This is a genomic window from Novosphingobium sp. RL4 (assembly GCF_035658495.1).
GTDB lineage: Bacteria > Pseudomonadota > Alphaproteobacteria > Sphingomonadales > Sphingomonadaceae > Novosphingobium.
Genome location: NZ_CP141944.1, coordinates 3,059,023 through 3,289,708, shown reverse-complemented (window position 1 = coordinate 3,289,708; position 230,686 = coordinate 3,059,023). Strand labels below are relative to the sequence as shown.

General features: G+C 65.8%; 192 protein-coding genes, 1 tRNA gene and 1 riboswitch (2 of these 194 running past the window's edge). Of the genes, 115 read left to right on the top strand and 78 right to left on the bottom strand.

The genetic code is table 11. From position 1 onward, the window contains the following. Together U9J33_RS15780 and U9J33_RS15775 are read left to right on the top strand one after the other, a co-directional pair. A protein-coding gene (locus tag U9J33_RS15780; RefSeq protein ID WP_324696598.1) for a pectate lyase crosses the window boundary here: on the top strand, window positions 1–815 show its 3' portion. It extends 529 nt beyond the left edge of the window; 815 of the gene's 1,344 nt are visible here — the last part of the coding sequence; its start codon lies off the left edge, out of view; it ends in the stop codon at window positions 813–815. Between the two features lie 17 nt (window positions 816–832). Beyond that, on the top strand, window positions 833–1,225 hold the full coding sequence (locus U9J33_RS15775) for a cupin domain-containing protein (protein WP_221937061.1): 393 nt from the start codon (window positions 833–835) through the stop codon (window positions 1,223–1,225). A gap of 49 nt (window positions 1,226–1,274) precedes the next feature. On the opposite strand, the gene U9J33_RS15770 is transcribed toward U9J33_RS15775, so the two are convergent. From U9J33_RS15770 to U9J33_RS15750, 5 genes are all read right to left on the bottom strand, one after another. Beyond that, entirely contained in the window at window positions 1,275–2,837 is a 1,563-nt protein-coding gene (locus U9J33_RS15770; protein WP_324696595.1) for a carboxylesterase/lipase family protein, read from the bottom strand. Window positions 2,838–2,905: 68 nt separating this feature from the next. After that, window positions 2,906–3,916, bottom strand: coding sequence for a sugar kinase (locus U9J33_RS15765; protein WP_324696593.1), 1,011 nt, complete (start codon window positions 3,914–3,916; stop codon window positions 2,906–2,908). Window positions 3,917–3,930: 14 nt separating this feature from the next. After that, window positions 3,931–4,701, bottom strand: coding sequence for a 2-dehydro-3-deoxy-D-gluconate 5-dehydrogenase KduD (kduD, locus tag U9J33_RS15760; protein ID WP_054439183.1), 771 nt, complete (start codon window positions 4,699–4,701; stop codon window positions 3,931–3,933). 155 nt (window positions 4,702–4,856) lie between these two features. Then, complete coding sequence (kduI, locus tag U9J33_RS15755) at window positions 4,857–5,693, bottom strand: 5-dehydro-4-deoxy-D-glucuronate isomerase (protein ID WP_054439186.1); 837 nt, start codon at window positions 5,691–5,693, stop codon at window positions 4,857–4,859. Window positions 5,694–5,831: 138 nt separating this feature from the next. After that, window positions 5,832–6,866, bottom strand: coding sequence for a LacI family DNA-binding transcriptional regulator (locus U9J33_RS15750; protein ID WP_054439188.1), 1,035 nt, complete (start codon window positions 6,864–6,866; stop codon window positions 5,832–5,834). 138 nt (window positions 6,867–7,004) lie between these two features. Between U9J33_RS15750 and U9J33_RS15745 the strand changes: the two genes are divergently transcribed. The 3 genes from U9J33_RS15745 to U9J33_RS15735 all read left to right on the top strand — a co-directional run bounded on the left by U9J33_RS15745 (window position 7,005) and on the right by U9J33_RS15735 (window position 10,770). After that, window positions 7,005–8,507 carry an altronate dehydratase family protein gene (locus U9J33_RS15745; RefSeq protein ID WP_324696589.1) on the top strand — a complete coding sequence of 501 codons (1,503 nt, stop codon included), beginning with the start codon at window positions 7,005–7,007 and terminating at the stop codon, window positions 8,505–8,507. Between the two features lie 92 nt (window positions 8,508–8,599). After that, a complete protein-coding gene (locus tag U9J33_RS15740) occupies window positions 8,600–9,418 on the top strand; it encodes a 2-keto-4-pentenoate hydratase (protein ID WP_324696587.1) in 819 nt (272 codons plus the stop codon). Between the two features lie 56 nt (window positions 9,419–9,474). Continuing rightward, on the top strand, window positions 9,475–10,770 hold the full coding sequence (locus U9J33_RS15735; protein ID WP_054439196.1) for an MFS transporter: 1,296 nt from the start codon (window positions 9,475–9,477) through the stop codon (window positions 10,768–10,770). Window positions 10,771–10,842: 72 nt separating this feature from the next. Here U9J33_RS15735 and U9J33_RS15730 read toward each other — a convergent pair whose 3' ends face one another. The 5 genes from U9J33_RS15730 to ccmA form a co-directional block, all read right to left on the bottom strand. Then, the gene (locus tag U9J33_RS15730; RefSeq protein ID WP_054439199.1) at window positions 10,843–11,289 is read right to left on the bottom strand and encodes a hypothetical protein; all 447 of its coding nucleotides are present in this window, start codon (window positions 11,287–11,289) and stop codon (window positions 10,843–10,845) included. A gap of 435 nt (window positions 11,290–11,724) precedes the next feature. Beyond that, window positions 11,725–12,348: a carboxymuconolactone decarboxylase family protein gene (locus tag U9J33_RS15725; RefSeq protein WP_324696585.1), complete on the bottom strand. Its 624-nt coding sequence runs from the start codon at window positions 12,346–12,348 to the stop codon at window positions 11,725–11,727. Between the two features lie 50 nt (window positions 12,349–12,398). Then, the gene (locus tag U9J33_RS15720; protein WP_292636829.1) at window positions 12,399–13,565 is read right to left on the bottom strand and encodes a sulfotransferase family protein; all 1,167 of its coding nucleotides are present in this window, start codon (window positions 13,563–13,565) and stop codon (window positions 12,399–12,401) included. Window positions 13,566–13,665: 100 nt separating this feature from the next. Beyond that, window positions 13,666–14,325 (bottom strand): heme exporter protein CcmB, encoded by a 660-nt coding sequence (locus U9J33_RS15715; protein WP_054439205.1) that lies wholly within the window; start codon window positions 14,323–14,325, stop codon window positions 13,666–13,668. Continuing rightward, window positions 14,322–14,930 (bottom strand): heme ABC exporter ATP-binding protein CcmA, encoded by a 609-nt coding sequence (ccmA, locus tag U9J33_RS15710; protein WP_324696581.1) that lies wholly within the window; start codon window positions 14,928–14,930, stop codon window positions 14,322–14,324. The genes U9J33_RS15715 and ccmA overlap by 4 nt, the downstream gene beginning before the upstream one ends. Before the next feature lie 89 nt (window positions 14,931–15,019). Here ccmA and U9J33_RS15705 point away from each other — a divergent pair, with 89 nt between their 5' ends. Together U9J33_RS15705 and U9J33_RS15700 are read left to right on the top strand one after the other, a co-directional pair. After that, window positions 15,020–15,319, top strand: coding sequence for a 4a-hydroxytetrahydrobiopterin dehydratase (locus U9J33_RS15705; RefSeq protein WP_185996790.1), 300 nt, complete (start codon window positions 15,020–15,022; stop codon window positions 15,317–15,319). Window positions 15,320–15,341: 22 nt separating this feature from the next. Next, window positions 15,342–16,448 (top strand): acyltransferase, encoded by a 1,107-nt coding sequence (locus tag U9J33_RS15700; protein ID WP_324696579.1) that lies wholly within the window; start codon window positions 15,342–15,344, stop codon window positions 16,446–16,448. Window positions 16,449–16,457: 9 nt separating this feature from the next. Here U9J33_RS15700 and U9J33_RS15695 read toward each other — a convergent pair whose 3' ends face one another. After that, window positions 16,458–17,075, bottom strand: coding sequence for a DNA-3-methyladenine glycosylase 2 family protein (locus tag U9J33_RS15695; RefSeq protein WP_324696577.1), 618 nt, complete (start codon window positions 17,073–17,075; stop codon window positions 16,458–16,460). A gap of 106 nt (window positions 17,076–17,181) precedes the next feature. Between U9J33_RS15695 and U9J33_RS15690 the strand changes: the two genes are divergently transcribed. The 28 genes from U9J33_RS15690 to U9J33_RS15555 all read left to right on the top strand — a co-directional run bounded on the left by U9J33_RS15690 (window position 17,182) and on the right by U9J33_RS15555 (window position 47,431). Continuing rightward, window positions 17,182–17,499, top strand: coding sequence for a 2Fe-2S iron-sulfur cluster-binding protein (locus tag U9J33_RS15690; RefSeq protein WP_054439213.1), 318 nt, complete (start codon window positions 17,182–17,184; stop codon window positions 17,497–17,499). Between the two features lie 189 nt (window positions 17,500–17,688). Then, the gene (locus U9J33_RS15685) at window positions 17,689–18,699 is read left to right on the top strand and encodes a cysteine synthase A (protein WP_324696576.1); all 1,011 of its coding nucleotides are present in this window, start codon (window positions 17,689–17,691) and stop codon (window positions 18,697–18,699) included. A 40-nt stretch (window positions 18,700–18,739) separates the two neighbouring features. Beyond that, complete coding sequence (locus U9J33_RS15680) at window positions 18,740–19,075, top strand: hypothetical protein (protein ID WP_324696574.1); 336 nt, start codon at window positions 18,740–18,742, stop codon at window positions 19,073–19,075. Further along, window positions 19,032–19,874, top strand: coding sequence for a Gldg family protein (locus U9J33_RS15675; protein WP_324696572.1), 843 nt, complete (start codon window positions 19,032–19,034; stop codon window positions 19,872–19,874). Before U9J33_RS15680 ends, U9J33_RS15675 begins: the two co-directional genes overlap by 44 nt. Before the next feature lie 325 nt (window positions 19,875–20,199). Next, window positions 20,200–20,697 carry a division/cell wall cluster transcriptional repressor MraZ gene (locus tag U9J33_RS15670; protein WP_324696570.1) on the top strand — a complete coding sequence of 166 codons (498 nt, stop codon included), beginning with the start codon at window positions 20,200–20,202 and terminating at the stop codon, window positions 20,695–20,697. Beyond that, a complete protein-coding gene (rsmH, locus tag U9J33_RS15665) occupies window positions 20,694–21,713 on the top strand; it encodes a 16S rRNA (cytosine(1402)-N(4))-methyltransferase RsmH (RefSeq protein WP_132469263.1) in 1,020 nt (339 codons plus the stop codon). Before U9J33_RS15670 ends, rsmH begins: the two co-directional genes overlap by 4 nt. Further along, entirely contained in the window at window positions 21,710–22,276 is a 567-nt protein-coding gene (locus tag U9J33_RS15660; protein WP_324696567.1) for a hypothetical protein, read from the top strand. Before rsmH ends, U9J33_RS15660 begins: the two co-directional genes overlap by 4 nt. Before the next feature lie 98 nt (window positions 22,277–22,374). Continuing rightward, window positions 22,375–24,048, top strand: a complete 1,674-nt coding sequence (locus U9J33_RS15655; RefSeq protein WP_420719888.1) for a peptidoglycan D,D-transpeptidase FtsI family protein — start codon at window positions 22,375–22,377, stop codon at window positions 24,046–24,048. 10 nt (window positions 24,049–24,058) lie between these two features. Then, window positions 24,059–25,522 carry a UDP-N-acetylmuramoyl-L-alanyl-D-glutamate--2,6-diaminopimelate ligase gene (locus U9J33_RS15650; RefSeq protein ID WP_324696563.1) on the top strand — a complete coding sequence of 488 codons (1,464 nt, stop codon included), beginning with the start codon at window positions 24,059–24,061 and terminating at the stop codon, window positions 25,520–25,522. Window positions 25,523–25,528: 6 nt separating this feature from the next. After that, window positions 25,529–27,076, top strand: coding sequence for a UDP-N-acetylmuramoyl-tripeptide--D-alanyl-D-alanine ligase (locus U9J33_RS15645; RefSeq protein WP_324696561.1), 1,548 nt, complete (start codon window positions 25,529–25,531; stop codon window positions 27,074–27,076). 17 nt (window positions 27,077–27,093) lie between these two features. Beyond that, window positions 27,094–28,164 carry a phospho-N-acetylmuramoyl-pentapeptide-transferase gene (gene mraY, locus U9J33_RS15640; RefSeq protein WP_054439234.1) on the top strand — a complete coding sequence of 357 codons (1,071 nt, stop codon included), beginning with the start codon at window positions 27,094–27,096 and terminating at the stop codon, window positions 28,162–28,164. Window positions 28,165–28,174: 10 nt separating this feature from the next. Continuing rightward, the gene (gene murD, locus U9J33_RS15635) at window positions 28,175–29,554 is read left to right on the top strand and encodes a UDP-N-acetylmuramoyl-L-alanine--D-glutamate ligase (RefSeq protein ID WP_324696558.1); all 1,380 of its coding nucleotides are present in this window, start codon (window positions 28,175–28,177) and stop codon (window positions 29,552–29,554) included. Continuing rightward, complete coding sequence (locus U9J33_RS15630; RefSeq protein ID WP_054439239.1) at window positions 29,554–30,759, top strand: FtsW/RodA/SpoVE family cell cycle protein; 1,206 nt, start codon at window positions 29,554–29,556, stop codon at window positions 30,757–30,759. Before murD ends, U9J33_RS15630 begins: the two co-directional genes overlap by 1 nt. Next, window positions 30,756–32,045: an undecaprenyldiphospho-muramoylpentapeptide beta-N-acetylglucosaminyltransferase gene (murG, locus tag U9J33_RS15625; protein ID WP_324696555.1), complete on the top strand. Its 1,290-nt coding sequence runs from the start codon at window positions 30,756–30,758 to the stop codon at window positions 32,043–32,045. The genes U9J33_RS15630 and murG overlap by 4 nt, the downstream gene beginning before the upstream one ends. Further along, on the top strand, window positions 32,042–33,463 hold the full coding sequence (gene murC / locus U9J33_RS15620; RefSeq protein WP_324696553.1) for a UDP-N-acetylmuramate--L-alanine ligase: 1,422 nt from the start codon (window positions 32,042–32,044) through the stop codon (window positions 33,461–33,463). The genes murG and murC overlap by 4 nt, the downstream gene beginning before the upstream one ends. Window positions 33,464–33,528: 65 nt before the next feature. Then, complete coding sequence (murB, locus tag U9J33_RS15615; protein ID WP_324699071.1) at window positions 33,529–34,446, top strand: UDP-N-acetylmuramate dehydrogenase; 918 nt, start codon at window positions 33,529–33,531, stop codon at window positions 34,444–34,446. After that, window positions 34,443–35,414: a D-alanine--D-alanine ligase gene (locus U9J33_RS15610; RefSeq protein ID WP_132469267.1), complete on the top strand. Its 972-nt coding sequence runs from the start codon at window positions 34,443–34,445 to the stop codon at window positions 35,412–35,414. The genes murB and U9J33_RS15610 overlap by 4 nt, the downstream gene beginning before the upstream one ends. Further along, window positions 35,411–36,373 (top strand): cell division protein FtsQ/DivIB, encoded by a 963-nt coding sequence (locus tag U9J33_RS15605; RefSeq protein ID WP_054439245.1) that lies wholly within the window; start codon window positions 35,411–35,413, stop codon window positions 36,371–36,373. The genes U9J33_RS15610 and U9J33_RS15605 overlap by 4 nt, the downstream gene beginning before the upstream one ends. Beyond that, entirely contained in the window at window positions 36,373–37,653 is a 1,281-nt protein-coding gene (ftsA, locus tag U9J33_RS15600) for a cell division protein FtsA (RefSeq protein ID WP_132469268.1), read from the top strand. The genes U9J33_RS15605 and ftsA overlap by 1 nt, the downstream gene beginning before the upstream one ends. A 169-nt stretch (window positions 37,654–37,822) precedes the next feature. After that, on the top strand, window positions 37,823–39,388 hold the full coding sequence (gene ftsZ, locus U9J33_RS15595; RefSeq protein WP_324696548.1) for a cell division protein FtsZ: 1,566 nt from the start codon (window positions 37,823–37,825) through the stop codon (window positions 39,386–39,388). A 162-nt stretch (window positions 39,389–39,550) separates the two neighbouring features. Continuing rightward, window positions 39,551–41,518 carry an SPOR domain-containing protein gene (locus U9J33_RS15590; protein ID WP_324696546.1) on the top strand — a complete coding sequence of 656 codons (1,968 nt, stop codon included), beginning with the start codon at window positions 39,551–39,553 and terminating at the stop codon, window positions 41,516–41,518. 207 nt (window positions 41,519–41,725) lie between these two features. Beyond that, the gene (locus U9J33_RS15585) at window positions 41,726–42,232 is read left to right on the top strand and encodes a YbjN domain-containing protein (RefSeq protein WP_054439354.1); all 507 of its coding nucleotides are present in this window, start codon (window positions 41,726–41,728) and stop codon (window positions 42,230–42,232) included. A 142-nt stretch (window positions 42,233–42,374) separates the two neighbouring features. Then, window positions 42,375–43,181 carry a pyrroline-5-carboxylate reductase gene (locus U9J33_RS15580; protein ID WP_324696543.1) on the top strand — a complete coding sequence of 269 codons (807 nt, stop codon included), beginning with the start codon at window positions 42,375–42,377 and terminating at the stop codon, window positions 43,179–43,181. Window positions 43,182–43,344: 163 nt separating this feature from the next. After that, complete coding sequence (locus U9J33_RS15575) at window positions 43,345–44,085, top strand: Bax inhibitor-1/YccA family protein (RefSeq protein WP_132469270.1); 741 nt, start codon at window positions 43,345–43,347, stop codon at window positions 44,083–44,085. A 160-nt stretch (window positions 44,086–44,245) separates the two neighbouring features. Beyond that, window positions 44,246–44,944 carry a hypothetical protein gene (locus tag U9J33_RS15570; protein WP_207906118.1) on the top strand — a complete coding sequence of 233 codons (699 nt, stop codon included), beginning with the start codon at window positions 44,246–44,248 and terminating at the stop codon, window positions 44,942–44,944. A gap of 143 nt (window positions 44,945–45,087) precedes the next feature. After that, a tRNA-Ala gene (locus U9J33_RS15565) sits at window positions 45,088–45,163 on the top strand. Window positions 45,164–45,350: 187 nt separating this feature from the next. Then, window positions 45,351–46,406: a GTPase ObgE gene (gene obgE / locus U9J33_RS15560; protein ID WP_054439254.1), complete on the top strand. Its 1,056-nt coding sequence runs from the start codon at window positions 45,351–45,353 to the stop codon at window positions 46,404–46,406. A gap of 98 nt (window positions 46,407–46,504) precedes the next feature. Beyond that, complete coding sequence (locus tag U9J33_RS15555; protein WP_324696538.1) at window positions 46,505–47,431, top strand: alpha/beta hydrolase; 927 nt, start codon at window positions 46,505–46,507, stop codon at window positions 47,429–47,431. A gap of 24 nt (window positions 47,432–47,455) precedes the next feature. Here U9J33_RS15555 and U9J33_RS15550 read toward each other — a convergent pair whose 3' ends face one another. Then, the gene (locus U9J33_RS15550; protein ID WP_324696536.1) at window positions 47,456–48,787 is read right to left on the bottom strand and encodes a family 1 glycosylhydrolase; all 1,332 of its coding nucleotides are present in this window, start codon (window positions 48,785–48,787) and stop codon (window positions 47,456–47,458) included. 218 nt (window positions 48,788–49,005) lie between these two features. Here U9J33_RS15550 and U9J33_RS15545 point away from each other — a divergent pair, with 218 nt between their 5' ends. The 3 genes from U9J33_RS15545 to U9J33_RS15535 all read left to right on the top strand — a co-directional run bounded on the left by U9J33_RS15545 (window position 49,006) and on the right by U9J33_RS15535 (window position 52,110). After that, window positions 49,006–49,953, top strand: coding sequence for a DMT family transporter (locus U9J33_RS15545; RefSeq protein ID WP_324696534.1), 948 nt, complete (start codon window positions 49,006–49,008; stop codon window positions 49,951–49,953). An 85-nt stretch (window positions 49,954–50,038) separates the two neighbouring features. Continuing rightward, a complete protein-coding gene (proB, locus tag U9J33_RS15540; protein ID WP_054439265.1) occupies window positions 50,039–51,169 on the top strand; it encodes a glutamate 5-kinase in 1,131 nt (376 codons plus the stop codon). After that, entirely contained in the window at window positions 51,166–52,110 is a 945-nt protein-coding gene (locus tag U9J33_RS15535; protein ID WP_324696532.1) for an NAD(P)-dependent oxidoreductase, read from the top strand. The genes proB and U9J33_RS15535 overlap by 4 nt, the downstream gene beginning before the upstream one ends. A gap of 65 nt (window positions 52,111–52,175) precedes the next feature. Here U9J33_RS15535 and fahA read toward each other — a convergent pair whose 3' ends face one another. Both fahA and U9J33_RS15525 read right to left on the bottom strand, forming a co-directional pair. Next, window positions 52,176–53,492, bottom strand: a complete 1,317-nt coding sequence (fahA, locus tag U9J33_RS15530) for a fumarylacetoacetase (protein WP_324696530.1) — start codon at window positions 53,490–53,492, stop codon at window positions 52,176–52,178. Window positions 53,493–53,552: 60 nt separating this feature from the next. After that, window positions 53,553–54,320, bottom strand: coding sequence for a TonB family protein (locus U9J33_RS15525; RefSeq protein WP_324696528.1), 768 nt, complete (start codon window positions 54,318–54,320; stop codon window positions 53,553–53,555). 188 nt (window positions 54,321–54,508) lie between these two features. Here U9J33_RS15525 and U9J33_RS15520 point away from each other — a divergent pair, with 188 nt between their 5' ends. Together U9J33_RS15520 and U9J33_RS15515 are read left to right on the top strand one after the other, a co-directional pair. Next, on the top strand, window positions 54,509–54,778 hold the full coding sequence (locus tag U9J33_RS15520) for a GlsB/YeaQ/YmgE family stress response membrane protein (RefSeq protein ID WP_054439274.1): 270 nt from the start codon (window positions 54,509–54,511) through the stop codon (window positions 54,776–54,778). 85 nt (window positions 54,779–54,863) lie between these two features. Then, window positions 54,864–55,151 carry a hypothetical protein gene (locus tag U9J33_RS15515; RefSeq protein ID WP_054439356.1) on the top strand — a complete coding sequence of 96 codons (288 nt, stop codon included), beginning with the start codon at window positions 54,864–54,866 and terminating at the stop codon, window positions 55,149–55,151. Here the strand turns inward: U9J33_RS15515 and U9J33_RS15510 are convergent. Beyond that, entirely contained in the window at window positions 55,135–55,461 is a 327-nt protein-coding gene (locus U9J33_RS15510) for a hypothetical protein (RefSeq protein WP_324696525.1), read from the bottom strand. The two genes, U9J33_RS15515 and U9J33_RS15510, sit on opposite strands and share 17 nt — an antisense overlap. Between U9J33_RS15510 and U9J33_RS15505 the strand changes: the two genes are divergently transcribed. After that, window positions 55,460–56,062 carry a superoxide dismutase gene (locus tag U9J33_RS15505; protein WP_054439275.1) on the top strand — a complete coding sequence of 201 codons (603 nt, stop codon included), beginning with the start codon at window positions 55,460–55,462 and terminating at the stop codon, window positions 56,060–56,062. The genes U9J33_RS15510 and U9J33_RS15505 overlap by 2 nt on opposite strands. Window positions 56,063–56,186: 124 nt before the next feature. After that, the gene (locus U9J33_RS15500; protein ID WP_324696523.1) at window positions 56,187–57,053 is read left to right on the top strand and encodes an NAD(P)-dependent oxidoreductase; all 867 of its coding nucleotides are present in this window, start codon (window positions 56,187–56,189) and stop codon (window positions 57,051–57,053) included. A 40-nt stretch (window positions 57,054–57,093) separates the two neighbouring features. Here the strand turns inward: U9J33_RS15500 and U9J33_RS15495 are convergent, their stop codons facing one another. Then, window positions 57,094–57,684: a sigma-70 family RNA polymerase sigma factor gene (locus U9J33_RS15495; protein ID WP_082370448.1), complete on the bottom strand. Its 591-nt coding sequence runs from the start codon at window positions 57,682–57,684 to the stop codon at window positions 57,094–57,096. Continuing rightward, the gene (locus U9J33_RS15490; RefSeq protein WP_132469274.1) at window positions 57,677–57,859 is read right to left on the bottom strand and encodes a NepR family anti-sigma factor; all 183 of its coding nucleotides are present in this window, start codon (window positions 57,857–57,859) and stop codon (window positions 57,677–57,679) included. Before U9J33_RS15490 ends, U9J33_RS15495 begins: the two co-directional genes overlap by 8 nt. A gap of 266 nt (window positions 57,860–58,125) precedes the next feature. On the opposite strand from U9J33_RS15490, the gene U9J33_RS15485 reads away from it, so the two are divergent. Beyond that, window positions 58,126–59,784 (top strand): CHASE domain-containing protein, encoded by a 1,659-nt coding sequence (locus U9J33_RS15485; RefSeq protein ID WP_132469275.1) that lies wholly within the window; start codon window positions 58,126–58,128, stop codon window positions 59,782–59,784. A 137-nt stretch (window positions 59,785–59,921) separates the two neighbouring features. Further along, the gene (locus U9J33_RS15480; RefSeq protein ID WP_054439283.1) at window positions 59,922–60,293 is read left to right on the top strand and encodes a PilZ domain-containing protein; all 372 of its coding nucleotides are present in this window, start codon (window positions 59,922–59,924) and stop codon (window positions 60,291–60,293) included. 64 nt (window positions 60,294–60,357) lie between these two features. Here the strand turns inward: U9J33_RS15480 and U9J33_RS15475 are convergent, their stop codons facing one another. Beyond that, the gene (locus tag U9J33_RS15475) at window positions 60,358–61,152 is read right to left on the bottom strand and encodes a response regulator (RefSeq protein WP_054439286.1); all 795 of its coding nucleotides are present in this window, start codon (window positions 61,150–61,152) and stop codon (window positions 60,358–60,360) included. 511 nt (window positions 61,153–61,663) lie between these two features. Between U9J33_RS15475 and U9J33_RS15470 the strand changes: the two genes are divergently transcribed. Continuing rightward, window positions 61,664–62,344 (top strand): sigma-70 family RNA polymerase sigma factor, encoded by a 681-nt coding sequence (locus U9J33_RS15470; RefSeq protein WP_082370454.1) that lies wholly within the window; start codon window positions 61,664–61,666, stop codon window positions 62,342–62,344. Window positions 62,345–62,367: 23 nt separating this feature from the next. Further along, window positions 62,368–62,787, top strand: coding sequence for a response regulator (locus U9J33_RS15465; protein ID WP_324699070.1), 420 nt, complete (start codon window positions 62,368–62,370; stop codon window positions 62,785–62,787). A 62-nt stretch (window positions 62,788–62,849) separates the two neighbouring features. Here U9J33_RS15465 and U9J33_RS15460 read toward each other — a convergent pair whose 3' ends face one another. Next, window positions 62,850–63,314, bottom strand: coding sequence for a pyridoxamine 5'-phosphate oxidase family protein (locus U9J33_RS15460; protein ID WP_185996813.1), 465 nt, complete (start codon window positions 63,312–63,314; stop codon window positions 62,850–62,852). Between the two features lie 97 nt (window positions 63,315–63,411). After that, window positions 63,412–63,894, bottom strand: coding sequence for a hemerythrin domain-containing protein (locus tag U9J33_RS15455; RefSeq protein WP_185996814.1), 483 nt, complete (start codon window positions 63,892–63,894; stop codon window positions 63,412–63,414). Between the two features lie 169 nt (window positions 63,895–64,063). Between U9J33_RS15455 and U9J33_RS15450 the strand changes: the two genes are divergently transcribed. After that, window positions 64,064–65,062, top strand: a complete 999-nt coding sequence (locus U9J33_RS15450; protein WP_324696516.1) for a DNA topoisomerase IB — start codon at window positions 64,064–64,066, stop codon at window positions 65,060–65,062. Between the two features lie 48 nt (window positions 65,063–65,110). On the opposite strand, the gene U9J33_RS15445 is transcribed toward U9J33_RS15450, so the two are convergent. After that, window positions 65,111–67,660 (bottom strand): HWE histidine kinase domain-containing protein, encoded by a 2,550-nt coding sequence (locus U9J33_RS15445; protein WP_132469299.1) that lies wholly within the window; start codon window positions 67,658–67,660, stop codon window positions 65,111–65,113. 4 nt (window positions 67,661–67,664) lie between these two features. Then, on the bottom strand, window positions 67,665–67,829 hold the full coding sequence (locus tag U9J33_RS15440; protein WP_156336691.1) for a hypothetical protein: 165 nt from the start codon (window positions 67,827–67,829) through the stop codon (window positions 67,665–67,667). Between the two features lie 256 nt (window positions 67,830–68,085). On the opposite strand from U9J33_RS15440, the gene U9J33_RS15435 reads away from it, so the two are divergent. From U9J33_RS15435 to U9J33_RS15425, 3 genes are all read left to right on the top strand, one after another. Further along, the gene (locus tag U9J33_RS15435) at window positions 68,086–68,814 is read left to right on the top strand and encodes a Crp/Fnr family transcriptional regulator (protein ID WP_054439366.1); all 729 of its coding nucleotides are present in this window, start codon (window positions 68,086–68,088) and stop codon (window positions 68,812–68,814) included. 150 nt (window positions 68,815–68,964) lie between these two features. Continuing rightward, on the top strand, window positions 68,965–71,433 hold the full coding sequence (locus U9J33_RS15430) for a PhoX family protein (protein ID WP_324696510.1): 2,469 nt from the start codon (window positions 68,965–68,967) through the stop codon (window positions 71,431–71,433). 260 nt (window positions 71,434–71,693) lie between these two features. Then, on the top strand, window positions 71,694–73,058 hold the full coding sequence (locus tag U9J33_RS15425) for an aromatic ring-hydroxylating dioxygenase subunit alpha (protein ID WP_324699069.1): 1,365 nt from the start codon (window positions 71,694–71,696) through the stop codon (window positions 73,056–73,058). 40 nt (window positions 73,059–73,098) lie between these two features. Here U9J33_RS15425 and U9J33_RS15420 read toward each other — a convergent pair whose 3' ends face one another. Next, complete coding sequence (locus tag U9J33_RS15420; protein ID WP_054439292.1) at window positions 73,099–73,560, bottom strand: Lrp/AsnC family transcriptional regulator; 462 nt, start codon at window positions 73,558–73,560, stop codon at window positions 73,099–73,101. A 107-nt stretch (window positions 73,561–73,667) separates the two neighbouring features. On the opposite strand from U9J33_RS15420, the gene phhA reads away from it, so the two are divergent. The 4 genes from phhA (at window position 73,668) to maiA (ending at window position 77,009) form a co-directional block, all read left to right on the top strand. Then, the gene (phhA, locus tag U9J33_RS15415) at window positions 73,668–74,525 is read left to right on the top strand and encodes a phenylalanine 4-monooxygenase (RefSeq protein WP_324696508.1); all 858 of its coding nucleotides are present in this window, start codon (window positions 73,668–73,670) and stop codon (window positions 74,523–74,525) included. Beyond that, a complete protein-coding gene (gene hppD, locus U9J33_RS15410) occupies window positions 74,522–75,661 on the top strand; it encodes a 4-hydroxyphenylpyruvate dioxygenase (RefSeq protein ID WP_324696506.1) in 1,140 nt (379 codons plus the stop codon). Before phhA ends, hppD begins: the two co-directional genes overlap by 4 nt. Window positions 75,662–75,802: 141 nt before the next feature. After that, on the top strand, window positions 75,803–76,369 hold the full coding sequence (locus U9J33_RS15405; RefSeq protein WP_185996819.1) for a VOC family protein: 567 nt from the start codon (window positions 75,803–75,805) through the stop codon (window positions 76,367–76,369). 4 nt (window positions 76,370–76,373) lie between these two features. Then, window positions 76,374–77,009 carry a maleylacetoacetate isomerase gene (gene maiA / locus U9J33_RS15400; protein ID WP_054439300.1) on the top strand — a complete coding sequence of 212 codons (636 nt, stop codon included), beginning with the start codon at window positions 76,374–76,376 and terminating at the stop codon, window positions 77,007–77,009. Window positions 77,010–77,030: 21 nt separating this feature from the next. Here the strand turns inward: maiA and U9J33_RS15395 are convergent, their stop codons facing one another. From U9J33_RS15395 to U9J33_RS15365, 7 genes are all read right to left on the bottom strand, one after another. Next, window positions 77,031–77,231: a hypothetical protein gene (locus U9J33_RS15395; RefSeq protein WP_054439302.1), complete on the bottom strand. Its 201-nt coding sequence runs from the start codon at window positions 77,229–77,231 to the stop codon at window positions 77,031–77,033. A 104-nt stretch (window positions 77,232–77,335) separates the two neighbouring features. Further along, window positions 77,336–78,037, bottom strand: a complete 702-nt coding sequence (locus U9J33_RS15390; RefSeq protein WP_324696500.1) for an HAD family phosphatase — start codon at window positions 78,035–78,037, stop codon at window positions 77,336–77,338. A gap of 125 nt (window positions 78,038–78,162) precedes the next feature. Continuing rightward, window positions 78,163–79,425, bottom strand: a complete 1,263-nt coding sequence (locus U9J33_RS15385) for an N-succinylarginine dihydrolase (protein WP_185996822.1) — start codon at window positions 79,423–79,425, stop codon at window positions 78,163–78,165. 8 nt (window positions 79,426–79,433) lie between these two features. Further along, entirely contained in the window at window positions 79,434–80,453 is a 1,020-nt protein-coding gene (locus U9J33_RS15380) for an arginine N-succinyltransferase (RefSeq protein WP_054439306.1), read from the bottom strand. Next, window positions 80,450–81,658, bottom strand: a complete 1,209-nt coding sequence (locus U9J33_RS15375) for a hydrolase (RefSeq protein WP_324696497.1) — start codon at window positions 81,656–81,658, stop codon at window positions 80,450–80,452. The genes U9J33_RS15380 and U9J33_RS15375 overlap by 4 nt, the downstream gene beginning before the upstream one ends. Continuing rightward, window positions 81,658–83,073 (bottom strand): succinylglutamate-semialdehyde dehydrogenase, encoded by a 1,416-nt coding sequence (astD, locus tag U9J33_RS15370; protein ID WP_324696495.1) that lies wholly within the window; start codon window positions 83,071–83,073, stop codon window positions 81,658–81,660. Before astD ends, U9J33_RS15375 begins: the two co-directional genes overlap by 1 nt. Next, window positions 83,070–84,101 carry a 2-oxoadipate dioxygenase/decarboxylase family protein gene (locus tag U9J33_RS15365; RefSeq protein WP_324696493.1) on the bottom strand — a complete coding sequence of 344 codons (1,032 nt, stop codon included), beginning with the start codon at window positions 84,099–84,101 and terminating at the stop codon, window positions 83,070–83,072. The genes astD and U9J33_RS15365 overlap by 4 nt, the downstream gene beginning before the upstream one ends. A gap of 297 nt (window positions 84,102–84,398) precedes the next feature. Here U9J33_RS15365 and U9J33_RS15360 point away from each other — a divergent pair, with 297 nt between their 5' ends. The 3 genes from U9J33_RS15360 to U9J33_RS15350 all read left to right on the top strand — a co-directional run bounded on the left by U9J33_RS15360 (window position 84,399) and on the right by U9J33_RS15350 (window position 88,684). Then, on the top strand, window positions 84,399–86,744 hold the full coding sequence (locus tag U9J33_RS15360; RefSeq protein WP_324696491.1) for a glycosyltransferase family 4 protein: 2,346 nt from the start codon (window positions 84,399–84,401) through the stop codon (window positions 86,742–86,744). Continuing rightward, a complete protein-coding gene (locus U9J33_RS15355; RefSeq protein ID WP_054439310.1) occupies window positions 86,716–88,026 on the top strand; it encodes a glycoside hydrolase family 130 protein in 1,311 nt (436 codons plus the stop codon). Before U9J33_RS15360 ends, U9J33_RS15355 begins: the two co-directional genes overlap by 29 nt. Before the next feature lie 295 nt (window positions 88,027–88,321). Beyond that, on the top strand, window positions 88,322–88,684 hold the full coding sequence (locus tag U9J33_RS15350; RefSeq protein ID WP_185996827.1) for a tetratricopeptide repeat protein: 363 nt from the start codon (window positions 88,322–88,324) through the stop codon (window positions 88,682–88,684). 46 nt (window positions 88,685–88,730) lie between these two features. Here the strand turns inward: U9J33_RS15350 and U9J33_RS15345 are convergent, their stop codons facing one another. The 5 genes from U9J33_RS15345 to zwf form a co-directional block, all read right to left on the bottom strand. After that, window positions 88,731–91,517: a phosphoenolpyruvate carboxylase gene (locus tag U9J33_RS15345; RefSeq protein WP_324696488.1), complete on the bottom strand. Its 2,787-nt coding sequence runs from the start codon at window positions 91,515–91,517 to the stop codon at window positions 88,731–88,733. Next, the gene (gene eda / locus U9J33_RS15340; RefSeq protein WP_185996829.1) at window positions 91,514–92,140 is read right to left on the bottom strand and encodes a bifunctional 4-hydroxy-2-oxoglutarate aldolase/2-dehydro-3-deoxy-phosphogluconate aldolase; all 627 of its coding nucleotides are present in this window, start codon (window positions 92,138–92,140) and stop codon (window positions 91,514–91,516) included. Before eda ends, U9J33_RS15345 begins: the two co-directional genes overlap by 4 nt. Beyond that, window positions 92,137–93,141 carry a glucokinase gene (locus tag U9J33_RS15335; RefSeq protein WP_324696485.1) on the bottom strand — a complete coding sequence of 335 codons (1,005 nt, stop codon included), beginning with the start codon at window positions 93,139–93,141 and terminating at the stop codon, window positions 92,137–92,139. The genes eda and U9J33_RS15335 overlap by 4 nt, the downstream gene beginning before the upstream one ends. After that, a complete protein-coding gene (gene edd / locus U9J33_RS15330; protein ID WP_324696483.1) occupies window positions 93,138–94,952 on the bottom strand; it encodes a phosphogluconate dehydratase in 1,815 nt (604 codons plus the stop codon). Before edd ends, U9J33_RS15335 begins: the two co-directional genes overlap by 4 nt. Before the next feature lie 222 nt (window positions 94,953–95,174). Beyond that, on the bottom strand, window positions 95,175–96,554 hold the full coding sequence (gene zwf / locus U9J33_RS15325; protein ID WP_231636042.1) for a glucose-6-phosphate dehydrogenase: 1,380 nt from the start codon (window positions 96,552–96,554) through the stop codon (window positions 95,175–95,177). A 502-nt stretch (window positions 96,555–97,056) separates the two neighbouring features. Here zwf and U9J33_RS15320 point away from each other — a divergent pair. Next, a complete protein-coding gene (locus tag U9J33_RS15320; protein ID WP_054439320.1) occupies window positions 97,057–98,055 on the top strand; it encodes a sensor histidine kinase in 999 nt (332 codons plus the stop codon). Window positions 98,056–98,102: 47 nt separating this feature from the next. On the opposite strand, the gene U9J33_RS15315 is transcribed toward U9J33_RS15320, so the two are convergent. Next, entirely contained in the window at window positions 98,103–99,578 is a 1,476-nt protein-coding gene (locus U9J33_RS15315) for an OprO/OprP family phosphate-selective porin (protein WP_324696481.1), read from the bottom strand. Between the two features lie 484 nt (window positions 99,579–100,062). Here U9J33_RS15315 and U9J33_RS15310 point away from each other — a divergent pair, with 484 nt between their 5' ends. The 6 genes from U9J33_RS15310 to phoB are packed head-to-tail and all read left to right on the top strand — an operon-like array spanning window position 100,063 to window position 105,658. Next, window positions 100,063–101,106, top strand: coding sequence for a substrate-binding domain-containing protein (locus tag U9J33_RS15310; RefSeq protein WP_324696479.1), 1,044 nt, complete (start codon window positions 100,063–100,065; stop codon window positions 101,104–101,106). Window positions 101,107–101,143: 37 nt separating this feature from the next. Beyond that, entirely contained in the window at window positions 101,144–102,517 is a 1,374-nt protein-coding gene (gene pstC / locus U9J33_RS15305) for a phosphate ABC transporter permease subunit PstC (protein WP_324696477.1), read from the top strand. Then, a complete protein-coding gene (gene pstA / locus U9J33_RS15300; RefSeq protein WP_132469284.1) occupies window positions 102,510–103,463 on the top strand; it encodes a phosphate ABC transporter permease PstA in 954 nt (317 codons plus the stop codon). Before pstC ends, pstA begins: the two co-directional genes overlap by 8 nt. Before the next feature lie 4 nt (window positions 103,464–103,467). Further along, window positions 103,468–104,229, top strand: a complete 762-nt coding sequence (pstB, locus tag U9J33_RS15295; protein ID WP_054439330.1) for a phosphate ABC transporter ATP-binding protein PstB — start codon at window positions 103,468–103,470, stop codon at window positions 104,227–104,229. 50 nt (window positions 104,230–104,279) lie between these two features. Beyond that, window positions 104,280–104,975, top strand: coding sequence for a phosphate signaling complex protein PhoU (phoU, locus tag U9J33_RS15290; RefSeq protein ID WP_054439332.1), 696 nt, complete (start codon window positions 104,280–104,282; stop codon window positions 104,973–104,975). Beyond that, window positions 104,972–105,658: a phosphate regulon transcriptional regulator PhoB gene (phoB, locus tag U9J33_RS15285; protein ID WP_054439334.1), complete on the top strand. Its 687-nt coding sequence runs from the start codon at window positions 104,972–104,974 to the stop codon at window positions 105,656–105,658. The genes phoU and phoB overlap by 4 nt, the downstream gene beginning before the upstream one ends. A 39-nt stretch (window positions 105,659–105,697) precedes the next feature. On the opposite strand, the gene U9J33_RS15280 is transcribed toward phoB, so the two are convergent. Beyond that, complete coding sequence (locus tag U9J33_RS15280) at window positions 105,698–106,564, bottom strand: helix-turn-helix domain-containing protein (protein WP_324696471.1); 867 nt, start codon at window positions 106,562–106,564, stop codon at window positions 105,698–105,700. Between the two features lie 140 nt (window positions 106,565–106,704). Here U9J33_RS15280 and pobA point away from each other — a divergent pair, with 140 nt between their 5' ends. The 5 genes from pobA (at window position 106,705) to mdoH (ending at window position 114,044) form a co-directional block, all read left to right on the top strand. Then, the gene (pobA, locus tag U9J33_RS15275) at window positions 106,705–107,874 is read left to right on the top strand and encodes a 4-hydroxybenzoate 3-monooxygenase (protein WP_324696469.1); all 1,170 of its coding nucleotides are present in this window, start codon (window positions 106,705–106,707) and stop codon (window positions 107,872–107,874) included. A gap of 278 nt (window positions 107,875–108,152) precedes the next feature. Further along, window positions 108,153–109,397, top strand: a complete 1,245-nt coding sequence (locus U9J33_RS15270; protein ID WP_324696467.1) for a TolC family protein — start codon at window positions 108,153–108,155, stop codon at window positions 109,395–109,397. Beyond that, window positions 109,390–110,565 carry an efflux RND transporter periplasmic adaptor subunit gene (locus U9J33_RS15265; protein ID WP_185996839.1) on the top strand — a complete coding sequence of 392 codons (1,176 nt, stop codon included), beginning with the start codon at window positions 109,390–109,392 and terminating at the stop codon, window positions 110,563–110,565. Before U9J33_RS15270 ends, U9J33_RS15265 begins: the two co-directional genes overlap by 8 nt. A 126-nt stretch (window positions 110,566–110,691) precedes the next feature. After that, on the top strand, window positions 110,692–112,227 hold the full coding sequence (locus U9J33_RS15260; protein ID WP_324696465.1) for a glucan biosynthesis protein: 1,536 nt from the start codon (window positions 110,692–110,694) through the stop codon (window positions 112,225–112,227). Continuing rightward, on the top strand, window positions 112,224–114,044 hold the full coding sequence (gene mdoH / locus U9J33_RS15255) for a glucans biosynthesis glucosyltransferase MdoH (protein ID WP_054436339.1): 1,821 nt from the start codon (window positions 112,224–112,226) through the stop codon (window positions 114,042–114,044). Before U9J33_RS15260 ends, mdoH begins: the two co-directional genes overlap by 4 nt. A 12-nt stretch (window positions 114,045–114,056) precedes the next feature. On the opposite strand, the gene U9J33_RS15250 is transcribed toward mdoH, so the two are convergent. Continuing rightward, window positions 114,057–114,944, bottom strand: coding sequence for a LysR substrate-binding domain-containing protein (locus U9J33_RS15250; RefSeq protein WP_185996842.1), 888 nt, complete (start codon window positions 114,942–114,944; stop codon window positions 114,057–114,059). 95 nt (window positions 114,945–115,039) lie between these two features. Here U9J33_RS15250 and U9J33_RS15245 point away from each other — a divergent pair, with 95 nt between their 5' ends. Both U9J33_RS15245 and fghA read left to right on the top strand, forming a co-directional pair. Then, entirely contained in the window at window positions 115,040–116,152 is a 1,113-nt protein-coding gene (locus tag U9J33_RS15245; RefSeq protein ID WP_324696461.1) for an S-(hydroxymethyl)glutathione dehydrogenase/class III alcohol dehydrogenase, read from the top strand. Continuing rightward, window positions 116,152–116,982 (top strand): S-formylglutathione hydrolase, encoded by an 831-nt coding sequence (fghA, locus tag U9J33_RS15240; RefSeq protein ID WP_185996844.1) that lies wholly within the window; start codon window positions 116,152–116,154, stop codon window positions 116,980–116,982. Before U9J33_RS15245 ends, fghA begins: the two co-directional genes overlap by 1 nt. Before the next feature lie 190 nt (window positions 116,983–117,172). Here fghA and U9J33_RS15235 read toward each other — a convergent pair whose 3' ends face one another. From U9J33_RS15235 to U9J33_RS15225, 3 genes are all read right to left on the bottom strand, one after another. Next, window positions 117,173–118,048, bottom strand: coding sequence for an amidohydrolase family protein (locus U9J33_RS15235; RefSeq protein ID WP_185996845.1), 876 nt, complete (start codon window positions 118,046–118,048; stop codon window positions 117,173–117,175). Further along, window positions 118,041–118,715 (bottom strand): 4-carboxy-4-hydroxy-2-oxoadipate aldolase/oxaloacetate decarboxylase, encoded by a 675-nt coding sequence (gene ligK / locus U9J33_RS15230; protein WP_185996846.1) that lies wholly within the window; start codon window positions 118,713–118,715, stop codon window positions 118,041–118,043. The genes U9J33_RS15235 and ligK overlap by 8 nt, the downstream gene beginning before the upstream one ends. 89 nt (window positions 118,716–118,804) lie before the next feature. Beyond that, a complete protein-coding gene (locus U9J33_RS15225; protein WP_185996847.1) occupies window positions 118,805–119,224 on the bottom strand; it encodes a group II truncated hemoglobin in 420 nt (139 codons plus the stop codon). 294 nt (window positions 119,225–119,518) lie between these two features. Here U9J33_RS15225 and U9J33_RS15220 point away from each other — a divergent pair, with 294 nt between their 5' ends. The 5 genes from U9J33_RS15220 to U9J33_RS15200 all read left to right on the top strand — a co-directional run bounded on the left by U9J33_RS15220 (window position 119,519) and on the right by U9J33_RS15200 (window position 126,812). Further along, complete coding sequence (locus U9J33_RS15220) at window positions 119,519–120,991, top strand: PLP-dependent aminotransferase family protein (protein WP_185996848.1); 1,473 nt, start codon at window positions 119,519–119,521, stop codon at window positions 120,989–120,991. A gap of 104 nt (window positions 120,992–121,095) precedes the next feature. Continuing rightward, a complete protein-coding gene (locus U9J33_RS15215) occupies window positions 121,096–122,772 on the top strand; it encodes an amidohydrolase (RefSeq protein WP_324696458.1) in 1,677 nt (558 codons plus the stop codon). Window positions 122,773–122,818: 46 nt separating this feature from the next. Further along, window positions 122,819–123,772, top strand: coding sequence for an alpha/beta hydrolase (locus U9J33_RS15210; RefSeq protein ID WP_324696456.1), 954 nt, complete (start codon window positions 122,819–122,821; stop codon window positions 123,770–123,772). A gap of 212 nt (window positions 123,773–123,984) precedes the next feature. Beyond that, window positions 123,985–125,607 (top strand): NAD(P)/FAD-dependent oxidoreductase, encoded by a 1,623-nt coding sequence (locus tag U9J33_RS15205; RefSeq protein ID WP_324696454.1) that lies wholly within the window; start codon window positions 123,985–123,987, stop codon window positions 125,605–125,607. Next, window positions 125,604–126,812 carry an NAD(P)/FAD-dependent oxidoreductase gene (locus U9J33_RS15200; protein WP_324696452.1) on the top strand — a complete coding sequence of 403 codons (1,209 nt, stop codon included), beginning with the start codon at window positions 125,604–125,606 and terminating at the stop codon, window positions 126,810–126,812. The genes U9J33_RS15205 and U9J33_RS15200 overlap by 4 nt, the downstream gene beginning before the upstream one ends. 4 nt (window positions 126,813–126,816) lie before the next feature. Here the strand turns inward: U9J33_RS15200 and U9J33_RS15195 are convergent, their stop codons facing one another. From U9J33_RS15195 to U9J33_RS15180, 4 genes are all read right to left on the bottom strand, one after another. Next, window positions 126,817–128,598, bottom strand: a complete 1,782-nt coding sequence (locus U9J33_RS15195; RefSeq protein WP_324696450.1) for a hypothetical protein — start codon at window positions 128,596–128,598, stop codon at window positions 126,817–126,819. Further along, entirely contained in the window at window positions 128,595–130,301 is a 1,707-nt protein-coding gene (locus tag U9J33_RS15190; RefSeq protein WP_324696448.1) for a molecular chaperone HscC, read from the bottom strand. Before U9J33_RS15190 ends, U9J33_RS15195 begins: the two co-directional genes overlap by 4 nt. Window positions 130,302–130,465: 164 nt before the next feature. Further along, entirely contained in the window at window positions 130,466–131,542 is a 1,077-nt protein-coding gene (locus U9J33_RS15185; protein WP_054436329.1) for a LacI family DNA-binding transcriptional regulator, read from the bottom strand. 22 nt (window positions 131,543–131,564) lie between these two features. Continuing rightward, window positions 131,565–132,932 (bottom strand): MFS transporter, encoded by a 1,368-nt coding sequence (locus U9J33_RS15180; RefSeq protein ID WP_324696446.1) that lies wholly within the window; start codon window positions 132,930–132,932, stop codon window positions 131,565–131,567. Between the two features lie 227 nt (window positions 132,933–133,159). On the opposite strand from U9J33_RS15180, the gene U9J33_RS15175 reads away from it, so the two are divergent. Both U9J33_RS15175 and U9J33_RS15170 read left to right on the top strand, forming a co-directional pair. Continuing rightward, entirely contained in the window at window positions 133,160–134,278 is a 1,119-nt protein-coding gene (locus U9J33_RS15175) for a glycoside hydrolase family 68 protein (RefSeq protein WP_324696444.1), read from the top strand. A 296-nt stretch (window positions 134,279–134,574) separates the two neighbouring features. Continuing rightward, window positions 134,575–139,317, top strand: a complete 4,743-nt coding sequence (locus tag U9J33_RS15170) for an NAD-glutamate dehydrogenase domain-containing protein (protein WP_324696442.1) — start codon at window positions 134,575–134,577, stop codon at window positions 139,315–139,317. A 48-nt stretch (window positions 139,318–139,365) separates the two neighbouring features. Here U9J33_RS15170 and U9J33_RS15165 read toward each other — a convergent pair whose 3' ends face one another. Then, window positions 139,366–140,643 (bottom strand): cytochrome P450, encoded by a 1,278-nt coding sequence (locus U9J33_RS15165; RefSeq protein WP_324696440.1) that lies wholly within the window; start codon window positions 140,641–140,643, stop codon window positions 139,366–139,368. Between the two features lie 182 nt (window positions 140,644–140,825). On the opposite strand from U9J33_RS15165, the gene U9J33_RS15160 reads away from it, so the two are divergent. Continuing rightward, window positions 140,826–142,094 carry an amidohydrolase family protein gene (locus U9J33_RS15160; protein WP_054436325.1) on the top strand — a complete coding sequence of 423 codons (1,269 nt, stop codon included), beginning with the start codon at window positions 140,826–140,828 and terminating at the stop codon, window positions 142,092–142,094. Window positions 142,095–142,189: 95 nt separating this feature from the next. On the opposite strand, the gene U9J33_RS15155 is transcribed toward U9J33_RS15160, so the two are convergent. Then, complete coding sequence (locus U9J33_RS15155; RefSeq protein ID WP_132469291.1) at window positions 142,190–142,867, bottom strand: extensin family protein; 678 nt, start codon at window positions 142,865–142,867, stop codon at window positions 142,190–142,192. A gap of 273 nt (window positions 142,868–143,140) precedes the next feature. On the opposite strand from U9J33_RS15155, the gene U9J33_RS15150 reads away from it, so the two are divergent. The 6 genes from U9J33_RS15150 (at window position 143,141) to U9J33_RS15125 (ending at window position 150,444) form a co-directional block, all read left to right on the top strand. Beyond that, complete coding sequence (locus U9J33_RS15150; protein ID WP_054436323.1) at window positions 143,141–144,277, top strand: phosphoserine transaminase; 1,137 nt, start codon at window positions 143,141–143,143, stop codon at window positions 144,275–144,277. A gap of 106 nt (window positions 144,278–144,383) precedes the next feature. Next, window positions 144,384–145,970 carry a phosphoglycerate dehydrogenase gene (gene serA, locus U9J33_RS15145; RefSeq protein ID WP_054436322.1) on the top strand — a complete coding sequence of 529 codons (1,587 nt, stop codon included), beginning with the start codon at window positions 144,384–144,386 and terminating at the stop codon, window positions 145,968–145,970. 141 nt (window positions 145,971–146,111) lie between these two features. After that, window positions 146,112–147,254 (top strand): ATP phosphoribosyltransferase regulatory subunit, encoded by a 1,143-nt coding sequence (locus tag U9J33_RS15140; RefSeq protein ID WP_324696438.1) that lies wholly within the window; start codon window positions 146,112–146,114, stop codon window positions 147,252–147,254. Window positions 147,255–147,398: 144 nt separating this feature from the next. Next, a complete protein-coding gene (locus U9J33_RS15135) occupies window positions 147,399–148,688 on the top strand; it encodes an adenylosuccinate synthase (protein ID WP_054436320.1) in 1,290 nt (429 codons plus the stop codon). Between the two features lie 4 nt (window positions 148,689–148,692). Further along, entirely contained in the window at window positions 148,693–149,193 is a 501-nt protein-coding gene (locus U9J33_RS15130; protein ID WP_054436319.1) for a L,D-transpeptidase family protein, read from the top strand. Between the two features lie 267 nt (window positions 149,194–149,460). After that, window positions 149,461–150,444 carry a GGDEF domain-containing protein gene (locus U9J33_RS15125; protein WP_185996861.1) on the top strand — a complete coding sequence of 328 codons (984 nt, stop codon included), beginning with the start codon at window positions 149,461–149,463 and terminating at the stop codon, window positions 150,442–150,444. 40 nt (window positions 150,445–150,484) lie between these two features. Here U9J33_RS15125 and U9J33_RS15120 read toward each other — a convergent pair whose 3' ends face one another. Together U9J33_RS15120 and U9J33_RS15115 are read right to left on the bottom strand one after the other, a co-directional pair. Continuing rightward, a complete protein-coding gene (locus U9J33_RS15120; protein ID WP_324696437.1) occupies window positions 150,485–151,273 on the bottom strand; it encodes a class III extradiol ring-cleavage dioxygenase in 789 nt (262 codons plus the stop codon). Window positions 151,274–151,287: 14 nt separating this feature from the next. Beyond that, a complete protein-coding gene (locus tag U9J33_RS15115) occupies window positions 151,288–151,707 on the bottom strand; it encodes a DoxX family protein (protein ID WP_324696435.1) in 420 nt (139 codons plus the stop codon). A 92-nt stretch (window positions 151,708–151,799) separates the two neighbouring features. Between U9J33_RS15115 and U9J33_RS15110 the strand changes: the two genes are divergently transcribed. After that, window positions 151,800–152,705, top strand: coding sequence for a LysR family transcriptional regulator (locus U9J33_RS15110; protein ID WP_185996863.1), 906 nt, complete (start codon window positions 151,800–151,802; stop codon window positions 152,703–152,705). 28 nt (window positions 152,706–152,733) lie between these two features. Here U9J33_RS15110 and U9J33_RS15105 read toward each other — a convergent pair whose 3' ends face one another. Together U9J33_RS15105 and U9J33_RS15100 are read right to left on the bottom strand one after the other, a co-directional pair. Beyond that, window positions 152,734–154,215 (bottom strand): Ppx/GppA family phosphatase, encoded by a 1,482-nt coding sequence (locus U9J33_RS15105; RefSeq protein ID WP_185996864.1) that lies wholly within the window; start codon window positions 154,213–154,215, stop codon window positions 152,734–152,736. A 54-nt stretch (window positions 154,216–154,269) separates the two neighbouring features. Further along, window positions 154,270–156,438, bottom strand: a complete 2,169-nt coding sequence (locus U9J33_RS15100) for an RNA degradosome polyphosphate kinase (RefSeq protein ID WP_420719887.1) — start codon at window positions 156,436–156,438, stop codon at window positions 154,270–154,272. Between the two features lie 182 nt (window positions 156,439–156,620). Here U9J33_RS15100 and U9J33_RS15095 point away from each other — a divergent pair, with 182 nt between their 5' ends. Genes U9J33_RS15095 through U9J33_RS15080 form a run of 4 tightly spaced genes read left to right on the top strand, consistent with a single transcriptional unit; the run spans window position 156,621 to window position 163,725 of the window. Beyond that, window positions 156,621–160,019 carry a transglutaminase family protein gene (locus U9J33_RS15095; RefSeq protein ID WP_324696430.1) on the top strand — a complete coding sequence of 1,133 codons (3,399 nt, stop codon included), beginning with the start codon at window positions 156,621–156,623 and terminating at the stop codon, window positions 160,017–160,019. 4 nt (window positions 160,020–160,023) lie between these two features. Next, a complete protein-coding gene (locus U9J33_RS15090; RefSeq protein ID WP_420719846.1) occupies window positions 160,024–162,534 on the top strand; it encodes a circularly permuted type 2 ATP-grasp protein in 2,511 nt (836 codons plus the stop codon). Next, window positions 162,534–163,415, top strand: a complete 882-nt coding sequence (locus tag U9J33_RS15085) for a transglutaminase family protein (RefSeq protein ID WP_185998706.1) — start codon at window positions 162,534–162,536, stop codon at window positions 163,413–163,415. The genes U9J33_RS15090 and U9J33_RS15085 overlap by 1 nt, the downstream gene beginning before the upstream one ends. Before the next feature lie 13 nt (window positions 163,416–163,428). After that, the gene (locus tag U9J33_RS15080; protein ID WP_185996867.1) at window positions 163,429–163,725 is read left to right on the top strand and encodes a DUF1294 domain-containing protein; all 297 of its coding nucleotides are present in this window, start codon (window positions 163,429–163,431) and stop codon (window positions 163,723–163,725) included. Window positions 163,726–163,729: 4 nt separating this feature from the next. Here U9J33_RS15080 and U9J33_RS15075 read toward each other — a convergent pair whose 3' ends face one another. The 3 genes from U9J33_RS15075 to U9J33_RS15065 are packed head-to-tail and all read right to left on the bottom strand — an operon-like array spanning window position 163,730 to window position 167,953. Next, window positions 163,730–164,578: a sulfotransferase family protein gene (locus tag U9J33_RS15075; protein ID WP_054436311.1), complete on the bottom strand. Its 849-nt coding sequence runs from the start codon at window positions 164,576–164,578 to the stop codon at window positions 163,730–163,732. Beyond that, the gene (locus U9J33_RS15070) at window positions 164,575–165,840 is read right to left on the bottom strand and encodes a DegT/DnrJ/EryC1/StrS family aminotransferase (protein ID WP_324696424.1); all 1,266 of its coding nucleotides are present in this window, start codon (window positions 165,838–165,840) and stop codon (window positions 164,575–164,577) included. The genes U9J33_RS15075 and U9J33_RS15070 overlap by 4 nt, the downstream gene beginning before the upstream one ends. A 13-nt stretch (window positions 165,841–165,853) precedes the next feature. Then, a complete protein-coding gene (locus tag U9J33_RS15065; protein WP_324696422.1) occupies window positions 165,854–167,953 on the bottom strand; it encodes a nucleoside-diphosphate sugar epimerase/dehydratase in 2,100 nt (699 codons plus the stop codon). Window positions 167,954–168,323: 370 nt separating this feature from the next. Between U9J33_RS15065 and U9J33_RS15060 the strand changes: the two genes are divergently transcribed. From U9J33_RS15060 to U9J33_RS15045, 4 genes are all read left to right on the top strand, one after another. Beyond that, complete coding sequence (locus tag U9J33_RS15060) at window positions 168,324–169,613, top strand: glycosyltransferase family 4 protein (protein WP_185996871.1); 1,290 nt, start codon at window positions 168,324–168,326, stop codon at window positions 169,611–169,613. A 39-nt stretch (window positions 169,614–169,652) separates the two neighbouring features. Then, window positions 169,653–170,558, top strand: coding sequence for a methionyl-tRNA formyltransferase (locus U9J33_RS15055; protein WP_324696419.1), 906 nt, complete (start codon window positions 169,653–169,655; stop codon window positions 170,556–170,558). Between the two features lie 3 nt (window positions 170,559–170,561). Continuing rightward, window positions 170,562–171,245: a PIG-L deacetylase family protein gene (locus U9J33_RS15050; RefSeq protein ID WP_054436306.1), complete on the top strand. Its 684-nt coding sequence runs from the start codon at window positions 170,562–170,564 to the stop codon at window positions 171,243–171,245. Window positions 171,246–172,525: 1,280 nt separating this feature from the next. Further along, window positions 172,526–173,266 carry a LuxR C-terminal-related transcriptional regulator gene (locus U9J33_RS15045; protein ID WP_054435814.1) on the top strand — a complete coding sequence of 247 codons (741 nt, stop codon included), beginning with the start codon at window positions 172,526–172,528 and terminating at the stop codon, window positions 173,264–173,266. A gap of 57 nt (window positions 173,267–173,323) precedes the next feature. Here U9J33_RS15045 and U9J33_RS15040 read toward each other — a convergent pair whose 3' ends face one another. After that, entirely contained in the window at window positions 173,324–174,250 is a 927-nt protein-coding gene (locus tag U9J33_RS15040) for a formylglycine-generating enzyme family protein (RefSeq protein WP_324699068.1), read from the bottom strand. A 159-nt stretch (window positions 174,251–174,409) separates the two neighbouring features. After that, a complete protein-coding gene (gene rlmN / locus U9J33_RS15035) occupies window positions 174,410–175,684 on the bottom strand; it encodes a 23S rRNA (adenine(2503)-C(2))-methyltransferase RlmN (protein WP_324699067.1) in 1,275 nt (424 codons plus the stop codon). A gap of 330 nt (window positions 175,685–176,014) precedes the next feature. On the opposite strand from rlmN, the gene U9J33_RS15030 reads away from it, so the two are divergent. Continuing rightward, window positions 176,015–176,695 (top strand): outer membrane protein, encoded by a 681-nt coding sequence (locus U9J33_RS15030; protein ID WP_054435839.1) that lies wholly within the window; start codon window positions 176,015–176,017, stop codon window positions 176,693–176,695. Window positions 176,696–176,768: 73 nt separating this feature from the next. On the opposite strand, the gene U9J33_RS15025 is transcribed toward U9J33_RS15030, so the two are convergent. Genes U9J33_RS15025 through greB form a run of 3 tightly spaced genes read right to left on the bottom strand, consistent with a single transcriptional unit; the run spans window position 176,769 to window position 178,387 of the window. Continuing rightward, window positions 176,769–177,281: a hypothetical protein gene (locus tag U9J33_RS15025; protein WP_324696413.1), complete on the bottom strand. Its 513-nt coding sequence runs from the start codon at window positions 177,279–177,281 to the stop codon at window positions 176,769–176,771. Between the two features lie 41 nt (window positions 177,282–177,322). Then, complete coding sequence (locus tag U9J33_RS15020) at window positions 177,323–177,853, bottom strand: TPM domain-containing protein (RefSeq protein ID WP_054435815.1); 531 nt, start codon at window positions 177,851–177,853, stop codon at window positions 177,323–177,325. 48 nt (window positions 177,854–177,901) lie between these two features. Next, window positions 177,902–178,387, bottom strand: a complete 486-nt coding sequence (gene greB, locus U9J33_RS15015; protein ID WP_132469613.1) for a transcription elongation factor GreB — start codon at window positions 178,385–178,387, stop codon at window positions 177,902–177,904. Window positions 178,388–178,512: 125 nt separating this feature from the next. On the opposite strand from greB, the gene U9J33_RS15010 reads away from it, so the two are divergent. Next, complete coding sequence (locus U9J33_RS15010; protein ID WP_420719886.1) at window positions 178,513–179,886, top strand: glycoside hydrolase family 27 protein; 1,374 nt, start codon at window positions 178,513–178,515, stop codon at window positions 179,884–179,886. Between the two features lie 203 nt (window positions 179,887–180,089). Here the strand turns inward: U9J33_RS15010 and U9J33_RS15005 are convergent, their stop codons facing one another. Beyond that, window positions 180,090–182,066: a lytic transglycosylase domain-containing protein gene (locus U9J33_RS15005; RefSeq protein ID WP_185996874.1), complete on the bottom strand. Its 1,977-nt coding sequence runs from the start codon at window positions 182,064–182,066 to the stop codon at window positions 180,090–180,092. Between the two features lie 79 nt (window positions 182,067–182,145). On the opposite strand from U9J33_RS15005, the gene dapA reads away from it, so the two are divergent. After that, window positions 182,146–183,027: a 4-hydroxy-tetrahydrodipicolinate synthase gene (gene dapA, locus U9J33_RS15000; protein WP_054435818.1), complete on the top strand. Its 882-nt coding sequence runs from the start codon at window positions 182,146–182,148 to the stop codon at window positions 183,025–183,027. 64 nt (window positions 183,028–183,091) lie between these two features. Here the strand turns inward: dapA and U9J33_RS14995 are convergent, their stop codons facing one another. Further along, window positions 183,092–184,969 (bottom strand): S9 family peptidase, encoded by a 1,878-nt coding sequence (locus tag U9J33_RS14995; RefSeq protein WP_324696403.1) that lies wholly within the window; start codon window positions 184,967–184,969, stop codon window positions 183,092–183,094. 306 nt (window positions 184,970–185,275) lie between these two features. Here U9J33_RS14995 and smpB point away from each other — a divergent pair, with 306 nt between their 5' ends. From smpB to recA, 4 genes are all read left to right on the top strand, one after another. Further along, window positions 185,276–185,758 (top strand): SsrA-binding protein SmpB, encoded by a 483-nt coding sequence (gene smpB / locus U9J33_RS14990; protein WP_054435819.1) that lies wholly within the window; start codon window positions 185,276–185,278, stop codon window positions 185,756–185,758. After that, a complete protein-coding gene (locus U9J33_RS14985) occupies window positions 185,755–186,372 on the top strand; it encodes a DUF2062 domain-containing protein (protein WP_054435820.1) in 618 nt (205 codons plus the stop codon). The genes smpB and U9J33_RS14985 overlap by 4 nt, the downstream gene beginning before the upstream one ends. Continuing rightward, the gene (locus U9J33_RS14980; protein WP_185996876.1) at window positions 186,369–188,819 is read left to right on the top strand and encodes an ATP-binding protein; all 2,451 of its coding nucleotides are present in this window, start codon (window positions 186,369–186,371) and stop codon (window positions 188,817–188,819) included. The genes U9J33_RS14985 and U9J33_RS14980 overlap by 4 nt, the downstream gene beginning before the upstream one ends. Before the next feature lie 97 nt (window positions 188,820–188,916). Next, window positions 188,917–189,990, top strand: a complete 1,074-nt coding sequence (gene recA / locus U9J33_RS14975; RefSeq protein ID WP_054435821.1) for a recombinase RecA — start codon at window positions 188,917–188,919, stop codon at window positions 189,988–189,990. Window positions 189,991–190,077: 87 nt separating this feature from the next. On the opposite strand, the gene U9J33_RS14970 is transcribed toward recA, so the two are convergent. Next, complete coding sequence (locus U9J33_RS14970; protein ID WP_324696396.1) at window positions 190,078–191,895, bottom strand: DUF885 domain-containing protein; 1,818 nt, start codon at window positions 191,893–191,895, stop codon at window positions 190,078–190,080. Between the two features lie 221 nt (window positions 191,896–192,116). On the opposite strand from U9J33_RS14970, the gene alaS reads away from it, so the two are divergent. Beyond that, entirely contained in the window at window positions 192,117–194,777 is a 2,661-nt protein-coding gene (gene alaS, locus U9J33_RS14965; RefSeq protein ID WP_324696395.1) for an alanine--tRNA ligase, read from the top strand. A gap of 143 nt (window positions 194,778–194,920) precedes the next feature. Continuing rightward, complete coding sequence (locus U9J33_RS14960; RefSeq protein ID WP_324696393.1) at window positions 194,921–195,886, top strand: glutaminase; 966 nt, start codon at window positions 194,921–194,923, stop codon at window positions 195,884–195,886. A gap of 10 nt (window positions 195,887–195,896) precedes the next feature. On the opposite strand, the gene U9J33_RS14955 is transcribed toward U9J33_RS14960, so the two are convergent. Then, window positions 195,897–197,678 (bottom strand): cation:proton antiporter, encoded by a 1,782-nt coding sequence (locus U9J33_RS14955; RefSeq protein ID WP_185996880.1) that lies wholly within the window; start codon window positions 197,676–197,678, stop codon window positions 195,897–195,899. A gap of 146 nt (window positions 197,679–197,824) precedes the next feature. Here U9J33_RS14955 and U9J33_RS14950 point away from each other — a divergent pair, with 146 nt between their 5' ends. The 3 genes from U9J33_RS14950 to U9J33_RS14940 all read left to right on the top strand — a co-directional run bounded on the left by U9J33_RS14950 (window position 197,825) and on the right by U9J33_RS14940 (window position 202,181). After that, window positions 197,825–198,622: an outer membrane protein assembly factor BamD gene (locus tag U9J33_RS14950; RefSeq protein WP_054435825.1), complete on the top strand. Its 798-nt coding sequence runs from the start codon at window positions 197,825–197,827 to the stop codon at window positions 198,620–198,622. Between the two features lie 83 nt (window positions 198,623–198,705). Continuing rightward, a complete protein-coding gene (recN, locus tag U9J33_RS14945) occupies window positions 198,706–200,367 on the top strand; it encodes a DNA repair protein RecN (RefSeq protein WP_185996881.1) in 1,662 nt (553 codons plus the stop codon). 161 nt (window positions 200,368–200,528) lie between these two features. Further along, complete coding sequence (locus tag U9J33_RS14940) at window positions 200,529–202,181, top strand: dipeptidyl-peptidase 3 family protein (protein WP_324696389.1); 1,653 nt, start codon at window positions 200,529–200,531, stop codon at window positions 202,179–202,181. A 10-nt stretch (window positions 202,182–202,191) separates the two neighbouring features. Here the strand turns inward: U9J33_RS14940 and U9J33_RS14935 are convergent, their stop codons facing one another. The 12 genes from U9J33_RS14935 to U9J33_RS14880 form a co-directional block, all read right to left on the bottom strand. Then, entirely contained in the window at window positions 202,192–203,133 is a 942-nt protein-coding gene (locus U9J33_RS14935) for a quinone oxidoreductase family protein (protein WP_082370186.1), read from the bottom strand. Between the two features lie 136 nt (window positions 203,134–203,269). Then, the gene (locus tag U9J33_RS14930; RefSeq protein ID WP_231635653.1) at window positions 203,270–204,778 is read right to left on the bottom strand and encodes a DUF4403 family protein; all 1,509 of its coding nucleotides are present in this window, start codon (window positions 204,776–204,778) and stop codon (window positions 203,270–203,272) included. 66 nt (window positions 204,779–204,844) lie between these two features. Then, a complete protein-coding gene (locus U9J33_RS14925; protein ID WP_132469617.1) occupies window positions 204,845–205,600 on the bottom strand; it encodes a TorF family putative porin in 756 nt (251 codons plus the stop codon). 19 nt (window positions 205,601–205,619) lie between these two features. Next, window positions 205,620–206,066, bottom strand: coding sequence for a hypothetical protein (locus tag U9J33_RS14920; protein WP_324696383.1), 447 nt, complete (start codon window positions 206,064–206,066; stop codon window positions 205,620–205,622). A gap of 145 nt (window positions 206,067–206,211) precedes the next feature. Further along, a complete protein-coding gene (locus U9J33_RS14915) occupies window positions 206,212–206,637 on the bottom strand; it encodes a VOC family protein (protein WP_054435831.1) in 426 nt (141 codons plus the stop codon). 99 nt (window positions 206,638–206,736) lie between these two features. Then, the gene (gene lpdA, locus U9J33_RS14910) at window positions 206,737–208,134 is read right to left on the bottom strand and encodes a dihydrolipoyl dehydrogenase (RefSeq protein WP_324696381.1); all 1,398 of its coding nucleotides are present in this window, start codon (window positions 208,132–208,134) and stop codon (window positions 206,737–206,739) included. Between the two features lie 119 nt (window positions 208,135–208,253). Then, entirely contained in the window at window positions 208,254–209,489 is a 1,236-nt protein-coding gene (gene odhB, locus U9J33_RS14905) for a 2-oxoglutarate dehydrogenase complex dihydrolipoyllysine-residue succinyltransferase (protein WP_185996887.1), read from the bottom strand. A gap of 8 nt (window positions 209,490–209,497) precedes the next feature. After that, window positions 209,498–212,347, bottom strand: coding sequence for a 2-oxoglutarate dehydrogenase E1 component (locus U9J33_RS14900; protein WP_324696379.1), 2,850 nt, complete (start codon window positions 212,345–212,347; stop codon window positions 209,498–209,500). A gap of 181 nt (window positions 212,348–212,528) precedes the next feature. After that, window positions 212,529–213,419, bottom strand: a complete 891-nt coding sequence (gene sucD / locus U9J33_RS14895) for a succinate--CoA ligase subunit alpha (protein ID WP_132261868.1) — start codon at window positions 213,417–213,419, stop codon at window positions 212,529–212,531. Window positions 213,420–213,586: 167 nt separating this feature from the next. Further along, on the bottom strand, window positions 213,587–214,549 hold the full coding sequence (gene mdh, locus U9J33_RS14890; protein WP_185996889.1) for a malate dehydrogenase: 963 nt from the start codon (window positions 214,547–214,549) through the stop codon (window positions 213,587–213,589). Window positions 214,550–214,924: 375 nt separating this feature from the next. Continuing rightward, window positions 214,925–215,299 (bottom strand): hypothetical protein, encoded by a 375-nt coding sequence (locus U9J33_RS14885; RefSeq protein ID WP_185996890.1) that lies wholly within the window; start codon window positions 215,297–215,299, stop codon window positions 214,925–214,927. Between the two features lie 122 nt (window positions 215,300–215,421). Continuing rightward, complete coding sequence (locus tag U9J33_RS14880) at window positions 215,422–216,567, bottom strand: cell wall hydrolase (protein WP_292635994.1); 1,146 nt, start codon at window positions 216,565–216,567, stop codon at window positions 215,422–215,424. A gap of 232 nt (window positions 216,568–216,799) precedes the next feature. After that, a riboswitch (cobalamin riboswitch) is annotated at window positions 216,800–216,986 on the top strand. A gap of 101 nt (window positions 216,987–217,087) precedes the next feature. On the opposite strand from U9J33_RS14880, the gene U9J33_RS14875 reads away from it, so the two are divergent. Genes U9J33_RS14875 through U9J33_RS14860 form a run of 4 tightly spaced genes read left to right on the top strand, consistent with a single transcriptional unit; the run spans window position 217,088 to window position 221,608 of the window. After that, window positions 217,088–218,920, top strand: coding sequence for a TonB-dependent receptor domain-containing protein (locus tag U9J33_RS14875; RefSeq protein ID WP_324696371.1), 1,833 nt, complete (start codon window positions 217,088–217,090; stop codon window positions 218,918–218,920). Then, a complete protein-coding gene (locus tag U9J33_RS14870; RefSeq protein WP_324696369.1) occupies window positions 218,917–219,867 on the top strand; it encodes an ABC transporter substrate-binding protein in 951 nt (316 codons plus the stop codon). Before U9J33_RS14875 ends, U9J33_RS14870 begins: the two co-directional genes overlap by 4 nt. Beyond that, window positions 219,864–220,832 carry a FecCD family ABC transporter permease gene (locus U9J33_RS14865; protein WP_132469620.1) on the top strand — a complete coding sequence of 323 codons (969 nt, stop codon included), beginning with the start codon at window positions 219,864–219,866 and terminating at the stop codon, window positions 220,830–220,832. Before U9J33_RS14870 ends, U9J33_RS14865 begins: the two co-directional genes overlap by 4 nt. Beyond that, window positions 220,829–221,608, top strand: coding sequence for an ABC transporter ATP-binding protein (locus tag U9J33_RS14860; protein WP_054436881.1), 780 nt, complete (start codon window positions 220,829–220,831; stop codon window positions 221,606–221,608). Before U9J33_RS14865 ends, U9J33_RS14860 begins: the two co-directional genes overlap by 4 nt. 72 nt (window positions 221,609–221,680) lie before the next feature. On the opposite strand, the gene U9J33_RS14855 is transcribed toward U9J33_RS14860, so the two are convergent. After that, entirely contained in the window at window positions 221,681–223,867 is a 2,187-nt protein-coding gene (locus U9J33_RS14855; RefSeq protein WP_324696366.1) for a M3 family metallopeptidase, read from the bottom strand. A 108-nt stretch (window positions 223,868–223,975) separates the two neighbouring features. Here U9J33_RS14855 and U9J33_RS14850 point away from each other — a divergent pair, with 108 nt between their 5' ends. Beyond that, window positions 223,976–224,371: a hypothetical protein gene (locus U9J33_RS14850; protein ID WP_324696364.1), complete on the top strand. Its 396-nt coding sequence runs from the start codon at window positions 223,976–223,978 to the stop codon at window positions 224,369–224,371. A 30-nt stretch (window positions 224,372–224,401) separates the two neighbouring features. Here U9J33_RS14850 and U9J33_RS14845 read toward each other — a convergent pair whose 3' ends face one another. Further along, window positions 224,402–224,821, bottom strand: a complete 420-nt coding sequence (locus U9J33_RS14845) for an Rrf2 family transcriptional regulator (RefSeq protein ID WP_324696362.1) — start codon at window positions 224,819–224,821, stop codon at window positions 224,402–224,404. Between the two features lie 94 nt (window positions 224,822–224,915). Here U9J33_RS14845 and U9J33_RS14840 point away from each other — a divergent pair, with 94 nt between their 5' ends. From U9J33_RS14840 to U9J33_RS14825, 4 genes are all read left to right on the top strand, one after another. Continuing rightward, entirely contained in the window at window positions 224,916–225,365 is a 450-nt protein-coding gene (locus U9J33_RS14840; protein WP_054436877.1) for a globin domain-containing protein, read from the top strand. Window positions 225,366–225,525: 160 nt separating this feature from the next. Beyond that, window positions 225,526–226,857: a surface lipoprotein assembly modifier gene (locus U9J33_RS14835; RefSeq protein ID WP_185996896.1), complete on the top strand. Its 1,332-nt coding sequence runs from the start codon at window positions 225,526–225,528 to the stop codon at window positions 226,855–226,857. Window positions 226,858–226,868: 11 nt separating this feature from the next. Then, window positions 226,869–227,801: a transferrin-binding protein-like solute binding protein gene (locus U9J33_RS14830; RefSeq protein ID WP_324696358.1), complete on the top strand. Its 933-nt coding sequence runs from the start codon at window positions 226,869–226,871 to the stop codon at window positions 227,799–227,801. 74 nt (window positions 227,802–227,875) lie between these two features. Continuing rightward, the gene (locus U9J33_RS14825; RefSeq protein ID WP_324696356.1) at window positions 227,876–230,497 is read left to right on the top strand and encodes a transferrin-binding protein-like solute binding protein; all 2,622 of its coding nucleotides are present in this window, start codon (window positions 227,876–227,878) and stop codon (window positions 230,495–230,497) included. Window positions 230,498–230,527: 30 nt separating this feature from the next. Here U9J33_RS14825 and U9J33_RS14820 read toward each other — a convergent pair whose 3' ends face one another. After that, window positions 230,528–230,686: the final stretch of a septal ring lytic transglycosylase RlpA family protein gene (locus U9J33_RS14820; protein ID WP_185996899.1), read on the bottom strand. 426 nt of this gene lie beyond the right edge of the window; 159 of the gene's 585 nt are visible here — the last part of the coding sequence; the start codon falls outside the window, past its right edge; it ends in the stop codon at window positions 230,528–230,530.

Here is a 230,686-nt window from a genome sequence, read left to right as displayed (position 1 = left end):
CGGCGACCAGCCATGACGTGCTGTTCCGCGAAAACCTCGCAGCCGAAGGCCTGGCCGATGCCAGCCATCCCAAGGGCGAGCATTCCAAGGGCTCGCTGGTGCACGACAATGCCACCGGCATCGTCTTCTACCGCAACGTCTGGGCCCACAACATGGAGCGTTCGCCGCTGGTGAAGGGCGGGGCGCAGGTGCTCATGGTCAACAACATGATCTACGATCCCGGCCACCGCGCGGTGCACTACAACCTGATGAACCTCGAATGGGCGGGGCATCCCTATGTCACCGGCGAGATCACGGCCGTGGGCAACGTCATGCGTGCGGGCAACACCACTGCGCCGGGTCTGCCGTTCCTGACGCTGGGCGGCGACGGCGATCTTGCCTGGTTCAGCAAGGACAACATCAACGTGGATCGCTGGGGCAATCCCGCGCCGATGCTGGGCCGCTACGGCGTGACCAAGGCGAAAGTGATCGAATCGCCGCAGCCGCTCGCCAGCCTCGATGGCTACAAGGTGGTCCCGGCCGCCGATCTCGAGACCGGGCTGCTGGCATCGGTCGGCGCCCGCCCGTGGGACCGTGCGCCTGACGATATCCGCGTGCTGTTCTTCGTCGCCGAAGGACGCGGCGAGGTGATCGACGACGAGAAGGTCGTCGGCGGCTATCCCCATCCGGCGCCGACTCGCGCCGCCTTCGTGGAGAAGGACTGGAACCTTGCGACGATGACGCCGAAATCGGGGATTTATCCGGGCCAGAAGGCAGGGGCGCAGGAAAAGCTCTCTGCCCGCGACAAGGAAATGCGCGAAGGGGCCGCGAAGTGATCGCGGCCCTGCTGCTGATGGCCGCATCCGCCACGGGCGCGCCGCCGATGGCCGTGATCGATGAGAAGGACACCGTGCGCGAGGAAGCCCCTCCGCACGGCGCCATCGGCATGAGCACGGCCTACCGCATCTCCGATGCCGCGCCCGCGCCGCGCACGATGGAATTCCGCCGCCGCGTGCTTCACAAGGGGGCGGCGATCGGCGAGCATCCCATCGCGCATGACGAGGTGTACTATGTGCTCTCGGGCGAGGGTGAGGTGGTTTCGGACGGAAAGCGCGCGGCGCTCCGGCCGGGGATGACGGCCTATCTCTACAACGGCGCGGTCGTCGGCATCTGGCAGAAGGGCGACGAGCCGCTTTCGCTGGTGATCGCCTATCCCAATCCGCCGGGTTCCGCCGGGAAGAAGTGAAAGGGTGCGCAGGGGGGGCATCGCGCTCCCCTGCGCTCTTGCGGCGGCTTCAGGTTCCCGGCTGCACATAGGGCGCCGTGGCCCACAATTCCCGCTGCCAGCCGCGCGGGTCGTTCTCCACGCGGACATTGTCCCCGAACACCATGGTCTGGCGGGAGGGCAGGGCGTAGGCCGCCCAGTCCGCGATGCCCGGCCGTCCTGTCCTGGCGAGCCCGGCGAAGGCCCCCATCATCGCCTTGCTCAAGGCCTGCGCGCCTGCGTCCGTGCCTGAAAAGCTGCCCGGCGCATCGAGCGTGCCGAAGACGTAGGGAATGTCATCGGTATGCGCCGCGCCGCGCAGCGGATCGACTGGAGAGGGGCGTTCGAGCTGATAGACCCAGGTTTCCCGCGCACCTGCCTTCGCGCGTTCGTCGGCCTCGATGACTTGCCCCGGCCATGAGCGACCCGCCGTGGTGGCGGCGTAATAGACCTGTTCGACGCTCCAGCCCGGCTCATGGGCGCGGTAGTGGTCCACCACCCATTGCGGGTCGAGATCGATCTTCACCTCGCGGCTCATCCGCTCGGCCAGGTTGCCCCAGTCCAGCCCCTTCAGCTTGCTGCCGCGCGGGTCGAGGAAGGCGCGGGTTTCATCGTGGGTATTGCCCAGGATCATCGGCACGCCGAGAGACTGCGGCGCGGCGTCCGGCCAGAACGGATGGCGCGGCAGGTTGGTCATGTCGAGCACCGGGCCGAAATAGACCGGGCCGCCCATGACCGGATCGGTGGCGCCAAGGCCCTCCACCAGTCGTTCCACGGGCATCGTCCGCAAACTCTCCACATCGCCGGGCGCCAGCTTCAGCGCCGCCATGAGCGCCTGCGTGCGGGCCCAGGCGTGCATCGGCCCGTTGGCCTGCACCTGCTGGCCGCTCATGGTGGCGGCAGTGTGGAACAGCCCTTGCGCGGCCGGCATGGCCATGAGCGTGGCGATCTTGGCGCCGCCGCCCGACTGGCCGAACACCATGATCCGTGCCGGGTCTCCGCCGAACTGCGCAATATGTTCGCGCACCCATTGCAGGGCGAGGATCAGGTCGAGCTGGCCGAGGTTGCCGCTGTCGGCATAGCGGGCGCCGAAAGGTCGCAGCCAGGCATGGCCCAGCGCGTTGAGCCGGTGATTGACGGTGACGACCACCACGTCGCCCCCGGCCGCCAGCTTCGCGCCGTGGGTAAGCGGATCGGTGACCGAGCCGGTGGTATAGGCGCCGCCGTGGAAGTAGACCATGACCGCGCGCTTCGCGGCGGGGTTCGCTTCGGGTGTCCAGACGTTGAGGAAAAGGCAGTCTTCGGACTGACGCTCGCTACCGGAGCCGCGCTGCGGGCAGATCGGCGCGAAGGTCCGGGCTTCGAGGCGCGGACCGGACCAGGGTTCGGCGACGGCGCGGGCAAAGCGCGGCGCGCGGCCGTAGCGGATGCCCTTGAAGGCGAGCACGCCCTGTTCGGCAAGGCCGAGGTAGCGCCCCGCCACCGGGCTGTCGGCACGCGCGGAGGGGCGGGCGAGAAGCGGCGCAGGGGCTATCGCGGCAAGTGCCGCGGCGGACTTTACGAGAGTGCGGCGCGTGATGTGTCTGGCCGTCATGGCAGTGCCTCTTCCCCCGGCGCCTTCCCGGATCATGTCCGGGGCGACGCAAACGCATCAGCTTCCGGTCACCGCCGCACGTCGCCCCCGGCGATCGAGAACGCTTCCAGTTCCGCCCGGCCGATCAGGCTCATGTCGCCGTGCAGCGAATGCTTGAGCACCGTATAGGCGAGGCCGGCATGGGCCATGGCCGAAAGGTCGCCGCCTTCCAGCCACTGGTGCAGCACGCCCGCCGCGAAGGCATCGCCGGTGCCGATGCGATCGACGATGCCGGTCACGTCGGCCTCGGCCGTCTGCACCGCGCCGTCGCGGCCGTCCACGCGGGCGGCGATGCGGTGATGCCCGGCGTTGACGACATGGCGCGCCGTGGAGGCGATGATCTGGAGGCCCGGGAAGGCCGCGAAGGCGGCCTCGGCAGCCTCGCGGCGGCGGTCTTCACCGTCGCCCGAGAAGGTGCCGCCCAGCAGCAGCGAGATGTCGCGGTGATTGCCGATCATCACCGTGGCCGCGCTGACCAGTTCGGTGAGCACTTCGCGCGGGTTGCTGTCCCAGCTTTCCCACAGCAGCGCGCGGTAATTGCCATCGAAGCAGATCGGCACGCCGGCTTCCTGCGCGGCGCGCACCGCGGCCCTGGCGAGCGAGACGCCGCCCGGCCCGAGTGCGGGCGTGATGCCGGAAAGGTGCAGCAGCCGCGCGCCGTCCAGCGCGGCGGCAAAGTCGAAATCGTCCACCGAGGACTGCGCGAAGGCACTGCCGGCGCGGTCGTAAGTGATCGCGGAAGGACGCAGCCCGGCGCCGGTTTCGAGGAAGTAGAGCCCCATGCGGCCCGGCCCGGAGGTGACGCCGGAAAGGCCGATCCCCGCCGAGCCCAGCGCGGCGCGGGCCTTGTCGCCCAGCGGGTTGGCGGGCAGGCGCGAGACCAGGCGGACCTCGTGGCCGAGCGAGGCGAGCCCCGAGGCGACATTGGCTTCCGCCCCGCCCACCACCATGTCGAGCGAATCCGACTGGACCACGAGCCGTGCATCATGCGTGGCGAAACGGATGAGAACTTCGCCGAAGCAGGTAACGTGGCCAGTCATAGTCTTGGTAATCCTCAGCGCGCGAGCCAACCGCCGTCTACGGCGAGGACGTGGCCTGTAACATAATCCGCAGCCGGGGAAGCAAGAAACACGGCGGCGCCGGCGATGTCGCGGGGATCACCCCAGCGGCCGGTGGGAATGCGCTCCAGGATCTGGCGGTTGCGCGTCTCGTCGCCCTGAAGGGCTGCGGTGTTGTTGGTGGAGATGTAGCCCGGAGCGATGGCGTTGACCTGCACGCCCCTCGGCGCGAGTTCGTTGGCCATGGCCTTGGTCACGCCGCCCACGCCCGACTTCGCCGCCGCATAGCTCGGCACGCGGATGCCGCCCTGGAAGGTGAGCAGAGAGGCGATGTTGACGATCTTGCCCCGGCTACCACCAATGGCGCCCCGCTCCACCATGCCCTTCGCCGCTGCCTGGCTGAGGAAGAACAGGGTCTTGAGGTTGGTGTCCATCACCGCGTCCCAGTCCTCTTCGGAGAACTGCAGCAGGTCGTCGCGGCGGATGATCCCGGCGTTGTTGACGAGGATATCGATCTTGCCGAGCCCGGCCACCGCTTCGTCGATCACGCGGCCCACGGGCTCGATCGAGGAGAGGTCGGCCTTGATGTTCACGCACTTGCGGCCGGTCGCTTCGACCAGCGCAATGGTTTCCGCCGGTTCGCTGCGCCCGGCAAGGGCCACGTCGGCGCCGGCTTCGGCGAGTGCCACGGCAATGGCCTGTCCGATCCCGGTGTTGGCGCCGGTCACGAGCGCGGCCTTGCCTTCGAGGCTGAAGGAAATCGCCATAGTCTGTCCTGTCCCAATCTGATCGTGCCGGCGGGTGCGGTTTCGCACCGTTGGCTCCGCGTTCGGCATCGACTTCGTCGTTGCGGGCGTGGCTCCGTCGCTCCGCTCCCCGCCGGTGACGAGGGGCGCGACGGAGCCGCGTCCGAACGGATACCCTACTGAAGCTGGCAGATATCCAGCACGTTCATGTCGGTATAGTCGAGGTTTTCCCCGCCCATGGCCCAGATGAACGCGTACTTCTTGGTGCCCGAACCCATGTGGATCGACCACGGCGGGCTGATGACGGCCTCTTCGTTGGCGATCACGATGTGGCGCATCTGGTCGGGCTCGCCCATGTAGTGGAAGATGCGGTCGTTCTCTTCGGGCAGTTCGAAGTAGAGGTAGATCTCGCTGCGGCGGTCATGAAGGTGCGGCGGCATCGTGTTCCACACCGAACCTTCTTCCAGCACGGTGAGGCCCAGCAGCAGCTGCGCGCTTTCGCAGACGCCGGGGATGACGAGCTGGTAGATCGTGCGCTGGTTCGAATTGGCCAGATCGCCGCGGGCCAGCGGGTTCGCTTCGGCCAGCGTGATCAGCTTGATCGGGCAGGCCTTATGCGCGGGGACCGAGGCGATGTAGAAGCGCGCGGTCTCACCCTCGAAGATCACCTCGTCCGAGCCCATCGGCACGTAGAGGCATTCCTTGTTGCCCACCTCGAAGCGCTGGCCGTCGACCGTGATCGCGCCGGGGCCGCCGATGTTGGTGATGCCGGCTTCGCGGCGCTCAAGGAAGGGCTTGCCTTCCGCGCTCTTGGGAACGGTCTGCGCGGGCAGCTTGAGCGGACCCTGCGAAGGCACCGCGCCGCCGATCACGAAGCGTTCGTTGTGCGAATAGTTGAGGTTGACCTTGCCGTCCTCGAACATGCCGCCGACGAGGTAGCGATCGCGCAGTTCCTCGTTGGAGACGCACTCCATCATGTCGGGATGGGTGGCGTGGTAGGTCTTGCAGAACACGGGGGCTCTCTCCCTTGTGGAATTCAGTTCCGTATGGTGGGACGCTATTGCGTTTCAGGTCAAGTCTTATCCGGCTTTGGTAACCGGTGTCAATGTCCTGCGGGGCGTGTTTGTCCCCATGTGCCTGAACCGCGGCGCTCAGCGGTCCGGGGAGGGCGGCGCCACCGAGGCGCGGCGCACGAGGTCCGAGAGGAACAGCGATGGCTGCGAAGCGGCGCTGGCCGGCTCGATCAGCTTGCGGGCGGCGGCGGTCGCCATCGGCACGATCGGCCAGCGCACCGTGGTCAGCGGCGGCCAGATATGCGCGGCGATGGCGGTATCGTCGAAGCCGATGATGGAAAGCTGCTCGGGCACCGAAATGCCCTTCGCCCGCGCCGCATGAAGCACGCCGGCGGCCATCTCGTCGTTGCTGGAGAAGATCGCGGTGGGGCGCGGTTCGGCGGACAGCAGGCGCTCCCCCGCGGCAAGGCCCGATTCGAAGCGGTAGTTGCCCCGCGCGGTGATGGCCGGGTCCGGTTCGAGGCCGGCGCCGGCAAGCCCGTCGGCAAAGCCCAGTTCGCGCTCGTGAGCGGAGCGGAAGCCTTCCGGCCCGGCGATGAAGCCGATGCGCTTGTGGCCAAGGCTCACCAGCCATGCCACCGCCTCGCGCACGGCATGACGGTCGTTCGAGGCGACGAGGTGCTTGTCGTCATCCAGACGGGCCGAACCCATGCGGACCAGCGTGCAGCCAAGCTCGCGGCAGACGGCGGCGAGGCCGTCGTTCTCGGAGATCGGCGGCAGCAGCAGCACGCCGTAGAGGCGCTGCTGCTCGATGAAGCGGCGGATGTCCTCCAGCATCGTGGGGGAATGGCGATCCACGGGGCGGACCACCAGCGCGAACTCGGTGTCGCGGATCGCGTCCAGAATGCCTTCCTGCACGCCCAGCACCATCTGCGCGTTGGGGTTGTCGTGGATCAGGCCGATCAGGAAGTTGCGCCGCAGCGCCAGCGCGCGGGCCTGCGGGTTGGGCACATAGCCGATTTCGGCGATCACCGCTTCGACCTTCTCGCGCGTGGCCTGGTTCAGCAGGGGCGACTTGTTGATGACGCGGCTGACGGTCTTCTTCGACACGCCGGAGAGCCGGGCGACGTCGTTGATGGTGGGCTTGGCGTCGCGTTTGTGTTCTTCCGGCATCCTCGCCCCTTTTGACGGACCGCTTGCGGTTTCGCCGATCTGTTGTCAGCCGCTTGCCTTCTTGCTTGCGGAAAGGCAAGATGACACCGGTTTCCTTTTCTTGGAAGTCCTCAATTCCGCGCTAACTCCGGTCCTACGATGCCTTCAGAAATCCCCGCCTCGATTCGTATCCACCCCCGCGACACCGTGGCCGTCGCGCTGCGCCCGCTCGCCTCTGGCGAAGTGGTGGACGGCCTCGCGCTGCGCGAGGACGTGGGGCAGGGACACAAGTTCGCCCTCGCCGATATCGCGGCAGGGGACACGGTGGTGAAGTACGGCCAGCCGATCGGCCGCGCCACGCAGGCGATCCCGGCGGGCGGCCATGTCCACACCCACAATGTGGAAACCGCGCTGGCCGGCGAGCTCGCCTACGCGCCCCACCCCGGCGAAGCGCAGGCCCATGGCCCGCGTGCGGGAACCGACCTGACATGGCAGGGCTATTTGCGCGCCGACGGCCGCGCGGCGACCCGCAACGAGATCTGGATACTGCCCACGGTCGGCTGTGTCGGCATGACCGCCGAACAGGTCGCCCGCGAGGCGCAGGGGCGCCATGCGGCGCTCATCGCGGCGGGCCGGATCGACGGTGTGCATGCCTTCGCGCACCCCCACGGCTGCTCGCAGCTTGGCGACGATCTCGACGGCACCCGCGCCCTGCTCGCCGGGCTTGCCGCCAGCCCCAATGCGGCGGGCGTGCTGCTGCTTGGGCTTGGCTGCGAATCCAACCAGCTCGATGCGCTGGTTGCGGCGGTGCCGGTATGGGCGCGGTCCAAGCTGCGGATGCTTTCCAGCCAGTCCGCCGGGAACGAGATCGAGGAAGCGGGCCGGCTGGTGGACGAACTGGTCGAGGAAGCGGCCGGCGCCCGCCGGGTCGAACTGCCGCTTTCGGCCCTGACCATCGGGCTCAAGTGCGGCGGTTCGGACGGCTTCTCGGGGCTCACCGCCAATCCGCTGCTGGGGCGGCTTTCGGAAACGATCTCGGACGCGGGCGGCAAGGCGATCCTCACCGAGATTCCCGAGATATTCGGCGCCGAACAGGCCCTCCTGGACCGTGCGACCTCGCGCGAGGTGTTCGAGGCGGCGGCCGGCCTCGTGAACCGTTTCAAGCGCTATTATCTCGACCAGGGCCTGCCGGTTTCGGAGAACCCCTCGCCGGGCAACCTTGCGGGCGGGATCACCACGCTGGAGGAGAAATCGCTGGGCGCGGTCCAGAAGGCGGGCTCCGCGCCGCTGTGCGATGTGATCGATTATGGCGGTCAGGCCAGCGTGCCGGGCGTCACCCTGCTGGAGGCGCCGGGCAACGATGCGGTGTCCTCCACCGCGCTCGCCGCTTCGGGGGCGACCCTGGTGCTGTTCACCACCGGACGCGGCACGCCGCTGGGCTTCCCGGTGCCGACGGTGAAGGTCGCCTCCAACCGCCGCCTGTCCGAGGCCAAGCCGCACTGGATCGATTTCGACGCCTCGATCGCGCTCGATCTCGGGCAGGACGCTGCCGATGCCGCTTTCCTCCAGCGGATCTGCGCGATCGCCAGCGGGGAGGCCACGGCCTCGGAGCGCGGCGGCCAGCGCGCCATCGCGGTCTGGAAGCGCGGCGTAACCCTCTGAACGGCTGAGGCAGCACCCGCGCGGCCAAGTATCGATTTGCTTATGACACCGGTTTCCTTTAACGACGAAATCAGAACAACGAAGGGTTTGGGATGAGTTCGACCGAGCAGGCTCCCCACGAACAGGCACACGCGGTTGCGAGTGCATTCGTGGCGGCACGACGCGAGAAACGCGCATTGACGATCTACCCCGGAGAGGCGCCTACCGACCTGTCGGGCGCCTATGCCATCCAGGACCGCGCCATCGGCCTTGACGGCCGCACGGTGGCCGGCTGGAAGGTCGGCAGGATCAACGCCCCCGAAGACGCGCGCCTCGGCGCGAACCGGCTGTCCGGGCCGATCTTCGCGGATAGCGTGGTCACGGCAAGTTCGGGTGAAGCGCCCGAGATGCCCGTCTTCGCGCAGGGCTTTGCCGCTGCCGAGGCCGAATTCCTCCTGCATGTCGCGCCCGGCTGGAACGGCACGGTGCCGGCGGACGACGCGGAGACGCGCAAGGTTCTCGATGCCGTCCATATCGGCATCGAAGTGGCCAGCTCGCCCTATCCCGGCATCAATGCCGACGGCCCGCCGGTGACGATCTCCGATTTCGGCAACAATGCCGGCATGGTCGTTGGCCCGGCCCTCGAAGGCTGGGAAACCGCCGCCTTCGAGACCATCGGCGTCCGCTTCGAGATCGACGGCGAAACCATCGCCGAGGCAACCACGGCAACGATGCTCGACGGCCCCCTCGGCGCGGTGCGCTTCCTGCTGGCGAACCTTTCGGCCCGCGGCATCGATTGCAGCGGCGGCACCTGGGTTTCGACGGGCGCGGTTACCGGGGTCCACCCGGTCGTGCCGGGGCAGGGCGTGACCGCGCACTTCGAAGGCCATGGCAGCGTGAGCTGCCGGATCGCGGCGGCGGTGCCCGCCTGACAGGACAGATCGATCGGCAGGCCCACAAGAACGCCGCCGAAAAGGGAGCAGGATCAATGGATGCAGGTATCGCTGGAACGGCCAAGGTAGACCGGACCGGCCTTCACCCCACCGCCGGCCGCTATCGCTGGACGATCGTCGCGCTGCTCTTCGCGGCCACGGCGATCAACTATATCGACCGCCAGATGATCGGCGTGCTCAAGCCGACGCTGGCGGGCGAATTCCACTGGAGCGAAAGCGACTTCGCGGAAATCGTCTTCTGGTTCCAGCTTGCCTACGCCATCGGCTACCTCTCGTTCGGCAAGGTGGTCGATGCACTGGGCGCGCGGCTGGGCTACACCATCGCCATCGTCATCTGGACGGTGAGCCACATGGCGCACGGCTTCGCTTCGGGGCTGACCTCGTTCGCCGCCGCCCGCTTCGGCCTGGGGATCGGCGAATCGGGCAACTTCCCGGCCGGTATCCGCGCCGTGACGGACTGGTTCCCGCAGAAGGAACGCGCCTTCGCCATCGGCCTGTTCAATGCCGGGGCCAATGTCGGCGCCATTCTCACGCCGCTGATCGTGCCGCTGCTGGTGCTCTGGTTCGACTGGCGCATGGCGTTCTTCGTCACCGGCATCTTCGGCGTGCTGTGGCTGGGCGCATGGTGGGCGATCTATCGCCATCCCGGCGAGCATGGCCGCGTCACCCCGGCCGAACTCGCCTGGATCCAGCAGGACCCCGCCGATCCGGTCGAGAAGATCGGCTGGGCGCGCCTGCTCACCGTGAAGGAGACCTGGGCCTATGCGCTCGGCAAGTTCCTGATCGACCCGATCTGGTGGTTCTTCCTGTTCTGGCTGCCCGGCTACCTGTTCGAGCGCTATGACCTCGATCTCAAGACCTTCGGCCTGCCGCTGGCGGGGATCTACCTGATTTCCGATCTCGGCAGCGTCGGCGGCGGCTGGCTGTCCTCGAAGCTCATCAAGGCGGGCCGCACGCCCAACTTCGCCCGCAAGATCACGATGCTGATCTGCGCGGTCTGTGTCCTGCCGATCTGGTTCGCGCAGAGCATCGACAGCGTGTGGTCCGCGGTGCTGGTGATCGGGCTGGCCACGGCGGCGCACCAGGCGTTCTCGGCCAACCTCTACACGCTGCCTTCCGACGTGTTCCCGCGCGGTGCGGTGGGCTCGGTGGTCGGCATCGGCGGCACCGTGGGCGCTTTCGGCGGCATGGGGATGGCGCTTTTCGCAGGCTACATCCTCGACGCCACGCACAGCTACGAAGTGCTCTTCGCGATCTGCGCCAGCGCCTATCTGGTGGCGCTGCTGGTGGTCCACCTGCTCAGCCCGAGACTGGCGCCTGCCCAGGTCTGACGGGGGCAGGCCCTGACAGGCCGGTCATCGCGAGAAGGAAGCGGGGGGCCTTGTGCCCCCCGTTTTGCATCTTCAGTCGCGGACGTTCTTCGCCTCGATCGTCTCGCCGGGGAAAATCCCGGCAATGGCCATCGCCGCGCCGAGCTTGGAGAGCGTTTCCAGCATGTCGCCCACGCTGTCCTCGGAAATCACCAGTTCCAGCGTGTCACGGGTTTGCTGGGCGCCCCGGTCACGCAGCGAGGTGATGAGTTCGAGGATCACAGCCTCGTGCTCGGAAACGTGGCTGCAGGCCATCGGGCAGAACGCGAAGGTTTCCAGCGCGTCGCGGTTGAACAGCAGCATCGCGCGGTGGAAGGGCTGGAGGCCGCCGATCATCCGCCACTTGGCGAAAGCGGGGGCCAGAGCCTGTGCCGGGCACTGGCGGCGGCCCAGCGTAGTGACCCAGGCGCGCATGGACCAGACGAGGAAGCGGCAGCCCTCGTCGAGCGAATTCAGGGGGCGATCGACGTACTGATACATGCCTGGTTCTCCATGGGCTTGTATTTGCGAATGATTATCATTAGCTATGTGTACGCAGCTTGTCTTGCCCGTCAAGCCTGCACCAAGGACCTAGGGCCGGCGCTTGTCATGGGGCGCCTGCCTGCCCTTCCTGTCGACTGGGCCGGGGCGATTTCACGCCATGCGCGAGAAACCGCCCCGGCCCATTTTTTACCCTGAAATCCATAGGTTTTCCCTCGGTTCTGCCGGGGATATACCGGCATTTTCCACAGGACTGTCCACGCGGCCGCCGCCGACGAGCCGTGCAGAAAAACGGGTGATATTCCACGCATGAAAAGGCCGCCGTCCGGCTCGGACGACGGCCTGCGAATCGGGGTGATTCGGGAGCGATTCGAATCGCCGAATCGGGAACCCGCAGGCGCCCGCCTTCGGCAAGGGCGCCTGCGAATCGCGCCTCTAGCGGTAGTCGAAACCGCCCTTGGGCTGAATTTTCAGGGAATTCTGCTGCATCGCCGTCATCAGATAGGCACCGATCAGCATCGGAAGCTCCAGCATCTGCATCTCGTCCCAGGTCTTGGCCAGCACGTCCCAGGTCGAATCGCTGACGCAGTGGTCAGCCACGAGTTCCTCCACCGCGCGCAGCATGGCCGATTCGTGTTCGCTCCACCCCGGAGCGGCGGAACCGGCGATCACCCGGTCGATATCCTCGCCATCGATGCCGAACGCCTTGCCGATATCCACATGTTCGCACCATTCGAACGGCGCGCGGGCCAGCAGGGCAAGGCGCAGGATCATCAGTTCGCGTTCGCGGCCGGGGATCGTGCCCTTTGCTGCCAGTTCGATGCCAAGGACCATCTGCCCCTTGAACATGCCGGGATGGCGCAGGGTGATGAGGCTGACATCGGGGAAGGGGCGGCTTTCGGGAATGTGGAAGGCGGCGCGAATCGCGTCGACCTGCTCCTGCCCCTCGGGGCTCACCTCATCGAGCCGCAGCGGCGTGTAGCGCGGCCCGCCGAGGATCGTCTGCGCTTCACGCGCGGCGGCGTCGAACTGCACCGGGCCGCTGATTACTTCGCTCATTGTTGTCACCTGTGGTTTGGCCCCTGGTCGGGCCCGTGGTTTGAGATGCGTCATGCCGCCTCGTCGAACGGGGCCCAGCGCTCCATCCGCGCGAGATATTCGCCGAAATGTCCGCGTATCGCGGCGGGTTCGAGCCCGAAAAGCGCCGGATCGGGCTTGGCCATGCGCTCGCCGCTCTCGTTCGAGGTCCACCACACGGCCATCGCCCGCGCGAACTCGGGGGAGACCGGCTCGCCCAGCCAGTCGTAAAGGCCGCGGACCTCGCCGATCGGATCGCGGAGCATCGCGCGGAAATGGATATCGTGGAACCGATGGTCCCCTCCGGCATCGCGAAAGGCGATCGCGCGCCGCATCGCCTCTGACCAGCACCGCAGGTTGAGCTCGCCGAGATAGCCATGGTCGAGCGTGTCGCTGAACTTGCCGATGATGTCGGCATAGACGGTGGCCACCGAGAGGATCACCTCGCTCGGATCGCGATGCGTCATGACGAAGCGGGCATCCGGATAGGCCGAAACCAGCGCATCCAGATAGAGCATGTGCGTAGGGGCCTTGAGCCGCCAGGGACGGGTGGGCTGGCGCCACTGGAGCAGTTTCAAGGTGCGTTTGTGGTAGGCGTAGGTGCCGTTCAGGTCGGCCTGCATCAGCCAGTCGGAATAGCGGGGAATCCGGGCAAATGCCTGGAAGATCTGGCTCTTGAAATCGAGCGCCATGAGGTCCTGGCACTCCATGGCGCCATCGATCCCGCTGGGGGTACGGGTGCCGCCCTTGAGGTTTTCGTCGGCGGTGCTGGCGGAGACGCCGCGGCGCGGATCGGGGCCTTCGACGGTGCCGGGCGGCGGGCAGGGGCGGCTGCTTTCCCAGACGCGCAGGTAGCGGATCGCCGGGTCGCTGGAGAGCAGGTAGGACAGCGCCGAGGAGCCGGTGCGCGGCAGGCTCACCCCGAACAGCGGTGCGCGGATTTCCTCGTCCTCGATCTCGGGATGGCGGCGATACCAGTCCTCGATTTCCAGCCGCTGCTTGAGGTGAAGGACGATCCGCTCGGCAAGAGCGCTGGCGCCCAAGGCATTCAGCTGCGCTTCGCGGTTTAAGGAATCGACAAGAATTTCAAGGCCTTCGCGAAATCCGTCGTCACCGAAATCGTCAAGGCCGGTTTCCGTTCGGGCCCGGTCGATCAGGTCCCTGTATCCCTGGATCCCCCCCTGAACCATGCGTTCCATCGGCTTTTCTCCCCAGCGCCCGGTTCTTGCCGGATCGGGGCGGCACTATGCGGGGGGTGAGAGCGCGGCGCCAACCGCCGTGGCGATGAAACCGGCCGGTTCAGCCCCGCGCCGCCCGCACGGCCGCGCCGCCTGCGAAGGGGGCGATGGCGAGCAGGACGAGGCTGGCCGCCGCCGTGAGCGCGAGGCCGCTTTCTCCGCCCGTCCCGAGGCTTCCTGCGCCGAAGATCAGCACCGGAACGGCCATCGGGATGACCAGCAACCCGCCCAGCGCTGCACCGCCGCGCAGCCCTGCCGTCAGGGCTGCGACGGTGACGCCCAGCGCCGCAAGGCCGGGGGTTCCGGCCAGCAGGCCGATCTCGACGAGCAGCAGGGTATGCCGCTCCAGCCCCAGCAAAGCCCCGGCAGGCAGGGCGGCGAGCATGAGCGGGGGGCCGAAGCTCAGCCAGTGAGCGAGCACCCGCACCGCGATCACCAGTTCCTCCGAAATCCCGCGCAGGGCCCATTGGTCGAATAGGCCCATCTCGATGTCCGGCTCTACCAGCCGGTCAAGCGGCAGGATCGCGGCGAGCAGCGCCGCCACCCAGATCACCCCGCCCCCGGTCCGCGCCAGCAGCGGCGCGTCGGGGCCGACGGCGAAGGGATAGAGCATGGCGACCGAGAGAAAGAACAGCACCGGCAGCAGCGCCCCGCCGCCGCGTCCGCCCAGCAGCAGACGGGCAAGGTCGCGCCGCAGCAGGGACCAGAAACGCCCGGTCATGCAGCGTACTCCGCCAGCGCCAGACCGCGCATTCCCGGCAGCGCGAAAGGCTGGTGCGAGGCGATCACCGCGATCCCGCCGGCCGCGCAATGCTCGGCGGCGAGCGTTTCGGTGAGCGCCGCGGCATGGGTGTCCAGCCCGTTGAGCGGCTCGTCGAGCAGCCAGATCGCAGCCTTCTGTCCGAGCAGCCGGACCAGGGCGGCGCGCTTCTTCTGCCCGGTGGAGAGATAGCGCACCGGAACGTCGAGAAGCCCCGCGAGGCCGAGGCGGGTGAGATGATCGGCATGCGCCCCGCCCGGCCGGTTGCCATCATCGGGGCTGGCGTCGATCCGCCGCCAGAATGCGAGCGCCGCGCCAAGGGTCTGGCCGGGATCCAGCGCCGGGCGTTCGTCCACCAGGCCGATCGCGCCGCTGGTTGCCACTCGTCCGGCATAAGCCGGCGCCAGACCCGCAACGATGCGCAGGAGGCTTGATTTGCCGATGCCGTTGCTGCCGGTCACCTGAAGCGCCTCGCCGTCCTCAAGCCGCAAGGAGACGCCGCGAAACAGCAGCCTGTCGCCGCGACGGCAGGCGAGATCGTCGATCGCGATGGAGGCCCCTTGCATGGGCTGACGCGATAGTGGAAAGGCCCTCCAGTGCCAAGTTGGTCAAGGCTCTTTTCAGGGCCGAGTTGCCGCCGATGGAGCCTTTCATCATGTCGATTGCCCGCCTCACCGATACCGAACTGCGCGAAGCGCTGGCCGGATTGCCCGCCTGGCACTTGCGCGAGGACGGTCTTGCCATCGTGCGCAAGCTGAAATTCGCCGACTTCAACGAGGCTTTCGGCTTCATGACCCGCGTGGCGATCCAGGCGGACAAGGCCGATCACCACCCCGAGTGGTTCAATGTCTACAACCGCGTCGAGATCACGCTGACCACGCACGATGCCGCGGGCCTGAGCCGCCGCGACGTGGAACTGGCGCGCTTTATCGACGCTGCCGCCCCCGACGCCTGAACGGTCGGGGCGGATGTCGCCGGTGTCCGACGAACGCTTCCTGACACGGCCGCTTTCGGTCGTGCTGGATTTCGTGCGTTTCGGCGCGGCACTGCTGGTCGCGGTGGGACATGCGGTGCAACTGGGGCTCTATCACGGCTGGTTCCCGTTCGGCGTGCGGATGCAGCATTACTGCGTGATCGTGTTCTTCGTGTTGTCCGGCCTCGTCATCAGTACTTCCGTGCTCGGCGGTCGCTCGAACCTGCCGCGCTACGCGGTGGCGCGAATCTCGCGCATCCTGCCGGTTGCGATCCCGTCGCTGATCTTCAGCACGCTTGCGGCATATCTGCTGGCCGGGCCGAGCCCGGTACGGATGGACAACAGCCCGGAAGACGCGCTGGCAGTGACCAGGCAGTTGCTGGCGCCGCTGACCTTCATCAGCGCCTGGCCCGGCGTGGCGGGGCCGGTCTGGAATCCGCCTTACTGGTCGCTCTGCTACGAGGTCTGGTATTATGCGATCTTCGCGTTGGCGGCGTTCCTGCGCGGCTGGTTGCGCGTGATTGCCGTGATCGTCGGCTGTGCGGCGGCTGGCGGGGCGATCCTGCTCCTGATGCCGGTCTGGCTCTTCGGTGTCGCGCTCACACACACGCCTGCCGCGCGGCGTCTCCCGCTGGCGGCGGCTCCGTTTCTTCTGGTCGCGGCGGTCTGGATGGCGCTGGCCTTGTTCGAGATAGACCGGGAGACGCTCAATCCGCTGCTGAAGGCGTGGTGGCCGGGGGACGCCGAATGGTCGCAGTGGGCGCTGTCGGACCTGTTCATGGGCGTGGTCATGACCACCGCGCTTGCCGGTGTGCGCCCGCTCGCGAACCGGCTGGCGAAACCGGTCATGCGGCTGGAAACGGCCGCGAAGACGCTCGCCGGTTTTTCATTCACCCTCTACCTGTTCCACTGGCCGCTGATTCAGCTTTTGCGGTCATGGGGCATCGAGGCCGGGCGCAGTTTTCCGGTGTTCGCCGCACTTGTCGGGCTGATCGTGCTCACTTGTGCGGCCATCTCGATCCTTACCGAGCGCCAGTCGCCAAAGTTGCGGCGCTGGATGGAGGAGCGCTTTCCCCGTGCCTCTGCGCCGGTTGTTACCATCCCGGCCTAGGCGGCGTGCCTAGAGAGCCGGGTTGTTGTAGCAGTGCCAGGTGAAGATCGCCGCCGCACCTCGGTGCGGCCGCCAGCTTTCGGCGATCTGGCGCGTCTGCTTTTCGCTGGGCCTGGCCTCCAGGGTGAGGATTTTGTGCAGCCCCGCCTGAACCGCGAGATCACCGGCAGGCCAGATGTCCGGCCGCCCTTCCGCGAACAGCAGGTAGATTTCGGCGGACCATCGTCCGATCCCCTTGATCCGCACCAGTTGGTCTATGGCCTCGTCGTCGTCTTCCGGCAGATTTTCGAAATCGAGCGTGCCCGCCACAACGAGTTCGCAAAGGCTGCGTGCATATCCCTGCTTCTGGCGTGAGAGCCCGCAGGCCCGCAAGGCGTCGAATTCGGCGGCGAGCAGGACTTCGGGCGCAATGCCTTCGCCCAGCAGCGCTTCCAGCCGGTTCCATACCGATGCCGCCGCCGCAACCGACACTTGCTGGCCGACGATGGTCCGCAGCAGGGTGGCATATCCGGTCGCGCGGATGCGGGGTTCGGGGTAGCCGGCGACATCCAGCGCACGAGCGATGGCAGGTTCCTTGGCAGCAATCGCATCCAGTCCCAGTTTCAGTGCGCCTGCGCTCAAGCCCATTATTCGATTACCTTGCAAAAGGGGGTTGCAGTCATTAGCAGCCGGCCGCAAAGGCCGAAACAAGCATGTTATGATACATGCAGTATCAGAAAGAGGATCGACGAGAATGCCGCAGATCATCGTCATCAATCAATCGGGCGAAGAATCCACCGTCGAGGCCCTCGAAGGCCGCACCCTGATGGAAACGATCCGCGACAGCGGCTTCGACGAGTTGCTGGCTCTCTGCGGTGGCTGCTGCTCCTGCGCAACCTGCCATGTCCACATCGACCCGGCCTTCGCGGACAAGCTGCCCGCGATGAGCGAGGACGAGAACGACCTGCTCGACAGTTCCGACCATCGCAACGAATTCTCGCGCCTTTCCTGCCAGGTTCCGGTCACCGCGGCGCTCGAAGGCTGCAAGGTCACGATCGCGCAGGAAGATTGATCTTTCGGACGGCCTGACGGTCAGGTGAAAAGACCGTCCGGCCGTCCTGAGCGACGAGAGGCCGAGGTGGGGGCGTCTGCATTCCGCCGCAGGCCGGAGCCAGGATCCATTCGCACAAGTCGGATGGTGCCTTCAAAAAACTCTGCAAATCATTTGCGCCTTTCCGCCTGACTTCCTACCTGTGCCGCCATGACTGCACCCATCTCCCAGCGCTCCACTCTCGACCTCATCGGCAACACCCCGCTCGTCCTGCTCAAGGGCCCCAGCGAAGCGGCTGGTTGCGAGATCTGGGGCAAGTGCGAATTCGCAAATCCCGGCGCATCGGTGAAGGACCGCGCGGCCCTCTGGATCGTGCGCGACGCTGAGGCGAAGGGGCTGCTCCAGCCCGGCGGCACCATCGTCGAGGGGACGGCTGGCAATACCGGCATCGGCATCGCGCTCGTCGCCAATGCGCTGGGCTACAAGACGATCATCGTCATGCCCGAGACCCAGTCGCGCGAGAAGATGGACACTCTGCGTGCGCTTGGCGCCGAACTCGTCCTCGTTCCTGCTGCGCCTTTCTCGAACCCCGGGCATTTCGTCCACACCTCGCGCCGCCTGGCAGAAGAGACTCCGGGCGCGATCTGGGCCAACCAGTTCGACAATATCGCCAACCGCAAGGCTCATATCGAAAGCACGGCACCCGAAATCTGGGAACAGATGGACGGCCGCATCGATGGCTTCACATGCGCGGCAGGGACGGGCGGCACGATTGCCGGGACGGGGCTGGGCCTCAAGGCGTTCGACGATGCGATCACCATCGCGCTCACCGATCCGCACGGCGCCGCGCTCTACAACTATTACGCGAACGGCGAACTCAAGGCGGAGGGTTCCTCCGTTGCCGAAGGTATCGGACAGGGGCGCATTACCGCCAACCTCGAAGGCGCGCCGATCGATGCCCAGTTCCGCATCTCGGATGAGGAAGGGCTGGAATGGGTCCGTCGCCTGCTGTCGGAGGAAGGCCTTTGCCTGGGCCTGTCCTCGGGCATCAACGTGGCGGGCGCCGTGGCGCTCGGCCGCAAGCTGGTGGCCGAAGGCAAGGCCGATGCCCGGGTCGCCACAATTCTATGCGACACCGGCTTCCGCTACCTTTCCTCGCTGTACAATCCGGAATGGTTGAAGGCGAAAAATCTGCCTGTCTTCCCATGGCTGGAATCCTGAGGTAAACGATCTGTCGATGGCAGGACACATTCCGCCTACGATGATCGAGCCGATCACGACGCCCCAGCACTTCGTGCCGCCCTCGGCGCGCGAACTGCGTTCGCAGGCGGTACATCGGTTACAAGTGGGGCTGTTCGGCCTCTGCGCCATGCTGCTCATCGTCGGCCTCGCCAATATCATCAACGACCGCACCCGCCTGATCGACACCGAAGATCCCATCCGGCAGGTCGTTGCAGCCGATGCCAAGCCCAAGAAGCAGGCGAGCGACCCGCTTGCCGATATCGGCGTGGTGCCAGCCTCCGACCCCAGTCCGACGCCCACCGGCGAGGTGAGTGATCCGGGCGCGCCGCCCGCATCTCCGGCCGGCGGCCAATAATCTGCGCCCTGTACTGACGTTGCTGGCGGGCGCCTTGGCGCTCGCCTCCTGCGGCGATTCCCGCCCACCTCGCGCCGATCGCGAGGTGGGGCTCTACACCAGCCTGCCAATCCTCTGGGCCGAGAGCGACGACATCCGGGATCTGCTCGCCGCTGACCGGCCGCAGCATTGGGCTGGTCCGGTGCTGTCGGACGCGGGCAAGCTGGTGCCGCTGGACACGCTTGCCGATGCAAACGGCGTCCTTCCGCTGCCGCATGATGGGTTGCTGGTGCTGGCGCAGCCACGTCCATTCTCGCCGCAAGAGAACGTCGCGCTTGATCGCTGGGTGCGTGATGGGGGCAGGGTACTGCTGTTTGCCGACCCCATGCTGACGATGCCCTCCCGCCACGCCCTTGGCGATCCGCGCCGCCCGCAGGACATGGCGATGCTATCGCCCATTCTCGCGCATTGGGGGCTTCGCATGGAGTTCGACGAGGGGCAACCCGCGGGCGAGCGGATGGCGGCAAGCTTCGTCGGCGAGTTTCCCGTGAACCTGGCGGGCCGCTTTCGGTCTTCGGGGAATTCCGGGGATCGGCTCCCGGAATCGGGAAAACACGGGAAGGACGGGAAACCCGGGGATGCGCGGGATGCCTGCCGGATCGAATCCGAAGGGCTGATTGCACGGTGCAAGATCGGGCATGGCCGGGTTTTTGCGGTTTCCGATGCCGCCTTGTTCGAAGAATCACCTGACGTCGGCAGGCAGGCCATTTGCCGGAGAGTGCTCGCCGCGATGATCCTCGGTGCCGAAAGTGGGGATTGACGGGGTTGGAGCGGGGATGAGGCCGATTGATCGCTGAACTAAGGGAAAGTCCCTGAAAATCAGCGATTTTTGTAGTTTCCCATAGTTTAACACTTATCTCCGTGAAGACGAACTGTGCTGAAAATCCGAAGAAATCCGCCGATTAAATCCCGTTGATCCCCACATTTCCCTTTAATCCCCAAAATTCCCGTTATAAAAGCATGGTCAATCGGAATGGCTGAGTCTCGCCGTGCCTTGCTTGCAGGGTCCGGGCCCGATCGCGTGAGCGCGCGGTCGGAGGGTCTCCGTCATGCCCGAGAGGCAACCTTAGGGGCGACAGGGACACATGGCTGGGCAGCCATACATCTACAACGGACAGGGCTTTTCGCTGCTACGCGACAAGAACCGTTTCGTGCTGCCCAATGCGTTCCGCGGCACCGTGCGCGAATCGAGCGGCAAGGATCTGCTCTGCCTGACCACCCACGATCGCTGGCCCTGCCTTGTCGGCTTCGGGCTCTCGCGCATCCAGGATTTCGAACAGGAAATCCGCGAGCAGCAGGAGGTGGCTCTACGTGCCGGCAAGGATTTCGACGCGGAAAAGCGCGCCAGCGACATCTACGCCTCTTATGAAGTGCCGTTCGACGGCAGTGGCCGCTTCGTCCTGCCTGAGGACCTTGCCGCGCTCGCCAATGTAACCGACCAGCTCTACTTCCGCGGCAACGGCCGCTTCTTCACGGTGTGGAGCCCGGAAAACCTCAACAATATGGACGATGGCTGGAAGGCGGCACAGACCGCCTGCGGCAGCCTTGCGGCCAAGGAACTTCAGAAAGCTTCGAAGAAATGAGCGCCTCTCGCACCATACCCGAGGGCGTTCCCCACGTTCCTGTGCTCCTGGAGGAGGTCGTCGCCGCCCTGAACCCCCAGGGCGGCGACGTCATCGTCGACGGTACCCTGGGCGCGGGCGGCTACACACGCCGGCTGCTCGATGCGGGCGCGACCGTGCATGCCTTCGACCGCGATCCCGACGCCATCGCCGCGATCGAGCAGAACCGTGCGAAATGGCCGGAGCTGGACACCGTTCCGCCGCGGCTCGTGCTGCATCCGCGCCGGTTCTCCGAAATGGCGGAAAGCCTGATCGAGGCGGGGATCACGCAAGTGGACGGCGTGGTCATGGATATCGGCGTGTCCTCGATGCAACTGGATCAGGCCGAGCGCGGCTTTGCCTTCAGCGCCGATGGGCCGCTCGACATGCGCATGAGCCAGGCCGGGCTCTCTGCAGCGGATTTCGTGAACGAGGCCGACGAGGCCGAGATCGCCGACGTGCTCTACCTTTACGGCGAGGAGCGCCAGTCGCGCCGCGTAGCCCGCGCGATCGTGGCCGCGCGTCCGATCGAGACCACGGGCGAACTCGCCCGCGTGGTCCGCAAGGCGGTGGGCTATAATGCCAATTACAAGGGAGCTTCCGCGCCGAAGGATCCGGCGACGCGCAGCTTCCAGGCAATCCGTATCCACGTGAACGGAGAGCTCGACGAACTCGATGCCGGGATGGAAGGGGCTGAAACGCTGCTGCGCGCCGGGGGGCGGCTGGCAATAGTGACCTTCCACAGTCTCGAGGACCGCAAGGTCAAGCGCTTCCTGAGAGATGCCGCCGGTCAGGCCAAGAGCACCTCGCGGCATCTGCCGCAAGTCGGCTCCGGCCCGCAGGCGACGTTCGCGCAAGTGGCGAAGGCCGTGCGGCCGGGGGAGGCGGAACTTGCCGCCAATCCCCGTTCCCGATCCGCAACCCTGCGCGCCGCGCTGCGCACCGATGCTCCCCCAAGAACGCCAGATGGCCGTAAAGACCACAGGAGTGCCTCATGAACCTCACTCGCGATCGCGTCCATTCGATTGGATGGATTTCCGTGTTGCTGGTCTGCGGCGCGCTGACGATCGGCCTGACCTTGCGCGTGAACGCGGTGAAGAGCCAGGTCCACGATACCGAGAAGCGGATCGTGTGGGTTCAGCAGGACATCAATTTCCTGGAGACCGAGTTCCAGACCCGCTCGAACCAGCAGGCGCTCAAGGAACTCAACGACCTGGAGTTCGGCTACAAGGCGCCCACGGCGGGCCAGTACATCGAAGGCGAGCGCCAGCTTGCCGCGCTCGGCATGCCGGTCGGCCCCGGTGCGCCGGCTCCGATCCGCTACGCCAATGCCGACACGGCGGGCGATCCGGCGCAGGGCCAGGGCGATGCTTCGAACGGCGGGTTGCTCGCGATGGTTTCGCCTGTGACGGGGGCGACCGCCGCCGCGCTTCCGGCAGCCGAGGCCAAGGGCGCCGGTGGCAAGAGCCGCGACCCGGAACGAGATCAGCTCGCGCGTGATGCTGCCGCGCTCGGCAGCCGCCTGGCGCGGATCGAGGTGGCGGAGGCTGCCCAGCAGTGAACGCCCCGGCCTTCCCGATCGGAGCGATCCCCACCACGGTCTCGACCGGCCGGCGCAAGCTGTTCAACGTCCGGCAGCAATCGCTGCTGGTCGCGAAGATGCGCACGCTCTGGATTCTGGGGGTTTTCACGCTCGTCGGGTTGCTGGCGCTTTTCCGTATCCTTTACCTTGGCGTAACCGGCCCGTCGGTGCGCGGTGGCGACCTGTCCGATCTGCTGGTTCCGCAGCGGGGCGAGATCGTCGACCGCAATGGCGTGCCGCTGGCCCGCGAGTTCCGGACTTATTCGCTGTGGTTCAACCCCAAGGCGATGAGCGCCGGTTCCGCGCTGGTCCACACGCCGGCCCAGGTCGCTGACGGCCTGATCCGCATCTTCCCCGATCTCGACCGGGCCGAGCTTATCGCCAAGCTTTCGTCGGACAAGCCTGGCTATCTGCGCAAGTCGATCCTTCCCGAGGACGCAAACAAGGTTCACGCGCTGGGCGAGCCGGCGCTCGAATACCCGCAGGAAGCCACGCGCTTCTACCCGCAGGGTTCGATGGCGGCCTCGGTGCTCGGTTATGTCGATACTTTCGGCAAGGGCCAGGTCGGCATGGAGCAGGCTTTCGACAAGCAGCTCACCAGCCCTGAAGGGCGTGCCAACCCTGCAGTGCTCTCGATCGACTTCCGCGTGCAAAGCGCGCTGGAAGATGAACTGGGCAAGGGCATGGCGCTGAGCAAGGCGAAGGGTGCGGCCGGCGTCATTCTCGACGTGGATACCGGCGAGATCCTGGCGCTGGCGTCGCTGCCCTCGTTCGATCCGAACCACGTCCAGCCCAGCGATCTCGTCATCACCGAGGAGCAGGCGCGGGACGGCAACGTGCCGCGTGGTTTCAACCGCGTGACCAACCAGGTCTACGAACTCGGTTCGACCTTCAAGCCGATCACCGTCGCTGCCGCGCTCGACGCGGGCACGATCACCGACTTGCGCCGTCGCTGGCCGGCAACGCCGCTTCACGTCGGCAAGTTCACGATCCATGACCTGCACAACTACGGCAGTTCGCTGAACGTGCTGGAAACGCTGATCCACTCGTCGAACACGGTCACGGCCCATATCGCGGACGAGCTTGGCGGCGAGCGGCTCAAGAAGACCATGGAATCGCTGGCGATGAACCAGCGTCCCTATGTCGAGCTGCCTGCGCGCGGCTTCCCGCTGTGGCCGCGTGGTGAATGGCCGCGTCTGCGTACGATGACGGTTGCTTATGGCCACGGTATCGCCGTGACGCCGCTGCATCTCGCCTCGGCTTATGCCTCGCTCGTCAACGGCGGCATCTGGCGTCCGGCGACGCTCAAGAAGCTTGAGCCATCGCAGGTTCCTGCCGGTCGCCGCGTGTTCACCGCCGCGACCAGCGCGCGCATGCGCCAGCTCCTGCGCATGATCGTGTCCTACGGCACCGGCCGCAAGGCCGACGCGCCGGGATTCCGTGTCGGGGGCAAGACCGGATCGGCCGAAAAGCCGGGCGTCGGCGGTTACCGCAAGCACTCGCTGGTGGCGACCTTCGCCGCCGCCTTCCCGATGGACCGCCCGCGCTACGTCGTCATCGCCATGATGGACGAGCCACAGGGTACCGAGGCAACCTCGTTCCAGCGCACTGCCGCGTGGAACTCGGCGCCGGTGATCCAGCGCGTGGTCCCGCGCATCGGGCCGCTGCTGGGCATCATGCCCGACGAAACCCGCGACATCGACATTTCCGACCTCAAGCCGCTGATCCCGGCCGGAACCGCTGAAGAGTGAGCCTGGAAGAATGAAATTGACTGCCCTCTGCGCTGCTGCCGATGTTCCTCTGGCCGAGGGCGCTGATGCCAATGTGACCGGCTTTGCCATCGATCACCGCAAGGTCGCGCCCGGCACGGTGTTCGGCGCGTTCCGGGGCGCCAGGTTCAACGGCGAAGATTATATCACCGCCGCCATCGAGGCTGGCGCCGTAGCTGTCGTGGCGCATCGCGATGCCAGGGTCGAAGGTGCGGTGCACTTCGCCGATCCCGAGCCGCGCCGTCTCTTCGCGCGACTTGCCGCGCCGTTCTTCCAGCCCGTGCCGGAGACGCTGGTGGCCGTCACCGGCACCAACGGCAAGACCTCGACCGTGGAACTGACCCGTCAGATCTGGCGCATGGCCGGCCAGCGCGCCGCCTCGATCGGTACGCTCGGCGTCACCACCAGCGACGAAACGGTTTCCACCGGCCTCACCACTCCGGATATCGTGACTTTCCTGGCCAACCTCACTGGTCTTGCGCGCGAGGGTGTTTCCCACGTCGCTTACGAAGCGTCGAGCCACGGTCTTTCGCAGTTCCGCATCGAGGGACCGCGCGTGGCGGCGGGCGCCTTCACCAACCTCTCGCGCGACCATCTCGACTACCACGCAGACATGGACGACTATTTCGCGGCGAAGATGCGCCTGTTCGACGAAGTGGTCGTCGATGGCGGCACCGCCGTGATCTGGGCCGACGATCCGTGGTCCGACAAAGCCATTGCCCACGCCGAGCAGCGCGGGCTCAAGACGTTCACCGTGGGTGCCAAGGGCACCAGCATCCGCCTCTCGGGTCGCAAGCCGGGCGGACTCGGCCAGAAGCTGGAGCTCGAGCATGAGGGCAAAGCCTACGTGCTCGAGCTCCCGCTGATCGGCGCCTATCAGGCGGCAAATTCGCTTGTCGCGGCGGGGCTGGTGCTGGCCAGCGGCGGCGATGCGCACACGACGTTCGATGCCCTGAAGCGGCTCGTGACCGTGCGCGGGCGGCTGGAGCGTGCGGCGATTTCCTCGGTAGGCGCGCCGGTCTATGTCGACTATGCGCATACGCCCGATGCGCTGGAAGCGGCGATCGCGGCGCTCCGTCCCCATGTGGAAGGACGCCTGATCGTGGTATTCGGCGCGGGCGGCGACCGGGACCAGGGCAAGCGGCCGGAAATGGGCCGGGTGGCCAGCGAGGGTGCGGACGTGGCGATCGTCACTGACGACAACCCGCGCGGGGAAGACCCGGCGGCAATTCGCGCCATGATTCTCGCCGGAATGAGCGGCGGCGCGCGAGAAATCGGCGATCGGCGCGAGGCGATCGGTGCGGCCATCGCCGAAGCCGGGCGGGGGGACATCGTCCTCATCGCCGGCAAGGGGCACGAACAGGGGCAGATCATCGGCAGCGGCGATGCAGTGCGCGTCCTGCCATTCGACGACGTCACCGTGGCCAGGGAAATGTCTGGTCCGCAGGGAAGGTAGTAGGCGATGAATGCTGTAGCCCGGATCCTCGAGTGGCCCAGCGATGCGGCCGAGGAAAACCCGCTCTCTCCGTGGCCTCTCGCGCTTTGGGACTCGGCCACGCTGGCGCGGGTTCTGAAGGGTACGGCCAGCGGTGACTTCACCGTTTCCGGCGTCGAGATCGACAGCCGCGACGTCGAGCCCGGCGACCTGTTCTTCGCGCTCAAGGGCGAGGCCATGGACGGTCATCGCTTCGTCGATGGGGCTTTTGCCAAGGGTGCGGCTGCAGCCGTGGTCGATCGGCCGGTCGATGGTCCCCACATCCTGGTGGAGGACACGACCGAGGCGCTGGAGCGGCTGGGGGCCGCCGCGCGCATCCGGTCGCGCGGGCCGATCATCGGCGTGACGGGTTCGGTCGGAAAGACCGGCGTGAAGGAGGCGATCTGGGCTGCGCTCGACCGCGCCAGCCGGGGTGATGCCCATCGTTCGGTCAAGAGCTACAACAACCATGTCGGCGTTCCGCTGAGCCTTGCGCGAATGCCCGCGCGTGCGCGTTTCGGCATTTTCGAGATGGGAATGAACCACGCCGGCGAAATTGCCGGGCTGACCCGCCAGGTCCGTCCGAACGTCGCGGTCATCACTACCATCGCGCCCGCCCACATCGAGATGTTGGGTTCGATGGAGGCCATCGCCGACGCCAAGGCGGAAATCTTCGAAGGGCTGGAGAAGGGCGGCGTGGCCGTGATCCCGGCCGACAGCCCCTATTTCAACAGGCTGAAGGAAGCCGCGCTCGAAGCGGGCGCGCAAGTGGTCTCCTTCGGCAAGGCGCGAGACGCCGACGTGCGGTTGCTGGATGCGGTTCCGGCGATCGGAGGCGGCTCGCTGGTGACGATCGACATGGGGGACCGGCGGGTTTGCTACACCGTCGCCTCGCCCGGTGAACATCATGTGATCAATTCGCTCGCGGTCATGGCCGCGGTACGCGGGGTCAAGGGAGACCTCGGTGCCGCAGGCGTGGCGCTCGCCGAAATGGGCGGGTTGCCTGGGCGCGGCGCCCGGCTTCAGATCGACGTTCCGGGTGGGGAGCCCGGCGCCGAACCCAATGCTGACGGGCGCCGCGCCGCTTCCGCGAAGGCCTTGCTGATCGACGAGAGCTACAACGCCAATCCCGCCTCCATGCGCGCGACGCTGGACCAGCTTGGCCGCACGCCGGCGCACCGCCGTATTGCCGTGCTCGGCGCGATGAAGGAACTGGGCAGCCACGGCCCTGACTATCACGCCGCGCTTGCCGGCCCGATCCGCGAAGCGGGTGTCGATTACGCCGTGCTGGTGGGCGAGGAGATGGCCCCGCTCGCAAAAGCCCTTGAAGCGGGGGAGAATTCCGGGGAACTGGGGAAATCCGGGGCGCTTCCGCTTGGCAAGGACGTGCCCTTCGCGCATTGCCTGACTGTGCGGGAAGCTGTCGACGCTCTGCGCGAATTCGGTCTCGAACGGGATGACGTCATCCTGGTCAAGGGCTCGAACTCGGTGGGCCTGGCTTCCCTGGTGACCGCGCTCGACAAACAGGAAGGGTAGGGGGGCTCCCCCGCAAGATGCTGTATCTCATCGCAGAATGGTTCCATTTCGAGGGACTGTCCAACCTCTTCCGATACCAGTCGTTCCGGTCGGGCGCGGCGCTGATGACGGCGCTGGGCATCGGGCTGCTGATCGGCCCGCGCTTCATCAACATGCTGCGCGTACGTCAGGGCAAGGGGCAACCGATCCGCGAGGACGGCCCGCAAAGCCACCTTGCCAAGCGCGGCACCCCCACGATGGGCGGGCTCATGATCCTCACTGCGCTGGTCAGCGCGATGATCCTGTTCATGGACGTGAAGAACCCGTTCGTCTGGGCCTGTGTCGCCGTCACGGTGGGCTTCGGCATCATCGGCTTCCTCGACGATTACGACAAGGTGGCCAAGCGCAGCACGGCCGGCCTGTCGAGCAAGCTGCGGCTGGCGCTCGAATTCGTGGTTGCGGGGATCGCCTCGTACATCATCGTCAGCCAGCTCAATACGAACCTCTACGTGCCGTTCCTTTCGGGGCGCTATATCCCGCTCGGCCCGTTCTATTACGTCTTTGCGGCCGTGGTGATCGTGGGCGCCGGCAATGCGGTGAACCTGACCGACGGTCTCGACGGCCTTGCCACGATGCCGGTGGTGATCGCGGCCGGCACTTTCGCGATCATCTGCTACCTTGCCGGCCGCGTGGACTATGCCAACTACCTTGGCATCCCGCACGTGCCGCGCGCAGGTGAACTGGCGGTATTCTGCGCCGGCATCATCGGGGCCTGCCTCGCCTTCCTGTGGTTCAACGCGCCGCCTGCAGCCGTTTTCATGGGCGACACCGGCAGCCTTGCACTGGGCGGCGCACTGGGCGCCATCGCCGTTGCCGCGCACCACGAGATCGTGCTGGCCATCGTCGGCGGCCTGTTCGTGCTGGAGGCTGTTTCGGTCATAATCCAGGTCTTCTGGTTCAAGCGGACCGGTCGCCGCGTGTTCCGCATGGCGCCGATCCACCACCACTTCGAGCAGAAGGGCTGGAAGGAATCCACCGTTGTCATCCGCTTCTGGATCATTTCGATCGTCCTTGCGGTGATCGGCCTTTCGACGCTCAAGCTACGATGAGGCGCCCGACGTGATCGTCTCCCCCGCCTTCGCCGGAAAACGCTATGCGGTCCTAGGGCTCGCGCGCTCGGGCCTCACCGCGGTCGAGACGCTGCTGGCGAGCGGCGCTCACGTCATGGCCTGGGATTCGCGCGAGGAACCGCGCCAGGCGCTCTGCGCACGCAGCCAGGACGAGAGCATCGAAGTGGCCGATCCGGTCACGGCTGATCTTACCGGCTATGACGGCGTCATCGTCTCGCCCGGCGTTCCGCTGAACAAGCATCCGATCGCCGAGGTCGCGCGCCGTCAGGACGTGCCGGTAATCGGCGATATTGAGCTTTTCGCACTGGCGCGCACGATCGTGCCCGGCGAGGGCGGTTTGCCTGCGCACCGCGTGGTGGGCATCACCGGCACCAACGGCAAGTCCACCACGACCTCGCTGGTCCACCACCTTCTCGAAAGCGCCGGAGTGCCCGCGCGCGTCGGCGGCAACATCGGCGTGCCGGTGCTTGGCGAAGTTCCGCTGCCCGAGGGCGGCGTCTATGTGCTGGAACTGTCGAGCTACCAGATCGACCTCACCCGCAGCCTCGATTGCGACGTGGCGGCGCTGCTCAACATCACGCCCGACCATCTCGATCGCTACGATGGTTTCGAGGCTTATGCGGCCTCGAAGGCCCGCCTGTTCGAGATGCAGGATGCCGCCCGTCCGGCCATCTTCGGCACGGGCGACCGCGAGACTTCCGATGTTGCCGAGGCAGAGGAGGCGCGCCGCGCGGCCGGCCTCGTGCGCCGGGTCGACGGGCAGGGTCTCGTCGCGCTGCAAAAGGACTGGCCTTCGCTGCAAGGCCCGCACAACCTTCAGAACGCGGCCGTAGCGGTCGCCATCGTAGAGGCGCTGGGCATTCCCGCCGAGCAGTGGGAACCGGCGCTGCGCACGTTCAGCGGATTGCCGCACCGCATGGAGCGCGTGGCCGAGGCGAACGGCGTCCTTTACATCAATGACAGCAAGGCCACCAACCCGGCCTCGACCGCGCCTGCGCTTGCTGCGTTTCCGCCTGATCCGGCGCCGCGCATCCACTGGATTCTGGGCGGTCTGCCAAAGGGCGACGACCTTGACGAGTGCGCGCCTTTCTTCGGCAATGTGGCGGCCGCCTATACCATCGGCGATGCCGGCCCGCGCTTCGCCGAGATCCTGACGCCATTTACTGAAGTCCATCGCAGCGAGATGATGGCCGAGGCAATCCGCGAGGCCATGGCCCGCGCGAAGCCCGGCGATGTCGTCATGCTGTCTCCGGCTTGCGCCAGTTTCGATCAGTTCCGCGACTATGAGGCGCGCGGCCTGGTGTTCCGCCAGATCGTCGAGGCGCTGCTCGAGGCGCAGGGCGAAGATGCCGATGGGGTGAAACACTGATGGCCACGATCGCGCCCGGCACCGGAGCGGTTCCCGCGAACACACGCTACAACCGCAACCGCCGGGGGCAACTCGCGATCTGGTGGCAGGAGATCGACCGCAGCGTGCTTGCGCTGGTGCTGATCCTGATGGGGATCGGCGCGGTGGCGGTGGCGGCGGGCTCTCCGGCGAGCGCGCGGCGCCTTTCGACGGCGCACGAGAAGCTTTCGCAGCTGCACTTCTTCTGGCTGCACCTGCGGTGGCAGTTCGTGGGCCTTTGCGCGATGTTCTGGGCTTCCAGCCTGTCGAAGGACAGTGCGCGCCGGGTCGGCATCCTCATCGCGGCCGTCATGCTTGTCGGGCTTGTGCTGGTCCCGGTGGTCGGTTCCGAAGTGAATGGCGCGCGGCGCTGGCTGAAGCTGGGGATCTCGATCCAGCCTTCGCAGTTTCTGGGATCGGGCTTTCCGATCCTGCTGGCCTGGATCCTCTCGTGGCGCGCGCGTGATCCGCATATTCCGGTGGTTGCGATCTGCTTCTGCCTGATGGGCCTGCTGGGCGCGCTGCTGATGGCGCAGCCCGATTTCGGTTCGACCATGCTGTTTTCAGGCACGTTCTTCGTGATGATCCTGCTGGCCGGTATCCAGCTCAAGCGCATCGGCATGTTCGCGGGCGTGGGCATCGGCGGCCTTGTCCTGATGTACTTCACCTATGACAACGGGCGTAATCGCATCGATTCCTTCCTGTCGGGCGGGAATGCCTTCGATCAGGTGGACCTCGCGCAGCGCACCTTGCTCAACGGTGGATGGTTCGGACAGGGTTTCTGGATGGGCATCAGGAAGATGGCGCTGCCCGAAGCCCATACCGACTATATCTTCTCGGTGATCGGTGAGGAATTCGGCCTGATCGCCTGCATCATCATCGTTATGATCTATCTTGCGCTGCTGACCCGCGTGATGCTGCGCCTGGTGGACGAGGAAGACCTTTTCACGGTACTCGCGGCAGCCGGGATCGGCTCGCAGTTCGGGGGGCAGGCCTTCATCAACATCCTCGTCAACCTGCAACTCTTCCCTTCCAAGGGCATGACCCTGCCGCTGATCAGCTATGGCGGTTCGTCCACGGTGGCCATGTGCATGACGGTGGGGCTGCTGCTGGCGATCACGCGCCGCAATCCGTTCATCAAGCGCGAGAGGTTCTCGCTTCGCGCCGTTGGAGACTTTTCTTCATGAGTTCGGCCGTAAAAGGCTCGGTAAGCCGCCACTACGTCCTTGCCGCGGGCGGGACGGGCGGGCACCTCATTCCCGCATTCGCGCTCGCCGCCGAACTGGATCGGCGCGGGCATCACGTCGCGCTCATCACGGACGAGCGGGGCGCGGCGATTCCGGGCAAGCCTGACTATCTGCCTGCCCATGTCCTGCCGCAGGGCCGGATCGCTGGGAAAAACCCGCTGAACTGGCTCAGGGGCGCCAAGGGCATTCTTTCCGGCCGCGCCATGGCGCTGCGCCTGTTCGAAAGTTTCGAACCGACCGCCGTGGTGGGCTTCGGCGGCTATCCAGCGCTGCCGACCATGCTGGCTGCCAACTCGGCTAAAATCCCGACTATCCTGCATGAGCAGAATTCGGTGCTGGGCCGTGTAAACCGTTACTTTGCGGGCAAGGTGAACGCCATCGCCACGGCTTTCGAGCAAGTTGACATGCTCGATCCCAGGTTTTCGGACAAGGTGACGCTGGTCGGCAATCCGGTGCGGGACGAAGTCCTGGCCCTGCGTGACGCGCCGTTCCCCGAATTCGGCGAGGACAGCCTGCTGCGCATCCTCGTGACCGGCGGAAGCCAGGGCGCTCGCGTGCTGTCGCAAGTCGTGCCCGATGCTCTCGCGATGCTGCCACCCACCTTGCGTTCGCGCCTCCAGGTCATCCAGCAGTGCCGCGCCGAGGATATCGAAGGCGTCCGTGCGCGCTATGTAAACCACGGTATTCCGGCCGAACTTGCGACCTATTTCGAGGACATGGCCGAGCGCCTTGCCGGTGCGCACTTGTTCATCGGACGCTCTGGCGCGTCGACCATCGCGGAACTGACCGATGTGGGCCGTCCTGCGATCCTGATTCCGCTGCCTTACGCAACCGACGACCACCAGACCGCCAATGCGCGCGAGATCGTGGCTGCGGGCGGTGCGCGTGTGATCCGCCAGCCGGCGATCACCACCGAGGATGCGGACACTTACAGCGGCGAACGGCGCAATGCGCTTCTGAAGGAGCAGGCCGACCTGTTCCAGAAGATGGCCAAGGAAGTCTGCCTGCAGATCCAGGCCATCGCCCAGAATCCCGAAACGCTGGCCAATGCCGCGCATGCCGCATGGAACTGCGGCTATCCCAATGCCGCCAGCGATCTTGCCGATCTTGTCGAAGGCTTCGGCGCCACCCCGATAATGGACGTAATTCGAATGGAGAAGGCCATGCCCGCCAAGGGCGGCGAAGCCCTTGCCAAGAGCAAGCTGGTCAAGGAATCCGTGCAGTGAGGGGCGTCGGCACTGACATCGGCACGATCCACTTCGTGGGCATCGGCGGCATCGGCATGTCGGGCATCGCCGAAGTGATGCACAACCTCGGCTACTCGGTGCAGGGCTCCGACATCGCCGAGGGCTATGTGGTAGAGGGCCTGCGCGGGCGCGGGATCAAGGTCATGATCGGGCAGTCGGCGGAGAACGTCGAAGGCGTGGCCGTGGTCGTCACCTCGACCGCCGTGAAGCGCGATAATCCCGAAGTTGTCCATGCGCTCGAAAACCGCATTCCCGTGGTCCGCCGCGCCGAGATGCTGGCCGAACTGATGCGCCTCAAGAACACCGTGGCGGTGGCTGGCACTCACGGCAAGACCACGACCACGTCCATGGTTGCGGCGCTGCTCGATGCGGGCGGGGTCGATCCCACCGTCATCAACGGCGGCATCATCAATTCCTACGGTTCGAACGCGCGCCTCGGCGCCTCGGACTGGATGGTGGTGGAAGCCGACGAGAGCGACGGCTCGTTCCTGCGCCTCGATGGGACTATCGCCGTCGTCACCAATATCGATCCCGAGCATCTCGATCACTACGGCTCGTTCGACAAGGTGAAGGATTCCTTCGTCGAATTCATCGAGAACGTGCCCTTCTACGGCGCGGCGATGCTCTGCATCGACCACCCGGAAGTGCAGGCGATCATCCCCAAGATCCGCGACCGCCGCGTGGTGACTTACGGCTTCTCCGCTCAGGCCGACATTCGGGGCGAGAACGTGACGCCCATTCCCGGCGGCAACCGCTTCGACGTGGCGCTGCGCCAGCGGGACGGCTCGTTCCGCAGGATCGAGGGCATCGAACTGCCGATGCCGGGCCGCCACAACGTCCAGAATGCGCTCGCCGCTGTCGGCGTCGCGGTGGAGATGGGTTGCTCGGAAGAGTGCATCCAGACCGGCTTCTCGAAATTCGGCGGCGTGAAGCGCCGCTTCACCAAGGTCGGCGAAATCGAGGTGGATGGCGGTGTCGTCACCGTGATCGATGACTATGGCCACCATCCGGTCGAGATACGCGCCGTGCTCGCCGCTGCGCGCGAAGGCGTGCGCAATCGCGTGATCGCCGTGGTCCAGCCGCACCGCTTCACGCGCCTGCGTGACCATATGGAAGACTTCGAAGGCGCCTTCAACGATGCCGACGTGGTTTATGCCGCGCCGGTCTACGCAGCGGGCGAGCAGCCGATCGAAGGCGTCGATTCCGAGCACATGGTCTCGGGCATGAAGGCGCGCGGGCACCGCTCGGCGCAAGTCGTGGCTGGCCCCGACGCACTGGCCGATGTGCTGGCAACCTCGATCCAGCCGGGCGACATGATCGTCTGCCTCGGCGCAGGTGACATCACCAAGTGGGCGGCAGGTCTGGCCGATGCCGTGTCCAAGCGGAGGGCCGCGTGATTGCTAAACAGCGCGAAGTGAGCCCCGGCGCATTCGAATATTCTCTAGCACAGGGAGCATTCACCATTGCGGAGCCGAACGGAAAAGTCTCGGTGAATGCTCCATTGGCGCCGTGGACTTGGTTTAAAACGGGTGGTCCAGCAGAAATTCTGTTTGAGCCGGTTTCCGTTGATGCGCTTCGCAAATTTATGCGTGATCTACCTTCTTGGGTGCCGGTCATGGCGCTGGGCCTCGGCTCCAACATGATCGTGCGCGACGGCGGCGTTCCCGGCGTCGTGATCCGCCTCGGCAAGCCTTTCGCCAAAGTGACGAAAGTGGATAACGTGACGCTGGAATGTGGCGGCGGTGCCAGTGGCATCCTCGTCTCGTCGACTGCGCGGGACAACGGTATTGCCGGCGTCGAATTCCTGCGCTCGATCCCCGGCACTGTCGGCGGCTTCGTGCGGATGAACGGGGGCGCCTATGGCGGCGAGGTCAAGGACGTGCTTGTCGATTGCGACGTGGTTCTGCGCGACGGTTCGCTGGTCACGCTCGGCAATGTCGATCTCGGCTATACCTATCGCCACTCCGAACTCCCCGAAGGCGCCGTCGTTGTCGCTGCGCGCTTCAAGGGCCGTGCCGGTGAACCGGAAGCGATCCAGGCCGAGATGGACCGCATTTCCGCCAGCCGCGAGGCCAGCCAGCCGCTGCGCAGCAAGACCGGTGGCTCGACCTTCAAGAACCCCGAAGGCCACAAGGCCTGGCAGCTTGTGGACGAAGCAGGATGCCGCGGCCTGACCCTCGGCGGCGCGCAAGTGAGCGAGAAGCACACCAACTTCCTGCTCAACGTCTCCGACGCCACCAGCAGCGATATCGAGGCCCTGGGCGAGGAAGTCCGCCGCCGGGTCAAGGAAAAGTCGGGCGTCGCGCTCGAATGGGAAATTCAGCGCGTGGGCATGTTCGCCGACGCGTCAGGCCAAGCACGAGTAGGTATCCAGAAGTGACTCTCCCCAAACTCCACGTCGCAGTCCTGATGGGCGGTTGGTCGAACGAACGGCCGGTCTCGCTGATGAGCGGCGAGGGCGTGGCCAAGGCGCTCGAGTCCAAGGGCCACAAGGTCACCCGTATCGACATGGACCGCGATGTCGCGCTGCGTCTGTCGGAAGCGAAGCCGGATGTCGTGTTCAACGCGCTCCACGGCGCGCCGGGCGAGGACGGCACGGTGCAGGGCATGATGGACCTGATGGGCCTCACCTACACGCATTCCGGCCTCGCCACTTCGGTGATTGCCATCGACAAGGAACTGACCAAGCAGGCGCTGGTCCCCCACGGCATTCCGATGCCCGGCGGCCGCATCGTCGAGAGCGCGGAAATCCACAAGCGCGATCCGCTGCCGCGTCCCTATGTACTCAAGCCCGTCAACGAGGGGTCCTCGGTCGGCGTGGCCATCGTCACCGCCGAGGGGAACTACGGCAATCCCATCGCGCCGGATGCCAAGGGGCCGTGGCAGGAATTCGACCGCCTTTTGGCCGAACCGTTCATCCGTGGCCGCGAACTGACCACCGCCGTGATCGGCGGGCCGAACACAGGGGAACGGGCTCTGCTGGTCACCGAACTCAAGCCGAAGTCTGGCTTCTATGACTTCGACGCCAAGTATACCGACGGCATGACCGAACACGTCTGCCCGGCGGAAATCCCTGATGAGATCACGGCGGCCTGCAAGGATCTCGCACTGCGCTCCCACCAGTTGCTCGGCTGCAAGGGCACCAGCCGCGCCGACTTCCGCTGGGACGACACGCAGGGTATCGAGGGCTTGTTCCTGCTGGAGGTCAACACCCAGCCGGGCATGACCCCGCTCAGCCTCGTTCCCGAACAGGCGCGTGCCTGCGGCATGGAATACCCCGATCTCGTGGAGGCTATCATAGCCGAAGCGCTTGCCGACGCCGGAAAGGTCGCCAAGGGGGGCAAATGAGCCAGACGATCCGGCGCAAGCCGAAGACAGCGCGAAAGGCCGCAGCGGCCCAGAACACCAAGGCCAAGGTGCGCCAGGCCAAGGCGACGAGCGGCACGGCCGTCGACACGGTGATGAGCTGGCTGCCCTTCACCGAGGAGCAGCTTCACAAGATCTTCCTCGTCGCCATACTCGGCGGCGCGGGCTTGCTCGTCTGGGTCGTCGCCAATGCGGCGGGCGTGCCGATGCTTGCGGGCAAGCAGTTTGCGCAAGTTGCCGCAGATGCCGGGTTCGAGGTGAAGCGCGTGGAAGTGCGCGGCGTGAAGAACCTCAACGAGCTGAAAGTCTACGAAAAGGCCCTGGCCGAGCGCGACCGGTCGATGACCCAGGTCGACCTTGACGGGCTGCGCGGCGAGCTGCTTGGCCTGTCGTGGGTCAAGGACGCGCGTGTTTCGCGGCAGCTTCCCGATACGCTGGTGATCGACATCGTCGAACGCGAACCGCACGCCGTCCTGCGCAAGGCTGACCGCTTCGTGCTGATCGACGAGACCGGGCAGGAGCTTGAGGCGATCAACCGCAAGGATGCCAAGGGCAAGCTGATCGTCTCCGGCCCCGGTGCGGGTCAGCAGGTTACGCAGCTCGGGCACCTGCTTGAAGCGGCGCCCGCGCTTCAGCCCAAGGTTCAGGAGGCGGAGTGGATCGGCAACCGCCGCTGGAACCTGACTTTCCAGACCGGACAAGTGCTGGCGCTGCCGGAGGGCGACAACGAATCCGCCGGCGCACTGGTGACATTCGCGCGGCTGGACGGCACTAACCGGTTGATCGGCGGCAAGGTCACTGCAATCGACATGCGGGCGAAGGACCGCATCTATCTGCGGGTTCCCGATGCCGAAGGACAGGAATTGGCGATGAAGGCGGGTGCAGTCCCCCATACCGGCGTTGAAGCCAGCGGCGATGCCGCCGCAGCGGAGGAACAGTGATGGCACCACCTCGCATCACCCGCGTATTCGGTGCGGTCAATATCGGTTCCTTCCGCATTTCCGCCATCGTTGCGGGCATGTCCGAGATGGGCGACATGATCGTGCTGGGTTCAGGCCACCGCGCCTCCCAGGGGATCAAGCGCGGCTACGTCACGGACATGGCGGCGGCGACTTACGCGGTGCGCGATGCCATCGACCGCGCCGAAAAGATGGCCGACACCAGCGTTTCCAAGGTCTGGATCGGCTGCTCGGGCGCAGGGCTCGCCAGCCGCATCGACCAGTTCGATGCCGAGATCGGCGGTCGCCGCATCGAGCAGGAGGATATCGACCAGCTCCTGATCTCGGCGCGTGAGGTGATCCAGCCGGACGGACGCATGGTGCTCCATGCGCAGCCCGCGCAATATCGCCTCGACGGTGCGCACGGCGTTGGCAATCCCAAGGGGCTCCATGCCGAACGGCTGGGTGTCGACATCCACATCATGCTGGCCGAAGGCGCCCCGATCAGGAACCTGACCGAGGCCGTGCAGTGCGCGCACCTCGAAGTCGAGGCGGTGGTCGGCTCGCCGATTGCGGCGGGTCAGGCCTGTCTTTCGCCGGAAGAGCGCGACCTTGGCGTGGCGCTTGTTGAATTCGGCGCGGAAGTTACCAATGTCGCGGTCTATTCGCACGGGCTGCTGATCGACATGATCTCGATCCCGATGGGCTCGGCGGACATCACCGATGCCGTGGCTTCGGCTTTCGGCATCCGCCGTTTCCAGGCGGAGCGCCTCAAGTGCGTGAACGGTTCCGCCATCGCCAGCCCGCACGATCACCGCGAACTGATCCCGGTCAATGCTCCGGGCGAAGAGGGAACCGGCCCGATCGCTCGTCATGCCGACGACAAGAACCGGATACCGCGCGCCGAGTTGATCGGCGTCATTACCGGCCAGCTCGGTATCCTGATGGAAGAGATCAACAAGGCGCTCAAGCTGATGCGCTTCAACGCGCAGCGCGGCAAACAGGTGGTCTTCACCGGTGGCGGTGCCGAGCTTGTGGGACTTGCCGACTATGCGCAGGCCGCACTTGGAAAACCGGTCCGTATCGGCCGTGTCCCGCACCTGTCCGGCCTGGCCGAAGCTCACGTCAAACCGGGCTTTTCCACGCTTGCCGGGCTTGTCCTGTATGCCGCGGCCGACCCGATCGACATTCGTACTTTCGGCAAGAACAGACAAGGTTCAGTGAGTTACAGCGGCCTCGGTGTGGTCAATCGCGTCTATAGAGCATTGAGGGAATACTTTTGAGCACTTTGCCCAGCCGTGCAATCCTTGCGACGGGGATGGCACGATCGGCTGGATTTCGCGGTTTCGGCTGTGGACAACAGGGCCGCATGCTTTGCCTAGATGAAGGCAGGCGTGCAATCAGGCTAGTCAAGGTAAATTTCTTCGCGCACGTGCCTGCCAGGAGAACGAAATGAGCATCAACATCGGACCGCCGGCGATCGAAGAGCTTCGCCCGCGCATTGTCGTCATCGGCGTAGGCGGTGCGGGCGGCAACGCCATCGCCAACATGATCCAGGCCCAAATAGAGGGTGTGGACTTCGTCGTCGCCAATACCGACGCCCAGGCGCTCAACAATTCGATCGCCGAAACCCGCATCCAGCTCGGGCCCGAGATCACGCAGGGGCTCGGCGCCGGCGCGCGTCCGGAAGTGGGCCGTGCGGCAGCGGAAGAAACCATCGAAGAGATCGAACGTCTGCTTGACGGCGTTCACATGGTCTTCATCGCCGCCGGCATGGGCGGCGGCACCGGCACGGGTGCCGCGCCGATCATCGCGCAGGCCGCGCGCGCCAAGGGCGTGCTGACGGTGGGCGTGGTGTCCAAGCCCTTCATGTTCGAAGGCACGCGCCGCATGCGTTCGGCGGACTCGGGCATCGAGGAGCTTCAGAAGCACGTCGATACCCTGATCGTCATTCCGAACCAGAACCTGTTCCTGGTCGCCAAGGCGGAGACCACTTTCAAGGAAGCTTTCCAGCTTGCCGACGAAGTGCTCCAGCAGGGCGTGCGCTCGATCACCGATCTCATGATCATGCCCGGCCTCATCAACCTCGACTTCGCGGACGTCCGCTCGGTCATGGGCGAAATGGGCAAGGCGATGATGGGCACCGGTGAGGGCGAAGGCCAGAACCGCGCGTTGGAAGCGGCTGAACGCGCCATAGCGAACCCGTTGCTTGACGGCGTGTCGATGCAGGGTGCCAAGGGCGTGATCATCTCGATCATCGGCGGCGACGACATGAAGCTGCTCGAAGTCGACGAGGCCGCGAACCATATCCGTGAGCTGGTCGATCCCGATGCCAACATCATCTGGGGCTCGGCTTTCAACCCGGACCTCCAGGGCAAGATCCGCGTCTCGGTGGTTGCCACCGGTATCGAGCAGACGACCGAGATGGCGGAAATCGCCTCGCGCCCGCTCAACCTAGGTGCATCGCGCGGCGTCCGGCCGATGGTCTCGCGTCCTGCTCCCGCCCCGGCGCCCGCGCCTGCGGCGGTGGAAGCACCGGCTCCGGTGGCTTTCACGCCCTCGGCTCCGGCCGCGTCCGAGCCTTTCGAACTGTCCACCCCCGCTCCTGAAGCCGCTCCGCAGGCGTTCGGCGAACTGGAACTCGGTGCCGGTGACGAATTCGGCGCAGAAGCCGAGCCGGAAACATCGAACAATTACGCAAGCCTTTCCGGCTTGCACGGCCAGCGTTCGGAGCCGCTTGATCTCGGCTCGGCACAGGCTCAGCCGGCGCCGCAGCGTCAGCAGGACGAACTGTTGCTCAACGGCGGTCTCGTTCCCGATGCCCAGGCTCCGGTCCCGCCGGTTCGCCAGCGTCCGGTGGAGCCCGCGCCTGCCCGCCCCGCCGGCGGCAGCACGCTGTTCGAACGCATGACCAGTCTTTCACGTCCCAAGGCCGCTTCCAGCGAGCCGACCGGAGAGGATGACGAGGGCGGTTCGATCAGCATTCCGCGTTTCCTCGGACGTCAGAACAACCAGTAAGCGATATAGCGGTTCGGCCTGGTGTCATGCCGGTCCGAACCGCCGTTTTCCGCTTATTCTCTTCGGGTTCAGGAAAGGGGCGGCATAGGCTGCCCCGTTCAGTTACAGGTTCAGGCCCGCCACCAGCCGGGCCTTGCGCGTTTTTGAGAGGTTTCCCGGGTCTTGCGTCTGCGCCAGAGGGTATCGAGCAAGTGGTTGGCCGGCACGGCAGCCTGTGTTGCGCTGGCTTTCCCGATGACGCTACAGGCGCAGGCTCCTGTCGTCTCGCGACCCGTGGTGCAGGCGCTTCCCAGCGCAGATCAGAAAGCGCTCAACGGCGCGCTGGCCAGGCTGGGGCGTAACCCCCGCGATACCGCAGCCTTGCTCGAAGCCGGCGATTCCGCGAGGAAGTTGGGCGATTTCGATGCGGCCATCGGCTTCTATCGTCGTGCGGATGAAATCTCTCCGGGCAATGGGCGGGTGAAGGCCGGGCTTGCCGCTTCTCTTGCGCAGAGCGGCGATCCGGTTGCCGCGCTGCCGCTGTTCGCCGAAGCCGAGCGGGCAGGGGCCACGCCAGCGCTTATCGCTGCCGATCGCGGCCTCGCTTATGATCTCGTCGGCGACAATGCGACGGCGCAGCGCTATTATGCGATGGTGCTGGGCACGGCCGCCGATGACGAGGTTCGCATGCGGCTGGCGATAAGCCAGGCCATCGCGGGTGACGCCAAAACCTCCGAAGCGACGATCATGCCGCTCCTGCGCAAGCAGGACAAGCCGGGCTGGCGCACCCGTGCCTTTGCTCTGGCGATTGCCGGTGACACCAAGCAGGCAGTGGAAGTTTCGGATACGATCCTGCCGCCGCAACTCGCCCAGAACATTGCGCCGTACTTGCGGTACATGCCGCGCTTGACCCCGGCGCAGCAGGCGGCTGCTGCCAATCTGGGCAAGTTCCCCCGCGCTTCGGAAATCGGCCGGGACGATGCCCGCATCGCTGCCTATGCGCCGACCACACGCGTGGCGACAGCCGACGCCAACCTTGTCCCGCGCGGAGAGGCGCTGGGCGGCGGGAAGGCTTCATCCAAATCGCCGCGTACCACGCGGACGGCAAGCGGTACGGCACGGACGACTTCCGTTGCCGTTGCCGACAGTAACCGCGCGGCCGTGTCCCGCGCGGGCTCCGCTCATGTCCCGGTGCCTGCCAATTCTTCCCGGGAGCAGGTCCGCGTTGCGCCGCCCGAACCCAAGCCGACCATCGAGCGTAACGAAACTGCGGCAGGCGAATTGCCGCCCGTCAGACCGAAGACGGAGGTGCCCGCAGCGCTCGCGGCAACATCCGCGTCCAAGGCTCCCGGATCCGTTTCGTCGCAACCTGCGCCTGCTGCACCGCTTGCCGCGGCGTCCCCGTCTGTGCCGGAAACGACGAGGCCCGCCGCGGCTCAAGTGGCAGCGGCCTCGCCCGGTTTCGACCTTGCCCGCGTGCCCGGCCAGCAGACCGCGGTGCCGCCTGCCGCGTCGTCTCCGGCTGTCAGGCCGGCCACACCCGAAGCGCCGCCGGTGCCCAGTGCCCAGCAGCTTTCGCTCGAACAGATCTTCGCCGATCTCGGAAAGCCGACGATGCAGATCGTCCCCACTTCCGGTGCGGTCGATATTCGGCAGATCGAACCGGCCCGTCCGGCGCCTCCGCGCATCGAACTTCCCAAGCCGGAACCGGATTCGAAAGCCGCGGACAAGCCTGCCACCAAGACGGATCCGAAGGCGGCCGCCAAGGTCGATCCCAAGCTTGATCCGAAAACGGCCAAAGCAGACGCGAAATCGAGCGCCAAGGCTGCGAAGGCAGAGCCCTCCAAGCCCAAGAAGCCGCTTCCGCCCGCGCATCCGAGCCGCATCTGGGTGCAGGTCGGCGTAGGCCGGGACAAGGATGCGATCGCGTTCGACTGGCGGCGATCGCTCAAGCAGGCGCCAGCACTGCTCAAGGGGCGGCAGCCCTACATCAGCGATATGGGGCGAACGAACCGCATTCTCGTCGGCCCGTTCGAGACTCAGAAGGCCGCCGGCACTTTCATCGCCGAAGCCAAGAAGCAGGGCTTCAGCGATGCGCTGCCCTGGACCAGCCCTGCGGGGCAGGTGGTGGACGCTCTTTCGGTCAAGTAACGTTTACGTAAAGCGCTCTTCGGAGAATCTCTCGGTCAATTCCGTGGTCGGCAACCTGTCCGAATTAAGGAGCGGTTAGTCTTATCCACACCCTGTGAACAGGCTAGTGCAGTTTTGCTCAGGCGATCGCGGGTCGCGGATTGTGCTTGCCCCCCCATGCAAAGCATCCATGCCTTCACGCTTCCCGGAGGGCAAATGTCGGAAATCATGAGAACGGTACAGGACGACATCGGCCGGGAGGACGAGTCCGCACCGATCGAGATGCTCGCGTCGCTCTTCGAAGCGCGTGACTGGCCCTTTGAATATTCGGGCGAAGACGAGATTTCCGCAGAAGTGAAGGGCGCCTGGGCGACCTATCAGGTCCAGGCGATCTGGCGCGCCGAAGATCGCGTCCTGCAGCTCCTGTGCCTGCCTGACGTGCGCATCGCCGATGCAAAGCGGCAGGCGATGTTCGAGGCTCTGGCGCTCATCAACGAGCAGATCTGGGTCGGCCACTTCGATACCTGGTCGAGCAGCGGCGTCGTGCTTTATCGCCACGGCCTGATGCTGGGTGAAGACGGGCTTCTCGGCCCGGGTCAGGCGCAAACGGTGGTGGAAGCCGCGATCGAGGAATGTGATCGTTTCTATCCGGTGTTCCAGTTCATCCTCTGGGGTGACAAGACCCCTGCCGAGGCGCTGACCGCTGCAATGATCGACGCGGCCGGCGAAGCCTGAACCCGGCCAAGGCTGGAACTGTGCCTGAGGGCGTGGCCCGGCCCCGATGATGGCCATTGGCCCTTGGCACCGGTTATGCGCTGCCTTAAGCGCGGGCAATCAAGGCGCCTCGCAAGGCGTCTTCTCGTGCTAGGGGAATGACATGGACCGCTTTCAGAACATCCTTCTCGTCGGCTGCGGCAATATGGCCGGTGCCATGCTGGAAGGCTGGCTGGCGGGCGGAATTCCGGCCTCCCGCTTCACCGTCGTGGACCCGCACCGTGCGGAAGTTCCCGCAGGCGTGACCTTGCTCAAGGAACTGCCCGATGCCCGTTTCGATGCGGTCATGCTCGGGATCAAGCCGCAAGGGCTGGACGGTGCCGCTCCGGCCATAGCGCCGCTGGTGGGCAAGGGGACAGTGCTGTTCTCGATCCTGGCCGGTGTGGAATTCGACAGTCTTGCGGCACGCTTCCCCGATGCGGGCGCCATCGTGCGGATCATGCCGAACCTGGCGGCGGCGATCGGCAAGTCACCCATTGCGCTGGATTCGCGTGGTCTTGACGAGATGGGGCGGGCAGCGGTGACGGCGATGATGGAGAAGCTGGGCACGCCGGAATGGCTTGCCGGCGAGGAACTGTTCGATTCCGTGACCGCGCTGGCAGGCTGCGGCCCGGCTTTCGTCTATCGTTTCATCGATTCCCTGGCGGCCGGCGCGGTTGCGCTCGGGCTTGAGGAGGGACAGTCGCGCCGGCTCGCCGTGGCCATGGTGGAAGGCGCGGCGCAGCTTGCCGCGGCCTCGCCGTTCTCGCCCGGCGAACTGGCTGACAAGGTCGCGAGCCCGGGCGGTTCGACCCGTGCGGGCATGAACGTGCTGGACGAGGGCGGGGCATTGGCGAAGGTCGTCGCCGCGGCGATGGAAGCTTCGCGGGATCGCAATGCCGAGATGGCGGCGGAAGCCCGCAAGTCCTGATATTTCGCACCGGATCGGCAGCATTACTCCGATCCGGAGGCGATCTTTACATTTTGACACAAATCCCTTTGGCCGGTTTTTCTTGAAATCCCCTGCGCCGGAGCCGATATTCAGGAGCGTACGGGTTCCGCATTTCGCAGGAGCCCGTGAAAGGGAGTTTGAAATGGCGAATTGGAACGACCCCCAGCCCCGCACGGGCTTCGGTGCGTCTCCGAGCCTCGATGGACGTACTGCCGGTCAGGCCGCTTACGACGCTGGCCTGCGTCGGCACATGCTGTCCATCTACAACTACATGGCCTCGGGCGTGCTGCTCTCGGGCATCGTGGCGCTGCTATTCGCCTCCTCCGGAATGGCGATGCAGGTGCTGACGACGCCGCTGCGCTGGGTGATCATGTTGGCCCCGCTCGGTTTCGTGATGGCGATGAACTTCGGCGTTAACCGCATGAAGACCTCGACTCTCCAGATGCTCTACTGGGGCTTCTGCGTCGTCATGGGTCTCTCGCTGTCGACGATTTTCCTGGTCTTCACGTCCACCTCGATCGCGACGACTTTCTTCGCGACGGCGGCGGCATTCGCTGGCCTCAGCCTGTATGGTTACACCACCAAGAAGGACCTGTCGGGCTTCGGCACGTTCCTTATCATGGGCCTCGTCGGCATTCTGGTGGCCATGCTGGTGAACATCTTCGTGGGTTCAAGCGTCCTGGCACTGGCGATTTCGGTGCTCGGCGTGCTGATTTTCGCAGGCCTCACCGCCTATGATACGCAGATGCTCAAGAACCAGTACTACCAGCTTCGCGGCACCGACTTCGTCGGAAAGGCCGTGATTCTGGGCGCGCTCAGCCTCTATCTGGACTTCATCAACATGTTCCAGTTCCTGCTGACCTTCCTGGGCGATCGCCGTTAATCCACGGCTTTTTGACAGGTAAATCGAAAATGCCCGGTGCGATTCGTCGCGCCGGGCATTTTCTTTGGAGTCAAGAAGAGTTAGTAATGGCGCTCTGAGAAATGGAGTGTCCGGGGTGGTTAACCTGAAGAAACGAGGCCTTCTGCGCGGCCTCCCGCTGATGGCGGTTTCGCTCGTTGCGGTGCTTTCCAGCTGCGGCCCGAAAGAGGTTGCCGTGGCCCCGCCGCCGCCGCCGCCCGTTATCGTGATCCCGCCGCGCCCGATGCCGCCGCTTGGTGCGGCGCCCAACATGACGGTTCCCGCCCTTGCCGTGGATGGTTCGCGCCATACCGTGAACAGCGGCGTGTCGCAGGCGCAGGCGTTGTGGAATCTCCGTTCGGCCTACAATGTTGCGGCATTGAACTGCCTTGGCCCGCAGTACGAGCCGATTCTTGCAGGCTACAAGGACTTCCTGAAGAAGCATGCCAAGTCGCTGACGGCCACGAACAAGGCACTCGACAAGGAGTTCCGCACCCGGTTCGGCGCGAAATCCGTGCGGGAGCGTGAAGCCTATCAGACGCAGGTCTATAACTATTTCGCATTGCCGCCGGTCGTTCCCGCCCTGTGCAACGCGGCGATGGGGCTTGCGGTTGACCTGCAGGCAGTTCCGGCGGGCCAGCTTGACGGTTTCGCCGTCAGCGGCCTTGCCAAGGCGGAGGCTCCGTTCAAGGAGTTCTTCAACAGCTACGACCAGTATCGCGCCGATCTCGCGGCCTGGGAGTCGCGCTACGGCGCCGCATCGGCCACTTCGGGGGCTGCCGCTCCCGTGGCGGCGGCGGGCACGCAGCCCAAGGTCGCGGCGCAGGCCTTCGCCCAGTAAAGCTCAAGGCACAGGCAGGGCAGGGGCAGGCGCTCCTGTCCTGCAAAATTGGTTCTGCGGCATTTTTGCTCTTTCAAGCGAAAGAGCACTTCGCTATGGGAGCGCCTCGCTGAACGCTGGACGTTTTGCGAAGATACTGGAACGGGGCCGTAGCTCAGATGGGAGAGCGCGTCGTTCGCAATGACGAGGTCAGGGGTTCGATCCCCCTCGGCTCCACCAGTATTCTAGATTGATGCGTGTCCGGCTCGGTGCCGGGCATCACCCGGCCCGAGACATGGCCGGGTTTTTTGTTTATCTGCGTTGCGGGTTCAGCCAGCATCGCCAGGCACTGGAAGAGAGCCGGTGCCGCCCCGGCGGAGCCTCCGCCAGCCCACTTCAGCTCTCAGGATTGCCGGAAAAAAGACCCATGCATTTTCTCGACCAGGCCAAGATCTACATCCGTTCGGGCGGCGGCGGACCGGGTGCCGTTTCCTTCCGGCGTGAGAAGTACGTGGAATATGGCGGCCCTGACGGCGGTAACGGCGGCAAGGGCGGAGACGTGATCTTCGAGGCCGTCGCTGGTCTCAACACCCTGATCGACTTCCGCTATACCCAGCATTTCAAGGCCCCGCGCGGCGGCCACGGCATGGGCAAGAACCGCAACGGCGCGGCTGGCAAGGACCTTGTCGTCAAGGTCCCGGTCGGCACCCAGCTCATCGATGACGACGACCGCGAGACGGTTCTGGCCGACCTTACCGAGGCGGGCCAGCGCGTGGTCCTGCTCGAAGGCGGCATGGGCGGTCGTGGCAACGCCAGCTACAAGACCAGCACCAACCGCGCGCCGCGCCAGCACCAGCCGGGCATCCCGCCGCAGGAGCTGTGGGTCTGGCTGCGTCTCAAGCTGCTGGCGGACGTCGGTCTGGTGGGCATGCCCAACGCTGGCAAATCGACTTTCATCAACAAGCTTTCGAACACCAAGGCCAAGGTGGGCGATTATGCCTTCACCACGCTGCGGCCGCAGCTCGGCGTCGTCACGCACAAGAACCGTGAGTTCGTGCTGGCCGACATCCCCGGCCTGATCGCCGGCGCGGCGGACGGTGCCGGCATTGGCGACCGTTTCCTGGGCCATATCGAGCGTTGCCGCGTGCTGGTCCACCTTATCGACATCTCCAGCACCGACCCGGTCGAAGCGATGCGGATCGTCGAGGAAGAGCTCGAGGCTTACGGCGAAGGCCTTGAAGACAAGCCGCGTCTCGTGGCGCTCAACAAGATTGATCTCGTCGATGACGCGCTGGCGGCGGACTATGCCCGCGAGCTGCTCAAGGCCGGAGCCGACGAGGTCTTCCCGATTTCGGGCGCGACGGGCAAGGGCATGTCGAAGCTGCTCGATGCGGTGATCGACTATCTCCCCGCCGCCACCGTGACCGAGCGTCCGGAAGGCGAGCGCGAGGAAGCCGACGACAAGCCCTGGTCCCCGATCTGACCCAATCCGGGCGAGCGACGCAGCGGCGTCGCTCGCTTTTATTCGTTACTCTTCAGGCGCATATTGGCAGGGCAGGCGGCTCTCGCTAGACCGTGGCGATGAAGATCATCGCCACTTCGCTTGTCATCCCGGGGCTTTTCGCCGCAGGGCTCGTTCTGGCCCCGCAAATCGCAAGCGCGAAGGATGCGGCGCCGCGGGAGATTTCGGGTCAACCTATCGAACTCGGCACGCGCTATGAGCTGCGATCCGCCGTTCTTGGCGACACGCGCGAAGTGAACGTCTGGTTGCCGACGGGCTATGACAAGTCGGCTGACCGTTATCCGGTGGTCTATCTGCTGGATGGCGGGCTGGATCAGGATTTCGTGCATATCGCAGGGCTTGGCAGTCTGGCCTCGCTGAGCTGGACTTATGGGCCGATGATCGTCGTCGGCGTGCAGACGAAGGACCGGCGTGCCGAACTGACTTCGCGTCCCACCGATCCCCGATATCTCTCGGCCTTTCCCGAAAGCGGCGGAGCCGACCGCTTCCGCCGGTTCCTGCGGGATGAGGTCATCCCCTTCGTGGAGGCGCGCTTTCGCAGTGGAGATCGGCGCGCCCTGATGGGAGAGTCCCTTGCGGGCCTGTTCGTGGTGGACACGCTCCTGAACGATCCCACGCTTTTCGGCGACTATGTGGCGGTCAGCCCCAGCCTGTGGTGGGACGATCGCCGTCCGCTGCGCGATCTCGATCGGACCGCGGCAGGGCAGGGTATGTCCGGCGAGCGCCTTTACCTTGCGGTGGGGGACGAGGGCGGAACGATGCAGGATGGTATCGACCGCATGCGCGCCTATCTCGGCAAGCAGCCGCCCGCGCGAATCACGGTGCGCTATGCCGATTTCAGCAAGAGCGCGTCTCACGCCACGGTCTATCACCATGCTGCCGAGGAAGCGCTTCGCTGGCTCTATCCGGCGCCGCCCTATGAGCAGGGGCAGACGCCGTGGTTCATGATCGAAGGGGCGTCTCCACCTGCAGCGCCGGCGCATTGACCGCCGCATTCGGCGTTCTGCCGATCAGAGCGCGTTGCGGCGGGCGATCGCGCCCAGCACGGCGGCACTGGGCTTGGCGGTGCGCTTGAACGTGGTGCGGTCCAGCGTGTGCAATCCGAACTGGGGCTTGTAGCCGAAGACCCACTCGAAATTGTCGACGAGCGACCAGTGCATGTAGCCCAGAACGGGCACGCCGTCTTCCATTGCCCGCTTGAGTTCGGCCAGCGCCGCCGGGATCAGGCGGGCTCGCTTGGTGTCGTCCGCGGAGTTGATGCCGTGCTCGGTGACGACCACGGGAACCCCGCTCACCGCATGGGCATAGCGTACCGCGCCGGCGAGCGAGGCAGGGTATACTTCCGATCCGGCATCGTTGGTTTCGGCGCCTTCCGGCGCGGGAAGCCTGCCCTTGTCGGTCCAGACGGTGCGCTCGTAATTCTGCACGCCGACGAAGTCGTTGCCCCGGGCAGCTTCCAGCCAGGGTCGGTAGAGCTTCGCGCGCATGGCGTCGCGAAGGCTGTTCCTGCCTGCTGCCTGATCGTCGATGACGGCGAGGCTGACGCCTACGGGCAGGTCGGGGCGCACCCCCTTGATCGCTTCTCGTCCGGCCTTGTGTCCGGCAATCAGGTTGGCCTGCACCACTTGCGGATCGGCGACGTAGAGAGGGTTTCCGGGCAGGAACCGGGCGACGGCATGTTCCCGTGCCGCGGCTTCCTGCATGGCCTTGTCCGCCCCCAGCAGGCGCGGGCCGATGTCTCCGGGCAGCACCACGTCGAGGAGGCCCGACAGGTTCGGTTCGTTGAGGGTCGTGGCATAGCCGATGATCGCGGCAAGATGGCGCGCGGCGCGCTCGCAGTAGCGGGCAAACAGCAAGGGCGCTTCCGCGTTGGACCAACCGCCCTGCGCCGCGAACCAGATGGGCGTGGTAAAGTGGTTGAAGGTGACCATGGGCGTGAGGCCGCGCGCATGACAGCCTTCGATTATGGCCTTGTAGTGATCGAGCATGGCGATGGAGAATTCGCCCTTCGCCGGTTCGATGCGGGCCCATTCAAGGCTAAAGCGGTAGGTATTGAGACCCATGCCTTTCACAAGATCGAGGTCCACCGGCCAGAGCGCGAAGCTGTTGGCCGCGTCTCCCGAAGGTTCGGTGTAGACCGTGGGACGGGCATGTTCCATCGCCCAGACGTCGCTGTTGAGGTTGTTTCCCTCCACCTGATACGCCGCCGTGGCCGTGCCCCAGAGGAAGCCCTGCGGGAACTTCGGATCGACCGGTCGTGCCCCGCGTGAAAAGGCGGGTGCGGTGATACTGGCTGCGGTTGCCGCGGCGGCGGCGGCCAGCATGGTGCGGCGATCGATCACGCGTTTTTCTCCCTCGTCGCGCCGATCTCGTTCGAATCGGCCTCGCGCTTCATATCTAGAATCATTATTCTAAAATGAAAGCGCGAAGTCGGAACCTCCATGGCCGCAGCGCAGCGCGGCACCGGCGGGGGCAGGGAGGTTGACGGCATCGGCGATTTCGGGTTGGGCGCGAGGCTGGCGCATCGGGTCCGCCGAGCTTGCGAACTGAAGTTGCGGTAATGGAAAAGATGGAAGCGCATTCGCGAAGGCCGGTCGACGGTGGTGCAGCATTGCTGATGGTCGGGCTCTGCGCGATCTGGGGAATGCAGCAGACCGCGCTCAAGGCGGCCGCGCCGGACATGGCGCCGGTCCTCCAGATTTCGCTGCGTTCCGGGATCGCCGCGCTGTTCATCGCGGCGCTGGTCCGTCTGCGCGGCGACGGCCATGCTCTTCGCGGGGGCACCTGGAAGCCGGGGCTGGCGATCGGAGCGCTCTTCGCGCTGGAATACCTGTTCATGGGGGAGGGGCTGCGCTTCACCAATGCCTCGCACATGGGGATCTTCCTTTATACCGCGCCGATCTTCACGGCACTCGGCCTCCACTTCGGATTGCCGGAAGAGCGCCTGAGTCCTTTGCAATGGCTGGGCATCGTCACGGCCTTCGGCGGAGTGGCGGTGTCCTTCCTCGGCGGGGCAAGCGCGGCCTCGCAGCACGATTCGGCGTGGATCGGCGATCTCATGGGGATCGGCGCCGGTGCCGCCTGGGGCGCGACGACGCTCACCTTGCGCTTTTCCCGCCTGTCGCAGGCGCCGAGCAGCGTCACGACGCTCTATCAGCTTCTCGGTGCATTCGTGCTGCTGGGGGCGCTGGCGCTCGGCTCGGGGCAGACATTGGTCAGGCCGACCCCGCTGCTGGGGGTGAGCATGGCGTTCCAGATCGTCTTCGTTTCGCTGGTCAGCCTGCTGGTATGGTTCGGGATGCTGCGGGTCTATCTGGCTTCGCGGCTGGGCGTGCTTTCGTTCATGACTCCGTTGTTCGGCGTGGCCTTCGGCGTCGTTCTGCTCGGCGAGCGGCTGGAGCCGGCCTTCATCGCCGGCGCGCTGATGGTCATGGCGGGAATCCTGCTGGTCAGCGGGCACGAGATGTTCAAGGCCCGGCAGGCGCGCCGTCTGGCCGCCACGTCCTGACGTTCCCGCGACGGGACGGGGTGCGCGGTCCTTTGCAAGCGAGCGCTTTCCTCCGGGCGGCAAGTGTCCTAGAGGCTCGGCCTCCATGCCTGTATCCCGCCTTTCCGATCTCTCCGACAAAGTCCTGAGCCCCCGCCTCGTCGTCAAGGTGGGGTCGGCGCTGCTTGTCGGTAAGGAAGGTGTGCGGCGCGAATGGCTGACCGCGCTGGTCGCCGAGATCGCCGAGGCGCGCGCACGCGGGCAGGACGTGATCGTGGTCTCTTCGGGCGCGATTGCGCTGGGCGCGGCGACTCTGGGGCTCGACAAGGGCGGACGCGGCTCGCTGGCGGACGCACAGGCCGCCGCGGCCGTGGGCCAGATCGCGCTTTCGGGGCTCTGGGCCGAACTGCTGGGCAGCCACGGCATCACCGCCGCGCAGATGCTGCTGACGCTGGAGGATCTCGAGGACCGGCGCCGTTATCTCAACGTCACCGCAACGCTCACGCGCCTGCTCGATGCGGGCGCGGTGCCGGTGATCAACGAGAACGATTCGGTCGCGACTCAGGAAATCCGCTTCGGTGACAATGACCGCCTGGCCGCCCGCGTCGCGCAGGCGGCGCAGGCCAGCGCGGTGTTGCTGCTCTCCGACATCGACGGCCTTTATGACCGCCACCCTCGGGAGCCCGGCGCGAAAATGATTCCGGTGGTCGAAGGTGTGACGCCCGAAGTCCACGCCATGGCGAGCGCGGAATCGAATTCGGGCATGGGCTCCGGCGGCATGGTTTCCAAGCTCCAGGCAGCCGAGATCGCCGAACTGGCAGGTATCTGCCTCGTCATCGGCAATGGCCAGCACGCCCGCCCGGTGGCGCGGATCATCGATCAGGGGATCGGCACGCTGTTCCTCCCCCGCCGCCGTGCGGGCGCTCGCAAGGCCTGGCTCGGCGGGCGGTTGCGGCTCAAGGGCAGCATTGTCGTCGATGCCGGCGCGGCCGCCGCATTGCTGCGCGGGTCGAGCCTCCTTGCCAAGGGCGTGACCGCCGTGGAGGGGCATTTCGAACGCGGGGATCCCGTGGCCATCGTCGATGCCGGCGGCCGCGTGGTCGCCCATGGCCTTTCGGAGTACCATGCTGGCGAATGCGCCGCGATCAAGGGGCTCCATTCGAGCGAGCAGGCCGAAGTGCTGGGATATTCGCCGCGTTCCTCCGTGGTCCATCGTGACCAGCTCGTGCTGAAATGACCGCTTTTCCCCAGATGAACGAGATAGACCGCCCCACCATCGCCCTGACCGGCGCAACCGGCTTCGTCGGCCAGTGCGTGCTGGAGGAAGCGGCGGCCGCAGGGTACGACGTGCGCGCACTGACCCGCCGCGAACAAGAGCGGCGCGAGAACGTCACCTGGGTACGCGGCGAACTGCGCGATACCGCCTCGCTGTCCGAGCTGACGCGCGGGGCGGAGGCGATCGTCCACGTTGCGGGCGTGGTGAGCGCGCCCGATGCCGCCGGGTATGAGGCCGGCAATGTCGCGGGCACCCTGAACCTCATCGAGACCGGCGTGGCCAAGGGCATCCGGCGTTTCGTCTTCGTTTCCTCGCTTTCCGCGCGCGAGCCCGATCTTTCGGCTTACGGCGCTTCGAAGGCCAAGGCCGAGAAGCTGCTGCGCGCCAGTCCGCTGGACTGGACGATCGTACGCCCGCCCGCGATCTACGGCCCGCGCGACAAGGAGATGTTCGAACTGTTCCGCGCCGCGCGCTGGGGGCTGGTTCCGGTGCCGAAGGACGGCCGCGCCTCGATGATCCATGTCGAGGATCTCGCCCGCCTGCTGGTGGCGCTGATACCGGGCGGCGAGGACGTGACAGGCAAGCTGTTCGAGCCCGACGACGGAAAGCCCGAAGGCTGGGACAATGCCGAGATGGCCCGTGCCATCGGCGCTGCGGTTGGCCGCCGTGCCAGGGTGATCTCGCTTTCGGCCGGGGCGTTGCGGCTGGCGGCCCGGGCCGACCAGTTCCTGCGCGGCGACGGCGCGAAGATGACCGCCGATCGCGCCGCCTATTTCAGCCATCCCGACTGGGTGGTCGGAGCAGGCGCGGCCGTGCCGCCGACGATCTGGGAGCCGCGCATCGATACGCGGGACGGTCTGCGGGCCACGGCAGAGTGGTACCGCGCGAACGACTGGCTTTAGGCCGCAGGTTCCAGGCCGACGGGGGAAGCCTGAGGGACGATCCCCAGGCTCCCGTAAATTCCGTCCTAGTTCAGCGGCACCGCCGGCTGCACGATCCCGCTGCACGGACCGAACCCGATCGATACCGCGCCATCTGCCACGAAGCGTCCGGAAAGCGCCAGTTCGTCTCCGTCCTCAAGGAAGGTCCGCGTCTCGCCCGTGGCAAGCGTCACCTTCTCCCGGCCGGAGCGGGTGATTTCCATCAGGCTGCCCTGCGAACCGTCCTCGGGACCGGAAATGGTGCCGGTGCCGAGCAGGTCTCCCGGATTCATCTCGCAGCCGTTCGAGGCGTGGTGCGTGACCATCTGGGCGATGGTCCAGTACATGTTGCTGGCCGGCCCGCGGCTGAGGCGATGGGCCGGAACGCCGTCCGCACGCATTTTGGCGGTGCTGAGGCTGACTTCGAGATCGAGGGACAGGGCGCCCTCGTCCTGGTCTTCCCGGTTCCAGAGATAGGGCAGGGGGCTGGGATCGCCCTCGGGCCGCGGCGGCTGGGCGATGCGGAACGGGGCCAGCGCCTCCATCGTGACGATCCACGGCGAGACGGTGGTGATGAAGTTCTTGGCGAGGAACGGCCCGAGCGGCTGGTATTCCCAGGCCTGCACATCGCGGGCGGACCAGTCGTTGAGCAGGGTGACGCCGGCAACGTGATCGAGCGCCTCGCCGATGGGAATGGGCTGACCGAGTTCGTTGCCTTGCGCCATCCACACGCCCAGCTCCAGCTCGTAGTCGAGCCGGCCGATCGGGCCGAACGAAGGGCTTTCGGCATCGGGCGCTTTGGTCTGGCCGTTGGGGCGGATCACCGGCGCACCGCTCGGCCTCACGGTCGATGCGCGGCCGTGGTAGCCGATGGGGACGTGCTTGTAGTTGGGCAGCAGCGGATTGTCCGGGCGGAACAGCTTGCCGATGTTGGTGGCGTGATGGATGCCCACATAGAAATCGGTGTAGTCCGCGATCTTCGCAGGCAGATGCAGCGTGGCCTGTGCCATCGGAACCAGTAGCGGTTCGACTTGCGCGCGCTCTGCGGCGCCTTCTGCCAGCAGGGCGGAGATGCGCCGGCGCAGCGCCCGGCGCGGACCGGCGCCAAGGGCGAGCAACGGGTTGAGGCTTTCGCCCGAGGCGGCCCGCGCGGCTTCCAGCGCCTGGCCTTCGAGCAGTCCCGACCCGGCCAGTGCGGCAAGATCGAGGATCAGGTCACCGATCGCCACGCCGCCACCTGCGGAATTCCCGCCGTTGGAGAACACGCCCAGCGGCAGGTTCTGGATCGGGAAGTCGCCATGGCCGTTCGCACTTTCCACCCAGGAGCGCAGCGCGCTGTCGTGGGTTTCGTCGATCGTCGCCATGGGAATCTCCTCTTCCGTCTGATGTTTGGAGCGCTTCCCTAGCCGCTCGGCCGCGTCAGGTCACGGGCCCTCTTTGCCATCGTCCCAACCATGCGTCTCGGTCATCACGAAAGGCACCGGCTGCCCCTGTGCATCGCGTGCCGGGCGGAAGCGGAAGCGTTCGGTGATGCGCTGGCACGTTCCCGCATCAAGGTCGGGTCGGCCGCTGGAGGAAATCACGGTGCATTCGCTTACTCGCCCGTCAATGTCGATGCGGTAGCGCAGGGTCAGGTCGGCGCCGCTGCGCGCCTTGCGCAAGTCCGCAGGCAGATCGGCATAGTGGAGGCGGCCGGCGATCTGCCGGGGCAGGGTGGCGACCCCTTCGTTGACTCCGCCGCCTCCTCCGCCGCCTCCTCCGCCGCCTCCTCCGCCGTTTCCGTTTCCCCTGCCGCCCGATCCACTGCCGGAGCCGGAGGTTCCGGAGCCTTGTGCCGGCCTGTCGCCATCTCCCGGATGCCGGGCCGCCACGATCGTCACGGGGGGTGGCAGAACGATGCGGGGAGCAGGCAGGACCACCGGTGCAGCCCGCGTTTTGCGACCCTCCGGTGCGGGCGCGCCCCGATGGGCGGATGACGTTGTTTCCTGCGGGCGCTTTTCGGGAGTTTTGCGGGTCTCGGGCAGCAACACCGTCGCGGTAAGGGCGGAGCGCTCGGGAAACGCCGGCAGGTTCACGCCCAGCCCCCATGCAAGCGCGGCAAGCCCGCCGATCACGATTGCGGCCGATGCCGTCGCGGAAATCGCGCGCTCACGTCGGAGGGCGTGGTGAGGGGCGCGTGGAAGGGAATGCACCGGGTGCTCCTTTCATGGACGGCCTTCGCTGCCGACATTGCCGGAACAAGTTGCCGCATCGAAAGCTCCCGCGCTTTTCTCATTGCGGGACAATCGACCTCCCTGCGGCGAACGGTTGGCCGCGCTCCGGAACCTTGTGCGAACAGCGCAGTTAATCCCGCAACGACACAAATTTTTGGAGAAGCACAATGACTCTACTTCTTATTCTCCTGGTCGGCGGCGTTATCGGCTGGCTCGCTTCCATCCTCATGCGCACCGATGCGCAGCAGGGTGTATTCCTGAACGTGGTCGTCGGTGTCGTCGGTGCCCTGATCGCGGGTCTCATCATCACGCCGCTCATCGGCGGCGCGCCCATCACCAGCGGTGCGTTCGACATCATGTCGCTCTTCGCTTCGTTCCTCGGCGCGGTCGTCCTGCTGGCGATCGTCAACCTCTTCCGTCGCGGTTCCATCCGCTAAGGATCCCGTTAGGGTCTGAACGAGGCCGGCGCGTCCTCCGATGGAAAACGCGCCCTTTTTCAATAACAGGGAAAGGATGCCTGCCATGAAAGCCATGACCACTTCGCGCCTCGCCATGATCGCGATCGTTTCCGCCGGTTCGCTCGGCCTCGCCGCCTGCAACAACAAGGCGGACGATGCGACGGAGCAGCAGGCGGATGCCGTTGAACAGTCGTCCGATGCAACGGCCGACGCCATGCGCGACCAGGCCGACCAGATGACCGGCGCCGCGTCCGAGGCTGTCGACAAGAAGGCCGATGCGGTCGAGGCGGCGGGCGAGGCAAAGTCCGACGCGCTGGAAAACAAGGCGGACGAGATCAGGAAGCAGAACTGATCCGACAGCGATCCGGCTTCTCGTCAGGAACGAGAGCAGAAGGATGGCGGGGCAACCCGCCGTCCTTCTTGCGTTTGGCGTTCTTGCATCCGAAGCGCCCGCGCGGATAATCGGATTCGCCGCCAAGCCTTGCTATCAGGCGGTGGAATGAAAATGCCGCCAATAGATGCTTGAATTGTCGGGCAAGAGGGCAGACATAGCCCCCCGAAAGTCCGAGTGCCAGTTCACGCGCCGTCCGGTGTTTGCGCCCGGTCCTTGCGGATGCGTGCCTGTCCAAACCTTCGATAACCTGAAACAGGAAGATAGCCATGACCATTTCCCTGATCCCGCTGCCCTATGCGCAGGACGCGCTGGAACCGCACATCTCGGCCAAGACCCTGGAAATCCACCACGGTGCTCACCACAAGACTTACGTCGACAAGCTGAACGCCGCCATCGAGGGCACCGAGAACGCCGACAAGTCGGTTGAGGAAATCACCAAGTCGGCGTCGGGCCCGCTGTTCAACAACGCCGCGCAGACCTGGAACCACGGCTTCTACTGGCACTCGCTGAGCCCGGAAAAGACCGCGCCGAGCGAAAGCCTGCTCGCCGCGATCAACGCCGATTTCGGTTCGCTCGACGCGCTGCTCGAAGCGCTTTCGAACGAAGCCGTCAATCACTTCGCTTCGGGCTGGGCATGGCTCGTCGTCGAAGCAGGCAAGCTCAAGGTCATCTCGACCCATGACGCCGGCACCCCGATCACCACCGACGTGAACCCGCTCATCACGATCGACGTGTGGGAGCACGCCTACTACATCGACCAGATGAACAAGCGCCCGGTCTATGTGAAGACGGTTCTCGAGAACCTCATCAACTGGAAGTTCGCCTCGGACAACTTCGACCGCGGCACGGCTTGGGTTTACCCGGCCTGAGCCCGGCAGCCCGGCCGGCGCCGGGCACCATGACGCGCTGAACCGGGCCGGGTCGCCGCTACACAGCGCGATCCGGCCCAAAGCATTTTACCGCCTCTCTTTTTCGGTTTTCAGGATTATCACAATGGACATCGGCTTCATCGGTCTCGGTGCGATGGGCACCGCCATGGCACGCAATCTCGCGGCGGCAGGGCACAGGGTGCGGGCATGGAATCGCTCCGGGGGCTCGGTTGAAGGCGTGGAGATGGTCGCCACCCCGGCAGAAGCCTTCGCGGGCGATGCCGTGCTGACCATGCTTTCCGAAGACGCCGCCATTCGCGAGGTCCTGCTTGACAGCGGCGTGCTGGACGGGGCGCCGGCGGGCGTGGTCCATCTCGTTTGTTCGACCATTTCGGTCGCCTTCGCGCGCGAACTGGTGGAGCGCCATGACGCTGCCGGCGTGGGCTATCTTTCGGCGCCGGTGCTTGGCCGTCCCGATGTGGCGGCGGCGGGCCAGCTCAACGTGATCCTCGGCGGCCCGGCCGGACATGCCGCAAGGCTGGAGCCGGTCTTCGAGGCGATTGCCGGTAAGGTCTGGGACATGGGCGAGGACGCCACCGTTGCCAATGCCGCCAAGATCGCCTGCAACATGATGATCACCATGGCCATCGAAGGCATGGCCGAGGCCGTCGTGCTGACCGAGGGCAAGGGGCTCCCGCGGGAGAAGTTCTTCGAACTGATGCTCGGCACCCTGTTCGGCAGCCGGGTCTACCAGAACTATTCGGGCATCATCGCCGAGCGCAAGTACGAGCCGGGCTTCAAGGCGGTTCTTGGCCTGAAGGACCTGCGCCTCGCCCGCGAGTTGGCTGCCGAAACCGCGATCGGCACGCAGGGGAGCCTGCCCATGCTTGATGCGGTGCACGCCCGGATGGGAGCGGCGATAGAAGCGGGCCATGCCGATCGGGACTGGGGTATCATGGCGGAATATACCATCGGCACCGCTAAAGGCTGATCGGCCGCACCGCCGGGAACAGGGCAGGCGGCCGGGCCGATTACAGGTTCCGGCGCCCGCCCACGTCCACCAGTTCCACTTCGCCGTCGAGCATGCGCGCCAAGTCCGCGCGGGCGCGGGCGACGCGGCTCTTCATCGTGCCGATCGGACAACCGGAGATGTCGGCCGCTTCCTCGTAACTGAAGCCGGACGCACCCACGAGCAGCACCGCCTCGCGCCGTTCGGGGGCGAGTTTCTGCAATGCCGTTTCCATGTCGCCGAGGTGAAGCGGGCCTTCCTGGTCCGCGTCCATCACCAGCATCCGCTCAACCGCGCCTTCGTCAAGGTCGGTCTGGCGCTTGCTCTTGCGCAGTTCCGACAGGTAGTGGTTGCGCAGGATCGCGAATGTCCAGGCTCGCATGTTGGTGCCGGGCGTGTAGCGTTCACGCGCGGTCCAGGCCTTTATCGCGGCCTCCTGCACCAGATCGTCAGCGAAATCCGGGCGACCGGAAAGGCCGCGTGCGAAAGCGCGCAAATGCGGCAGGACGCCAAGCAGTTCCCGGCGGAAAGCCTCGTCCTCTGGGCGGCTTGCGCTGGGGTCGGACTTGCGTGCGGTGGGCTGATCGGGGTGCGAAGACTGGCGGTCAGGCATCGTCCGCCCCGTCCAGCTTCTTGAGAAGATCCCTGAAGCTGTCCGGAAGCGGTTCGTCCACCACGGAGTTGTACAGCTTCCTCAGCCCCCCGGCCCAGCCGGGTTCTCCGTCCTTGCGGACTTCAGGCGGCAGACCGGGCTGTGCCGGCTCGCCATGTCCTTCGGGCTGATTCAACTTTGACTCCATCGTAACCTGAACACTTGCTTGCTGGCCGCAAGCGGGTCAAGAGCCATGCTGCAAGCGCGTTGCACGCTGCGACAGACCGATCCGCTTGTGATATTGCCGGCAAGGCAACCGAACGTCGTTTTCGCTGGAACAATCGAGGCAGGTCTTGGTTCCCTTTGTTACGAAGTCTTGTCCTGGGCTGCCACGCAAATGGTCCGGAGCATGGCGATGCTCTTTAGGAATGATGCAGGCCCATTTGATGGCAGGGATTTCCGGTGATTGATCAGGCTCTGCTCGATAGGGTCCAGAAGCAGGCTTGGTTCCACAAGTATCCGCGCGGCTGGCCGTTCCTGCTATTCATTATCGCTTCGATCACCACGGCCGTGTCGGTCATGGCGATCGAGCGGGCTGACCGGCAGACCCGGCAGGTGGAGCTGGATCGCAATCTCACCGAGATCGCTTCCGCGCTGCAACGCCGCACGACCGAGAATATCGCGCTGCTGCGCGCGGGCGCCGCTCTCTTCGCCACCCAGCGCGAGGTGAGCGAGGACCAGTTCCGCGCCTTCGCGCAGGATCTCCAGGGCAAGGGCGACCTTTACGGCTCGCTCGGCATGGGCTGGGCGCCGATCGTGGCGGTGGATCGCCTGTCGGAAATGGAGATGTCCATACAGGCGGCGGGCCGGGCCGATTTCCTTGTCTACCCCAGGCCGACCTTCGACCGGACCACGGCGGCGCCGATCGTCTATCTCGAACCGGACATCAACGGTAACGGGCAGGCGCTCGGCTACGACATGTTCTCCGAGGAAGTGCGCCGCGCGGCGATGGAACGAGCGATGAAGCTGGGCAAGCCGGTGGCGTCCGGCAAGGTTCATCTGGTGCAAGACGAGAGCAATGCCGAGGCTGCCGGTTTCCTGATCTACATGCCGGTCCTGTCAGGGCGATCGGGCCGGCAGGTGAAGGGTTTCGTGTTCAGCCCATTCCGGGCGGAGACTTTCCTGACATCGGCCAGCGAGCTCTATCGCAACAACAATATCGACGTGGCGATCTACGACGGCGAGGTGGCGCCCGACAAACTGCTGGCGGAGCGCCGGGCGGACGGTTCCGCCGGGCCGACGATGGAGCGGCGGATCGACGTGGGCAGCCACTCATGGGTCGTTGTCATCAGTGATCGCAAGGTCGGCGTGCTTTCCACCGCTTCGCGGATCACCCTGTTCTTCGGTGCGCTGGCCTCGCTTATGGTCATGGCGATCGGGCGGCTCATCACGCGCCGTTCGGCGGAAGACCGCATGGTGCTGGAGTGGCTCCAGAGCCAGGCGGCGATCCGCAATTCGCTGACACGCGAACTGAACCACCGCGTGAAGAACACTCTGGCCAACGTCCTGTCCATCGCCGCGCTCACCCGCAGGCGCGCCACCGATATCGACGATTTCACCGAAAGCCTGACCGCCCGCATTCGCGCGCTTTCGGCCACGCATGACCTTCTTTCCCAGTCCGACTGGACACATGCCGTGCTGGGCGATGTCGTGCGATCGGAACTGGCGCCCTACATGGAGGGTAACGAAAGCCACGTGGAAATGTCGGGACCGGAAGTTCGGCTGGCGCCTAACGACGCCATGTCGCTGGGGCTCGCCATCCACGAACTGGCCACGAATGCGGCCAAGTACGGTGCGCTGAGCACGACAGGCGGGCGGATCCACGTTCACTGGATCCTGGTCAGCCCGGAACTTGCCGAGATCGACTGGCGCGAAGAAGGCGGTCCGCCGGTGGTGGAACCGGCCAAGCGCGGCTTCGGGCGAGATCTGATCGAGAAGATCGTGGCGCACGAACTCAAGTCGGACGTGGACCTGCGGTTCAAGCCGAGCGGGGTGGAATGCCGACTCAAGGTGCCGGTACGGGCCAGCCGCGAATTCACGCTGCGAAACGACCGGCGATAAACGCCGGCATCGGGCTGCAGCCGGAAAGTTCCATATGGCCAACGGGTTGCGCGCGGCGCGGCACGAGAGGTGTTCTTCAGGAATTATTAGGCACACTTGTGCAAGTTGTCTGGCGTCATCCATCGAGGGCAAGACGAATGGACGCGCGAGAGTGGGATCGGCATATCGTCGAAAAGAAGATCGACTGCCTGGGGCAAGACCGCAGAGATTCGGTCTTTCTCTATGACCTGTCCGCCGGCGGCTGCATGGTGGAATTTCCTGAGGCTGCCGCGAAACCGGGTGAGCGGATCGAACTTCGACTTTGCAAGGACCAGGTCGTAGCCGGGGAAGTCGTCTGGCAGGTCGGTGGCTGTGCCGGGGTGCGTTTCCTTGCGCCTATCCATGATGCCCTGGTCCTGCATCTCGGCTTCCAGCCGCCGCCGCTGACGTTCGAGGAGCAGGCCCCGCGCGACCGGTTCGGCCGCGCGCTTCCCCCTATCGATGCAGGCGAACGCCCCGCGAATAGCTGAAGAAAAACCCCGCCGGGGCGAACCGGCGGGGCGGGTATGACCGAATGGGTAGCGCCGGAGCCGATCAGCCGAGCGGCTTGCTCGATCCGAAGAACAGGGCCTGGCTGATCGCCGCGCGCACGGTGGCTTCCTGGAACGGCTTGGTGACCAGATAGGTCGGTTCCGGACGTTCCCCGGTGAGCAGGCGTTCGGGATAGGCGGTGATGAAGATCACCGGCACGTCGCCGAACTTGAGCAGGTCTTCCACTGCCTCGATGCCCGAACTGCCATCGGCGAGCTGGATATCGGCCAGGACGAGACCGGCGGGCGAGCGCTCGAAGATCTCCACCGCCTGGGCATGGGTTGCGGCCGTACCGACTACGCGGTGGCCGAGTTCGGTGACGAGCCCTTCAAGCTGCATCGAAATGAGCGGCTCGTCCTCGATGATGAGAACTTCGGTGGTGCTTTCGCTCTCGATCTCGAGAATGGCCTGGGCAACCAGCGCATCCACGCCGTCGGGCGTCACGTCGAGGATGCGTGCGGTATCCTCGCGGGAGAATTCTTCCACCGTGGTCAGCAGAAGGGCCTGCCGGTGCGTGGGGGCAACGATCGCAAGCCGGGTCTGCGCAGCCTGCTCGTGCTGGCCGCCTTCGCCGGACAGACCCGGATCGTCGACATGGCTGGTCGACCAGATGCGGGTGAACGCGGCGTAGAGTGCGGCGCGGCTGCGCGCGATATCGTCGCGCAGCGTCTTGTCGGCCAGCGCGGCCTCGAGAGTGGCGCGGACATAAGCATCGCCTGAATGCTGCGAACCTGTCAGCGCGCGGGCATAGCGGCGCAGATAGGGCAGCTGGATGGCGATCTGGTCAGAGACGGACATCGAAATTCCTCGGATCGTGGGAAGTCATCTTCCCGTGTTTTCATCTCGCATCGGCGGCTCGCGCCCCCTCCCGACCAGCGTTCCTTGTCTGACGCGGCAGATGGGGCAGGGCAACCCGAAAATTTTTCTCGCACACAAACATCACGCGGGAACCAAGTCTGGCAATGCACGTTCCAACGGTATCACCACTGGCTCCCCCACCCCCCGCAAACCGGTGGTGACCCGATCCCGGAGGCCTCCGTTCACCGCAGAGTGAACGGAGGCCTCAAAGTTTCCGGAGCATGGTTGTTCCCGGCGGTCGCCAAAAAATCTGCATGCCACGGAAATTTTCAGCCTGCTCCGGTGCGCTGGGAATGCGTGATTGCGCGATCGGTCGCGCCGGGGCCTCGTTCCATCGTGTGGCAGGTGCTTCTGAACGGCGTTCAGTGCGGTTTCGGGAACTTTGTGTGCATTAGTCGCGTTTGCCCAACTGACGGATCACGAGCCGTGATCAGCCATGGAGGGAAACACGATGTCCGCAACAACCGAAGCCGGAACCGGCGCCGATAACGCAGCGACGACCGTGCCTGTGGAAGTGGCAGCCCTCAGCGACCGCGATTTCAAGCGCGCCCTTGCCGAAGTGGCCCCGCATCTTCGCGCTTTCGCGCGCGGTCTTTGCGGTTGCCGTGACCGGGCGGACGATCTTGCGCAGGAAGCCATGCTCCGCGCATGGGCCGCGCGTCATCGCTATGCAGCGGGTACCAACTTCAAGGCCTGGACCTTCACGATCCTGCGCAATCATTTCTACAGCGAAGCGCGCCGCGCCCGCTTCCACGGCGAATATGACGAAGTGGCGGCGGAGCGTATCCTGCGCGCCGAGGCGAGCCAGGAAAGCGCCGTCGAACTGGCGGATGTCCTGCGCGCGCTGACCGCCATTCCCGACAGCTACCGCGAAGCGCTGATCCTGGTGGCGGCAGGCAATCTCTCCTATGAAGAGATCGCTCACATCTGCGGCATCGCGCTTGGCACCGTGAAGAGCCGGATCTGCCGTGCCCGCTCGATGCTGTCGAAGGTCATCGAATCCGGCCAGCTCCCCGATTTCCGCCATAACTTCGTCCTTACCGGTGAAGCGGTCGATGCGTTCTTCGCCGAACTGGTCAAGATCGCCAACGCCGACGAGATTGCAGAAGCCCGCGAAGCGGTCGCTGCCTGACAAGGAAAGCCGTCTTGGGCTCCATGATCCCGAATTCTGCCAAGAGTTTCTCCAAGGTTCTTATCGTCGAGGACGAATTCCTCGTGGCATTGCAGTTGGAAGATATCCTCTCCGATGGCGGACATGCCGTCCTCGGCACTTTCCCCGACGCCGCTTCCGTGGCGGCGCTGGGGGAGGCGCCCGATGTCGCGCTGGTCGATCTCAACTTGCGGGACGGATTGACCGGTCCTGCGGTTGCCCGGGACCTGGCCGTCCGGTTCGGGGCCCGCGTCATCTATGTCACCGCCAATCCCGGCCAGATCGACTCTCCGGCTCCGACCGCGATTGGCGTGGTGCAGAAGCCGTTCTCGCGCCAGGCGATCCTCGCTGCGATCGCCTACGCACTAGCCGATAGCCCGGACAGCGAACGCCCTGTGGAACTGGAACCGCTGGTCCGCGCCTGATCCGGACAATAAAAAGCGCGGGAAAGGTTTCGGCCTTTCCCGCGCTTTTTATTGTTTGAAGATCAGACCGCGCCGACTTCGTGCTCGCCGGCCCTGGAGGGATCGATGGTCCCGCCCGTCGCGAGCTTGAACAGGCCGGTAATTCCGATATCGGAAGTCCAGACTTCGGCATCGTCGATCTCGAAGCGCAGCATCACGATCGACGGGTCGGATTTCCCGTTCGGGAACCAAGCCTCTACCGCATTACTCCAGTGGCGGTCCCGAACGGCAGCGTCGGTTTCCTCCACCAGGGTGCCGGCGATACAGGCGAACACGTCGTGTCCCTTGGTGATGACCTGCCCCATGGCACGGCCGCCCTGTCCGATGCGGTTGTCGCGTTTGCAGAAGAACCACACCGCGTGATGCGCGTCCCTGTCCAACAGGGCGGTCATCGGCTCGGCATGGCCATGGGCCGCATCGAGCTTTATCATCATCAGCGGACTGGCCGCGAAGGCTTTCCAGAACTTGTCGCGAACATGGGTTTCCATGGCAGGTCTCCTCCTGATTGCATAAATCCAACGCCGCCTGTGGGCCTGACGTTCCCGAAACTGCGGCGGGCCGAGTGGGCCGGCCCGCCGCAGGAATTCACTCCTTGTCGTCGCCGGGCTTCTGTTCGGCCGCGATGGCGAGCTCCTTCGGCTTCCGCTTCTCGAACGTTTGCGCCATCTTCTTCTCCGCTTCGCCGGAAAGGGTCTTGGCCGCCGAAGGGAACATCTCCTCCTCCTCTTCGTCGATATGGTGGAGATAGCGGTGGCGCATGTCCTTGAACTTCATCAGCCAGGCGCCCGAACCCATATCGATGTCGAGCAGCTCGCCGAGATAGTCGTCGATCTCCTTGTGCTCGGATACCGAGTGCCGGGCCTCGTCCCGCAAGTCGGGGCAGGCGAGCATGGTGGCGTAGAGCGCTTCTTCTTCCGCCGCGGCGTGAGCCTGCAGTTCGCGCCGCAGATCCTCGAATAGCTCGCGGCGTTCCGGGCTGTCGCCCTGAGTCTCGCCAAGCTGGGCGAGCATCTTGCGGTGACGGTCGTGATCGGACTTGAGATCCTCGAAGATACGGGCATCGGCCATGGTCATGCTCCTTCCTGTGCGGGGGCCCTCTGCGGGCGGCGCCGGGTATTGCAGGAGCAACGGCCGGTATGCGCGCGGGGTTCCGCCGCGGGACAACTTCGCGCCGTATCGTGCGTTTTGACAGGGCAGGCGCCCGATAACGCGGCGCTCCGACCAAGGGCCCTTTTCGATGGCGCGTCTCACATTTGCCGATGGAACCGAGCCGGGCATCACCCGCAGGCCGATCAGGTCAGGCAAATGGGCCTATCACGATCCCGATGGCGGCCGCATCACCGACCGCGAGGAGATCGACCGGCTGAATCGCATCGCCCTGCCGCCCGCCTATGTCGATTGCTGGTTTTCGCCCGATCCCGCCGCCCACCTGCTGGCGACGGGGTTCGATGCGCGCGGACGCAAGCAATATCGCTATCATCCCGAATACCGCGCGGACCGGGATGCCTCCAAGTTCGACCGCTGCGCCGCTTTCGGACATGCGCTCGCCGGGTTGCGGCAGCGGGTGGCGGCAGACCTCGCGCTCTCCACCTTGTGCCGGGAGCGGGCGGTGGCATCGGTTGTCGCCTTGCTGGACAGTGCGGCCATGCGCGTGGGTAACGAGCGCTATGCTACCCAGAACCGCAGTTTCGGGGCAACCACGCTGCGCGGGCGCCATGCCACGCTCAAGGGGCGCAAGCTACGGCTGCGGTTCCGGGGCAAGCACGGCAAGCTGCGCGAGGTCACCTCCAGCGACCGGGCGCTCGTGTCCTGCGTCAGGAAGATGCAGGACCTGCCGGGACAGCACCTGTTCCAGTATCTCGACGGGGAGGGGTGCTCGGTCCCGGTCGGCTCGCAGGACGTGAACGACTACCTGCACGAGACCATGGGCGAGGACTTTTCGGCCAAGGATTTCCGCACGTTCGCCGCGAGCACTCTGGCTTTCGCGCGGATCTGGCGGGAGCCGGGCGTGACGCTGAAGGCCGTGCTGGAGGACGTGGCCGAGCATCTCGGCAATACGCCCGCGATTGCGCGAAAGTCCTATGTCCACCCGGCGCTGATCGCATTCGTCCGCCATGCGGAGCCGGTGCCGGAGCTTCCGGCCCGGTTGCCGCGCCGCACCCAGTGGCTCGCACGTGAGGAGCGGGGGCTGATCGCTTTCCTGGAAGCGGCTCCTGCCGCGGCGAGTTGGGGCTAATGGCGAGCTGGGGCTAGGGGGCAGGGCGCCGATTCCTGCCCTTCCTTTCTAGCCTCGCCGCAATCGCCCAATAGCCGCCCGCACGTCGCGTTCGCCATAAGGCTTGGTCACGACCGGCACGCGCTTGAAATCTCCGGCCATCAACGCGCGTTCGCCGTAGCCGCTTGCGAAAATGAACGGCACGCCGCGCTCGTGAAGGGCGTGGGCGATCGGCTCGCTGGTATCCTTGCCGAGATTGACGTCGAGCATCGCGAAGGAAACGCCGTTGCCTTCGACAAGGGCCATGGCGTCCTGCACCGAACCGGTGATGCGGCAGTCGCCGAAGCCGAGGTCGCGCAGCACGTCTTCCGCCTCCATCGCGATGATGACGTTATCCTCGACGATCAGGGCGATGCCGTCCTGCAAGGTGCCGGCAAGGTCCGAGGCTTCGGGCACATGCGGCGCGGGTTCGCGCTCGGCCGCACTGGGCGTCTCGAAACTGGCGACGTGATCGGCGGGGAGCAGGAACAGGGCCTTCATCCCCTCCACCGGATAGACCACCGAGGCCGAGCCGCCCAGTTCATGCGGGATGGTCCGTTCGATGATGGTGGAGCCGAAGCCGCGCCGGGTGGGTGTCCTTACTGCGGGGCCACCGGATTCGTGCCAGTCAATCTCCAGTGATCCGTCCTCGCCGCGATTGAGCGAAACGGTGACCGTGCCGCGCGAGTCCGAGAGCGCCCCGTACTTGCACGAGTTGGTCATCAGTTCGTGGAACACCAGCGCCAGTGTCGTGAAGGCGCTGGGCGCGATGAGGGCGTCGGGTCCGTCGATCACGACGCGATCGGCGCCGTCGCTGACATAGGCGGCGGTTTCGGTGCGGATCAGGTCGTAGAGCGACGAGGGTGTCCAGTCCTTCTGCGTCACCTGATCGTGCGCGCGGGCAAGGGCGTGGATGCGGCTGCCGACGATCTCGGCGAAATCGTCGATCGTTCGGGCGCCTTCCTTGCTCTGGGTAACCAGACCCCGGATCAGGTTGAGGATGTTGCGGACGCGGTGGTTGAGTTCCGCGATCAGCATGTCCTGCTGGCGGGTCGCCTGTTCGCGCTCGATATGGGCGGCGTCGGCGAGCCGGAGGACCACTTCGAGCAAGGTGATGCGCAGGGCATCGGCGGCGAGGGTTTCCTCCTCCGTCCAGGGGCGCGATTGCCCGCGCCGTTCTTCCTTCCAGATCTCGAAGCTCTTGCGCGGGGTGAGCCGGGCACCGTTCGGACCGAGTTCGATCGCCTTCTCGGGATTTCCTGCCCAGCTCACTTCGCGAAGCTGCTCGCGGCGGAACAGCACGATATAGTCGCGCGGGGTGCGGCTGACCGGCAGCGCGAGCAGGCCGGCGGCCCTGTCCGTCCATTCACGTGCGGGCTCGAACAGCGAGCCGATCGAATCGGTGGACCACACCGTGCTTGCTCCGGCCGTGTTGAGGAAGCGGGCGAGCAGCGAGAACTGCGCCTCGCTCGGCGTCGTACCATGGCTCATGAAGCGGCCATCCACCCAGCCGATCACCCCGTCGAACGGGATGACGCGGCCGATGGATTCGGAGAAATCCTCGAAGGCTTCGAGCAGCGATCCGCCGGAGGCCACGCGGGCCATCATCTCGTCGTGAAGGCGCATCGAGGCGGAGCGTTGCTCCAGCGCGAAGTCGGTTTCCTTCTGCTCCAGCAGATAGGCGAAGAATTCGCCGAACAGCTCGCTCGCGGTGCGGACCGAATAGGACAGTGTGAGGGGAGAATAGTGATGGCAGGCCATCAGGCCCCAGAGCTTGCCGCGTCGCATGATCGAGACCGACATCGACGCCTTCACGCCCATGTTCCGCAAGTATTCGACATGGATCGGAGAGACCGCCCGCAGGCCCGACATCGACAGGTCCAGCGGATCGCCGTTCGGGTCGGTCGCCGGGTAGATCGGCACGGTGGGGTCGTCCACGTCGCTGATGATGCGCAGCAGGTTGCGGGTGTAGAGCCGGCGTGCCTGGGCGGGAATGTCGGAGGCGGGAAAATGCAGGCCCTTGAAGCTGTCGACCATGCCGTTGAGGCTTTCGGCCACGACTTCGCCGGCCCCGTCGCCCTCGAAGCGGTAGACCATCACGCGGTCGAACCCGGTGAGGCCGCGCAAGTGCCGGGCAGCGCTGGCGCAGAGTTGCTCGATCGAGCTGGACTGGCGCAGGCGGTCGATCATCGGGCGCACGTAGCTCACGAAATCGCGGCGGCGCCCGCCCTCATGCGGTTCGATCTCCAGCACATAGGATCGGCCGGAGGCATGGACCGCCATGTCGAACAGCCGTCCGTCGCCAAGCAGGTCCACTTCGAAGAGGCGCTCTACAGTGGCGGCGCCGCCGAGAACCTGGAGGCGCGTGCGCACGTCGTGCATCGCCTCGGGCGAGAGGAACTGCGTGGCGGGCACGCCCACCATGTCGGCTGGCGCAACGCCGAACAGGGTTTCGCAGTTGAGAGAGACGTGATTGATGATCCAGTCGCTCGAAAACGACAGAAGCCAGCCGAAGCTCTGGATGCGGCCGATGATGTGGATCGGTTCGAGGTCGCAGGTGGAAAGGTTTACCTGATGCATGCCGTCAGCCACGCGCTTCGCTTTCGGAAACAATAACGATATCCGCGCTGAGCGCGAAGGCCTGGGCGAAAGCAGGGGCGAAGGCGTCGAAGCCTGCGAGCTCTGCCGTGGCGGCGCGCAGCGCGGTCGGCAGGTCGGTGTCTTGGAAAGTCAGGTCCTCGGTCCGCATTCTCAAATTCGCCTAACATTAATCGTCGCAAGCGGATGGGTGCGCGACCGTCTTTGCGGAACTGCCCCCGTCCAAGGCAGCAGAACGCTTGCGTTGGAGATATGTTCCTCAGGAACGCTTTAGCGAGCTCTCTGCGCGCCGTCTGTTCACTTCTGTACGGTTGAGGCGGGAACCGCAAGCGACCTGCCGCATTGTGACCCTTACCGCCCGGGTCCCCGCGGCAAAGGCATCACGGCAGATCAGGGAGCCGATGAAGATGGAGTTACAGACGAGCCAGGAGCAAAGCGATCTTCTCGCAGCGCTGAGGCCCGCGGACTTCGCCCTGCTGCAACCACATCTTGCGGAAGTGCGCATGAAATCCGGCGAGGTGATCTACCAGCCGGGCGATGCGGTGGAGTATTGCTATCTTCCGCGCGGCGCCTCGGTCTGCTCGTTCTTCGTGGAGCTCGACAGCGGCATCGCGGTGGAAACGATTCTGGTGGGGCGCGAAGGCGCGCTTGGCGGAGTGGTCAGCCAGGGCAGCCTTCCCGCCTATGCCCGGGCCAACGTGCTTCACGGCGGCCTGTTCTGGCGCATCCCGACGCGGCAGCTTGACGAGGCGAAGCGCCAGTCCCCGGTGATCGGCAATCTTTTCTCGCGTTATGCGGACTGCATGATGGCGCAAGTGTTCCAGTCGATCGCCTGCAATGCCGTCCACACGATCGAACAGCGCGCGGCCAAGTGGCTCGGCGCCGCGGTCGACCGGATCGGCCGCAACGACGTGACGATGACGCAGGAACAGCTTGCCTCCATGATGGGGATCGGTCGCAGCTATGCCAGCCGCGTGCTCCAGCGTTTCAAGCGGGAAGGGCTGGTCCGCACGCGCCGTGGCGGCATAGCCGTGTCCGACCGCGAGAGCCTGCGCAGCAAGGCCTGTTCGTGCAACGATCACGTCGCTGCGCATTTCAATAAAGTGCTCGGCGGAGTCTATCCCTCCGCGGATTGAACCGCAGGTCCGGCCTTCGCGCGGCTATTGGATCCGGTCCGGTCCGGTTGTCGTGAAAGAGACACCGAACTGCCATCGAACTTGCGCTCAATTGCCATGAAGCGCCCCTAGCACCCCCTGTGCGAATGTTACAGGAACAGGGGCAAATCCATGACTGAAGGGCTTCCCGCCAACGGTTACACCGATGGCGATGTCGATACCAATTCCACCACCGAGCGCTCGCTCGAAAGCATGGCGGTAGAGCGCTATTCGCGCCGGCAGGCCCTGTTCCGGGGCGCTGGCGCAACGACCATGGCGTTCATGGGCACGGCCGTGCTCGCCGCCTGCGGCGATGACGACGGCGAAGGCGTGGCCGTTACCGCCGGCGCCAATGTCGCGACCAGCGCCGGACGTGTCGTGACCCTCACCGGCAGCCCGGCGAACGGTTATGCCGGGTTCGACACGGCCTGGGCGCAGACCTCGGGTCCCGATGTCGAACTGACCGGTTCGGGTTCGTCGGTCTCCTTCATCGCACCCGCCGTGAGCGCCGCGACCGATCTGGTCTTCACGTTCTCGGCCAAGGACGTCGTCGGCAAGACCCGCACCGCCACCACGACCATTCGCGTGTCGCCGGCGGTGCTGGGCTTCGCTGCCGTACCTCACAGCCTTGCGGATACCGTGAAGGTGCCGTCAGGCTATTCGGTCACGGTGATGACCCGCCTCGGCGATCCGCTGGCCACCGGCGTCTCCGCCTATGCCAACGACGGCACGGATGACAACTTCGCCCAGCGCATCGGCGACCATGGCGATGCTCTGCACTTCTTCGGGCTTTCGGCGGCCGGCGCACGTGACGAAACCAGCTCGACGCGCGGGCTCATGGTGCAGAACCACGAGAACCTCAACGTCCAGTACCTGCATCCCAACGGCCCCACCAACGTCTCCACCGGCCCCCGCCCTGCAGCGGAAGCGCTCAAGGAGATCGAGGCGCACGGTGTCTCGGTGTCGGAATATATCGATGCCGGCAGCCGCAAGTGGTCCTATGTGCCGACCAGCGCGTTCAATCGCCGCATTACCCCGAACACGCCGATGAGCTTCCACGGCCCCGCCGCCGGCTCGACCCTGCTGGTTACCGCCTATTCTGCCGCCGGCACCGCGGGACGCGGAACGATCAACAACTGCGCCAACGGCATCGCGCCCTGGGGAACCAACCTCACCTGCGAGGAAAACTGGGCAGGCTATTTCCGCCGCGTCAGCACCGACAACGCCGCAAGACCGGTTCGGGAAGTCACAGCGCTGGCCCGCTACGGCGTGACCAGCACAGTGGGCAGCTACGCCTGGTCGACCGTGGCCTCGACCGACACCATCTTCACCAAGTGGAACGCCAGCGCCATCGGCGCTGCCGCTTCGGACGATTTCCGCAACGAGCCCAACCAGTACGGATGGGTCGTCGAAATCGATCCCTACGATCCGACCTCGACGCCGCGCAAACGCACCGCGCTGGGGCGTTTCGGCCATGAAGGCGCTTTCGTGCGTGCCGTCGCCGGGCAAAAGGTCGGCGTCTACATGGGCGACGATTCGCGCCGTGAATACCTCTACAAGTTCGTCTCCACGGCGACTTATGCCGCCGCCGATGCTTCGACGACCAGCCGCCTCGCCATGGGCGACAAGTACCTCGACGCCGGTATCCTCTACGTCGCGAAGTTCGGTGCCGACGGCACGGGCCAGTGGCTGCCGCTGGTGTTCGGTTCGGTTCCCAACCGCCCGGCAAGCGGCTCCACGCCGGAATACGTCTTTGCCGACCAGGCCGACATTCTCGTCAATCCGCGCCTTGCCGCGGACGCCCTGGGCGCAACGCCGATGGACCGGCCGGAATGGACGGCAGGCAACCCGGTGACGGGGGAAATCTATCTCACGCTCACCAACAACAATGCCGCCGGTCGCCCGCTCGCCGGCACCGATCCCGCCAATCCGCGTCATTATGGCGATCCCAACCTTTCGGCCTCGACCAGCTACGGCAATCCGAACGGCCACATCGTCCGCCTGCGCGAAGATGGCGACAATACCGCATCGCTCACCTTCAAGTGGGATATCTACCTGTTCGGCGCCGATGCGACCGATTACGGCAGCGACGCCAACGTCAACGTCTCCGGGCTCACCGTGGACAACGACTTCTCCAGCCCGGACGGCTGCTATTTCTCGCGCAGCACCAATCCGGCGGGCCAGATCAACCCCGTGCTCTGGATCGAGACCGACGACGGCGCGATGACGGACCGCACCAATTGCATGCTGCTCGCCGCGATCCCCGGCCATGTCGGCGATGGCGGGGCGAAGACCATCACGAACAAGGACTCGGCCGGCGCCACGGCAACCCAGGCCACTATCGTTGGCGCGGCAGCGACCGCCGCCAACCTGCGCCGCTTCCTGGTCGGTCCGGTCCAGTGCGAGATCACCGGCATCGACATGACGCCGGATGGGCGCACGCTCTTCGTCGGCATCCAGCATCCCGGCGAGAACGGCACGCCCGCCGCGCCGTCCAGCCACTGGCCCGATAGCCAGGCCGGCTCTCCGGCGGCGACGGTGCGTCCGCGTTCGGCGATCGTGGCGATCACCAAGGACGACGGCGGCGTCATCGCCCTGTGATGACGCGCGGGTGAGTGACGGGCGGGGCGCACATTCACGCCTCGCCATCGCTCTCTGAAAAAGTGGAAGGGGAGGGACGCGCCGCGTTCCCTCCCCTTCTGCGCATCTCCCATGGTTGTATCGCCCGGGCGTTGCGCCTTGGCAGCGCGGCGGCTGGCACTGCCTCGTACGATGGCTTAATGAACACACCTGTTGATAACGGGAGAGGCCACGTGAAAGAGACGGGCAAGTCGCAGTCGGCTACGCTGACCGCCAAGGATATGGATGAGGAACGCCTCGCCACTTACCCCACCGATGCCTTCCTTTCGAAGGAATACCTTGCGGCAGAGAAGAAGCTGCTGTGGCCGAAGATCTGGCAAATGGTCGAGCGGGAGACCGACCTTCCCAATCCGGGAGACTGGATGACCTATAACGTCGCGGACGAATCGGTCATCGTCCTGCGCCGGGAAGACGGCTCGCTGCGGGCCTTCCACAATGTCTGCCCCCACCGCGGCCGCCAGCTCGTCTCCGTTCCCGAAGGTGCTCACGACGTGCGCGGCAGCAATCGCCGCAGCTTCGTTTGCGGTTTCCACGGCTGGACCTTCGATCTCGACGGGAAGAACACCTACATTCTCGACCCGCAGGACTGGCACAACAAGCTCACGCCGGAAATGACCTGCCTGTCGGACGTGCAGGTCGATACCTGGGGCGGCTTCATCTATATCAACATGGACCCGGACTGCGTTCCCCTGAAGGAATGGATGGGCCGCGCGGGCGAGATCCTCGATCACTTCGAACTCGCGAAGATGCGCTACAAGTGGCGCCAGTGGGCCATCTACGATTGCAACTGGAAGACCGCGATCGAGGCGTTCCTGGAACCCTATCACGTTGCCGGAACCCATACCCAGCTTCTGGCCTACGGCAATTACTACGCGCTCTCGAAGCAGTATGGGCTGCACTCGGTGTCCAGCTACGACACGCGCGACAGCAAGTTCGCGATGAGTGAAAGCGCCGGCACCACCCGCGCCGGCAAGGGCGACGATCCGCGCCGCTCGACGTACGAGCTGATCAAGGAAAACTACGAGACGGTGAACTACTCCGCCTCGACGGAAACACTCGTCAACGCGGCCAGCCGCCTGGTCGACGAACTGCCGGAGGGGACCTCGGCGCAGGATGTCATCGCGCACTGGATGGCATCGGCCAAGCGCGACGATGCCGCGCGGGGCGTCGCCTGGCCGGAAGTCCCGGCCGAGATCATGGCCGAGGCCGGGCTCGCCTGGGGCCTGTTCCCCAACCAGAACATCCTGCACGGGGTGACTTTCGCACTCTGCTACCGCGTGCGCCCCTATGGCGACGATCCGAACAAGTGCATCTTCGAAAGCTATGCGCTGGAACGCTTCCCCGAAGGCGAGGTGCCGGAAACGGAGTGGACTTACGCTGACCCAACCGGCGACAACTGGGGTTCGGTGCTGGCTCAGGACTTCTCGAACATGGAGTTCGTGCAGAAGGGCATGAAGTCTTCGGGCTTCCGCGGGCCGCTGCCCAATCCGCATCAGGAGCAGAAGGTCATCAACCTTCACCGCAACCTCGCGAACTTCCTTGAAGGGCGCGGCGCGCCCACCAAGCTGGCCATCGATTACGACTAGGGCCTATATCGCCGGATGGCCCCGTGCCGTCCGGCGGCGCTTATTCGAGAGGAAGGGTGCGGGGCTCCTTGATCGCCTCCAGCACGATGCTCGACTTCACATCGCGCACGCCGGGGATGCGAACCAGCGTCTTCAGGGTGATCTGCGAGAGATGCTCCACGTCCCGGGCGATGATGTGGACCAGATAGTCCATGTCCCCCGTCACGGCGTGGCAGGCGATGACATAGGGATTGTCGCGGATCGCCTGTTCGAAGCGCGTGATGTTCTCGTCGATATGGGCGTTGAGGTTGATGAGCACATAGGCTTCGATCTCGAAGCCCAGCTTGCGCGGGTCGAGCACCGGCGCATAGCCCAGGATCACGCCTTCATCTTCCAGACGCTTGATCCGGCGGCTTACCGGCGTGGCGGAAAGGGCGGTGCGTTCCGCCACTTGCGCCACCGCCATGCGCGCGTCTTCCTGTAGCGATGCGATGATCTTGCGGTCGAAAAGGTCGAGCTGCATGATTCCCCTTCAAAAATCCGGGTTCCTGGTGGATTCCGCTATTATGACATAAGACGGCGCGTGCAAATGCACGAATCTTGCGCGTGGCTTGTGATAATCTCTCCAGAATGAAGAAGCCGTCGACAGAGACATCCACGAGCGGGCTTCGGGGAGAGTACGAAGGCGCCGCCGCCGACTATACCGTCGGCCAGGATTGGCATTCCTACACCCCGGAGATGCACCAACGCTGGCGCCGCCTCCACGCGAGGCAATCGGCGCTGGTGGCGACGCATGCCTGTGCGGCCTTCCGCGAAGGGCTCGCGCGGCTGGACTGTGCGGAGGGTATTCCGCGCTTCGAGGATGCCAATGCGATTCTCGGCCCTGCTACCGGCTGGCAGCTTGTCGGCGTGCCCGGTTTCATTCCCGATGCGGTGTTCTTCGACCATCTCGCCCATCGCCGCTTCCCGGTGACGCGCTGGCTGCGGGAGGAACATGAACTGGACTACCTCGTCGAGCCGGACGTGTTCCATGATTTCTTCGGCCATGTGCCGATGCTGCTGGACCCGACGATCGCCGATTTCCTGGAGCTTTACGGCAAGGCCGGAACGCGGGCGATGGCGATGGACGCGCTCGACATGCTGGCACGGATCTACTGGTACACCATCGAGTTCGGGCTGGTGCGCGAGGATGGCGGGCTGAAGGTCTTCGGCGCCGGGATCATCTCCTCGTCCAGCGAGACGCGCTATTCGATCGAGGATCGCGAGGTCCTGCGCCTGCCGTTCGATGCGGTCCGCGTCATGCGCACGGGCTACATGATCGACTCCTTCCAGAAGACCTATTTCGTCCTCGAAAGCCTGCCGCAGCTGATCGAGGACCTCGTCGGGCTGGACTTCGGCCCGGTCTACGAAACCTGGCGCGCCGCGCCGCCCATTCCCGCCGGAGACCTGCTTTCCGGCGAAACCCCCTTCGGAGAACTGACCCCATGACCGACATCTTCGACAACCCCATCGGCCTCGACGGATTCGAGTTCGTTGAATTCTCCGCACCCGAGAAGGGCGTGCTGGAGCCGGTTTTCGAAGCGATGGGCTTTACCAAGATCGCCCGCCACCGTTCGAAGGACGTTGAGCTTTGGCGTCAGGGCGGGATCAACTTCATCACAAATTACGAGCCGCACAGCCCGGCCTGGTTCTTCAGCCGCGAACACGGTCCCTCCGCCTGCGGCATGGGATTCCGCGTCAGGGACGCCCGCGCTGCCTATGCCGAACTTCTGGCGCGTTCGGCCGAGCCGATCCAGGTCGCGACCGGCCCGATGGAACTGCACCTTCCCGGCATTCGCGGCATCGGCAATTCCATCATCTACCTGATCGACCGTTATGAGCGGATCGATGAAAACGGGGAAAGCGACGGCGCGCTGTCGATCTATGACATCGATTTCGAATATCTGCCGGGGGTGGACCGCCACCCGGTCGGCGCTGGGTTCGACCTGATCGACCACCTCACGCATAACGTCTATGGCGGCCGCATGGCCTATTGGGCGGATTATTACGAGAAGCTCTTCAATTTCCGCGAGATTCGCTACTTCGACATCAAGGGCGAATATACCGGCCTGACCTCCAAGGCGCTCACCGCGCCGGACGGCAAGATCCGCATCCCGCTCAACGAGGAAGCCGAGGGCGGCAAGGGCCAGATCGACGAGTTCCTCCGGGCCTTCAACGGTGAGGGCATCCAGCATATCGCCCTGATCTGCGACGATCTCATCGGCGCATGGGATCGTCTGAAGTCGCTTGGCGTGCCCTTCATGACCGCGCCGCCGGAAACCTATTACGAGATGCTGGCCGAGCGCCTGCCCGGGCACGGCGAGCCGGCCGACGAACTCAAGGCGCGCGGCATCCTGCTGGATGGTACGACCGACGGCGGCCAGCCGCGCCTGCTGCTCCAGATCTTCGCCGAAGCGCGGGTGGGGCCGGTGTTCTTCGAATTCATCCAGCGCAAGGGCGACGACGGCTTCGGCAACGGCAACTTCAAGGCGCTGTTCGAGAGCATGGAGCGCGACCAGATCCGCCGCGGCGTGCTGAAGCCTGCCGAGAGCCCCGCCCGAGAGATGGAAGAACCGGCGGAATAGGCGAGCACTACCGAAAGGGCGGGAGAGAAGAGGAAAACCTCATCCCGCCCATTCCGAGCCCTGGCCCAAGGGCAGGCCTGCCGAAGTGGAAGCTTGTCCAGGCACGACCGGCGCACCACTTCGGATGTACGGAGAGAGAAGATGACTGAACAGAGCCCCCAACCGGCCCCCATTCTCGGCGGAATCCACCATGTCGCCTACCGCTGCCGCGACGCCAAGGAGACCGTGGACTTCTACCGCGATGTGATGGGCATGGATTTCATGCTTGCCATTGCCGAGGACAAGGTGCCCTCCACCGGCGCGCCCGATCCCTACATGCATGTCTTCCTCGACTGCGGCGGCGGCAACGTGCTGGCTTTCTTCGAGCTGCCGAATGCGCCCGAGATGGGCCGGGACGAGGCGACCCCGGCCTGGGTCCAGCATATCGCCTTCAAGGTCGAGAGCGAGGAAGGTCTGCTTGCCGCCAAACAGCGGGCCGAAGCGCGCGGGCTGGAAGTGGTGGGCCCGGTCCACCACGGGGTGTTCAAGTCGATCTATTTCTTCGATCCGAACGGCCACCGCCTCGAACTGGCCTGGCAATTCGGGACCTCCAGCCAGATGGCGAGCCTCAGGGCGGTTGCGGATGACATGCTGGAGGAGTGGTCGCGTACCCGCAAGGCACCGCGCCATGCCGCGTGGCTGCACGAGAAGATCGCGGCGGAGACCTGATCGCGTGCGGCTTCATGGCTACTGGCGCAGCTCCACCAGCTATCGCCTGCGGATTGCGCTGGCCCTCAAGGGGTTGGAATACGAGCAGGTCGAAGTGAACCTGCTTGGCGCGGAGCAGCGCTCCGAGGAATACCGCCGCCTGAATCCCTTCGGCGGTGTTCCGGCGCTGGAGGTCGACGGGCGCATCTACGCGCAGTCGATGGCGATCCTGGAATGGCTCGACGAGCGTTTCCCGGACCGTCCGCTGCTCCCCCGCGATGTCGAGGATCGTTTCGCCGTGCGCGAACTGGCCATGGCGATTGCCACCGAACTTCACGCACCGCTCAACTTGCCGGTGCTGGCTTACCTCAAACATGACCTCGGCCATTCGCAGGACGAGATCGATGTCTGGTATCGGCACTGGATCGCCCGCACTTTCGAGGGCGTGGAGGCGCGGCTGGCGCAGCGCGGGGCGGGGGAGTTCCTGCTCGGCGCGCCCGGCATGTTCGAATGCGTTCTTATGCCGCAGCTCTATAATGCGCGGCGATTTTCCTGCGATCTCGGGGCCTTTCCGCATCTGACGCAGATCGAGGCGGCTTGCCGGGAGCACCCGGCTTTCGCCGCGGCGCATCCCGACGTTCAGGCGGCTCGCCCCTCCTGAGGGCGGGGTTTGCGAAAAGGGTCAGGCCTTCGGCGTGACCCAGACTTCGACCGGGGCCGCGAACTTGCCCGGTGCGGGCTTGCCCACATGGACGCGGTCCGCGGTAACGAGTTCGCCGCTCGCGAGGTTGAAGCTGGCCCAGGGCTTGGGCATGCGGCCGAAGGTCATCTTCTGGATGGGCTGGCCGGTGGTCGAATTCATGATGGTGGCGATGATGCTCATCCGCCCGCCCGTAGCCATGTCGGGCCGGGCGGGTCCAGCGCCGAACCGCAGCTATGCACGGCCCAATTCATCGCCCTGGATTTCGATCCGGGACGGCGGCCGGATCAGCTTTCCGCAGGCGCCAGCAGCAGGTCGCGCAGTGCATGGAGGCTCGGCAGAACCTGCGCGCAGACCAGTGTCTGTTCCTCGGTCGCAGGCAGGAGATCGGGTACCATGACCGTGGCGATCCCTGCCGCCGTGGCCGAGCGAACGCCCGCCGGGCTGTCCTCGATGGCGACGCAGTGCGCCGGATCGACGCCCAGACGGCTGGCGGCCAGGAGATAGGGTTCGGGATGTGGCTTTGCCTGCGCCACGTCGTTGCGGGTGACGACGACATCGAAATAGTGGAGCAGCCCGGCCTTCTCCAGCCGCTGCTGCGCATAAGGCGCCTCGGAAGACGTGGCGATCGCCATCGGCACGCCTGCCTTGGCGAAGTGCGCCAGAATCACGTCCGCGCCGGGACGAAGCGGAATTCCGGCTTCTAGCATGGCTTCGAACACCGCGTCGCTCTCCGCAAAGAACCGGTCGAGCGGAAAGTCAGGCCCCATGAAGTCCGCCACCAGCCGGCGCGATCCATCGCGGTGGATGCCGACCATGGAGGCCTGCAGTTCTTCGGCCAGCGGATAGCCCATCGCCTTGCCGGTCTGCGCGAAAGCCCTGCCATGCGCGGCCTCGGTATCGAGCAGGGTGCCGTCCATGTCGAAGATCGCGGCGCGGATCGGATCGGGAAGAAGGGAAGAGCGAACGGTTTCTGAAATCAGGGCCATGCCTTACAATATGAAGGCTGAGTGCGGCGGAACCATTGCAAAACAGGAATGTGCAGTTGCGAAAAGCGCCGGTTGCGCGCGGCCGGATGCTTCTGGCTGGAAAAGGGGCAGTGACGGGTCAGGTGTCAGAACGCATCCCGGTCCAGTTCCTCAAGCCCCAGTTCCTTGCAGAGTGCGGCGCGGGCGGAAAGGCAATCGGCCCAGAGGGCGGGGTTCGACAGGTCTTCCACGGCGATGTGTTCGGGCCAGAGGCGCGCGACGAGGGCTTCGATGCGGTCGAGCTTTTCAGGCGTCGCCATGAAGCGCGGGTCTACCGCCGCGGGATTGGCGACGACGCGAAGGCGCAGGCAGGCGGGGCCGCCGCCATTGGCCATCGATTCGCGCAAGTCATGGACGAAGAGATGGCGGATCGGCCCGTTGCCGGAGACATGGCCTTCCAGCCAGGCCCACACGGCCGGCGTTTCCCGCGCTTCTCCGGGCAGCACGAGCGCAGCCTCGCCCGAGGGCAGCGTTACCAGCTGGGCATTGAACAGGTAGGAGCGGATCGCATCGGCAAGGCTCACCTCGCTTGCGGGGACCTCGACGATTTCCACTTCCGGCAGCTTCGCGCGCAAGTCGGCGTAAAAGCCCTCGCGGTCGGCGAAGGCCTGTTCGTGCGTGAACAGCACGCGCTCGTTGGCGACCGCGACGACATCGTTGTGGAAGGCGCCGGCGGCGATGGCCTCGGCCGACTGGAGGGCAAGGATCGTGCGCTCCGGGTCCAGGCCGTGGCGGCGGGCAACGGCGGCGCTGGCTTCACGGTGCTGGCGGGCGGGGAACGGGCCGCCCGCCTCGCCGTAGACGAAGACCTCCACGCCCGGCGCATCGTGGCGGGCGCAGAGGCGCATGTGATTGGCGGCGCCTTCATCGCCGAAGGGGGGCGGCACCGGGGCGTGGACGGCGAAATGCGCGTCATTGGCGAAGGCGATTCGGAGCTGCGCCAGCGTCTCCTGCCATTCGTGGCTGCGGTGCGGCATCGTGACGAGGTTCGCCGCAGTGAGATGGCAGCGACCGTCGGCGGTGTCGGGCGCGGGAGAGACAGTGGCGGCATTGGCGGCCCACATCGACGAGGCCGAGAGGGCATTGGCCCGGAGCGTTGCGCTCGCCGTTTCGGGCGTGGTGCCGAGCCGGGCCAGCCAACCTGCATCGGGGCGGCGCTGGGGCAGGAAAAAGCCCTGCGCCAGCCCGCGTTCCAGGTTCGCGCGCATCTTGGCGATGCCCTGCAGGGCTGCGGCGCGCGGGGCTGAGACCTTGCCGAGGTTCCGGGCCGAGGCGAGATTGCCGAGGCTGAGGCCTGCATAGTTGTGGGTCGGGCCGACGATGCCGTCGAAATTGATCTCGGTGAGCATGAAGGGCCTCAGGCGCTGGCGTAAGTGATCGTGTCGCCCGGCGCGACGCCGAGCAGGGCTGCCGCCGCACTGTCCAGCACGACGCCGCCATCCGCCGTGTCGACATGGCCGAGGCAGGCGCGGAACGTGGCGAGATGGCCGGTGGCGACGAGGTGGCTGGCCTCGGTCCCGTCATCCTCCACCAGGGCGGTGATCGGCGCCGTGCGGGCTTCCTGCACGGTGCGGATGTGATCGGTGCGGGCGATCATGGTCGGCCCGCCGTCGAAGATGTCGACGTAATTCTGGAAGGCGAAGCCCTCGTTTTCCAGCATCCGCATCGCCGGACGGCCCGAATAGTGCGGCTGGCCCATGACCTGCCGCGCGGCTTCGGAAAGGAGCGCGGTGTAGATCGGATGCTTGGGCATGAGGTCGGCGATGAACTGGTTGCCGTGCTTGGCGTTGAATTCGTCGGCATCGCGGAAGCTCATGTCGAAGAAGCGCCCGGCGAGCCCGTCCCAGAACGGGGAGTTGCCGGCATCGTCGATGGCGCCGCGCAGTTCGGCCAGCGTGGTGTCGCCGAACCGCGCACGGTGCATCCGGATGAACAGGTAGCGGCTCCGGGCGAGCAGTTTCCCCACGCCCGCCGAACGCTCGGTGGCGTCGAGGTAGAGCCCGCCCACTTCGCTCGCGCCGTCGAGATCGGTGCAGAGGGTCAGCATGTCGGCGCGGAACGTGCGGTCCAGCTCCTTGGAATGCTGGGTGATGCGGCCGATGCGATAGGAATAGAACGGCAGTTCCGTGCCGACTTGCGAGAACGCCTGGCAGGTGCCGCGCACTTTGCCGGATTCGGTGTCCTCGAGAATGAATACGAAGAGATCGTTGGCGATCTCGTCGCTCTCGCGCGCGAAGCTCTTCGCGGTGCGGGTGAGCTTGGCTTCGAGTGTCGGCTTGTCTGGCGGGAGATTGGTGAAGCCGCCCCCGGTGCCCTTGGCCATGCGGTAAAGGGCTTCAAGGTCCTTTTCCTGTGCGGTGCGCAGGAGGAACGTCATGCGGCAAGTACTCCGGTGCGGTCCAGACGGTGCAGGACCAGGGCGGTGAGGCGGGCGCGGGCGTCGAGGGAATCGGCCAGCAGGAATTCGTCGGGCGAATGGATGGCGCCGCCCAGCGCGCCCATGGTGTCGAGCACCGGCACGCCGCAGGCGGCGATATTGTTGCCGTCGCACACGCCGCCAGTGTCCTTCCAGCTCATCGGCTGTCCCAGGTCGGCGGCGGCCTTGCTGACGAGGCCGTAAAGCGCCTCGGTCGCCGTCGAGATCGCCTTGGGCGGGCGCGAGACGTGACCGTGCAGGTGGACATGCACGTCGTGGATGGCGGTCACTTCGGCCACCATGGCATCGATCAGGGCCTGCGCCTCGGCGGCGAGTTCGGGGGTGGCGGGGCGCATGTTGAAGTGCAGGATCGCAAGGTCCGGCACGGTATTGTTAGGGGCGCCGCCTTCGATCCTGGCGGGGTTCACGGAAAGGCCCGGGCGCCGCATCGCGGCAAGGCGTAGGGCGAGGTCGCCGGCCGCGACCACCGCATTGCGCCCGTCCTCGGGATTGCGCCCGGCGTGGGCCGAGCGGCCTTGAACGACGACCGCGTAGTTGCCCGAACCGGGCCGCGCCCGCGCCATCTGCCCGCCGGGCAGCGCGGGTTCATAGGTCAGCGCCGCCAGCTTGTCCTTCGCCAGACCGGCGATCAGGGCAGCGGAGGAGAGCGAACCGGTCTCCTCGTCGCTGTTGACGAGGACGTCGTAGCCCAGCGTCGGCCCGGATCGTTCGTAGGCGGCAAGTCCCGCCAGCATCAGCGCGAGGCCGCCCTTCATGTCGGCGGTGCCAGGGCCGTGAAGCGTGTTGTCGTCCAGCCAGTCGCAAGTCTGGAACGGATGTTCGCGAGGGTAGACGGTGTCCATGTGGCCGGTGAGGATCACGCGCCGTTCGGCCTGCGGGCGCACGGAGACCACCAGATGGCGGCCATGGACGACTTCGCGGAGCCGGCCCTGCGCGTTGACTTTTTCGACCGGGGCGGGATCGACCAGCCGGACATCGCCCGGCAGGATCGCGAAGGCATCGGCAAGGCGCGCGGCCATCGCCGCCAGCCCCTCGACATGGGCGGTGCCGCTGTTGATCGCCGCCCAGTCCAGCGTGTGGGCGAGGATCGGTGCGCGCGCGACCGGGGCGAGCAGTTCCTGTTCGGCTCCGGTCAGGCCCGCCATCAGCGCAGCTTGCCTGTGAGTGCGCCGCTGTTGCCGGCAGCCGTTGCCGCCTCGAAGCTGGCGACCGGATAGGCGCAGTAGTCGGCCGCGTAATAGGCGCTCGGCCGGTGATTGCCGCTGTCGCCCAGACCGCCGAACGGCATCGAGCCCGCAGCGCCCGTGGTGGGGCGGTTGCGGTTGACCACGCCGGCGCGGCTTTCCAGCACGAAGCGGTCCCACAGGGCGTCATCGGCGCTGACAAGCCCGGCGGAGAGGCCGAAGCGGGTCGCGTTGGCGGCGGCCATGGCGGCGTTGAAGTCTGGCGCGCGGGTGATCTGGATCACCGGGGCGAAGATTTCCTCGTCCGGCACCGCGATCCCGGTCACGTCGATCATGCCGGGGGTGACGAAGGCGCCGCTGCGGCCTGCCACGCCGCCGAACGGACGGACGATCCTGGCACCGCGCGCGGCGAGTTCGGCGAACCGGTCGATCGCGGCCTCGGCGGCGGCTTCCGAGATCAGCGGGCCGATCCAGGGTTCGGGCGTATCGTTCCATTCGCCGATCGCGATCCGGTCCGCCAATGCGCCGACGGCATCGATGAGCGCGGCACCGAACGGGCTGTCCGGCACGATGACGCGGCGGGCGCAGGAGCAGCGCTGGCCGGTGGTGATGAAGCTCGACTGGACGATGACCGAGGCGGCTTCATCGACGTCGCCGTCCCAGACCACCAGCGGGTTGTTGCCGCCGAGTTCGAGGGCGAGGATCACGTCGGGCCGATCAGCGAAGACCCGCCGGAAATGCGCACCCGCGCCTGCCGAGCCGGTGAACAGCAGTCCGTCGATATGTCCGGCGACCAGCGCCTCGCCGGTTTCGCGGGCTCCGTGGACGATCTGGAACACGCCTTCGGGCAGCCCCGCTTCGGCCCAGGCATCGGCCATGGCCTGCCCGGTCGCGGGGGTCATTTCCGAGGGCTTGAAGACCACGGTGTTCCCCGCCAGCAGGGCAGGAACGATGTGGCCGTTCGGCAAGTGGCCGGGGAAGTTGAACGGCCCGAGCACCGCCATGACACCGTGCGGGCGGTGGCGCAGAACGGCCTGTCCGAACGGCATGTCGCTGCGCTTCTCGCCGGCACGCTCGGCCTGTGCGGCGATCGAGATGCCGACCTTGCCGATCATCGAGGCCAGTTCGGTGCGGGTTTCCCAGAGCGGCTTGCCGGTCTCGCGCGAGATCGTCTCGGCAATCGCCTCCTTGCGGGCTTCGAGCACGGCCTTGAACCGCTGTGCCGCCTCGACGCGCGCGGCGACGGGAAGCGAGGCCCAGCCGGGGAAGGCCGCGCGGGCGCGGGCGAGCGCGGCCTTCACGGCTTCCGGGGTGGCGATCTCACCCTCCCAGACGAGCGCACCGCTCGCCGGATCGTAGGACCGGAGCTCGCTCATGCGTTCCTCGTGACGGCGAAGATTCCGGTGGCATTGCCGGAATCGAAAGTGAGATCGAGCTTGCCGGTTTCCGGATCGATATCGCGGGTGATGAATTCGTAGAACGACCCCGGCACCGGCAGCGGCACTTCGGCGCCGTCCGCCTCGCGGAAGGGGCGCACCACCTTGTCGGCAAGGATCGCGGTCTGGCGCACGCGGCCGTTCCGGGAAATCTCGACCGAAGGCTTCATCGGATAGCCGTCCTCCCTCAGTTCCTCGGCCAGCGCGATCACGTTCGCAACGCGGGTCGTGGCATGGTTGAAGGCGTTGCCCTCCGTGGCGATCCAGGCCCCTTCCTTGGTGGCGGGGAGCAGCACCTCGTAATCCGCAAGGGCGGGCGGTTCGTGCTGGCGCCCGAAAGCGGCCAGCGCGCCCTTGAGGGCGGTGACGGCCTCGTCGAAGCTGGCTTCGCCATGTTCGGACAGGGCACCGAGCGCCTGCCATTCGGCCGTGCCCAGCGGATCGGCCGACGTGCCGAACACATTGGCGCAGGCGGTCTGTGCGGCTTCGGGCAGTTCCGAAACGTGGAGTTCCGAAACGAAGAACTGGGGGATCGTTTCGGGCAAATCGCGCTGGACATAAGCGCGCCCGGTCATTTTCAGCGCGGGAAGCGGATAGAGGCCGCCCACTTCATAGCCCAGCGGCGCGAGGAAGCGGGCGAACGCTTCATGCCCGCGCGGGAGTTCGCCGGTCTCGCCGTCGATCGTGCGAAGCGCGCCATGGTCGAACACGATGGTTTCGCCCGCGTCGCGGATCGATTGCACGTAGCGGTCCGCGGTTGGCACGCGGTCCAGCAGGTCCACGAACAGCGCCGCGTTGAGCGCCATCGCGACTTGCGCGCGACTGGCGCTCTCTCCGGTGCCGGCAAGCGCGGGATCGATGGCAAGAGTGGTCAGGGCAAGGGTTGCCGGCTGTTCGCCGACGACCGCGGAAAGCAGCCGGTACAGCATCTGGTCCCGGTTCGCGAAAAGGCTGGAGGCAGAGGGCATCGGTTCCCGTCGTTTCTCTGTTGCGCGTTATGGAACGACATAGGAAACGGCCATGGGTAAGTCCATGCCGCCCAGGGGTAAGCGGCGCTTTTTTGTCTATACTTTTAGGCAGCAAGTGCAGCACGATTCCGAGTCGCGACCGTGCAGATGTGAACGCAGGGACGCGGTTCGTTCGGCAGGTCGCCATTTGGCACCGTTTTGGCGCGTTATGTGAAGTTTTTTGCAGTGCAGCGGGAAACTCATGCCATGCTCGCGAATTGAGCAAGCAATCTCCTCCATTATGCAGACGGGGTGCGCATGAACCTGATGCCTCGTGACGATGAACCCGGCCAGAAATCGGGCTCAGACAAGATACGTTCGATTTTCGAAGTTACTCCGCCGGCCTTGCCTCCCAAGGGGGAGGAACTGTTGCGTATCGCGCTTGTCGGCAATTTCGCGCCTCGCAAGTGCGGGATCGCGACGTTTACGACCGATATCTTCGAAAAGCTGCGCGAACATCACCCGGAAGTGGCGGTAGAGGTCCATGCCCTCGACGATCCGGCACTGCCGCTCGATTACCGCCACGTCGCCGGCACCATCACCTGCAACGATCCCCAGGACTATGCCCGCGCCGCCCGGCAAATCAACGAATCCGGGGTGGATGCGGTATGGGTCCAGCACGAATACGGCATCTTCGGCGGGCCGGACGGCGAGATGGTACTCGATTTCGTGGACCGCCTTGCGGCGCCTCTCGTCCTCACGCTGCATACCGTCCTGTCCGAGCCTTCGGAGCGGCAGGACGCTATCATGCGGCATCTGGTCTCGCGGGCTTCGCGGATCATGGTCATGTCACGCCGTTCCCGCGATCTGCTGGAAAGCCGTTACGAGGTGCCGTCCCGCATCGTCGAGGTGATCGAGCATGGCGCGCCGGACCGGCCGTTCGGTCGGCACGAGGAATTCAAGGCGCGTCAGGGCCTGTCTGATCGCAAGGTGCTGATGACCTTCGGCCTGCTCGGACGCGGCAAGGGGCTGGAACATGCCATCGGCGCGCTGCCGGCGATCGTCGCGCGGCATCCCGAGGTGGTCTATCGCATCGTCGGCGCCACGCACCCCAATCTCGTCGCACGAGAGGGTGAGGCTTACCGCGAGGAACTGGAGGCGCTCGCCGCCGAACTGGGCGTGGCGGATCATATCGCGTGGGAAAACCGCTTCCTCGAAACCGACGACCTGCTTGATCAGCTTGAATCCTGCGACATCTATCTCACGCCCTATCCGGGGCTGCAGCAGTCGACCTCGGGCACGCTCAGCTACGCCGTTGCGCTGGGCAAGGCCGTGGTTTCCACGCCTTACGTTCATGCGCGCGAACTGCTGGGCGAGGATATCGGCAAGCTGATCGAGCCCGGCTCCAGCGAGGCGATCGCCGAGGCCGTGACGGCGCTGCTCGACGATCCCGATGAACTCGCCGCGCTGCAACGTCGCGCCTGGGTGCGGGGACGGGAGATGATCTGGCCCCGGTTCGCCGATGCCAGCGTGCGGCTGGTCTCCCGCGCCCGCGCGCCCGATCCCGCGCTGCCGCCGATCACCGCGACGCCGGGCCTTTCCGCCGTTCTCGCCATGAGCGATGCCACCGGCATGCTCCAGCATTCCATCGGCGTGGTGCCCGATCGCCGCCATGGCTATTGCCTCGACGACAATGCCCGCGCGCTCATGCTCATGAACGTGGCGCGGGGGCTGCCGGTGGGCGAGCGGATGAAATGGAGCCTGGCTTACGCGTCCTTCGTACAGTTCGCCTGGAACCCGGATGCCGGGCGCTTCCGCAACTTCATGCGCTTCGACCGGTCATGGTGCGAGGACGAGGGTTCCGAGGATTCGAACGGCCGTGCCGTCTGGGCGCTCGGCCAGACGTCCGAGCGGGCCGGAGATCATGGGCTGGCGGAGTGGGGCCTGCAACTCTTCGACACTGTGCTCCCCTCGCTGGCGGACGTGGACGCGCCGCGCGCCAAGGCTTTCACCATGCTCGGCGCCTGCGCCGTGCTGCGCCGCCATCCGCAGCATCAGGCGGCCATCGCCTGCGTGCGCGAGGGCGGCGACTTCCTGATGCGGCTGCTCGGCCACGGTCGGCGGCCGGACTGGGCCTGGTTCGAGGCCGTGCTCGGCTACGATAATCCGCGCCTCCCGCAGGCCTTGATCGAGGCCGGGCTGGCGCTGGGCCAGGAAGCATGGATCGGCGCCGGGCTCGAAACGCTGGAGTGGATCTGCCGCCAGCAGCTTTCCGCGCGGGGGCAGTTCCGGCCGATCGGTTCGGAGAGCTTCCACAAGCCGCACAGCTATCTGCCGTTCGACCAGCAGCCGCTGGAAGCGCAGGCCGCGATCGAGGCGGCGGCCAGCGCATGGCGCGCCACCAACGGTGCGTTCTGGACCGAACATGCGATGACGGCCTGGCGCTGGTTCTTCGGCGGCAACGACCGCGGCGTCGTTCTGGCCGACATTGCGACGGGCCGATGCCGCGATGGGGTCACGCCGAGGGGAGTGAACGGCAATTGCGGCGCGGAATCCATTCTCGCCTTCCAACTTTCGCACTATGCTCTGGCCGAGCTTGCCGTGTCGGCACCGCTCGGACGTGGAGGAGGATTGCTTGAATCGGCCCGAGAACGTCTGGTCTGAACCGCTCCATGTCTTCGAGACTCGCCTCTATGCCGATCCGGCACGAGTCGTGCTGCGTCCGTTCCACCTTGGCTGGCAGGGCAAGAACGCGCCCGGCGGCCGTGCGAACAAGCTGGTGGAAGATATCGCGGGCCTCAGCGAGGAGCAGGTTGCTTCCGAATACGAACGCGTCCTGCGCGATTTCAAGGAACGCCACTGGCAGACCGAGAATATATTCGCCGACCGCTTTCTGGAGGTCGCGGCGAACCTCGAACTCGATCCGGGGCAGTTTTCGGAAACCCGCCAGCGCCTGATCGGGGCCTATTTCTGCCACGAATACACGTTCGCGGCGGCGGCGCTGATGAATCCCTCGATCGTGCCTGCGCCTGACCAGTCGGGCATGCAGGACGGCGCGGTGCGCTTCATCATGTCGCTTCGAGCGGTGGGTGAAGGCCACATCAGTTCCATCGCCTTTCGCGAGGGCATAGCCGAGGCCGACGGGACGTTCTGTCTCTGGCCGCAGGCCTCTTTCGCTACCTCGGTCGAACTCGACGAGGAAGGCGAGGTCGATGCCGACGGCACGGTGGCGGTCCATCGCCATCCGGAGTCCAGCCTGTCCAACACCGTGATCTTCCCCATCACCGAGCAGCAGCGCGGCGGACTGGAAGACTTGCGCCTCGTGCGGTTCGACCACGGCGACGGGGATTACGAATGGGTGGGCACTTACACCGCCTATTCCGGCAGCTCCATTCGCTCCGAACTGTTGCGGACCCGCGATTTCCGGGCGTTCGAACTCGAACCGATCCGGGGCAGGGCGGGCCGCAACAAGGGCATGGCGCTGTTCCCGCAGAAGATCGACGGGCAATTCGCCATGGTCGGCAGGCAGGACGGCAAGAACCTGTTTCTGCTCCGGTCAGATTCGCTCGACATCTGGGATGATGACGGCGTTCTGCTGATGGGGCCGAAGTACCCCTGGGAATTCATCCAGATCGGCAATTGCGGCAGCCCGATCCCCACCGAGCATGGCTGGCTGCTGTTCACGCACGGTGTCGGCGCGATGCGCAAATACGCGCTCGGCTGCGCATTGCTCGACCTCAAGGACCCGTCGAAAGTGCTGGCGCGCACGACGGAGCCGGTGCTGACCGCCGAAAACGCGGATCGCTCGGGCTACGTGCCCAACGTGGTCTATACATGCGGTGCGCTCAAGGTCGGGGAGCGGCTGCTTCTGCCATATGGTATTTCCGACAGTACAGTCGGCTTCGCGACCTGCGAGATCGAGGGGCTTTTGAAGCTGATGGCGTGATGTGAAGCGCAGTGCGGGAGATGCACTGTTTTTTACAAATCAATGCTGCGTACGGGGAGCGTTGACCGCTGCGATGGCGCGATGTTACGTTTTTTCATATTGTTGAAAGGATGTGCATATGCGCCTGGCTATTTTGCTTGCGGCAGCGGCTCTCGTTTCCACGCCTGCCTTTTCTCAAGTTCTTCAGTCGGGCGCATTGTCCGCCGGAGCGGATCGGTCTCCGGGCGTTCCAGCCTTTTCCGGCATTCCGATGCAGCCTGCCTTCTCCGGGCCGGGACGAGGCGCCGGTCCGCAAATGACGCTGGTGCGCACTCTACTTGCGGAAGGCAAATATGCCGAAGCAGACCGGATATTGACTGATCTCGTCCACCGCTCGAACAATAGCGAGACCTATTTCCTGAAGGGCGTTTCCTCGCTCGGCACAGGCCAGTCGGCGTCGGCCCGTACCTATTTCAAGTCCGTGCTGATGAGCCGGAAAACGCGGCATGCCGGCGCCATGACGGGCCTTGCGCTTTCGGAAATTCAACTGGGCAATAGGCCGGCGGCAGAGCGAATACTCGAAACTCTCAAGTCGCAGGACGATCGCTGCGACGGACGCTGTTCGCGCAGCACTTCGATAGAGCAGGCCGTTTCCACTGTGGAAAAGGCCCTGGGCTAGCTGAAGCACATGCCCCCGCCGGATGAGCGGGGGCACTTTCGCTTCTTCACCCGTGGGCGCCGAACTCGTTCGCCAGCGCCGTGGTGATCCGCAGTGAAAGCGCATAGGAGCGTGCGATCGGATCGATGTAGTCGCGGTGGATAGGGGTATATCCGGTCGCGCTTGAATCCGGATAATCGCTTGGCAGTTCCACCTTGAAATCGTCGATCGAGGGGAAGCTCGTCGGGAAGGCGCGGCGAAGCTGGGCGAGGCCGTCCTCGACACGCAAGGTGAAGAACATCTCCAGCACGTCGTCACGGCTGATATCGTTCGCGCGGCTGAACTGCGGCACCATGACCACACGCAGGAACATGTGCTTGAACAAGGCGATCCGAAGCGATTGCAGCACGCCCAGGCTGCGGCGGGTATGCTCGCGGTCCGGCAGCGGCGCTTCGTTCGGCAGCAGGTCGAGCAGGAAGTGCAGCTTCATCGCATCGACCCTGAGGCGCGAGGCGAGGCGGCGATAGACGCCGGTGCGGTCATCCTTGGTCAGGTATTCGGCCAGCTTGAGGCAGGCCCCCGCGATGTGCTGCTCGTCGCCGCGATAGGGGCGGCTGGCCCAGTAGGCCGAGTTGAACAGTTCGCCATAGGCCGCCACCGTCTTGATCGAGGCCAGCGCGTTGGCATGCCGGGCAAGCCGCATCAACTGCTGCCCGCGCTCGCTTTCGCGCAGCAGGGCGGCCACTTCCTCGCGGTTGCCGTCGGACGCGGTGCCGATCCCGGCGATCACGTTCACCGGATAGCCCAGTTGCTGGAGGATCGCGTTGTGCGGGATCGCGCGGATCTGGCGCAGGCTCATCGAGCGGTCGGCCGCAAGGTCCGACTGGCGGCGCGACTTGCGGCTGCCGGTATCGTTGAGCAGCCCCAGACCGAAGGCAGTGATCGCGCGGCTGTAAGTGCTGCTTTCCAGATGCTCGTGCTGCACGCCGCGAATGGCGCGGTAGAAATCGAGGCTGAGGTCGGTGCGGCGATAGAACAGGTCGGTCGGCGCTTCGGCGTCGGCGCCCCACAGCGGCATTTCGGCCATGCGGGTGAGCGTGGCGAGCGCCAGTTCGTCCGACCCGAACCAGAGATAACCGTCACCGCCCTGGAACGAGACTTCGGGCTCCAGCCGGATACCCGCGCGCAGGAAGCGGCGGCGGGCCCAGGGGCTCATCGGCCAGTCGAACCGGTCCTTGAGGCTGGAGGGATGCGCGCCGCGGCCCATCGATTCGCCGTGGGTGTTGAAGATCAGCGCCGAAACGTCGGTGAGGCCGTTCGCCACCATGGCTTCGGAAAGGCGGCCCTGCAGTCGCTCGATGGCGAGCGCGGCGGGAACTTGCCCGACGAAGCGGCCCGCGTCCGAGAAGCCGGTCTGGATCGAGACGCGGCCGCGCTTGTGGGCATATTCGCGGTAGGCGGGTTCTGCCAGCACCGCGTCGAGGAAGCGGCCGCCATGCTCCAGCGCGCTTTCGGTCTCGAACAGCGGCGAGACGTCGACTTTCTCGTCGATCCCGAACATCCGCGCGAAGTAGAGCGCGGCGAGGATCGTGGTGGGCTCCTCGCACTCGGCCACGAGCATGCGGATCGGCGCATCCGCGTCGATATGGGCGAGGATCTGCGCCATCGCCAGGAACTGGCGCACGGCGGTGGAATTCTCGATGGCGAGTGCGGCGAAGTTCGACCTGAGCGGGCGGACTTCGGCCAGCAGCTCGCGCATGCGGACCAGCGCGGCCTGGCTGGCGAGGTTCAGCTTGCCTTCCGGGTCGATGCGCAGGCGGATCGCGTTCTGGAGCTGCGAGGCATTCACGCGGAAGTGGATCCAGCCCATGCCAAGCCCGTCCGCGCGCATGGCGGCGGCGGCGACCAGCAGTGTGCGGGCCTGGTCCTGATCGGCGTGGCGCGCTTCGTATTCGAGGCCGCTCACGATGTCTTCAAGGCTGACGAGCTTGTCGGGATGTTCGGCGGTGAGCGCGTTGGCTGCTTCCGACAGCGCCTCTGGCGAGGAGAAGTCCTGCGCGAAGTGCGCGGCCATGTCCCCGGCGAGCGTGCCGGCGCGGGCCAGCCTGGCTGCGGTGTCCGGGGCTGCATGTTCCAGCATCGCGGCATAGCCGGCAAGACGCTGTGCCTTTTCCTCCAGCCGGTAGCGGATCGAGGTGGACCAGCCGATATCGGTGCGCCCGTCCATGTCGTAGCCAACCCACGAGGCGAAGCGCACGGGCATGGGGTTCAGGCCCTTCCAGCGCTTGGGCCAGCGGGCGGCGGCAATGTCGAACAGGCGTTCGTTGATACGGTCGCGGGCCTTCTGGCCGCGCGCGATGGCCTCCATCGCCTTGCCGTGCTCGTAATCGAGCGTGATCGTGTCACGGTCGGGCGAGGCGGCGCAGACGGTGGCCTCGCTGTGATCGCCGGTGGAGGCGGCGTGCGTCACGGCTTCGGTCTGGGCGGTGGAGAGCAGGAACGTCGGGTGCCCGGTGAAGACGACATGGGCGGCGGGGCGCTGCCAGCGCACGGCGAAGGCGGTGAAGTCTTCTTCGCTGGCGGCCTCGTCGAGCCGCTTTTCGTTTTCGGCCGGGGCGATGGGGGCGAGCATGCGGTCAAGCCGCGCGGCGCGGGCGCGCAGCCCCTCGCACTCCATCTCGGCGACGAGGGCCTCGATCTGGTCGAGGCCCATTTCGCCGTTTTCCAGCTGGCGCGACAATTCGAGCCCCAGCTGGAAAACCGGATTGTAGAGCGGCGTCTGGGCGGTCAGGACATGGAGTTCCTGAAGGCGGCGGTCGAGATCGTCGACCGTGGTCAGCGCCGCGCCCGTCATCGCGGGAGCCCCGCGGCGAGGCGGGCGGCCGCCTCGATCTTCGCCACATCGGGCTTGCCCTTGGGCACCATCCAGCTGCCGCCGACGCAGAGCACGGCATCAAGCGCCAGCCATTCGGGGGCGTTTTCAGGGGTGACGCCGCCGGTCGGGCAGAACTTGGCCTTGAACAGCGGGGCAGAGATCGCCTTCAGGGCCGGAGGACCGCCCGCCGCCATGGCGGGGAAGAACTTCAGCCGGTCGAACCCGCATTCCAGTGCGAACATCACGTCGCTGGCATTGGCGGTGCCGGGCAGGAACGGGATCTGCGACTTGTAGGCGGCTTCGGCCAGCATCGGGGTGAGGCCGGGCGAGACGATGAATTCGGCGCCCGCATCGATGGAGCGCTTCAGGTCGTCGGGCGAAAGCACGGTGCCCGCGCCGACCACGGCGCCGGGAACCTGCTTCATCACCTTGATCGCCTCGATCGCGCATTCGGTGCGCAGCGTCACTTCGAGCGCGGGCAACCCGCCCGCGACGAGCGCTTCGGCGATCGGCAGGGCGTGTTCGATATCCTCGATCACCAGCACCGGGATCACCGGGGCCAGACGCATGACCTTTTCGACGGCTTCGGACGGGCTGCTCATTGAACGTGCTCCCTGACATAGGCGGCAGCCGCGCCGAACAGGCCGGGCTGCGGATGGGTGATGAGCTTGACCGGCATCTGCGCCATCATGCCGGCAAAGCGGCCCTTGGCGCAGAAACGCTCGGCAAAGCCCGAGGACAGAATGGTTTCGCGGATACGGTAGCCGAGCCCGCCGGCGATCACGACGCCGCTGGCGCCGTGCGCCAGCGCGCAGTCACCAGCCGCGCTGCCGAGTGCCAGGCAGAAACGGTCGACGGCGGCGGCGGCCAGCGGGTCGGAAAGGTTGGTGCCCGCAGTCCAGATATCGACGTCGGTCATATCGTGAACCGCGCGGTTCTCCATGGCGGCGAGCGTCTGGTAGATGTCGACGATGGCGGGGCCGGAGACGACGCGCTCGGTGGAGACGCGGTTGTGCCGCTTGCGCAGACGGGCGAGGATCGCGTCCTCGATCAGGTCCAGCGGCGCATAGTCGGTATGGCCGCCTTCGGTCGCCTGCACGTGGTAGAACCCGCCCTGGCCGTGGGGCAGGCCGTTGCGCCACAAGTGCGCCACGCCAAGCCCGGTGCCCGGGCCGAGCACGCTGAGCGTGCCCGATACCGGCAGCGGCACGTCCGGTCCGGCCAGATGCAGGAACTGGTCTTCCGGCGCCAGCGCCACGGCATAGGCCACCGCCGCGAAGTCGTTGACCACGGTGTAGCGTTCCACGCCCAGCTTTTCGGGGATCAGGCCGGGGCGGATGATCCACGGGTTGTTGGTGAAACGGATCACGTCGCCGCCGACCGGACCGGCGATGGCAATCGATACCGCCGGCGGGACTGTCCCGCCGTTCCGCTCACGGAAGGCCTGCCAGGCGAGCTGGAAGCTGCCGTGGTCGCTGGTGTGGAGCGTGACCGGCTCGTCCAGCGTGATCTGGCCCTGTCCATCGACTGCGGCCAGCGCGAAGCGTGCGTGCGTGCCGCCGATATCGACGGCTACGAGTTCGGTACTTCCCTGGGCGCTCACAGTCCCGCGACCTCCAGCATCGAGGAGCCGCCCTGTTCGGCGCCGCCCGCATTCATGCGGAACATCGCGAAGAGTTCGCGGCCCATGCCTTCGGCAGGCGCGGGCAGCGGGGCGGGCGAGCGACCGGAAAGGTCCGCCGTGGTGGAAAGCGTGCCGTCTTCCGCCGAGAGGCGCACGATATCGCCGTCCTGCAGATAGGCGATCGGGCCGTCGGCCAGCGCTTCCGGGGTGACGTGGATCGCGGCGGGAACCTTGCCCGAAGCGCCCGACATGCGCCCGTCAGTGACCAACGCCACCTTGAAGCCGCGATCCTGCAGCACGCCGAGCGGCGGGGTCAGCTTGTGCAGTTCGGGCATGCCGTTGGCGCGCGGGCCCTGATGGCGCACGACCACCACCACGTCGCGGTCCAACTCACCCGCCTTGAAGGCGTTGATGACGGCTTCCTGCGTCTCGAACACGCGGCACGGCGCCTCGATGGTCCAGCGCTCCTGATCGACCGCGCTGGTCTTGAAGGTGGCGCGGCCCACGTTGCCGGAAACGAGGCGCATGCCGCCGTCGGGCAGGAAGGGCTTGGCCACCGTGCTCAGCATGGCGTCATCGCCGCTGACGGCAGGCGCGGGCTTCCACTTGAGTTCGCCATCGTCGAGCGTGGGCTCAGTGGCATAGGCGCGCATGCCGCCGCTGGAGACGGTGAGGATGTCCTCATGGGCCAGCCCTGCATCGAGCAGCTCGCGCACCACCCAGCCCATGCCGCCGGCGGCGTGGAAGTGGTTCACGTCGCCCGAACCGTTGGGATAGACGCGGGTGATGAGCGGCACCGCGCCTGACAGTTCGTCGAAGTCCTGCCAGTCGATGTGGATGCCGGCGCAGCGGGCCATGGCGGGCAGGTGGATCGCGTGGTTGGTCGATCCGCCGGTGGCGAGCAGTCCGACGATGGCGTTGACGATCGCCTTCTCGTCCACGACGTGGCCCATCGGGCGGAAATCGTCGCCCTTGCGGGTCATCTCGGTCACGCGGTGGACGGCGGCGCGGGTCACGGCCTGACGCAGCGAGGTGCCGGGCGGCACGAAGGCGGCGCCGGGCATGTGCAGACCCATCATCTCCATCATCATCTGGTTGGAGTTGGCGGTGCCGTAGAACGTGCAGGTGCCCGCCGAGTGATAGGAGGCGCTTTCGCTGGCCAGCAGTTCCTCACGGCCGACCTTGCCCTCTGCATAGAGCTGGCGGACCTTCTGCTTCTCCTTGTTGGAGATGCCGCTGGGCATCGGGCCGGAGGGGATGAACACCGCCGGAAGATGGCCGAAGCGCAGCGCGCCCATGACCAGGCCCGGCACGATCTTGTCGCAGATGCCCAGGAGGGTCATGCCGTCATACATCGCATGGCTCAGCGAGACGGCGGTGGAGAGGGCGATGGTGTCGCGGCTGAACAGCGAGAGTTCCATGCCGTCGAAGCCCTGGGTCACGCCGTCGCACATGGCGGGCACGCCGCCTGCGACCTGTGCCGTAGCGCCTACTTCGCGGGCGTAGAGCTTCATCTGCTCGGGATAGCGGCCATAGGGCTGATGGGCCGAGAGCATGTCGTTGTAAGCGGTGACGATGCCGACGTTGATCGCCTTGCCGGTGGCGATGGCGGGCTTGTCTTCGCCGCTGGCCGCAAAACCATGCGCGAGGTTGGAGCACGAAAGGAACGAACGGTCCGAATGACGGCCGGCTTCGCGTTCGATCATGGCGAGATAGCGTTCGCGGCTGGGCTTCGACCGCTCGATAATGCGATCAGTCACGCGGGCGACCACCGGGCTGAGATTGCTCATGGGGTTACTCCTGCACTTTCCGTCTGTCTTTTTGTCTCAGCCTCCCGAAGCCGCCGCAACAGGATCTCCCGAGCGAAGGCTTGAAGGCATTTAGGTAACCGGTGTCAACATCTATCTTCCACCGGTTTGCGGGGGAACGGGGGCGCGGGACGACGCGCGCACCCTGGCATATAGGGTGCGCTGCGAGGTCATGCCCGCCCTGGCCTTTTTACTCTGGCCCGGTCACTCATGCCACGTGACGCCGTCGCGCTCGGCGAGGGCGATGGCGGCGGAGGGGCCCCAGCTTCCGGCAGTGTAGGTCTTGGGCTCCTGGGCCTGTTCCTCCCACTCGGCGCGGATGGCGTCGATCCAGTCCCACTGGGCTTCCACTTCGTCCCGGCGGACGAACAGCGTCTGCTCACCCTCGATCAGGTCCAGCAGCAGGCGCTCGTAAGCGATGCGGCGCTGCGGGCCGGCGAATGCGTCGGGCATGGTGATGGCGAGCGGGATCGAGCGCAGGCCGAAGCCGTTGCGATCGAGGCCCGGCACCTTGGCCATGAGCGAAAGCGTGATGTTCTCGCTCGGCTGGATGCCGATGACGAGGCGGTTGGGCACCGTGCGGGCGCCCCTGCCATGGAAGATCGAGTGCGGCACGTCGCGGAACTGGACGACGATCTCGGTCGTGCGCTTGGGCAGGCGCTTGCCGGTGCGCAGATAGAAGGGCACGCCCTGCCAGCGCCAGTTGTCGATATGCGCCTTGATCGCGACGAAAGTCTCGGTGTTCGAATCCTTGCCCAGTTCGTCGTCGTAACCGGGCACGGCCTGGCCGCCGATGGCGCCGGCGCGGTACTGGCCGGTGACGGTTTCGTTGGCGGCGACCTTGCGCAAGGAGCGCAGGATCTTCACCTTTTCGTCCCGCACGCTGGTGGCGTCATAGCTGACCGGCGGCTCCATGGCGACGAGCGCGAGCAGCTGGAGCATGTGGTTCTGCACCATGTCCCGCAGCGCGCCCGAATCGTCGTAATAAGCCACGCGCGATTCGAGGCCCACGGTTTCGGCCACGGTGATCTGCACATGATCGATATGCGCCGCGTTCCACAGCGGTTCGAACATCAGGTTGGCGAAGCGCAGCGCCAGCAGGTTCTGGACGGTTTCCTTGCCCAGATAGTGGTCGATGCGGAAGATGCGGTCTTCCGGGAAGGCGCGGGCCACAGCGTCGTTGATGACCTTGCTGGAGGCAAGATCGATGCCGAGCGGCTTTTCCAGCCCGATGCGCACATTGTCCCCGGCAAGGCCGCTGGCCTGCAGGCCGCGAATGGTCGGCTCGAACAGGCTGGGCGCGGTGGACAGGAAGATCGAGAGACCGTCCTGCGGCTGTCCGACCTTGGCCGCCAGTGCATTGAAGCCTTCCATCTGGTTGGCGTCGAGCGTCTGGTACGACAGGCGGTTGAGGAACCGCGCCATGCCGCCGCGCCGGTCGGCGGGCAGGAACTGTTCGAGCGAGGCCCGCGCGAAATTGCGGAACTCGGCGTCGTCATGGTCGGAACGGGCCGTGCCGATGATCTCGACCTTGGGGTCGAGCAGGCCTTCGGCATCGAGGGCGCAGAGCGAGGGAAGGAGCATGCGGCGCGAAAGGTCGCCGGTGGCGCCGAACAGGAGCAGACGATCTGACGTGAATGGGGCCGATATGGAATTGGTCACTGGGCGCAGTCCACCTTCTGGGGGTTATCCACCTATATGGTCATTTTCCGCCGGGGATCGACGGGCTCCTCCTCCAACAATCCAGTCATATGCAACACGAGGAGAAAGGGTCGGCCATGGGATAGAGTCGATCCTGGAAGTGGCAGGATGTCACGATCGGGGTATCAGGCAGGACGTCTGGTCTTCGCGGTTGCAGCATAACATGGACTGCGTGCGAAGTGCTAGGCGAGAGCGCGGCAAACCTCAACCACGTTTGCACGGATTGAACGCAACAAGTGCCCGTATACGTATTTAGCACCGGCTCACGGCAGGATTTTCCGCAAGTTCGTTGCCCGGGCGTCTTTGTCCTGTCGTCCGGCGCGGGCATGGAGAAGGATCGGCGCCGATCGGAACGGCGCGCAGAAGGACGGAAGGCGAATAGATCATGGCCGGTGAGGGCGTACACCTCCTCGAACACCTCCAGACACCCGCGATGATGGTTTCGCGGGGCCAGGTCCGTTTCGCCAACAGCGCTGCGCGTGCCCTGCTGGGCGCGCATATCGTGGGGCAGGACGTCCGCATCGCCATCCGCGAGCCGCGCGCCGTGGCGGCGATCCTCAGCGATGAGGGCGGCACCGCCCGCGTCAGCGGGCTGTCCACCGGCGGCAGCGTCTGGGAAGTCGATTGCCGGGTGGTCTCGGCGACGGACCGGCTGGTCAGCCTCTACGATCTTTCCGAACGGGTCAGCGTGGCCAAGTCCCATGCCGATTTCGTCGCCAATGCCAGCCACGAACTGCGCACGCCGCTGGCCAACGTGCTGGGCTATGTCGAAACCCTGCACAACCCCAAGGCGGGCGGCGACGAAGGCGTGCGCAAGCGCTTCCTCGACACGATTCGCCACGAGGCCCAGCGCATGGAGGCGCTGATCTCGGACCTCATGTCGCTTTCGCGGATCGAGGCGGTGAAGCACGAGGTGCCCTCCGAGCGGGTGGAGATGGTGTCGCTCGCCAACGAGATCGCCGGTGAGGCGCGCGGCGACGCGCAGATCGCGGTGCAGTCCAACTGCGAGCAGGCGGTGGTCGCCGGCGATCGCGGCCAGCTTGCGCAGGTCCTGCGCAATCTCATCGACAATTCGCTGAAGTACGGCAAGTCGGGCGGGCCGGTGGACGTGAGCCTGGAGGCGACCGCGACCGGCTGGGTGCTGGTGACCGTGCGCGATCACGGCGAGGGTATCGCGCCGGAGCATCTTCCCCGCGTGACCGAGCGCTTCTACCGCGCCGACACCAGCCGCAGCCGTGCCGTGGGCGGCACCGGGCTGGGCCTGTCGATCGTCAAGCACATCGTCGAGCGCCACCGGGGCCGCTTCGATATCGACAGCCGTCCGGGGCAGGGGACTACCGCCTCGCTGATGCTGCCGCTGCGCAAGGAAGCGGCGGCGGGTTAGGTATACAACCTAGGCGGCGGGCCTGCCTCCCGGCAGGCTGTTCGCCCTCAGAAATCCAGTTCGAACCGGGTGCCGATGACCTGCGCGTCGTAGTCGGTCTTGCCGGAGGGCAGGGCCTTGGCGCCGGTATAATCCATCAGCGCATAGTTCACGTTGAAGCGCAGGTTCTGGATCGGCTCCCACACCAGCGCGGCGATGTAGCCGTTCTGGGTGCCGCCGCGAATGTCACGGTCGTTGAGGTCGAGCCAGTCGTAGCGCAGCGTGAACAGGACCGAGCCGATGCCGCCTTCGCCCACCGGGTGGGCAGGCTTCTCGACGCGGAAGATGCCTTCCTTGTAGCCGCGATGATCGCCCTTGGTCAGGAACAGGCCGGTCTCGGCATAGGCGCCCTGGAAGGTGACGGTGGAGGCGTCGACGCGGTTGGCGGTGAGCGCGTGATATTCGGCGGCGGCGTGCCAGCGGCCACGAATGGCGGCGAATTCCACGCCGTAGTGATCCTCCTCCGAGACGTTCATCGCCGGGGTGCCGATCAGGCGCGTGTTGGTCGAATGGACGAAGGGGCGCTGGCGGTAGCGGGTGTCGCTTTCGGCAAGGCGGCCGAGGCGGCGCCAGTGGGCCGAGCCGCCGAAGTGGAGCTGGAGATCGCCGATCTTCGGCGCGAAGACGAGGCGGCCGTCGAGGCCGTAGCTGTTGTTCTCGTCGCCGCCGTTCTCGCCGTCGCTGTCGTTGGCGAGCGCGGAAATGTCGTCGGTGAACACGCCCGCCTGCGCCAGCCACGGCCCCTTGCCGTACTGGAAGGCGAGACCGAGGCGGCGTTCGAAGTTGAAGGCGTCGGTGAAGGCGGCGCGTTCCATCACGCTGCCAGAGGTGTCGCCGGTCAGTTCGTCCAGCGACTGGAAGGAGTTCTGGTTGCCGAGCCGGATCTGCCACGGGCCGGTGTGATAGCCCACATAGGTATCCACCAGATCGACCGCGTTGTCGGACAGTTCCAGTTCCAGCTTGTAGTCGAAACCGGCGCCCAGCGCGCCTTCGGCGCCGAGTCGGATGCGGCGCATCTCGTTGTTGAAGCCAAGGCCCTTGTCGTCGAGGCTGCTGGGCGCGCTGACATAGTTGGCGTCGGCCTGGATGCGGCCCTTGACCTTGAATGCGCGGTCGCCCTGCGCGAACTGCGGGCTGCCCTTCCAGTCGATGCTGGTGGCGTCCTTGTCGCCGGCGCGGGTGGCGGGAGCGGCGGTGCCGGCGGCAATGGCAGGCGTGCCGGCCGGCGCGGCGGCAGGAGCGGCGCTCTGGGCGGCGGTGCCCTGTGCCGCGGCTGCGGCGGGGGAGGCTTGTGCCGTCGCTGCGGCGGGAGAGGCCGCGTTGAGCCGCGCTTCCATCGCCTCCATCTGGGCCTTCATCGTGCGGATCTGCGCGCGGAGAACTTCCGCTTCCTCAGCCGAGATCGCCTGCGCATGGGCGCCGGGGGCGGACAGAACAATGGCGACGGCGGTCGCGCAGGCCATGACGAGGCGCATATCAGGCATTCTCCAGAGCGCTGCACCGATGTGCTGGGCGCGACGAGGCCGACTATTGCCGTTCAGTGACAGTTTGATGACGATTGTGACTGCGAATATGACGAATATGACGATCGGCGCGGGGGCTTCGTTCGGGTATCCGCGCCCGATCCGGGATTCGGCCGGAGTCGCACCGGCGACATGATCGAGTTTCTCATCGACACGGGCGGGAAACAATCCCGACACGTCGCGCAGGAGAGGCGCCGGGCCGCAGCGCGACTCCGGAACCTGCGGCTGAACGGCCGGGCGCCTCCCTGCGCGACGTCTCACGATTGTCATCCTGCTGACCCGGCCGAGGCCCAGAACAGGTTCGCGGCGCCTGGCCGGGTGGCGGTTCGAAGCGCTGGAACCCCAGCATTTGCGTGACTTGCCGAGTTATGTCACTTCATTGTCATGGAAGTGTCATGCTATCCCAATAGGGGCGTCGCAGAAGAAATCCCAAGGGGTCAAATCCATGCGTCCGACCAAGACAATCATTGTTGCCGCCGTTTCCGTGCTGGCCCTGAGCGCCTGTGGCGGTTCGGGCGGCTCCACCGCGGGTTCGCGCAATTTCGTGCGAGCCGTGGGCTCCTCCACCGTGGCGCCTTTCGCCAACGTCATTGCCGAACAGTATGCGAAGACCGGCGCGCAGTCCCCGGTGGTCGAATCGACCGGCACCGGCGCCGGCATGAAACTGTTCTGCGCGGGCGTCGGCGCCCAGCACCCCGACGTCGAGGATGCCTCGCGCCGCATCAAGAAGTCGGAATTCGAGGAATGCCGCAAGAACGGCGTGACCGAGATCGTCGAGATCCAGGTCGGCCTTGACGGCATCGCCTTCGCCGAGGGCAAGAACGGCCCCGGCATGAAGCTGACCCCGACCGACGTCTACAAGGCGCTGGCCGCCAATCCCTATGGCAAGCCGAACACCGCCAGGACCTGGAAGGACGTGAACCCGTCGCTCCCGAACGAGCCGATCCTGGTCTATGGCCCGCCTTCGACTTCGGGCACGCGCGATGCTCTCAAGGAACTGATCCTCGAAGCAGGCTGCAAGACCGATGCCGTGACCGCCGCGCTCAAGGAAACCGCCAAGGACAAGTACGAGGCGATCTGCCACGACATCCGCGAGGACGGCCCTTATGTGGACGCCGGCGAGAACGACAACCTGATCGTCCAGAAGATCTCGCAGAACCCCAAGGCCATCGGCATCTTCGGCTTCTCGTTCCTCGAGGAAAACACCGGCACCATCAAGGGCATCACCATGTCCGGGATCGAGCCGACCTACGCCACCATTTCCGACTTCACCTATCCCGGCGCCCGCCCGCTCTACATCTACGTGAAGAAGCAGCACCTCGGCCCGATCAAGGACCTCCAGGGCTACGTGGCCGAATGGGCCAAGTCGTGGGGCCCCGACGGTTCGCTCAAGGCCAAGGGCATGGTGATCGCGCCTGAGGACGTGCGCCGCAAGAGCGCCGAGATCGCCGCCAAGATGACCGTGCTCGACCCGGCCGAACTGAAGTAATCACCTTGGACGACTGGGACGCGAAGGGCGGCCATTCATGATTCTCACCGGAGTTCTCCTGGCCGTCCTCGGCCTCGGTCTCGTCGGCTGGTTTGCCGCACGGGGCCGGGCCCGGCTGCTCCATACCGGCCGGGGCTCGATGCATTCGATGCCCGGCTATCACGCATGGCACGTCGCCCTGTGGATCGTCATCCCGGCGCTGGTCGCCTGGGGGGCGTGGCAGGCGATCATGCCTGGCCTCGTGGACGGGGCGGTCATGGCCGACCCCGCCGCGCAGCAGCTTCCCGCCGATGCGATGAGCCGCGCGGCGATCCTTGCCGAAGCGAAGACCATCGCCGACAATCCCGATGCGGTGGCGTTCAATCCGCTGTCCAACAGCCTGTCCGTCCCGGTCCGCGAGGCGCATGGCCGCTTCGGGCTGATCGGCGGGCTGCTGGTGGCGATCGTCGCGCTGGCCGGCGGCGGCTGGGCCTTCACCCGCATCCGGGCCGGCTATCCCGCGCGCACCCGCGTGGAACGCGGCGTGCTGGGACTGCTGCTGATCGCCTCGCTGATGGCGGTGCTGACCACGTTCGGCATCGTCGCCTCGCTGGTGTTCGAGGCCGGGATGTTCTTCAAGGACGTTTCGCCGATCGCGTTCCTCACCGGCACGCACTGGTCGCCCGGCAATGCACGGCCGGACAACCTGGCCGACAGCTTCGGCGCGGTGCCGCTGTTCTGGGGCACGATCTACATAGGCGCGATCATCGCCATGATCGTGGCCATCCCATTGGGCCTGATGAGCGCGGTCTACCTCACGCAATATGCCTCGGGCACGATCCGCAAGTGGCTGAAGCCCATGCTGGAGATCCTCGCGGGCATTCCCACGGTGGTCTACGGCTACTTCGCCGCGCTGACGGTGGCGCCGATCTTCCGCGACTTTGCAGGTTCGCTCGGCATGTCCAACCCGTCTACCGAGAGCGCGCTGGCTGCCGGCGTCGTCATGGGCGTGATGATCATTCCCTTCGTCTCCTCGATGGCGGACGATGCTCTGGCTGCCGTGCCCCGCGCGATGAGCGACGGTTCGCTGGCGCTGGGCGCCACCAAGTCGGAAACGATCAAGAAAGTGCTGCTGCCCGCCGCGCTCCCCGGCATCGTCGCCGGCGTGATGCTGGCGATCAGCCGCGCCATCGGCGAGACCATGATCGTCGTCATGGCCGCGGGCGCTGCCGCGAACCTTTCGGCCAATCCCTTCGCCTCGATGACCACGGTCACCTACCAGATCGTGCAGATGCTGACCGGCGACCAGGAATTCAACAGCCCCAAGACCCTGTCCGCCTTCGCGCTGGGCCTGGTGCTGTTCATCGTCACGCTCATCCTCAACATCATCGCGCTGCGCGTGGTGAAGCGCTTCCGGGAAGCTTATGAGTAACGCATCTCTCAGTGACGCGCGCGGGGGCACCGCCGGGGGCGCCGTCCCCCACGGCACCCACGGCAATGCACGCTGGCAAACGCCCGAGGCATTGCGCCGGATTTCCCGCCGCAATGCCTCCGAGCGCCGCTTCAAGCTGATCGGTCTTGGCGCGATCGTCCTCAGCCTCGCCTTCCTGGCGCTGCTGCTGGTCATCATGCTGAAGAACGGCCTCGGCGGGCTGGACTGGAACTTCCTCTCCGGCTCCGATTCAACCGATCCCGACGTCGCCGGCGTCTGGGGGGCAGCCAAGGGTTCGCTGCTGACGATGCTCGTCACCCTGCTGCTCTCGTTCCCGATGGGCGTGCTGGCGGCGATCTACCTCGAGGAATTCGCTCCCCGCGCGCGCTGGATCGAATGGGTCGAAGTCTCGATCAACAACCTCGCGGCGGTGCCCTCGATCATCTTCGGCCTGCTGGGCCTTGCGGTGTTCATCAATACGCTGGGCATGCCGCGCTCCTCGCCGCTGGTCGGCGGCCTCACGCTGGCGCTGATGACGATGCCGGTCATCGTCATCTCGGGCCGCAACGCGATCAAGGCGGTGCCGCCCTCGATCCGCGACGCCGCGCTGGCGATCGGGGCGAGCAAGATGCAGACGGTGTTCCACCACGTCCTGCCGCTTGCGCTGCCCGGCATCCTCACCGGCACCATCATCGGCATGGCCCGCGCGCTGGGTGAAACCGCGCCGCTGCTGATGATCGGCATGCGCGCCTTCGTCGTCACCCCGCCGGGCGGGATCACCGATCCCTCCAGCGTGCTGCCGATGCAGATCTTCCTGTGGTCTGACGAGATCGACGCCGGTTTCGTCCAGAACACTTCCGCTGCGATCATCGTCCTGCTGGTCTTCCTGCTGGCGATGAACGGCCTCGCGATTTACCTTCGAAACAAGTTCGAAGTGCGTTGGTAGAGACATGACAAAAGCCAAACTCACCGCCCGTAACGTCGACGTGTTCTACGGCCCCAAAAAGGCCATCAACAACGTCTCTATCGAGATCGACAACGGCCTCGTCACCGCTTTCATCGGCCCCTCGGGCTGCGGCAAGTCGACGTTCCTGCGTTCGCTGAACCGCATGAACGACACGATCGCGGATGCCCGCGTCACCGGCGAGATCCTGCTGGACGGCGAGGACATCTACGCCGCCTCGATGGACCCGGTGGCCCTGCGCGCCCGCGTCGGCATGGTGTTCCAGAAGCCGAACCCGTTCCCCAAGTCGATCTACGAGAACATCGCCTATGGCCCGCGCATCCACGGCCTGGCGCCGTCCAGGGCGGACCTCGACGGGATCATCGAAAGCTCGCTGACCAAGGCGGGCCTGTGGGACGAGGTGAAGGACCGCCTGCAGGAGCCCGGCACCGCGCTGTCGGGCGGCCAGCAGCAGCGCCTGTGCATCGCCCGCGCCATTGCCGTCAGCCCGGAAGTGATCCTGATGGACGAACCGTGCTCCGCGCTCGACCCGATCGCCACCGCGCGCATCGAGGAACTGATCGACGAGTTGAAGGACACTTACGCCATCGTCATCGTCACGCACTCGATGCAGCAGGCCGCGCGCGTTTCGCAGCGCACGGCGTTCTTCCACCTCGGCAACCTGGTGGAATATGGCGACACCAGCCAGATCTTCACTACCCCGCGCGAGGAAAAGACCAAGGACTATATCACCGGCCGCTACGGCTGATCGGCCCGCCGCCGGTGCTATAAGTCAGGGAAATTCAGGGAAGACACCAAATGGTCGATCATACAGTCAAGGCCTTCGACAGCGAGATCGGGCAGCTTCGCGGCCTCGTCGCCGAAATGGGCGGGCTCGCCGAAGTCGCGATCCGCGACGCCATCGTCGCGCTCACGCAGCATGACGAGGAACTCGCCGCGCAAGTCGTCGCGGCCGATGCGCGCCTCGATGCGCTGGAAGCCGAAGTGGACCGGCTCGCCGTCCGCACGATCGCGCTGCGCGCGCCCATGGCCGACGATCTGCGCGACGTGATCGCCGCGCTGAAGATCTCCGGCGTGATCGAGCGCATCGGCGACTATGCGAAGAACATCGCCAAGCGCGTGAATGCGCTGGAAAACCGGGGCAAGATCGAGCCGCTCGAACTCGTGCCGATGATGGCCGAGATCGCCGAGGGCATGGTCCGCGACGTGCTCAATGCCTATGGCTCGCGCGATGCCGCGCTGGCGCAGGAAGTGATCCGCCGCGATGAGAAGCTGGACCAGTTCTACAACACGCTGTTCCGCTCGCTGCTGACCCACATGATGGAGAACCCGGCGACGATCTCCAGCGCCGCGCAGCTTCTCTTCATCGCCCGCAACCTCGAACGCATCGGCGATCACGCCACCAATGTCGCCGAAATGGTCTACTATGCCGCGACCGGCGAATACCACGCCGAGCGCGACAGCCAGACCGACGATACAAGGGACCTGCCGTGAACCCTTCCGTCCTTGTCGTCGAAGACGACCGCGCCCTTTGCGAACTGCTCACCTGGAACCTCAGCGCCGAAGGATACCAGGTGCGCAGCACCGGCGACGGCGAGGAAGCCCTGCTGATGGTGCAGGAACAGGTGCCCGATGCCATCATTCTTGACTGGATGATCGAGCATGTGCCGGGCATCGAGGTCTGCCGCCAGCTTCGCAAGGACAAGGACACGGCGCAGATCCCGATCCTCATGCTCACCGCCCGCGGCGAGGAGGAGGACCGCATCCGCGGCCTCAAGACCGGTGCGGACGACTATGTGACCAAGCCGTTCTCCCCGCGCGAACTGCTGGCCCGTATCGAGGCGCTGCTGCGCCGCGCCCGGCCTTCGCTGGCGGGCAACGTGCTCCAGTGGGGCGACATCGAGCTGGATGCCACCAGCCACCGCGTGCGCCGCGGCGGCGAGGCACTGCACCTCGGCCCCACCGAATTCCGCCTGCTGCGCTACTTCATGGAACGCCCGAACCGGGTGGTCTCGCGCCAGCAGATCCTTGACGGGGTCTGGGGCATGGACTCCGACATCGACGAGCGCACGGTGGACGTTCACATCCGCCGGTTGCGCAAGGCGATCAACCGCGACGGTGACACCGATCCGATCCGCACCGTGCGCGCCGCCGGCTACGCGATGGACGTCACCTGACCTGACCTGACCTGACGGGAGGGTGAGGGCCGGGCGCCCTCATTCTCCATGGGCGTGAGTGGACTTGTCGAGGTGCGGGCGATGCCCCGTCATCCGCAAGTAGAACCGCGAGAAGTACGAAGGGTCCGAGAAGCCCAGTTCGTTCGAGACCTGCACCACGCTGGCATTGGCGAAGCAGAGCAGGCGCTGCGCTTCCAGGGCAAGGCGGGCGTGAAGCAGTTCCTGCGGCGAGCAATCCAGCTTTGCGCGGCACAGGCGGGTAAGGGTGCGCGTGGTCATGCCCAGCCGCTGCGCATACCAGCCGATCGGCAACTGGTCCCGAAAGTGCAGTTCCACGAGGTGGCGCAGGCGGGAGAGGCGCAGGTCGCTGCCGTGGTCGCCGCCGTCGGCCGCGATCTCCGGCACCAGCGAGCGCAGCAGGGCTTCCGCCATGGCCAGGAACAGGCCGCTCGGTCGCCGCCAGTCCTGCGTGATGCCCAGCATTTCGGCGGACAGGAATTCCACCCGATCCTGCACCTCCGCCGGCGTCATCCCCGCGCGCCCGTGCGTGAGGGCATGCAGCATCGGGTCCGCGTCGCCGCTGCGGCGCTGCGCGAAGCCGCTCGACAGCGTCAGCACGTAGCCGACCGTTTCCGGCCGGAAACGGAAGCCATGGACGCTGCCCACCGGCACGACAATGTGGCACGGCCCCTCCAGCGTCTCGGTGACATTGTCGATCGTGAGCGTGACCTGTCCCTTCGATACCAGCATGACCTGCACGCTGCGCACATGGCGATGCGGTGCGATTTCCCAGTCGTGCAAGGAACTTCGGGCCGCGATCGTCTCGATATGACCGAATTCCGGCGAGCTGTCGGGTATGTCCTCGCCATAGAGGACATAAGAGGGGACGGGCCGGGCTGTTGTCATGGCATGTCTCGAAAGTACCGGAAGAATGGCCGTCCGGTGCATTCCGCCAGGTGGCGGCGCCTGTCAATCCCAAGGGCGAAGCGAGGCTCCCCCGCAAGAGGAGCGAGAGCCCGCAGGTCTGAAATTGGGAGAATGCGAACATGCGCACTCAAGTCGCCATCGTCGGGGCCGGCCCGGCCGGACTTTTGCTCGGACACCTGCTGCGTGCCGAGGGCATCGACTGTGTCGTCGTCGAGCGGCAGACCGGCGAATATGTCCTCTCCCGCATCCGCGCCGGCGTGCTCGAACAGGGCACCGTCGCACTGATGGAGCGCCTCGGCCTCGATGCCCGGATGAAAGCCGAAGGGCTGCCGCATGACGGGTTCAACCTGGCCGACGGCGAACGCCTGATCCGCATCGACATCAAGGCGCTGACCGGCAAGCAGGTCATGGTTTACGGGCAGACCGAACTCACGCGCGACCTGATGGAAGCGAGCGAGGAACGCGGCCTCGAAGTGATCTACCAGGCCGTCGATGTCGCCCTGCACGATATCGAGAGCGACGCGCCTTTCGTGACGTACGCGAAGGACGGCACGGAGCACCGCATCGACGCGCGCTTCATCGTCGGCTGCGACGGTTTCCACGGTCCCTCGCGCGCGGCGATCCCGGCCAGCGTCGGCCAGACTTTCGAGCGCGTCTATCCCTTCGGCTGGCTCGGCATCCTGGCCGATGTGCCGCCGTGCAATCACGAACTGATCTATGCGCACCACGAACGCGGCTTCGCGCTCGCCTCGCAGCGCAGCCACACGCGCAGCCGCTATTATATCGACGTGCCGCTGACCGAGAAGCTGGAGGACTGGAGCGACGAGCGCATCTGGGACGAACTCTCGATCCGCCTCGGCCCCGATGCCGCCGCGCACATCACGCGCGGCCCTTCCATCGAAAAGTCGATCGCGCCGCTGCGCTCCTTCGTGTTCGAGCCGATGCGGCACGGCAGCCTGCTCCTCTGCGGCGATTCCGCGCATATCGTGCCGCCCACCGGCGCCAAGGGCCTCAACCTTGCCGCCAGCGACGTCTACTACGCCTGCGAGGCGCTCGGCGCGTTCTTCAAGGCGGGCGACAACGACGCCGTGGCGGGCTACTCGGCCAAGGCGCTGCGCCGGGTCTGGGCTTCTGAACGGTTCAGCTGGTCGCTCACCAAGCTCATGCACCGCTTCCCCGACGATGGCCCCTTCGAGCGCCGGATGCAGCTTGCCGAGCTCGACTATATCGCATCGAGCGAACACGCCCGGCGGGTGATCGCCGAGAACTACGTGGGGCTTCCGGTCTAGGTCGTAAACTGGCGGAGCCCCTGCTCGCCGGCCCACGCCGCCTGACCGCGAAGCATTTCGACAACTCTCTTCCGTCCCGTGCGTTCGGTTCCCGAAGCCGAATGCACGGGAGGATGGGACGTTCGATGTATTACGGTCTGGCCAGCGGGAAAACGGGCGCCGAAAGGGATGTTCCGGCCTGCGGCGGCGATGGGGTTTTACCCCGAACTGCAAGAAGTTGGTGCCTTCGCATACGCAGCACGATTGCCTCAGCGAACATTGCTGCTATCGCAGCCAACGTGCGAAACCATGCTGTCATAAGCCGCGCGGGCGGCCCGCTCGTACTGGCGCTGGCCGGTGCGCTGCCCCGTTCGTTGCCCCGTGCCCTGGCCGCTACGGTGCCACTTGCGCTGGCCGCCTGCGCCACGCCGCAGGCGCCCGAAGTTCACGCCAGCCTGTCGCTGGCGCCCCCCGTGGAAGCGCCGACCGATGGGGACTGGTGGAAATCGGCAGGCGATCCGCTGCTCGCGAACCTCGTGGAGCGGGGCCTTGCCGCAGATGGCGATCTGGCCTGCCGGGCCGCGCGGCTTCACCAGCAGGAGGAAAGCGACGCGGCGGCTTCGCGGCGGCTTGCCGGGAAGGTCCGCGCGCTGGTGGGCAAGGACGAGGCGCCCGAGCGTGACGCTGCCCGCTCCGCCTGGGCCTATGCCTATGCGCAGGCCCGCGCCGACCGCGCCAGCGAAGTGGCGCAGGCCTATGTGCAGGTCCGCAGGCTCCAGCTGATCCTCGTGCTGCGGACAGAGCGGCTCGACCAGTTCCGCGACAATGCGGTGATCGCCGAGTTCCGCCGCCAGGCCGGGCTCGTCACCGCGATCGACGGCGGGCTGGGCAACAGCATGGCCGGCGTGGTCGATGCCGATGTCGCTTCCACGCGCGCCCGCTTCGATGCCGCGCGCGCCGCGCTTGCGGCGATGACCGGGATGGACGGCGATGCCCTGCTGACCGCGCTCGGCGAAAGCGCCGAGATTCCCGCTTTCCCGCCGGGCACCGCGCCCGCCCCCGATGCTCCGCTTCACCGGGCGGACCTCATGGCCCTGCGCAGCCGCCTCGAATCCAGCCTTGCGCACGAAAAGGTGACGCAGGAGCAGCTCGACGCGGCGCGTGCCGACCCGGATGGCGCGGCCGTGCCGCCGTCCTTGCGGGAGGCGATTCGCAAGCTCGACAAGACGCAGGCCGATGCCCGCGCCGAGATCGCGTCCGCGCGTCAGGCGCTTGCCGCATTCGGCCCCCGAGAAGCCGCGCTGGCCGATGCGGCCGCGCAGGCGAAGCGCGCGGTTACCGATGCGCGCGCGGCCTATCGCGCCGGTTTCGGCGATTTCGCCACGCTCTACGTCACCGAGGCGGCAGCACTGGCCGCCGAAGAGGCGCGGGTTTCGCTCCATGCCGACCGCGCGGCGGCGGTGATTCGCCTGCACAGGCTGGAAGGCGCGGGCTGGTCCGCCGCCGACCTCGAACCGCCGGTGGGGGGCGCGGCCTGTGACTGAAGCCGAAACGGGCGTACTCGATACATTCCTGGGCGCGGGCAACCGGCGCGGGCGGGGGCACAAGCTCAGCCTCGCGCTGCTGGCGCTGGCGGTGATCGCCTCGATCTTCCTGCTGATGCGGTTCCTGGGCGGCACCGATTCTCCTTATTACACCGCCCTGGTCGAACGCGGCGACGTGACGCCGCTGGTGTCCGAGCGAGGCACCGTCCACGGCAGCGGCGAAGTCGTGCTGGCGGCGGCGCTGGACGGCACCGTCACGGCGGAAGGCGTTCCGGCCGGCGGCAAGGTGGAGGAAGGGCAAGTCCTTGCCACCATCGACGCCGAGCCCCTGCGCAGCACGCTCGCCGCGGACCGTGCGCTGGTGTCCGCCGCCGAATCCGACCTTGCGGCCGCCCGCGCCGCGCGCGAGGAGGCGGCGGCCAAGCTCGGCCGGTTCGAGGATGTCTGGCGGCGCTCCGGCCACCGGGTTCCCGCGATCAACGAACTCGAAGGTGCGCGCGGCGCCGTGGAACGTGCCGGCCGCGAGGTTTCCGCCGCCGAAGCCCGGCTTTCCGCCGCAAGAAGCAGCCTGAAGGCCGATAGCGAGAAGCTGGCCTCCGCCGTGGTCCGCGCGCCGTTCTCGGGCTTCGTGGTCGATCGCAACATCAGCAACGGCCAGCGCGTCCGCACCGGGATGCGCCTGTTCACGCTGGCGGCCAGCGACGAGACGCTGGAGATCGAGGTCCCGCTGGCCAAGGCCGGCAATGCCGAGATCGGCACCGGCACGGTCGCGCGGGTGCGGCTGGATGCGATGCCGGACGAAGCGCAGCAGGCCACGCTGGCGCGCGTGCTGGTAGACCGCGCCGATGCGCCGGGTTCGCGCCGCGCGGCGTTCACGCTGGAAAATCCGGCGCAGACCGTTCGCCCCGGCATGGCCGCCACGGTCGAGATCGCCCTGCCGCCGCGCAAGGGCGTGATGCTGGTGCCCGATGCCGCGCTGACCTTCGAACCGGAAAACTCGGCTGATCGCAGCAGGGCGCGCATTTATCTCGTTTCGGCGGACGGAGAGCCGCGCCGGGTCTATGTTGCGACCGGCGCGGGCGATGGCAAGCGCACCGAAGTCATCGCGAACGACCTCAAGCCTGGCGACGAGGTCATCATCGGATGGCGCAACCCGCCTGCTCGCTGAGACTGCCCGACTCCCCGAAATCGCCGGCAAGACCGCGCGCCGGGGGCTGCACAACAGAAGGACCTTCACGACGCGGACGAAACTTTGCTTTCGTCCAAGCGTATTGACCGCATGAAGCGAATTAACATGAGGGACGCAGGCACGATCGCGACCGAGGTCGCAAACAGATCGATCGCCCGGCGCGAATTTTCCGGACTTGTGGCCGCGCTCGCCGGTTTCGTGGCCCTGCCGCCGATGGCGCGGGCCGCGGCGCAGCCCCGCTTCGCCCCCGCGCGTCCGTTTTCGTGGGACGTTCTGGTCCAGCAGGCGCGCGCTCTGGCCGCACGGCCATGGGCGGAGCCGCAAGTCTCGCCCCATGCGGTTGCCGATTTCGATGCGGTGGGCAAGCTCACATATGGCCCGGCACAGGCGCTCGGCGGCGATGTCAGGCTGTTTCCCACGGCGCGGGGAACATCGCCCCATGCGGTGACGCTGCATCTGGTGGAGAACGGCTCCGCGCGGCAACTCGTCGATGCGCGCGGGTTGTTCGTGGGCGGCAAGCAGGCCGATCCCGCAGGTTTCCGCGTCATGACGCAGGACCAGCATTCGGACTGGCTGGCCTTCCTCGGCGCTTCCTATTTCCGCTCCTCCGGTTCGCGCGACCAGTACGGGCTTTCCGCGCGCGGCATCGCGGTGGACACCGCCTTGCCCAAGGCCGAGGAATTCCCCGCCTTCACCGAATTCTGGATCGAGAATCTCGGGCCTGACCGGGTGCGCATCCATGCCCTGCTCGACGGGCCGAGCGTGACGGGCGCCTATGCCTTCGATTGCCGCAAGGGCACCGCGGGGGTGACGCAGGACGTTCGCGCGGCGCTGTTCTTCCGCCGCGATGTCGAGCGGCTGGGCGCCGCGCCGATCACCAGCATGTTCTGGTACGATCAGTCCGATTCCGCCAAGCGCGCGGACTGGCGCCCGGAAATCCACGATTCCGACGGGCTCGCCATATGGACCGGCAGCGGGGAGCGCATCTGGGTGCCGCTGTCCAACCCCGCGGCGAACCGCACGAATGCCTTGCGGGCGGACCATGTGAAGGGCTTCGGCCTGCTGCAGCGCGACCAGGCGTTCGACCACTATCAGGACGACGGCGCCTTCTACGACCGCCGCCCCTCGCTCTGGGTGGAGCCGCAGGGGGACTGGGGCGCGGGCACGGTCATGCTCTACCGCATGCCCACGGGCAGCGAGACGCAGGACAACGTGGCCGCCTTCTGGGTTTCCGACCAGCCGGCGAAGGCGGGGCAGGGCCGCGAATTCGCCTATCGCCTCACCTGGACCTCCCAGGATCCGACGGCGGGCACGGCGGCGCGCTGCGTCGATAGCTGGCAGGGCGCGGCGGGGCGGCCCGGCGACGAGCCCGTCTCGCAGGAGGCGCGCAAGTTCGTGTTCGATTTCGATGGTCCCGCGCTCAGGGGCCTTGGCCGCGACAGCGGCGTGACCGCGGCGACCAACCTGCCGCCCAAGGCCCTGCTTCACGCCGCCGCCTATCCGGTGGCGGGGCAGGACGGGCGCTGGCGGGTCACGCTCGACGTGCGGCCTGCGGCCGTGCCCTCGCCTGAATTCAGGCTCTATCTGAAGCGCGGGGATCAGGCGCTCAGCGAAACGGTAATACAGGGAGTCCAGCCATGAACCGCGCCTTGAGCCCGCTTCCGCCCGAAGCGCCGCTGGCCATGCCGGTGCAGGATCTGGACGGCATCGCGCCGGGCACCATCGCCGTTGCCACCAGTCCGCACGGGATGCTGGTGAAGCGCCTGCTGCTGATCGCGCTGACCGCGATGATCGGCCTTGCCGCCTCCAGCGAAGTGCGTTTCGCCTTCTCGCGCGATGGGCTCGACGCGATCGAGGTGATCCTGCTGCTGTTCTTCGTGCCGCTGTTCTGCTGGATCTCGTTCGGCTTCGTCACCGCGACGATCGGCTTCCTCCAGCTCATCAGCGGCAAGCATCCCGGCTTTACCGCGATCCCCAGCCCGGCATCCTCGCTGCGGCATCGCACCGCCGTGCTCATGCCGGTCTATAACGAGAGCGTCGAGGCCACGTTCGGCCGCGTGCGGGCGATGACCAATTCGATTGCGGCTTCGGGCGCGGCGGAGTGGATCGACTTCTTCGTGCTCAGCGATTCCAACGCCTTCCACGGCAAGCGCGAGGAAGCCGCCTGGCGCGAACTCGCCGCCGAGGCGCCGATCGCGCTCTATTACCGCCGCCGAGAGAAGAACATCGCGCGCAAGCCCGGCAATATCGCCGAATGGGTCCAGCGCTTCGGCGGCGCTTACGAGAACATGCTGATCCTCGATGCGGACTCGCTGATGAGCGGCGATGCCATCGTCGGCATGGCCGCGATCATGGAGGAGCGCCCCTCGATCGGCCTGCTCCAGACCGTGCCGATGATCATCAACGCCAAGACGGTGTTCCAGCGCTGGATGCGCTTCGCCAGCGAGGCCTACGGGCCGATCGCCTCGGCGGGGCTGCTCTGGTGGTCGGGCGCGGAATCGAACTTCTGGGGCCACAACGCCATCGTCCGCACGCGCGCCTTCGCCGAAGCCTGCGGCTTGCCCGAACTGCCGGGCAAGGCGCCGTTCGGCGGGCACATCCTCAGCCATGACATGCTGGAATCCGCGCTCCTGCGCCGCCGGGGCTGGGCCGTCCACATGGTCATGATCGACGGCAGCTACGAGGAATTCCCGCCCACCATCGTCGATCACGCGATCCGTGACCGGCGCTGGATGCAGGGCAACCTCCAGCACTTGCGCCTGCTCGATGCATCGGGCCTGCACTGGGTGAGCCGCCTGCACCTGCTGATCGGCGCATCGGCCTATCTCACCTCGCCGGGCTGGCTGCTGCTGCTGCTGACGTCCATCGCGCAGGCCGCGGCCAGCAAGGGCGGCCAGCTTCTGGGCGTGGGCACCCCGCCGAGCGTGCTGTGGCTTACCGTGCTGCTGCTGTTCGGTCCCAAGCTGATGGGGACCATCTGGGTTCTGGCCGACGGGACGCGCCGCCGCAGCTTCGGCGGCTTCGGCGGCGTCCTGCGCTCGGTTGCGCTGGAAGTGCCGCTGGCGATCCTGCTGGCGCCGGTGACGATGGTGATGCAGGTCAAGGCGCTGTTCGGCCTTGCGCTGGGCATTCCGGCGCACTGGAACACGCAGGAGCGCGACGCCCGCCGCATTTCGGTGCGCGAAGTGCTGCCCGACCTCAAGGAGCACATCGCGCTCGGCCTCGTCTTTGCGGCCACGGCATTCATCGATCCGGTGACGGCGCTGTGGCTTTCGCCGCTGACGCTGGGCCTGCTCGCCTCGCCCTGGCTCATCAGCCTGACGTCGAGCCAGCAGCTTGGCGAACGGGCGGAGCGCCACGGCTGCTTCGCCGTTCCCGCTTCGACGATCGACGATCCGGTCGAACACGCCAACGACGATATTCAGGAGGGCGGCACGCCCCCGCTGGTCATCGGGTAGTCTGCACCTGGGTCAGGCGCTGGCTTCGGCCAGCCTTGCGGGCAGCTGCGCGCGCAAGTGCGCCACCAGCGCGCTGACTTTGGGGGAGAGGTGCCGGCGCTGCGGATAGACCGCCCAGATCGGCTCTTCTTCCGGCGCCAGCGCCGCCAGCACCGGCTCCAGTCTTCCGGCGGCCACACGGTCGCCTAAATAGAACGCCGGTAGCTGGCAAATGCCCATCCCCGCCAGCGCCGCTTCCAGCAGGGCATTGCCGCTGTTGCAGCGCCAGCGTCCTTGCGGGCGAAAGGTCCGGCCGCCCCGGAAATGCCACTGCGCGGCCGAGCCGACGAGGCATTCGTGGCGGGAAAGGTCGGCGATATCGGAAGGACGCCCCCGCGCGTCGAGGTAGGCGGGCGAGGCCAGCGTCACCAATGTCCGTGAGGCGACGCGGGTGGCCACCAGCCGCGAGTCCTCCAGATGGCCGGTGCGGATCGCCAGATCGTAGCCATCGGCGATCAGGTCCACCAGCGAGTTGTCGAGGTCCAGCGTCACCGAGATCGCCGGATAGGCCTGCGACAGTTCGCGCACCAGCGGCGCCACGAACTTCTCGCCCAGCGCATAGGAACAGGTGACGCGCAAATGCCCGCGCGGCTCGCCTTGCGAGGTGATGGCGGCGATGGCCTCGTCCCGTTCCTCGATCAGGCGGCGGCAGGTTTCGAGGAATATCTGCCCCGTCTCGGTCAGCCGCAGCGAGCGCGTGGTGCGGTGAAGCAGTTGCACCTGCAGGCGCGCCTCCAGCCGCGCCAGCGCCCGGCTCATGTGCGTAACCGAAGCGCCGTAGGCCTCGGCCGCCTGCGTGAAGCTGCCGAGGCGCGCCACGATCACGAACTCCTCGATACCGTCCCACTGGCCGAGCATCATTGTCCCCGTATGGTGATAATCCTTTTCAGAACGGCCGCTTTATCACAGCAGGGCGCGGTCCTACAAAGGCCTTCAGAATTTCAGGAGCATACCCCATGAAGACCCGCGCCGCCGTCGCCTTCGAGGCCAAGAAGCCGCTCGAAATCGTCGAACTCGACCTTCAAGGCCCCAAGGCGGGCGAGGTTCTGGTCGAGATCATGGCGACCGGCATCTGCCATACCGATGCCTACACGCTGGACGGTTTCGACAGCGAGGGCATCTTCCCCAGCGTGCTCGGCCATGAAGGCGCGGGCGTGGTGCGCGAAGTGGGCGCGGGCGTCACCTCGGTGGTGCCGGGCGATCACGTGATCCCGCTCTACACCCCGGAATGCCGCCAGTGTAAGTCGTGCCTTTCGGGCAAGACCAACCTCTGCACCGCGATCCGCGCCACGCAGGGGAAGGGCCTGATGCCGGACGGCACCACGCGCTTTTCCTACAAGGGCCAGCCGATCTACCACTACATGGGCTGCTCGACCTTCTCGAACTTCACCGTTCTGCCCGAGATCGCCGTCGCCAAGATCCGTGAGGACGCGCCGTTCCAGTCCTCTTGCTACATCGGTTGCGGCGTCACCACCGGCGTCGGCGCGGTCATCAACACCGCCAAGGTGCAGGTGGGCGACAACGTGGTGGTCTTCGGCCTTGGCGGCATCGGCCTCAACGTGATCCAGGGCGCGCGCCTTGCCGGGGCGAACAAGATCATCGGCGTGGACATCAACCCCGACCGCGAGGAATGGGGCCGCCGCTTCGGCATGACCGACTTCCTCAATACCAAGGGCATGAGCCGCGAGGACGTGGTCGCCAAGATTGTGCTGATGACCGACGGCGGTGCGGACTACACCTTCGACGCCACCGGCAACACCGAAGTGATGCGCACCGCGTTGGAAGCCTGCCATCGCGGCTGGGGCACCTCGATCGTGATCGGCGTGGCCGAAGCGGGCAAGACCATCGAGACGCGCCCGTTCCAGCTCGTCACCGGCCGCAACTGGCGCGGCACCGCGTTCGGCGGCGCCAAGGGCCGTACCGACGTGCCCAAGATCGTCGACATGTACATGACCGGCAAGATCGAGATCGACCCGATGATCACCCACGTCATGGGCCTGGAAGAGATCAATACCGCGTTCGACCTGATGCACGAGGGCAAGTCGATCCGTTCGGTCGTCGTCTTCTGATGGAGACGGTTTCGACCAACCGGGCGTTCGGCGGGGTGCAGGGTGTCTACACCCACGCCTCCGCCGAAACCGGCACACCGATGACCTTTTCGGTCTTCGTGCCGGATCATGCGCCGGGCACGAAGCTGCCGGTGTTGTGGTTCCTCTCGGGGCTGACCTGCACCCACGCCAACGTCACCGAAAAGGGCGAGTTCCGCCGCGCCTGCGCCGAGCATGGCGTGATCCTCGTCGCGCCGGACACCTCTCCGCGCGGCGACGATGTGCCGGACGACGAAGGCTACGACTTCGGCAAGGGCGCGGGCTTCTACGTCGATGCGACGCAGGAACCCTGGAGCGCGAACTTCCGCATGCGCTCCTACATCGAGACCGAGCTTCCCGCCGTGATCGCCGAGCACTTCCCCGCCGACATGGCGCGGCAGGGGATTACCGGCCACTCGATGGGCGGCCACGGCGCGCTGACGATCGCGCTGCGCGATCCGTCGCGCTTCCGCTCGGTCAGCGCCTTTGCACCGATCGTGTCGCCGCTCAATTGCCCATGGGGCGAGAAGGCGCTGACCGGCTATATCGGCGGGGACCGCTCGGCATGGCGCGAATACGACGCCTGCGCACTGATCGAGGACGGCGCGCGGCTGCCGGACCTGCTGGTGGATCAGGGCACGGCCGACGGCTTCCTTGAAGGCCAGCTCAAGACGCATCTGCTGGAGGAGGCTTGCGCCAGGGCGGGCCAGCCTGCGACGATCCGGATGCAGGAGGGCTACGACCACTCCTACTACTTTATCTCGACGTTCATGGCCGAGCATGTCGGCTGGCACGCGGAAAGGTTGAAGTAGAAGAGGAAGACCCGGGGGATGATCCCCCGGACCCTCGGAATGTCGACCTTGCGCGCGCAGATGCCTCGTGCACTCCCTGCGCCGCAGGCTTTTTATGTCTCCCGATGCAATCGGCGCGCCAACCGCGAGTGCGGGGCGCGCCGAGAAAGTCGGGGGTGCAGGGGCGACGGCCCCTGCTTTTCCCTTTATCTTAAAGCTCTTCCGGCCAGTAAAGCCGCATCGGATTGGTCACGAGCAGCTTCTGCTGAAGCTCCACCGTGGGCGCGATGCGGGGGATCATGTCAACGAGGTGGCCGTCGTCCGGGATGTTGTCCTGCATGTTCGGGTGCGGCCAGTCGGTGCCCCAGATCACGCGGTCCGGATAGTCCGCCACCAGCGGCGCGACTGCTTCGGCGAACTTGTCCCACGGGTCATTCGTCGGGTCGAGACGGTCGGGGCAGGTGGCCTTGAACCAGATGTCGTCCCGGCTTTCGAGCAGCGTGCGGAACGCCTTCATGTCCGCGCCGTCCGGCCCCTGCGTCACGTCCGGGCGGCCCATGTGGTCGATCACGACCGGCACCGGGATCGCGGCGATGAAGGCACGCATTTCCTCGAGGATATCGGCCTCGAAGTAGATCACCACGTGCCAGCCTTCGGGCAGGCGGCCGGCGACTTCGAGGAACTTGTCCTTCGGCGCATCGTCCACAAGGCGCTTCAGGAAGTTGAAGCGGATGCCGCGAATGCCGCCTTCATGCAGCTTCGCGAGGTCCGCGTCCGAGATCGCCGGATCGACCACGGCCACGCCGCGCGCCTTTCCGTCCGACCTGGCGATGGCGTCCAGCGTCGCGGCATTGTCGGTGCCGTGGCAGCTTGCCTGCACGATCACGTTGCGGGCGAAGCCCAGGTGATCGCGCAGGGCGAAGAGCTTGTCCGGCCCGGCGTCCTCGGGAAGGTACTTGGCCTTGGCGCTGAACGGGAACTGCGCCATCGGGCCGAAGACGTGGCAATGCGCGTCAATGGCGCCGGCGGGCGGCGTGTAGAGCGGTTTGCTCGGGGCCGCGTGCCACGAGGTGATCCGCTCAGACATACTTGAGGCCTTCTTTTTCGAGGCGCTCGCGCATCTTGTACATGTCGAGGCCGAGCACGCCTGCGGCCAGCTTCTCGCGCTTTTCGCCTTCGTTGGCTTCGCGGGCCTGCGCGGCGGCGAGCACTTCGGCGGCCTTTTCCCGGGGGACCACGACCACGCCGTCATCGTCGGCCACGATCACGTCGCCGGGATTCACGGCGGCATTGGCGCAGACCACCGGCACGTTGACCGAGCCGAGCGTGTTCTTGACGGTGCCCTGTGCGTGGATCGCCTTGGACCAAACCGGGAATTCCATCTCGGTAAGATCGCGCACGTCGCGCACGCCGGCGTCGATGATCAGGCCGCGGCAGCCGCGCGCGATGGCGCTGGTGGCCAGCAGGTCGCCGAAATAGCCGTCCTCGCAGGGGCTGGTGGGGGCAAGGAGCAGCACGTCGCCTTCCTTGAGCTGCTCGATGGCGACATGGACCATCCAGTTGTCACCCGGAGGGGCGCTGATGGTCACGGCCGAACCGGCAATGCGGGCACCGCGATAGATCGGCGTCATGTAGCTGGCGAGAAGGCCGGTGCGACCCTGGGCTTCATGGACGGTTGCGACGCCGCACTTGGCGAGGCCGTCGATCACGGCGGGGTCGGCCCGCTCGATGTTCTGGACGACGATACCACTCATCACGTGCTCTCCTGCATTATCGAAATTTCAGGCCGTCATTCTAGGCCCGGCGCCGCAGGAAAGGCGAAGGGGATTGCCCTGAGAGGCGATTAGTTCTGGCTAATCGTGGTTTCGGCGGCGGGTTCGTCGGGGACGTTGCGCATCCAGTCGGCAAGGCGGGCCATGGCATCGTCGATGGCGCTTCTTGCTGCTTCGTCGGCCACGGTCTGCGCCAGCGCCCCGCGCATGCACAGCAGCCATGCATCGCGCGCGGCGGAATCGATCGGCACGCGCATATGGCGCTGGCGCATGCGGGGATGGCCGCGCACCGGAGAGAACAGCGCCGGGCCGCCGAGCCATTCGGAAAGGTAGTCCTTCAGCACCTGGCCAAGCGGGGCAAGGTCCTGCGGATGCATGGCGCGGATGGTGCGCGCTGCATCGAGTTCGTCCATGCGGGCATAGAAGCTGTCGACAAGGGCATCGATGGTCGGCGCGCCGCCGATCCGGTCGTAAAGCGTGGTCTCGGTCATGGCGCTTGTCCTTTGGACAGGCAGGCGCGGCAGGCAAGCGGGAAATGAGGCGCTTCTGGCACCCTCTGCGGCGTTCTACCCCTTCTCTGTCGCTCTCTGTCAGGTGCATTTTGCAGGAGATTCAGGGCTTAAGTGATGGATTGAATGATTTTTCCAGATCCTCATGCGTTTTGGGTAACGGCTCCGTAATGGCGCAGTGGTCCGTAAAAATGCCTGTATTGGAAAATTCCCATGGTCCATCGCGGAATGGGATGTTAGCGAAGGAACCTCCTTACGAGGAAGGCGAAAACGAACATGCTGCGTCCCTGGCAGGTCACTCTCGGCGAACGTATCGATCCCGAGCGCGGAACGCCGATCTATATGCAGATCATCCATGCGCTCATCCGGGATATCGAGACCGGGCGGCTCGCTTCGGGCACATACCTGCCGAGCAGCCGCGAACTGGCGGGGGCGCTCGGCGTCAATCGCAAGACCGTGGTGCTCGCCTATGAGGACCTGATCGCGCAGGGCTGGCTTTCCACTGAGGGGACGCGCGGCACCGTGGTTTCGCGCTCGCTGCCCAGCAGCCAGTCGCCGGAAGCGGCGGCTGCCGAGGGCGGGCAGGAAGCGGATCGGCGGTTCGAGCAGACGCATTACCGCTTTTCCGAACCGCCCGAGAGGCCGCTGGCGCTGCCCGGCGGCAAGGGCATCAAGCTGGACGAAGGCGCGCCAGACGGGCGGATTTTCCCGGCAGACCAGCTTGCCCGCGCCTATCGCTCGGCGATCAGCCGCGCCTCGCGCGCCAATCGCCTGCAATACCGCGATCCGCGCGGTTCCGAACTGCTGCGGGAACAGATCGCCGAGATGCTGCGCAGCCAGCGCGGACTGCCCGTGACCCCGGCCAATATCTGCATCACCAGGGGCAGCCAGAACGGCCTGTTCCTCGCGCTTCAGGTGCTGATCGAACCGGGCGATGCGGTGATCGTGGAGGAACTGACCTATGAGCCCGCCGTCGCCGCGATCCGCGCTTTGGGCGGCAAGGTGATCCCGGTGGGGCTAGACGACGAGGGGATCGACGTGGGCGAGGTCGAGGCGATGTGCCGCCGCCACTCGGTGCGCGCGGTGTTCCTGACGCCGCACCATCAGTTCCCCACCACGATCGCGCTTCGCCCGGAACGGCGGCTGCAATTGCTTGAAATCGCAAGACAGTTTGGTGTCGCGATCATCGAGGACGATTACGACCACGAATTTCATTTCCAGTCTCAGCCGCTGTTGCCGATGGCGGGCTATGCGCCGGGGCAGGTGCTTTATCTGGGGTCGATGTCGAAACTGCTGCTGCCGGCGCTGCGCATCGGCTTCCTTGCTGCGCCCGAAGCGGTGATCGACGCCGTGGCGCACCGGGTCTCGCTGACCGACGGCATGGGCAATACCGTTACCGAGGAAACCGCCGCCGAACTCATCCGCAACGGTGAACTGCGCCGCCATGCCCGCAAGGCGTGGCGTGTCTATTCCGAACGCCGCCAGTCCTTCGCGGCCTTGCTTGACGCGCATCTCGGCGAACATGTCGATTTCGCGGTCCCGGACGGCGGGCTTGCGTTCTGGGTGAAGTTCCGCGGCGATCTCGACCGGATGGAGGAGCGCGCACGGGCGCAGGGCCTGCGTTTCGCCAGCTACCGCTCGTTCATGGCGCGCGATACCGCGCCGCGGGGGCTGCGGCTCGGCTTCGCCAGTCTCAACGATACGGAAGCGACAAGGGCGATCACCGCGCTGGCGGAGGCTGCGCGGTAGGGAGGCGGACTGGACCCGTCGGGTTTTTTCGAATTGGCCGTTTCGGGCTCCACCGCGCCCGCTCATGTTCGGAAGAAGACTTCCACCACCCGACGGGACGCAAGATGACAGCACTAAACCGCCGAAACTTCATCACCCGCACCGCCGGCGCCGCAGCGGCCGGGCTTTTCTATAGGCAGGCGGCGTGGGCGCGGGGCGTTCCGGTGGATACGATCTACACCAACGGCCGCATCTGGACGGGCGAGGGGCGCGAGATATTCACAGACGCCATCGGCCTCGTCGGCTCGCGCGTGGTGGCGCTGGGGGCAGAGGCCACGCGGAGCCTCGCGGACAAGCGGACGCGGGTCGTCGATCTTGGCGGAGCGTTCGTCACGCCCGGCTTTACCGATTGCCACGTCCACTTCACCATGGGCTCGGCCACGATCGGCCAGCCTTCTCTTCGAGAGGCGCACAATCGCGAGGCTTTCGTGAAAGTGATTGCCGACGCGGCCAAGGCGATGCCGGCGGGGGAATGGCTGCTCGGCGGCAACTGGGACAACGATTCCTGGGGCGGCGAACTGCCGAGCCGCGACTGGTTCGATACGGTGAGCCAGCAGACGCCCGTCGCCGTGGTCCGCTACGACTTGCATATGATCGTGCTGAATTCGTTGGCGCTCAGGATGCTGAACCTCGGCGAGGATACGCCCGATGTGGCCGGCGGCGTGATCGTTCGAGACGGCAAGGGCCGCCTTACCGGCGTGTTCAAGGACGCCGCCAAGGACATGGTGATCGAGCGCATTCCGCGCCCCACCGACGCGCAGATCGATGCAACGAACCGCCGGGGCATCCAGCTTGCCCTGTCAAAGGGGGTGACGCAGGTTCACGAGACCGGGATCGACTGGAACACCTTCGAATCCGCGCGCCGGATGCGGGTTTCTGGCAATCTGCCGTTCCGCTTCTATGCGATGACCCCGCTCAAGGACTGGCAGAAGCTCGACGCGATCATCAAGGCGGAGGGGCGCGGTGATGAATTCGTGCGCTGGGGCGGTTGCAAGGTCGTGTTCGACGGGTCGCTCGGCTCGCGCACGGCGCTGTTCTACGAGCCTTATCTCGACGATCCCAAGACGCGGGGCATCACGGTGACCGATCCTGACGAGATGCGATCGCTCATGCTGGCGGCGGATGCTGCGGGCCTCCAGATCGCCACGCATGCCATCGGGGACCGCGCCAATGACATGGTGCTCGATTTCTGGGCGGAGGTGGCCAGGGTAAATGGCCCGCGCGATCGGCGGGGGCGCATCGAACATGCACAGCATCTCAACCCCGCATCCATCGGCCGTTTCGCCGAACAGGGAGTGATCGCCTCGGTCCAGCCGTTCCATGCCGTGGACGACGGCCGCTGGGCGGTGCGCCGCATCGGCCCGGAACGGCTCAAGACCACATATGCTTTCGAATCGCTCATCAGGAGCGGCGCGCATGTCTCGTTCGGTTCGGACTGGCCGGTGGCGCCGATCGATCCGCTGACCGGGCTCAAAGCGGCGGTGCTGCGCCAGACGCTCGACGGGGCCAATCCGAACGGCTGGTATCCCGAACAGAAGGTCGAGATTCATGACGCGCTGCTCGCCTATACGCGCGGCGCTGCTTTCGCCGGACGATCGGAGGCAGACACCGGCACGCTCTCGCCGGGGAGACTGGCGGACTTCGTGATCTGGGACCGCGACCTGGCCGCAATCGATCCGGCCGATCTGGACAAGGCCAAGGTCGTTTCGACCCACCTTGGCGGAACGAAAGTCTACGGCTGAAACGCTTCGATCTTCCCGGATTTCCGTCTCGGTTGCGCAGGATTCGATGGCACGGTTTCCCAATGACGATGTCGATCCCGAAATCCGGTCATGGCTGACCGCGATGTTCGCCGCCTCGGCGGCCCTCGGCTCGCGGCCGGGGATTTCGGTCTCCGAGCGCCGTGCGATTGCCGAACGGCAGCGGGAGCCATGGCGAGCGGGCGGCCCGGCGATGGCCGCCGCGGATGAGTTCCATGTCGGAGCCTCCGGCGTGCGAATCCGCATTCACCGGCCCTCCGTCGAAGCGAACCTGCCCGTGCTCGTCTACCTTCACGGCGGCGGATGGACCCTGTTCAGCATCGACACCCATGACCGGCTGATGCGGGAATATGCAGGCCGAGCCGGCTGCGCGGTGCTGGGCATCGATTATCCGCTGGCGCCGGAGCAGCGCTTCCCTTGCGCCATCGAGGCGATCACGGAGGTACTGGACTGGCTTGCCGGTGCAGGGGCGGCGCACGGCCTGGACCCGGCGCGTTATGCACTGGGCGGAGACAGTGCGGGCGCGAATCTCGCGGTTGCCGCAGCCCTGCGCCGCAGGACCGTCGGGGCCGTGATGCCGCTTGGCCTTCTGCTCAATTATGGCGCTTGGGACGGCACCTGGACAGGAAGCTATCGCCGTTATGGGGATGGCGATCGCTACATGCTCACCGGGCCGGAGATGGACGAATTCTGGGCGAGCTATCTCGGCCAGGAGCCGGTTGACGATCCGCTCGCCCGGCCGCTTCATGCAGAGCTTGGGGGGCTTGCGCCTTCATGGCTCTGCGTAGCCGAATGCGATGTGCTGCTTGACGAGAACCTTGAGATGGCGGCGCGACTCGCGAAAGCAGGCGTGGCGACCGAACTGCGCGTCTATCCGGGCGCCACGCATAGCTTTCTTGAGGCCGTTTCCGTTTCGGGTCTTGCCGATCGGGCGATTGGCGAGGCTTCGCAATGGCTTGCGGGAATTCTCGCCGAAAGGTGATCGACAAGGCGCGCGCTTTTGGGGTGAACCGCCCGGGAAGGTGAACTCTCCCTCACTGCTGCGTTCCGGTTCATGGGCACATCGCCGGGGCGAGGGCGCGTTGTGAGCCGTTGGGGATTTTCTTTCCGCTTCAAGCGGGTTTGCCATAACGGCACCCCGGCGGTCCCGCAAAGCCGTGGCGTCCTGGACCGAACGGGTATAAGGGCCCGCGAATGTTACGCTTGTCCGACCTTACCATGCCGCTCGACCATGCCCCTGAGGAACTCGACGCCGCCGTCTGCGCGCGGCTGGGGATCGAACCCGGCGCTCTCGAGCGCGTCACGGTGGTGCGCCGCGGTAATGACGCGCGGCGCAAGAACGCGATCAAGCTGGTCTACACGCTGGACGTGCTGGTGAAGGACGAGGCCAAAGTGCTGGCGGCGCATCATGGCGACCAGCACGTGCGCCCGACGCCGGATACGTCATACAAGTTCGTCGCCCATGCGCCGGAAGGCTTCGATGGCCCGCGACCGGTGGTGATCGGCGCCGGTCCCTGCGGACTGCTGGCCGCACTTGTGCTTGCACAGATGGGCTTCAGGCCGATCATCGTCGAGCGCGGCAAGGCCGTGCGCGAGCGGACGAAGGATACCTGGGGGCTCTGGCGCCGCTCGGTGCTCGATACCGAGAGCAACGTGCAGTTCGGCGAGGGCGGAGCGGGCACGTTTTCCGACGGCAAGCTCTACAGCCGCATCAAGGACAGTCGCCACCTCGGCCGCAAGGTGCTGACCGAATTCGTCAAGGCCGGTGCGCCGGACGACATCCTTACCGAGGCCCACCCGCATATCGGCACGTTCCGTCTCGTCACCATGGTGATGTCGATGCGCGAGACGATCGAGCAACTTGGCGGCGAATACCGTTTCGGCACCCGCGTCGATGATTTCGAGGTCGCGCAGGGTGAGGACGGCGAGCGCCGCATCACCGGCCTGCATCTCTCCAACGGAGAATTCCTGCCCGCCACCCACGTCATCATGGCGGTGGGCCATTCCGCGCGTGACACTTTCGAGGTGCTGCACGGCCGCGGCGTCCATATCGAGGCCAAGCCTTTCGCGATCGGCGTGCGCATCGAGCATCCGCAGAGCTGGATCGACACGGCGCGTTATGGCGACAACGCGGGCAACAAGATCCTTGGTCCTGCCGCCTATTCGATCGCGCACAAGGCTTCGAACGGGCGCACAGTCTACAGTTTCTGCATGTGTCCGGGCGGGCGGGTCGTGGCGGCGGCAAGCGAGCCGGGCCGCGTCGTCACCAACGGCATGAGCCAGTATTCGCGCGCCGAGTTCAATGCCAATTCCGGCCTCGTGGTCGATATCGATCCGGACAAGGACTACCCCGGCGATCCGTTGGCGGGCATCGCCTTCCAGCGCAAGTTCGAGGAACTGGCCTACAAGGCCGGCGGTGAAAACTACAAGGCGCCCGGCCAGAAGCTGGGCGATTTCCTGGCCGACCGGCCTTCGAGCGAGTTCGGCGAAGTTATTCCGAGCTATCAGCCCGGTGTCCACCTGACCGAACTCAAGCAGTGCCTGCCCGATTTCGTGGTGGATGCGATCCGCGAGGCGCTGCCGGTGTTCGGCCGACAGGTGCCGGGTTACGATCACCCCGACGTGGTGATGACGGGCGTGGAAACGCGCACGTCATCGCCGGTTCGGATCACGCGCGGCAAGGACCTGCAGAGCCTCAATACGCGGGGGCTTTACCCTGCGGGCGAAGGGGCGGGCTACGCCGGGGGCATCCTCTCGGCTGCGGTTGACGGCATCCGCGTGGCCGAAGCGCTCGCGCTGGAACTGGCGCCGGCATGACGGCATCCACGGCGGGCATCGTGCCATACGATGTCATCGTTCTCGGCGCCGGCGCGGCCGGGCTGTTCTGCGCGGCGACGGCCGGACAGCGCGGCAAGCGCGTGCTGCTGCTCGACCATGCCGATCAGCCGGGCAAGAAGATCCTGATCTCGGGCGGCGGGCGCTGCAACTTCACCAACGTTCACACTGCGCCCGACCGCTACCTTTCGGGCAATCCTCACTTCGCGAAATCCGCGCTCAGCCGTTATACTGCGGCCGATTTCATTGCGCTGGTCGATGCCTATGGCATCGCCTGGCACGAAAAGACGCTGGGTCAACTGTTCTGCGACGGTTCGGCCAGGCAGATCGTGGCGATGTTGCTGGAGGAATGCGCCAAGGGCGGCGTCGCGGTGAACTGCGGCGATGCGCTTGGTGAAATCGATCATGCCGACGGGCTCTACCGCGTCGCTTTCGGCGAGCGCATGGCGACGGCCCCGGCGCTCGTGATCGCGACCGGGGGGCCTTCGATCCCGAAAATGGGCGCGACCGGGATCGCCTATGACCTGGCCCGCAAGTTCGGGCTCAAGGTTGTCCAGCCGCGCCCCGCCCTGGTGCCGTTGACGCTTTCGGGCGACGAGGCCTTGTTCCGCGAGTTGTCCGGCGTGTCGACCGAGGTCGTCGCGCGCATAGACGGCAAGGCGGGCGGCAAGGCCGCGTTCCGCGAGGCGGCGCTGTTTACGCACCGCGGGCTCTCCGGCCCGGCCATCCTCCAGATATCGAGCTACTGGCAGCGCGGACAGACCGTGACGACGCAGTTCCTGCCGGACCGGGGCGAAGGCTGGCTGAGGGACGCCAAGCGCGATCGCCCGCGCACGGCACTCCGCAAGGTGCTGGGCGAAGGACTGCCGGAACGGCTGGTGGATGTGCTGTGCGAAAGGCTCGGCCTGAACGGCGAACTCGGCGCCATGTCCGACAAGGCGCTCGCGGCGGCCGAAGCGAAGCTGGCGCGCTGGCCGTTCGTGCCGGACGGTTCGGAAGGCTTCGCCAAGGCGGAAGTTACCGCTGGTGGCATCGATACCGGCGGCATCTCCTCCAAGACGATGGAGGCTCGCAAGGTTCCGGGGCTATATGTGATCGGCGAGGCTGCTGACGTGACGGGCTGGCTTGGCGGCTACAATTTCCAATGGGCCTGGGCCAGCGCGCGGGCAGCGGGGTTGGCGGTCTGACGCTTCAGAGCGTCATCAGGATATCCCTGCGGTTCTTGCCCCGCCAGCCCAGCGTCTTGTCGAGCAGGGCGATGGTGACGGCGCAGCGGTTGGCATCGCTGCTCTTGCCTTGCATCGCTTCGGCGACCTCGCTCTGGCTGAGTTTGGTGGCTTTCATCACGTCTTCGATGAGCGTGCCGGGGACCATCGCGCTGTGCTGGTCGCTGGCCTTGGGCGCGCCGAGGGCATGGCTTTCTACCAGTTGCACGGCATAGTCGCGCTCCTTGCTGCGCAGTTCGGGCGAAACCTCCAATGAGTCTAGCCAGCCGGAGTTGCCCAGTTGGCGACAGGCGGATGCTCCCTGTTCGCGCGCCGCGCGAAGTTGGCCGAGGCGCAGCCGCATCGCCTTTTCGAACAAGTCGCCCGAAAGGTCCCTTCCGTTCCGGTAGCTGCGTTCGCGAACGATCGCGACGGCCTTGTCGATCAAGACCGGCTCTTCCTCGCCGGTCTTCACGCCGTTGCGGGCATTGGCGGTGAAGACTTGCGCCAGTTCCGGCTGGAACGTCTGGAGCCAGTTCATGTCGCGATCCTCGCCAAAGGCTTCCCTGATCGAAGCCTGGACGATCCGGGTAACGGCGCCGTCTCCGGGCACCGTTTCCGCTTCCTCGCCCTGAGCTTCCAGCGGGCTTGCGGCGGCGACCCGGTCCGGCCGCGAGGATGGGGAGTTCGAAGTCTGCGCGACGGCGAGCACGATGGCGAAGGCGATGAGGCCGAGGGCGACCAGAAGCCCGGTCATGAACGGATTGCCGCCCTCCCACGAGGCGACGCGTTCGGGAGCGAAATGCGATTCGAGCTCGGGGAAATTCTTGCGCACCCCGCGCAGCAGCGCGTCCACATCCCCCTGGCTCGGGCCGCTGAGCATGCGGAAAGGGCTTGCCTTGCCGGGACGGACAAGTTCGTTCCACGCCTTGTTGTAGCGATGGCCGGGTTGGAGGACGTTCTGCTGGAAGCGGTAGCCGCGCAGCCTTGCGCCAAGGAAAGCCACGCCGGCGCGCGCGTCATGGGCCGCCCATTCGCGCTCCCAGCCGAAAGCGGCATTGGCATCTTCCAGAAGCGGCGCGGAGCGCGGCCAGCCGCGTGCCAGGACTTCGGCCAGCCAGTCTTCTATCTGCTGCTGGCGCGTGACGTGGGACTGCGCCGCATCGTCGAGTATCTTGCGCAGGGCCCGCGTCGCCTGCCGGGCTTCGGTCTCGGTCAGGGGCTCTGCCGCGGTCTCGCTCTCGGGATCGAGAAGGATCGCGAGCCGTTCCGCCGGGCTTTCGCCGGGGCGCAGGCCAAGGGCATCGTCTGCTGCGTGATTGCCGGGGAGGAACGGGGCGGTGAAGGGATCGATCGTGGTGAGCGGAATGCCCGCGCCGCTCACGCCTTCCCGCGCGGCGGCTGCCGCCCAGGCCATGCGGCCAAGCATCGTCGAATCGTCCGGCTCGCCGGGACGGGCGGCCAGATCGGTACCCGTCTGCCATTCACCCGGAAGTTCCGGCGCGGCGTAAGTCCAGCGTGGAGGCGCCTCGGGCGAGGGGCCGAATTCCGGCTCCGCAGCGGTTTCGGCTTCCTCTTCCACCGGCGGGAGGTCGATGTTGCGGGCGAGGCGCAGGGCCAGGTCCCGGGCTTGCCGCAACTGAGCGAAGCCGGTGACATCCCTGTCCACATCCATCGCCTTCAGCCGCGCGGCATAGGCTTTGCGGATGGCTGCGCTATCGGAGGTCTTCTCGATGCCCAGGATCGACCAGGGCGCGCCGTCGCTCATAATGGCCCCGCGCTCTCGATTTCATCGAGCCGGGCGGCCAGCATCGTGCGGGCATCGGCAATGCGGCGCGGATCCTGCGTGTCGAGCGCACCGGCGAACTGGGTTATCCAATGGCCGATTGCCTGCCGCACCTCGCCGATGTGGTCTTCGTAGCAGCGTTCCGCGCGCGCCATCAGCGCCACGTTGCCTGCATCCTCGCGCGGATGGAACTTGAGCTTCGCGAGCGCGGCGCGGCGGCTTTCCAGTTCCCTGCGGTCCGGCCGGTCCTCTTCATCGACGATGACGAGATTGCGTTCGATGCCGCTCGCCGGCACGTGGACGTCGATCTCGAGCAGGCCGGAACTGTCGTAGGAAAAACGCACTTCCGCAGAGACTTCTCCGGCCGGGCGCGCCGGGACCGGGATCGTGATCTCGCCCAGCTTGACGTTGCCCTTCACCTCGCGCGCTTCGCCTTGATAGATGCCGAATTCCAGCTTCTTCTGGTTGTCTCCCAGGGTGGAGTAGACGTTCATGCGGCTGACCGGTACCGGCGTGTTGCGCTCGATCACCGGAGAGAAGAGCCCGCGCTGAAGGCCGCCGTAACCGTCCTGCTCGGCCACTTCCACGCCGAGGGTGAAGGGGCAGACGTCGGTAATGCGGATTTCGTCAAGCGCGGCATCGCGGCCTACCAGCGCGGCCTGCATCGCAGCGCCCAGCGCCACGGCATGGTCGGGGTGGACCGAGCTGTTGGGAAACCGGCCGAACAGGCGGGTGATCGCGCGGCGCACCACCGGCATGCGCGTGGCACCTCCCACCAGCACCACTTCGGACAGTTCGGCCGCATCGATCGCGCAGTCACGCAATGCGCGCACCACGGGTTCACGCAGGCGGCGCAGCAACGGCTCACAGGCCGCCTCGAACTCGGCTTCGGTCACGGTGGCGGCAAGGCGCTCCTCGCCGACGACCACGGCGAATTCGGCTTCGTTCGCGGAACTCAGCGTGCGGCGGCAGGCTTCGGCGGCGCGCTTGAGCAGTGCTTCGCGGTGTTCGGCCGAAAGCGATTCAAGCCGGTGCTCCGGATCGATGCGCGGCTTCATCAGGGAAGCCAACACCAGGTCGAAATCGTCGCCGCCAAGACGGTTGTCGCCCGCGGAAGCGCGGACCTCGACGATGCCGTCGAACATCTCGACGATGGAGACGTCGAACGTGCCGCCGCCGAGATCGAAGACCAGGAACGGTTCGCGGTCGCCCTTGTCCTGAAGGCCGAAGGCCAGCGCGGCGGCGGTCGGTTCGTTGATCAGGCGGCGCACGGTGAGGCCGGCCAGTTCGCCGGCGCGGCGCGTGGCCTTGCGCTGGCGGTCGTTGAAGTAGGCCGGTACGGTGATCACCGCCTCTGTCGGGCGCTGACCCATGAGGGCCTCGACATCGCTCACCAGCGCGCCGAGTACCAGCGCGGACAGGTCCTCCGCCCCGTAGTCCTTCCCGCCCAGCCGCGCGGTGCTGGCGGTGCCCATCAGGCGCTTGAAACTGCTGGCGGTATCCTGAGGCTGGTTCGCGAGCCTATCCAGCGCGGAGCGTCCGATCCATGCCTGCCCGCTTTTCTCGATGGAGACAGCCGAGGATGTGAGAAGTTCGCCGAGGGCGTTCGGGACGAGCGTGGCTTCGCCGTCGCGCCAGATCGCAACGGCACTGTTCGTCGTCCCCAGATCGATACCGATCAGCATGGCGCCATGCCGCTCACTTTCAGAGCCACCTGAAAATTTCCCCTCATTGTCGCACCTTGCCGCCGGAAACGTGATTCCGGTTCGGGCCCAACGCTGACTAGCGTCATAGGTCCGTTACCGGAAGCATGAAGTGGCGGGGAAAAAGAGTGAGTCGTGAGCGGGTATCAGGCCCGCGTTGTCTGGCGTATCACTAGCTTGGGCGGCATGACGAGGCTGAGGGTGGTTTCACCCTCGATCCGCGCCTTCAGTTTCTCCACCAGCGCGCGGGCTCCCTCCGCTATCTCCTGACGGATGGTGGTGAGGGGCGGCGTTGTTTGCGCGGCGAGAGGAAGGTCGTCGAAACCGACGATGCGGACTTGCCCGGGAACGGACCGGCCCATGTCGTGCAGCGCGCGCAGCGCGGACATGGCGACAAGGTCCGAGGCTGCGACGATCCCGTCTATCTCGAGATCGGCGCGGGACAGGGCTTCCTCGATCTGCGGCCCCATCGACGCGTCGGCCAGTTCGACGGGGAGATAGGCGAAGGGTGCGCCCGCCGCTTCGGCAGCCGCCGCCGCGCCGCGAAAGCGGGTGGCGATCTCGATCCCGCCGGTCTGACCGAGGAAGGCGAGATTGCGGGCCCCGCTTGCGAGCAGGTGTTCCACCGCGATGCGGCCGCCTGCTTCATTGTCTGTGCCGACGGCGCAGTGCGTTTGTCCGCTGCGGTAATGGCCCCATACCACCATCGGCCGGTAGCTCTGGGCGGCGCGTTCGATGAGGTGGTACTGGTCGGACTGGCCGATGACGATAAGGCCGTCCACCATGCCGGAGCCGGTGAGACGGTCCAGCCAGTTCGACGTGCCGTCGGGCATGGCGCGGCTGAGCATGACGTCGAAGCCGCTTTCGGTCAGTTCGTCCGCAAGATGGCCGAGCAGGGTCAGGAAGAACGGATCGGAGATGTGCTGGCGTTTCTCGTGGCTCAGCGGAATGACGACGCCGATCACCCCGGTTCGCCCGGTACGCAGCTTGCTGGCCATCTGGTTCGGCTGGAACCCGTGCTGGCGGGCGAGCGCCTGGATGCGATCGCGGGTTTCGGGATTGACGAGCGCTTTCCCCGCCAACGCCCGCGATACCGTGCCCGCTGAAACGCCGGCGATGCGCGCCAGATCGGCGAGCGTGCGCACTTGCAACCTGATGCCACTTTCGCTCGTGCGATCGGTGTCATCCTCTACCGTGATTGTCGGTTCTACCTTGCCGGCCATCCAACTTCCCTTTTTCCGGCCATTAACAGTTCGAATCCCGCGGCGGAAGCGGGGCATCGGAGTATCGTTCGCGTGTCCCTTCATGTGGCAGGCGGGAAGGGCCGACGAACCACGTCGCACCTGCACCGGCCAGCATGAAGATCCCGGCCAGGATCAGCGCGGCGCGCGGATCGGAAGCCAGCAGGGGGTTATAGAGCAATGGCACCGTCAGCGTCTCGATCAACATTGGAATCACGATTAAAATATTGAAAATCCCCATGTACACTCCGACCCGGTCATGCGGGATTGCTTCGGCAAGCATGACGTAGGGATTGGCCATCATGCCGGCCCAGCCGAGGCCTACGCCCAGCATCAGGAAAGCGAGCACGGCAATGGAGGGGGCGGCGGGGATCAACAGCATGGCAAGCCCGGACGCGGCGAGGCAGGCGACATGCACTTTCCGGGCTCCCAGGCGCCGAACGAGCGGTATCAGTGCCAGCGCGCCCAGGAATGCGACGGTATTGTAGAGCGCGCCCAACTCCTGCGCGGCAAGCGTCGCCGCGCGATAGGCGGGAGTGGCCGAACTGGCAGTGTCGAACAGCGATCGTGCGATCGCCTCGGTAATGTACTGCCAATAGACGAACATCGCGTACCATTGGCAGAGCATCGCCGGGATCATCCTGCGCATCGGCCGGGGCATCTCGTTCAGGGCTTGCACCACTTCGCGCAGCAGGGCGCGGGGCCTGAAGCTCTTTCCGGCGATGGCGGCATGTTCTTGCGGTGCGAGGGGCAGTTCGGGAACGCGCAGGATCGACCAGACGATCGTCGAGACGGAGAGCACGGCCCCGATCGTGAAGGCGGCCCGCACGATGACCGGTATTCCGTTAGGGCCGAGCAGTTCGCGGTCGATCATGAAGGCCAGAAGCGAGGGAGCGAGGTAGGCAAGGGTCTGGGCAAGCCCGGTGAAGGCGCTTTGGGTGAGGAATCCGGTGGCCTGTTGTTCCGGCGAGAGACGGTCGGCAATGTAGGCGCGGTAGGGCTCCATCGTTACATTGTTGCCGGCATCCAGCAGCCAGAGCAGGGCCGCCGCCGCCCAGAGCGCGGGAGAATGCGGCATCGCCAGAAGGCAGAGCGAGCAGAGCACTGCACCGATCAGGAAGTAGGGCGTTCGCCGCCCCATTCTCGATCGGGTGCGGTCGCTCATCGCGCCGATCAGCGGCTGTACCAGCAGCCCGGTTGCAGGGCCGGCGAGCCAGAGCAGTGGCAGGCTGGCCTCGGATGCGCCGAGCGTGCGGTAGATCGGGCTCATGTTGGCCTGCTGCAGGCCGAAGCTGAACTGGAGCCCGAAGAAACCGGCGTTCATCTCGCAAATGCGCAGCAGCGAGAGTTTCGGCCTTCGGGCAGGATGCATAGACTGGTCTCCGAAATGACGCGGCCCATCTGCGGCGTAACCGGACGCACGGCCTGTTCGGTTTCGGAATGGCCGCGGTCGGAATTGCAAAGGAATGCAGGATTTTCGGTCCCAAGGCGACCCCGGTTGAATCCACTACGGTTCTATGCGTACTTGACGTGAAGGGAGGGATGTCTTGCAATCCATTGCGCATCCGGGGCCTATTCGTGCGGGGGGACTGCCGTTTCATGTCGGACACCGAGATCGCGATTTCACCGCTGCGCTGGTCGCCCGCCGATCTTTCCCGTTTGTCGGGCAACACGATCAACCGCGCACCTGTCATCGGCAAGGTCGCGCGGGACACGCCGGGGCTCGACGTGTGGGATTCCTGGCCGCTCGGCGATGGTGACGGACGGCCGGTTCCCTGGCGTGGCGGCGAACTGTGGTTCGCGCTTGCCGCTGACGTATTCGACGATCCCGAACAGCGTCACGCCCATGCCCGCATCCATCATTTCCATCGTACTGCCGAAGGCTTCCATCATCTCGGGCAAACCTTCCGGGAAGGTCTCACGCCCGGCAGCCGCGAATGGTCAGGCTCGGCGACGTTGGATGCCGGCCAGGTCGTGCTGCGCTTCACGGCGGCAGGTGAGAGGGGGGAGCACGTGCCCTCGTTTCGGCAGCGCCTGTTCGCGAGCCGGGCGCGACTGGCCGACGAGGGGCAGGTTTTCAGTGATTGGACCGAACCGGAGGAGATCGTTGCACCGGCGGACCTCCTCTACATGAGCCGTCACGAGGGCGCCGGGCGGAGCGGGCAGATCAAGGCTTTCCGCGATCCGGCACCCTATCGCGCGCCCGACGGGCGGCGATACCTGCTGTTCACGGCCTCCTCCGCCGCCAGCGAGGAGGCTTACAACGGCGTCATCGGCCTCGCTCGTCAGGACGACGACGGGACCTATCGCAAGTTGCCGCCTGCGATCGATGCTGCAGGCGTGAACAACGAACTCGAACGCCCGCATGTCGTTGTGCATGATGGCCGGTGCTACCTGTTCTGGTCCACGCAAGCACACGTATTCGCGCCGGGAGTGGAGGCACCGACCGGGCTCTACGGCGCTGTAGCGTCGGATATCCGCGGTCCGTGGCACCTGCTCAACGGGCACGGGCTCGTCTTTGCCAATCCCGAGCGAGAGCCGTTTCAAGCCTATAGCTGGTGGGTGCTCCCTGACCTGACCGTAGCCAGCTTCGTCGATTACTGGGGGCTCGACGATCCGAACGCCCTTGCCAAGCCCCAAGGGCGCGCGCGGTTCGGCGGGACATTCGCACCTTTCCTCAAGCTGCGGCTGAGTGGCCGGAACGCCTCTCTCGAGTGATACCGGCGGAGCGTTCGTCTTCCAGATGCAAATTATTCAATTTCGCGCGGTTAAACGAATATTGCGCGATAGGGAAATGGCGTTACAACTCCGCCTAACGCCGAACAGACCGGCCGGTCGCTTCGGGCTGCTGTGGTGCAAGGTCGCATCACCGGAAAGGCTACACCGCTACCCTTGCCAAAAAAGGGCTGGCGGTGGATGCCGGATCGCACGACCGGCCCTATATTTGTCGTGGGGCAGCTGACGCGCCGCGAAACGCGCAGTTGCCGCATGCCGTTGATTTGCGGGAGAATGCAATGAGCGCAGACGATCTGACCGCCGCCCCCAAGACCCGATCCAAAGCCGGACGGAAGGCTTCCGCGCTGCAACCGGCGCTGGCTGCGCGCATTCGCGATTCGCTGCTGCCCGGCGATGTGGCGAGCGACACGCCCGATGGCAGTGCCTGGGTTGAAGAAGCGGCGCATGTGCTGCTCGCGCTTGCTGCGCACCGTGAGCCCGGCAAGGCGGTGATCGACATCGCTTCGGAGAACGAGGAGCGGCGTTATCTGCGCATCGCGCTCGTCAACGACGACATGCCGTTCCTGGTGGATTCAGTGGCGGCAGCGGTTGCCGAGGCAGGGCTCGTCATCGATCGCCTGGCCCATCCCGTCGTGTTCGTCGAACGCGATGCCCAGGGTGAACTGGCCGCGCTGCCCGATGCCGCAACGGCCGGTACGCGCCGCGAATCGATGATCTACATCGAGACCGACCGCATCGATGCGCGGCAGCGCCGGGATCTCCAGGCGGCGCTGGAAACCACGCTGGCCGATGTGCGTGTTGCCGTTGCGGACTGGCCCCGCATGGTCGAGGCGATGGACGCCGATGCCGACCGCGTGGACGACAGCGAAGGCGCGGAACTGCTGCGCTGGTTCGCCGGCGGTATGCTGACCCAGCTCGGCCATGTAACCCGCTACCGCGACGGGACGCATGCCGACCTGCTCGGCGTGTGCAAGCGCGACGCGCGCGATCTCCTGTCGGATGCCAGCTACGATCGCGCTTTTGCGGTGTTCGATGCCCAGCTCGCAGCGGGCGAGGTGCGTTCGCCGATGGTCATCAAGGCCAATGTCATCGCCACCGTGCACCGCCGCGTGCCGTTCGACCTGTTCCTGGTGCCGGTGATCGAGGACGGGAAGCTGATCGCGCTTTCGGTTCACGCGGGCATGTGGACGAGCGCCGCGCTCGCGGCAGCGCCTGACCGGGTTCCGCGCTTGCGCCGCCTGCTGGCAGGTCTGGGCGCCAAGCTCGGCTTCGATCCGGGTGGCCATACCGGCAAGGCGCTGGCCCATGCCATGACCAGCCTGCCGCACGATCTGGTTCTCGGCTTCGGCGAGGCTGACGTCGAGCGCTTGGCGACGACGATGACCGCGCTGGTGGACCGGCCGCGTCCGCGTCTGGTCGTTACCACTTCGCCGCTCTCGCGCCACCTGTTCGCCTTCGTCTGGATCGCGCGCGACACGCTCTCCACGCAGATGCGCAAGCGCATTCAGGCAATGATCGAGGAAGCCGCGCAAGCGCCGACGCTGGACTGGTCGCTCAGCGTCGAGGCGGGCAACCTTGCCATGCTGCGCTATACGGTCGATATTCGCGACGGCGCCCAGGTGCTTGACGAAGAGGCGCTCGATCGCCGCTTGCAAGTCATGCTGCGCGGCTGGGGCGAGGCGGTCGAGGCCGCACTTGCCCAGACGCTGGAGCCGGGCCGTGCCGCCGCAATCGCCACGCGCTATGCCGATGCCTTCCCGATGGCCTATCGCAGCGATTATGGCCCGGCCGAAGCCGCGCTCGACATTGCGCATATGCGCGGTCTCGTGGTGGGCGATGCCGGCACCGACTTGCGCGGCAGCCGCGGGGTGCGCCTCTATCAGCACGATGGCGGCGAGGCGCCGCAGCTTCGCCTCAAGATCTACCAGGCCGAAGGCAGTTTGCCGCTGTCCGATGCCGTGCCCGCGCTGGAGAATTTCGGCTTCCGCGTGCTCGCCGAGATGCCTACTCCGCTCGACAAGGGCCGGATCGGCACGATCCATGATTTCACGCTCGCGCTGCCGTCCGGTAGCGAAGTGCGCGAAGTGCTCAAGCTGGCGCCGATGATCGAGGACGCCCTGGCCGGCGTGCTCAATAACCTTGCCGAGAACGATCCTTTCAACCGTCTCGTCCCCGGGCTCGGCCTGTCCAAGCGTGAGGCGGACTGGCTGCGCGCCTGGTATCGCTACTTGCGGCAGGCAGGCATGCATTTCGGGATCGGCACTGTGGTCGATGCTCTTCTTGGCGCACCGGCGGTCACGCTGGGTATCGTCGATCTGTTCCGCGGCATTCACGATCCTGCCTTCAAGGGAGATCGCGCGCAGGCCAAGGCACAGGCGCAGGAGGCGATCCGTGCGGGCCTTGCCAATGTCAGCGCCATCAACGACGACCGCGTGCTGCGCGCTTTCCGCGATGTCGTCATCGCCATGCTGCGCACCAATGCCTTCGCGCCCGCGGCGCAAGTCGCGCTGGCCTTCAAGCTCGATTCCGCGCTGGTTCCGGGGCTGCCCAAGCCGCTGCCGTGGCGCGAGATCTTCGTCTATTCGCGCCGGGTCGAGGGCATTCACCTGCGCGCCGGGCCGGTTGCGCGCGGCGGCCTTCGCTGGTCCGATCGCCGGGACGACTATCGCACCGAAATCCTCGGACTGATGAAGGCGCAGCGCGTGAAGAACGCTGTCATCGTGCCGACCGGCGCCAAGGGCGGCTTCTATCCCAAGCAGCTGCCCGACCCTACCCTCGACCGCGCCGGCTGGGCGGCCGAGGGGCAGGCGAGTTACGAGGTGTTCATCGGCACCCTGCTGTCGATCACCGACAATATCGTGGCGGACAAGGTGGTCCATCCCGAGGCGGTGGTGATCCTCGACGGCGAGGATCCCTACTTCGTGGTCGCGGCCGACAAGGGAACGGCCAAGTTCTCCGACGTGGCCAACGGCATCGCCGAATCGCGCGACTTCTGGCTCGACGACGCTTTCGCCAGCGGCGGCTCCAACGGTTATGACCACAAGGCCATGGGCATTACCGCGCGCGGCGCGTGGCTTTCGGTGCAGCGCCACTTCCTTGAAATGGGCGTCGACGTGCAGAGCGACCCGGTCCGCGTGATCGGCTGCGGCGACATGTCCGGCGACGTGTTCGGCAACGGCATGCTGCTCTCGAAGTCGCTCAAGGTGGTGGCCGCCTTCGATCACCGCCATATCTTCCTCGATCCCGACCCGGATGCGGCAAAGAGCTGGGCCGAGCGCAAGCGCATGTTCGACCTGCCGCATTCGAGCTGGGACGATTACGACAAGGCCCTGATTTCGCAGGGCGGCGGCGTGTTCTCGCGCAAGTCTAAATCGATTACCTTGACGAACGAGGTGCGCGAGGCGCTTGGTATCGAGGCGACGGAACTGGACCCGGAATCGCTGATCTCGGCGATCCTCTGGGCGCCGGTCGACCTGTTGTGGTTCGGCGGCATCGGCACTTACGTGAAGTCCTCGGGCGAGAACAACGCCACCGTGGGCGATCCGGCCAACGACGCGCTGCGCGTCAGCGCCAACGAACTGCGCGTGCGCGTGATCGGGGAGGGCGCCAACCTCGGCGTCACCCAGGCCGCGCGCATCGAATTCGCTTCGCGCGGCGGGCGGATCAACACCGACTTCATCGATAACTCGGCGGGCGTTGATTGTTCGGACAACGAGGTCAACATCAAGATCGCGCTGGCCGCCGCCAAGCGGGCCGACAGGCTCACCGAGGAAGAGCGCGTCGAACTGCTGCGCGAGATGACTGACGAGGTTGCCGAACTGGTGCTGGAGGACAACCGTCTCCAGGCGCTGGCGCTCTCGATCGCCGAGCGCGGCGGGGCCACTGCGATGCCTTCGCACATCCGCCTGATCGAGACGCTGGAAGAAGGCGGCAACCTTGATCGCAAGACCGAAGGGCTGGCCGACAACGAAGCGCTGGGCCGCCGCGCACAGGACGGGCGCGGGTTGACCCGTCCCGAACTCGCGGTGCTGCTCTCGAGCGGCAAGCTGGTGCTGCAAGCCGCGATCGAGGCCTCCGACCTCGCTACCGACGCCACGCTCCAGCCGATGCTGCTCGCGGCGTTCCCGCAGCCGATGCAGGCGAAGTATGCCCGGTTCATCGAAGGCCATCGCCTCGCCGGTGAGATCATCGCGACCAAGCTGGCCAATCGGATCGTCAACCGGCTCGGCATCGTCCATCCCTTCGAACTGGCCGAGGAAGAGGGCGCTGACCTGTCGCAGGTTGCCGCAGCGTTCGCACTGGCGGTGAAGTTGTTCGATCTCGACGTGCTGTGGGAGCGTCTCGAAGTCGCACCGATGTCGGAAGACGCGCGTATTGCGCTGTTCGACCGCACGGCGGGCGTCGTGCGCGGCCACATGGCCGACCTGCTGCGCGCCGGAGCCGGACAGGTTCCGCCGGCCGAACTGCTCGAACGCATCGGTGCCCCGGTCGCCGCGCTGTCGGTGGATACGCATGAACTGCTCGGCGAACGCATCGTCGTGCATTCCAGGAAGCTGCGTGCGGGCCTGCTCGAACTCGGGGCTCCGGAAGAAGAGGCGGCGCTGGTCTCCAATCTCTACGACCTCGACGGAGCGGTGGGCATCGCCGATCTCGCCGCCGAGACCGGGATCGACGCGCGCCGGCTGGTGGGGGCCTTCACCCGCATCGGCGCCGGACTGGGGCTTGACTGGGCGCAGGCCAGCGCCACGATCATGAACCCGTCGGACCCATGGGAACGCCTGCTCGTCGCCGGCCTCGCCCGGGACTTCCAGCAGATGCGGCTCGACTTCCTCAAGCGTCTGGCGCGCACGAAGTCGGGCAAGTCCGACCCGGCGGCGGCGGCCGAGGAATGGGGCCGCGCACATATCGCCGCGATCCAGACTTTCCGCTCGATGGTCCAGCGTGCGGAGAACACCGTGCCGCTGAGCCCGGCCATGCTGGCCCAGATCGCCAGCCAGGCGCGAAACCTGCTCGGACGCTAGGAACCGGAAAAACAGGGGCGGGAGGCGGCGGTCTCCTGCCCTTTTTCGTTACGGTGCGTCCCAGACGATCGGCAGGTTGCGGATCGAGAGCAGCCCCGGAAACACCGCCGTATCCGCGCCGGGCTTGACCCGGAATTCGGGAATGCGCGTGAACCATTCCTCCAGCAGCAGCCGAAGCTCGCGCCGGGCGAGATGGGCGCCAAGACAGATATGGACCCCGCCGACAAAGGTGAAATGGCGGTTCGCCTTGCGTTCGGGATCGAAGGTTCGCGGATCGTCGAATCGCGCGGGATCGAAGTTGCCGGAAGGATTGAGGCAGGCGAACGTGTCGCCCTTGCGGATTTGCACGCCGTGCCACTCGAAATCCTTCGTGGCGGAACGGGACGAGGAGAGGATCGGCTGGGTGCGCAGGAATTCCTCGACCGCCGAGTTGATGATCGCCGGATTCTCGCGGATGCGCTTTTGCAGTTCGGGCTGGAGCGCGAGGCGGCGGAACATCTGCGCGATCGTGGCCGCCACGGTATCGAGCCCGCCCAGCCACAGGAACCAGACCATGCCGATCTTCTCGTCCTCGGTCGGCGCGCGGCCCTCGATCTTTCCGTGCACGATCGAGGAGACGAGATGCTCGTCGGGATGGATTTCCTTCTCGGCGATGAAGGCGCGCAGGAATTCGAGCACGCCGCGCAGCGCCGCCTGCATCTTTTCGAGGCTGCCCGAGTGAAGGATGTCCCACTCCCAGTCCAGGAACTGCTCGAACTTCTCGTCCGGAAAACCCATCAGGCCCATGAAGATGCGCACGGGATAGACCCGTGCGAAATCCCAGGCCATGTCCACTTCGCCCTTGTCCGCCACGGCGTCGATCATCTCGGTGACGACCTTGCGGATGCGGGGTTCCAGTTCGCGGGTGATCCGCGCCGGTGAGAAATAGGGCATCAGGTAGAGCCGGTACTTGGAATGGTCCGGCGGATCGATGGCCAGCGGGATCGACTTGAACGTCTCTCCGATCAACCGCTGGAATTCCGCCGTGCCCGCGTTCGAGAAGTGCGCGTTGTCGGTATAGACGCGCTCGATATCCTCGTAGTGGCTGACGACCCAGCTGCCCGCGCGATTGCCGCTGATCGCGCCGAGGCCGTGGCGGGCGGGCGGATTGTAGAGCAGGCGCGGGATCTCCGGGCCGGATAGCCATTCGCAGGGCTCGTAAGGGTCCAGGAGGTCGTTGGGCTGGCCGCCCATGGCGAAGCCGAGGTCCACGATGCGATCCTTCGGAACGTTGTCCGGTGCATCGAAATCGACTCGGATGTCGTCGAGCGTGTGCATCTGTGGCATAATGTCGTCTCCCGAGGCCATGGATGCCCGGGCATCCTCCCCGCGGCAAGGCGCAGAGACCGATGCGCGCGGCCCGGCAGCGGCTCCTAGGACATTCATCGTCTCGGCGTTGGGCTCTTCGATTGCTTGCAGCCGCTCAGGTTGCGACATGGGTTCCAACACATCTTTTGGGAGATAAGGCCATGGCCGATGGCGACACGAAGGAAATGCAGGAATCTGCACGCAAGTACTGGTCCGCTGAGGGCTACACCAAGGGCGGCGTGATCCGCGAGGTTGACTATTCCACCCAGTCTGGCGGGCTTGATCCCTCGCTGGAAGGCATCAAGATCGTCGATACCGATACCCACCTCAGCGAACCGCCGACGCTGTTCACCGACCGCGCGCCGATCGGCCTGAAGAGCAAGATGCCGTTCGTGAAGCGTGATGCCGATGGGGTCGATCGCTGGTACATCGGGGACCGTAATTGCGGCTCGCTGGGCGGCAATGTGATCCGCAAGGACAACAACAAGCTGCTCGGCCGCCTTGCCTTCCCCACGCTGGAAGAAGCACATCCGGGCGGTCACGAAATCGCCCCGCGCCTTCAGGCGATGGATGACATGGGCGTCTATGCGCAGATTTGCTTCCAGAACTCGGGCGTCACCCAGGCGGGCATGCTGATGACGCTGGGCGATGACGATCTGGCCGTGACCATCATGAAGACGTTCAACGATTTCAACGCCGACTATCAGCGTGAATCGGGCGAACGCCTGTTCCCGATGGCGCACCTGCCGTTCTGGAACAAGGCGGAGATGGAGAAGGAAGCCCGTCGCTGCATCGACATGGGCCTGCGCGGCTTCGTGCTGCCCGATACCCCCGAACGCGTCGGCGTGCCCAGCTTCAACCACGAATACTGGACGCCGTTCCTGGAGATGATCGACGCCGAAGGCATCTCGCTCAACTTCCACCTCAACGCCGCGATCGACCCGAACACGCTGACCTGGGAAGGTTTCCAGTTCGAACAGACGCTGTCGGTGGTGGCGACGATGTTCTCGATCGGCAATGCGGCAACGCTGGGCAACTGGATGGTTTCTGGCCGTCTCGATCGCCACCCGAACCTCAAGATCGGCCTGATCGAAAGCGGCATGGGCTGGGTGCCCTTCGCGGTGGAAGCGCTGGAGCACCAGTTCCAGGAAATGCTGCCCAGCAAGCGCAACGTACTGAAGAAGCAGCCCTGGGACTACTTCCGCGATCACTTCATGTGCACTTTCTGGTTCGAAAAGGTGGCGCCCAAGCTGCTGCTGGAAACCATCGGCGTGGGCAACGTGATGTTCGAAACCGACTTCCCGCACCCCACCTCGCTCTATCCGGGCGTGCAGGCGCACATCAAGGACGTGCTGGGCGGCTACGACTTCGCCACCAAGAAGAAGGTCCTGCAGGACAACGCGGTGCGCTTCTACAAGCTGCCGTTCTAAGGTTCCGGCAAGACCGGGTTCAGGGAAAAAGGCCGGGGCGAGCAATCGCTCCGGCCTTTTCATTTCCAGTCGTTTCGCGGGGCGGATTGCCGCGTTCAGCGGCAGAAGCTCGCGCCGTCGGCTTCCAGGTGGAAGTGATTGCGGTGAGCCTCGTTGTAGTCCGGCCCCAGCGTCGTGCCGAAGCGCTTGCAGGCGCTTTCGTGCACCGTGCGCAGGAAACGGCGCTCGGCCGGGGTTCCGCCGTTCCAGTCTTCCAGCACGCTGATGCGGCGGCCGTCACCCAGCACGAAGGCGGAAACGTCGATGGCATTGGCTATGGCATGGCCGGAGCGGCGGTTGGTGCCCGCGACATTGCGGCAACTGTAGCTGCCGAAGGTCTCGATCCGCACGATGCGGCTTCCCAGGATCTGCTGCGCGGCCCTGTCCACGCCGTAGCGCGTCCAGGCGGCGAAGGGCGTGGCCGTGGCGCATGTCACCGGGCCGAGGTTGGTGACGGTGATCGTGGCATTGTCGGTGTTGAGCGCGGCCAGCTTGACGGTGCCGAGTGTGGCGCAGCCATTGCCGTAGTATTTGTCCGTCACCTGAGTGAACACCGCGTTCTGGTTGCCGAGTGTCGCCATGCACTGGCGCAGTTCGCGCGTGGGCGGCGTTTCCGGGCGTGACGTGGCGGCTGGACGCGAGCCGCGTCCGCGTGGCGGTTCCGGCCGGTCGATACAGCCGCTGAGGACGGCGATCACGGGCAGGGCGAACAGCAATCGGTGCAGCGATTTCATCATCCGGCTCAAGCATCCGGGCCTTGGGTGAACCGGAGCTTACCCGTGCGGGAAGGGCGCGGGAATCGGGCGGTTCGAAGTTTTCCCCCGAATAACCTCTATGCATGAAACCGGCTTTTTCCGCGCAGCGAACCGCCTCGAAAGCCCGCAATCGGGAAACGATCTGGCGCAAGAGGCCGGAGAATCGTTTGACAAATTTCCCGGCCTCTTTAGACGCGGCGCCGGGCCACGCGGTCCCAACGCCGCGCGAGCTCTCTGTAAGGAGAGTCAGAAATGACTGATATTATTAGCGTTCCCGCGCGCAAACCTGCGCGTCCGCACTTCTCTTCCGGTCCCTGCGCCAAGCCGCCCGGATATGCCCCCGAAAAACTGAACACCGAAGCTCTCGGCCGCTCGCACCGCGCCAAGATCGGCAAGACGCGCCTTGCGTACTGCATCGATCTGATGCGCGAAGTTCTGCAGCTGCCCGATACGCATCGCATCGGTATCGTCCCCGGTTCGGACACCGGCGCCTTCGAGATGGCCATGTGGACCATGCTCGGCGCCCGCGGCGTGACCGCGCTGGCCTGGGAAAGCTTCGGTGAGGGCTGGGTTACCGACGCCGTCAAGCAGCTCAAGCTGGAACCCACCGTGTTCCGCGCCGACTATGGCCAGCTGCCCGACCTCGACAAGATCGACTGGTCCGACGACGTGCTCTTCACCTGGAACGGCACTACCTCGGGCGTGCGCGTTCCGGATGCCAACTGGATCCCGGCAGACCGTGAAGGCCTGTCCTTCGCCGACGCCACTTCGGCAGTTTTCGCCTACGACATCGACTGGTCCAAGATCGACGTTGCCACCTTCTCCTGGCAGAAGGTTCTGGGCGGCGAGGGCGGCCACGGCGTCCTGATCCTCGGCCCCCGCGCGGTCGAGCGTCTGGAGAACTACACCCCGGCCTGGCCGCTTCCCAAGGTGTTCCGCCTTGTGTCGAAGGGCAAGCTGGCAGAAGGCGTGTTCAAGGGCGAAACCATCAACACCCCCTCGATGCTCGCCGTCGAGGATGCGATCTTCGCTCTGGAATGGGCCAAGGGTCTGGGCGGTCTCGAAGGGCTGAAGGCCCGTTCGAACGCCAATGCCCACGCGCTGGACAAGATCGTCGCCGAGCGTGACTGGCTTGGCCACCTTGCGGTTGATTCCGGCACGCGTTCGAAGACCTCGGTTTGCCTTACGGTCGAAGGTGCGGATGCAGACTTCATCAAGAAGTTTGCCGCCGTCCTCGAAAAGGAAGGCGCGGCTTACGACGTCGCCGGATACCGCGATGCCCCTGCGGGCCTGCGCATCTGGTGCGGCGCGACCGTGGACACCGCCGACATCGAGGCGCTGGGACCGTGGCTCGACTGGGCCTACGCCACCGTCAAGGCTGCCGCCTGATTTTCAACGTCGTCCCAGCGAAAGCTGGGACCGCTTCCAACCGAGCGCCGCGCTTGCGGCCTGCGATCCCGGCCTGCGCTGGGATGACGAGTGAAGGAAAAATTCCATGACCAAGCCCCGCGTCCTCATTTCGGACAAGATGGACCCCAATGCCGCCCGTATCTTCGAGATCCGTGGCTGCGACGTAGACGTCATCACCGGCGAAACGCCCGAGCAGTTGATCGCGCGCATCGGCGACTATGATGGCCTTGCCATCCGTTCGTCGACCAAGGTCACCAAGGAAATCCTCGCCGCCGCGAAGAACCTGAAGGTGATCGGCCGCGCCGGTATCGGCGTCGACAACGTCGATATCCCGGCCGCTTCGGCCCAGGGCGTCGTCGTGATGAACACGCCGTTCGGCAACTCGATCACCACCGCCGAACACGCCATCGCCATGATCTTCGCGCTGGCCCGCCAGATTCCTGAAGCCAACGCGCAGACGCAAGCGGGCCTGTGGCCGAAGAACGGCTTCATGGGCGTTGAAGTCACCGGCAAGACGCTGGGCCTGATCGGTGCCGGCAACATCGGCTCGATCGTCGCCAGCCGCGCGCTGGGCCTGAAGATGAAGGTCGTCGCCTTCGACCCGTTCCTCACCCCGGAACGCGCCGTGGAAATGGGCGTGGAAAAGGCCGATCTCGACACCCTGCTCGAGAAGGCGGACTTCATCACGCTGCACACGCCGCTGACCGACCAGACCCGCAACATCCTCTCGGCCGAGAACCTGGCCAAGACCAAGAAGGGCGTGCGCATCGTCAATTGCGCGCGTGGCGGGTTGATCGACGAAGCCGCGCTCAAGACCATGCTCGACAACGGCCACGTCGCCGGTGCCGCGCTCGACGTGTTCCAGACCGAGCCCGCCAAGGACTCGCCGCTGTTCGGCACGCCGAACTTCATCTGCACTCCGCACCTTGGCGCATCGACCACCGAGGCGCAGGTCAACGTGGCGCTTCAGGTGGCCGAGCAGCTGGCCGACTTCCTGGTCAACGGCGGCGTCACCAACGCGCTCAACATGCCTTCGCTTTCGGCCGAGGAAGCGCCGAAGCTGAAGCCTTACATGAAGCTGGCGGAAATGCTCGGCTCGATGGTCGGCCAGCTGACCCGCGATTCGGTTCCCCGCATCTCGATCCACGTCGAAGGCGCGGCTGCCGAACTGAACCAGAAGCCGATCACCGCCGCCGTGCTGGCCGGTTTCATGCGCGTCCAGTCGGACACGGTGAACATGGTCAACGCGCCGTTCCTCGCCAAGGAGCGCGGCCTTGAAGTGCGCGAAGTGAAGACCGAGCGCGAGGGCGACTACCACACGCTGATCCGCGTCTCGGTGAAGACCGAAGCGGGCGAGCGTTCGGTGGCCGGCACGCTGTTCAACAACCGCGAGCCGCGTCTGGTCGAGATGTTCGGCATCAAGGTCGAAGCCGAACTCGCCGGTGACATGATGTACATCGTCAACGAGGACGCGCCGGGCTTCATCGGCCGCATCGGCACCCTGCTGGGCGAAAACGCGATCAACATCGGCACCTTCAACCTCGGTCGCCGCGATACCGGTGGCGAGGCGGTTCTGCTGCTCTCGGTTGACAGCGCCGTGTCGGAAGACGTGCTCAAGGCTGCCACTTCGCTGCCGGGCGTGAAGACCGTTAAGGCGCTCAAGTTCGTCTGATCGGGCGGATTTACAAGCTCCCAACGGAAGGGGCCGGTGCGCAAGTGCCGGCCCCTTTTCCTTTGCGAAAATGTGCCTGAACGGGCTGTTTTCAGCAACCAATCGACAATTCTTCCTCATCCCGCTAAGGCCCCGACCATCATGCAGGACAACGACCGCGATCTCTTGCCCGAAGGACTGGGCGACCGTCTTCCGCAGCAGGCCTGGGCCTCCCAGCAAGTGCGCCGCATGGCGCATGACGTGCTGACCAGCCATGGCTACGAACGCGTCGAGACGCCGCTGATCGAATTCGAAAAGGCGCTCGCCAGCCGCATGGCCGGCGTGCAGGTGCGGCGCATGTTCCGTTTCGTCGATCCGGTGTCGATGAGGATGCTCGCGCTGCGCTCGGACATGACAGCGCAAGTCGCCCGCATCGCCGCCACCGGCCTTGCCGAGGCGCCGCGCCCGCTGCGCCTGTCCTATTCGGGTCAGGTCTGCACCATCAAGGGCGACGGGCTCGACCCGCGCCGCGAACGTCTTCAGCTCGGCGCGGAGCTGATCGGCACCGATTCTGTTGCCGCCGCCGGTGAGATCGTGGAACTGGCGATCGAATCCCTTCGCGCAGCGGGCGCGACCGGGATTTCGGTGGACTTCACGATGCCGGACCTCGTTGACGCGCTGTCGGCGGAAGCGCTGCCGCTGCCCGAGGGCCGGATAGAGGCCGTGCGCCAGATGCTGGACGCCAAGGACGCAGGCGGGCTGGTGGATGTTGGCGGCGAAGCCTATCTGCCACTGCTCTACGCCGTCGGCCCCTTCGCCACCGCGATCGAGCGACTGGCCGCCTTCGATGCCCCGGAGGGTGTCAGCGGCGGCGCGCTGGCCAGCCGGATCGCCGGGCTTCGCGAAATCGCGGCGCGCCTGGGCGACAAGGCGCGCATCACACTCGACCCTTCGGAGCGTCATGGCTTCGAGTACCAGTCGTGGTTCGGCTTCACGATCTATGCCGAGGGTATCTCCGGCAGCCTGGGGCGCGGCGGCACCTATCGCATCCTCGGCCAGACCGGGCACCACCCCGAAGCCGCGACCGGCTTCTCGCTCTATCCGGACCCGCTGGTGGACCTGCTGGCCACCGAGCCGCCAGTGCAGCGCAAGCTGTTCCTGCCGCTGGGGCACGATCCGCGCATCGCCGGGCAGCAGCGCGCGGTGGGCTGGGCCACCGTGGCGGCGCTTTCCGAAAGCGACGATCCGGTCGCGCTGGGCTGTTCGCACCTGTTGGAAGGCGCGGAAGCGATACCGCTGGCCTGAGCGCGCTCTTGACTAGCCGGGGGGCTTGCCCCTAGGGCGCCCAACGAAAAGCCGGGGCGCTTCCGCCCTAATGACAATCCATATCGCCGAGTCCTGTCGAAGGGCGTTATTGGATCCACCGAGGCAGGGTGGAGGAGTATATCCATGGCTAACGTAACCGTGATCGGTGCCCAGTGGGGCGATGAGGGCAAGGGCAAGATCGTCGACTGGCTGGCAAGCCGCGCCGATGCCGTGGTCCGCTTCCAGGGTGGCCACAACGCCGGCCACACGCTGGTCGTGGGCGAGCAGGTCTACAAGCTTTCGCTGCTGCCCTCGGGCATCGTCACCGGCACCCTGTCGATCATCGGCAACGGCGTCGTCCTCGACCCCTGGCACCTCAAGTCGGAAGTCGAGAAGCTGCGCGGCCAGGGCGTGGAGATCAATCCCGATAACTTTGCGATCGCGGACAATTGCCCGCTGATCCTGCCGCTTCACCGCGATCTCGACGGTCTGCGCGAATCGGCTGCCGGTTCGGGCAAGATCGGCACCACCGGACGCGGCATCGGCCCGGCTTACGAGGACAAGGTCGGCCGCCGCGCCATCCGCGTCTGCGATCTTGCGCACCTCGATGCGCTTGAGCCGCAGCTCGACCGTCTCTGCGCCCACCACGACGCACTGCGCGCCGGTTTCGGCCAGCCGCCGGTGGACCGTGAAGCGCTGCTCGCCGAACTGCGCGAGATCGCGCCCTTCGTGCTCCAGTTCTCGCAGCCGGTGTGGAAGCGCCTCAACAAGGTGCGCAAGGCCGGCGCCCGCATCCTGTTCGAAGGCGCGCAGGGCGTGCTGCTCGATGTCGATCACGGCACTTATCCCTTCGTCACCAGCTCGAACACGGTTTCGGGCACGGCGGCTTCGGGTTCGGGCCTCGGTCCTGCGGCGACGGGCTTCGTGCTCGGTATCGTGAAGGCCTACACCACCCGCGTCGGCTCGGGTCCGTTCCCGACCGAGCTGGAAGACGAAACCGGCCAGCGCCTGGGCGAACGCGGCCATGAATTCGGCACCGTCACCGGCCGCAAGCGCCGTTGCGGCTGGTTCGACGCGGTGCTGACCCGCCAGTCCTGCGCGATCTCGGGCGTGACCGGCATCGCTCTCACCAAGCTCGACGTTCTCGACGGCTTCGAGAAGGTGAAGATCTGCACCGGCTACCGCCTCCACGGCAAGGTTCTGGACTATTTCCCGAGCCACGCCGCCGATCAGGCCAATGTCGAGCCGATCTACGAGGAAATGGACGGCTGGCAGGGCACCACCGCCGGCGCCCGTTCCTGGGCCGATCTGCCTGCACAGGCGATCAAGTACATCCAGCGCGTGCAGGAACTGATCGAAACCCCGGTGGCACTGGTTTCGACCAGCCCCGAGCGCGAGGATACCATCCTCGTGCGCGATCCTTTCCAGGACTGATCCGGTGCGGCGCGGGTCCAGACTCGCGCCGCTCCTGCTACTGCTCGGTATCGGCGCCGCCGACGCCGAGCCTGCGCCGCCGCTTCCCGAAATCGACCTGATCCGCGTGCGCAAGGCGGCGCGGTTCATGGAACTCTGGTCCGGCGACCGGCTCGTTCACAGGATCGAGCATATCCAGCTGGGCGACGAGCCGACCGGCCCCAAGCGCTTCGAGGGCGACGAGCGAACCCCCGAGGGGCGCTACGAGATCGACTGGGGCAACCCTGCCAGCGCCTATCACCTCTCGCTCCACATCTCCTATCCCGGCCCGCAGGACCGCGCCTATGCACAGGCGCGCGGGCGTTCGCCGGGCGGGATGATCATGATTCACGGGCAGCCCAACTCCCTGCCGCAAGGCCGGGTGCCGGGCGACTGGACCGATGGGTGCATCGCCGTTTCCAATGACGAGATCGAATTCCTCTGGGAATCGGTCGGCGATGGAACCGCGATAGAGATCCTGCCCTGATCGCGCCGATGCAGCCATTGTGGCTGCGATGTCCGCCCGATTTCGCCCGGGATACGCCGTGTCGAGGCTGTCTTGCGTTTTAAGAAATTTAATCCTGCACTATGGATGTGTACGGGGAATCGGGGAGCCGTTGCCGGGATTCGGCCAGGTGAGGCTCGCGCGCCCTTTCGCGACCGGTTCGCACGGCAGGACTATCTGCCGGGAGCCGGTCTCTGGTTCAACATTGCCACCCTTGCGACGGGGCGGCGCGGTCGGAACGCCTCCTCGATGCTCCCGCAAACCATCCTGAACGACGAGCAGGGCCGCCTTGCCGCCCTGCAGAACCTCGAAGTGCTCGACAGCGAGCCGGAGGAGGCTTTCGAGCATGTCGTCTCTCTGGTGCGGGCCGTGCTTCGCGTGCCGATGGCCGCCGTCACGCTGGTCGATGCCGACCGCCAGTGGTTCAAGGCGCGCAGCGGGCTGGACGTTTCGGAAACGCCGCGCAGTGTCTCGTTCTGCACGCATGCGATCCAGCAGACCGCACCGTTCCTGATCTCCGATGCCCGGCTCGACGCGCGCTTTGCCGACAATCCCTTCGTGGCGACCGAGCCCGGCGTGCGCAGCTATGCCGGTATTCCGCTGCTGACGCCGGAGGGTTACAACGTGGGCGTCCTTTGCGCGATCGACGACAAGGTGCGCGATTTCAACGAAGCCGAAGTGGCGATCCTCTCCAATTTCGCCCGTATCGTCATGAACGAGCTGGAACTGCGCCGCATCGCCGAGCGGGACCAGCTTACCGGGGCGCTGACCCGGCGCGGTTTCGTGGACAAGGCGAAGCAGGAGATGACCCGCTTCCAGCGCTACGGCCGTCCGTGCTGCCTCGTGCTGATCGATCTCGACCACTTCAAGCGGGTGAACGACACGCATGGCCATCCGGCCGGAGACGCGGTCCTGCGCGAAATGGCGGCGACGGTGGTCGGCTCGACGCGGCCGGTCGATTTCCTCGGCAGGCTCGGCGGCGAGGAGTTTGCCGTTCTCCTGCCGGAAACCGAACCGTCCGATGCTCTTGCGGCGGTGGAGCGTTTTCGGGAGACGCTTGCCGCCCGTGACATTACGCTGCCGGGCGGCGGCACGATCCGTGTCACGGCCAGCTTCGGCATCGCCCCGCTGAATGCGGCGATCGCCAGTGTCGAGGACTGGCTCGCGGCGGCAGATGGGCCGCTTTACGCCGCGAAGCGGGGCGGACGGAACCGCTGCGAGCTCTTGCATTGAGGACAGGCAGGGGTCTGGCCCCTGCCTGTCCCGATGTTTCTCAATCGAACCGGAACGCCGAGATCGCCGTCTTGAGCACGATATCGGAGTAGACTTTTTCCCCGGCGCCCTGTGCGGCACCTGCAGCCACCATCAGCGGCAGCAGGTGTTCCTCGCGCGGGTGCGAGAACCGCCCTCCGGGAGCATCCGCCCAGCGCGACAGGGCCTTGGCCCGGTCATCCGGTCCGGCTTCGGCAGCCTCGGTCAGCCACTCGTCGAATGCCAGCGAAGGTGCGGTCGAGGCCGGATTGCCGTAGCCGCGCATGTTGTGGAAGCTCATGCCCGATCCCAGGATCAGCACGCCTTCGTCGCGCAGCGGGGCGAGGGCCTGCCCGGCGGCGAGGTGCATTGCCGGATTGAGCGAACGGTCCAGCGACATCTCCACGACAGGGACATCCGCAGCGGGCCACGCCACCTTCAGTGGAACGAACACCCCGTGGTCGTACCCGCGCTGCGGATCGGCGGCTGCCGCGAAGCCGGCCTCGCGCAGGAGCTGGCTCGCGCGGGCTGCCAGCCAGGGTGAGCCGGGGGCATCGAAGCGCAGCTCGTAAGTGTGCTGCGGAAAGCCGTAGTAATCATAAAGCAGCGCGGGTCGCTCGGCGCCGGTGAAGGCGAAGCCGTGCGTTTCCCAGTGCCCGGACACCACGAGGATCGCCTTGGGCGCTTCGGGCAGGCGGGCGGGCAGGCCGCGCAGGAACTCGGCCATCGTTTCCCAGTTGCCTTGCGGGTCCGGCATGAAGAAGCAGGGGCCGCCGCCGTGGGGAATGAAGAAGCTGGGTTGGCGGGTCATGGTGCGTGTTCCTTTCAGCGCCGCGTGGGGATCAGTGCGTGGGCACCGTCTCCGATCAGGGCGAGGACGAAGAGGGTGATCGACCAGAAGGCGGGATATTCCCAGCCGCCACCCTTGGAATCGAAGAAGAAGCCGTTGGCTCCATGCACCATCACGATGGTGCCGAGCAGCAGCGGGATCAAGGCCAGCGCAACGACGCGGGCGTAGATGCCCAGGATCAGCGCAAGGCCGCCGAGAAGTTCGGCCGCCATCGTCACATAGGCAAGGCCGCCGGGAAGGCCGAGACTGCCAAAGAACGCGGCGGTTCCGGCAGGCGTGAAGACGAACAGCTTGAGCGCGAAATGGGCGAGGAACACTGTGCCGAGCGCCACGCGCAGGACGAAGGCGCCGTAAGGTGCGGTCTGGGGGGAGGGGATCGTCGAAGGCTGGTTCATGGGGGGGCTTCCTTTCGAGAGCCGATCTAGACCTTCTCCTGATTGGTGATAATCATGCAGTTTGTTGAATGACTTTTTATCACAGGTGTTGAATGGACCGGCTGAAGGGCATCGAGGTTTTCGTCAAGGCGATCCGTCTGGGCGGCCTTTCGGCAGCGGCGCGCGATCTCTCGATGTCTCCGGCGATGGCGGCCAAGCACCTCAATGCGCTGGAACAGCGCCTCGGCGCGACCCTGGCGAACCGCACGACGCGCCGCCTTGCGCTTACCGAAGTGGGGGCTGCCTATCTCGACAAGGCCGAGCGCGTGCTGGCGGAACTGGAGGATGCCGATGCGGAGGCCATGGCCCAGTCCGCGGCGGTGGAGGGGCTGCTGCGCGTCTCGGGGCCGGCCGCTTTCGGCAGCGCCTACCTCGTCGATCTCGTCACCGCGTTCCACGAACGCCATCCTGCCGTCACCGTGGAACTGGGGCTGAACGACCGTGTGGTCGACCTGCTGGAGGAGCGCTGGGATGTCGCCGTGCGCATCGGCCGACTGGCGGACAGCAATCTCGTCGCCCGCAAGCTCGCGCCCGTGCGGATGGCTATCTGTGCTTCGCCCGCCTATCTCGAAAGGCGCGGGACGCCGCATTCGCTGGACGATCTGGCAGGGCATGACTGCCTCGGCTACACGCTGGGCAACGAGACCGGCACCACGCGCTGGGGCTTCGGCCGCGACGGCAGCCGCGCGGTGGCGGTGCGCGGCTCGCTCCATGCGAACAACGGGCAGGTTCTTGCCCAGGCGGCGGTGGCGGGCATGGGCCTCGTCTACGGCCCGCGCTTCTTCGTGGATCGCGCCATCGGCGATGGGCGACTGGTGGAACTGGACCTGGGAGCGGAACTGCTGGATCTCGGCGCCGTTCACGCCGTCACGCACCGGACGCGGCGCCCCGCGGCCAAGACCCGCGCGTGGATCGATTTCCTTGTGCAGAGACTGCCGGCCATGGCGCAGGACTGGTAGTTCGGCAGCCGCTGCGATCGTTCCGCCGTCAATCGATCAGGACGTTGCCCTCGGGATCATGGACCGTCGCCGCCAGCCCCAGCCATTCGGACAGCGACTTGTGGTCTTTGGCGACGCCCGGGCTGTAGAGCGGGCGCATGGAATCGCCGAGCGTAAGGATCAGCTTTCCGTCCTCGCTGCGGATTGAACTGCGCGCGAGGCCTTGTGCGGTGCAGCCGGTCAGTCGGCGGCAGAGGCGCACGGCAAGGCCCCAGCCGATTGCGCGGTCAAGGTCTTCCTGAACGGCGAGCCGGGTGAACTGCTCGGGCACTTCGGTCTGGCCGGAATTGGCGAAGACGGTCATCGCCATCATCCCGCGCCCGTGCATGTCGAGGCCGATCCAGCGTTTGCGCAGAGCCCAGGTCATGGCTTCCTCGGTGCGCAGGTTCGGTTCGGTGCGCATGGCGGCGAGGGCGAGCAGGCCGGAAGCCTGCCGCAACTGGCGATCCTGCGGTTCTTCGCGGCAGACCGGCGCCGTCCAGCGGGCGAGGGCCATGGCATCCTCGGCGGTGACGCGGGCCGAGGCGGAGAAGCCGGCAACGCTGGCCAGCATCGGGTCCTGCGCCTGGATTTCGGCCGGAAGCTGGGCGTGAAGAAGCCCCTCGCGCAGGCCCCAGGATGAAAACACCAGCTTGGAGGGTTCCAGCCGGGTAATAACCTCGACCATCAGCGCGGCGGCGTCCGGCAGGCTGGCGAGGCGTGAACCGGAGATGCGCGGATCGACGTCGTTCAGCTTGCCCTTCGCGAAGATGCGGGCGAGGCGCAGGGCCTCTGCCGCTTCCAGCTCGAAGCCGTGCGGATCGTCCACCGGGAAGTCGAGCGCGCGCATGGCCTGAAGCGCCAGCGCACGCCAGGAACCGCCGACGATATAGAGCGGCTGTCCGCGGCCCTTGTTCCATCCCGCCTTCTGGAGGCGGCTTTGCACGGTTTCGGAAAATGCTGCCTCACCGGCTGCGCGAAGGTCCGGCAGGCGCAGGGTGCCGAGCGGGAGAGTGATGCCGCCGTTGCTCACGCCATCGGCGATCTCCACCAGTTCGAGGCTGCCGCCGCCGAGATCGGCCGCGATGCCGCGAGCGCCGGGGAAGGCCGCGATCACGCCGGTGGCGCTGGCGCGGGCTTCCTCCTCGCCCGAAAGCAGGCGGGGTTCGAGCCCGAGCTGGCGCACGGCGTCAAGGAATTCCTTGCCGTTCGAAGCGTCCCGCGCCGCGGCGGTCGCCACGCATTCGACATCCTTCACATCCAGCAGGCGGAGCAGCCCGGCAAACCGGCCAAGCGCGACGAGCGCGGTCTTCATCGCCTTTTCGGAGATCGCCTTGGTCTTCCCGAGATCGCGCCCGAGCCGGGCGTTCACTTTCTCGTTCAGGACGACGACCGGCGCACGGGGCGGCCCGTTGTATACGACGAGGCGCACCGTGTTCGAGCCGATGTCGATGATGGCGCGCTTTTCGCTGCTGTGGCTGATGCCGATCATTCCGTTCAGACGTATCGCATAGGCCCGGGTTCCGGGCGACCTGCGTTCCCTATGTCAGATATTACCGCGTCTTAGCGAGAGCTTTGGTACCTTTCGTCCACTGGCGAGTGAAGCGCCGCGGCCCGAGAGGGACGGGTTCGTCATGAAATAACGGTGGAGATTGAACGGGTTGTCGCTCTCGCCCACCCGTTCCGAGGTGCCGTCCGGATGCAGGATCCATGACTGTTCGGTATCGAGCAGATTGGCCAGCATGACCTGATCGAGCACCTGATCGTGCACCGTCTTGTTGGTGATCGGCACCATGACCTCGACGCGGCGGTCGAGATTGCGACTCATGGCGTCGGCCGAAGTGATGAAGACCCTGGCGCGGCGATTGGGAAGTTCGGCGCCATTGGCGAAGGCCCAGATGCGGCAATGTTCGAGGAACCGGCCGATCACGGATTTCACCGTGATATTCTCGGAAAGGCCGGTGATGCCGGGGCGCAGGCAGCAGATGCCGCGCACCACGAGGTCGATCTCCACGCCGGCCTCGCTGGCGGCGTAGAGCCGGTCGATCAGGTCCGGGTCGGTAAGCGAGTTGAGCTTGGCCCAGATCGTGGCGGGCTTGCCGGCACGGGCATTCTCGATCTCGCCGTCGATGCATTCGTACAAGGTCGAGCGCAGGGAGATCGGCGAGATCGACAGGCACTCCGTCACCTTGGGTTCGACATAGCCGGTGATGAAGTTGAAAAGCTTGCCCACATCACGGCCGATCGCGGGATCGGCCGTGAAATAGGACAGGTCGGTATAGATGCGCGCGGTGATCGGGTGATAGTTGCCCGTGCCGAAGTGGCAGTAGGTGCGATAGCCATCGCCTTCGCGGCGCACGATCATCGAGACCTTGGCGTGCGTCTTCCAGTCCACGAATCCGTAGATCACCTGGACGCCCGCACGTTCGAGCTGGCTGGCCCAGAGCAGGTTCTGCTCCTCGTCGAAACGGGCCTTCAGCTCGACGACGGCCGTGACCGACTTGCCCTGTTCGGCCGCATAGATGAGCGCGGAAATGATCGCGGACTGCTTGCCCGCGCGGTAGAGCGTCTGCTTGATCGCCACGACGTCGGGGTCGCGGGCGGCCTGGCGCAGATAGTCGATCACCACCTCGAAGCTTTCGTAGGGGTGCTGGACGACGATGTCCTTCTCGCGGATGGCGGCGAAGATGTCGCCGTCATGCTCGAGGATGCGCTCGGGATAGCGGGGGGTATAGGGTTCGAACTTGAGCTCGGGGCGGTCCTCGTCGCAGATCACGGAAAGGCCGGAGAAGCCGATCAGCCCCTCGGTCTTCATGATGAGCGCCTTGTCGAGGCCGAGCTGGTTGCGCAGCAGTTCCTCGGCCGAGGGATCGAAGGCGCCCTGCAGCTGGAGCACGATCACGAGCCCGCGTCGGCGGCGCTGGATCGCGGTGCGATAATAGCGCACGAGATCCTCGGCATCTTCCTCGATCTCGATGTCGCTGTCGCGCAGGATGCGGAACACGCCGTGGCCGTTCACCCCGAAGCCGGGGAACAGCTGGTCGGCATTGCGGCAGATCAGGTCCTCGATCGAGATCCAGGCCGCTTCCTCGCCCGGAATGCGCACGAAGCGCGGCAGCGGCGCGGGGATCAGCACCATTTCCATGACGGGCGCATCGTCGGCAAGGCGGGTCAGCGCGAAGAGCACGCCGATGCCCTGGTTGGCCACGAAGGGGAAAGGGTGCGCCGGGTCGATCGCCTGCGGGGTGATGACCGGCATGACATGTTCGAGGAAATACTCGCGCTGCCATGCCTCGCGCTCGGCATCGAGGCGCCCGTCACCGATGACGCGGATGCCTTCCTCGGCAAGCTGGACCTTCAGGCCCGCCCAGGTCTCCTGCTGGATCTGTTCGAGCTGCAGCACTTTCTCGTGCGTTGCGGCGATGGCCTGCGACGGGGTGAGGCCGTCGATCGAGATTTCCTCGATCTGGCGGCGCACCTGGCCGGCGAGCCCGGCGACGCGCACCATCAGGAATTCATCGATGTTGCTGCCCGAGATGGACAGGAAGCGGAGTCGTTCGAGCAGCGGATAGTTCGGATTGGTCGCTTCGGCGAGAACGCGTTCGTTGAACGCGAGCCAGCTCTGCTCGCGATTGAAGAAGCGGGCGGGCAGGGTGGAAAGCTGCGCGATCTCGCAGGTTTCCTGTTCTTCGGGTGTTTCGCGAATTTCGAGCATATCCTTGGTTTTCACGTCTGCTCCGTCCTAGGCGATTGCCCTTGCATGCCACGATGACAGTTTGGCGGCAATCACGACGATCCTCGGGTAATATTGTCTTATACGCAATTTCATCGTCATGCGGGCGTCAATCGTTGGAACATCGTTGCAGTGCAGCATTGTTTCAAGCACAGTCGCTTTCGATGATAAAGGCGGCCCTCCACCATCTCACGCGCTACCGCTATTCGCGGCGAGTGCGCCTCGGTCCCCAGCTGATCCGGCTTCGCCCGGCGCCGCACAGCCGCACGGCGGTGCCCAACTATTCGCTGAAGATCAGTCCGCCGGAACATTTCCTCAACTGGCAGCAGGACCCCCATGGCAACTGGCAGGCGCGGGTGGTGTTCCCCGATCCGGTCGATCATTTTTCGATCGAAGTGGATCTGCTGGCCGAACTGGCGGTCATCAATCCGTTCGATTTCTTCGTGGAGCCGGAGGCGGAGAATTATCCCTTCGTTTATCCCGAAACCCTGAAATTGGACCTCGCCGCCTATTTCGAGGTGGAGGAGCAGGGCGAGCTGTTCGAATCGCTGGTGGCCTCCCACGCCGGGTACTCGGGGCGCACGGTCGATTTCCTCGTCGATATCAATCACAGGCTGCAGCAGCGCATCGGCTACGTGATCCGCATGGAAACAGGGGTCATGACCCCCGAGGAAACGCTGGGCGCCGGTATCGGTTCATGCCGGGATTCGGCCTGGCTCCTGGTGCAGTTGCTGCGCCGCCTCGGCTTTGCGGCGCGCTTCGTCTCGGGCTATTCGATCCAGCTCGTTGCCGACGTGATCCCGAAGGACGGCCCCAAGGGCGTGATGGAGGACGTGACCGACCTTCACGCCTGGGCCGAAGCCTATGTGCCCGGCGCGGGCTGGATCGCGCTTGACGCCACCTCCGGCATGTTCGCGGGAGAGGGGCATATTCCGCTCTGCGCGGCGCCGCACTACAGGTCCGCCACGCCGATCGAAGGCATGGCGGAGCCGGCCGAAGTCGAATTCCACTTCGAGATGGGCGTAAGCCGCATTGCCGAGGCAGTACGCATCACCAAGCCCTTCACCGAGGAGCGCTGGCAGGCCCTGCTCGACCTGGGCGACCGGGTGGATGCGGACCTTGACGCTGCCGGCGCCAATCTGACGATGGGCGGGGAGCCGACCTTCATCGCCGATACCGATTTCGAGGCGGGCGAATGGAACGGCGATGCCGTGGGCCCGACCAAGGCGGCCTATGCGGACAAGCTGATCCGCCTTCTGCGCGAGAAGTTCGCGCCGGGATCGCTGCTGCATTACGGGCAGGGCAAGTGGTATCCGGGCGAGAGCCTGCCGCGTTGGGGATTCTCGATCTACTGGCGCAAGGACGGCACGCCGATCTGGCGCGACCCCTCGCTGATCGCGGACGAGAAGCCACGCGCCCGGGATGCAGAGGCGGAACCCGTGCCGACCGTCGATGTCGCCGTGGCCGAGACGCTGCTGCGCGAGACGGCGCGGGGGCTGGGCGTGGAGCAGGCCTTCGTCCAGCCGGTCTACGAGGATACCGGGGAATGGGCGGAGAAGGAGGCGGAGCTTCCGTTCAACGTCACCCCGCTCGATCCCAAGGTCGATGACGAGGAACTGTCCCGTCGTTTCGTGCGGACCTACCGGCGCGGGCTCGACAAGGCGGTGGGCTATGTCCTGCCGGTGCAGCGCTGGAATGCGGCCGATCTTTCGGTGCCGCGCTGGAAGAGCGAACGCTGGCGGGTACGCAAGGAGGTGCTGACGGCCGTGCCGGGCGATTCGGCCCTGGGCTACCGGCTTCCGCTGGGATCGCTGCCCTATGTGCCGCCTTCCGACTATCCCTATATCCACCCCCGCGATACGGCCGAGCCGCGCTCGCCGCTTGCCGATTTCCGGGAGCAGGTGGTCGAGCGCGGCCATGACACGCGCGAAGCTGCCGCCGATCGCCATGGTCTGCGCGTGCAGCAGGTGGAGCAGGCCGAAGGAGGCCACGCCGCACAGGACGTGGTCGAGCAGCAGATCATCGAGGGTGCGGTGCGCACCGCGATCACCGTGGAGCCGCGCGGAGATTATCTGGCGGTGTTCATTCCGCCGACCGAGCGGCTGGAGGACTATCTCGAACTCGTGGCCGCAGTCGAGGTGGTGGCAGAGACCCACGGCATGCCGATCCGGATCGAAGGCTATCCGCCGCCGCCGGATCCGCGCCTGCAGGTCCTGAAGATCACCCCCGATCCCGGCGTGATCGAAGTGAACATCCACCCGTCGGCATCGTGGCGAGAGACGGTGGAAATCACCGAAACCCTTTACGACTGCGCGCGCGAAGTGGGGCTGACTGCCGACAAGTTCATGGTGGACGGTCGCTCGATCGGCACGGGCGGCGGCAATCACATCGTGCTGGGCGGGCCGAGCCTGCTCGAAAGCCCGTTCATTCGCCGGCCGGACCTGCTCAAGAGCTTCGTGACCTACTGGCAGCGCCACCCATCGCTCAGCTATCTGTTCTCGGGCCTGTTCATCGGCCCGACCAGCCAGGCGCCCCGTATCGACGAGGCGCGGCATGACGCGCTCTACGAACTCGAAATCGCGCTTGCGCAGGTGCAGGGCCCGGTTCCCGGAGCCGGGGAAGCCGACCTTCCGCCGCCCTGGGTGGTGGACCGCCTGTTCCGCAACCTGCTGGTCGATGTCACCGGCAATACGCACCGCACCGAAATCTGCATCGACAAGATGTTCAGCCCTGACGGGCCGACCGGGCGTCTCGGCCTTGTCGAGTTCCGCGGCTTCGAGATGCCGCCGGATGCGAAGATGAGCCTGGCGCAGCAGCTCCTGCTGCGTGCGCTTGCGGCATGGTTCTGGAAGGAACCGCAGGGCGGATCGCTGGTGCGCTGGGGTACGCAGCTCCACGACAGGTTCATGCTTGGCCACTTCGTCTGGGCCGATTTCCTCGACGTGCTTGGCGACCTTTCGCGGGCGGGATACCGGTTCGATCCGGCCTGGTTCGAGGCGCAGCGCATGTTCCGTTTCCCGGTCCACGGCGAAGTGGAAGGCGGGGGCGTGAGCCTTGAAATCAGCCATGCGCTCGAACCCTGGAACGTCCTTGGCGAAACCGGGGCGATCGGCGGCACGGTGCGCTATGTCGACAGTTCGACCGAACGGTTGCAGGTGCGGGCGACGGGGCTGGTGCCCGGCCGCCACGTCATTTCCTGCAACGGCCGGCGCGTGCCGCTGACCGTGACAGGGCCGGGCGAAGGGGTGGGCGGTGTGCGCTACAAGGCGTGGGCGCCGGCCGAGTGCCTGCACCCCATGCTGGCGTCCAATGCCCCGCTAACGTTCGACATCTTCGACTTGTGGAACAATCGGTCGCTGGGAGGCTGCGTCTATCACGTCGCGCATCCCGGAGGCCGCAATTACGACGATGTGCCGATCAACGGCTACGAGGCCGAAGCCCGGCGCAAGGCGCGGTTCCAGCCGCACGGACATTCTCCGGGGCCCCTGGCGGTGCCGCCGGAAGAAGCACCGGGCGAATTCCCGTATTCGCTGGACCTTCGCCGCCCGCCGCGCGTAGTCTGATGCCATGTCCTCAAGTCCGCCCTCCAGCCCGCCGGCCGGCTTGACCGAAATCGCGACGGGCTGGCTGGATGCCTATCCGGTGGCGGTGACCGGCGGCGACCTGTTCGGCGACGCGGCCGAGCCGGTCGCGGCACACTGGCGCGCGGTGGCTTCCGGCCTCTCGGCGCTGGCGGAGGGCGATCCCGCCGTCCTGCAGGACACCGTCACGCGCCATGCCGCCGATCTCGGCCTGACCTTCCGCGTCACTGGCGACGAGGAGGAGCGGGACTGGCCGCTCAACGCCATGCCGCTGGTGATCGGCGCGTCCGAATGGGCGGGGATCGAGCGCGGCCTCGTCCAGCGGGCGAACCTGCTCGAGCGTCTCGCCTCGGACATCTACGGACCCCAGCAGCTGGTGAAGGACGGCCACCTGCCGGCCGCCGTTATCGCGGGGAGCCCGTTCTTCGCGCGCAAGATGCTTGGCCGTGCCCCGCGCGACGGGCGCTATATCCAGGTCTATTCCGCCGATCTCGCGCGCGGCCCGCGCGGCCAGTGGCGGGTCCTGCAGGACCGCGTGCGCATGTCCAGCGGGATCGGCTACGCGCTGGAGAACCGTCTCGCCATGACCCGGACCGGCGGGCACCTTCTGGCCGAGAGCCACGTGCGCCGCATCGTCGAGTTCTTCGACCAGATGCGGGAGGGCATGGTCGCCGCCTGCGGCCGGGATTCGCCGCGCATCGCCCTGCTTACCGCCGGGCGGTTCAACCAGACATATGCCGAACAGGCCCATCTGGCGCGCTATCTCGGTTTTCCGCTGGTGGAAGGCCGGGACCTTTCGGTGATGGACGACCGGCTCTGGGTCGGCACCATCGCGGGGCCCAAGCGGGTCGATGCGATCTGGCGCTGGATCAATACCACCGCGCTCGATCCGCTTTCCTTCGATGCCAAGTCCGAACTCGGCGTGGCCAACCTGTTCGAGGCCTGGGCAGGGGGCGGTGTCGGCATGGTCAACTGGCCGGGAACCGAAGTGCTGGAAAGCCCCGCTTTCGCCGCATTCCTGCCGCGTCTCTGCCGGGTGCTGCTGGGCGAGGAACCCTTGCTGCCGAACGTGGCGACATGGTGGTGCGGACAGGCGACCGAGAGCGCGATCGTGGCGTCCCGGCTTGACCAGCTTGCGCTCGTTCCCGCCTTCGGCCAGCCGGTCGAAGGGCTGGCGCGGCGCGAACCCGTGGCCGGGGCCGAACTGGAAGGCGCCGAACGGGCCGCGCTGCTGGAGGCGCTTTCCCGGCGGCCGATGGACTATTGCGGGCAGGAGATCGTGCATCTCTCCACCACCCCGGCGATCATAAATGGCGAACTGGCACCGCGCCCCTTCACCGTCCGCGCTTTCGTGGCCCGCGACGCGAAAGGGGACTGGACGGTCATGCACGGCGGGTTCGCGCGCCTCTCCTCGGGCAAGGCGCTGCCGACATCGCTGATGGGCGAGGGTGATCTTTCGGCAGACGTCTGGGTGATCGAGGACCGGCCGCCGGATGCGGCCCAGGTTCCCCGTGTCATCGACGAACCGCCGATCTCGCGCGGGGGCGGCATCCTTGCCAGCCAGGCGGCGGACAACCTCTACTGGTTCGGCCGCTACAACGAACGGGCGCAGTACGTTACACGGGTGCTGCGCGCCCTGCTCGACGGTTCGGTGGAGGTCGAAGGCGGCGTGAGCGACCGGATCGGCGTGTCCAACGCGCTGGTCGAACTGCTGGTGGAGGGCGCCGTGATCCCGCGCTCGGCGGCCACCCGGCCGGCCGCCGCGATCTGTGCAGCCGCCCTTGTCGAAGCGCAGCTTCCCGGCGGCGTGACGGCGCTGATGCGCCGCCGCCAGGCCGTGGGCCTGTCCCTGCGGGAGCGTTTCGCGCGTGATTTCTGGCGGCTCGTCAGTCGTCCGATGCCGCCTGTCGATATCCATCGTCCGGCCACGCTGCTCGCGGCGGTGCGCATGCTGACGGAGCATTACAGCGCGCTTTCGGGTCTCGTCTCTGAAAACATGGTGCGCTCCGCGGCCTGGCGGTTCCTGGAAATCGGCCAGCGCATCGAGCGGGCGCAGGGCATCTGCCGCATGGTGCGCCGACTTGGCGAGCTGGAAGAGGGCGGGGAGAAAGACGGCGCGCTCGGTGTCCTGCTGGACCTGTGCGACAGCCAGATCATCTACCGGACACGCTACCTGACCGGGCCGATGGCCGGGCCGGTGCGCGATCTCGTCCTGCTTGATCCCGACAATCCCCGTGCGCTGGTGTTCCAGATCGCCGGTATCGTCGAGCATCTGGCCGCCTTGCCGAGCGTCCGCGACGATAATCTGCCCGAACCGCCGATGCGCCTTGCCCGCGCGCTGCTGGGGCAGGTCCAGGCGGCGAATGCGCAGGATACCGGTTCGCAGTGGCTGGCCGGGATCGAGGGGCAGTTGCTCGGCCTCTCGGATGCGATCTCGTCGCGCTATTTCCTCCAGTTCGAGGCGGACGAGGCGGAGAAACGGACGGCCCTGCTGTGATGCGCTATTCGGTCAGCCACCTCACCACGCTGAAATATGCAGCGCCGGTGCAGCTTGCGCAGTTCAACATCCGCCTGCGCCCCGCCGCCTGGCCCGGGCAGGTGGTGAGCGACTACCGGCTCACCGTCGATCCGCAGCCGGCGCAAGTGGTGGACGGCGAAGGCGGCTACTACATCAACGAGGCGCGCTTCGCGTTGCGCAAGCCGATAGCCCAGCTTCGGATCGAGAGCCGCTTCATCGTCGAGCGCGAGCCGCTGCCGTTCTTCGTCACCGGATCGAGCGGGCCGGGGCTTGCCGACTTGCGGGAGCGGGCGATGAAGAAGCCCGATCTCTCGGCGCGCGGCCCCGCGTCCTACATCTTCGCCTCGCCGATTGCCGCGCCGGAGCGTGACATCGCGCTCTGGGCCAGCGGCTTTCTCAACGATGCGATGCCGGTCATGGAAGCCGGCAGGGCGCTGATGTCGGCGATCCATGGACAGTTCGCCTACGATTCCGGGGCGACCGCCGCCGATACGCCCCCCATCGAGGCTTTTCACGCCCGCCACGGCGTCTGCCAGGACTTCAGCCACATCATGATCATCGCCGCGCGCGCGCACGGGATTCCGGCGGCCTACGTCAGCGGCTACCTGCGCACCCTGCCGCCGCCGGGCCGGGACCGGCTGGTCGGGGCGGACGCCATGCATGCCTGGGTCAACTTGTGGTGCGGCGAGGAACTGGGCTGGGTCGGCTTCGATCCCACGAACGACATGCTGGCCGATGCCGACCATATCTTCATCGGCATGGGGCGCGATTACTCGGACGTGGCACCGCTGGACGGTACTTTCAGGGGATCGTCACAGCAGAACATGTTCTTCTCGGTGGACGTGGCACCGCTGAATTGAGAAGGGCGGCGGGATGGACAAGGCTGATCTGGCGGGGCTCTATTTTGGAGCCGTGAACTTCATTGCTTTCGTGGCTTTCGCATTCGACAAGGAGCGGGCGATCCGTGGCGGTCGCCGGGTGCCGGAATCCAAGCTGCTCACATATGCCGCGATCGGTGGCTCCCCCGGGGCCCTGATCGCGCGGCGGATGCTGCGGCACAAGACACGCAAGCAGCCATTCGTTAACCGCCTGCGCCTGATCGTGGGCGTGCAGGTAACGGCGCTGGTCGCCGGATTGCTTGCCGTGAACGGTCTGCTGCCGGGGCTCTGAGCGGTCAGGCGGTGTTCCGGGCCGTGGCCTTCCAGCGCGACAGGTCGAGCCCGCAGATCGCCTCCAGTGTCTCGATGTCGCGGGCGTAGTAATCGGTGAGCCGTTCGCGCAGGGCTGGGCTGAGCGGCGGATAGGTTATCTCGCGTGCCAGCAGGGAACGCACGTTCTCGAACACCTGCTTGCCGCGCAGTGGGCGCACGCTGTCCTTGAGCGGCGCCAGCGCCTTGCGGAGCGGCAGCGGCAGGATGGCGGCCTGGCTGTTGTTCTCGCGTTCCGCCGCGGCTTCCTTCCGGAACACCGGGGCGACGCCGATATGCGCCGAGACCGCCTCGACGATCCGCTGCGGGTGAACGGCCACGTCTTCGTAAAGGTAGATCAGGATCTGTTCGCGGGGGAACAGGTCGAACCAGCGGGACAAGTGGCGGGCGTAGAGGCCGTCTTCCAGAAACCGCGGATAAGGCGATTCGGCGCCCTGGAGGTAATCTTCGGGCGGGCCTTTCGCCTGTCCCCGGCGGAAGAACATCTTGTAGTCCGAATAGGCACGGGCCACCGGGTTGCGAAGCTGCAGCACCAGCCGCGCCTCGGGGAGCGTCTGGGCAATGCGGTGTGCGGCGAGCGGATGGGCGAGATAGTCCGCGGACTTCTCGCCGATCACTTCCGCGGTCTCGGGCCGGTCTCTGAAGAAACTGCGATACCATTGCTCGCCGTGATCGAATCCGGAACTGAAGTAATGGGGTTCCGGGTCGGGCATGAATATCTGCGGATTTTCCTGAAGGCGCGCCTGTATCCAGGTCGTGGCAGCCTTGACCGCGCCGATGACGATGAAATCGGGATGCCAGCTGGGAGCCTTCATTGCGCTTTCGTCTCCATCATCGTTTCGCGCAGCCCTTCGGCGATGCGCTCCATGTCTGCCGTGTTCAGCGTGTGATCGACGGGGAACATCAGCGTCCGTCTCCCCAGGCCGATCGCGTTGCCCAGCCCCCCGTCGCGGCGGATCGGGATGCCGGAAAGGGCGTGCTCGCGGCTCATGTCGGGGCACGATCCGCTTCCCGCCGGGATTCCCCGCGCCAGCAGCCCCGCCAGCACGAGACGGCGGCGTTCCTCCACGATATCGTCGGGGTCCGTCAGCTGGACATAGAACTTGTACCAGGCATGGCCGGCTTCGGATGGCACGGCAGGCAGGAGGATGCCGGGCACTTGCACCAGGAGATCGAGCAGGACCTGCGCATTGCGCCGCCGCGCTTCGAGCCAGCGAGGCAGCTTGGCGAGCTGGCAGCGGCCCAGCGCGGCCTGCATCTCCGTCATCCGGTAGTTCGAGCCCGGCGTGTCGTGAACGTAGCGGAAGGCGCCCGGCGTGCCGCCGCCGTCCACGGTCTTGAGGTAGTTCTTGCCATGGTCCTTGATGGCCCAGGCGCGCAGCCATGTCGGGTGATCGCGAAACAGCAGGAGGCCGCCTTCGCCGCCGGTGGACATGATCTTGTCCGTGCAGAACGAGAAGGACGCCGCCGCCCCGAAGGAGCCGACCGGACGCCCGCGCCAGGTTGCGCCGTGGGCCTGCGCGCAGTCCTCGATCAGGTGCAGGCCATGCGTGTCGCAAAGCTCCGCAAGCGCGTCCATGTCGCAGGGCCAGCCCGCAAGGTGGACGCAGATCATCGCTTTCGTGGCGGAATTCACCAGCCGCGCGGCCGAACGGGGATCGATGTTCTGGCTTACCGGATCGACATCGGCGAAGACGGGGATCGCGCCCACGGCCAGAACGCAGCTTGCCGTGGCGAAGAAACTGCGCGCGGGAACGATCACCTCGTCGCGCGGCCCGATCCCCAGCGCGCGCAGGGCCACTTCGAGAGTGAGCGTGCCGTTGGCGATGCACATGCCTTCCGGCATTCCGATGAAGCGGCTGAATTCCGCTGCGAACGCGCGATTTTCGGTGCCATGGACAAGGGCGTTGACCCTGCCGGACCGCAGCACTTGCGCCACGGCCTCGATCTCGTCGGGTTCGTGATGGGGCCAGCGGCTGTGCACCGGCCGTGGCCGGATAGCGGCCCCGGCGCTTCCGGCACGGCCGCCTGACGGTTCCTCGATCGGAGCCAATGCGGGCGTGGACGCAAGGTTCACCGGCTTCATCTCCTCAGGCCTTCAGCGGTTCGCCGGCGCCGCGCGGGGCGGACAGGCTTTCATTCTCGATCACCTCGAACCCCGCGCTTCCGCTCGGCACCTTGACCAGGGTATGCGTGATGCGGCGCGCCTCGGTATGGTCGCCCAGCTCCACCGCGCGGGCGAGGCGGTCGATGCTGCGGGAGATGAAGGGCAGGGGAATCGGCTTGGACTGCGCCTCGAAGATGCCCTTGATGCCGGAGGGAAGCTGTTCCTCGCAGATGTCGAACAGCTCCTCGTAGAGCTTTTCGCCGGGGCGCAGGCCCACGAATTCCACCGGCACGTCGATCTCCGGCTGAAGCCCGTAGAGCCGGATCATCCGGTAGGCGAGGTCCACGATCCGCACCGCCTTGCCCATGTCGAGCACGAAGATCGTGCCGCGCTGGGAGTTCTGGCTGAGCGCGGCGGAACTGCTCTGCAGGATAAGCTGGACCGCCTCGCGCACGGTCATGAAGAAGCGTTCGATATCGGGGTGCGTCACGGTGAGGGGCCGCCCCTCGCGCAGCTGGCGGTGGAACAGCGGCACGATCGAGCCGCTCGATCCCAGCACGTTGCCGAACCGCACGGTCATGAAGCGCGGCGCATCGGCATCGTCCACCCCGCACATGTCCAGCGCCTGGCTGTAAAGCTCGCCCACGCGCTTGGTCGCTCCCATCATGCCGACCGGGTTCACCGCCTTGTCCGTGGAAACCTGCACCATCGCCTTGGCCGAGAATTCGCAGACCGCATCGGCCACGATCCGGGTGCCCAGGATATTGGTGTGCACCCCGGCGCAGGGACTGGCCTCGACGATGGGCACATGCTTGAGCGCGGCGGCGTGATAGACGATCACCGGCCTGTGCTTCTCGAACACCCGGCGCACTTCGTCCCGCTCGCGGATGTTGCAGAGCTCCGGCTGGACATCGAGATCGGGGAACTGCTCGCGCAGCTTCATCTCGATGGCGTAGAGGTGGTATTCGCTATGCTCGACCAGCACGAGGCGCGAGGGGCGGAAGCTGGCGAGCTGCCAGCACAGTTCACCGCCGATCGTGCCGCCCGCGCCGGTGACGAGCACGCACTTGCCGGTGATCTGGCTGGTGATCTGCTCTCCCTCCAGCGTGAATTCGCTGCGGCCAAGCAGGTCCTTCACCGAAAGCTCGTCCGGCGATGTGCCGTGGTTCCGCTGGAGGATATGGCTCCAGCCATCGCGAATGCGCGAGAGTTCGAGGCCGAGATTGCGCGCGCGCGAGGTGAGGCGCGCCATTTCGCGGTTGGAAAGGTCGGTGCCGTCGTCGCAGGCGATCACCAGCGATGGGCGCCGTCCCTGAAGGTCCAGCGTCTCCACGGCATGGGCAAGATCGTCGTGGCTGCCGAGTACGGGAACGCTGGCGATCTGCAGCAGCGTGTCGTTCACCGAAGGCAGCAGGATGCCGCAGATCGACAGGCTGGGCGTCGATTCGCGCTTCAGCATCTCGATGATGGAGAGCACCCAGTCGGGAGAGCCGACCAGCAGCGCGCCGCGCAGGTTCTTGCCGTCGGAAAAGGCGGGCAGCGCCTTGGCGCCCTGCGTCAGCTTCTCGCGCAGGGCGCGCCGGGCGCCGCGCACGAAGAACAGCGCGGACATCGCGAACAGCCACTGTGCCAGCGCGATCTGCAGAAGCTGGCCATGCTCGGCGCGGACGCCGGGAACCAGCAGGATCGCCACCCAGGCCAGCGCGAAGGACGGTGCGGTCAGCATCGCCAGCTGGATGGCGTGGGCAAAGCTGAAATAGCGCCAGCTCCGCCGGTAGAGACCCGCCGTGTAGAACACCCCCACCACCACGAGCCCGAACGACAGGATTGCGCCGAGATGGCCGTCGGACTTGGGAAAGCCGGTCTTGCCGATGAGTTCGAACGCGAGGGCCAGGGTCAGGGCCACCACCACGAAATCGATCGTCATCAGCACCGTGTTGCGAAAGGCGCGCCGCAGGCTGAACTGGGTGATCGACGATCGCGACCGCGCTTCGGACGAGCCGAACTTGCGCACGCGGAGGAACTTGTTCGCGGAACCGGAGGACATCGACGAGGCGCTGGCCCCCGCGGCGGTTTGGTTCATTGTTTCGACCTTCGCGTTTGTTCGGCCGCGTTTGTTTTGGCCGTATTGGCGTGACGCGCGGTTTTTCCCGGCGAGAAAACGTACCACTGCCCAGTCGGGCCTCATGTCGTTCATGATCTATTGACCATTCTCGGGCCGCGCACTTGTGCATGAAGTCATCAGCCGTAATTGCCGGGGCTCTTGCGAATAGGGGGCGATTTCGACTGTCGGGCAGAACTATGCCTCCAATGGAGCGCCAGTCCCGGTTCCCGCCCCTCCCTTAATCGCCGCCAGTCATCTCTATGGGCTATCAGCCGATAGGTTGCTTGCGGTCAGCGGCCCGGGGGCCATCATTCGGTCGACAAGGACGGGTGGTCACGCGGGGAGGGGCTTGCGCAGACCCGCCGCAGCGGCACCGTCCGTCAGCCTGGGGCTCGATTACGCAATGAAGGTACTTGTCCTGTCCAGTCTCGCCTATTCGCTCACGAATTTCAGGGGAGCGCTGCTGCGCGAACTGAAAGCGAACGGGCATGACGTGATTGCGGTGGCGCCTGACCGGAACCCGGCGGTCGAGGCGGACCTTTCGGCCTGGGGGGTCGGCCTGCGAATCGTGCCGATGGCCCGGACGGGGACCAATCCGGTGAAGGATGCGAGCCTCCTTTCGGCTTACCTGCGGCTGATGACCGCGGAGAAGCCCGATCTCGTTCTGGCCTATACGCAGAAGCCGATCATCTACGGCGGCATCGCCGCGCGGATGCTCTGCGTCCCGCGCTTCTTCGCGCTGATGTCGGGACTCGGCTATGTGTTCAGCGAGGGGAGCGGCGCCGGCAAGGCGCTGCGCTGGGCGGTGGCGCGGCTCTACCGCGAGGCCGTGCGCCGGTCGCGCGGCGTCTTCGTGTTCAACGCCGACGACCGCAAGGACATGATCGACCTGGGTATCGTCACGCCGCGCCAGAACGTGGTCCAGGTTCCCGGCTCCGGTATCGACCTCGAAAGGTTCCACCTCGAACCGCTGCCGCGCAACCGGCTTCGCTTCCTGCTGGTGGGGCGGCTCATGCGCGACAAGGGCATCTACGAGTTCGCTGAGGCGGCAAGGCAGATCAAGCTGGACCATCCGGACGTCGAATTCTGCGTGCTCGGCCATTACGAGCGGGACAATCCGACCGGGATCGACGAAGTGGAATGCGCCCGCCTCGCGCGGCAGTTCCCGGTGCAGTTCATTCCCGGAACCAGCGACGTGCGGCCCTATCTCGCCGGGTGCTCCGTCTTCGTGCTGCCGTCCTACTATCGCGAGGGGCTGCCGCGCACGATCCTCGAAGCGATGGCCACCGGGCGCCCCATCATCACCACCGACATGCCCGGTTGCCGGGAGCCGGTGATCGAGGGCGAGAACGGCTTCCTGGTGAAGCCGCGCGACGCCGGCGCTCTGCGGGCGGCGATGCAGCGCTTCGTCGATGCTCCGCAACTGGTGGCGGGAATGGCGGCGCGTTCGCGCGATCTCGTCGAGAAAATCTACGATGTGCGCAAGGTCAATCATCAGTTGCTCGACGAGATGGACCTCCTGCGCGAACCCTGGAACGAACCCGCGACGCTGCACGAGGCGCCCGACCCGCTGGACGATCTGCCGCGCAGCCCGGCCGGAATGCACGATGCGGCGACTTCACGGGCGATCGCCAGCTAATTTTCGACCGGGATCGAGCGGGGGCGCAAGGTCATGACGATGAAGGCAGTCGTAATCGGCGCAGTAGGCAGCACCGAAGTGCTGGTGGAGGAACTGGTCGCTGTACCGGGATGGGAGCTGACGATGATCGGCACGCTGCCGCCCGAGCTTCACGGGCGGCATTCCGACATCGTCGATCTTTCGGTGCTGGCCGGGCGGCACGGGGTGCGGCTGGCTCCCATCGCGCGAACCAACGATCCGCAAGTGCTGGACATGGTGCGCGCGGAGGCGCCGGACTATGTCTTCGTGGTCGGCTGGTCGCAGATATGCGGGCCGGAATTCCTCTCGATCGCGGCGAAGGGGGCCATCGGCTATCATCCCGCACCGCTTCCCCGTCTGCGCGGTCGGGCGGCGATCCCCTGGACGATCCTGCTCGACGAGCCGATTTCCGCCTCCAGCCTGTTCTGGATCGCCGAAGGCACGGACGACGGCGACATCCTTGCCCAGCAATACTTCCATCTCGCGCGGGACGAGACCGCGCAGGGGCTTTACGACAAGCACATGGCGGCGCTGCGTTCGATGCTGCGCGCGGTGCTGCCGGTGCTGGCGGCGGGAGATCAGCCGAGGCAGGTTCAGGACGAGCGCTATGCGACATGGGCGACGAAGCGCACCCAGGCGGACGGGCTGATCGACTGGCGCCAGCCGGCCTCGGCGATAGACCGCCTGATCCGCGCGGTGGGGCGGCCCTATCCGGGGGCCTTCACCCATGTCGCCGGGCGCAGGATCACCGTCTGGTCATCGCGCCCGGTTTCGGGCGGGGAGCGGCATCATGCCCTTCCCGGGCAGGTCATGGCGAACGGCGGCGGGGTACTGACCGTGCAGACCGGCGAGGGCCTGATCGAACTGGTCGACTGGGAAGTGGCGGAGGGCAGGCCGCCTGCGCTTCACGCCGTGTTGAAAGGATAGCGCTTGGCTTTGCAGCACTATGGAAAAGTCCTTGTCATCGCGCCGCATCCCGATGACGAAATCCTCGGCTGCGGCGGCACCATGGCGCGGATGGTCGAGGAAGGGCTGGACGTGCAGGTGGCGGTCATCACCAGCGGCCGCCCGCCCGCCTTCGCTGCCGACGGCGTGGCGAGAGTGCAGGCGGAAATGCGCAGCGCCCATGCTCATATCGGCGTGAGCCGCACGCATATGCTGGATTTCCCGGCCGCCTCGCTCGACATCGTTCCGGCCGCGGAACTGAACGCCGCATTCTGCCGGATCGTGCGGGACGTGCAGCCCGACACGCTCTTCGTGCCGTTTCTGGGAGACATCCATCAGGATCACCAGCTCGCCTTCCTCGCCTCGATGGTGGCGGCGCGGCCGCGGGATCGGCAAGTGCCGACACGGGTGCTCTGCTACGAGACGCTGTCCGAAACCAACTGGTACGCGGCGCCGATGACGCCGCCTTTCGTGCCCAACGTGCACATCGACATATCCGGCACGCTGCAACGCAAGCTCGATGCCTTTGCGATGTTCGAAAGCCAGGTCCGCCCCTTTCCCGACGAGCGTTCGCTCATCACGATCGAGGCGCTGGCCCGTCTGCGCGGTTCGACCGTCTACTGCGAAGCGGCGGAAGGCTTCATCCTCGTGCGCGCGATCGAGCGCTAGGGGCAGGACCTGTTAATCACGCCTGCGAGTGTCCCGGATGGATTTGACCAAAATGGCCCATCGCAGCGTCGGGAAGGCTTGAAATATCGACATATTCCAGCGCCTTCCCTTCTTGCGCTGAGCCATTTTGCCTCAAACCTCGATGGTGCCATTTATGAGTTTACGCCCTAGGCCGAATTCGTCCACGCCGCCTGGGTCGTAACGGCCCGGTCACGGCTGCGTTTTCTTGTCACACGCCGCCTGGCCTTCCGGGGGCGGATGCAGACGGCGATTCCGGTTTTCGCAAGAACCGGATTTTTCAGGCAGCGCTTCAGGTATCCCGGTGTATTCGGAAGTACCCGTTTTGGACAGTCGTCATGTAATGAGTATCTATTACGGTCATTACTTGGAAAAATCAGCGTAGCCGGGGCGGCTGCTTTGTCGTCCGCTTGCGGGATGGGGGCCTCCAGAAGCCTTCGGGACGGAGATTTACCGTGGCCCGCCAACGATTTTCGCTACCTCCGACGCGCTTCGTTAGCTGACGATCGGTCAGCCCGTAAGGTGACGGCCTGTTCGATCCGCAGGGCATTGACGGGATTCGGGCGATGGGCGGTGCCGCGGGCAGGTTCATGGCCCCGGCCGGCCTTGCGTGCGTGCAAACGCATCGATTGGTGGCTTTGCGGCGGATGGCCCGAATACGCGCAAGCACCGAAATTCGTGAGGGAAGAAGGCCGGACATTCCCGAGTCGCCTTGCTGAAACTGCCGATTTCCGGCTGCGATCCCGGATGATGGCGCCCATCGAACTTGAAGGTGATTCACCTTTGTGGCGATTGACGGTTGCGCAATTTACAGCGCGCAAAGTTAACATATTGAAATGGGTGAGTTTATATCTTTTATACCTCTTTCGGGGTAGGCTGTACCAGAATTATACGGTTCGCGTGTTACCTAGCCAAATGAACTTTCCGAAAGGGGCGTTATCATACTGAACATACGCCTCTTTTAAGAATATACGATTTATCCTTACGGAGCGGTAAGGTCGCCTGTCGGCCTCTCGACTTAAAGACGAGGATATGTTCTAAGGTGGTGTACCTAATGGTGTGGGGCTAAAAGGGGGACACGCAAGGGGGCTGACCACTCGGTCTGTTCATCCGGTGATTGTCACGTAAAGGTTCATTTCAGGATTTCGAGGTATCGAGATCTTGATGTTCCCTCCTGCATCCGGGTTACGTCAGGGTAATTCAAAAAAATCAATAAGACGTTTTGGGTCGTCCGTATTTCCGCATTCAAGGAGAGAAAGACGATGGCGAATTTCGAAGAAGTCTGCGTGACGATTGTCGGCTTCAATTCCCTTGTCAGAGAGGGAATCTGCAAGATCCTGAATACCTGCGAGTTCAGGTGTTCACGGTTCTTCAAGGACTGCGATGACGTTCTCGCCGGAGAGATCGGCCTTCCGATAGGCCTTACCATTTTTGACATGGGGACCTGTGGGGACTTGCTGGCGAGCCTGCCGGCGCTGAAGGATCGGCATCCCTACATGCGCGCCGTGCTGCTGGCCGACGAATTCGAATTCGGCCAGATGGTGGAAGCGTTCCAGCTTGGCGCTCATGCCTATCTGCTCAAGGAGATCGGTTCCGAGCCGCTCATCGAATCCCTTCGCTTGGTTAACCAGGGTGAAAAGGTACTGCCCAGCGCCCTGCTTCAGCACCTGCCGCAAAAGCAGGTCATGTCGGAAGGCCAGGCCGAAGTGCAGGTTCAGCTCAGCGAACTGCTTTCCGAACGGGAAATCGATACGCTGCGCTGCCTTGTGATGGGCTATCCCAACAAGGTGATCGCCTATCGGCTGGACATCAGCGAAGCCACCGTGAAGGTCCACGTGAAGGCGATCCTGCGCAAGCTCATGGTCCAGAACCGGACCCAGGCGGCAATCTGGGCGGTGAACCAGGGTGTCATCACGCAAGTCGGCGAATTCCGCGAAACGGCGGATTACGTGCCTGTCGAAGAAGTCAGCCGCGCTCCGGTGTCACTGGCGCTGGCACGCTGACATCGAGCATGGCCGGGGGTAACGCCCCGGCCTGCTGCCTCCGCGAAACCGGAGGCTTCAGCTTTCCCGAACCACGCAGCGAAAACCGATATGCGTCGTGGCCGTGTCGATCATCTCGGGATGGCGCGCGGCGGGGCGATAGCGCTGGCAGTAGTTCGCCGCGCAGAGGTGCGACCCTCCCTTGATGACCTTGCGCCCGATCCGCACCAGCGGTTGGGCGGGGTCGAAGCTGTCCTTGAGCTTGCCGCCGCGCGGATTGCTCAAGGCGCAGCAGGAACCGCCGGATTTCTTCGGCGCTTCCGGGCGCTCGGCCCACCAGTCGCGCGTCCATTCCCAGGTGTTGCCGATCATGTCGTGAAGGCCGTAGCCGTTCGCGGGGAAGGACCGGACCGGCGAAGTGCGCTCCCAGCCGTCGAGGCACTGGTTGGCAAACGGGAACAGGCCCTGCCAGTAATTGGCCATCATCCTGCCGTCGGGCGCGAGTTCGTCACCCCAGGCATAGTCGGCGTTTTCGAGACCGCCCCTGGCGGCGAATTCGAACTCGGCCTCTGTCGGCAGGTCCTTGCCCGCCCACTGCGCATAAGCTTCGGCATCGGCGTAGGCGACATGGACGACCGGATGATCCCAAAGACCAAGCGCATCGACATCGCTGCCCGGTCCGAGGGGATAGCGCCATGAGGCGCCGAATTCGAAGCTCCACCAGTTGGCGGGATTGGCCGTATCCACCGGCGTCGCGGTCTTGCGGAAAACCAACGATCCGGCTTGCGCCATTTCCGGCGACATGCCGGGATAGTCCCTGGGATCAGGGGCGATCTCCGCCACGGTCACATGGCCGGTCGCCTCGACGAAGCGGGCGAACTCGCGATTGGTGACGGGCACTTCGTCGATCCAGAAAGGATCGACAGTGACTCGCCGCAGGGGTGCTTCCTCGGGGTAGAACCTTTCCGAGCCCATCGTGAAGGTGCCGCCGGACACGCGGATCATGCCGTGCAGGCGCTCGCCGACTTCGGCCGAAGTCGGGGGCAGGATCTGGGTCATTCAGGAGCCTCTCTGTCGATCTCTGTCCTCTCTAGGTTCGCTTTGACCCCACGCCAAATGCGTATTGTCAAAGCGAGCCGGGAGACGGTGCGGATCGACGCCGGCTCAGCCGAGTTCCTTTTCCTTCTCGGCGTAGAGCCGTTCCAGTTCGGCGCGGCTCTTCTTTTCGGCGGCGGTCTTGAGCTGGCCGCAGGCCGCGTCGATATCGCGTCCGCGCGGGGTGCGGACCGGCGCGGAGATGCCGCCCTTGAACACGATGTCCGAGAACGTCCTGATCCGGTCCGGCGTCGAGCACTCGTACTGCGCGCCGGGCCAGGGGTTGAACGGGATCAGGTTGACCTTGGCCGGAAGGTTGTACTTCTTCAGCAGGCGGACCAGTTCGTGCGCGTCGGCGTCGCTGTCGTTCTTGTCCTTGAGCATCACGTATTCGAACGTGATGCGGCGCGCGTTAGAGGCACCGGGATAGTCGGCGCAGGCCTGGAGCAGGTCCTCGATGCCGTACTTCTTGTTGACCGGCACGATCTCGTCGCGGACTTCCTTGGTTACCGCATGGAGCGAGACGGCCAGGTTCACGCCGATTTCCTCGCCGCAGCGGGCCATCTGCGGGATCACGCCCGAGGTGGAGAGAGTGATGCGGCGCTTCGAAAGCGCGAGCCCGTCACCGTCCATGACCAGCTTGAGCGCGTCGCGCACGTTGTCGAAATTGTAGAGCGGCTCGCCCATGCCCATCATCACGATGTTGGTGAGCAGGCGGCCGTCCGAAGTGTAGCTGCCTTCCTCTTCGTCGTCAGCCGCATCCGCGCCGTCGATCCCGTCGCCGAAGCTGAAGTCCATGCGGCCCTTGGGCCATTCGCCCAGCGCATCGCGGGCCAGCATGACCTGGCCGACGATCTCGCCCACCGTCAGGTTGCGCACGAGGCGCATGGTGCCGGTGTGGCAGAAGCGGCAGTTGAGCGTGCAGCCGACCTGCGAGGACACGCAGAGCGTGCCGCGATCGGCATCGGGGATGAACACCATTTCGAAATCATGGGCGTCCGCCGTGCGCAGCAGCCACTTGCGGGTGCCGTCGCTGGAGTGCTGGGCTTCGACGATTTCCGGGCGGCCGATCACGAAGCGTTCTGCCAACCAGGGGCGCATGGTCTTGGCGATGTCGGTCATCGCCTCGAACTCGGTGACGCCACGGTGGTAAAGCCAGTGGTAGACCTGCTTGGCGCGCAGCTTTGCGGCCTTCGCGTCAAGCCCGGCGCTTTCGAACAGTTCCGCGATCCGCTTCTTCTGCAGGCCGATCAGGTCCAGCCGGCCGTCCTCGCGCGGCGTGACCCCTTCGACGAGGTTGGGGCGGGGCACCGGCACGGGGTCGATATGGCCCGGGATCGGCATGGGGGCGCCGGAATGGGAAACTGGGCCGGTGGCGCCGGAAAGGGTGTGGGTCGCGTCTGTCATGATTGGGCGGGCATATAGTGCATCCGGGATAAAAACGGAAGATGCGCGCGCATGGGGGCTCGCGCGAACTGCCGCAAAGCTTGCCGGGTTCCCGCCGCCGGGCGCTTGCCGGGGGCGCTCCGTCGATCAAGTGTGACCGAAAAACATCAGTGTTTTCGTTGTGTTAGGTTCAGGAAACCGAGCCCCCATGACGATCATTTGACCAGTCCGGACGGGCCGGTCGCCATCAACGGATGCCCGCCCGAGAAAACAAGAATGGAGCATCCCATGAAGAAGATTCTCGTCTGCCTCGCCCTTGGAACCGCTGCCGGTACCGCCATCGCATCGGCTCCCGCCATGGCGCAGGATACCGGCCCGGCCCAGCCTTTCTCCGGCTTCCACGTCGAGGCGCTCGCCGGTTACGATGTGACTAAGGCCGGCAGCAGCGTCGATGACGACGTTAATGTCGACAACGACCAGTCGATCGACGGCTTCGCCTATGGCGTCGGCGCCGGCTATGACTTCCGCTCGGGCAACCTCGTCTTCGGTCCGGAAGCCGAAGTGACCTGGTCGACCGCCAAGACGAAGTTCAACGACGGCGATTTCGAAGGCTTCGGCATCGGCAACGTCAAGGCCAACCGCGACCTCTACGTCGGCGCCCGCGTCGGCTACGTCGTCACCCCCAGCACCATGATCTACGCGAAGGGCGGCTACACCAATGCCAAGTTCGACGTGCGCAACGCGGTCGGCACGGTCGAGACGAACCGCGATATCGATGCCGACGGCTGGCGGATCGGCGCGGGTGTCGAGCAGGCGATCACGAACAACGCCTTCGTAAAGCTCGAATACCGCTATTCGAACTACGAGAAGGGTGAACTCGACTACACCGGCGACATTCCGGACGGCAACCGCTTCAACCTCGACACTGACCGTCATCAGGTCATGGCCGGCGTCGGCGTTCGCTTCTGAGCCGCATCTAGATGCAGGAGAGAGGGCGGGGGCGAAAGCTCCCGCCCTTTTTCGTTGCGGTGGCGGAGCCGGCCTATGGCAGTTTGGCGCAGCCGATCAGGGCGGCGTCCATCGCCGAGGCCGCACCCGAAAGAGGCCAGGCATTGACGAAGCGTTTGCCCTGCCGGTCGCGCGCGGTGACGGTCATGCGCGGGGCGGAGCGCATGGCCGCGACGATGGCGGCATTGTCCTGCTCGTCGCGTCCCCAGGCATCGCCTTCACCCGAAGCGAGGATGAAGCGCTGTCCGCCCAGCGAAAGGGTGACTTGCGTGCCTTGCGCGATCCGGCGCGACAGCCGGAAATGCACTTGCCCGCGCGCGCCGCGCCGGGGCCATGTGCCGATCGCCGCGAAAGGCTGGTATTCCCGCGCCGCCGTGCTGGGTTCGGCCATGGCGATGGCATAGCAACGCGGGATCACCGGGTCGCGAAATGCCCCCCAACTGGCGTAGATTCCCAGACTTTCGCGTGCGAGCGCCGGAACACCGGGCAGGGCCAGAGCGAGGCAGGCAGCGGCGGCGGCCAGGTGGTGGAAGCGGATGACAGGCATTGAGGGCGGCTCATGGCACGAAAGCGGCACGCCCGAAAGCCTCAGTGAAGACGGGCGATCAGCGCCGAAACGCCAGCCTCCAGGCCGCCGTCATAGTCGCCTCTGCGAAAATGCGGCACCATCTCCTGCTCCATGATTTCACTGCAAACCGTATCGGGAAGTTGCTCGGTCATGCCTTTGCCGATCTCGATCCTTGCGCCGCGTTCCCGAGGCGCGACCAGCACGATGATTCCATCGTTCACGCCCTTCCGGCCGATACCCCAGCGGTTGCCGAGTTCCCGGGTGTAATCGGAGATCGTCTTTTCACCTAGCGACGGTGTGGTCACGACCACGAGTTGATGACCGGTGGTGCGTTCGAGAGCTTCGGACAGGCGGGTCAGGCGTTCCTCGGCATCGGATGTCAATGCTCCGGCGGCATCGTTCACTCGCCCTTGCAGGGTCAGCGGCGCACCGGAGGGTTGCTCGGTCGATGCGGCAAAGGGCGCGCCCGTCGCATCGGCATCGCCTTTGCAGCCGAGGGTCATGAGCAGGGACGCACCCAGGAGGAGGCCAGCGAAGCCGCGAAATTTCATGAAGAAATTCTGATCGGGCCAGAGGCAGCCGTCAAGCTGCCGGCACGATCAGGCTTGCGGGTATTCGATTTCCATGACTTCCCATTCCTTCTCGCCGGAAGGCAGGCGCACCATCTTCAGGTCGCCCACGGCGGCGCCGCGCAGGGCGCGGGCGATCGGCGCGCTCCAGCCGATCCGGCCCTTGGCAGCGTCTTGCTCGTCGTCGCCGACGATGGTGAGGGTCTTGTGGTTGTCGTCCTCGTCGGCGATGGTAACCGTGGCGCCGAAGAACACTTTGCCGCGCTCGGTCTGGTCCGCCGGGTTCACCACCCGCAGCGCCTTCATGCGGCGGGCGAGGTAGCCCAGTTCTCGGTCGATCTCGCGCATGCGCTTGCGGCCGTAGAGATAGTCACCGTTTTCCGAGCGATCTCCATTGCCCGCCGCCCAGGACACGATCTCGACGATCTCCGGGCGTTCCTTGCCGAGCAGGTGGTCGTAGCGGGCACGCAGCGCGGCCATGCCTGAAGGCGAGATAGGAGGACCGGCAGGTTTCATGACGAGATCCTTATAAAGCATTGCCGGTCCGGCCAAGTCCCTGATCCGCTTCGTCACCGGCTTGCGCGAAGTCTATTAGTCCGACAAAAGAGCGGCGAATGACGTACCGGGAATTGAGGATCAAGATGGATATTTCACGCCGCACTGCCTTGCTCGCCGCCGCTTCCGCGCCGCTGGCCGGGCTCGCCGCGAAGGCCGGCGCCCAGAACGGCGCACCGCAGGCGATCCTCGAACCGGCGCCCGGCGCCGCGCTCGCCCCGCGCCCACCGATGGGCTGGAACAGCTGGAACAGCTTCGCCGGGACCATTACCGAGGCGCAGGCGCTCGAAACCGCAGCGATCATGCGCACCAAGTTGCTGCCCTTCGGTTACGACGTCTTCACCGTCGACATCCAGTGGTACGAGCCGGAGGCCAGGAGCTACACCTACAACGCCAACCCGGTCCCGGCGCTTGACGCTCACGGCCGGATGATCCCCGCACCGAACCGCTTCCCGTCGTCAAAAGGCGGCAAGGGCTTTGCGCCGCTGGCCGCCAAGGTCCACGCCATGGGCATGAAGTTTGGCATCCACGTCATGCGCGGCATCCCGCGCCACGCCGTGAAGCTCAACCTTCCGGTGCTCGGCACCAAGCTGCGCGCGCAGGATATCGCCGACACCTCCAGCGTGTGCTCGTGGAACCCCGACATGTACGGCGTCGACATGAGCAAGCCCGGCGCCCAGGAATACTACGACAGCATCTTCAAACTCTATGCCTCCTGGGGCGTCGATTTCGTCAAGATGGACGACATGAGCCGACCATACGATGCCCACGCGCCCGAGATCGAGGCCGCTGCCAAGGCCATCGCCCGCTGCGGCCGACCCATCGTGCTCAGCCTCTCCCCCGGCGAGACCCCGGTCCTGCGCGGTGCCCACGTTCGCCAGCACGCACAGATGTGGCGCATTTCCGACGATTTCTGGGACGAATGGGCACAGCTCCACGCCCAGTTCACCCGCCTCGAAAACTGGACGCCGTTCCGTGGTCCCGGCTCCTGGCCCGATGCCGACATGCTCCCCCTCGGCCGCCTCGCGCTGGGAGACCGCGACACCCGCTTCACCCCCGACGAACAGCGCACGCTGATGACGCTCTGGTCGATTGCCCGCTCGCCGCTCATCATGGGGGGCGACCTGCGCCACCTCGACGCGCCGACACTGGCGCTGCTGACCAACCGCGAGGTGCTGGCGGTGAACCAGTCAAGCACCGACAACGCGCCGCTGTTCCTCGATGACGGCACCAAGGTCTGGACCGCGCGCGCGGAGGGCGGGGCGGATCGCTACGTGGCGCTGTTCAACGTAGCGGACCAGCCGCGCGAGGTGGGCGTGGCGCTCTCGCTGCTTGGTCTCGGGCGGAGAGCTTCGGTGCGGGATTTGTGGGAGGGCAAGGACCTTGGCCAGGTCGAAGGGCGCTTTTCGGCGCGGCTTGCTTCGCATGGGGCGGGGCTGTTCAGGGTGAAGGGCATTTAAACAGAGGAAGTTCTGGGAGATGATCCCCCAGACCCTCAAAATGTCAGAGTCGCGCGCGGCTTGACGTTTTGCGCTCCCTGCGGCGCAGCCAATAAGTCTCCCGACGCGACCATGGGCGCGCAGCGGATAGGCTGGGTATGACCTAGACGGTATTGGGGGTGCAGGGAGGCTATGCTCCCCTGCTTCTCGAAGCTTTTAAAACTTCACCCCGGCGACCGCTTCCCGATGAGCTGCGTAAGCGGCGTATTCCCGCGATAGCCCGACTGGCTCGGATACATCGATTCGTAGACCACGGCGTTCTCCAGCACGCGCTGGATGTAGTTCTTGGTCTCGTAGATGGGGATCTGCTCCAGCCAGTCGATCCAGTCGACCGCGCCGGTGCGCGGGTCGCCGTTGGCCGCGAGCCACTTGTTCACATTGCCCGCGCCGGCGTTGTAGGCGCCGACTGCCAGCGGCAGCGAGCCGCCGAAGTAGTTGCGCATGCGGGTGAAGTAAGCATCGCCGAGGCGGATGTTGTAGCTGGCGTCGCTGACCAGCTGGTTCTGGTCGTAGGCCATGCCGAGCTTGCCCGCCTGTTCGCGCGCGGTGGCGGGCATCAGCTGCATCAGGCCGCGCGCGCCGGCGTGGCTGAGCGCGTTCTGGGCGAACTGGCTTTCCTGCCGGGTGAGGGCGTGGACCATGGCGAAATCCGCGCCCGGCGGTACCGGGATCAGCGGATAGGCGATCTGTCCGAAGTCCTGGTATCCGTCGGAATGGGCGCTCTGGCCGAGGATGACGGCGAGATCGCGGCGGCCGATCTGCTGCGCCAGTTCGGCCACGAGGACGTGGTCGGCCTGGCTTTGCGCCTGATCCGAAATCTCCCGGAAGAACTGGACGGTGGTGCGCCAGTCGCCGTCGCGGGCAACATCGCGCACCGCATTGGTCAGCGGCTTGGCGAAAAAGGCGGAGCGCTCGGCCGGGGTAGGTACGGCGCGGGGGCGGGTGTCGAGATTGGGCAGGGGACGGCTCAGGCGTTCCAGCGCGAGCTGGCCATAGAAGTAGTGCGGGTAGGCGGCCGCCATCTCGAAGTAGCGATTGGCGCCTGCCGTGTCCCCGGCGCGGGCCAGCGCGCGGCCGGCCCAGTAGAAGCCCTTGGAGCGGGTGCCGGGCGTCTGCGCGGCGGCGCCATAGCGATAGAACAGCGGAGCGGCGCGGCGGGCATCGCCCAATTGCCACAGCGCCTTGGTGCCGCCCAGCCAGACAAGCGTCGTGTAATCGTCGCGCAGGCGATAGGAGAGCTGGCTGATATCGGTGCCGGGCGGAAAGGCATCGTCGATCCCGCTGGCGATGCGCACGGCGGCATCGGCGCCAGCGCCCTTTGCGGCGGTCAACAGTTCGCGCACCCACTTTTCCGGTTCGGGAACGGGGGATGTCAGCGTTGGACGAGTGGACAGGAGCGAGATTTCGGCAGGTAGATTGCCGGTTTTCCGCGCCTGAACCGCACGGGCATAGATATATCCGGCGTCGGCATTCATCTGCGGCGTCAGCGCGAGGCCGAGCGATCCCGCCGGCGAGCCCTGAAGCATCGCCAGCCGTTCCATGAACAGGGCGCGGCGTTCGGCCGAGACGAAGGAGACCTGCCGTTCGGCCTGGGAGGTTTCGCTCTGCCAGAGCAGGCGGTCCATCCGCGCGTCGTGATCGGCGGCGGTCAGGGTTCCGCGATATGTGGCGAGAATCAGCGCTTCATCATTGGGTGACAACGTGCCGCCCCGCCATGCCGCGATGGCACGCACTTGCGCATCCGGGCGGCGCAGCGTGGTCAGTGCCGCGGCATAGCGACCGGCTGCCTGATTGGAGAGTGGGGGATAGCGGCTGAAGAACGAGACGACCGAATTGGCGTCGGGTGACTGGTTTATCAGCGCACGCTCTGCCGAAGCGCGAATCTTGTCGGCTTGCGGATAGCCGGGATAGGTCATCAGGAAGCTGGCATAGCTGCCGAAATCGAACTGATCGGACGCCACAAGCTGGCGCCAGCGGTCGATCGACTGGTGCACCACCATGTCGTGCGACTGCATCGCACGGGCCTTGGCGAGATCCCATTCACGACCGTCCTGCGCGGCTGCGGGGCTCCCGAAAACGATGCCAGACAAGGCGGTCGAAGCAAGCAGGACGAGGGGGGCGGCACGCTGCATGCTGGACATTTTGGGAAAAGGCTCCTTATCAGGCGCTGAACATCGGGTCCGTTGGCCCGATCATTGAACATCAGGTGAGGTAAAGTCCATGTTCTCGGGTTCCATTCCTGCGCTTGTTACACCGTTTCGCGACGGAGCGTTCGATGAGCAGGCTTTTCGGCGACTCGTGGACTGGCAGATCGAGTCGGGTTCTTCCGCGCTCGTTCCCTGTGGGACCACCGGCGAAAATTCGACGCTCTCGAACGCGGAGCATCACCGCGTCATCGAAGTCTGCATCGAACAGGCCGCGGGCCGGGTGCCGGTGATCGCGGGTTGCGGCAGCAACGACACGATGAATGCGCTGCTGCACATGAATTTTTCGAAGAAGTGCGGTGCTTCGGCCGCGCTGCTGGTGGCGCCCTACTACAACCGCCCGAGCCAGGACGGTCTGCTGGCCCACTTCAGCTACCTTGCCGAACACAGCGATCTGCCGATCGTGCTTTACAACGTTCCCGGCCGCACGGTCACTGACCTGCTGCCCGAAACGGTTTGCGAACTCGCGCGGCGCTATCCCGACCGGTTCATCGCCATCAAGGATGCCAGCGGCGACCTGTCGCGCGTGACCGATCACCGCATGGGGATCGGCAAGGGCTTCGTGCAGCTTTGCGGCGACGATGAGCTGGCCCTGCCGTTCAACGCGGCCGGCGGCGTGGGCTGCATCTCGGTGACGGCGAACGTCGCGCCGAAGCTCTGCGCGGAATTCCAGGCGGCCTGCGCGGCCAATGACCTCGAAGAGGCGCGCCGCCTTAACGACCTGCTCTATCCGCTGCACTATGCGATGTTCGAGGACAGCTCGCCCGGCCCCTGCAAGTATGCCCTGGCGCAGGTCCATGACTGGATCGAGAACGAACTGCGCCTGCCGCTGGTCCCTTGCAGCGAAAAGGCACGCACGGCGGTGGACGAAGCGCTGGTCCACGCCGGTCTGCTCTGAACAAAGGCATGATATCCCAGGTCCCCCGGATCGTCTCCGGGGGACCTGGGGTTTTCTGGACGGCTCAGTCCGCCGGGTTGTATTTCTGCACGAAGCGCATGGTTTCCAGCAGCATGCGTTTGCGCGTTTCCTCACGGGACAGCCAGTGGTCCTCACCCGGAAGCGTTACCAGTTCATAAGGCTTACCCGCGTCCTTGAGCGCTTCCGCCATGGCCTGGCTCTGGCGATAGGCGACCACGGTATCGTCCTTGCCGTGGATCAGCAGGACCGGCGCATCGGCCTTCGCGGCGAACCGGCGCGGTGAAACCTCGCCATAGCGCTTCGGATCGCCGAGCTGTTCGCGCAGCGCCTTGCCGAGCATCTTGGAATCGCCGCTCTCCCGCACATCGGTGCTGTACATCATCGGAAGGTCGGCGACGCCTGCAACGGCCACGGAACAGCGATAGAGCCCGTTCTGGAGCGTGACCCCCGCCAGGGCCGCATAGCCGCCATAGCTTGCGCCGACGATGCAGGCGCGCCTCGGATCGACCAGCCCGCGCTTTGCCAGTTCCGCGACGCCGTCCGAAATGTCGGTCTGCATCTTCCGGCCCCATTCGCCGTCGCCAGCATGGCGGAACGCGTCCGATCGCCCTGTCGAGCCCCGGAAATTGGGTTGGAATACCGCATATCCGCGTGAAGCGAATGCCTGAGCCCACCAATCGAATTCGGGCTTGTCGTGTGCGGCCGGGCCGCCATGGGGCAGCACGATCAACGGGAGGTTCTTGGCTTCGCGGCCGGGAGGCAAGGTCAGGACCCCGTCCATTTCCAGCCCGTCCTGCGCGGTATAATTGACCAGCGAGATCGGGCCGACCTGTTCGGGCGCGATCTTGGGGCGCTCATCGCCGATGGGGTCCGCGCGCCGATTGGGTACGTCCACGAGGAACCAGGTGCCGCTGTCCTTGTTGCCGGTGGTCCTTACGACCACCTTCGAAAAGTCCGGTGTCCAGTCTACCAAATGGGCTTCGCGGCCGGAGAACGCGCGGAATATCCGGGTCAGCGCACTCTGGTGGGCGGGATCGTCCATTACGGTCTTCCGGCTTTCCCCCGACATCCGGTAGCCGATCATGTTGCCGGTGCTGCGATCGACGAACAGCCGTTCTATGGCGATATCGTTCAGGATTTCCCTGGACTCGCCGCCGGCCAGCGGGACTTCGAACCAGCGGTCGTTACCGTCCTCGTCCTCGACCTGGTAGATCACGGTCGAGCCGCCCTTGCCGAAGGAGACGAGGCTGACGTCGCCGGTCGGGTCCACGCCGCGCGCCAGTTCCTGTCCCTTGGCCGGGGTGATTTTCCAGACGCCGGTGGATTCGGAGATGTCCAGGGTCACGGCAACGTTGCCGGCCGCATCGACCAGCCAGTCCCGATAGTGATTTTCGGCCGGTGCCGCGGCGGCAATCCGCGCCCGATTGGTCTGTATGTCCACTGCGTAGAGTGTGGCGCGGCCATGGCGGAAGCGGGTTTCCCCGCCATCGACGTCGAGCGCGAGGCCGCCGAAATAGCCTACGGTGCGGCCGGCGATGTTGCGGATGCCGTAGCGGCCTCGCGTGGTCTTCGCGATGGCCTGGTTCTTTGCGAAGACAAGGCCGGATTCGTTGCCCGGCTTCATGGGCAATATGATCGTGCCGCTGAGTTCGTATTTTGCGGCAGCGAAGCCGAAGAGCGAAACCGTGCTGCTGTTGGTCAGCAACACGGTATCACTGTCCGCCCATTCGATGGCGCGCACCTTGGTCTTGCCGGACGAACCGTTCAGCAGGGGCTTGCCGTCCTTCATGACAATGACGCGGCGATCGCCTTCGTCCTGCGCGACGGTGGCGATGGCCTGGCCGTCAGGTGAAATGGCAACGTCCTCGATTCGAGGTAGTTCTCCATAGGCATCGAGCGGCGGTGCTTCCGGCGCAGCCATGGCATGTGCTGGATCAAGAACAAGCAAGGCGGACGGCAGAACCGACCGGAGCAGCATTCTCACGTAAATATCCCCCATTTGTTCTTGGTTATTCCGAGGGAATTTCCCCTTTGCAAGGGTGATTTACTGGTCACTAGGCGTTAAATTGCATTCATCTAAGGCCAACTACTTAGGTTCGTTCAACCGGGCGGGCCGGGGAGCCGAACGCCTTACCGGGCGACGGATCGGATGTGGCACACATCATGACGAAAGAGCGCAAACGGGGCGTTTCCTTTTTGCGCGCGAATCCCTACATGCCGGGACATCATGGCACGTCCGCAACACAAGACATTCGACAAGCACAAGAGCGTCGCGGAAAACCGCAGGGCCCGCTTCGAGTACTACATCGAGGAAACCTTCGAGGCCGGCATCGCGCTGACCGGCACCGAGGTCAAATCGCTGCGGTTCGGCGAGGGTTCGATCGCGGAGTCCTACGCCGAGATCAAGAACGGCGAATGCTGGCTGGTGAACTCCAACGTTCCCGAATTCAGCCACGGCAACCGTTACAATCACGTGCCGAAGCGCCCCCGCAAGCTCTTGCTGCACGAGCGGGAAATCTCGCGTCTGCAAGGCTCGGTGGAGCGCAAGGGCATGACGCTCGTGCCGCTCTCGATCTATTTCAACGGACGGGGGCGCGCGAAAGTCGAACTGGCGCTCGCCAAGGGCAAGAACGCGGCCGACAAGCGCGACACGATCAAGGAACGCGACTGGAAGCGGGAGCAGGGCCGCCTCCTGCGCGAACACAAGTGAGCACGCTGCTGCACCGCCTGGGTGCCTGGCTGCATGGCCAGATGCCCACGCATGCGCAGCTTGAGGCGAATCGCTTCACGGCGCCCTTCACGCGCCGCCCCGAACTGTTCCGCTTTACCCGCCGGTCCGTGCCGCGCGGCGTGGCGGTGGGCATGTTCATCGGCATCTTCGCACTGATTCCGGGAGTCCAGATCGTGGGCGCAGCGCTGATGTGCGTGCCGTTCCGCGGGAATATTCCGCTGGCTGCCGCCGTCACCTTCATCAGCAATCCGGTGACGACCCTGCTTATCATTCTCCCCGTGGCGGTCGCGATCGGCAACAGCTTCGGGTACCACGCCGATATCGCGACGGTAGAGGCGATGGTGCGTGAAGGCGCGGGTCTGGCCGAGTGGCGCAACTGGCTTGTCTCCGACACCGCCCCGGCGGTGGTGATCGGCCTGTTCATCCAGTCGGTGGTGGCCGCGTTCGTCAGCTACTTTCTCACGATGTGGTTCTGGCGCTACTGGATCGGGCGCAAGCATCGGGCGCGCCGCCACCGCTCGTTGTTCCGCCATGGCGAGGGTTCGGCGCCCGAAAAGGCCGGCGACACGGAAGGTACGGAAGGAATCGCATGAACGCAGGCCGGCAGCGCATCGGCGGACTTTCCGACACGGCGGTCGTCGGGATCGCTCTGGTGGCGAGCGCGGCGCTGGTCTGGCTGGTGAGCGGAGACGGGTTGCTCGTCTCCGTCCTTGTAGCCGTGCTGATCGCCTTCTCCGCCCTCGCATGGCTGGTGGCCAACCGCCGCCCGCAAGCGGCAGAGACCGAATTCGCGCAGCCCGACTGGTCGGTTACGGTGGCAGCGATAGACCGTTCCGACACTGCGATCGTGGTGACGGACCGGGCCGGGCGCCTCGCCTGCGCCAATGGCAGCTTCGAGCTGTGGTTCGGTACCGCCAATCCCCCGCCCAGGCTGCCGGTGGACGATGCCGGCCTGGAGCGTCTCACCGATGCCGTGCGCGCGGCTTGGCGGGACGGGCACGCCCGTGCCGACGTGCGTTCGGAAGGCGATCACGCGGCCGACTGGCGCGTGGAAATCCAGCGCTCTGGCCGGGCCGACGACTTTCTGGTGTGGCGTATCCAGCCGGTCAGCTCGGTTGACCTCGTGGGGGAACTGGTCCGGCAGATAGACGGAAAGCTCGGCAAAGGGCTGGCCCGCGCCGGGATTTCGGCGGCGCTCGTCGATCCTGACGGCATGATCCGCGCAGCGAGCGCGGGCTTTGCCCAGCGCGCGACCGGAGACGTGCTGGCCGACATGACCGGCCTGGATTTCGTTTCGCTCATCAGCCAGGACGAGGGCGAACGGATCGGCTGGGCGCGCGATACGGGGCGCGGCGGGCCGCTGGTGCTCTATCACGTTCCCGTGGCCGATCCGGATTCGCCCGTCGAACCCGATCCCAACACCACCCCTTCGCTGATGCTGGTGATGGAGGCGGGACAGGGTATTGGCGCTGGCGGCGGCGGTGGAACTGCTGCGCCGCATCTCGAAGCCCTGCTCAGCCAGTTGCCGCTGGGCCTTGCCATGGCCGACCGGGACGGCCGGCTGCTTTTCGCAAACCCCGCCTTCATGCGCGCGGCCGGGCAGGAGGGGCAATCGCCCCCGACTTATCCTACCGACCTGGTCGTGCGGGATGACAAGCGGGCGCTGTCCGAGGCGATCCGGCGCTTTGCGCAAGGACCGGCCGCGGCCGGCGATATCGCAGTGCGGCTTTCCAGTCAGCCTGACGATCCGGTATCGCTCAGCCTGGCCGGCGTGCGCGGCCTCGGCGAGGCGGCCGTACTGCTCGGCCTTACGGATACTTCGGAGGAAACGCGGCTCAAGCGGCAGGTCGCTCAGGCCACCAAGATGCAGGCCGTTGGCCAGCTCGCAGGCGGCGTTGCGCACGATTTCAACAACGTGCTGACGGCGATCCTGGGCACCTGCGATCTCATGCTGATGCGCCATACGCCCGGCGATTCCGACTATGACGATATCCAGCAAATTCGCGCGAATTCCAATCGCGCGGCGTCGCTGACGCGGCAATTGCTCGCGTTCTCCCGCCAGCAGACGCTGCGGCCCGAAGTGCTCCAGCTTCCCGACGTGGTGGCGGACGTTTCCCAGATGCTGCGCCGCCTGATCGGCGAGAAAATCCAGCTGGTCGTCAGTCACGACCGCGACCTTGGGCCCGTGCGGGCCGACCCGACGCAGCTTGAGCAGGTGATCGTCAACCTTGCCGTCAACGCGCGCGATGCGATGCAGATGCGCAAGGGCAGCGATGGTTCGGGCACGCTGACGCTCGCCACGCGGCGCATCACCAATACCGATGTGCGTGCGATGCGCAGCGAGATCATCCCGGCGGGCGACTATACCGCGCTCATCGTCGAGGATACCGGCGGGGGTATTCCGCCCGAGCATCTCGGCAAGATCTTCGAGCCTTTCTTCACCACCAAGGAGCAGGGCAAGGGCACCGGCCTCGGGCTTTCGACGGTCTATGGCATCGTCAAGCAGTCAGGCGGCTTCATCTTCGCGGAGAGCGAAGTGGGCAGGGGGACGCGCTTCGTCGTCTATCTGCCGGTCCACCATGTTGCGCCGGGGGCGGCGGCTGCGCCCGCACCGGTAGAGGAAGTGGAGGCGGAACCCAGCCAGTGGGCGGGCGGCGGCACGATCCTGCTGGTGGAGGACGAGGATCCCGTGCGCATCGTTGCGGAGCGGGCGCTCACCCGGCAGGGCTACGAGGTGACGTGCGCGCGCGATGGCGAGGAGGGGCTTGAACTGGTGCAGGAAGGCGGCCGGTTCGACCTGGTGGTTTCCGATGTGGTGATGCCCTCGCTCGATGGTCCGGCCATGGCGCGGGAGATCCGCCGCATTGCGCCGGACCTGCCGGTGCTGTTCATGTCGGGCTATGCGGAGGAGCAGCTGCGCAAGGAAATCGGCATCGCCAATGCGTGGTTCATGCCGAAACCCTTCTCGGTTCAGCAGCTCTCTGAAAAAGTCGGGGATGTTCTCGCACGCACGGCAGGCGGCGTTAAAAATAGGAAATAAGCCGGTGTTCGCCTCTTGTTCCGTGAGAACAAAGGCGATACATAGCTTCCCGCGACGTTGACCTTTCCGGTCAGGCCGGTAGCAAAGGGGAAGTGACATGGCTGCTCAGCTCAAGCTGATCCAGGAAGGCAAGGAAAAGGACAACATGGACCGTCAGAAGGCGCTCGAAGCCGCGCTTGCGCAGATCGACAAGGCGTTCGGCAAGGGCTCCGCGATGAAGCTGGGTTCCAAGGAGGCGATGCAGGTCGAGGCGATCTCCACCGGCTCGCTGGGGCTCGACATCGCGCTGGGGGTCGGTGGTCTTCCGCGCGGCCGTGTGATCGAAGTCTACGGGCCGGAAAGCTCGGGCAAGACCACTCTCGCGCTCCATGTCATCGCCGAAGCGCAAAAGTCCGGCGGCACTGCCGCCTTCATCGACGCTGAGCACGCGCTTGACCCGGTCTACGCCAAGAAGCTGGGCGTCAACATCGATGAACTGATCGTCTCGCAGCCCGATACCGGCGAACAGGCGCTCGAAATCACCGATACGCTGGTGCGCTCGAACGCGATCGACGTTCTGGTGGTCGACTCGGTTGCCGCGCTTGTTCCCCGCGCGGAAATCGAAGGCGAGATGGGCGACAGCCACGTCGGTCTTCAGGCCCGCCTGATGAGCCAGTCGCTCCGCAAGCTGACCGGTTCGATCAGCCGCTCGCGCTGCATGGTGATCTTCATCAACCAGCTGCGCATGAAAATCGGCGTCATGTACGGCAACCCCGAGACGACCACGGGCGGCAACGCGCTCAAGTTCTACGCTTCGGTCCGCCTCGACATTCGCCGCACCGGCCAGATCAAGGACCGTGACGACATCGTCGGCAATGCCACCCGCGTGAAGGTCGTGAAGAACAAGGTCGCGCCGCCGTTCAAGCAGGTCGAATTCGACATCATGTACGGCGAGGGTATCTCGAAGATCGGCGAGATCCTCGATCTGGGCGTCAAGGCCGGCATCGTCGAGAAGTCCGGGGCATGGTTCAGCTATGATTCGATCCGCATCGGCCAGGGGCGTGAAAACGCCAAGACCTATCTCAAGGAAAACGTGGAGATCTGCGACCGTCTCGAAAAGGCGATCCGCGCCCGCACGGCCGGCCTTGCTGAAGAGATGATGGTCGGTCCCTCGGCGGAAGATGCCGAATAAGGCATCGGATTATTGGAAATAAGAAAAACCCCGGTCCAAGCGACCGGGGTTTTCTTTTTGCCCTGCTTTGCCTTGTGCCGGTCAGCGTCAGGCGTAACGGGCCTTGACCAGCTGTTCGAGCACGGCGAGCGGCAGTGCACCCTTGAGCAGCACCGAATGGAAGGCGCGAGGGTCCCACTTCGCACCGGCCTTCGCGCGGGCCTCGTCACGCAGCTTCACCCACATCGTGTGTCCGATCTTGTAGCTGCAGGCCTGCCCCGGCCAGACGGTGTAGCGATCGATCTCGCCCTGGCTGCGCCCACGGGCGATGCCGGTGGTCGCTATCAGATAGTCGGTCGCCTTCTCGCGGCTCCAGCGCTTGGCGTGCATCCCGGAGTCCACTACGAGACGGGTGGCACGGAAAAGCAGTGACTGGAGGTAGCCGACCTGGCCAAGCGGATCGCCTTCATACATCCCCATTTCGTCCGCCAGTTGCTCGGAATAGAGCGCCCAGCCTTCGCTGTAGCCGCTGAAGCCACCACGCCGACGGATCATCGGAATGTCCTGCGATTCCAGCGCCAGCATGACCTGGAGGTGATGGCCGGGGACCGCCTCATGATGCGTAAGCGTGGCGAGGCCGAACTTCGGCCGGTCGAAAGTATCGCGCAGGTTTATGTAGTAGATCGCAGGGCGTGAGCCATCGAGCGAGGCGTTCTGATAGTAACCGCCCGGCGCGCCGGCCTGGATGGCAGGCGGCACGCGGCGGACTTCGACGGGCGCCTTGGGGAGCGTGGCGAATTGTTCCGAAAGCCGGGCCTGCATCTTGACGATCTGCGCGTTGAGTTCGCCGAGCAGCGAAGCGCGGCCCTCGTCGGTGTTGGGATAGAGCTGGTCCGGCCTCTGGTTGAGCGCAACGAGGCGCTCCCCCACGGTGCCCTGGCTCATTCCCTGCTTTTTGAGGATCGCATCGATCCGGCCGCCGATCTCGGCCACCTGATCAAGGCCGAGGCGATGAATTTCCTCGCCGCTCATGCGAACCGTGGTCGCGGCCTCTGCCGCGGCGGTATAGTAGGCCTCGCCATCGGGCAGCCGCCAGCAACCGGCATCATGAACGGCTTTTGCGCGCAGTTCGTTCACCAATGCGCGCTGCCGGTCGAGCGCCGGGAACACTTTATCCTCGACGATCCGGGTGGCTTGCACCGCACGTTCCGGCGGCAGGTTCGCCTTGGCGAGTTTGGCCGCGAACCCCGTCACGAGCCCGGTCTCTCCGGCAGACTTGTCCCGAAGGGCGGCGAACTGCCTGAGCGTGGTGTCGAGAATATAGTCGGGGGCATAGACGCCCCGCGCAGCATCCTCGCGCTGTCTCTCGCTTTCCTGATCCAGAACGGTTGCGAATGCGCCGAGCCGTGCCAGATAGGCATCCGCGTCTTCGGCGCTGTTCACACGGTGCTGGGTGTCGAGAAAGTCAGGCACATCCTGATAGGCGCCTGTGAGCTGACTGATCAGATAAGGTGTGAAGCGGCCGCCGCTGGAACCGTAAGTGAAGCTTTGCTGCCCGGCGATGCTCCGTTCGAGCTGATAGGTGACGACATCGTAATCGAGCTTGGCATCAGCGCCGAGCCCGCTGCTGCCGATCGCCTTCACCGCTCCGAGTTCGGCGCGGGACCGGGCAAGTTCGCGTGCACTGTCTGCCGTCGAACGGCCCGAAAGCCGGGACTTGAGGGCGGCATTCGCGCCGCTGTCGAGCCCGAGCCGCGTGGCGCCTTCCGGGTTTTCTGCCAGGCGGTCTGCGAAAATCCGGTCCAGCAGGGCTCTGAGAGCAGCGTCGCCATTGCGCGATCCGTTGCTGGCGGCGGCCAGCCCGGCCGGCATGCCTGCGACCAGCGCTGCAACGCTGGCCTGGCCCAGAAACGAGCGACGATCCATGAAATTCCCCTTTGAAATCTGTTTTGAGAGCCGGATCGCGCGAACCTAAGCGGGGCAGCGAGGGCAATGCAATGGCATGGGCGCTCGCTGGATGAACTATGCCCCAAGGTCGTTTCCTGTGGCCGTCAGCGCACACCGCTGCCGATTATCGCAAATCTCGACCAGTCTGACCGCAGCAACCGGCTTGCCGCCGCCGCGTCGCTGGATTATCGGCGCGGGTTATGCACACGACCAACGAAATCCGCCGGTCCTTCCTCGACTATTTCGCCAGCAATGGTCACGAGGCCGTCCAGTCCGCGCCGCTCGTTCCTTATAACGACCCGACGCTGATGTTCGTGAATGCCGGCATGGTGCCGTTCAAGAACGTGTTCACGGGCCTTGAAACCCGCGCCACGCCGCGCGCCACGTCGTCGCAGAAGTGCGTACGCGCCGGCGGCAAGCACAACGATCTCGACAACGTCGGCTACACCGCGCGCCACCACACTTTCTTCGAGATGCTGGGCAACTTCTCGTTCGGCGACTACTTCAAGGAACAGGCGATCACCCACGCCTGGACCCTGCTGACCAAGGAATGGGGCCTTCCGGTCGAGAAGCTGCTGGTCACCGTCTATCACACTGACGATGAAGCCTTCGATCTGTGGAAGAAGGTCGCCGGCCTGCCCGAATCGAAGATCATCCGCATCCCGACGAAGGACAACTTCTGGGCGATGGGTGACGAAGGCCCGTGCGGCCCGTGCTCGGAAATCTTCTTCGACCACGGCGATCACATCTGGGGCGGCCCTCCGGGTAGCCCGGAGGAAGATGGCGACCGCTTCATCGAGATCTGGAACCTCGTGTTCATGCAGTTCGAACAGGCTGCGGGCGAGATCGTCGGCAATCTGCCCAAGCCCTCGATTGATACGGGCATGGGCCTCGAACGCATCTCGGCGGTCATGCAGGGCGTGCATGACAACTACGATATCGACACGTTCAAGGCGCTGATTGCCGCCTCGGAAAGCCTCACCGGCGTTGCCGCCGAGGGCGAGCAGCGCGCCAGCCACCGTGTGATCGCGGACCATCTGCGTTCCACCAGCTTCCTGCTGGCCGACGGCGTGCTACCGTCCAACGAAGGCCGCGGCTATGTCCTGCGTCGCATCATGCGCCGCGCCATGCGCCATGCTCATCTGCTCGGCGCGCGTGACCCGCTGATGCATCGCCTTGTCCCCGCGCTGGTCGCCGAGATGGGCCAGGCCTATCCGGAGCTCGGCCGCGCCCAGCCGCTGATCGAGGAAACGCTGGAGCGCGAGGAAGTGCAGTTCCGTCGCACGCTCGCCAATGGCCTCAAGCTGCTGGACGAAGCGACCGGCGACATGGGTGAGGGCGGCGAGCTCCCCGGCGAGACCGCGTTCAAGCTCTATGATACTTTCGGCTTCCCTTACGACCTGACCGAAGACGCCCTGCGTTCGCGCGGCATCGCGGTGGACCGCGCCGGTTTCGATGCTGCCATGGCCCAGCAGAAGGCTGCCGCCCGCGCCGCGTGGAAGGGTTCGGGGCAGGCCGCCGACAGCGAAGTGTGGTTCGACATCGCCGAGCGCGAAGGCGCGACCGAGTTCACCGGCTACGCCTCCACGACCGGCGAAGGCCAGGTCGTGGCGCTGGTGAAGGACGGCAAGGAGGTCATTTCGGCCACTGCCGGCGATCAGGTTGTCGTGGTTACCAACCAGACCCCGTTCTATGGCGAATCGGGCGGTCAGGAAGGCGATCGCGGTGCGATCGCAGGCGCGAATGGCCTGAAGATCGACGTTGCCGACACCGCGAAGCCGCTCGGCCGCCTTCACGCGATGAGCGGTACGGTCGAGGCAGGCACGATCAAGGTCGGCGATGCCGTGAACCTCACGGTCGATGTCGAGCGCCGTGACGCGGTTCGTGCCAATCACTCCGCCACGCACCTCCTTCATGCCGCGCTGCGCAAGCGTCTGGGCGATCATGTTACCCAGAAGGGATCGCTGGTCGCCGCCGAACGCCTGCGCTTCGACTTCTCGCACCCGACTGCCCTCACCGCCGAGGATATCGCTGCGATCGAAGCCGAGGTGAATGCGGAAATCCGTGCGAACGACCCGGTCCTGACTCGCCTCATGACGCCTGACGACGCCATTGGCGCCGGCGCCATGGCACTGTTCGGCGAGAAGTACGGCGATGAAGTGCGCGTTCTTTCCATGGGCCGCACGGCAAAGACCGAAGGCGGCGAGCGCACTTATTCGGTCGAGCTTTGCGGCGGCACGCATGTGCGCGCCACGGGCGATATCGGTGTGTTCCGTATCGTTTCGGAAAGCGCCGTTTCCTCGGGCGTGCGCCGTATCGAGGCTCTGACCGGCGAGGGCGCGCGCCAGTGGCTGGTCGCCCGTGAGGACGCGCTGAAGGGCGCGGCCGGGCTGCTGCGCACCACTCCCGAAGATGTCGAAACCCGCGTCGCCGCGCTGCTGGACGAGCGTCGCAAGCTCGAACGCGAACTGGCCGAAGCGAAGAAGGCGCTGGCGCTCGGCGGCGGCGGTGCCAAGGCTGAAGCTGCCGACGAAGAAGTGAACGGCGTGAAGTTCTCGGGGCAAGTGCTCGAGGGGCTCGATCCCAAGGAACTGCGCGGCCTGCTCGATCAGGCGAAGCAGCGCATGGGCTCGGGCGTCGCCGCGATCGTCGCGGTGAACGAGGGCAAGGCGAGCATCGCCGCTGCCGTCACCGAAGACCTCACCGGCACGATCAGCGCCGTCGATCTGGTCCGCAAGGGTGTGGAAGCGCTGGGCGGCAAGGGCGGCGGCGGCCGCGCCGACATGGCGCAGGGCGGCGGTCCCGACGGCGACAAGGCGGCGGACGCCATTGCTGCGGTGAAGGCCGTTCTGGCAGGATAGTTTTCACCTTGGGGGGCGGATGGGCATGAAAAAGGATAAGCTTGGCTATATTCTTGGCGCTGCGGGAATCTTCCTGCAGCCAGTCCTATTCGCGGAAGGGTGCCTGTTTACGATGGAGTGCACTATCGCGGGGTGCCGGTAGTTTGGAAGCTTCATTAAACAAGGGAACTTCGGGCGCTGACGCACCCGGCGCGATTATCGCCGAAATCGCGGAGGAACTCCGCTTCGCCGACTATCGCGGGAAGGTGGCGGACTATATCCCGCCGCTGGCTGCCGTGCCGGACACCAAGTTCGGGATCGCGGTGGTCATGGCGGACGGCGCGGTGCACACGGCGGGTGATGCCGAAGAGGCGTTTTCGATACAGTCGATTTCCAAGGTCTTTGCGCTGACGCTGGCACTGGGCGCGGTGGGAGATCAGTTGTGGAGCCGGGTGGGCCGTGAACCGTCCGGCAGTGCGTTCAATTCGATCGTCCAGCTTGAAACCGAGCATGGCATCCCGCGCAATCCTTTCATCAACGCCGGGGCCATCGTCGTCACCGACGTGCTGCTCGGGCGCCTGGAGCCGCGCGAGGCGATCGGCCAGATGCTGCGCTTCGTGCGCGAACTCGCGGGTGACGACGGCATCGTCATCGACGAGGTCGTGGCCGCCGCCGAGAGCGAGACGGGTTTTCGCAACCGCGCGCTGGCCAATTACATGCGGGCTTTCGGCAATATCCACGGCGATGTCGAGCGGGTGCTGGGGACCTATTTCCACTTCTGCGCGCTCGCCATGAGTTGCCGCCAACTTGCGCTGGCCGGGCGCTATCTGATGAACGGCGGAATCTCGCACGGGCACCGCGTCATCAATGAGCGGCGTGCGCGGCGCATCAATGCGTTGATGATGTCCTGCGGCCACTACGATAACTCGGGCGATTTCGCCTATCGCATCGGGTTGCCCGGAAAGTCGGGCGTTGGCGGCGGAATTCTTGCCGTGGCGCCGGGCACCGCGAGTATCGCGGTATGGTCTCCCGGGCTCAACCAGAGCGGCAATTCGCACCTCGGGCAACTGGCGCTGGAGCGGCTTGTTCAGCGGACCGGCTGGTCCGTGTTCGAGCCGCGATCGTTGTAGCCCTCTCCGTCTAGGCCCGCTCGGGCTGCTTCAACTGGCCTGACTTGAGCGCAGGTTTCTGCGCCAGGCCGCCCTGTTCCTTGATCTGTTCGCGGAATTCGTCGCGCTTTTCGTGGATCGAGGCGATTACCGGCCCCATGGCGACGCCGATCTCGGTGAGTGCGGCTTCCGAGAGTTGCAACGAGCTTTCGAGCGTTTCGGGCACCGCGTGCGTGGCGCCGGCGCGATAGAGCACGGCAGCATGCTCGGCGTCGCGGGCGCGGGCGATGATCGGCAGGTCGGGAAAATCGGCGCGCAGCTTGCGGACGATGCGCTGGGCGGTGACGGGTTCGTCCATCGTCAGGATCACCGCCGCCGCACCGGCTGCGCCGAAGCGCAGCATGGCATCGCCGCGACCGGCATCCCCGAAGGCCACCGTGTAGCCATGGCGGCGCCCGTCCGTGACGAGGTCGGTATTGCTGTCCACCGCGAGGTAGGGGCGGCCGTGACGGGCCAGCATGTCGGCCACCAGCCGTCCGACGCGCCCGAAGCCGATGATGAGGGTCTGCGGCTTGTCGGTCGCCTCGGCGGGCTGGTGCGGCGTTTCCACGCTGTCCACCTGTTTGGCGAGCAGCTTGCCGATCATCGACAGCAGCGGGGTGACGGTAAGGCCCAGCGCGGTGACGATCTGCCAGAACATCGCCGTGCCTGGCTGGATGAGCTGTGCCGCGCCCGCCGCGCTCAGCACGATCAGCGTCGTTTCCGAAGGGCTCGACATCAGGATGCCGGTTTCGGTCGCGGTGCCGCGCCGGGCGCCCATCATGCGCAGCAGCAGGCCCGTCACCGTGGACTTGAGCAGGATCACGCCAACCGCGGCGATCAGGATCGAGGTGAGGTTCTCCCACACGATCCGAAGGTCGATGCTCATGCCGATGGTGATGAGGAACACGCCGAGCGCGAGGCCCTTGAACGGCTCGATGATCTGTTCGACCTCGGTATGGTATTCGGTCTCGGCGATCAGCAGGCCCGCGACGAGCGCGCCGACTATAGGGGAAAGACCGGTCGCCCCCGTCGCCAGCGAGGCCAGGATCACCACCAGCAGGCTGGCCGCCAGGAACAGTTCGGGGCTCTTGGTGCGTGCCGCCTGCGCGAAGAGCGGCGGGAGCAGGTAGCGGCCCAGCACCAGCAGCGCGGTGACGACCAGCGTGCCCCAGACCAGCGTGTGGATCAGGCCGTCCATTCCCGCGCCCTTGGCGTGGGGTGCCAGTGCGCCCAGCAGGAAGATGATCGGCACCAGCGCGATATCCTCGAACAGCAGCATGGCGAGCGCCGCGCGGCCGACCGGGGTGGTGGTGTCGGTCATCTTGAGGACGAGCGCCGTGGAGGATAGCGCCAGTGCGAGGCCGAGCGCCATCGCGCCGGAGAATCCCTGCCCGATCGCGGCGAAGAAGAATGTGAGGGCGCTGCCGGTCAGGATCAGTTCCAGCGAGCCGAGCCCGAACACGAAGCGCCGCATCGCCCACAAGCGGCCGAACGACAGTTCCAGGCCGATCGAGAACAGCAGCAGGATGATGCCGAATTCGGCGAATATCTCCAGCCCGTCGGGGTCGGTTATCGTCACCCAGGACAGCCACGGCGTATCGAACACCAGCCGGCCGAGACCGAAGGGGCCGACCAGCAGCCCTACGAGGATGAACCCGATCACCGGGGTGATGCGGAAACGGTTGAAAACGGGAATCACGATGCCCGCTGCACCCAGGATAACCAGTGCATCGGACAAGACGGGAGAGGAGAGAGCGTTGCTGCCGGCCATATCGGTCCGACTATGGCAGGCACGCCGCGCCAGACAATGCCGAACTTCGCCGATTCAGCGTCTAAGCCGGGGAAGAAATGCCTTCCTGTCGCCTTGCCGTGCAACTTCACTTGGCGTTCAGCAAAGCGCTGGTTATAGACCCGGCCATGTTCGAACGCTCGCGCTTCAAGATCGCCCTTCTCGCTGCCGCCACCGGCGCGATCGTCCTCACCGCAGGATGCGCAGGCGGGAGGGGCGGAAACAAGGACACCGCCTACGTCGCGCGCGACGTCGATACGCTTTACGCGGCCGCGCAGCAGCGCCTGAATCAGGGCCGCACCAAGCAGGCCGCCGCCCTGTTCGACGAAGTGGAGCGCCAGCACCCCTATTCGCCCTGGGCCCGCCGCGCGCAGCTCATGAGTGCGTTCAGCTACTATGCCGCGCGTGACTATACGAAGTCGATCCAGTCGGCGCAGCGCTTCCTCTCGATCCACCCGGGCAACAAGGACGCGCCTTACGCCTATTACCTGATCGCGATCTGCTATTACGAACAGATCAGCGACGTCACGCGCGACCAGAAGACCACCGAGCAGGCCAAGCAGGCGCTGACCGACGTGATGCGCCGCTATCCCGGCACGCCTTACGCCGCGGACGCGAAGCTCAAGATCGACCTTGTGAACGATCACCTCGCCGGCAAGGAAATGACCATCGGCCGCGGCTACGAGGCCAGCGGCAAGTGGCTCGCGGCAACCCTGCGCTTCCGCAACGTCGTCGACAATTTCCAGACCACCAGCCATGCACCGGAAGCCCTCTTCCGTCTGGTCGAGGGATATCTCTCGCTCGGCGTGCCCGAGGAAGCGCAGAAGGCGGCGGCCGTGCTGGAAAACAACTATCCGAACAGCAAGTGGTACGCACGCGCCTACAAGCTAATGGAAAAGTACGCTCCGAAGAACGTCGCCGCCTGAGGCGCCTGCGGTGCGGCTGCCTGAGCGGTGGGCGCAAAGATGCGTGACGGGCGAATAAGTTTTCGCTAGAACGGATCGCGAACATGCTGAACCGCCTCTCCATCCGCAACATCGTGCTGATCGAAGCGCTCGACCTCGATTTCGCAAGGGGGCTGGGCGTTCTCACGGGTGAAACCGGCGCGGGCAAGTCGATCCTGCTCGATGCACTGGGCCTCGTGATCGGGAACCGTGCCGACAGCGGGCTGGTGCGGGCCGGCGAAAGCCGGGCGATCGTCACGGCCAGCTTCGAATTCGCAGAGCTTCCCGGCGTCGTTCGCAAGGTGCTGGAAGAGGCCGATCTCGAAATCGAGCCGGGCGAGCCGCTGATCCTCAAGCGCCAGCTCAAGGCTGATGGCGGCAGCCGGGCCTTCCTCAACGACCAGCCGGTGGGCGTTGCGCTGCTGCGCGAAATTGCGCCGGCGCTCGTTGAGATCCACGGCCAGCACGACGATCGCGGCCTCGTGAACGCGAAGGGGCACCGCGCCCTGCTCGATCGTTTCGCGGGCGGGGACGTTGCCGGGGTGGAGGCTGCGTGGAAGACCTGGCGCACCGCCCAGAGCGCCCTTGACGGTGCGCGCGCGCAAGTCGCCAAGGCGGCCGAAGATCAGGACCTGTTGCTGGCGCACCTTGCCGAGCTGGATGCGCTGGGTCCGCAGGAAGGCGAGGAGGAAGAACTCGCCCATGCCCGCGCCGAAATGCAGAAGGGCGAGAAGCTTTCCGACGATCTCGTTGCGCTCCAGCATCTGTGGACCGGGTCCGATTCGGCGCTGGCTTCACTGCGCGGCGCGTCCCGCCGGCTTGACCGTATCGCCGGCGAGCATCACCTGCTTGCCGAAGCGCTCGAAGCGCTGGACCGGGCGGTGATCGAGGCGAGCGAGGCGGAAGACAAGCTGGACCGCGCCGCCGAGGCCCTGGCTTTCGACCCCGACGAACTCGACCGAATCGAGACGCGGTTGTTCGATCTGCGCGCCGCGGCCCGCAAGCAGGGCTGCCAGGTGGACGAGCTGCCGGAAAAGATGCGGGAGATGCGCAGTGCGCTGGACGCCATCGAAGGCGGAGAGGAGCATGTCGCCGGGCTTGAACGCACCGCGCAGAAGGCGGCGCTGGCCTATCGCGAACAGGCCGAGGCGCTGCACGACCTGCGCCGGGCCGCCGCCAAGCGGCTCGACAAGGCGGTGGCGGCCGAACTCGCGCCGCTGAAGCTCGATGCCGCCCGCTTCCAGACCTCGGTGATCCGCGTGCCGGAAGACCGCTGGGGTTCGCATGGCATGGATGCCGTCGAATTTCTCATCAGCACGAATCCCGGCGCCGATTTCGCTCCGCTTGCCAAGATCGCTTCGGGCGGCGAACTCTCGCGCTTCATCCTCGCGCTCAAGGTGGCGCTGGCCGAAGAAGGCGGCGCCGCGACGGTGATCTTCGACGAGATCGACCGGGGTGTCGGCGGCGCGGTCGCCAGCGCGATCGGCGAGCGTCTGGCGCGGCTTGCCTCGGAAGGGCAGTTGCTGGCGGTTACGCACAGCCCGCAGGTCGCGGCGCGCGGGCGGCGGCACTACATGATCGCCAAGTCCAGCGAAGGCACCGTCACGCGCACCTCGGTGGCGCTGCTCGACGAGGGCGAGCGCAAGGAAGAGATCGCGCGGATGCTCTCCGGGGCGGAGGTGACGGCCGAGGCTCGGGCGCAGGCGGATCGGTTGCTCGAAGTTTAAAAGGCAAGCCCCGGGGGATGATCCCCCGGACCCTCGGAACTTCAACCTCGCCCGTTGTCTGTCCGTAGTACCCTCCGCTGCTTTTCCTTTTCTTCCCTTTGCACTGCAAGGCAGGAAGCCTAGTGTCCGCCCCGACAATTCCCCCAGACGGACCACATCCCATGCCCAAGTTCCTCCTCGCCTCCGCGCTGCTCGCCGCGACCAGCCTCGTTTCCGCTCCGGCCCTTGCGGCGGAACCGGCCTACGATCTCGCCGTGCAGAAGGCGAAGCTGGCGACGATCCCGATGGAGGTGGACACGAAGTTCCTCTCGGCCGAGGAGCGGGACGTGGTGAACCTCCTCATCAAGGCTTCCGACCTGATGAGCGAGGTCTACTTGCGGCAGCGCTACGCGGAGAACCCGCAAGTGCGCCGCGCGGTCTCGATGAACCGCCGCGCCGACCGCGACCTGTTGGTCGAGATGTTCGACCGTAATTTCGGGCCCTGGGACGAACTGGCCGACCTGCACCCGTTCTGGGGCACCACGCCGATGCCGGAAGGTGCGGGCTTCTATCCCGAAGATCTTACGCGCGCCGATTTCGAGGCTTACCTTGCCGCGCACCCGGACCAGAAGGCGGCGCTGACCAGCCCTTACACGGTCGTCCGCAGGGACGGCGCGAAGCTGGTCGCGGTGCCTTATTCGGTCGCCTACAAGGCGTGGCTGGAACCGGCGGCCGGCCTGCTCGATCAGGCGGCGGCGCGGACGAGCAACGCCAGCCTGAAGAAATTCCTTTCGCTGCGGGCCAAGGCCTTCCGCACGGACGACTACTACGAGAGCGAACTGGCATGGATGGACCTGAAGGACACGCCCATCGAAGTCGCCATCGGGCCCTATGAGGTCTACACCGATCGTCTGATGGGCGCTAAAACGTCGTTCGAGAGCTTCGTGACGCTCAAGGACCCGGTGGAATCCGCTGCGCTTGCCAAGTACAAGGACTACTTGCGCGACATGGAAGCGAACCTTCCGATCGAGGATGCCTACAAGAACTTCCAGCGCGGGTTCGAAAGTCCGATTGCCGTGGCCGAACAGATTCGCGGCGGCGGCGACAATGTGCCGGGGCCGCAGACGGTCGCTTTCAACCTTCCCAATGACGAGCGCGTGCGCGAGGCCAAGGGCGCCAAGAAGGTGATCCTGTCGAATGTGCTGGGCGCAAAGTTCGAGCGTATCCTGAAGCCCATGGGCGCACTGGTGCTGGTGCCGTCGCAGGCGGGTCTGGTCGATCGCAAGTACATGCAGCTCGAAACGCTGTTCCATGAACTCTCGCACAGCCTCGGGCCGGGCACGATCGTCGTGAACGGTCAGACCACCACCGTGGACAAGGCGCTGAAGGAGCAGAACTCGGCAATCGAGGAAGCCAAGGCCGATGTCGCCGGGGTCTGGGACATCCTGTTGATGATGAAGAAGGGCGAGATTCCGGCATCCGAGCGTCCCCAGCTTTTCGCCACTTATGTCGCGGGCATCTTCCGCGCGGTGCGCTTCGGCGCGGTGGAGGCGCATGGCAAGGGCGCCGCGCTCCAATATGGGTACCTGCGCGACAAGGGCGCCTTCACTTACGACGCAGCGGCGCGGCGCTATGCTTTCGACGATGCGAAGATGGAGGCAGGGCTGCGCGACCTGCTGCACGACATGCTGATGCTTCAGGCCAAGGGCGACTACGAAGGCACGAAGGTCTTCATGGCGCGCTGGGCGAAGCTGGATCCCGAGGCGGAAGCCGTGATCGCGAGCATGGCGAGCCTGCCGGTCGATATCCGGCCGGTCTATCCCGAAGGCATCTGACCGCTGCCGGTCAGGGCCGCATAACCACATGGCCGAAGGGCTGGCCGCTGAGGATGAATTCGTAGGCTTCGGCGGCCTCGCACAAGGCGAACTCGTGCTCGATGGGAAGCTGGATGCCGCCCTGGCTTACGCGGGCCAGCAGGCGCGTGACTTCGTCGTGGATATCGGGCTCGCCCAGCGGGCCGGCGGGCGCGATGGCGAAGCGCCTGATCGTGGGGCCGCCTGCGCCTTCCTTGCCATATCCGATCGAGGCCAGACCGTTTCCGGCGGCTGAGATCGCGGCGTAGCGTCCGCCCGGTGCAACGAGACGGGCAAGCTGCGTGGACCTTTCACCGGCGCTGACGTCGAACACGAAATCGACGCCCTTGCCACCGGTCAGTTCCAGACATGCGGCCATCACGTCGTCCTGTTCGGGGTAGAGGGCGTGATGGAGGCCGAGTTCCCTCAGCCTGGCGCCGCGCGCCGGATCTCGGGATATTCCGATGACGGTGGCGCCCGTTTCGGCGGCGAGTTGCAGCGCGACGATACCGAGACTGCTGGTGATGTGATTGATGAGCAGGACTTCGCCGGGTTGCAGCTGGCCCCGTGCGAAAAGCGTCCCCTGCGCGGCGGCCAGCGTGAAAGGCGCGGCCGTCCCGAAGCCCGGATCGATGCCCTGGGGCAGGGGCCAGGTGGAAGCTTCCGGCGCGGCGAACAGTTCGGCATGGCTGCCCCAGCCGTGGCAGGCCACAACCCGGTCGCCGATGCGGAACCGGGTTACTTTCGCGCCGGTGGCGATGACGATGCCGCAGGCCTGGCTACCGGCAATGCCCGAAGGGGGGATCTCCGCAAGGCCGCTTTGATAGAGCGCCAGCTTCACCAGATCGATGGCTTCGATGGAAGCCAGCTCGACACGGATAAGCACCATGTCTGCCGCTACATCCGGTTCAGGTGCATCGCCAAAAGTCAGCATGGGACGTGCTCCGGGCCCGGAGTGAAAAACAGCCTTCAAACGATCCCCGCGTCTCTGGATTGAATTCGATCTTGTTGGACAACACTGTATAAAATCGATTGCACGTCAAGGCATTCCTGCGGGTAAACTGCTGCCATTATGGCTTATCTCTCAGTGTGATCGACGTTTTTCCACCGGCGCGAACCGGCAGGTAGAGCCCGCGTCCGCTGGCCTTGATGGTCCCTGTGTGCGTTTCGGTGACTTCGGCCCGGATCACGAATTCGCCTTCCCGCTTGTCGTCGATGGCGCGCGCGATCTTGCCGAGGAGGTCCCGGTAGTCGTTCTCGAAATTCTGCCCGAGCGCCGCGGAGAGCGTGCTGGACACGCCGGGCGTATTGGCAAGGGCCAGCAGGATATCGCCGCCCACCGCGTCCGTCGTGCCGCCGACATGGAAATCGGCGAAGTCCACCTTGCGCGAATTAGCGGCATTTACCGGGGTTGCGGTGATCCAGACCGTTCCATGTGCCGCCTTCAACCGTTCGGCTACGCCGCGGGCCGTGAAGTTTATACCTACCGCGATTCTGCCGCCGGTGGTTCCGTAGATGGTCGCCTTGTGGAAGGTGGCCATTACCGGGCCGATGTGCGGAACCGCGAACGGCCGCTGCGACCGCTTGACGAGCGCGCGCATCAGGACCGGCTCAAGCTCGCGATAATCGGCGATCACCGGGATGAAGAAAGCCAGCCGGCCGGCTTCCGCTGTCATCGGGCGCAGCGGGGGCAGGGGCGCGGCGGGCGGATCGGGCGGACGGTGGCCAACGAAGGTTTCGGTGAGCGCCTTGAGGCCCAGCCGCAGGACCAGCCGATGTCCATCCAGTTCGTACCCGCCGTACTGCAATTCCTGCGGCGTGATCCGCATCCAGACAGGCGGGTTCCTCTCATTCAGGGCGAGCGAGGTGAAGGCGGAGGCCCAGGCCCTTTCGATCTGCGGTCTCAGTTCCAGGCGGGCAAGCTGCCCGGGGAGAGTTGTTTCAAGCCGGGCGATCACCGGGGCGAGCTTGCGGTCCGCCGGTTCGGTGAGGTCTATGCGCTGGCCGAGGAAATCGAGATGGGGATGCTCGGTCCAGCTATAGCGGATGTCCACCGTGCCGCGCGGGGTCCAGTCCTGCGCGAGCGTGAGGCGGATCGTGGCGCGGGCCGTGGCATCTGCCGTTGCGGTTTCCCGCTTGAGGACGCCGGCGATATCCTCGGCGCGGACGACGGCGTGCAGCGGCATGGTCAGCACGATGTCGCGGCCCTTGCCGGTGAAGCTTACCGGACCGCGCGTGACTTCGCCGATGATGCGGCACTTGATGTCCGGGGTCTTGAGCTTGACGAAAGCCACCTTGACCTTCCTTGACGGAACGCAAGTGCTGTCCGGCCTGTCGATCGACCAGAGCCGGCGGGGAATCTCCCGCTCCAGCGCCCGGGCGAGTTCGCTTACGTCGGCATGGATGGGGACGGTGACGAGCGATGCCTGCGGTTCCATGCGAATGGCGTCGGTGGCGCGGGGCGGCGGCCCTTCATCGGCCCGGCGCTTACACCCCGCGAGCGCGAGCGCGAGGCAAAGCGCGAGCGTCGTCGCTCCCATGGCGCAGTGGCCCGCCGCACGGACCTTTCCTGTCCTCATTGCGCGAATGTCCCGGAAATTGTCCCCTCCGCACAGGACAATACGCGAGAATTGCGGCAGTTCCAATCACGGTGTGAAACGCAGGTAAGCCGCAATCCTGGAGCCTGTGTGGCGGTCGCGATAGCGGCCGGGGGCCAGGTCGTCCCCGATCGATGTCCCGGTATATCGCAGGCCCAGCGCGAGCCGGTCCATCTGCTGTTCGACGCCGAGATAATGGTCCCAGTAACTGCCGTCCGGGCGCAGGCGCTGGACGCGCATGGCGGCAAGAGCGGAATTCCGGGTGGAGCCGGTGCTGTAGCCGCCCCCACCATAGACGGTGAGCGCGGTGCCGGGAATGCCGACGGCAGCATTGGCTTCAAGGTAGAGATCGCTGCCGCCGATCGCCTTCTGCGAAGGCGCGAAGCTGGCGCCGAGGTCGAGACGGGCGGGGCCGATCGTGCGGGAGAGGCGCGTGCCGAGTTCGCCGTAGCTCAGGCCCGAGGCGCCGACGAAGACATGGCCGGTGGCTGCCGCGGAAAGCGTCCATCCGCCGCCGGAGTAGAGCGTCAATTCCGGAGACAGGGTGAGGCCTATGTCGGCGTCGCCGTGTCTTGCGCTGTCCCGCAGGCTGGCGGCGCCGAGATCGATCGAGACATCGGAGGACAAGGGCAGGCTGGCATCCACCGCCATGGCCGCGCGGCCGCCGCTCCAGCTCAGCCCGCGTGCGCGCAAGTCGCTGGTGGCCTCCAGCGAGACGCTGGCGGCGGCGGACTGGGCCTGGCTGTGGGCGGGAAAGACGATTGCGGCGGCCACGAGGGCCGCCGGGAAAGCGTATCTGGTCATCCCGACGCTCTAGCGCGGTTCAGTTCGCGGCGAAATCGCGTGCGGCGTCGATTGCGGCCAATGTATCGTGGTGGTCGGCGGATGCCAGTTCGCGGACGTGATCCGAAATCGCATCGGCCTTGCCCGCCACGAATTCGCCCCTCTGCCGGTCGTCGCGGCGGCAGTCTCCGGGTTGGCTCTGCGTGAAGGTCCTCGTGCCGGGAAGCACGGTGGCGATGGCCCTGGCGCCGCCCGCAGGCTGAATGCGCCGCTCGACCGAGACTTGCGCGGTAAGGATGCAGCGCCGGCTGCTGGTGCGGGCCGGGGGGGAGATGCCGATGGCCTTGGCGCGGGTCTCGATCCGGGTGACGTAATCGACCGTGTAGGCCGCGCCGCGATGCTGGACCTCGAGCGAATGGGCCGGAGCCGCGCGGGGAACTGCGGAGGCGGAGATGGCTGCGGTTGCGGCGAGAACCAGGAAGCTCAAGTGATCACCCTCTCATCTTTGCCTAAATAATAGGCATTAAATGCTTATTGTTTGGGCATCCTCGATAGCAGCGGCTATTGTCCCGTTCGTTTCCCGATCTTGAATTTCATTGTCTTTCCGGGCGGCCGAATTCGCGACACGCGGTTCAGTTTCGGGCGAAGAGCTGGCCAAGATCGGCGAAAGCCTTCATCTCGATGGCATTGCCGGAAGGATCGCGGAAGAACATCGTGGCCTGTTCGCCCGGCTGTCCGGCAAAGCGGATATAGGGTTCGATGCCGAACGCCATCCCGGCGTCGCGCAGACGCGCGGCGAGAGCCTGCCAGTCCTCCATCGCCAGCACGATCCCGAAATGCGGCACCGGCACGCCGTGTCCATCGACCGGATTGGATCCGGCATCGCCGCGCGCCATGTCCGGCACGTGATGGGCGACGATCTGGTGGCCATGGAAGTCGAAGTCGATCCACGATGCACTGCTGCGTCCTTCCCGGCATCCCATGACCCCGCCCCAGAATGCCCGGGCGGCGTCGAGATCGTGGACGGGAAAGGCGAGGTGGAAGGGGCGCAGGTTCATGGGGCGAGAGGTAGCGGGAATGCGCGCGCGCCCCAAATGGAAAAGCCGGCGATGCTTTCGCACCGCCGGCTTTCGCCTGGCCTTCGAAGAAGGAGCCGATCAGATGTGGATCGGCTTGCCCAGCACGGCCATGGCCGCTTCCTTGATCGCTTCCGAATGGGTCGGGTGCGCGTGGCAGGTGTAGGCGATGTCTTCCGAGGTCGCGCCGAATTCCATGGCCTGCGCGGCCTGGCCGATCATCGTGCCTGCCACCGAGGCGATGCACCACACGCCGAGCACGCGGTCGGTCTCGGCATCGGCGATCACCTTCACGAAGCCGTCCGGCTCGTGGTTGGTCTTGGCGCGCGAGTTGGCGAGCATCGGGAACTTGCCGACCTTGATCGCGCCGCGTTCCTTGGCGGCTTCCTCGGTGAGGCCGACGCCCGCGAATTCCGGCTGGGTGTAGACCACGCCCGGGATCACGTCATGGTTCACGATGCCGGTCAGGCCCGCGATGTTCTCGGCCACGGCAATGCCTTCGTCCTCGGCCTTATGCGCGAGCATCGGGCCGGGGATCACGTCGCCGATGGCCCAGACGCCGTCCACCTTGGTGGCGAAGTCGTGGTCGGTTTCGATCTGAGCGCGTGCGTTCAGTTCGATGCCGATCTTGTCGAGGCCAAGGCCTTCGGTGTTGGGACGGCGACCGATCGAAACCAGCACGACGTCGGCCTCGATCACTTCCGCGTCACCGCCCTTGGCGGGTTCGACAGTGACCTTGGCGGTCTTGCCTTCCACGGTCACGCCGGTGACCTTGGTGCCGAGCTTCAGGACCATGCCCTGCTTCTTGAAGATCTTGCCGGCTTCACGGCGCACTTCGCCGTCCATGCCGGGCAGGAGCTGGTCGAGGTATTCGACGACGGTGACTTCCGCGCCAAGACGGCGCCAGACCGAACCGAGTTCGAGACCGATCACGCCGCCGCCGATGACGACCATCTTCTTGGGAACGGAGGCCAGCTCCAGCGCGCCGGTGGAATCAACCACCACGCCGCCGGCATTGTTGATCTCGACGCCGGGAAGCGGGGTGACCGAGGAACCGGTGGCGATCACGATGTTCTTGGCGGTCACGGTCTTGCCCGCGACTTCCACGCTGTGCGCGTCCTTGAACTGGGCGTAGCCCTTCAGCCAGTCGATCTTGTTCTTCTTGAACAGGAATTCGATGCCGCCGGTCAGGCCCTTCACGGCGTCCTTGCGCTGGCCCTGCATGGTGTCGAGGTCGAGCTCGGGGGTCACCTTGATGCCCATCGCCGCCATCGCGCCGCCCTTGGCCGCCTCGAAGTATTCCGATGCGTGGAGCAGGGCCTTGGAGGGGATGCAGCCGACGTTGAGGCAGGTACCGCCCAGCGTCTCGCGACCTTCGGCGCAGGCGGTCTTCAGACCGAGCTGTGCGGCGCGGATCGCAGCGACATAGCCGCCAGGGCCGGCACCGATGACAAGGACGTCGTAATCGTAATCAGCCATTGTTCAGGCCTCCGTACGCTCGTGCTTCGCACTTTGGGCACGAGCGGAAAATAGTCATTTCAACTCAAGTGAAAACCCCGCCCGGCCAGATGTTTTTCAGGACGGGCGGGGTCTGCAACTCAGAGGTCGATGAGGAGACGGGTGGGATCCTCGATCGCTTCCTTGATCGTCTTGAGCGCGGTGACCGCTTCACGGCCGTCGATCAGGCGGTGATCGTAGGACAGCGCGATGTACATCATCGGGCGGATCACGATCTCGCCGTTACGGACGACCGGGCGATCCTCGATGCGGTGCAGGCCGAGCACGGCCGACTGCGGAGGGTTGATGATCGGGGTCGACATCAGGCCGCCGAACACGCCGCCGTTGGAGATCGTGAAGGTGCCGCCGGCCATGTCGGCCATGGTCAGCGTGCCTTCCTTGGCCTTCTTGCCGAAGTTCGCGATCGCCTTCTCGATGCCGGCGAAGCCGAGCTTGTCGCAGTCCTTCACGACCGGAACGACGAGGCCGTTCGGGGCCGAGACGGCGATCGAGATGTCGACGTAGTCGTGATAGACGATCTGGTCGCCGTCGATCTGGGCGTTGACCGCCGGGATGTCCTTCAGCGCCAGGACCGAAGCCTTGGCGAAGAACGACATGAAGCCGAGCTTGATGCCGTGCTTCTTCTGGAACACGTCCTTGTACTTCTCGCGCGCCTCGATGACGGCCGACATGTCGACGTCGTTGAAGGTGGTGAGAAGCGCGGCGTTGTCCTGCGCGGACTTCAGGCGCTTGGCGATGGTCTGGCGCAGGCGCGTCATCTTGACGCGTTCTTCGTTGCGCGCAGCCGGAGCGGCGGCGGCCGAAGCGGCGACAGGCGCCGAGGCGGGCTTGTTCTTGGCGGCTTCAAGGACGTCGTCCTTGGTGATGCGGCCGTCCTTGCCGGTGCCCTTGATGGTGGCCGGGTCGATGCCGTGTTCCAGGATCGCGCGGCGGACGGCCGGCGACAGGACCGAGGAACCGGCCGAACCTTCGTCGGCGGCAGCAGCCGCGGCCGGGGCGACGGCGGCAGCCGCGGGGGCCGGAGCCGGAGCGGCGGCGGCCGGTGCTGCGGCAGCCTTGGGAGCGGCGGCGGCGCCGGTGCCTTCCTCGATCGTGGCGATCAGCGCGCCGACGACGACGGTGTCGCCTTCCTTGGCGATCTGCTGGCCCATGACGCCCGCGTGGGGCGCCATGACGTCGATCGCGACCTTGTCGGTCTCGAGGCTGGCAATGGGCTCGTCAGCGGCAACGGCTTCGCCGGGCTGCTTCAGCCACTGGCCGATGGTGGCTTCGGCGACGGATTCCCCGAGGACGGGGACCTTGACTTCGGTGGTCATGATTTATCTCAAGCCTTCTGCTTGCGACGGAGTTCGGAACGAACGGAAAGATGCAGCGCATCGGCGACCAGCGCAGCCTGTTCGGCAACGTGGCGCTTGGCGAGACCGGTGGCAGGCGAGGCCGAGGCATTGCGACCGGCATAGCGCGGACGCGGCTGGGCGACGCCGGCTTCCTTGGCGGCAGCCTCGATCTGCGATTCGACGAAGAACCAGGAACCGTTGTTCTGCGGTTCTTCCTGGCACCAGACGACCTCTTCGAGGTTCGGCATGCGCGCCAGGCGCTTTGCCAGCGGCTCGCCCGGGAAGGGATAGAGCTGCTCGATGCGGATGATCTGGGTGTCGTCGATCTCGGCGGCATCGCGGGCTTCGAGCAGGTCGTAGAAGACCTTGCCCGAGCACAGGATGACCTTCTTGGTGGCCGCATCTTCCGAAGCCCTGGGGTCGGAGAGGATGCGCGAGAAGGTGCCGGTGGTGAACTCCGAGGCCTGCGACTTTGCCAGCGGGTGGCGAAGCAGCGACTTCGGGGTCATGATGATCAGCGGCTTGCGGAACGGACGGTGCATCTGACGGCGCAGAACGTGGAAGTAGTTCGCGGGCGTCGTGATGTTGCAGACCTGGATGTTGTCCTGTGCGCAGAGCTGCAGGTAACGTTCCAGACGGGCCGACGAGTGCTCCGGACCCTGGCCTTCGTAGCCGTGGGGCAGCAGCATGACGAGGCCGTTGGCGCGCAGCCACTTGGACTCCGCCGAGGCGACGTACTGGTCGATGATGATCTGCGCACCGTTGGCGAAGTCACCGAACTGGGCTTCCCAGAGCACCAGCGTCTTCGGGTCGGCGCTGGCGAAGCCGTACTCGAAGCCGAGCACGCCATATTCCGAAAGCGTCGAGTTCAGGACCTCGAAGCGGCCGTGGGGCAGGGTGGTGAGCGGCGTGTACTTGTGCTCGTCCTTCTGGTCGACCCAGACGGAGTGACGCTGCGAGAAGGTGCCGCGTTCGCAGTCCTGGCCGGACAGGCGCACGTTGTAGCCTTCGGTGACGAGGCTGCCGAAAGCGAGAGCTTCCGCCGTGGCCCAGTCGAAGCCGTCGCCCGACTTGAACATCTCTTCCTTGGCCGCCAGCACGCGGGCCAGCGTCTTGTGGACGGTCAGGCCTTCGGGAACGGTGGTCAGGGTACGGCCGAGGCTGTCGAACAGCTTGGTCTCGATCGTGGTGTCGACGTTGCGGCGCGCGGTTTCGGGATCGGCAGGCTTGTGGAAGCCGCTCCACTGGCCGGAGAACCAGTCGGCCTGGTTGGCCTTGTAGGTCTTGGCCGCCTCGAACTGCTCTTCGAGATGCGCGGTGAAGTCCGCTTCGGTCTTCGCCAGGAAGGTGTCGTCGATGACGCCGTCCTGCTTCAGACGGTCGCCATAGATCTGGCTGACCGGCGGATGCTGGCGGATCTTCTGGTACATCAGCGGCTGCGTGAAGCCGGGCTCGTCGCCTTCGTTGTGGCCGAAGCGGCGATAGCACCACATGTCGATCACGATGTCGCGGCCGAAGGTCTGGCGATAGTCGATCGCCAGCTTGCACGCGAACGTCACCGCAGCCGGATCGTCGCCGTTGACGTGCAGGATCGGGGCCTGGACGCCCTTCGCCACGTCGGACGGGTACGGCGAGTTGCGCGCGAACTGCGGGCTCGTCGTGAAGCCGATCTGGTTGTTGATGATGAAGTGGATGCAACCGCCGGTGTTGTAGCCCTTCACGCCCGAGAGGCCGAAGCACTCCCAGATGATGCCCTGGCCGGCGAAGGCCGCGTCACCGTGGATCAGGACCGGCAGCACCTGCTTGTGCTTGGCGCCGGGGCCGATGTCGTCGCCGATGTCGTCGGCGATGGTCTGGTAGGCGCGGACCTTGCCCAGCACGACCGGGTCGACCGTTTCGAGGTGCGACGGGTTGGGCATCAGGCTCATGTGGACCTTGATGCCGTCGAACTCACGGTCGGCCGAAGTGCCGAGGTGGTACTTCACGTCGCCCGAGCCGCCCACGTCTTCCGGGTTGGCGGTGCCGCCCGAGAATTCGTGGAAGATGACCTTGTAGGGCTTGGCAAGCACGTTGGCGAGAACGTTCAGGCGGCCGCGGTGGGCCATGCCGTACACGATTTCCTTCACGCCCAGCGCGCCGCCGTACTTGATCACGGCTTCGAGCGCCGGGATCATGGCTTCGCCGCCGTCAAGGCCGAAGCGCTTGGTGCCGACGTACTTCTTGCCGAGGAACTTCTCGTACTGCTCGCCGCGGACGACGGCCTGAAGGATTGCCTTCTTGCCTTCGGCGGTGAACTCGATTTCCTTGTTCGCGCCTTCCATCCGCTCCTGGAGGAAACGGCGTTCCTCGACATCGGCGATGTGCATGTATTCGAGGCCGACCTTGCCGCAATAGTTCGCGCGCAGGATCTGCACGATCTCGCGAACGGTCGTCCATTCGAGGCCGAGCGCGCCGCCGACGTAGACCGGACGGTCCTGCGCGGCGCCTACGAAGCCGTGGTATTCGGGCGTGAGGTCAGCGGGAAGCTGGCGCTGGTTGAGGCCGAGCGGGTCGAGATCGGCTGCCAGGTGACCGCGCACGCGATATGTGCGGATCAGCATCATGGCGCGGATTGCGTCGGCCGCGGCTTCGTCTATGCGGGACTGGTCGACCTTCTGGCCGCCCTTTGCCGCTGCCTTCTCGATCTGGACCTTGAGCGCGCTGGGGTCGAGGCCCTGGGTCAGGTCGTCCTCGAATTCCGCTCCTACGAGCGGCCAGTTCTTGCGCTGCCAGCTCGGGCCGGCCTGCGGGCCGTCGAGGGCATCATCGGGGGTGAAGTCGAAACTTTCGTCGCCCATCGGGTGTCACCTTTTGTCGCGCCGGAAAACGGCCGGCGCTACCAAACTCGTTCTAGGACGATGGTCCCGATGGTGGGGGCCTCTTCGTCCGCATCGCGTCCGGCATCTCAAACGTGCCGGATCGCTCGTGGGTCCCGTGGCGGCGCGGGTCCGAAGACACGCGCCGCCCGCGGGGATAGTGTCAGGCGAGTTCCTTGAGGACTTCCACAAGGGTTTCACCCAGAAGCGACGGCGAGGCGGAGACGCGGATGCCCGCTTCTTCCATCGCCGCGATCTTGTCCTCGGCGCCGCCCTGGCCGCCCGACACGATCGCGCCGGCGTGGCCCATGCGGCGGCCCGGAGGCGCCGTGCGTCCGGCGATGAAGCCCGCCATGGGCTTCTTGCGGCCGCGCTTGGCTTCGTCCTTGAGGAACTGGGCCGCTTCTTCTTCGGCGCTGCCGCCGATTTCGCCGATCATGATGATCGACTTGGTCTCGTCGTCGGCCAGGAACAGTTCCAGCACGTCGATGAAGTTGGTGCCGTTGACCGGGTCGCCGCCGATGCCGACAGCGGTGGTCTGGCCCAGGCCCGCGTTGGTGGTCTGGAACACGGCTTCATAGGTGAGCGTGCCCGAGCGCGAGACGACGCCGACCGAACCCTTGGAGAAGATGCTGCCGGGCATGATGCCGATCTTGCATTCGCCGGGGGTCAGGACGCCGGGGCAGTTCGGACCGATCAGGCGCGACTTCGAGCCCGAAAGGGCGCGCTTCACGCGGACCATGTCGAGAACCGGGATACCCTCGGTGATCGCGACGATCAGTTCCATCTCGGCGTCGATCGCCTCGAGGATCGAGTCGGCGGCGAACGGCGGCGGAACGTAGATGCAGGTGGCGGTCGCACCGGTCGCGGCCTTGGCTTCGGCGACGGTGTTGTAGTTCGGCAGACCGATGTGGGTCGTGCCGCCCTTGCCCGGAGTCACGCCGGCAACCATCTGGGTGCCATAGGCGAGCGCCTGCTCGGTGTGGAAGGTGCCGGTGGCACCGGTCATACCCTGGGTAATGACCTTGGTGTTCTTGTTGACGAGAATGGACATAGGGGAATCCTAATTCCTGTTCCTGGTGTAGGCCGATTCCGGCTTGGGAAGCGCCATGGCGCAAATTCCGCGAAGTGCAACCGTCCAAGTCGTAAAATCAACGGGCCAGTAAGCCGAGCCCGGCCCGCTCCGGCACTTTGCCGGGCGGGCCGGGCCGGTCAAACGGATCAGGCCAGCGAGCCGTCGATCGCCTTGCAGGCGACCAGCAGTTCCTTGACCGCGTCGATCGAGACCTGGAGACCGGCCTTCGCCTTCTCGTTCAGCTCGATCTCGATGACCTGCTCGACGCCATCGGCGCCGATCACGACGGGCACGCCGACATAGAGGCCGTCGACGCCGTACTGGCCTTCGAGGTGCGCGGCACAGGGCAGGACGCGCTTCTGGTCGCCCAGGTACGATTCAGCCATGGCGATCGCCGAAGCGGCGGGAGCGTAGAAGGCCGAGCCGGTCTTCAGCAGGGCCACCACTTCGCCGCCGCCGTTGGCGGTGCGCTTGACGATGGCGTCGATGCGCTCCTGGGTGGTCTTGCCCATCTTGATGAGGTCGGGAACCGGGATGCCCTTGACGGTCGAGTATTCGACCACCGGCACCATGGTGTCGCCGTGGCCGCCGAGCACGAACGAGGTCACGTCGCGGACCGAAACGCCGAATTCCCAGGCCAGGAAGGTCGAGAAGCGGGCCGAGTCCAGCACGCCGGCCATGCCGACGACCTTGTTGTGGGGCAGGCCCGAGAATTCGCGCAGCGCCCAGACCATCGCGTCGAGCGGGTTGGTGATGCAGATCACGAAAGCGTCGGGTGCGTTGGCGGCGATGCCTTCGCCGACTGCCTTCATCACCTTGAGGTTGATGCCCAGCAGGTCGTCGCGGCTCATGCCCGGCTTGCGGGCGACACCGGCGGTGACGATGATGACGTCGGCGCCGGCAATGTCGGCATAGTCGTTGGTGCCGGTGATCTTGGCGTCGAAGCCCTCGACGGGACCGCACTGCGACAGGTCGAGCGCCTTGCCCTGCGGCAGGCCTTCTGCGACGTCGAAGAGGACGATGTCGCCCAGTTCCTTCTGCGCGGCGAGGTGCGCGAGGGTGCCGCCGATGTTGCCGGCGCCGATGAGGGCAATCTTCTTACGAGCCATGATGCTTGCTTGTCCTTCCCAGAGGCGGGATCGACGGACGAAAAGGCGGCCTGCTGTGTCCCGCTAAAGGCAGGTGCCGGTGTTCAACGAGGGGCGACCTACGCCCCTCAAACCGACATTGCAACCGTGAAAAGCCCGCGCAAAGGGCTGGTGGGGCAGTTTTTACTGATAATAGTTCGCAATTGCAATAGTGGGCGGGAATGCGCGGAAAACGGGCCCGGGAAGCGGGGTTCGGAGCCTGTTTTGCGCAACCCGGCGGGCGCAGATTGCATCCAAGTGTCTCGCACGGCGGTATGACAGGCAAGCGTCGGGGAGGGCGAGTCGCCTTGGAGGAAGGGCAGGCGGTCGCGAGTCACGGCGGCGGCGGCGAGACTGTCAGGCGTTCGTGGTGAGCCGTCTGGCGAAGGCTTCGGCCATGCGGTGATCGAGCTGCCGGCAGATGGCGATCCACCAGTCGCAGGCCGCGATGTCCCCCGCGAGGCGCGCGGCGGCGGCATTGGCGCGGGCATGGGAGGCGGCGGACAGGCCGTGGCGGGCGAAATGGCGCAAGGCTTCGGCGAAGATGCGCTCGTTCGCGGCCAGGGTGGCCGCATCCTGCTGCTGCGCGGTGGCGTGCCCCTCCGTCCGCGGCCGGCGCGTTCGGCGACGAGTGCCGTTGTCGTTGACCGCGCCGAGCGGCACGGATGGACACAGCGCTCGCACGATCACAGGACACGTCCCGCCTTTGGCGGCGGAGAAGCGGATTGCCATGGTATCGGGCCTCTTGTCTTCGGCGTTAGGGGGTGGTGCCGCGACCCCGTTATAGGATTGCAGGCGCTAAGCCTTAATGAGGGCGTATGGTTGCCGAAACCTTGAGAGGGGAATCGGGAGGTTTACTGAACCGGTTGCCCGATCCAGCGCCCGGAATTGGCATACTCGGGCCTGATCCCATGGGCCTCGGGCAGGTTCCTCGCCCGGTATAGCGCTTCGCCGCCCCGTTCGCGCACATCGCTGGCATAGGCAGGGACGGCGGCCTGCACGAGGGTGGCCGGAGCGGAGGCGGGCTGGATGGCGGTGTCCGGCCGGATCGGGGTTGCCGCCTCGAAGGCGCGCTGCACCGCGAGCGGGTCCAGCGCGGCGTTGGCGACCGCGCTGGCGGCGGAATCGTCATGGCGATGCGGCGCGGCGAGCGGCTCCCCGCCGAAGTAGGCGAAGCGGAAGGCCGAAGGGCTCCCCGCCGGTCCGCTCAGGGCATAGAAACGGTGCGCGCCGATCGTCGAGAGATAATGGAGGCTCGGCGCCCAGTAGGGATTGACCTGGACGGTGTGGTAATGCGTGGCCAGGCCGACCGGCGCGTAGACGTAGCCGGAAAGCGCCGCGCGGGCGACTTCCTGCGCACGCTGCCAGAAGAAGCGCTGCGGCGCGCGTGCCAGCGACCCGTCGCAGGTGAAGGAGAACTGGCAGCCGGTCGAGCGCTCGGAGCCCTGGTAGACCACGCCGCAGACGGTCTTGGGATAGGCGGGATGGGCCAGCCGGTTGAGTACGACCTGCGCCACCGCGCGCTGGCCGGCATCCGGCTCGCTGGCGGCCTCATAGTAGATTGCGGCGGTCAGGCACTGGAGCGCGCGGCTGCGGTCCACCCCGGAATTGTCGATGCGCAGCGCGCGGGCGACCGGGCCGGGGCCGGTCACGCCGTCATCGGCATCGGAATGAATGCCTTCGCCGATCCTGAGCACCGGTTCTTCGGCATCGAGATAGTAGAAGGCCGAACCGGGGAAGCTGGCTCCGGCCTGCTCGAAGGGCATCGGCAGGACCGTCTGTTCGGGCGACCGCGCATCGGCGATGGAGAATTGCTGCCAGGAGCCCGGCGAGGCGAAGGCGGGCAGTGCCACGGCGGCCAGTGCGGCGAAACCCAGCGACCAGCGCCGGCGCGCGCGGCGTGCGACATGTCGCCGGCCGCCGCGCGCGAAGTGCCCGCGGAAATCGCGCGGACGCGCTTCCCAGGGTTCGAGGCAGGCAGGAAGGGCGGCAGCGGTCACGAATAGTCCTCTTGGCGCGTCCTTTCGGGGGACGGGCGCATCTTGCGCCTAACCCGCTTTGCGGCGCGCGGCATCCCTGCAGATCGGCACGTCCCGAAGCGGTACAGGCCCTGCCGATAGCCTTAATGGCTTAAGAGAATCTTCCGGTTTTCCCGGCGGCGATACCTGGCGCGGCCTTTACCGGCACTGCTTGCCAATCCTCGCGCCGGACAGTATCGGCGCAAGCGACGTCATGGGTGGCCCGGAGCCGGGCCCCAGGATTGGAACCTGGTGGGAATTTCGGCGAAAGCCCGAAGCTGCCCCCGCAACTGTGACCGGGGAGCGCCCCCTCCACGCGATGCCACTGGGTCAAACCGGGAAGGCGGAGGCGGCGCGGCGATCCGGAAGCCAGGAGACCTGCCCTTGACGGTCGTTCCGCAGCCGGGCGGGGTGTCCCGGCATGCAGCGAGCACGCGCGCATGAGGAAAGGCGCGCGTCTCCGCCATGGACGGCAATGTCGTTCAAGGTTGGAGGAATTACCGTGAAGTATCTGTTTCTGCTGGGGACGGCCCTGTCCGTCGCCACTCCCGCGCTGGCGGACGAAGCCGCAAACGATAGCATCGCAGCGGACGGCATCGTCGTCACCGCGACCCGCACCGAGACCCCGGTGAGCGAGATCGGCCAGTCGGTCTCGGTCGTCACCCGCGAGGATATCGAGCGTACCCAGGCGGTCACCGCCACCGATGTGCTGGCCCGCCTGCCGGGCGTGACCTTCACCCAGTCCGGCGGCTTCGGCCAGCCCGCAAGCGTGTTCATCCGGGGCGCCGAGAATGCGCAGAGCCTCGTGCTTATCGACGGTGTGCGCATCAACGATCCGGGCGATGTCGGCGGCGGCTTCGACTTCGGCAGCCTGACCGTCGGCCAGTTCGACCGTATCGAAGTGGTGCGCGGCTCTTCCGGCGTTCTCTGGGGCAGCCGCGCCATCGGCGGCGTCGTCAACCTCATCACCGCGCGCCCGACCGAGCAGTGGACCGCGCGCGGCCAGGCCGAATATGGGTGGCGCGACCAGAAGCAGCTCGGCGCCTCGGCGGCGGGCAAAGTGGGACCGGTCGGCCTGACGCTGGGCGGCAACTGGCTCAAGGGCGACGGCTATTCCGCCTTCGACGAGCGCCTCGGCGGTAAGGAAAAGGACGGCTTCGAAAGCAAGAGCGCCAATGCCCGGGCCGAAGTGGAACTGGTAAGCGGCCTGTCCGCCGACGCCGGGACCTACTGGACCAAGGCCAACTACGATTACGACAACACCGGCGCCGATGCCCTGAACGTGGGCATGAAGCGCGACACGGTGGGCTATGCGAACCTTCGCTATAAGGGGCTCGACGGCCGCCTGACCGCGCGCGTGGGCTACGGCCTCACCGACACCCGCCGCATCTCGGACGACGCGGTCTTCGGTCCCTACACCACCAACGGCCGCGCGGACCGCTTCGAGGGGCAGGTTTCCTTCAGCCCGATCGACATGGCCAGCATCCTGCTGGGCGCGGAGACCGAGAAGCAGAAATTCTCGAGCGATTACGCGAAGGACTCGACCTCGATCGACAGCTACTTCGGCATGCTGACGCTGCGTCCGGTCACCGGACTGACCCTGAACGGCGGGCTGCGCTACGACGACAATTCGGACTTCGGCCACAAGACCACGTTCTCGGCCAATGGCGCCTGGGTGATCGGCGGCGGCGAAAGCGCGCCGATCCTGCGCGCCAGCTATGGCGAGGGCTTCAAGGCGCCGTCGCTTTACCAGCTCTATACCAATGGCGGTTTCCGCGCGCTCGATCCCGAGACTTCGAAGTCGTGGGACGTGGGCGTCGAGCAGCCCTTCGCGGAAGGGCACGGGACGTTCTCGGTCACCTATTTCGACCGCAAGACCAAAAACCTGATCGACTACGATCTGGCCGAATGGAACTACTACAATGTCGGCCGGGCCCGCGCGAAGGGCGTGGAACTGGGGATGCAGGTGAGCGACTGGAACGGCTTCGACATGAGCCTTTCCGCCACGTACCTCGACGCCACCAACGAGGACACCGGCAAGCAGCTGGCCCGCCGTCCCAAGACCAACCTCTACGCCAGCCTCGACAAGCACTGGTCGGACGGCTTCCGCCTCGGCGCGGACCTGCGCGTGGGCGGGGGGCGCTATGACGACGTGGCGAACACCTATTATCTTGGCGGCAATGTCGTGGTGGGCCTGCGCACGGCTTATGACGTGACGCGGAACATCCAGCTCTATGGCCGGGTCGAGAACCTGTTCGACGAGCACTACGAAGTGGTGCGGACATACGGCACGCCGGGCCGCGCGGCTTATGCCGGGGTTCGGGTGAAGATGTGATCCGAGCGCTTTCCCTGACACGGTCGGGACGGGGAAGGCGCAAGGCCCGCCTGCTCGCCGCCGCGCTGGCTCTTGCCGGCCCGGTGGCGGCGCTGGCGGGATGCGGGGGCGGCGATGCGGCCGACGCGCCCGGTTCCGCGAAGGCCAGTGGTCATCCCACGATCGTCTCGCTCAACCCCTGCACGGACGCGATCCTTGCCGAAGTGACAGGGCCGGGCCAGTTGCTGGCGATCTCGAACTACAGCCACGATCCCGAGAGCAGTTCGATGCCGATGGAAGCGGCGCGTCGTTTCAGGGCGGTTTCGGGATCGGTGGAGGAAGTGGCGAGGATCGGCCCGCGTGTCGTCGTCGCCAGCGCCTTCCTCGATCCCGCAAGCGAGGCGGCGTTCCGGCGGCTGGGGTTCGAGCTGGTCAAGGTTCCGATAGCCTCCGACCTTCGGGCCGCGCGCGAGCAGGTGCGCCAGCTTGCACGGCTGGCCGGGCATCCCGAACGGGGCGAGCGGCTGGTCCAGCGGATCGATGCGGCCGTGGCCCGAAACGCGCCGCCTGCCGGAATGCGGCAAATTCCGGCACTGGTGTGGGAATCCGGTGGACTGGTGGCCGGAGACCGGACCCTGATCGTTGACATGATGGAGCACACCGGCTTTACGAATATTGCCGGCGCGCGCGGCCTCTCCCAGGCCGATTATCTGCCCTTGGAGCATGTGCTGGCGGACCCGCCGCGCGTGGTCTTCGCGGTAGGCGATCCGCTCGCCGAGGAGGACCGAATGCTGCATCACCCGGCGCTTTCCGCGCTGACCAGTACCCGGCGTTTCTTGCTGAGCCGCTCCATCCTGTGGTGCGGGGGGCCAACCATTCCGCGTGCGCTCGACGAACTCGCGGCGGCGCGCCGGGCGCTGGCCTCGCCGGAGCCATTGGGCGATTGGACTGTTTCCCTCAGACCATGAACCTGCGTTTTGTCCTGCTGCTGGCTCTCGCGCTTTGTGTCGCGGTGCCTTTGTCGCTGCTGGCGGGCCGCGTTTGGATCAACCCTTTTTCCCCGGAACTTCAGAACGCATCGATCATCCTCGTGCAGCTGCGACTGCCGCGCGCGGTATTGGCGCTGGTGCTCGGCGCCGGGCTGGGCGCGGCGGGGGCGGCGATGCAGGGCTACCTGCGCAATCCGCTTGCCGACCCCGGCCTGTTCGGCATAGCGCCCGGCGCGGCGCTGGGCGCGGTGCTGAGCTTCTGGACCGGCTATGCCTCGGCGCCTTGGATGCTGCCGGTCTTCGCGCTGGTCGGCGCGGGCGGGGCGATGACCCTGCTGGCGCTGATCGCCGGGCGCGGCGGCGGTGTGGCGTTGTTCACGCTGGCCGGGCTCATGGTTTCCAGTCTTGCCGGCGCACTGATGAGCCTTGCCATCAGCCTCTCCCCGTCGCCTTTCGCGATGAGCGAGATCGTTACCTGGATGATGGGCTCGCTGGCGGACCGTTCATGGCGGGAGGTCTGGATTGCCATGCCGCTGACCCTGGGCGGCATCGGCGTGCTGATCTACGCGGGGCGCGATCTCGATGCGATGACCCTGGGGGAGATGGCCGCCCGCTCGCTCGGCGTGGAGCCGCTGCGGCTTCAGGCGCTGATGATCCTGGGCGTGGGCCTGATTGTCGGTTCGGGCGTGGCGGTGGCGGGCATCATCGGCTTCGTCGGCCTGATGGTGCCGCATCTCGTGCGACCGATGACGGACCGCAAGCCGTCCTCGCTGCTCGTGCCTTCCGCGCTGGCGGGCGCTTTGCTGCTGCTCATGGCCGACTGTCTCTGCCGCATCCTGCCGCTGACCGGCGGCGAACTGCGGCTCGGCATCGCGCTCAGCCTGCTGGGCGCGCCGTTCTTCCTGCGCCTGCTGCTCAGGATGCGCCAGGGCATGGTGGCATGAGCTTCGGCGCTGACAAGGTCACTGTCGCCGGGCGGCTGGAGGATGTCTCGCTCAACTGCCGCCGCGGCATGATAACCGCGATCTGCGGGCCCAACGGCGCGGGCAAGTCCACGCTGCTTTCCGTGATCGCGGGGCTGCTCAAGCCCGATGGCGGCCGCGCCGTGATGGGCGGGCGGGCGCTTTCCGCGGTATCGCTGGCGCAGCGCGCGCAGTGGATCGGCTACCTGCCGCAGACGCCGGAAGTGGCCTGGGATGTCTCTGTCGAAGTGCTGATCTCGCTCGGCCGCCTGCCATGGCGCGGTGCTCCGGCCGCCGAGACGCAGGAAGCGATCGAGGACGCCATCGCCGCGATGGACCTTCAGGACTTGCGCCACCGTCCGGTCTCCACCCTTTCCGGCGGCGAACGCGCCCGCGCGCTCATGGCCCGCGTGCTGGCTACCCAGCCCGGCTGGCTGCTTGCCGACGAACCTTTCGCCAGCCTCGACCTTGCGCACGGTGCGGCGCTGATGCAGCGCTTCCGCCAGCAGGCGCGGGCCGGGAAGGGCGTCGTCCTCGTGCTTCATGATCTGGCGACGGCGATGAACCATGCCGATCAGGTGCTGGTGCTGGCCAAGGGCCGGGTGGAGGCCGAAGGCCCGCCCGAGATGGCCCTCTCGCGCGAGGTCATCAGCCGCGTGTGGAACTGCCCGGCGCACTGGCTGGGCGACCCCGGCGAACGCGCCCTCTCGATCGGCGCGCCGGCACCGCTGGCGGTGGATTTCCGGCAGCAGTTCTAGGCGGGGTCGGAATGAAACAAAAAACGCCGCCCCGTTTCCGGAGCGGCGTTTCGTGCATGGATTATCCCGGCGTTACTGGGCCTTCGGCGCCAGACCGCGCGCTTCCAGCATCGGTTCGACCTTGGGGTCGTGCCCGGTGAAGTCGCGGTAGAGCTGGGCGAAGTCCTTGGTGTGGCCCTGGCCGAGGAACGACTTGCGGATGTGGTCGCCGTTGGCGCGGGTCATGCCGCCGTGCTTTTCCACCCAGTCCCAGCCGTCGTGTGCCAGCATCTCGGTCCAGATGTACGAGTAGTATCCGGCCGCGTAGCCGTTATCCCAGATGTGGCGGAAGTAGGGCGTCTTGTAGCGCGGCGGGATCAGGTCGGTGTTGAGCCCGGTCGCGGCCAGCGCCTTGGCTTCGAAGGCCATCGGCGGCTGCGCGGCTTCCTCGGGGGAGAGCTGGTGCCACTGGATGTCGAGCATCGCCGCCGAAAGCGTTTCGCCCAGGCCCAGGCCCTGGTTGAAGGTCTTCGCCGCCTCGATCTTGGCGATCAGGTCCGAGGGGATCGTCGCGCCGGTCTGGTAATGCTTGGCGTAGTGGTTGAGCACGGCGGGGATCGTCGCGAAGTTCTCGTTGAACTGGCTGGGGAATTCCACGAAGTCACGCGCGGTGTTGGTGCCCGAGAGCGAGGGGTACTTCTGGCTGGCGAAGAAGCCGTGCAGCGCATGGCCGAACTCGTGGAACATGGTCTCCACGTCGTCGAAGCTGGCGAGCGCGGGTTCGCCATCGGCGGGCGGAGCGATGTTCAGGGTATTGCTGACCACCGGCTTTTCGCCCAGCAGGTAGGACTGCTCGACGAAGTTGTTCATCCAGGCGCCGCCCTTCTTGTTGGAGCGGGCGAAGGGATCATAGTAGAAGATCGCCAGCGACTTGCCGTCGGCGTCGAACACTTCATAGGCGCGCATGGTCGGGTGGTAGACCGGAAGGTCGGTGCGGCGCTTGAAGGTCAGGCCATAAGTCTGGTTCGCGGCGTAGAACACTCCGTCTTCCAGCGTGCGCCAGACTTCGAAGTAAGGCTTGATCTGGCTTTCATCGAGGTCGTACTTCGCCTTGCGGACCTTCTCGGCGTAGTAGGACCAGTCCCACGGCTCCAGCTTGATGGCCTGTCCGTCGGCCTTGGCGGCGGCTTCGAGCATGGCGGCCTCGCGGTCCTGCGTGGCGCGCAGCGCGGGGACGAAGCCCTTCATGAACTCCATCGCCTGACCCGGCGTCTTCACCATGCGGTCGTACATCTGGTACGTCGCGAAGTCGGGCGCGCCGAGCAGCCTGGCCTTCTTTGCGCGCAGGGTGGCCATCTGGGTGACCATTGCGGTGGTGTCGTACTCGTCGCCGCCCGAAGTGCGGTTCACGCTGGCGTCCCACAGGATCTTGCGGCTGGCGCGGTTGTTGAGGCTGGTCAGCGCGGCCTGCTGCGTGGTGTTGCCCAGCGCCAGCATGAACTTGCCGGGATGGCCCTTTTCGGCGGCGAGCTTGGCGGCGGCGGCGATCTCTGCCTGCGAAAGCCCGTCGAGCTGCGCGGCGGTGTCGAAGATCGGCGCCTTGGCGGCGGTGGCCGTGGTCAGCTTCTGCGAGAAGGCGGTTTCGAGCTTGGCGATCTCGAGGTTCATCGCCTTCAGCTCGACCTTCTGTTCGGCCGAAAGCAGGGCGCCGCGGTGGACGAACTTGTCGTAAGTCGTCGCCAGCAGCATGGCGTCCTCGCCGGTCAGGGCCTTGCCCTGCGCGCTGTCGTGCACGGCCTTGACGCGGGCGAACAGCGCGTCGTCGAGGTAGATATCGTCGTTCAGCGCGGAAATCTGCGGGCTTACGGCGGTGTCGATCGCGTCGAGCGCATCGCTGGTGTTAGCCGAAGTGAGCTGGCTGAACACGTTGTAGACGCGGTCATAGAGCGTGCCCGCGCGCTCCATCGCGACGATGGTGTTCTGGAAAGTCGGCCTGGCCGTGTTCGTGGCGATCGCCTTGATCTCGGCGCGCTTGGCGGCAATGCCGGCCTCGATGGCGGGCTGCCAGTCGCTATCCTTGTACTGGGTGAAGTCCGGCGCGTGGAGCGGGAGCGTGCTGGGCTTCGCGAAGGGGCCGGCATAGGCCGGAGTGGCGGTGCCGGTCTTTGCGGTGCCAGTCTTTGCGGTGCCAGTCTTTGCGGTAGCGGTCACGGAAAATCCTCCAAGCAGCGCTGCGCCAAGCACGAAGGGGGCGGCAGCGGCCATGAGCCGGGTCTTCATCGTTGTTTTCTCCTGACTTCGGCAGCCGGTGGGGAATGGAGCGAAAGGGGAGCGGCTGCGCCGTGCCCGAGTGCTGCGAATTGGCTGCCGAGGTATCTAGGAGCAGGGTTGAAGCGCAGAAAACCGGGCCTTGCAAGCGCCGGTCAGGCTTTGGAAAACCTGTTGCTCAAAGGACGTATGCGACATTTCGCGGCGCATACGATTTCGCGCCGGAGCGCAATCAAGTTGCGCTCCGGCGCGTCGTACGGTCGCACCGACAGGGGGAATCGGGTCCGGTCAGTTGGACCGGAAGCGACCGTTGGACCAAACAAGCATGGGATCGGAATCGGGATCGCGTTCCTGCTTTTGCTCTTCGCGCTGGCGGTCCAGGATCAACGATCCGGTCTTGCGCGCGAAGCGACTGCGCCGGAACGGGATTTCGGCTCCGATATTCATTTCAGGCTCTCCTCTTTGGAGGAGGAACGCGGGTACGACGGGAAAGTTCCCGATGATCGGGCCAATTGATCGGACCAGTAATTCTCGAAGAGTTTCGCTTCAGGAAGACTGTAAAAGCGGGAAGGGCAGCCGGGTTCCCATGGCGGCGTCGGCCAGCGTATGCGCGTCGAGTTCGGCGAGAAAGGCGGCCATGGCCTTGCGCAGGATCCCGGTGAGGCCGCAGGCGCCCTGAAGCAGGCAGTTGCCGCAATCGGCGGGGCTCATGTTGGGTTCGGTCAGCCGCACGACTTCGCCCAGCGCGATTTCCCGTGCAGGGCGGCCGAGACGAAAACCGCCGCCCCGCCCGCGAACCGTCTCCAGCAGCCCGGCATTGCCGAGCAGGTTGACCACTTTCATCGCGTGATTGCGCGAGATCGCGTGCGCCTCTGCAACCTGGGCGATCGAGAACAGCCGCTCCGGCTCCACGGCGGCGTGGAGCAGGATGCGCAGGGCGTAGTCGGTGTGCGCGGTGAGGCGCAAGGGCGGTCTCCGGTTAAAATGATGCGCCGTATTTACATCTTTTCCCTTCGGCGTATAGATGCATCAACAATGCATCTTTAAAGGACGAATCGAAATGGCCGCTCCGCTCAGCGAACAGACCGTCGCCACGATCAAGGCAACCGCGCCCGCGCTTCAGCAGCACGGGGTCGCGATCACCACCCGCATGTACGAACGCCTGTTCGAGAATGCCGACGTGCGCGCGATGTTCGACCAGGCCGCGCAGACCTCTGGCGAGCAGCCGCGCCGTCTTGCCGCCGCGATCCTGGGTTATGCGCAGAACGTGGACAAGCTCCAGAACCTCACCGGCGCGGTGGCGCGCATGGTGCAGCGCCATGTCGATACAGGCGTGAAGGCAGAGCACTATCCGCTGGTCGCCGAAGCGCTGCTGCCCGCGATCCGCGACGTGCTGGGCGAAGCGGCAACCGACGAAGTGCTCGCCGCCTGGGGCGAGGCCTACTGGTTCCTTGCTGACATCCTCATCGGCAAGGAGGCCGAAGTCTACGCGGAGCGCGAGGCAGCCTGAACGGGCTGCAATAGTGACAAATGCCGTTCACCGCCCGAATTTTGACGTCGCGCCGGTGACCCGGTCTTGTTGCATCTGGACAAGTATTTGATCGGAGTACTAACACACCGCCAAACGGGGGTGTGACATTCCGATTCAGCATTGGCTGGCGGCAGCGGTCTTGGCGGGCCTTGCCACCGGCGTAAGCGCGCAGGACGCGGCGGGCCAGGGGGCAACCGGCGCGCAGTGGCCTGCGGCGCAACCTGCCACGCATGCGGGCCTTTCGGCCGCGCAGGTTTTCGCACTGGCCGAGCAGGCCCGCGCGGAAGGTGATTTCGCGACTGCGGAGACGGCTTATCGGGCCCTGTCGCAGGACCGGGATCTCGAAGTGCGGACAGAGGCGCGTTTCCGTCTTGGCCTGATGCTGGGCGACGATCTCAAGCGCTATGCCGACGCCGCGCTCGAATTCCGCCGCATCCTTGACGACAAGCCCGGCGCGGCGCGTGTCCGGCTGGAGCTGGCCCGGATGCAGGCCTCGCTCGGCAATTTCGGCGCCGCCCGCAAGGAACTGCGCGCGGCCCAGGCGGCGGGACTGCCGACCTCGGTGGAACAGCTCGTGCGCTTCTATACCCGTGCGCTCAACGCCCGGAAGCCGTTCGGCGGTTCGGTGGAGTTCGCGCTCGCGCCGGACAGCAACATCAATCGCGCCACCCGTTCCGACACGCTGGGCACCGTGATCGGTGACTTCACGCTGGACGACGAGGCGCAGGCGAAATCGGGCGTGGGCCTCAACCTTCAGGGGCAGGGCTACTTCCGCCTCGGCATCCAGCCCGGAGCCGACCTGCTGGTGCGCGCCTCGACCAGCGCCACGCTCTACCGCGAGCCGGACTTCAACGACGTGACCGTGGGGGTGCAGGCCGGCCCGCAATATGCATGGGGCGGCAACCAGCTCACCTTCTCGTTCGGCCCTTCGTGGCGCTGGTACGGCCGTGATCCCTACAGCATGACGATCGGCGGCAACGTAAGCTGGCAGCGCCCGACGGGTAAGCGCAGCCAGATCCGCCTCGACGGCGGGATTTCCCATGTCGACAACAAGCGCAATGCGCTCCAGACCGCCGATGATTTCACGCTTTCCGCCAGCCTCGACCGTGCCTTCAGCGCCCGGTTCGGCGGCGGCCTGCAGGTCTACGGCTTCCGCGAGGCCGCGCGCGATCCCGGCTATTCCCTCGCGAGCGGGGGCGCCTCGGTCTACCTGTTCCGCGAAATGGGCCGAACCACCCTGGTCGGCACCATGGCCTACAGCCATCTGGAGGCGGACGAGCGCCTGTTCCTCTACCCCGAGCGGCGCCGGGAAAACCGCTACAGCGCCAGCATCGCCGCCACCTTGCGCGCGCTGCACCTCGGCAGCTTCGCACCGCTCGTGCGCCTCAAATGGGAGCGCAACCGCTCCTCCATCGAAATCTACGACTACCGCCGCGTTGCCGCGGAATTCGGCGTCACTTCGGCATTCTGAGGGATAAGGACATGAAGCTTTCGCATCCGATATTCGTCACGTCGATCAGCGTCCTGCTCGCGGCATGCGGCGGCGGGGGAGAGGATGTCGCCTCGCTCCCCAAGCCGCCCACGGGCCAGGGGAATGCCACTCTCGCGGAGCTGCGCGTCAGCCAGGACTTCACGGCCTACTACGCGCAGGCGAACTATTCGCTGTCCCGCGCGACCGGGGCCGCCAGCGGAAAGAGTTCGGTCCAGGCGCCGACCGAGGTGCGTTACGATGCCGCGAGCCAGTCCTACACCCTCGTCGGCACGACGATGGGCACCACGATCTTCCGCCCGGCCGACAAGCTCGGCGATACGGCCGCGACGACGGGTTATCGCAAGATTGCCGGCAATACGCAGGAAGACTTCGTCCTGTTCAGGCCGGGCGCGGCCAATCCCGACATGGCGCTCACTTACGCCAGCTACGGCGCCTGGCAGAAGATCGTCGACAAGGGCACCGATCTCGACGTGAGCACGGCATTCTTCACTTACGGCGTGACGACCAGCCCCTCCGACATGCCGAAGTCCGGCTCGGCGACGTATCAGACCAGGATCGACGGCCAGTACGCCGATGGAACCGGTGCCTATGTGCTGTCCGGCGCCAGCAGCTTCGCGGCGAATTTCGCAGCCGGAACCGTCCGCTTCGAGATGAGCCCGACAGGCCAGCACGTGGTCGACGGGCGCACCAAAGTCTTCGGCAATCTGCAGCTCGATGGCATCATCAAGACGCCCAACCAGTTCTACAAGGGCAACGAGTTCGAGGCATCCTCGGATTTGAACGCGGCTTATTCCGCGGACCTGCACGGGTTCTTCTACGGCCCGGGTGCGTCGGAAATGGGCGGAGCGTTCACGCTGCGCCAGGGCCTCGGCAATCCGGAGATAGGCAACGGCTCGGGCGCGGTCGTCGGCCGGAAGAACTGAAAGCACAGGCTTGTATTCTCGCCGAGGCAAGACGTGGGTGGCTTGCCTTGGCATTCTGAACAGGGGGATTGTTCATGAAGACCGTACCCGTCGCCAAGTTGGCGACCATGACCTCGCTTACGGCGCTCAGTCTGTTGCTTGCGGCCTGCGGTGGTGGCGGCGACGTCAACAGCACGCCGACGCCTACACCCACTCCCACTCCCACTCCCACTCCCACTCCCACTCCCACGGCAAAGAACGACGATCTCATCGGGCCGCTGGTCTCGGAGAACTTCACGAACGACGCGATCCTTGGCAAGATTTCAGTCTCGACCAAGACGGGCTCCGCGACCCATAGCGCCGGGAAGACGGCGCTGACGATCGCCTACAATGCCGCGAACCAGAGTTACACCCTGACCGATGGCTCGGTCAGCCAAGCATTCCGGCAGGCTGATATCGATCCTGCCCAGTCGAATGCGGCCGTCACCACCTACAAACTGACAGCCAAGTCGACGACCGACTTCCTGACGCTGTCCAAGACAGGGAGCGGAGCCGGCCAGACGCGCTATGTCGGCGCCGGGTTCTGGCAGCGGGTGACCGAAGGCAAGTCGAGCGTTGATGGGCGTTTTGATGCTTTTGCTTATGGTGTGAAGACAGCGGCCGCGGATATGCCGCGCACTGGTGCGGCTAGTTATGACGTCAAGTTGCTGGGCGTTTCGGCGTCCAACATCAATATCCACACTCTCGCAGGCAGCGGTCGGCTCGACGCCGATTTCGCGACGGGGGCCATCCACGCCAACGTGCCTTTCTCCATGACGGAAAGCGAGACGGGGCTGACCGGCTATGGCAGCATTCTCATTGCCAATGCGATGATGAAGTCCGGGACCAACGGCTTTGCCGGCATTCTCGGGACCACCACGAACTACGAAACTGGCACAAGTACGTTTCAGGGATCGTTCTACGGACCAGGAGCGGCGGAGGTGGGTGCTACCTTTTCCAGCGCCTATGCCGATGAAGCAACGGTCGGTGTGGTCTGGGGTGGCCGAAACGACTATCCGCTCAACCAGCACGGTAGCATCTTAAATCCTGAAAACGCCACTTTCTTCCGCGTGCGCGGGCAGAGTGTCTCGCTTTCGCTTGATGGCAACGGAAAGCTCGTTTCGACGGGGCAGGCCAGCGGGTTGTTCGCGAAGTATGCGGCATGGGGCCGCGGCGGACTGTTTTACCGGTCGTCCGGACAGGTCCTTGCCCCGTTGCAGCGCCGCGACGTTGAGGCGACTTACGACGAGACGACAGCCTTCTTGGGGATGGGGCAAGAGGCTGCCGTGGTCGCGGGGCTGCAATATGACCGGACCGGGCCGTCGACGATCCTCGATGCCTATGTCTACGGTGACGAGACGGCCTCCTCGGCTGTTCCGCGAACCGGAACCGGACATTACAATGCCAGGATCGGTGGTGCCGTGCTGGAAACGGGACAGCAATTGCAGACACTGGATGGAACCGGACGTCTTGCAGCCAACCTTGGAACGGGCACGCTATCCGGTTCGGGCGATTATCAACTCAGTCTGTTCAGTCCGGCCAGCATGATCGTGCCGGCGGGATCAGTTTACAGCGGCACAGACAACGGGACCTGGACGACCAGCGCTACGATATCCAGCACGACGAACGCGATTGCGGGCACACTTTCTCTCGATGGTACGAAAGATTATACCGGCAATCTCGATGCGCGGTTCTACGGTGACGCAGGCGATCAGATCGGTGGTACGTTTCTGCTTTCGAGCACGACCGGCGGAAAGGCGAACGGATATCTGATCGGCAGCACCGACCCTGCCATTTCTCCCCCCACGGGCCTGGCCAACATTACAGGCACTACGCTGTTACATGGGATCGGCGCCGAGGTGGCATATAGGGTTACTATAAACAATGACTATTCTGATAATTTCGCGGGTGCGACGACCACCGATTACGCTGTGGAACTGTCGTCCGGCTCGCCTGTCGGAGCGATCCGGGTGACCCGCAATTCGGGCAGCGGCACATACGCCGCCATGCAAAGCTCCGATGTAGACAGCGCGACATCCAATGCTGAGCGTACGGTTTATCGATCCGGGGCGGTGAGCAGCGGAGGCTTCTCCAGCTATGCTGCGGTGGATCGCTATATTTTCGATGGGAAGGGCGGCAGGATCGCTCTCACCTATTCTGGCTTCGCGAAGTACGTGCTGGCGGGAGGCGTGACACAATCGGGCGCCGGAAACTATAACATGGGCTATATCGCCTATGGTCAGGCCACGCCCAAAGGCCTCATGCCGACCACTGGAACGGCGAGCTATACGGGCGTCGCACATGGCAGCGCGGTCATCTACAACAACGATATCAGGATCGACATGTACGACGTTTCCGGGACGTCATCTCTCTCCGCAAATTTCGGAACGGGCAAGATATCCGGTCAACTCGCCCTCAGCGGCACCAATCTCGCCAATGGACGCGATCTGAGTTTCGGGACTACGAGCTTCGCCGGCACTATCGGGGACGTGACCGCCGACGCGCAGCGCGTCGGTGGCTTTTCCGCCACCCGTGGTGGCGGGCTTGAAGGAACCCTCAACGGCATGTTCTTCGGGCCGAATGCCAACGAAGTCGGAGGCAACTTCAATTTCGAGTACTTTTCGCCCAGTGTGGGAGGTGGCACGGTCAGAGGTGCCTTCGTCGCGGCGGGTCGCTGATACCGGTTGTGAGCTTTCTGCCCTTCCGGTTCACCGCGTTCCCACACCGCGCTCGAACTGCGATTGCAGGTTCGCCAGCGTCGCCGGGCTGACCGGGGGCAGTTCCTGCGCCGCCTTGCCCTTGCGCAAGGCGGCGCGGTCCTTTTCGGGGGGCTCCACCACGCGCACGCGCACGGCGGCCTTGCCCTT

Coding starts and splice junctions, on each gene's coding strand:
- U9J33_RS15775 (WP_221937061.1), top strand. CDS start 833: ATGGCCGCATCCGCCACGGGCGCGCCGCCGATGGCCGTGATCGATGAG.
- U9J33_RS15770 (WP_324696595.1), bottom strand. CDS start 2,837: ATGACGGCCAGACACATCACGCGCCGCACTCTCGTAAAGTCCGCCGCG.
- U9J33_RS15765 (WP_324696593.1), bottom strand. CDS start 3,916: ATGACTGGCCACGTTACCTGCTTCGGCGAAGTTCTCATCCGTTTCGCC.
- kduD (WP_054439183.1), bottom strand. CDS start 4,701: ATGGCGATTTCCTTCAGCCTCGAAGGCAAGGCCGCGCTCGTGACCGGC.
- U9J33_RS15750 (WP_054439188.1), bottom strand. CDS start 6,866: ATGCCGGAAGAACACAAACGCGACGCCAAGCCCACCATCAACGACGTC.
- U9J33_RS15745 (WP_324696589.1), top strand. CDS start 7,005: ATGCCTTCAGAAATCCCCGCCTCGATTCGTATCCACCCCCGCGACACC.
- U9J33_RS15740 (WP_324696587.1), top strand. CDS start 8,600: ATGAGTTCGACCGAGCAGGCTCCCCACGAACAGGCACACGCGGTTGCG.
- U9J33_RS15735 (WP_054439196.1), top strand. CDS start 9,475: ATGGATGCAGGTATCGCTGGAACGGCCAAGGTAGACCGGACCGGCCTT.
- U9J33_RS15730 (WP_054439199.1), bottom strand. CDS start 11,289: ATGTATCAGTACGTCGATCGCCCCCTGAATTCGCTCGACGAGGGCTGC.
- U9J33_RS15725 (WP_324696585.1), bottom strand. CDS start 12,348: ATGAGCGAAGTAATCAGCGGCCCGGTGCAGTTCGACGCCGCCGCGCGT.
- U9J33_RS15720 (WP_292636829.1), bottom strand. CDS start 13,565: ATGGAACGCATGGTTCAGGGGGGGATCCAGGGATACAGGGACCTGATC.
- U9J33_RS15715 (WP_054439205.1), bottom strand. CDS start 14,325: ATGACCGGGCGTTTCTGGTCCCTGCTGCGGCGCGACCTTGCCCGTCTG.
- ccmA (WP_324696581.1), bottom strand. CDS start 14,930: ATGCAAGGGGCCTCCATCGCGATCGACGATCTCGCCTGCCGTCGCGGC.
- U9J33_RS15705 (WP_185996790.1), top strand. CDS start 15,020: ATGTCGATTGCCCGCCTCACCGATACCGAACTGCGCGAAGCGCTGGCC.
- U9J33_RS15695 (WP_324696577.1), bottom strand. CDS start 17,075: ATGGGCTTGAGCGCAGGCGCACTGAAACTGGGACTGGATGCGATTGCT.
- U9J33_RS15690 (WP_054439213.1), top strand. CDS start 17,182: ATGCCGCAGATCATCGTCATCAATCAATCGGGCGAAGAATCCACCGTC.
- U9J33_RS15685 (WP_324696576.1), top strand. CDS start 17,689: ATGACTGCACCCATCTCCCAGCGCTCCACTCTCGACCTCATCGGCAAC.
- U9J33_RS15680 (WP_324696574.1), top strand. CDS start 18,740: ATGATCGAGCCGATCACGACGCCCCAGCACTTCGTGCCGCCCTCGGCG.
- U9J33_RS15670 (WP_324696570.1), top strand. CDS start 20,200: ATGGCTGGGCAGCCATACATCTACAACGGACAGGGCTTTTCGCTGCTA.
- rsmH (WP_132469263.1), top strand. CDS start 20,694: ATGAGCGCCTCTCGCACCATACCCGAGGGCGTTCCCCACGTTCCTGTG.
- U9J33_RS15660 (WP_324696567.1), top strand. CDS start 21,710: ATGAACCTCACTCGCGATCGCGTCCATTCGATTGGATGGATTTCCGTG.
- U9J33_RS15655 (WP_420719888.1), top strand. CDS start 22,375: ATGCGCACGCTCTGGATTCTGGGGGTTTTCACGCTCGTCGGGTTGCTG.
- U9J33_RS15650 (WP_324696563.1), top strand. CDS start 24,059: ATGAAATTGACTGCCCTCTGCGCTGCTGCCGATGTTCCTCTGGCCGAG.
- U9J33_RS15645 (WP_324696561.1), top strand. CDS start 25,529: ATGAATGCTGTAGCCCGGATCCTCGAGTGGCCCAGCGATGCGGCCGAG.
- mraY (WP_054439234.1), top strand. CDS start 27,094: ATGCTGTATCTCATCGCAGAATGGTTCCATTTCGAGGGACTGTCCAAC.
- U9J33_RS15630 (WP_054439239.1), top strand. CDS start 29,554: ATGGCCACGATCGCGCCCGGCACCGGAGCGGTTCCCGCGAACACACGC.
- murG (WP_324696555.1), top strand. CDS start 30,756: ATGAGTTCGGCCGTAAAAGGCTCGGTAAGCCGCCACTACGTCCTTGCC.
- U9J33_RS15605 (WP_054439245.1), top strand. CDS start 35,411: ATGAGCCAGACGATCCGGCGCAAGCCGAAGACAGCGCGAAAGGCCGCA.
- ftsA (WP_132469268.1), top strand. CDS start 36,373: ATGGCACCACCTCGCATCACCCGCGTATTCGGTGCGGTCAATATCGGT.
- ftsZ (WP_324696548.1), top strand. CDS start 37,823: ATGAGCATCAACATCGGACCGCCGGCGATCGAAGAGCTTCGCCCGCGC.
- U9J33_RS15585 (WP_054439354.1), top strand. CDS start 41,726: ATGAGAACGGTACAGGACGACATCGGCCGGGAGGACGAGTCCGCACCG.
- U9J33_RS15580 (WP_324696543.1), top strand. CDS start 42,375: ATGGACCGCTTTCAGAACATCCTTCTCGTCGGCTGCGGCAATATGGCC.
- U9J33_RS15575 (WP_132469270.1), top strand. CDS start 43,345: ATGGCGAATTGGAACGACCCCCAGCCCCGCACGGGCTTCGGTGCGTCT.
- U9J33_RS15570 (WP_207906118.1), top strand. CDS start 44,246: ATGGCGGTTTCGCTCGTTGCGGTGCTTTCCAGCTGCGGCCCGAAAGAG.
- obgE (WP_054439254.1), top strand. CDS start 45,351: ATGCATTTTCTCGACCAGGCCAAGATCTACATCCGTTCGGGCGGCGGC.
- U9J33_RS15555 (WP_324696538.1), top strand. CDS start 46,505: ATGAAGATCATCGCCACTTCGCTTGTCATCCCGGGGCTTTTCGCCGCA.
- U9J33_RS15545 (WP_324696534.1), top strand. CDS start 49,006: ATGGAAAAGATGGAAGCGCATTCGCGAAGGCCGGTCGACGGTGGTGCA.
- proB (WP_054439265.1), top strand. CDS start 50,039: ATGCCTGTATCCCGCCTTTCCGATCTCTCCGACAAAGTCCTGAGCCCC.
- U9J33_RS15535 (WP_324696532.1), top strand. CDS start 51,166: ATGACCGCTTTTCCCCAGATGAACGAGATAGACCGCCCCACCATCGCC.
- fahA (WP_324696530.1), bottom strand. CDS start 53,492: ATGGCGACGATCGACGAAACCCACGACAGCGCGCTGCGCTCCTGGGTG.
- U9J33_RS15520 (WP_054439274.1), top strand. CDS start 54,509: ATGACTCTACTTCTTATTCTCCTGGTCGGCGGCGTTATCGGCTGGCTC.
- U9J33_RS15515 (WP_054439356.1), top strand. CDS start 54,864: ATGAAAGCCATGACCACTTCGCGCCTCGCCATGATCGCGATCGTTTCC.
- U9J33_RS15505 (WP_054439275.1), top strand. CDS start 55,460: ATGACCATTTCCCTGATCCCGCTGCCCTATGCGCAGGACGCGCTGGAA.
- U9J33_RS15510 (WP_324696525.1), bottom strand. CDS start 55,461: ATGGCTATCTTCCTGTTTCAGGTTATCGAAGGTTTGGACAGGCACGCA.
- U9J33_RS15500 (WP_324696523.1), top strand. CDS start 56,187: ATGGACATCGGCTTCATCGGTCTCGGTGCGATGGGCACCGCCATGGCA.
- U9J33_RS15495 (WP_082370448.1), bottom strand. CDS start 57,684: ATGCCTGACCGCCAGTCTTCGCACCCCGATCAGCCCACCGCACGCAAG.
- U9J33_RS15480 (WP_054439283.1), top strand. CDS start 59,922: ATGGACGCGCGAGAGTGGGATCGGCATATCGTCGAAAAGAAGATCGAC.
- U9J33_RS15475 (WP_054439286.1), bottom strand. CDS start 61,152: ATGTCCGTCTCTGACCAGATCGCCATCCAGCTGCCCTATCTGCGCCGC.
- U9J33_RS15470 (WP_082370454.1), top strand. CDS start 61,664: ATGTCCGCAACAACCGAAGCCGGAACCGGCGCCGATAACGCAGCGACG.
- U9J33_RS15465 (WP_324699070.1), top strand. CDS start 62,368: ATGATCCCGAATTCTGCCAAGAGTTTCTCCAAGGTTCTTATCGTCGAG.
- U9J33_RS15460 (WP_185996813.1), bottom strand. CDS start 63,314: ATGGAAACCCATGTTCGCGACAAGTTCTGGAAAGCCTTCGCGGCCAGT.
- U9J33_RS15455 (WP_185996814.1), bottom strand. CDS start 63,894: ATGGCCGATGCCCGTATCTTCGAGGATCTCAAGTCCGATCACGACCGT.
- U9J33_RS15450 (WP_324696516.1), top strand. CDS start 64,064: ATGGCGCGTCTCACATTTGCCGATGGAACCGAGCCGGGCATCACCCGC.
- U9J33_RS15445 (WP_132469299.1), bottom strand. CDS start 67,660: ATGCATCAGGTAAACCTTTCCACCTGCGACCTCGAACCGATCCACATC.
- U9J33_RS15440 (WP_156336691.1), bottom strand. CDS start 67,829: ATGCGGACCGAGGACCTGACTTTCCAAGACACCGACCTGCCGACCGCG.
- U9J33_RS15435 (WP_054439366.1), top strand. CDS start 68,086: ATGGAGTTACAGACGAGCCAGGAGCAAAGCGATCTTCTCGCAGCGCTG.
- U9J33_RS15430 (WP_324696510.1), top strand. CDS start 68,965: ATGACTGAAGGGCTTCCCGCCAACGGTTACACCGATGGCGATGTCGAT.
- U9J33_RS15425 (WP_324699069.1), top strand. CDS start 71,694: ATGGATGAGGAACGCCTCGCCACTTACCCCACCGATGCCTTCCTTTCG.
- U9J33_RS15420 (WP_054439292.1), bottom strand. CDS start 73,560: ATGCAGCTCGACCTTTTCGACCGCAAGATCATCGCATCGCTACAGGAA.
- phhA (WP_324696508.1), top strand. CDS start 73,668: ATGAAGAAGCCGTCGACAGAGACATCCACGAGCGGGCTTCGGGGAGAG.
- hppD (WP_324696506.1), top strand. CDS start 74,522: ATGACCGACATCTTCGACAACCCCATCGGCCTCGACGGATTCGAGTTC.
- U9J33_RS15405 (WP_185996819.1), top strand. CDS start 75,803: ATGACTGAACAGAGCCCCCAACCGGCCCCCATTCTCGGCGGAATCCAC.
- U9J33_RS15395 (WP_054439302.1), bottom strand. CDS start 77,231: ATGAGCATCATCGCCACCATCATGAATTCGACCACCGGCCAGCCCATC.
- U9J33_RS15390 (WP_324696500.1), bottom strand. CDS start 78,037: ATGGCCCTGATTTCAGAAACCGTTCGCTCTTCCCTTCTTCCCGATCCG.
- U9J33_RS15385 (WP_185996822.1), bottom strand. CDS start 79,425: ATGCTCACCGAGATCAATTTCGACGGCATCGTCGGCCCGACCCACAAC.
- U9J33_RS15380 (WP_054439306.1), bottom strand. CDS start 80,453: ATGACGTTCCTCCTGCGCACCGCACAGGAAAAGGACCTTGAAGCCCTT.
- U9J33_RS15375 (WP_324696497.1), bottom strand. CDS start 81,658: ATGGCGGGCCTGACCGGAGCCGAACAGGAACTGCTCGCCCCGGTCGCG.
- astD (WP_324696495.1), bottom strand. CDS start 83,073: ATGAGCGAGCTCCGGTCCTACGATCCGGCGAGCGGTGCGCTCGTCTGG.
- U9J33_RS15365 (WP_324696493.1), bottom strand. CDS start 84,101: ATGCCCTCTGCCTCCAGCCTTTTCGCGAACCGGGACCAGATGCTGTAC.
- U9J33_RS15360 (WP_324696491.1), top strand. CDS start 84,399: ATGAACCTGATGCCTCGTGACGATGAACCCGGCCAGAAATCGGGCTCA.
- U9J33_RS15350 (WP_185996827.1), top strand. CDS start 88,322: ATGACGCTGGTGCGCACTCTACTTGCGGAAGGCAAATATGCCGAAGCA.
- U9J33_RS15345 (WP_324696488.1), bottom strand. CDS start 91,517: ATGACGGGCGCGGCGCTGACCACGGTCGACGATCTCGACCGCCGCCTT.
- eda (WP_185996829.1), bottom strand. CDS start 92,140: ATGAGCAGCCCGTCCGAAGCCGTCGAAAAGGTCATGCGTCTGGCCCCG.
- edd (WP_324696483.1), bottom strand. CDS start 94,952: ATGAGCAATCTCAGCCCGGTGGTCGCCCGCGTGACTGATCGCATTATC.
- zwf (WP_231636042.1), bottom strand. CDS start 96,554: ATGCTCCTTCCCTCGCTCTGCGCCCTCGATGCCGAAGGCCTGCTCGAC.
- U9J33_RS15320 (WP_054439320.1), top strand. CDS start 97,057: ATGGCCGGTGAGGGCGTACACCTCCTCGAACACCTCCAGACACCCGCG.
- U9J33_RS15315 (WP_324696481.1), bottom strand. CDS start 99,578: ATGCCTGATATGCGCCTCGTCATGGCCTGCGCGACCGCCGTCGCCATT.
- U9J33_RS15310 (WP_324696479.1), top strand. CDS start 100,063: ATGCGTCCGACCAAGACAATCATTGTTGCCGCCGTTTCCGTGCTGGCC.
- pstC (WP_324696477.1), top strand. CDS start 101,144: ATGATTCTCACCGGAGTTCTCCTGGCCGTCCTCGGCCTCGGTCTCGTC.
- pstA (WP_132469284.1), top strand. CDS start 102,510: ATGAGTAACGCATCTCTCAGTGACGCGCGCGGGGGCACCGCCGGGGGC.
- pstB (WP_054439330.1), top strand. CDS start 103,468: ATGACAAAAGCCAAACTCACCGCCCGTAACGTCGACGTGTTCTACGGC.
- phoU (WP_054439332.1), top strand. CDS start 104,280: ATGGTCGATCATACAGTCAAGGCCTTCGACAGCGAGATCGGGCAGCTT.
- U9J33_RS15280 (WP_324696471.1), bottom strand. CDS start 106,564: ATGACAACAGCCCGGCCCGTCCCCTCTTATGTCCTCTATGGCGAGGAC.
- pobA (WP_324696469.1), top strand. CDS start 106,705: ATGCGCACTCAAGTCGCCATCGTCGGGGCCGGCCCGGCCGGACTTTTG.
- U9J33_RS15260 (WP_324696465.1), top strand. CDS start 110,692: ATGAGGGACGCAGGCACGATCGCGACCGAGGTCGCAAACAGATCGATC.
- mdoH (WP_054436339.1), top strand. CDS start 112,224: ATGAACCGCGCCTTGAGCCCGCTTCCGCCCGAAGCGCCGCTGGCCATG.
- U9J33_RS15250 (WP_185996842.1), bottom strand. CDS start 114,944: ATGATGCTCGGCCAGTGGGACGGTATCGAGGAGTTCGTGATCGTGGCG.
- U9J33_RS15245 (WP_324696461.1), top strand. CDS start 115,040: ATGAAGACCCGCGCCGCCGTCGCCTTCGAGGCCAAGAAGCCGCTCGAA.
- fghA (WP_185996844.1), top strand. CDS start 116,152: ATGGAGACGGTTTCGACCAACCGGGCGTTCGGCGGGGTGCAGGGTGTC.
- U9J33_RS15235 (WP_185996845.1), bottom strand. CDS start 118,048: ATGTCTGAGCGGATCACCTCGTGGCACGCGGCCCCGAGCAAACCGCTC.
- ligK (WP_185996846.1), bottom strand. CDS start 118,715: ATGAGTGGTATCGTCGTCCAGAACATCGAGCGGGCCGACCCCGCCGTG.
- U9J33_RS15225 (WP_185996847.1), bottom strand. CDS start 119,224: ATGACCGAGACCACGCTTTACGACCGGATCGGCGGCGCGCCGACCATC.
- U9J33_RS15220 (WP_185996848.1), top strand. CDS start 119,519: ATGCTGCGTCCCTGGCAGGTCACTCTCGGCGAACGTATCGATCCCGAG.
- U9J33_RS15215 (WP_324696458.1), top strand. CDS start 121,096: ATGACAGCACTAAACCGCCGAAACTTCATCACCCGCACCGCCGGCGCC.
- U9J33_RS15210 (WP_324696456.1), top strand. CDS start 122,819: ATGGCACGGTTTCCCAATGACGATGTCGATCCCGAAATCCGGTCATGG.
- U9J33_RS15205 (WP_324696454.1), top strand. CDS start 123,985: ATGTTACGCTTGTCCGACCTTACCATGCCGCTCGACCATGCCCCTGAG.
- U9J33_RS15200 (WP_324696452.1), top strand. CDS start 125,604: ATGACGGCATCCACGGCGGGCATCGTGCCATACGATGTCATCGTTCTC.
- U9J33_RS15195 (WP_324696450.1), bottom strand. CDS start 128,598: ATGAGCGACGGCGCGCCCTGGTCGATCCTGGGCATCGAGAAGACCTCC.
- U9J33_RS15190 (WP_324696448.1), bottom strand. CDS start 130,301: ATGCTGATCGGTATCGATCTGGGGACGACGAACAGTGCCGTTGCGATC.
- U9J33_RS15185 (WP_054436329.1), bottom strand. CDS start 131,542: ATGGCCGGCAAGGTAGAACCGACAATCACGGTAGAGGATGACACCGAT.
- U9J33_RS15180 (WP_324696446.1), bottom strand. CDS start 132,932: ATGCATCCTGCCCGAAGGCCGAAACTCTCGCTGCTGCGCATTTGCGAG.
- U9J33_RS15175 (WP_324696444.1), top strand. CDS start 133,160: ATGTCGGACACCGAGATCGCGATTTCACCGCTGCGCTGGTCGCCCGCC.
- U9J33_RS15170 (WP_324696442.1), top strand. CDS start 134,575: ATGAGCGCAGACGATCTGACCGCCGCCCCCAAGACCCGATCCAAAGCC.
- U9J33_RS15165 (WP_324696440.1), bottom strand. CDS start 140,643: ATGCCACAGATGCACACGCTCGACGACATCCGAGTCGATTTCGATGCA.
- U9J33_RS15160 (WP_054436325.1), top strand. CDS start 140,826: ATGGCCGATGGCGACACGAAGGAAATGCAGGAATCTGCACGCAAGTAC.
- U9J33_RS15155 (WP_132469291.1), bottom strand. CDS start 142,867: ATGAAATCGCTGCACCGATTGCTGTTCGCCCTGCCCGTGATCGCCGTC.
- U9J33_RS15150 (WP_054436323.1), top strand. CDS start 143,141: ATGACTGATATTATTAGCGTTCCCGCGCGCAAACCTGCGCGTCCGCAC.
- serA (WP_054436322.1), top strand. CDS start 144,384: ATGACCAAGCCCCGCGTCCTCATTTCGGACAAGATGGACCCCAATGCC.
- U9J33_RS15140 (WP_324696438.1), top strand. CDS start 146,112: ATGCAGGACAACGACCGCGATCTCTTGCCCGAAGGACTGGGCGACCGT.
- U9J33_RS15135 (WP_054436320.1), top strand. CDS start 147,399: ATGGCTAACGTAACCGTGATCGGTGCCCAGTGGGGCGATGAGGGCAAG.
- U9J33_RS15125 (WP_185996861.1), top strand. CDS start 149,461: ATGCTCCCGCAAACCATCCTGAACGACGAGCAGGGCCGCCTTGCCGCC.
- U9J33_RS15120 (WP_324696437.1), bottom strand. CDS start 151,273: ATGACCCGCCAACCCAGCTTCTTCATTCCCCACGGCGGCGGCCCCTGC.
- U9J33_RS15115 (WP_324696435.1), bottom strand. CDS start 151,707: ATGAACCAGCCTTCGACGATCCCCTCCCCCCAGACCGCACCTTACGGC.
- U9J33_RS15110 (WP_185996863.1), top strand. CDS start 151,800: ATGGACCGGCTGAAGGGCATCGAGGTTTTCGTCAAGGCGATCCGTCTG.
- U9J33_RS15105 (WP_185996864.1), bottom strand. CDS start 154,215: ATGATCGGCATCAGCCACAGCAGCGAAAAGCGCGCCATCATCGACATC.
- U9J33_RS15100 (WP_420719887.1), bottom strand. CDS start 156,438: ATGCTCGAAATTCGCGAAACACCCGAAGAACAGGAAACCTGCGAGATC.
- U9J33_RS15095 (WP_324696430.1), top strand. CDS start 156,621: ATGATAAAGGCGGCCCTCCACCATCTCACGCGCTACCGCTATTCGCGG.
- U9J33_RS15090 (WP_420719846.1), top strand. CDS start 160,024: ATGTCCTCAAGTCCGCCCTCCAGCCCGCCGGCCGGCTTGACCGAAATC.
- U9J33_RS15085 (WP_185998706.1), top strand. CDS start 162,534: ATGCGCTATTCGGTCAGCCACCTCACCACGCTGAAATATGCAGCGCCG.
- U9J33_RS15080 (WP_185996867.1), top strand. CDS start 163,429: ATGGACAAGGCTGATCTGGCGGGGCTCTATTTTGGAGCCGTGAACTTC.
- U9J33_RS15075 (WP_054436311.1), bottom strand. CDS start 164,578: ATGAAGGCTCCCAGCTGGCATCCCGATTTCATCGTCATCGGCGCGGTC.
- U9J33_RS15065 (WP_324696422.1), bottom strand. CDS start 167,953: ATGAACCAAACCGCCGCGGGGGCCAGCGCCTCGTCGATGTCCTCCGGT.
- U9J33_RS15055 (WP_324696419.1), top strand. CDS start 169,653: ATGAAGGCAGTCGTAATCGGCGCAGTAGGCAGCACCGAAGTGCTGGTG.
- U9J33_RS15045 (WP_054435814.1), top strand. CDS start 172,526: ATGGCGAATTTCGAAGAAGTCTGCGTGACGATTGTCGGCTTCAATTCC.
- U9J33_RS15040 (WP_324699068.1), bottom strand. CDS start 174,250: ATGATCCGCGTGTCCGGCGGCACCTTCACGATGGGCTCGGAAAGGTTC.
- rlmN (WP_324699067.1), bottom strand. CDS start 175,684: ATGCCGATCCCGGGCCATATCGACCCCGTGCCGGTGCCCCGCCCCAAC.
- U9J33_RS15030 (WP_054435839.1), top strand. CDS start 176,015: ATGAAGAAGATTCTCGTCTGCCTCGCCCTTGGAACCGCTGCCGGTACC.
- U9J33_RS15025 (WP_324696413.1), bottom strand. CDS start 177,281: ATGCCTGTCATCCGCTTCCACCACCTGGCCGCCGCCGCTGCCTGCCTC.
- U9J33_RS15020 (WP_054435815.1), bottom strand. CDS start 177,853: ATGAAATTTCGCGGCTTCGCTGGCCTCCTCCTGGGTGCGTCCCTGCTC.
- greB (WP_132469613.1), bottom strand. CDS start 178,387: ATGAAACCTGCCGGTCCTCCTATCTCGCCTTCAGGCATGGCCGCGCTG.
- U9J33_RS15010 (WP_420719886.1), top strand. CDS start 178,513: ATGGATATTTCACGCCGCACTGCCTTGCTCGCCGCCGCTTCCGCGCCG.
- U9J33_RS15005 (WP_185996874.1), bottom strand. CDS start 182,066: ATGTCCAGCATGCAGCGTGCCGCCCCCCTCGTCCTGCTTGCTTCGACC.
- dapA (WP_054435818.1), top strand. CDS start 182,146: ATGTTCTCGGGTTCCATTCCTGCGCTTGTTACACCGTTTCGCGACGGA.
- U9J33_RS14995 (WP_324696403.1), bottom strand. CDS start 184,969: ATGGCTGCGCCGGAAGCACCGCCGCTCGATGCCTATGGAGAACTACCT.
- smpB (WP_054435819.1), top strand. CDS start 185,276: ATGGCACGTCCGCAACACAAGACATTCGACAAGCACAAGAGCGTCGCG.
- U9J33_RS14980 (WP_185996876.1), top strand. CDS start 186,369: ATGAACGCAGGCCGGCAGCGCATCGGCGGACTTTCCGACACGGCGGTC.
- recA (WP_054435821.1), top strand. CDS start 188,917: ATGGCTGCTCAGCTCAAGCTGATCCAGGAAGGCAAGGAAAAGGACAAC.
- U9J33_RS14970 (WP_324696396.1), bottom strand. CDS start 191,895: ATGGATCGTCGCTCGTTTCTGGGCCAGGCCAGCGTTGCAGCGCTGGTC.
- alaS (WP_324696395.1), top strand. CDS start 192,117: ATGCACACGACCAACGAAATCCGCCGGTCCTTCCTCGACTATTTCGCC.
- U9J33_RS14955 (WP_185996880.1), bottom strand. CDS start 197,678: ATGGCCGGCAGCAACGCTCTCTCCTCTCCCGTCTTGTCCGATGCACTG.
- U9J33_RS14950 (WP_054435825.1), top strand. CDS start 197,825: ATGTTCGAACGCTCGCGCTTCAAGATCGCCCTTCTCGCTGCCGCCACC.
- recN (WP_185996881.1), top strand. CDS start 198,706: ATGCTGAACCGCCTCTCCATCCGCAACATCGTGCTGATCGAAGCGCTC.
- U9J33_RS14940 (WP_324696389.1), top strand. CDS start 200,529: ATGCCCAAGTTCCTCCTCGCCTCCGCGCTGCTCGCCGCGACCAGCCTC.
- U9J33_RS14935 (WP_082370186.1), bottom strand. CDS start 203,133: ATGCTGACTTTTGGCGATGCACCTGAACCGGATGTAGCGGCAGACATG.
- U9J33_RS14930 (WP_231635653.1), bottom strand. CDS start 204,778: ATGAGGACAGGAAAGGTCCGTGCGGCGGGCCACTGCGCCATGGGAGCG.
- U9J33_RS14925 (WP_132469617.1), bottom strand. CDS start 205,600: ATGACCAGATACGCTTTCCCGGCGGCCCTCGTGGCCGCCGCAATCGTC.
- U9J33_RS14915 (WP_054435831.1), bottom strand. CDS start 206,637: ATGAACCTGCGCCCCTTCCACCTCGCCTTTCCCGTCCACGATCTCGAC.
- lpdA (WP_324696381.1), bottom strand. CDS start 208,134: ATGGCTGATTACGATTACGACGTCCTTGTCATCGGTGCCGGCCCTGGC.
- odhB (WP_185996887.1), bottom strand. CDS start 209,489: ATGACCACCGAAGTCAAGGTCCCCGTCCTCGGGGAATCCGTCGCCGAA.
- U9J33_RS14900 (WP_324696379.1), bottom strand. CDS start 212,347: ATGGGCGACGAAAGTTTCGACTTCACCCCCGATGATGCCCTCGACGGC.
- sucD (WP_132261868.1), bottom strand. CDS start 213,419: ATGTCCATTCTCGTCAACAAGAACACCAAGGTCATTACCCAGGGTATG.
- mdh (WP_185996889.1), bottom strand. CDS start 214,549: ATGGCTCGTAAGAAGATTGCCCTCATCGGCGCCGGCAACATCGGCGGC.
- U9J33_RS14885 (WP_185996890.1), bottom strand. CDS start 215,299: ATGGCAATCCGCTTCTCCGCCGCCAAAGGCGGGACGTGTCCTGTGATC.
- U9J33_RS14865 (WP_132469620.1), top strand. CDS start 219,864: ATGAACCTGCGTTTTGTCCTGCTGCTGGCTCTCGCGCTTTGTGTCGCG.
- U9J33_RS14860 (WP_054436881.1), top strand. CDS start 220,829: ATGAGCTTCGGCGCTGACAAGGTCACTGTCGCCGGGCGGCTGGAGGAT.
- U9J33_RS14855 (WP_324696366.1), bottom strand. CDS start 223,867: ATGAAGACCCGGCTCATGGCCGCTGCCGCCCCCTTCGTGCTTGGCGCA.
- U9J33_RS14840 (WP_054436877.1), top strand. CDS start 224,916: ATGGCCGCTCCGCTCAGCGAACAGACCGTCGCCACGATCAAGGCAACC.
- U9J33_RS14830 (WP_324696358.1), top strand. CDS start 226,869: ATGAAGCTTTCGCATCCGATATTCGTCACGTCGATCAGCGTCCTGCTC.
- U9J33_RS14825 (WP_324696356.1), top strand. CDS start 227,876: ATGAAGACCGTACCCGTCGCCAAGTTGGCGACCATGACCTCGCTTACG.